Annotated in this window: 156 protein-coding genes and 3 pseudogenes; 131 read left to right on the top strand and 28 right to left on the bottom strand. The window is 45.7% G+C overall.

Going from position 1 to position 173,660, the window contains the following annotated elements; all coding sequences use genetic code 11:
* The 19 genes and pseudogenes from AC58UW_RS22170 to AC58UW_RS22260 form a co-directional block, all read left to right on the top strand.
* The coding region (locus AC58UW_RS22170) for a transposase (protein ID WP_497422772.1) at positions 1-307 on the top strand (307 nt) is incomplete at its 5' end.
* 250 nt (positions 308-557) lie between these two features.
* Positions 558-1,298: a class I SAM-dependent methyltransferase gene (locus tag AC58UW_RS22175; protein ID WP_497422773.1), complete on the top strand. Its 741-nt coding sequence runs from the start codon at positions 558-560 to the stop codon at positions 1,296-1,298.
* Between the two features lie 126 nt (positions 1,299-1,424).
* A complete protein-coding gene (locus tag AC58UW_RS22180; RefSeq protein WP_497422774.1) occupies positions 1,425-2,405 on the top strand; it encodes a glycoside hydrolase family 43 protein in 981 nt (326 codons plus the stop codon).
* A gap of 162 nt (positions 2,406-2,567) precedes the next feature.
* Positions 2,568-4,283, top strand: coding sequence for a spore germination protein (locus tag AC58UW_RS22185; protein ID WP_497422775.1), 1,716 nt, complete (start codon positions 2,568-2,570; stop codon positions 4,281-4,283).
* Positions 4,231-5,346 (top strand): GerAB/ArcD/ProY family transporter, encoded by a 1,116-nt coding sequence (locus tag AC58UW_RS22190; protein ID WP_497422776.1) that lies wholly within the window; start codon positions 4,231-4,233, stop codon positions 5,344-5,346. The genes AC58UW_RS22185 and AC58UW_RS22190 overlap by 53 nt, the downstream gene beginning before the upstream one ends.
* Positions 5,327-6,544: a Ger(x)C family spore germination protein gene (locus AC58UW_RS22195; RefSeq protein WP_497422777.1), complete on the top strand. Its 1,218-nt coding sequence runs from the start codon at positions 5,327-5,329 to the stop codon at positions 6,542-6,544. Before AC58UW_RS22190 ends, AC58UW_RS22195 begins: the two co-directional genes overlap by 20 nt.
* A gap of 15 nt (positions 6,545-6,559) precedes the next feature.
* Positions 6,560-6,760, top strand: coding sequence for a CLC_0170 family protein (locus AC58UW_RS22200; protein ID WP_497422778.1), 201 nt, complete (start codon positions 6,560-6,562; stop codon positions 6,758-6,760).
* Between the two features lie 105 nt (positions 6,761-6,865).
* Complete coding sequence (locus AC58UW_RS22205) at positions 6,866-7,849, top strand: aldo/keto reductase (RefSeq protein WP_497422779.1); 984 nt, start codon at positions 6,866-6,868, stop codon at positions 7,847-7,849.
* A 14-nt stretch (positions 7,850-7,863) separates the two neighbouring features.
* Entirely contained in the window at positions 7,864-9,135 is a 1,272-nt protein-coding gene (locus AC58UW_RS22210) for an ATP-binding protein (protein WP_497422780.1), read from the top strand.
* Between the two features lie 236 nt (positions 9,136-9,371).
* Complete coding sequence (locus AC58UW_RS22215) at positions 9,372-10,604, top strand: aminopeptidase (protein ID WP_497422781.1); 1,233 nt, start codon at positions 9,372-9,374, stop codon at positions 10,602-10,604.
* A 19-nt stretch (positions 10,605-10,623) separates the two neighbouring features.
* Positions 10,624-11,232: a TetR/AcrR family transcriptional regulator gene (locus AC58UW_RS22220; protein ID WP_497422782.1), complete on the top strand. Its 609-nt coding sequence runs from the start codon at positions 10,624-10,626 to the stop codon at positions 11,230-11,232.
* Positions 11,233-11,256: 24 nt separating this feature from the next.
* On the top strand, positions 11,257-12,132 hold the full coding sequence (locus AC58UW_RS22225; RefSeq protein WP_497422783.1) for a GNAT family N-acetyltransferase: 876 nt from the start codon (positions 11,257-11,259) through the stop codon (positions 12,130-12,132).
* A 102-nt stretch (positions 12,133-12,234) separates the two neighbouring features.
* Complete coding sequence (locus tag AC58UW_RS22230; RefSeq protein ID WP_497422784.1) at positions 12,235-12,582, top strand: hypothetical protein; 348 nt, start codon at positions 12,235-12,237, stop codon at positions 12,580-12,582.
* A gap of 605 nt (positions 12,583-13,187) precedes the next feature.
* Positions 13,188-13,379: pseudogene (locus AC58UW_RS22235) on the top strand (methyltransferase); the annotation flags it as partial.
* Positions 13,380-14,005: 626 nt separating this feature from the next.
* Positions 14,006-15,052, top strand: a complete 1,047-nt coding sequence (locus tag AC58UW_RS22240; protein ID WP_497422785.1) for a LacI family DNA-binding transcriptional regulator — start codon at positions 14,006-14,008, stop codon at positions 15,050-15,052.
* A gap of 145 nt (positions 15,053-15,197) precedes the next feature.
* Complete coding sequence (locus AC58UW_RS22245; protein ID WP_497422786.1) at positions 15,198-16,511, top strand: ABC transporter substrate-binding protein; 1,314 nt, start codon at positions 15,198-15,200, stop codon at positions 16,509-16,511.
* 75 nt (positions 16,512-16,586) lie between these two features.
* Positions 16,587-17,471, top strand: coding sequence for a carbohydrate ABC transporter permease (locus tag AC58UW_RS22250; protein ID WP_497422787.1), 885 nt, complete (start codon positions 16,587-16,589; stop codon positions 17,469-17,471).
* A gap of 13 nt (positions 17,472-17,484) precedes the next feature.
* Positions 17,485-18,324 carry a carbohydrate ABC transporter permease gene (locus tag AC58UW_RS22255; RefSeq protein ID WP_497422788.1) on the top strand — a complete coding sequence of 280 codons (840 nt, stop codon included), beginning with the start codon at positions 17,485-17,487 and terminating at the stop codon, positions 18,322-18,324.
* 62 nt (positions 18,325-18,386) lie between these two features.
* Entirely contained in the window at positions 18,387-19,649 is a 1,263-nt protein-coding gene (locus tag AC58UW_RS22260; protein WP_497422789.1) for a Gfo/Idh/MocA family protein, read from the top strand.
* Between the two features lie 41 nt (positions 19,650-19,690).
* Here the strand turns inward: AC58UW_RS22260 and AC58UW_RS22265 are convergent, their stop codons facing one another.
* Entirely contained in the window at positions 19,691-20,251 is a 561-nt protein-coding gene (locus AC58UW_RS22265) for a helix-turn-helix domain-containing protein (RefSeq protein WP_497422790.1), read from the bottom strand.
* A gap of 142 nt (positions 20,252-20,393) precedes the next feature.
* Between AC58UW_RS22265 and tdh the strand changes: the two genes are divergently transcribed.
* The 8 genes from tdh (at position 20,394) to AC58UW_RS22305 (ending at position 27,188) form a co-directional block, all read left to right on the top strand.
* Positions 20,394-21,434, top strand: coding sequence for an L-threonine 3-dehydrogenase (gene tdh, locus AC58UW_RS22270; protein WP_497422791.1), 1,041 nt, complete (start codon positions 20,394-20,396; stop codon positions 21,432-21,434).
* A 22-nt stretch (positions 21,435-21,456) separates the two neighbouring features.
* On the top strand, positions 21,457-22,632 hold the full coding sequence (locus AC58UW_RS22275; RefSeq protein WP_497422792.1) for a glycine C-acetyltransferase: 1,176 nt from the start codon (positions 21,457-21,459) through the stop codon (positions 22,630-22,632).
* A 216-nt stretch (positions 22,633-22,848) separates the two neighbouring features.
* Positions 22,849-23,484, top strand: a complete 636-nt coding sequence (locus AC58UW_RS22280) for a 2OG-Fe(II) oxygenase (RefSeq protein WP_497422793.1) — start codon at positions 22,849-22,851, stop codon at positions 23,482-23,484.
* A gap of 112 nt (positions 23,485-23,596) precedes the next feature.
* The gene (locus AC58UW_RS22285) at positions 23,597-23,971 is read left to right on the top strand and encodes an iron chaperone (protein ID WP_497422794.1); all 375 of its coding nucleotides are present in this window, start codon (positions 23,597-23,599) and stop codon (positions 23,969-23,971) included.
* A 121-nt stretch (positions 23,972-24,092) separates the two neighbouring features.
* Entirely contained in the window at positions 24,093-24,935 is an 843-nt protein-coding gene (locus tag AC58UW_RS22290; protein WP_497422795.1) for a metallophosphoesterase, read from the top strand.
* Between the two features lie 127 nt (positions 24,936-25,062).
* On the top strand, positions 25,063-25,620 hold the full coding sequence (locus AC58UW_RS22295; protein WP_497422796.1) for an Hcp family type VI secretion system effector: 558 nt from the start codon (positions 25,063-25,065) through the stop codon (positions 25,618-25,620).
* Between the two features lie 174 nt (positions 25,621-25,794).
* Complete coding sequence (locus tag AC58UW_RS22300) at positions 25,795-26,103, top strand: hypothetical protein (protein WP_497422797.1); 309 nt, start codon at positions 25,795-25,797, stop codon at positions 26,101-26,103.
* Positions 26,100-27,188: a PQQ-dependent sugar dehydrogenase gene (locus AC58UW_RS22305; RefSeq protein WP_497422798.1), complete on the top strand. Its 1,089-nt coding sequence runs from the start codon at positions 26,100-26,102 to the stop codon at positions 27,186-27,188. The genes AC58UW_RS22300 and AC58UW_RS22305 overlap by 4 nt, the downstream gene beginning before the upstream one ends.
* Before the next feature lie 66 nt (positions 27,189-27,254).
* Here the strand turns inward: AC58UW_RS22305 and fabF are convergent, their stop codons facing one another.
* Complete coding sequence (gene fabF, locus AC58UW_RS22310) at positions 27,255-28,493, bottom strand: beta-ketoacyl-ACP synthase II (RefSeq protein ID WP_497422799.1); 1,239 nt, start codon at positions 28,491-28,493, stop codon at positions 27,255-27,257.
* 142 nt (positions 28,494-28,635) lie between these two features.
* Between fabF and AC58UW_RS22315 the strand changes: the two genes are divergently transcribed.
* Both AC58UW_RS22315 and AC58UW_RS22320 read left to right on the top strand, forming a co-directional pair.
* Positions 28,636-29,472 carry a helix-turn-helix transcriptional regulator gene (locus tag AC58UW_RS22315; RefSeq protein ID WP_497422800.1) on the top strand — a complete coding sequence of 279 codons (837 nt, stop codon included), beginning with the start codon at positions 28,636-28,638 and terminating at the stop codon, positions 29,470-29,472.
* Between the two features lie 42 nt (positions 29,473-29,514).
* Entirely contained in the window at positions 29,515-29,661 is a 147-nt protein-coding gene (locus AC58UW_RS22320; RefSeq protein WP_497422801.1) for a hypothetical protein, read from the top strand.
* A 338-nt stretch (positions 29,662-29,999) separates the two neighbouring features.
* On the opposite strand, the gene AC58UW_RS22325 is transcribed toward AC58UW_RS22320, so the two are convergent.
* Positions 30,000-30,164, bottom strand: a complete 165-nt coding sequence (locus AC58UW_RS22325; protein ID WP_497422802.1) for a hypothetical protein — start codon at positions 30,162-30,164, stop codon at positions 30,000-30,002.
* A 117-nt stretch (positions 30,165-30,281) separates the two neighbouring features.
* Between AC58UW_RS22325 and AC58UW_RS22330 the strand changes: the two genes are divergently transcribed.
* Entirely contained in the window at positions 30,282-30,512 is a 231-nt protein-coding gene (locus AC58UW_RS22330) for a hypothetical protein (protein ID WP_497422803.1), read from the top strand.
* A gap of 232 nt (positions 30,513-30,744) precedes the next feature.
* Here the strand turns inward: AC58UW_RS22330 and AC58UW_RS22335 are convergent, their stop codons facing one another.
* Complete coding sequence (locus tag AC58UW_RS22335; RefSeq protein ID WP_497422804.1) at positions 30,745-32,241, bottom strand: peptide MFS transporter; 1,497 nt, start codon at positions 32,239-32,241, stop codon at positions 30,745-30,747.
* A gap of 122 nt (positions 32,242-32,363) precedes the next feature.
* Between AC58UW_RS22335 and AC58UW_RS22340 the strand changes: the two genes are divergently transcribed.
* The 3 genes from AC58UW_RS22340 to AC58UW_RS22350 are packed head-to-tail and all read left to right on the top strand — an operon-like array spanning position 32,364 to position 34,364.
* Positions 32,364-32,741 carry a ribosomal maturation YjgA family protein gene (locus tag AC58UW_RS22340; RefSeq protein WP_497422805.1) on the top strand — a complete coding sequence of 126 codons (378 nt, stop codon included), beginning with the start codon at positions 32,364-32,366 and terminating at the stop codon, positions 32,739-32,741.
* 21 nt (positions 32,742-32,762) lie between these two features.
* Positions 32,763-33,167, top strand: coding sequence for a GNAT family N-acetyltransferase (locus AC58UW_RS22345; RefSeq protein ID WP_497422806.1), 405 nt, complete (start codon positions 32,763-32,765; stop codon positions 33,165-33,167).
* A gap of 24 nt (positions 33,168-33,191) precedes the next feature.
* A complete protein-coding gene (locus tag AC58UW_RS22350; protein WP_497422807.1) occupies positions 33,192-34,364 on the top strand; it encodes an alanyl-tRNA editing protein in 1,173 nt (390 codons plus the stop codon).
* Between the two features lie 49 nt (positions 34,365-34,413).
* Here AC58UW_RS22350 and AC58UW_RS22355 read toward each other — a convergent pair whose 3' ends face one another.
* Together AC58UW_RS22355 and AC58UW_RS22360 are read right to left on the bottom strand one after the other, a co-directional pair.
* Positions 34,414-34,842 (bottom strand): cupin domain-containing protein, encoded by a 429-nt coding sequence (locus tag AC58UW_RS22355; RefSeq protein ID WP_497422808.1) that lies wholly within the window; start codon positions 34,840-34,842, stop codon positions 34,414-34,416.
* Positions 34,843-34,941: 99 nt separating this feature from the next.
* The gene (locus tag AC58UW_RS22360) at positions 34,942-35,193 is read right to left on the bottom strand and encodes a hypothetical protein (RefSeq protein WP_497422809.1); all 252 of its coding nucleotides are present in this window, start codon (positions 35,191-35,193) and stop codon (positions 34,942-34,944) included.
* Positions 35,194-35,375: 182 nt separating this feature from the next.
* On the opposite strand from AC58UW_RS22360, the gene AC58UW_RS22365 reads away from it, so the two are divergent.
* Complete coding sequence (locus AC58UW_RS22365; protein WP_497422810.1) at positions 35,376-37,019, top strand: PAS domain-containing sensor histidine kinase; 1,644 nt, start codon at positions 35,376-35,378, stop codon at positions 37,017-37,019.
* 69 nt (positions 37,020-37,088) lie between these two features.
* Here the strand turns inward: AC58UW_RS22365 and AC58UW_RS22370 are convergent, their stop codons facing one another.
* A complete protein-coding gene (locus AC58UW_RS22370; RefSeq protein ID WP_497422811.1) occupies positions 37,089-37,469 on the bottom strand; it encodes a YmaF family protein in 381 nt (126 codons plus the stop codon).
* A gap of 192 nt (positions 37,470-37,661) precedes the next feature.
* On the opposite strand from AC58UW_RS22370, the gene AC58UW_RS22375 reads away from it, so the two are divergent.
* From AC58UW_RS22375 to AC58UW_RS22420, 10 genes are all read left to right on the top strand, one after another.
* Positions 37,662-39,983, top strand: coding sequence for a xanthine dehydrogenase family protein molybdopterin-binding subunit (locus AC58UW_RS22375; protein WP_497422812.1), 2,322 nt, complete (start codon positions 37,662-37,664; stop codon positions 39,981-39,983).
* Positions 39,980-40,819 carry an FAD binding domain-containing protein gene (locus AC58UW_RS22380; RefSeq protein WP_497422813.1) on the top strand — a complete coding sequence of 280 codons (840 nt, stop codon included), beginning with the start codon at positions 39,980-39,982 and terminating at the stop codon, positions 40,817-40,819. Before AC58UW_RS22375 ends, AC58UW_RS22380 begins: the two co-directional genes overlap by 4 nt.
* Positions 40,820-40,821: 2 nt before the next feature.
* Positions 40,822-41,289: a (2Fe-2S)-binding protein gene (locus tag AC58UW_RS22385; protein ID WP_497422814.1), complete on the top strand. Its 468-nt coding sequence runs from the start codon at positions 40,822-40,824 to the stop codon at positions 41,287-41,289.
* A 171-nt stretch (positions 41,290-41,460) separates the two neighbouring features.
* A complete protein-coding gene (locus AC58UW_RS22390; RefSeq protein ID WP_497422815.1) occupies positions 41,461-41,985 on the top strand; it encodes a YfiT family bacillithiol transferase in 525 nt (174 codons plus the stop codon).
* 9 nt (positions 41,986-41,994) lie between these two features.
* On the top strand, positions 41,995-42,513 hold the full coding sequence (locus tag AC58UW_RS22395) for a P-loop nucleotide/nucleoside kinase family protein (RefSeq protein ID WP_497422816.1): 519 nt from the start codon (positions 41,995-41,997) through the stop codon (positions 42,511-42,513).
* A gap of 41 nt (positions 42,514-42,554) precedes the next feature.
* Complete coding sequence (locus AC58UW_RS22400; protein ID WP_497422817.1) at positions 42,555-43,049, top strand: DinB family protein; 495 nt, start codon at positions 42,555-42,557, stop codon at positions 43,047-43,049.
* Between the two features lie 691 nt (positions 43,050-43,740).
* Positions 43,741-44,871: a serine hydrolase domain-containing protein gene (locus tag AC58UW_RS22405; RefSeq protein WP_497422818.1), complete on the top strand. Its 1,131-nt coding sequence runs from the start codon at positions 43,741-43,743 to the stop codon at positions 44,869-44,871.
* 108 nt (positions 44,872-44,979) lie between these two features.
* Complete coding sequence (locus tag AC58UW_RS22410) at positions 44,980-45,762, top strand: phytanoyl-CoA dioxygenase family protein (RefSeq protein ID WP_497422819.1); 783 nt, start codon at positions 44,980-44,982, stop codon at positions 45,760-45,762.
* 56 nt (positions 45,763-45,818) lie between these two features.
* Positions 45,819-46,670 carry a helix-turn-helix domain-containing protein gene (locus tag AC58UW_RS22415; protein ID WP_497422820.1) on the top strand — a complete coding sequence of 284 codons (852 nt, stop codon included), beginning with the start codon at positions 45,819-45,821 and terminating at the stop codon, positions 46,668-46,670.
* 9 nt (positions 46,671-46,679) lie between these two features.
* On the top strand, positions 46,680-46,805 hold the full coding sequence (locus AC58UW_RS22420; RefSeq protein ID WP_497422821.1) for a hypothetical protein: 126 nt from the start codon (positions 46,680-46,682) through the stop codon (positions 46,803-46,805).
* A gap of 166 nt (positions 46,806-46,971) precedes the next feature.
* On the opposite strand, the gene AC58UW_RS22425 is transcribed toward AC58UW_RS22420, so the two are convergent.
* Complete coding sequence (locus AC58UW_RS22425; protein WP_497422822.1) at positions 46,972-47,952, bottom strand: aldo/keto reductase; 981 nt, start codon at positions 47,950-47,952, stop codon at positions 46,972-46,974.
* Between the two features lie 218 nt (positions 47,953-48,170).
* Between AC58UW_RS22425 and AC58UW_RS22430 the strand changes: the two genes are divergently transcribed.
* The 14 genes from AC58UW_RS22430 (at position 48,171) to AC58UW_RS22495 (ending at position 64,932) form a co-directional block, all read left to right on the top strand.
* A complete protein-coding gene (locus tag AC58UW_RS22430) occupies positions 48,171-48,590 on the top strand; it encodes a GTP pyrophosphokinase (RefSeq protein ID WP_497422823.1) in 420 nt (139 codons plus the stop codon).
* 229 nt (positions 48,591-48,819) lie between these two features.
* Positions 48,820-50,997 carry a helix-turn-helix domain-containing protein gene (locus AC58UW_RS22435; protein WP_497422824.1) on the top strand — a complete coding sequence of 726 codons (2,178 nt, stop codon included), beginning with the start codon at positions 48,820-48,822 and terminating at the stop codon, positions 50,995-50,997.
* Between the two features lie 187 nt (positions 50,998-51,184).
* Positions 51,185-52,105, top strand: a complete 921-nt coding sequence (locus AC58UW_RS22440; protein WP_497422825.1) for an ABC transporter permease — start codon at positions 51,185-51,187, stop codon at positions 52,103-52,105.
* Between the two features lie 13 nt (positions 52,106-52,118).
* Positions 52,119-52,979, top strand: a complete 861-nt coding sequence (locus AC58UW_RS22445) for a carbohydrate ABC transporter permease (RefSeq protein ID WP_497422826.1) — start codon at positions 52,119-52,121, stop codon at positions 52,977-52,979.
* A gap of 71 nt (positions 52,980-53,050) precedes the next feature.
* The gene (locus AC58UW_RS22450) at positions 53,051-54,616 is read left to right on the top strand and encodes an extracellular solute-binding protein (RefSeq protein WP_497422827.1); all 1,566 of its coding nucleotides are present in this window, start codon (positions 53,051-53,053) and stop codon (positions 54,614-54,616) included.
* Positions 54,617-54,673: 57 nt separating this feature from the next.
* Positions 54,674-55,735 (top strand): amidohydrolase family protein, encoded by a 1,062-nt coding sequence (locus AC58UW_RS22455; RefSeq protein WP_497422828.1) that lies wholly within the window; start codon positions 54,674-54,676, stop codon positions 55,733-55,735.
* Between the two features lie 15 nt (positions 55,736-55,750).
* Entirely contained in the window at positions 55,751-56,110 is a 360-nt protein-coding gene (locus AC58UW_RS22460) for a Rieske (2Fe-2S) protein (RefSeq protein ID WP_497422829.1), read from the top strand.
* A gap of 275 nt (positions 56,111-56,385) precedes the next feature.
* Positions 56,386-58,044, top strand: a complete 1,659-nt coding sequence (locus AC58UW_RS22465) for a glycoside hydrolase family 10-like protein (protein WP_497422830.1) — start codon at positions 56,386-56,388, stop codon at positions 58,042-58,044.
* A 13-nt stretch (positions 58,045-58,057) separates the two neighbouring features.
* Complete coding sequence (locus tag AC58UW_RS22470; RefSeq protein ID WP_497422831.1) at positions 58,058-59,656, top strand: response regulator; 1,599 nt, start codon at positions 58,058-58,060, stop codon at positions 59,654-59,656.
* A 190-nt stretch (positions 59,657-59,846) separates the two neighbouring features.
* Complete coding sequence (locus AC58UW_RS22475; protein WP_497422832.1) at positions 59,847-60,785, top strand: ABC transporter permease; 939 nt, start codon at positions 59,847-59,849, stop codon at positions 60,783-60,785.
* A gap of 21 nt (positions 60,786-60,806) precedes the next feature.
* Entirely contained in the window at positions 60,807-61,727 is a 921-nt protein-coding gene (locus tag AC58UW_RS22480) for a carbohydrate ABC transporter permease (protein WP_497422833.1), read from the top strand.
* A 117-nt stretch (positions 61,728-61,844) separates the two neighbouring features.
* Positions 61,845-63,374, top strand: a complete 1,530-nt coding sequence (locus AC58UW_RS22485; RefSeq protein WP_497422834.1) for a type 2 periplasmic-binding domain-containing protein — start codon at positions 61,845-61,847, stop codon at positions 63,372-63,374.
* Positions 63,375-63,435: 61 nt separating this feature from the next.
* Positions 63,436-64,275: a Gfo/Idh/MocA family oxidoreductase gene (locus AC58UW_RS22490; protein WP_497422835.1), complete on the top strand. Its 840-nt coding sequence runs from the start codon at positions 63,436-63,438 to the stop codon at positions 64,273-64,275.
* A 525-nt stretch (positions 64,276-64,800) separates the two neighbouring features.
* Complete coding sequence (locus tag AC58UW_RS22495) at positions 64,801-64,932, top strand: hypothetical protein (protein ID WP_497422836.1); 132 nt, start codon at positions 64,801-64,803, stop codon at positions 64,930-64,932.
* 159 nt (positions 64,933-65,091) lie between these two features.
* Here AC58UW_RS22495 and AC58UW_RS22500 read toward each other — a convergent pair whose 3' ends face one another.
* Genes AC58UW_RS22500 through AC58UW_RS22510 form a run of 3 tightly spaced genes read right to left on the bottom strand, consistent with a single transcriptional unit; the run spans position 65,092 to position 71,017 of the window.
* Positions 65,092-68,310, bottom strand: a complete 3,219-nt coding sequence (locus tag AC58UW_RS22500) for a family 10 glycosylhydrolase (protein WP_497422837.1) — start codon at positions 68,308-68,310, stop codon at positions 65,092-65,094.
* A 22-nt stretch (positions 68,311-68,332) separates the two neighbouring features.
* The gene (locus AC58UW_RS22505) at positions 68,333-69,391 is read right to left on the bottom strand and encodes a Gfo/Idh/MocA family protein (protein WP_497422838.1); all 1,059 of its coding nucleotides are present in this window, start codon (positions 69,389-69,391) and stop codon (positions 68,333-68,335) included.
* 51 nt (positions 69,392-69,442) lie between these two features.
* Positions 69,443-71,017, bottom strand: coding sequence for an FAD-dependent oxidoreductase (locus AC58UW_RS22510; RefSeq protein WP_497422926.1), 1,575 nt, complete (start codon positions 71,015-71,017; stop codon positions 69,443-69,445).
* A 222-nt stretch (positions 71,018-71,239) separates the two neighbouring features.
* Here AC58UW_RS22510 and AC58UW_RS22515 point away from each other — a divergent pair, with 222 nt between their 5' ends.
* The 9 genes from AC58UW_RS22515 to AC58UW_RS22555 all read left to right on the top strand — a co-directional run bounded on the left by AC58UW_RS22515 (position 71,240) and on the right by AC58UW_RS22555 (position 82,591).
* The gene (locus tag AC58UW_RS22515) at positions 71,240-72,334 is read left to right on the top strand and encodes an SGNH/GDSL hydrolase family protein (protein ID WP_497422839.1); all 1,095 of its coding nucleotides are present in this window, start codon (positions 71,240-71,242) and stop codon (positions 72,332-72,334) included.
* Positions 72,335-72,357: 23 nt separating this feature from the next.
* Entirely contained in the window at positions 72,358-73,896 is a 1,539-nt protein-coding gene (locus AC58UW_RS22520) for an extracellular solute-binding protein (protein ID WP_497422840.1), read from the top strand.
* A gap of 27 nt (positions 73,897-73,923) precedes the next feature.
* On the top strand, positions 73,924-75,750 hold the full coding sequence (locus AC58UW_RS22525; protein ID WP_497422841.1) for a cache domain-containing sensor histidine kinase: 1,827 nt from the start codon (positions 73,924-73,926) through the stop codon (positions 75,748-75,750).
* Between the two features lie 33 nt (positions 75,751-75,783).
* On the top strand, positions 75,784-76,062 hold the full coding sequence (locus AC58UW_RS22530) for a hypothetical protein (protein ID WP_497422842.1): 279 nt from the start codon (positions 75,784-75,786) through the stop codon (positions 76,060-76,062).
* 582 nt (positions 76,063-76,644) lie between these two features.
* On the top strand, positions 76,645-78,480 hold the full coding sequence (locus AC58UW_RS22535; RefSeq protein WP_497422843.1) for an assimilatory sulfite reductase (NADPH) flavoprotein subunit: 1,836 nt from the start codon (positions 76,645-76,647) through the stop codon (positions 78,478-78,480).
* Between the two features lie 35 nt (positions 78,481-78,515).
* Entirely contained in the window at positions 78,516-80,234 is a 1,719-nt protein-coding gene (cysI, locus tag AC58UW_RS22540; RefSeq protein ID WP_497422844.1) for an assimilatory sulfite reductase (NADPH) hemoprotein subunit, read from the top strand.
* Between the two features lie 122 nt (positions 80,235-80,356).
* On the top strand, positions 80,357-81,040 hold the full coding sequence (locus AC58UW_RS22545; RefSeq protein WP_497422845.1) for a DUF7002 family protein: 684 nt from the start codon (positions 80,357-80,359) through the stop codon (positions 81,038-81,040).
* Positions 81,041-81,138: 98 nt separating this feature from the next.
* A complete protein-coding gene (locus AC58UW_RS22550) occupies positions 81,139-81,642 on the top strand; it encodes a hypothetical protein (RefSeq protein WP_497422846.1) in 504 nt (167 codons plus the stop codon).
* Between the two features lie 130 nt (positions 81,643-81,772).
* Positions 81,773-82,591 (top strand): class I SAM-dependent methyltransferase, encoded by an 819-nt coding sequence (locus AC58UW_RS22555; RefSeq protein ID WP_497422847.1) that lies wholly within the window; start codon positions 81,773-81,775, stop codon positions 82,589-82,591.
* Between the two features lie 381 nt (positions 82,592-82,972).
* On the opposite strand, the gene AC58UW_RS22560 is transcribed toward AC58UW_RS22555, so the two are convergent.
* Entirely contained in the window at positions 82,973-83,929 is a 957-nt protein-coding gene (locus AC58UW_RS22560; protein ID WP_497422848.1) for a DUF4871 domain-containing protein, read from the bottom strand.
* A 278-nt stretch (positions 83,930-84,207) separates the two neighbouring features.
* On the opposite strand from AC58UW_RS22560, the gene AC58UW_RS22565 reads away from it, so the two are divergent.
* The gene (locus AC58UW_RS22565; RefSeq protein ID WP_497422849.1) at positions 84,208-84,783 is read left to right on the top strand and encodes a dihydrofolate reductase family protein; all 576 of its coding nucleotides are present in this window, start codon (positions 84,208-84,210) and stop codon (positions 84,781-84,783) included.
* A gap of 63 nt (positions 84,784-84,846) precedes the next feature.
* On the opposite strand, the gene AC58UW_RS22570 is transcribed toward AC58UW_RS22565, so the two are convergent.
* A complete protein-coding gene (locus tag AC58UW_RS22570) occupies positions 84,847-85,284 on the bottom strand; it encodes a DUF6376 family protein (protein ID WP_497422850.1) in 438 nt (145 codons plus the stop codon).
* Positions 85,285-85,390: 106 nt separating this feature from the next.
* On the opposite strand from AC58UW_RS22570, the gene AC58UW_RS22575 reads away from it, so the two are divergent.
* From AC58UW_RS22575 to AC58UW_RS22585, 3 genes are all read left to right on the top strand, one after another.
* The gene (locus tag AC58UW_RS22575; protein WP_497422851.1) at positions 85,391-85,792 is read left to right on the top strand and encodes an NUDIX hydrolase; all 402 of its coding nucleotides are present in this window, start codon (positions 85,391-85,393) and stop codon (positions 85,790-85,792) included.
* A gap of 68 nt (positions 85,793-85,860) precedes the next feature.
* Positions 85,861-87,483 carry a glycosyl hydrolase family 18 protein gene (locus AC58UW_RS22580; RefSeq protein WP_497422852.1) on the top strand — a complete coding sequence of 541 codons (1,623 nt, stop codon included), beginning with the start codon at positions 85,861-85,863 and terminating at the stop codon, positions 87,481-87,483.
* A gap of 281 nt (positions 87,484-87,764) precedes the next feature.
* Positions 87,765-89,345: an extracellular solute-binding protein gene (locus AC58UW_RS22585; RefSeq protein WP_497422853.1), complete on the top strand. Its 1,581-nt coding sequence runs from the start codon at positions 87,765-87,767 to the stop codon at positions 89,343-89,345.
* Positions 89,346-89,409: 64 nt separating this feature from the next.
* Here AC58UW_RS22585 and AC58UW_RS22590 read toward each other — a convergent pair whose 3' ends face one another.
* Entirely contained in the window at positions 89,410-90,279 is an 870-nt protein-coding gene (locus tag AC58UW_RS22590; RefSeq protein ID WP_497422854.1) for a pentapeptide repeat-containing protein, read from the bottom strand.
* Between the two features lie 338 nt (positions 90,280-90,617).
* Here AC58UW_RS22590 and AC58UW_RS22595 point away from each other — a divergent pair, with 338 nt between their 5' ends.
* The 3 genes from AC58UW_RS22595 (at position 90,618) to AC58UW_RS22605 (ending at position 97,863) form a co-directional block, all read left to right on the top strand.
* Positions 90,618-96,230, top strand: coding sequence for a CBM96 family carbohydrate-binding protein (locus AC58UW_RS22595; protein WP_497422855.1), 5,613 nt, complete (start codon positions 90,618-90,620; stop codon positions 96,228-96,230).
* Positions 96,231-96,648: 418 nt separating this feature from the next.
* On the top strand, positions 96,649-97,254 hold the full coding sequence (locus AC58UW_RS22600; protein WP_497422856.1) for a DUF2238 domain-containing protein: 606 nt from the start codon (positions 96,649-96,651) through the stop codon (positions 97,252-97,254).
* Positions 97,255-97,302: 48 nt separating this feature from the next.
* Complete coding sequence (locus tag AC58UW_RS22605; protein ID WP_497422857.1) at positions 97,303-97,863, top strand: dihydrofolate reductase family protein; 561 nt, start codon at positions 97,303-97,305, stop codon at positions 97,861-97,863.
* 27 nt (positions 97,864-97,890) lie between these two features.
* Here the strand turns inward: AC58UW_RS22605 and AC58UW_RS22610 are convergent, their stop codons facing one another.
* Entirely contained in the window at positions 97,891-98,541 is a 651-nt protein-coding gene (locus AC58UW_RS22610; RefSeq protein ID WP_497422858.1) for a GNAT family N-acetyltransferase, read from the bottom strand.
* 67 nt (positions 98,542-98,608) lie between these two features.
* Here AC58UW_RS22610 and AC58UW_RS22615 point away from each other — a divergent pair, with 67 nt between their 5' ends.
* From AC58UW_RS22615 to AC58UW_RS22650, 8 genes are all read left to right on the top strand, one after another.
* Positions 98,609-99,415, top strand: a complete 807-nt coding sequence (locus AC58UW_RS22615; RefSeq protein WP_497422859.1) for a nicotianamine synthase family protein — start codon at positions 98,609-98,611, stop codon at positions 99,413-99,415.
* A 178-nt stretch (positions 99,416-99,593) separates the two neighbouring features.
* Positions 99,594-101,108: a spore germination protein gene (locus AC58UW_RS22620; RefSeq protein ID WP_497422860.1), complete on the top strand. Its 1,515-nt coding sequence runs from the start codon at positions 99,594-99,596 to the stop codon at positions 101,106-101,108.
* A gap of 29 nt (positions 101,109-101,137) precedes the next feature.
* Positions 101,138-102,310 carry a Ger(x)C family spore germination protein gene (locus AC58UW_RS22625; RefSeq protein ID WP_497422861.1) on the top strand — a complete coding sequence of 391 codons (1,173 nt, stop codon included), beginning with the start codon at positions 101,138-101,140 and terminating at the stop codon, positions 102,308-102,310.
* The gene (locus AC58UW_RS22630) at positions 102,303-103,412 is read left to right on the top strand and encodes a GerAB/ArcD/ProY family transporter (protein ID WP_497422862.1); all 1,110 of its coding nucleotides are present in this window, start codon (positions 102,303-102,305) and stop codon (positions 103,410-103,412) included. Before AC58UW_RS22625 ends, AC58UW_RS22630 begins: the two co-directional genes overlap by 8 nt.
* An 89-nt stretch (positions 103,413-103,501) precedes the next feature.
* Positions 103,502-104,317: an SDR family oxidoreductase gene (locus tag AC58UW_RS22635; protein WP_497422863.1), complete on the top strand. Its 816-nt coding sequence runs from the start codon at positions 103,502-103,504 to the stop codon at positions 104,315-104,317.
* A 163-nt stretch (positions 104,318-104,480) separates the two neighbouring features.
* Positions 104,481-104,819, top strand: a complete 339-nt coding sequence (locus tag AC58UW_RS22640; protein ID WP_497422864.1) for a PadR family transcriptional regulator — start codon at positions 104,481-104,483, stop codon at positions 104,817-104,819.
* 14 nt (positions 104,820-104,833) lie between these two features.
* A complete protein-coding gene (locus tag AC58UW_RS22645) occupies positions 104,834-105,400 on the top strand; it encodes a DUF2812 domain-containing protein (RefSeq protein ID WP_497422865.1) in 567 nt (188 codons plus the stop codon).
* Positions 105,401-105,413: 13 nt separating this feature from the next.
* The gene (locus tag AC58UW_RS22650) at positions 105,414-106,226 is read left to right on the top strand and encodes a serine/threonine protein kinase (protein WP_497422866.1); all 813 of its coding nucleotides are present in this window, start codon (positions 105,414-105,416) and stop codon (positions 106,224-106,226) included.
* A 295-nt stretch (positions 106,227-106,521) separates the two neighbouring features.
* Here the strand turns inward: AC58UW_RS22650 and AC58UW_RS22655 are convergent, their stop codons facing one another.
* Together AC58UW_RS22655 and AC58UW_RS22660 are read right to left on the bottom strand one after the other, a co-directional pair.
* A complete protein-coding gene (locus AC58UW_RS22655) occupies positions 106,522-107,364 on the bottom strand; it encodes an EcsC family protein (protein ID WP_497422867.1) in 843 nt (280 codons plus the stop codon).
* A gap of 6 nt (positions 107,365-107,370) precedes the next feature.
* Positions 107,371-108,378, bottom strand: a complete 1,008-nt coding sequence (locus tag AC58UW_RS22660) for a helix-turn-helix domain-containing protein (RefSeq protein WP_497422868.1) — start codon at positions 108,376-108,378, stop codon at positions 107,371-107,373.
* A gap of 138 nt (positions 108,379-108,516) precedes the next feature.
* Here AC58UW_RS22660 and kdgD point away from each other — a divergent pair, with 138 nt between their 5' ends.
* The 17 genes from kdgD (at position 108,517) to AC58UW_RS22745 (ending at position 127,766) form a co-directional block, all read left to right on the top strand.
* On the top strand, positions 108,517-109,443 hold the full coding sequence (kdgD, locus tag AC58UW_RS22665) for a 5-dehydro-4-deoxyglucarate dehydratase (protein WP_497422869.1): 927 nt from the start codon (positions 108,517-108,519) through the stop codon (positions 109,441-109,443).
* 13 nt (positions 109,444-109,456) lie between these two features.
* Entirely contained in the window at positions 109,457-110,458 is a 1,002-nt protein-coding gene (locus tag AC58UW_RS22670; RefSeq protein WP_497422870.1) for a mannonate dehydratase, read from the top strand.
* Between the two features lie 3 nt (positions 110,459-110,461).
* On the top strand, positions 110,462-111,919 hold the full coding sequence (gucD, locus tag AC58UW_RS22675; protein ID WP_497422871.1) for an alpha-ketoglutaric semialdehyde dehydrogenase GucD: 1,458 nt from the start codon (positions 110,462-110,464) through the stop codon (positions 111,917-111,919).
* A 195-nt stretch (positions 111,920-112,114) separates the two neighbouring features.
* Positions 112,115-112,780 carry a hypothetical protein gene (locus AC58UW_RS22680; RefSeq protein WP_497422872.1) on the top strand — a complete coding sequence of 222 codons (666 nt, stop codon included), beginning with the start codon at positions 112,115-112,117 and terminating at the stop codon, positions 112,778-112,780.
* A 14-nt stretch (positions 112,781-112,794) separates the two neighbouring features.
* Positions 112,795-113,883 carry a toxic anion resistance protein gene (locus AC58UW_RS22685; RefSeq protein WP_497422873.1) on the top strand — a complete coding sequence of 363 codons (1,089 nt, stop codon included), beginning with the start codon at positions 112,795-112,797 and terminating at the stop codon, positions 113,881-113,883.
* A gap of 115 nt (positions 113,884-113,998) precedes the next feature.
* Positions 113,999-114,199 (top strand): hypothetical protein, encoded by a 201-nt coding sequence (locus tag AC58UW_RS22690; protein WP_497422874.1) that lies wholly within the window; start codon positions 113,999-114,001, stop codon positions 114,197-114,199.
* Positions 114,200-114,706: 507 nt separating this feature from the next.
* Positions 114,707-116,308, top strand: a complete 1,602-nt coding sequence (locus AC58UW_RS22695; RefSeq protein ID WP_497422875.1) for a response regulator transcription factor — start codon at positions 114,707-114,709, stop codon at positions 116,306-116,308.
* Between the two features lie 25 nt (positions 116,309-116,333).
* Positions 116,334-118,115: a cache domain-containing sensor histidine kinase gene (locus tag AC58UW_RS22700; RefSeq protein ID WP_497422876.1), complete on the top strand. Its 1,782-nt coding sequence runs from the start codon at positions 116,334-116,336 to the stop codon at positions 118,113-118,115.
* A gap of 126 nt (positions 118,116-118,241) precedes the next feature.
* Positions 118,242-119,648, top strand: a complete 1,407-nt coding sequence (locus tag AC58UW_RS22705; RefSeq protein ID WP_497422877.1) for an ABC transporter substrate-binding protein — start codon at positions 118,242-118,244, stop codon at positions 119,646-119,648.
* Positions 119,649-119,717: 69 nt separating this feature from the next.
* Complete coding sequence (locus AC58UW_RS22710) at positions 119,718-120,677, top strand: carbohydrate ABC transporter permease (RefSeq protein ID WP_497422878.1); 960 nt, start codon at positions 119,718-119,720, stop codon at positions 120,675-120,677.
* Between the two features lie 15 nt (positions 120,678-120,692).
* Positions 120,693-121,526, top strand: a complete 834-nt coding sequence (locus tag AC58UW_RS22715) for a carbohydrate ABC transporter permease (protein ID WP_497422879.1) — start codon at positions 120,693-120,695, stop codon at positions 121,524-121,526.
* A 14-nt stretch (positions 121,527-121,540) separates the two neighbouring features.
* Positions 121,541-122,503 (top strand): Gfo/Idh/MocA family protein, encoded by a 963-nt coding sequence (locus tag AC58UW_RS22720; protein ID WP_497422880.1) that lies wholly within the window; start codon positions 121,541-121,543, stop codon positions 122,501-122,503.
* Positions 122,504-122,531: 28 nt separating this feature from the next.
* Positions 122,532-123,398 carry a sugar phosphate isomerase/epimerase family protein gene (locus AC58UW_RS22725; protein WP_497422881.1) on the top strand — a complete coding sequence of 289 codons (867 nt, stop codon included), beginning with the start codon at positions 122,532-122,534 and terminating at the stop codon, positions 123,396-123,398.
* A 163-nt stretch (positions 123,399-123,561) separates the two neighbouring features.
* Entirely contained in the window at positions 123,562-124,728 is a 1,167-nt protein-coding gene (locus tag AC58UW_RS22730) for a hypothetical protein (protein ID WP_497422882.1), read from the top strand.
* 152 nt (positions 124,729-124,880) lie between these two features.
* Positions 124,881-126,209 carry an MFS transporter gene (locus AC58UW_RS22735; RefSeq protein WP_497422883.1) on the top strand — a complete coding sequence of 443 codons (1,329 nt, stop codon included), beginning with the start codon at positions 124,881-124,883 and terminating at the stop codon, positions 126,207-126,209.
* Between the two features lie 91 nt (positions 126,210-126,300).
* Positions 126,301-126,780 (top strand): RrF2 family transcriptional regulator, encoded by a 480-nt coding sequence (locus tag AC58UW_RS22740; protein WP_497422884.1) that lies wholly within the window; start codon positions 126,301-126,303, stop codon positions 126,778-126,780.
* 71 nt (positions 126,781-126,851) lie between these two features.
* The gene (locus tag AC58UW_RS22745; RefSeq protein WP_497422885.1) at positions 126,852-127,766 is read left to right on the top strand and encodes an NAD(P)/FAD-dependent oxidoreductase; all 915 of its coding nucleotides are present in this window, start codon (positions 126,852-126,854) and stop codon (positions 127,764-127,766) included.
* Between the two features lie 78 nt (positions 127,767-127,844).
* Here the strand turns inward: AC58UW_RS22745 and AC58UW_RS22750 are convergent, their stop codons facing one another.
* A complete protein-coding gene (locus AC58UW_RS22750; protein WP_497422886.1) occupies positions 127,845-128,276 on the bottom strand; it encodes a MarR family winged helix-turn-helix transcriptional regulator in 432 nt (143 codons plus the stop codon).
* A gap of 193 nt (positions 128,277-128,469) precedes the next feature.
* Here AC58UW_RS22750 and AC58UW_RS22755 point away from each other — a divergent pair, with 193 nt between their 5' ends.
* Positions 128,470-128,925 carry a CBS domain-containing protein gene (locus tag AC58UW_RS22755; protein ID WP_497422887.1) on the top strand — a complete coding sequence of 152 codons (456 nt, stop codon included), beginning with the start codon at positions 128,470-128,472 and terminating at the stop codon, positions 128,923-128,925.
* Positions 128,926-129,003: 78 nt separating this feature from the next.
* Here the strand turns inward: AC58UW_RS22755 and AC58UW_RS22760 are convergent, their stop codons facing one another.
* Both AC58UW_RS22760 and AC58UW_RS22765 read right to left on the bottom strand, forming a co-directional pair.
* Positions 129,004-130,185: an NAD(P)/FAD-dependent oxidoreductase gene (locus tag AC58UW_RS22760; protein ID WP_497422888.1), complete on the bottom strand. Its 1,182-nt coding sequence runs from the start codon at positions 130,183-130,185 to the stop codon at positions 129,004-129,006.
* A gap of 21 nt (positions 130,186-130,206) precedes the next feature.
* On the bottom strand, positions 130,207-130,638 hold the full coding sequence (locus AC58UW_RS22765; protein WP_145654728.1) for a helical membrane plugin domain-containing protein: 432 nt from the start codon (positions 130,636-130,638) through the stop codon (positions 130,207-130,209).
* Positions 130,639-130,939: 301 nt separating this feature from the next.
* On the opposite strand from AC58UW_RS22765, the gene AC58UW_RS22770 reads away from it, so the two are divergent.
* From AC58UW_RS22770 to AC58UW_RS22805, 8 genes are all read left to right on the top strand, one after another.
* Positions 130,940-132,535 carry an AraC family transcriptional regulator gene (locus AC58UW_RS22770; protein WP_497422889.1) on the top strand — a complete coding sequence of 532 codons (1,596 nt, stop codon included), beginning with the start codon at positions 130,940-130,942 and terminating at the stop codon, positions 132,533-132,535.
* Between the two features lie 127 nt (positions 132,536-132,662).
* Positions 132,663-133,271, top strand: a complete 609-nt coding sequence (locus AC58UW_RS22775; protein WP_497422890.1) for a nitroreductase family protein — start codon at positions 132,663-132,665, stop codon at positions 133,269-133,271.
* The gene (locus AC58UW_RS22780) at positions 133,268-134,248 is read left to right on the top strand and encodes an ABC transporter substrate-binding protein (protein WP_497422891.1); all 981 of its coding nucleotides are present in this window, start codon (positions 133,268-133,270) and stop codon (positions 134,246-134,248) included. Before AC58UW_RS22775 ends, AC58UW_RS22780 begins: the two co-directional genes overlap by 4 nt.
* Before the next feature lie 170 nt (positions 134,249-134,418).
* A complete protein-coding gene (locus AC58UW_RS22785) occupies positions 134,419-136,458 on the top strand; it encodes a Na+/H+ antiporter (RefSeq protein ID WP_497422892.1) in 2,040 nt (679 codons plus the stop codon).
* An 81-nt stretch (positions 136,459-136,539) separates the two neighbouring features.
* Positions 136,540-137,250, top strand: a complete 711-nt coding sequence (locus tag AC58UW_RS22790) for a YebC/PmpR family DNA-binding transcriptional regulator (RefSeq protein ID WP_497422893.1) — start codon at positions 136,540-136,542, stop codon at positions 137,248-137,250.
* A 497-nt stretch (positions 137,251-137,747) separates the two neighbouring features.
* On the top strand, positions 137,748-139,670 hold the full coding sequence (locus tag AC58UW_RS22795) for a glucosidase family protein (RefSeq protein WP_497422894.1): 1,923 nt from the start codon (positions 137,748-137,750) through the stop codon (positions 139,668-139,670).
* Between the two features lie 28 nt (positions 139,671-139,698).
* Positions 139,699-140,382, top strand: a complete 684-nt coding sequence (locus tag AC58UW_RS22800) for a Crp/Fnr family transcriptional regulator (RefSeq protein WP_497422895.1) — start codon at positions 139,699-139,701, stop codon at positions 140,380-140,382.
* 98 nt (positions 140,383-140,480) lie between these two features.
* Positions 140,481-140,672, top strand: coding sequence for a YgaP family membrane protein (locus AC58UW_RS22805; RefSeq protein ID WP_497422896.1), 192 nt, complete (start codon positions 140,481-140,483; stop codon positions 140,670-140,672).
* 405 nt (positions 140,673-141,077) lie between these two features.
* Here AC58UW_RS22805 and AC58UW_RS22810 read toward each other — a convergent pair whose 3' ends face one another.
* A complete protein-coding gene (locus AC58UW_RS22810) occupies positions 141,078-141,503 on the bottom strand; it encodes a hypothetical protein (RefSeq protein WP_497422897.1) in 426 nt (141 codons plus the stop codon).
* A 294-nt stretch (positions 141,504-141,797) separates the two neighbouring features.
* Between AC58UW_RS22810 and AC58UW_RS22815 the strand changes: the two genes are divergently transcribed.
* On the top strand, positions 141,798-141,989 hold the full coding sequence (locus AC58UW_RS22815) for a hypothetical protein (RefSeq protein ID WP_497422898.1): 192 nt from the start codon (positions 141,798-141,800) through the stop codon (positions 141,987-141,989).
* 21 nt (positions 141,990-142,010) lie between these two features.
* Here the strand turns inward: AC58UW_RS22815 and AC58UW_RS22820 are convergent, their stop codons facing one another.
* Entirely contained in the window at positions 142,011-142,901 is an 891-nt protein-coding gene (locus AC58UW_RS22820) for an AraC family transcriptional regulator (protein WP_497422899.1), read from the bottom strand.
* A gap of 126 nt (positions 142,902-143,027) precedes the next feature.
* Between AC58UW_RS22820 and AC58UW_RS22825 the strand changes: the two genes are divergently transcribed.
* The 7 genes from AC58UW_RS22825 to AC58UW_RS22855 all read left to right on the top strand — a co-directional run bounded on the left by AC58UW_RS22825 (position 143,028) and on the right by AC58UW_RS22855 (position 150,548).
* The gene (locus AC58UW_RS22825; protein WP_497422900.1) at positions 143,028-144,065 is read left to right on the top strand and encodes a glycoside hydrolase family protein; all 1,038 of its coding nucleotides are present in this window, start codon (positions 143,028-143,030) and stop codon (positions 144,063-144,065) included.
* Between the two features lie 138 nt (positions 144,066-144,203).
* Entirely contained in the window at positions 144,204-145,574 is a 1,371-nt protein-coding gene (locus tag AC58UW_RS22830) for an ABC transporter substrate-binding protein (protein WP_497422901.1), read from the top strand.
* A gap of 67 nt (positions 145,575-145,641) precedes the next feature.
* The gene (locus tag AC58UW_RS22835) at positions 145,642-146,523 is read left to right on the top strand and encodes a carbohydrate ABC transporter permease (protein WP_497422902.1); all 882 of its coding nucleotides are present in this window, start codon (positions 145,642-145,644) and stop codon (positions 146,521-146,523) included.
* Positions 146,523-147,353 (top strand): carbohydrate ABC transporter permease, encoded by an 831-nt coding sequence (locus AC58UW_RS22840; protein WP_497422903.1) that lies wholly within the window; start codon positions 146,523-146,525, stop codon positions 147,351-147,353. The genes AC58UW_RS22835 and AC58UW_RS22840 overlap by 1 nt, the downstream gene beginning before the upstream one ends.
* Positions 147,353-148,570 carry a trans-sulfuration enzyme family protein gene (locus AC58UW_RS22845; RefSeq protein WP_497422904.1) on the top strand — a complete coding sequence of 406 codons (1,218 nt, stop codon included), beginning with the start codon at positions 147,353-147,355 and terminating at the stop codon, positions 148,568-148,570. Before AC58UW_RS22840 ends, AC58UW_RS22845 begins: the two co-directional genes overlap by 1 nt.
* Entirely contained in the window at positions 148,536-149,735 is a 1,200-nt protein-coding gene (locus AC58UW_RS22850; protein WP_497422905.1) for a GntR family transcriptional regulator, read from the top strand. The genes AC58UW_RS22845 and AC58UW_RS22850 overlap by 35 nt, the downstream gene beginning before the upstream one ends.
* 30 nt (positions 149,736-149,765) lie before the next feature.
* Complete coding sequence (locus tag AC58UW_RS22855; protein ID WP_497422906.1) at positions 149,766-150,548, top strand: phytanoyl-CoA dioxygenase family protein; 783 nt, start codon at positions 149,766-149,768, stop codon at positions 150,546-150,548.
* A gap of 104 nt (positions 150,549-150,652) precedes the next feature.
* Here the strand turns inward: AC58UW_RS22855 and AC58UW_RS22860 are convergent, their stop codons facing one another.
* Positions 150,653-150,847 (bottom strand): hypothetical protein, encoded by a 195-nt coding sequence (locus AC58UW_RS22860; RefSeq protein WP_497422907.1) that lies wholly within the window; start codon positions 150,845-150,847, stop codon positions 150,653-150,655.
* A 142-nt stretch (positions 150,848-150,989) separates the two neighbouring features.
* On the opposite strand from AC58UW_RS22860, the pseudogene AC58UW_RS22865 reads away from it, so the two are divergent.
* The 5 genes and pseudogenes from AC58UW_RS22865 to AC58UW_RS22885 all read left to right on the top strand — a co-directional run.
* A pseudogene (locus AC58UW_RS22865) lies at positions 150,990-151,085 on the top strand (FAD-dependent oxidoreductase); the annotation flags it as partial.
* A 114-nt stretch (positions 151,086-151,199) separates the two neighbouring features.
* The gene (locus AC58UW_RS22870) at positions 151,200-151,895 is read left to right on the top strand and encodes a response regulator transcription factor (RefSeq protein ID WP_497422908.1); all 696 of its coding nucleotides are present in this window, start codon (positions 151,200-151,202) and stop codon (positions 151,893-151,895) included.
* Positions 151,888-152,973, top strand: coding sequence for a sensor histidine kinase (locus AC58UW_RS22875; protein ID WP_497422909.1), 1,086 nt, complete (start codon positions 151,888-151,890; stop codon positions 152,971-152,973). The genes AC58UW_RS22870 and AC58UW_RS22875 overlap by 8 nt, the downstream gene beginning before the upstream one ends.
* 97 nt (positions 152,974-153,070) lie before the next feature.
* Entirely contained in the window at positions 153,071-153,931 is an 861-nt protein-coding gene (locus AC58UW_RS22880) for a M15 family metallopeptidase (RefSeq protein WP_497422910.1), read from the top strand.
* Positions 153,932-154,020: 89 nt separating this feature from the next.
* Positions 154,021-154,443: pseudogene (locus tag AC58UW_RS22885) on the top strand (VanZ family protein); the annotation flags it as partial.
* A gap of 12 nt (positions 154,444-154,455) precedes the next feature.
* Here AC58UW_RS22885 and AC58UW_RS22890 read toward each other — a convergent pair.
* Positions 154,456-155,682: an MFS transporter gene (locus tag AC58UW_RS22890; protein WP_497422911.1), complete on the bottom strand. Its 1,227-nt coding sequence runs from the start codon at positions 155,680-155,682 to the stop codon at positions 154,456-154,458.
* 225 nt (positions 155,683-155,907) lie between these two features.
* Between AC58UW_RS22890 and AC58UW_RS22895 the strand changes: the two genes are divergently transcribed.
* The 3 genes from AC58UW_RS22895 (at position 155,908) to AC58UW_RS22905 (ending at position 160,853) form a co-directional block, all read left to right on the top strand.
* Entirely contained in the window at positions 155,908-158,367 is a 2,460-nt protein-coding gene (locus AC58UW_RS22895; protein WP_497422912.1) for a S9 family peptidase, read from the top strand.
* 152 nt (positions 158,368-158,519) lie between these two features.
* Complete coding sequence (locus AC58UW_RS22900; protein WP_497422913.1) at positions 158,520-160,313, top strand: protein adenylyltransferase SelO family protein; 1,794 nt, start codon at positions 158,520-158,522, stop codon at positions 160,311-160,313.
* A gap of 30 nt (positions 160,314-160,343) precedes the next feature.
* The gene (locus tag AC58UW_RS22905; RefSeq protein ID WP_497422914.1) at positions 160,344-160,853 is read left to right on the top strand and encodes a DUF402 domain-containing protein; all 510 of its coding nucleotides are present in this window, start codon (positions 160,344-160,346) and stop codon (positions 160,851-160,853) included.
* Between the two features lie 300 nt (positions 160,854-161,153).
* On the opposite strand, the gene AC58UW_RS22910 is transcribed toward AC58UW_RS22905, so the two are convergent.
* Together AC58UW_RS22910 and AC58UW_RS22915 are read right to left on the bottom strand one after the other, a co-directional pair.
* Positions 161,154-162,191 carry an MFS transporter gene (locus AC58UW_RS22910; protein ID WP_497422915.1) on the bottom strand — a complete coding sequence of 346 codons (1,038 nt, stop codon included), beginning with the start codon at positions 162,189-162,191 and terminating at the stop codon, positions 161,154-161,156.
* Positions 162,143-162,628, bottom strand: a complete 486-nt coding sequence (locus tag AC58UW_RS22915; protein ID WP_497422916.1) for an MFS transporter — start codon at positions 162,626-162,628, stop codon at positions 162,143-162,145. Before AC58UW_RS22915 ends, AC58UW_RS22910 begins: the two co-directional genes overlap by 49 nt.
* 233 nt (positions 162,629-162,861) lie before the next feature.
* On the opposite strand from AC58UW_RS22915, the gene AC58UW_RS22920 reads away from it, so the two are divergent.
* The 3 genes from AC58UW_RS22920 to AC58UW_RS22930 are packed head-to-tail and all read left to right on the top strand — an operon-like array spanning position 162,862 to position 165,291.
* On the top strand, positions 162,862-163,425 hold the full coding sequence (locus tag AC58UW_RS22920; protein WP_497422917.1) for a TetR/AcrR family transcriptional regulator: 564 nt from the start codon (positions 162,862-162,864) through the stop codon (positions 163,423-163,425).
* A 57-nt stretch (positions 163,426-163,482) separates the two neighbouring features.
* Positions 163,483-164,187: a phosphotransferase gene (locus tag AC58UW_RS22925; RefSeq protein WP_497422918.1), complete on the top strand. Its 705-nt coding sequence runs from the start codon at positions 163,483-163,485 to the stop codon at positions 164,185-164,187.
* Positions 164,188-164,214: 27 nt separating this feature from the next.
* Positions 164,215-165,291 carry an NAD(P)H-dependent flavin oxidoreductase gene (locus tag AC58UW_RS22930; RefSeq protein WP_497422919.1) on the top strand — a complete coding sequence of 359 codons (1,077 nt, stop codon included), beginning with the start codon at positions 164,215-164,217 and terminating at the stop codon, positions 165,289-165,291.
* Positions 165,292-165,338: 47 nt separating this feature from the next.
* Here the strand turns inward: AC58UW_RS22930 and AC58UW_RS22935 are convergent, their stop codons facing one another.
* Both AC58UW_RS22935 and AC58UW_RS22940 read right to left on the bottom strand, forming a co-directional pair.
* Positions 165,339-166,814: a response regulator gene (locus AC58UW_RS22935; protein ID WP_497422920.1), complete on the bottom strand. Its 1,476-nt coding sequence runs from the start codon at positions 166,812-166,814 to the stop codon at positions 165,339-165,341.
* Entirely contained in the window at positions 166,811-168,556 is a 1,746-nt protein-coding gene (locus AC58UW_RS22940; protein ID WP_497422921.1) for a sensor histidine kinase, read from the bottom strand. The genes AC58UW_RS22935 and AC58UW_RS22940 overlap by 4 nt, the downstream gene beginning before the upstream one ends.
* Positions 168,557-168,725: 169 nt before the next feature.
* On the opposite strand from AC58UW_RS22940, the gene AC58UW_RS22945 reads away from it, so the two are divergent.
* The 4 genes from AC58UW_RS22945 (at position 168,726) to AC58UW_RS22960 (ending at position 173,426) form a co-directional block, all read left to right on the top strand.
* Positions 168,726-169,631, top strand: coding sequence for an ABC transporter permease (locus tag AC58UW_RS22945; protein ID WP_497422922.1), 906 nt, complete (start codon positions 168,726-168,728; stop codon positions 169,629-169,631).
* A 12-nt stretch (positions 169,632-169,643) separates the two neighbouring features.
* Positions 169,644-170,579: a carbohydrate ABC transporter permease gene (locus AC58UW_RS22950; protein ID WP_497422923.1), complete on the top strand. Its 936-nt coding sequence runs from the start codon at positions 169,644-169,646 to the stop codon at positions 170,577-170,579.
* A 99-nt stretch (positions 170,580-170,678) separates the two neighbouring features.
* Complete coding sequence (locus AC58UW_RS22955) at positions 170,679-172,382, top strand: ABC transporter substrate-binding protein (protein WP_497422924.1); 1,704 nt, start codon at positions 170,679-170,681, stop codon at positions 172,380-172,382.
* Between the two features lie 45 nt (positions 172,383-172,427).
* The gene (locus AC58UW_RS22960) at positions 172,428-173,426 is read left to right on the top strand and encodes an asparaginase (protein ID WP_497422925.1); all 999 of its coding nucleotides are present in this window, start codon (positions 172,428-172,430) and stop codon (positions 173,424-173,426) included.
* Positions 173,427-173,660 lie beyond the last annotated feature (234 nt).

Here is a 173,660-nt window from a genome sequence, read left to right on the forward strand (position 1 = left end):
ACATCATTCGGACCGCGGATCGCAATATGCCTCGGTAGAGTACCAACAACAGCTTAAGGACTACAAAATGATTCCAAGCATGAGTCGCAAAGGCAATTGCTATGACAACGCTTGTATGGAGTCGTTTCATAGCATTCTTAAAAAAGAACTCATTTTCCAAAAGCGATTTCGAACAAAACAACAAGCGTACGACGAGATCTACCGATACATTGAGTTTTTCTATAACCGCAAGCGAATCCACGGTGCGATAGGTTACATGTCACCAGCTCGCTTTGCTGCGCAGTTCAAGAACAAAAAAACGGGATAAGAGTGTCCACTTTCTTGACAGAGGTCCAAAACTACTGCTAAATCGTCGATTGCTACCTGGAACTAGTATGTTATGGAAAATTAGCGATAGAAAATCCTGTTAATCAGGCAAAAGTGGTTTTGAAGCGAACATTAGCAGGAGGAATCGGCGTTATTTACAAATAATCGATCTAATTCTTTACTTGATATGATTGGTTTTTATGTATTAGGCTATTAGAATAGTCGAATTGTAAAAGGAGCCAGGGAAAAGTATGAAACAAAACAAATACGATGATCACAGCTTTTTTGAAAAATACAGCCAAATGGCACGCTCGACAGGGGGGCTGGATGCAGCAGGGGAATGGCCTGCACTTCGCGCGCTGCTTCCCGATTTATCGGGGAAAACCGTGCTTGATCTTGGCTGTGGATACGGCTGGCATTGTCGATATGCGCGTGAGAAAGGGGCTCGTTCCGTTGTAGGAGTGGATCTCTCTGAAAAAATGCTAGAGCGCGCAAAAGAACTAACCGGCGATGAGGCCATTACTTATCGCAGACTTGCGATTGAGGACATCGATTATCCTGCTGGTCAGTTTGATGTGGTGATTTCGTCACTTGCTATTCATTATGTGGAACATTTCGCCGAGCTCTGTCAAAAGGTCTATCATTGCTTAACAGAAGGCGGAAGATTCATCCTTTCCGTCGAACATCCGATCTTCACTTCGCGTGCTGAACAAGATTGGTATTATGGTCCACAAGGCGAACGCCTGCATTGGCCTGTCGACAACTATCAGAATGAGGGACTAAGGCAGGCAAGATTCCTTGAAACAGATGTCATCAAATATCATCGAACGGTGACCACTTATATGAACGCGCTAATCGATGCAGGCTTCAGCATAAATAAGCTGTTTGAGCCTCAACCAACGCAAGAAGCGCTGGACAAGTATCCGGAAATGCGAGACGAGACCCGGCGTCCTATTTTCCTCTTAATTGCAGCATCGAAAAACAACAAATAAGCCCTTTTCTGACGGTTTCATGACCTGGTGCATAATTTTCTTGCTTGTTAAGCCAACTTGGTTATAATTAGTATTGTAAGTTTATACATTAAACAAACTAAGTATAGCGACGAGGAGAATTTGGACATGAACAAGTCAGCACAGCCTAAAGAACCTTTAGTTACGCATATTTACACGGCTGATCCATCTGCCCACGTGTTTGAAGGCAAGTTGTATATTTACCCTTCCCATGATCTTGACCATGATGGACCGTCTAATGATAATGGTGATCAATACGCGATGGAAGATTATCATATTCTCTCCATGGACGATTTTAATTCGCCTTGTGTGGATCATGGCGAGGCTTTGCACCTGAGAGATATTCCATGGGCGAAGCAGCAATTATGGGCGCCAGACGCAGCGTACAAGAACAATACGTATTATCTCTTTTTCCCAGCTCGGGACAAAGAGAATATCTTCAGACTTGGCGTCGCTACAAGCTCAACTCCAGCAGGTCCTTTCAAGGCTGAAGAAAATTATATCCCTGGCAGCTACAGCATTGATCCCGCTGTGTTCATCGACGAGGATAACAAAGCTTATGTTTACTTTGGCGGACTTTGGGGCGGCCAGCTTGAGAAATGGCAGACAGGAACATTTCTTCCTGATGCTAAGGGGCCAGCGGAGAATGAACCAGCTTTGGGACCAAGAGTGGCTGTTTTAAGTGAGGATATGCTCACATTCACAGACGAGCCGCAGGAAATCAAGATTGTGGATGAAGAAGGCAATCCCATTCTTGCAGGGGACGAGGACAGACGATATTTCGAAGGTCCATGGGTTCATAAATACAATGGATATTATTATCTTTCTTATTCGACGGGGACAACACATTGTCTCGTGTATGCGATGAGCGAGCATCCGCAAGGGCCGTATGTTTTCAAAGGGACGATCCTGACGCCAGTTATCGGCTGGACAACGCATCATTCCATCGTTCAATTCGAGGATAAATGGTATTTATTTTATCATGATTGTTCCCTATCGGACGGGGTTAACCATAAACGCTGCGTGAAATACACGGAGCTGAAGTATAACGCAGACGGTACCATCCAAACGATAGACCCTTATAAATAAACAACGATTCCTATAAAACTGCTCCCAATAGTCTAACAAGACTTGAGGGGGCTGTTTTTATTCATGCATAGAATCTCAGTTTTGGATAAAAATACATGGAAGGCAATGATTGGGAAACAAGTAAACTGCAATCATCTAAAGAGGTACAGGGGGCGTATTCGGATGACGATTTGGCAATGGTATAGGCGTCGGAGAAGTCTAGGGCCCCAAAGTCAACAGCCTCCAAAACTCCCACGAGCAGAAACACCAGCCCATCAGTTTTTAGAAAGAAACAAAGACGCAAAAATTAGCCGACAACTCGATGATTCATTGGACTTTGTTCAAAGCATACTTGGCGACAACGATGATTTCATTATGCGCCGTTTTTGCATATGTGACGAGCATCCGGCAGCAGCTTTGTATTTCGCTGACTTAATTGATAAACAGCATTTGAATGATCATATATTGAAGCCCTTGATGTTAACGACCTCAAAGGAATATCCGAGGGCCGATAACCGTTCCATGAGAGATTATCTTTTGAACGATACCTTGTATTCGTGTGAAGGCAGAACAGAAACCGAGCTGGATGAGATCATCCAAGCTATTGTAGAAGGGAAAACCGTCATTTTGGTTGACGGCCTGGCGGATGCTTTTGTATTCAGTACCCGCCAAGTTGACAAGCGTGCAATCTCACAACCGGAAACGGAACAGGTCATCAGGGGAGCCCGAGAAGGTTTTATCGAAATGCTGGGTACGAACTTAGCGCTTCTCCGCTATCGGCTTCCAACACCGGATTTGCGCATTAAAACCATACGGATCGGGCGAATTACGAAATCCAAAGTGGCTCTTTGTTACATCAATGGCATTGTAAATCCAGCACTCGTTGAAGAAGTGTTTAGACGTCTATCGTTGATTGATATTGATGGCGTCCTTGACGCGGGCTATTTGGAGCAATTTATCGAGGATAACCATGTCTCACCGTTTCCGCAGATTCAAAACACAGAACGGCCAGACAAGGCCGTCGCCAATTTGCTGGAAGGCAGGGTGATTCTGTTAGTAGACGGATCACCTTTTGCTCTTATTTTGCCAACCGTCTTCAGTCAATTTTACCAAACGGTGGAGGATTACTCGGAGCGGTATCTCCTCGTTAGTTTCATACGTCTTTCTCGCCTCGTTGCGCTAGTATTCTCGCTGATCTTTCCATCGTTGTATGTGGCTCTGATCTCGTTCAATCCGGAGCTGATTCCAACGGAGTTCGCCGTCGCGGTAGCAGGCGGTAGAGCAGGGGTGCCATTCCCCTCTGTCATTGAAGTATTAATCATGGAAATCTCCATGGAAGTTTTGAGGGAAGCGACGTTGCGGCTTCCACAGCAGGTTGGTGGCGCACTTTCCATTGTTGGTGTGCTCGTTGTTGGACAAGCAGCGGTTGCAGCGGGTTTTATCTCACCGATTACGGTTGTTATCATTGCGTTAACGACGATAGGTTCCTTTGCAACGCCGGCCTACAATGCAGCTCTAGCCCTTAGACTGTTGCGATTCCCGCTTGTGATCTTGTCAGGTATCTTCGGCCTATATGGCGTGATGATCGGATTAATCTTGATCGCCAACCATATGCTTTCCTTGCGTTCATTCGGTGTTCCATACTTGAGCCCGATTGTGCCAGGAAATTTCCAAGGGATGAAAGACACGCTGGCCCGATTACCCCTTTGGTCGATGCCCAAAAGACCTGCGCTTTTACATACACCCAATGACACTCGCCTAAGTAAATTAACGAAAGAAATGAGTGACATACCGGCCAACAATACGTTAGACCCTTTGAAAGTTGGAGATAGGAGGAACGTGACCTATGGAGCATCCTCGCCAGATAACAGTGATTCAAGCCGCGATCATACTGATTAGTACGATTATTGGAGTGGGGGTGCTGGCTCTCTCGCTTTTTGCTGTCCGAGCTGCTGATTCCGGTGCGCCGCTAGTTACATTTCTCGGCTTATTGCTTGGATTAGCAGGTCTTTGGCTGCTAACAAAGCTCGGAATGCGATTTCCTGATCAATCGATTGTTGAATACAGCAAGGAATTAATCGGCAAATGGACGGCAGGCGTATTCAGTGTGTTGATCATTGCTTTCTTTGCTCTAATCACTGCACTGGCAGCACGAGAATTTGGTGAAGTCGTCGTAACGTCCGTTTTGATGAAAACACCGCTTGAAGTGACGGTTATTGTTATGCTGCTGCTAGCAGCTGTTTCCTCGCGCGCGGATATAACCACGTTTACCTATTTCCATCATTTTTATTTCCCGGTCATCGTATTTCCTGGCTTATTGATCGTTGTGCTTTCACTTAAGAATGCGCATTTAGTCAATTTGCTCCCCTTATGGGGAAATGAACCAAGCGGAGTGTCAGGGGGCATCCTCACGATGGCAGCCTTATTTCAAGGCTCCTTTGTCATGACCATTGTCATACCAGCGATGCGGAGGCCCGAGAAGGCCATGATTGCCGGCTATATCGGCATGGGCATTTCAGGGGCTTTATATGTACTGATCGTCATTGCGACAGTTGGTGTATTTGGAGCAGAGGAAATCAAAAAATTAGTGTGGCCAACCTTGGAATTAGCCAAAACAACTTCACTGCCTGCGAACATACTGGAGCGTTTAGATGGGGCTTTTCTAGCTGTATGGGTTACGGCGGTGTTTACGACATTACTGTCTTCCTATTACTTAGCTATTTATTGTACTAGCCAACTCTTACGTCTCAAGGATCACAAAATGTTTACCTTTTTTCTAGTACCCTTTATTTATGTGATGGCGATGTTTCCTCAAAATTTGCTGCAGATGTATGAAATCATTCAAGTTGTCGGGCGCTGGGGATTAGTCTTCACGGTGGTGTATCCATTCATCTTGTTTGTTGTGGCATTGATTCGCAAGAAAAAAAGTCGGGGTGATCAACTTGTGGCAAAATCTGATTAAACAGATTCTTGTTTTCGTGTTGATGGCCCCTTTGCTTTCAGGCTGCTGGGATCGCCTTGAAATCGAAGATCGTGCTGTAGTTTTAGCAATTGGCATCGATGAAGCAAAGCCGGGAGATGAGGAAGAAACTAGCAATGCGACACATATTCTTAAACAAGACCCTAAAACAAATAAAGGATTAATTCGTATCACCGTACAAATTGCTGTACCAGGGCGCATTCCCCTAGGTACAGGAGGCGGCACGGGGGGACCGGCTGATCAAAAACCGGTCTGGGTCTTGACCAGCGTAGGATACACCATCGAGGATTGTTTAATGAATCTGCAACAGCAGCTAGCAGATCGGTTGTTCTATGGCCATTTGCGAGTCATTGTACTGTCGGAGTCTGTCGCCAAAAAAGGGATTCAGAACGAGAATGACTTCTTTCGCCGCCAACCTCAAGTCCGAAGAACGGTCTGGATGGTTGTTTCCAAAGGAGACGCAGCAGACATTATGAATGCCACTCCGCAATTGGAGCGCGTACCCACCTTATATTTGCTTGCGACCTTGGAGCACGCCAGAGAAATGGGTAAGCTGCCCAACATTTTCTTAGGTGTTTTTTTCAGTGCCAGTTCGGCTAAAGGGCAAGAAGGGACTGTTCCCTACTTGGAGTTAAAGAAGGAATCGAATATTGAAATTGCGGGAATGGCTTATTTTAAAAATGATAAAATGGTTGGCACTTCAACTGCTTTGCAAATCGGCCACTATATGGCAATAAAGGAATTGAACCCTGGCGGTTACAGTATCCTTCAGGAAATGCCGGAATCCAATACGTCAGTTATGTTTAAAACCACGCATCGTAAGTCGAAAATAACAACAACCATTAAAAATGGGAAAGTGTTTGCGAGCATAAGATGCCAAGTCGAAGGGGACTTAACGGAAAAATCAAATGAGAAGGTGCTCATGACGAGAAACAATTTGATCAAGCTGGAAGAGAAGATTCAAAAAGATGCTGCGGAGGGATTTAAAAATTTCATCCAGCAGACACAGAAAGACGGGAGCGACATTTTCGGCTTCGGGGAATATGTACGTGCGACTCAACCAGCGTATTGGAACAAGGAAATTAAAACCAAGGAAAAGTGGGAAAGGCAATATAAAGAGATGTCCGTTGATGTCTCGATGCAAGTTAAAATTAGACGGATAGGGACGAAAACGAAGTAAGGAAGGATTCAGCCAATGATCACCTTTAATAATTATACGGTTTTGCTGCTGCTGATCTCCGGATTGCTCGTCTTAGTTTTCGATGTGAAAATTTATACCAAAGCCAACTTGTTGAGGGAGAAAAAAGGGGCTCTATTTGCCGGATGGTTGAATATCAGCTTGGGGGTCCTTTCCTATATTGGATATCTGGTATATGAAAAGTGGTTCTGGAAATAACAGAAGTAAATCACCTCAATAGGGCTGCTAAAGAAGGGATACAGGATGTAGACGGAGAAGAATTACATGTTGTACATCTCTTAGAAAACCGGAGGGGGAGTAGGAATGAAATACCGTCAACTAGGTGATACGGAACTTAGCATTAGTGAAGTTAGCTTTGGCACATGGGCTATCGGTGGGGGCTGGGGACAAGCTAACGATGATGAAGCCATTAAAGGCCTACACCTGGCAATGGATGCAGGGGTTAACTTCTTTGATACAGCTGATGTATATGGATCTGGGCATGCGGAAGAGCTGTTAGCTAAGGCAACTAAAGGAAAAGAAGATGACATTTACATAGCAACAAAATTTTGCCGGGCTGGGGATATTTATGATTCGAAAACGTATTCAGAGGAAAGGGTTCGCCAGTATTGCGAGGATAGCTTGAAAAGGTTGAATCGCGAACGCATCGATCTCTATCAAATTCACTGCCCGCCGCTAGCCATCTTAAAGGACGGTCACGTCTTCGAAGTACTGGATAAGCTCAAAGCTGAAGGGAAAATTCGCCATTACGGCGTTAGTGTCGAGACAGTGGAAGAAGGTTTGTTCGCGCTCAGCAAGCCTGGCGTCAAGGCGCTGCAAGTGATTTATAACCTTTTCCGGCAAAAACCAGCCGAAGCTTTGTTTCCGCAGGCGAAAGCTGCGGGAGTAGGGATTCTAGTCAGACTCCCGCTAGCCAGTGGCTTGCTGACCGGGAAATTCACGGAAACGAGCACATTCGCTGCGGATGATCACCGGAATTTCAATGCGGATGGCGCACAGTTCAACGTAGGCGAGACGTTTGCCGGGCTTCCATTTACCAAGGGAGTGGAGCTAGCAAGGGAACTGGCATGGATCGCAGAAGGCCGCGGCAACATGGCGCAAGCTTCTATGCGCTGGATTTTGGACAATCCTGATCTTACATGTGTGATTCCAGGCTTCAAAAACGAACGTCAAGTCGTAGATAACCTCGGAACGGAGCAGACGCCATCCTTTCGTGAGGAAGAGCTGGCTCGTCTTCATACCTTTTATGAGGATAAGGTCAAAGACTACATTCGGGGGCCTTATTAGAAGATGATGTTTCCATGATTGAATTTATTAAAGACTTTATCTTAAATATTTTCTTAATTTTTTCTCCGCTTGTTGTTTATCCTTATTTGTATAAATCACAAAGTCATAGCATGAAGTACCGGCTGTGGCTTTGCTTTTTTTTCACAATAGCCATTGGGTTCGCGATGTCAATTCCGGTAAATATGAATGGTTTGATCTATGATTTTCGTTCCATTCCGCTGATTGTCGGCTCCCTGTATGGCGGAATTTATGTTTCGATGTTCCTGTATGCTGCAATTATTGTTGTCCGCTACCTTCTCGGAAATCCAAATAATTTCATTTATGCCGTTTCGCTTATTCCAACAATTATTTTTGTAGCCTTGCTGCTAAAAAGATACCGGCAATTGAGTCTAATCAATAAAATCGTTTCTGCCATAATTGTTTGTATCGCGGTTAAAATCGTAAGCTTTCTTATCTATTTAACGAGCGTGGGTAAGCTGGATCTTTTCACAGCCAATCTAATCTCCTCATCCCAGACTTATATTCTGCAAAGTATTGTAATAAGCGTCTTTATTTATCTGATCGAGTTTCAGCAAAAGTATATTCATATGCAGGAAGAAGCCGTCCATGGTGAGAAAATGAGGATTGTCAGCGAGATGGCGGCTTCCGTCGCCCATGAAATTAGAAATCCGCTCACGGCGGTGAGAGGTTTTATTCAACTCATGGGAGTGCCACATTTGGCCCCGTCGAAGCTCCAATTTTATCAGCAAATCTCACTGGAAGAATTAGATCGTGCACAAGTCATCATTAGTGACTACTTGGCCATCGCAAAGCCTGAGCCGGAGAAAGACGAGCTAATCCTTATGAAAGATGAAGTGCAGTACGTTTCTCAGGTACTATTAACGATTGCGAATTATAACGATGTCAAAATTGATGTGACCTTGCAGGATGGTCAAATGTTCATCCATGGGGACCGGAATAAGCTCAGACAAGCGCTGATTAATATCGGAAAAAATGCCATTGAGGCGATGTCGAAAAGCGGTGGCGTTTTAGAAATTGGACTAAAAGAACAGAACCATAAAATGATTATAACAATACGTGATAACGGAATTGGCATGACGAAGGAACAAATTAGCCGACTCGGCACGCCGTATTTTTCCACCAAAGAAAAAGGCACTGGCCTTGGTACGATGGTCTCATTCAGTCTTATTCAAGCTATGAAGGGGAAAATAAATATGACAAGTGAAGTAGGCAAAGGGACGGAATTTAAAATCTCCTTTCCAGCAGATCCGCGAGGATTTGAATAATAAGTTACTTGAGGAGCTTGCCAGGGGCAGCTCTTTTTTTGTTTATTCCGATGATACGAATGATTGAGAAAAAGTTCCGATCTCAGCTACGCAGGCACGTGAGCAGATGATTCATACAATCCAATCAACTTAAAGAAACTTTTACAAATGCCCTTGACAGTTGTCACGATTTGGAATGATAATAAAAACGACTGAGTAGTCATTTTGAAGAAATTGAAAAGATGAGGAGGATTTCAATGACTAAACACCAAGACAATTTAACGAAATATGCGTCTTTGGCCATACAACTAGGAATTAATGTGCAGCCGGGACAAACACTAGTCATTTTCGCACCTCTAGTATCGGTGGATTTTGTACGCTTGCTGGTAAAACGCGCTTACGAAATAGGAGCAAAGCATGTGTATGTGGAGTGGTTTGACAGTGAAATTACTCGCTTGAAATATGAATTGGCGCCATTCGAAGCCCTACTTGAACACCCGATGTGGCAGGCAAAAGGCTATGAAGAACTAGCAAGCCAAAATGCTGCTTTCCTATATGTCTCTGCGAATAACCCAGATCTTATGAATGGTATTGATCCCAAACGCCTTCAAACCGCTAGCAAAACATCAAGCACAGCAACAAAAGGGCTGACGATGGCAAGATTAACGAACAAAGTCAGTTGGACGATTGTCGCTGTTCCAACGCCAGCTTGGGCGGATAAAGTCTTCCCTTCACTCCCGAAAGAGGAGCGTGTTGATGCCTTATGGAGCGCTATCTTTCAAGCAACGCGGGTTGACAAAGAGGATCCAATTGAGGAATGGAGAAATCATGCCAATACGCTGCTTTCCAAATCTGATTTGCTGAATCAGAAGCAGTATAAAGCGCTGCATTACCGCGCGGAAGGTACGGACATTACGGTCACATTGCCACAGGACCATTTATGGGTATCGGCCGGCAGCAATAATCAGCACGGAGATAGCTTTATCGCGAATATGCCGACAGAAGAAGTGTTTACATCTCCTTTTCGGTCTGGTGTTAATGGTATCGTAAGAAGCACGAAGCCGCTCAGCTATAACGGCGTACTTATCGAAAATTTCTCCCTAACCTTTGCAGAGGGGAAGATCATTGATTTTCGAGCGGAAAAAGGTGAAGAGATGCTGCGAAGTCTCGTTGAGATGGATGAAGGCTCTCATTATTTGGGGGAGATTGCGCTTGTGCCGCATCGCTCGCCGATCTCTGATATGAATCTAGTCTTCTACAATACCTTATATGATGAAAACGCCTCCTGCCATTTTGCGATCGGCCGGGCATTCCCGTTTTGCTTGAAAGATGGCGTAACGATGAGCGGTGAAGAACTGCTGAAACGTGGCTTAAACGAAAGTTTGACACATGTAGATTTTATGATGGGTTCGGCCGATATGGACATCGACGGGATCAAGAAGAATGGTGAAGTAGAGCCGTTATTCCGCAGCGGGGAATGGGTAATTTAGAAGAAAACGGAGGAGCAGCATGTCACCGAAAGTTACGCAAGCCTACAAAGAAGAGAAAAAGGCGATCATTCTAGAGGGAGCGCTCCACTGTTTTACGGAAAAAGGCTTCCAGGCTACGACGATAGATGATATTGTACGGCATTTGGGGATTAGCAAAGGCGCTATTTATAGCTATTTTGCCAGTAAGGAAGAAATGTATATCCAAATGGCCGACGATAAAATGAATGCCATGTTGGAGAATTCTACAGAGCTCTTCAAGAGCATGCCAAGCGCTGCGGATCAAATCCGCTACATGTATAGCCGGTTTCGCGGCCAATCGCTGACGGAACTTCGCAAATGGATGGCTTTTCATCTGGAGTTTATGCTGTATGCTGCGCGCCAACCTCAGTTAACGCTGCGATGGAATGAGTACGCTGACAAAGCCTTAGTGTTTATTAAGGAGATCATAGATGGCGGCAAGTTAACAGGTGAATTTCGTGCGGATCTGGATAGCGCGGCGGCATCTCGGTTATTCTGGTCAATCCGGGATGGCCTAGCGCTGCACTACATGTTAAGTGGCGAGGAAGCCGACTATAAGCGCACTATTGACGATATGGAAAGTATGGTATTCCGCTATATCATGGGATAACTCTTGAACCGAAGGAGGATAGCTATGATTTTCAAAAGAATGAGCGAAATGTCTGCGGAAGATATGGTGGGGCTTTGGAATAAAGGCTTCGAAGGGTATTTTCTCAATAGTACATTGGATATGAGCAAATTTATGGCAAGAACCGTTAATGAAGGTCTCTCCTTGGAGGATTCGTTGGTGATGTGTGAAAATGAAGAGCCGATTGGATTCGTCATGAACGGATTTCGCACCATAGAAGGGAAAAAAGTGGCATGGAACGGCGGTACCGGGATTGTTCCTGACTATAGGGGGAAAGGATTCGGAAAACACCTGATGACTAGAAACCTGCAATTATATCAAGAGCAGGATGTAGACATTGCCTTACTTGAAGCGCTTGTACAAAATGAAGCTGCTATTAAACTTTACCAGAAAGTTGGCTACGAGATTATTGAACAGCTTATCTGCTTGCAGCATACGGGAGAGCTCAATGTTAGAGTGCTGGAATCAAAATTCCAAGGACGTTATACTTTGCATCGGGGACATCCTGTTGAAGTTATTGCTGTGCCATTCAATAGGCCGATGTCTGCATGGCAGACTCAATGGGCTAGTATGAAAGGCGGCGAAAGCATAATCGTAACCGATGCTGAGGAAGTGGTTGGTTATGCGCTATTCAAGCGAGTTTATGCGGAAAATGGCAGCTTGTCATCGTTCGTGCTCTATCAATGTGAAGCACTTCCAGGACGCGAGGATGAAACTGAGATTCTGAAAGCGGCTTTAAGGGAAGTATTCGCGCCACTTACCTCTACATGTACACGATTAACGATGAATATTAGACATTCCAATGAGGCGTTAAATGGGCTGCTTGCGGGATTAGGGTTCACATCTTTTGTCCGGCAGGTGCACATGCTGCGACATATTTGAATGTTCCGCTAGCTCGGAACATTTGAACCTGACGTATTAGTTTGGCATGGGGCGCATATGAATCGTTATGAGATGAAAAACGATGAGATGGAGGGGTACCCTATGTCTTTTTTTGATAAGGTCAAACAAGGTGCAACGGATGCCGCGAAGAAAGCTCAGCAAACTGTTGAGCTGACGAAGCTAAAAGCGCAAGTTTCTACCAAGGAGAAGGAGATAGAGAAATTTTATAATCTCATTGGAGAATCCGTGTATACGGCTTATATGTCGGGAGATATAGCCCGCGCTGGCGAGATTGTAGAGAGATTCAGTCTTGGTATCGACGCAGTTAAGCAAGAAATTGCCGCCTTGGATCAAAAAATCATTGAGTTGCGCAATGAGAAAGAGTGCGTCTGCGGTAAAGTCGTTGTGGCCGACACCAAATTCTGCTCGGCGTGTGGCCATCAGTTTTAGGAGAGAGGAGACAGTCTGTTGAGACTGTCTTTTTTGTTGCTTTTACCGACCGTGCACCATTGCATAACCCTATGTACTATACAGTCAACCTTCACCTTAACAACTAAAAACAAATTTCAATAAAACCTAGCGAGAATTTCGCTTAGGCTTTCCTTGAGGGAGCTGGTCTACCGAGTTATAGGGATTGCTTGAGAATAACGCCGAATACTCCTGTTAATGGCCTAATTTGGAGCCTGTTTGACAAAGTAACTGGAATTACTCCCGCTAATCGGAGCGAATAGAACGATTTCGGCTATAGATCAATGATTTTAGCAGGCGTTTCTACTGTTAATTCGTTCCCCGAACCGGCACAGAGCAGATTAACGGTAGGTATTCCCTCTATTGCTGCAGCGAAGCGAACTTGGGTCTTTTGATTTGGGTCTAATTTCGTTTTTCACACTTAGTTGAAGGGATATTCTGTAACATAGGGAATTAATGTAAATGCTAAGAATCGAAAGAACCTATGATCTTGGATAGGATGCGAAAGGCAAGTCTTTGGAGCCAGGCAATTGGATGGAAACAAGAGGCAATCGACAGATAAAAGAAATTCAAAAAGGAGTCCTAAAATGTCTGATTATTACTGGGATAACAAAATTGAATATTTAAGAAACACGAGGGATTTATATTACAACGATGACTACTTGGAGTTCCTAGTGAAGATAGTTTGGAAAATCACTCATCCAGTGAACGTCATCGATAATGGTTGTGGCTATGGATATTTGGGGCTGAAGCTGTTACCGCTTTTATCTGAGGGTTCAACAAAATGTTCAATGAGAATTCGATGTTAACTTATGCTCCTAACATGAAGATTTCATTTGGTGTGGTGAAAAGATGAACACAGAAAGTAAAAGGCTTTTTAGAAAACCGATCATAGCTGGGGCTACAGGCTGGGCGATCTTACTATTTTCCGTTTCTACCTGCTACCTTATTAGGCTATTTTCCAACCAATATTCGACCTTGATCTTCTGCTCATTTTTCTTTCTTATATTTCTCGTGGTTTGGACTGTAGTCTCAATATTTGGTATTCTTCAGGGTTTAGTGGATTACAAAGAGTTGAAGTATATGAAACCTTATCTACAACATACCGAAGTTAAGAAGCGGAAGACACTTTTTGTGATTGGACTGCTAGTAAATTTATTATTGATCTTGTGCAACAGCACGTTGATTTTCTGGCTATACAAACTATGGCAAAAGATTTTCCCATAAAATACCGTCTGTTAATCCAGGACAAGCATGACAAAATTGTACTGAAAAACAAAACGAAGAATTCTATTCGTAACCATATTGACACAATGTAAGGGTATACATTAATATTTAAGAAAGCTCAGGAAAACGTTTGGGCAAGAATTTGGATCATGGTTTTGGATAAAAAGGAGCTGTCACTATGCCTACACTTAAGGATATCGCTGATTTAGTGGGCGTCTCCATTTCAACAGCCTCGCGGGTCGTAAGGAATGATACTAGCAGGCATATTAATCCCGAGACAAGGGCCAAAGTATGGGAGGCCGTTCGTCAGCTCGATTACACGCCGAACGAGTCAGCACGCCATCTTGTGAATAAGCAGAAGACCGAGAAGAGACAAACCAAACAAATCGGGTGCATTATTCAAACGGCACGACTCAATGACGATCATCCCTACTATTCGCCCATTATTACGGCTTTTACGAAAAAGATTTTGGAATCAGGCTATTCGTTAGCCTTCATACATACCTCAGGCGAGCTTGCGGACGATGCTCTGCTGCATCGCTGCATCCATGATATTCAAGTGGATGGCATCATCATCGTAGGCGAAGTTGGGCCGGCAATTCTTGACTACATGCAAAAAGTTGAGGATCTAGTCTTGATTGGCATTTGCACCAATGGGACTGAGATTACGATGGTGGACTACGACCGTATCCACGCTGCCAAATCGGCTGTCGATCATCTCATTGCACAGGGTCACCGTTCAATCGGATTTGTCGGCGGGCCAGGACATACGGGTGAGCTCAACAGTGAAGAGCGGTTCCAAGGCTACAAATTCGCGATGTATGATGCGGGTATTCCCTTACACAAAGACTGGGTGATAGACACCCGTTGGGAAATTGACCGCAGTTATGAATACGTGAAGGAGCAATTGAGACGGTCAGATGTGGAGCGTCCAACGGCGATTTTTTCGGCAAGCGATCAATTGGCCATTCCAGCTATGCGTGCTGTGATCGAGAGTCAGCTGCGAATTCCTGAGGATATCGCCTTCATCTCGATGGATAATATTGATTTCGCGCAATACACAACACCGCCACTTTCTTCGGTGCATGTGCCGAAAGTCGAGATCGGCATGACGGCCGCCGCAACCTTGTTGGAAATGTTAAAAGGAGAGCAGCTGGCTTTATCCAAAGTATTGCTGCCACATAAAGTAATTGTGAGAGAATCGTCCACATTTAGTAGAAACTAATTTTTTTTAACTTTCTGGATAACGTTATCCTGAGTTTGGCGCCAAATATATTCACTACTTCAAGGAGGTGAAATCAGCTTTTACGGATTCCAATTTTAGCAGGGTCATGTTTCTTTCAAAAATATAAAAAAAGGGTGATTGCGAAATGGTAAAGAATGCAAAAAAGGTCGTCTGCTTAGCAATGTTGATGTCTTCCATGGTTGTTGCAAGTGCGTGCGGTAGTTCAACTACATCTGATCCCGTCTCATCCGGAACGCCAGCAAGTGATGCAAAAGCAACTGCTGCGGCTAGCGGTGAAAAAGTAACCATTACCTACGGCGGTTGGGGTTTGGATACGATGACGGAGGTCATCAAAGCCTTTCAAGCCAGTCATCCGAACATTGAAGTAAAAGCAGAGAATACACCGTATAAGCAATATTTCACCAAATTGGAAACAGCGGCACAGGGCGGAACGATGCCTGATGTCCTATGGATGAACGGTCCGAATTTTATCAAGTATGCTGAAAATAAAATGTTAATGGATTTGTCCGAAACCATTAAAAAGGACCAAGTGGATCTCAAAAATTATCCGACTTCACTCGTTTCCCTTTACAGCCTTGGCGGCAAAAACTACGGAATTCCCAAGGACTATGACACCATTGGATTATGGTACAACAAGAAGCTTTTCGATGAAAAAGGCATTTCTTATCCAGACAGCACGTGGGATTGGAATAAGTTAACGGAAGCTGCTAAAAAGCTAACCGACCCTGGCAAAGGTATCTACGGCTTCGCAGCGCCAATGATGAATCAAGAGGTTTACTATAATACGATTCTTCAAGCGGGGGGCACCATTATCTCCGATGATCACAAAAAGTCGGGTTATGATCAGCCAGAAGCGATTGAAGGCTTGAAATTTTTAACGGATCTCATTCAAGTACATAAAGTATCGCCTACATTGGCGCAAATGACAGAAACGGCTCCTTCGGACTTGTTTACTTCCGGCAAGCTGGCCATGTATTTCGACGGTTCATGGGCAACCTTCACGATTAATCAGAATGCCGATATGAAAAATAATGCCGATGTTGCTCCACTGCCAAAAGGGAAGAAGCAAGGCGTTGTCATTCACGGATTAGGCCATGTCATCTCTGCCAATTCCAAGCATCCGAAAGAGGCATGGGAATTTGTGAAATTCCTTGGCTCGAAGGAAGCTGCAGAAGTTGCTGCTAAGCAAGGCGGAGCAATCCCGGCTTTCAAAGGCTCAGAAACAGCTTGGTTAGCGGCATTCCCGCAATACCACGCCAAAGCTTTCATCGATATGACAGAGTATGCTTCCCCTTACCCGGTATCCAAGAATACATCCGTATGGACAACCTATGAAACCGAGATTTTGAAGAATGCATGGACAGGAGATAAACCGGTAGCTGACGCAGCCAAAGAGCTCGGCGCCAAAATGAATCAAGCGCTAGCTGCAGAAAAATAAGCTTGCGGTGCGAAGGTTCGCTTGCTCGTGGAGCGAATCTTCCTCCTTACTACACTCATGGGAGCGTGAGTACTCATGCGAATCAGCTCGAAACGCCGGTCCGATTGGATGTGGGCGTACATCATGATCACACCTTTTATGCTTGGATTGCTCGTTTTCTACATTTGGCCTGTGTTTCAAACCTTTTATTTTTCTTTTACGGATTGGGGTTCATTCGGCAAGTATACATGGTCTGGGTTGGCGAATTATAAGCAGCTATTTACGGATAAAAATCTGCTTTATGCCTTTCGGAATACAGGAATCTACATTATAACGGCGGTCCCGGTCGGCATTATTTTATCTATCATATTAGCTGTTTTACTGAATCAAAAAGTAAAGGGGCTATCGGTTTATAGAACCCTATACTTTCTTCCTGTCGTCACGATGCCTGCAGCGGTTGCGATGGTGTGGAAGTGGTTGTACAATTCCGACTTTGGACTGATTAACTTTGTGCTCAGCAAATTGTCCATTACTGGACCGCACTGGCTGACGGATAATCGCACGGCTTTACTATCTATCATTATCGTTGCTATTTGGAGTTCCATTGGCTCTCATATGATTATCTTTTTATCCGGCCTTCAAGGCATTTCGGAGTCCTATTATGAAGCCGCATCAATCGATGGGGCAGGTTCTTTCACCAAATTCAACCGAATTACGCTGCCACTATTAACACCGACGATTTTTTTCGTCATGGTAACATCCCTCATTGGTGCGTTCCAGGTTTTTGATTACATTTATATGATGGTTGGCGAAATTGTCATGGAATCTACGCAGTCGATTGTTTTCCTATACTACAAATACGGGTTTCTCAAAAATGCCAAGGGGTACGCCTCTTCGATTGCCGTCATGCTGTTCATCATTATCATGCTGATTACGTATATTCAAATGAAAATTCAGAAGAAATGGGTTCACTACGAATGAGAGGGGCGAGTGTATGAATACGAAACCAGTCAATCAGAAATCGCTTCGGATCGGCGGAATCCATCTTATCCTCATATTAGGTGCAATTATCATGGTTACGCCATTTATTTGGATGTTTCTTACATCAGTCAAAACTTTAGGAGAGTCAACGGCCATTCCTCCCGTTTTGCTGCCAAAAGCTTTTCAATGGAGCAACTATGCGAAGGTCTTTGTAAACTTGCCGTTTTTTACTTTCTATTGGAATACATTCATTACAACCTTAATTAAGGTGATAGGCCAGCTTATTATCTGCTCGTTAGCGGCATATGCTTTTGCAAGAATAGCTTTTCCTGGGCGTCACTTCTTTTTCATCCTGATGTTGTCCGTGCTCATGGTTCCTGGGCAAGTGTTCCTTATTCCGCAGTATATGATTATGAAAGATCTCGGCTGGTTGAACTCTTTGACAGCACTGATTGTACCTGGTTTATTTAGTGCTTTCGGGACATTTTTGCTGCGCCAATTTTTTATGACGCTGCCTAATGAGCTGGAAGAAGCCGCGAAGCTGGACGGCTGCAACCAGTTCCGAATTTATTGGCAAATCATGATGCCGCTTGCGAAATCCGGGATGATTGCGTTGGCAATTTTCACAATGCTGTGGTCATGGAACGATTTGATGTGGCCGCTGATCGTTAATTCCTCACCGGATAAAATGGTGCTTTCCGCAGGAATCGCTTTCCTAGAAGGGGAGCACAAAACGAATTACACGATCATTATGGCAGGCTCTATGATGGCGATTTTGCCAATGATCATCATTTTCTTTGTGTTCCAACGCTCCTTTATTCAAGGGATTGCATTCACAGGAAGTAAGTCTTAAAGTTTGACATATAGTAGGCTATCATTATATGTACATACGATGTCATAGGAGATGAGTATTCGATGCAAAAAGTTACGGCTATCCTGCTCGGCGCAGGTGATCGAGGGGCGCAAGCATACGCGCCGTATGCGCTGAATTATCCGCATGAATTACAAATTGTAGCAGTCGCTGAGCCCAATGAGGATCGACGCGGTGCCTTTACTTCCGCACATCAGATTGCGCCAGAACACGCTGTTGAGAATTGGGAGCAGCTGCTTGCACAGCCGAAGCTGGCGGATATCGCTATCATTTGTACACAGGATCAAATGCACTATCAGCCAACGCTACAAGCGCTGGAGCTTGGTTATCACGTTTTGCTGGAGAAACCGATGTCTCCTAGTCCCGAAGAATGTGTGGAAATGGAGCTCATGGCAAAGAAGCACAACAGGCTGCTAACCATTTGTCATGTCTTGCGTTATACGGCCTTCTGGACGGCAATGAAACGAGTGATTACAGAAGGTAAAATCGGGCAAATCGTCAATATTCAGCTCAATGAAAATGTCGGTAACATGCATATGGCACACAGCTTTGTACGCGGGAATTGGAATAATTCCGATAAATCTTCTCCTATGATATTGGCCAAATCCTGCCATGATATGGATATTCTCTCCTATATCATGGGCGAGCCATGTGAGCGTGTCAGCTCTTTCGGGTCGTTGATGCATTTCAAAGAAGAGAATGCGCCTGCGGGAGCGCCTGCGCGCTGCTTGGACGGCTGCCCAGCTGAAATGAGCTGTCAGTATTACGCTCCTAAATATTATTTGGGCGCAGGCCGACGTTGGGCGCGTAAATTTACTACAGATACGAGCAATGAAGGCATAGTTGAAGCACTGAGAACGACGCCATACGGGAAGTGTGTGTATCGCAGCGATAATAATGTCGTTGACCACCAAGTCGTCAATATGGCGTTCGCGAGCGGTGCGACAGCGATGTTCAGCATGTGCGGATTTACTCGTGATAACACGCGAATTCTGCAAATCATGGGCACGAAGGGCGATCTTCGCGGCAATATGGAAGAGAATGAATTCACTATTCATGACTTTGTGACGAATGAGAAGACAACCGTGCGTGTGCATGCATCAGAAGAGGGGCATAACGGGGGCGACGCGGGCATAGTGCGTAGCTTTTTGAGCGAAGTCAGAACATACAACGGCGGAGAAAGCAGCTCTTCCGCATCGGCATCGGTACGAAGCCATCTGATGTCGTTCGCTGCCGAAGAATCCCGCTTGAATGGCGGTAAGCCAATAGCGATTGAAGAGTTCTATAATCGACTTGTTACGGTATAAACAAAACGCAAGCGGCCAGTGAGACTGGCTGCTTGCGTTTTTTAGGAAGACGGATAGTAAATGAGCGTCTTATACACAGCTTTGCGATCAGAAAGATTCGTATACGTATGCGGACGATCTGCTGTGAAGTGGATCGCGTCGCCAGGCTGAAGAATGTAGCTTTCCTGTGCAATGGAAATTTCCAGCTTTCCTTCGACCATGAGAATATACTCTTCGACACCCTCATTATGAGGCTCAGAAGCATGGGTGCAGCCTTGCTCCATCTCTACGGTGTAGATTTCAAAACTTTTTTGCGGATGGAAAGGGAAAAGGGGATAGGCGCGATATTGGCCGTCCTCCTCATCAAAGGAAGAAAGATCTTCGGAACGGACAACGGTAATCTTCGGTTCGTCATCCTCAATCAAGCTTGTAAAGGAGATTTGTAGTCCGCTCACAATTTTCCATAAAACGGAGATGGTGGGGTTAGAATCTCCCCGCTCAATTTGACCCAGCATGGCTTTGCTGACCCCTGTCAATTCTGCAACTTGATCTAAGCTTAAACCTCTTGTTTTCCGTATGCTCAGCAGCTTTCTGCCTACCATTTTGTGTATCGGTTCCTGCATCAAAGTGACTCCTTTTGTTCAACTTTTGTCCGTAAAAATCGCCTATTTACAATATAACATACATTCGTGTACTATGGTATATATAGACAGTAAAACGCACGTATGTGTATTATATTGCATATTTGTCCTAGGAGGAATAAAGATGGGCGCAACGATGATAGGGTTGGTTAAAGAACACCGAGGCCCCGGTGCTACACTGAAAGAAGTTCCCGTTCCCGCGGTTGGCGAAGATGAAGTACTCGTTCACATTAAGGCGACTTCCATCTGCGGAACGGATCTGCACATTTACAATTGGGATGCTTGGGCTGACAAAACCGTGCTAACCCCGAATGTGTTTGGGCATGAATTTGCCGGCATCGTTGTCGATATCGGGGACCGCGTACGTGGCGTTAAAATCGGAGATCATGTTTCAGCAGAAGGACATATGATTTGCGGCACCTGTAAGGCTTGCCGGACAGGAAATGGGCATGTGTGCCCGAATACCAAGAGTTTTGGAATTACCGCTCCAGGTTGTTTTGCCGAATATGCGGTGGTGAAAGCAAGTAATATTATTCATAATACGCCAGAATTGCCTTTTGAAATTGCTTGTTTGCAAGACCCGCTAGGGAATGCTGTTCAAACCGTTTTGTCCGGAGACATTGTGGGTAAAACAGTTGCTATTATCGGCGTAGGACCGATTGGCCTGCTTGCCATTAAAGTAGCAAAAGCTTGCGGAGCCGGAGCCATTTATGCGGTAGATATTAATCCAAACCGATTAAAGATGGCATTGCAAATGGGGGCAGATGTGACGATAAACGCTATGGAAGCGCGTACATCTGAAGAGCTGCGCAGACTGACGGATGGCGAGGGCGTTGAGGTTGTGCTTGAAATGTCTGGGAACCCGGTGGCGATTGCTGATGCATTTGAAGCTGCGGCCAATGCGGGCCGAGTATCCTTGCTCGGTATTCCCACGAAAGAAGTAAGCTTGGACGTAACGAATCATATTATTTTTAAAGGCTTAAAAGTTGAAGGTATCACAGGCCGTAAAATGTACCAAACCTGGTACCAAATGAAAGGTTTATTGAACCAACATCGGGTTGATCTTGCTTCGGTCATCACCCACAGATTCACATTGGATCAATACGAGGAAGCGTTCCGTTTAATGCATGAAGGGCAATGCGGGAAAATCGTGTTTACTCACTAAAATATAGGCTTGGAGGGCAAAGATGAATTACTTAAACGATTTGGCGGCAGATATTGAAGGCTGGAAGCGTGATGGACGTTACCGCACGATAAAAGTATGGGAAAGCGGCTCTGATACATGGATGAATTTGAACGGGCGCAGAATTCTCCAGATGTCCTCCAATAATTATTTGGGATTGACTCATCATCCCAAGTTGAAGCAAGCAGCGATTGCGGCTATCGAGAAATACGGTGTCGGCAGCGGGTCCGTTCGCACCATTACGGGGACGCTGGATATCCACGAGCAGCTGGAACAGGAGCTGGCTGCCTTCAAAGGCACGGAAGCGGCACTTGTGTTTCAATCCGGTTTTACAACGAATCAAGGCGCATTAGCTTCGATTCTTGGTGCAGATGACGTGGTCATCAGCGATGAATTGAATCATGCGAGTATCATTGATGGCATTCGTTTGACGAAGGCGAGCCGTAAGATTTACGCCCATAAAGATATGAATCAGCTCGAAGCCGTGCTGAAAGAAACACAAAAGCACCGCAAGCGCGTTGTTGTGACGGATGGTGTATTTAGTATGGACGGCGATATTGCGCCGCTGCCTGAGATTGTTCAATTGGCAGAAGCTTATGATGCCATTGTGTATGTCGATGACGCCCATGCGAGCGGCGTATTAGGTACGAACGGCAAAGGCTCAACCGATCATTTCGGACTTCATGGACGCGTTCACATTCAGATCGGGACACTTTCCAAAGCGATTGGCGCCGTTGGTGGGTATGTAGCCGGTGCGCAATTGCTGAAGGAACATTTGATCCATACGGCACGGCCGTTCCTGTTCAGCACTTCGCAGACGCCAGCCGTAGCAGCCACATGCTTGGCGGCGATTCAGGTGCTGCGCGAGAGCGAGGACTTGGTAACCAAACTATGGGAGAATGCCAATGGATTCCGTAGTGAACTACAGCGTTTAGGCTTCGACACAGGAGCTAGTGAAACGCCGATCATTCCAATCATTATCGGAGATCCAGCATTAACGATGCGTTTCTCGGATCGCTTGCTGGAAGAAGGTGTCTTCGCGCAAGGGATTGTCTATCCAACCGTAGCCATGGACAAAGGACGTGTACGCCTGATTGTAACAGCGCAGCATACGAAAGATGATCTGGCGTTTGCTTTGAACAGCCTGCAGAAGGTAGGCAGGGAGTTTGGATTGGTGTAAGGATTTTCTGCGCTGAGGAAACAAACCGCAGTTGGTAATTCCATAGCGTAATTCAAAGTGCCGCGTTGATCGCGGCATTTTTCTAGTTGATAGTAACTGATATACGAAAGGTGCAATAGAATTTTTTTTATGAATTTTAAAGGAAACAACTGACTCCAGGAAGAACTGTACATGATAGATTACTTCCTTAGTAATCATATAATGGAGGATGCAACGATGGCCATTATCGAGCAGACAATCTTCAATTCAGTTGGAAACAAGATTATTACTAAGGATAAAGAGATTCTTATTGTCGGCAAAATGGTTGAACCGCTTATTTTAATATTGGACAATGTATTAAGCTTTGCAGAATGTGATGCGTTGATTGACTTGGCAAGTAACAGAATGAAGCGAGCTAAAATCGGAGGATCTCACGTAGTAAGCGATATTAGAACAAGCAGCAACATGTTTTTTGAGGAAAGAGAAAATGAAATGATTGAAACAATTGAGACCAGAGTTTCAGAACTGATGAATATACCGATTTCACATGCGGAGCCGCTGCAAATTTTACACTATAAAACAGGGGAACAGTATCATCCTCATTTCGACTATTTTACATCCGAAAATGTAGTAAACAACCGCATCAGCACACTTGTGATGTATTTAAATGACATGGCAATAGGCGGTGAAACGTATTTCCCTTCGCTTGGATTGGCCGTGTCGCCGAAAAAAGGCAGTGCTGTTTATTTTGAATATTTTTATAACGATTCTCGCTTAAATGAACTAACCTTACATGCAGGAAATCCGGTAGAGGTCGGGGAAAAATGGGTAGCAACCCAGTGGATGAGAAGACAAAGACATCGCAATATGTAAAGAACGAGGGTGGAGTATGCAGCGATGCAGCTCCTCCTTTTCATTAAACGAGAGGTTAGTTGTACTGGTAATGGGAAAAATGGAAAGTGAGTTTATTTTAGGAGGGAACAACATGGAAGTCTTCCAAGATTATTTAGCTCGTATTGATAACCCTGATCACCGTGACCGAACTGAAGAAGTTTTGGCTTGGGTTGCTAATAAATTCCCGAATTTAGTACTGCTAATGAAGTGGAATACGCCAATGTTTTCTGATCACGGTACATATATCATCGGCTTTTCCACAGCGAAGCATCATTTGAGCGTTTCACCCGAAGAAGTAGGCATAGCGCACTTTGCAGATGACATTGCACAAGCTGGTTATAGCGTTACCAAAGGCTTGTTTCGAATTCCGTGGAATGAGCCGGTAAACTACGAATTACTTGAGAAAATGATCGAGTTTAATATTTTGGATAAGGCACAATATTCAACTTTTTGGAGAGTAAAATAGGATATCTCTTAGAGGCTTATAGAGCCACGACAGACCAACCGCGATATGGATGAGTTTCTCACTTCCCGCATATAGATGCTCTCATAAGCAGTTATTGACGACTCCGAAAGGGTGATCACTTATGAGAGCATGGGAAGTGCGCAAGTCTAAGCCGCGGCTGTATCCGTTTCCGGTTCAGGTCCTTAGGCCAAACCACAGAGCTATAGCTGCGCAGACTGTCAATTTTTCGATCATAGGCGACAGTCATGTCGGCTATTCGAACAGCTTGAATATTTTCAAAAGCATATTGCCCAAAGCTGTTCGTCAAGGGAGTACGCGGTTTGTTATTTTTGGCGGGGACAACAAGCATGGGTCGAAGGGTTCTCAGGCGGACAGCGATTACCTGGCGTTCAGGGATGCTGTGACGAAAGTGCTCGGGACCGACATTCCGTATAAGGCGTCTATCGGGAATTGGGAGGACGACACGAGGGAGCAGTTCCGGAATTATCTGAATTCGGTGCTCGGGATGATGAATTTTCCGGGAACAGGCGGCAAGGTGAAGTATGTCTGGCTTGACAACGCACCAGGCAAGTTCAGTTATGCAAGCATCTCCCTGCTGAGGTCGCTGAGTGCTAACTATTACTACATTTTCGATTGCCACTGGCCGTTACGCGTAAATGGCATTACAGTGGACTCCTCGCATGTGCTAAGTGCAGAGGAGACAGGGCATTTTTTCAATGCGATTCCGCTAGGCGTCCGGGATAAAGTGCTCGGCATTTTTACGCATCATGCGCACACGTTCTTTGAAAATACCTCCACCATCTACACGGGATTTACCAAAACAAGATTCTATGTCTGCGGCTGTTCCGGCGCGTACAACTGTCGGTGCAACAGCTCCGCCTGCGGGAGGGGGTACTACAAAGCGTCGCTCACTCTTCAAGGTAACCAGGTCACTCTCGGCAGAGTAACGCCTGGCCGAGTGTGAGCTTGCTGCCACTTCCGGAAGGGAGGACTATGTTGCTTTTGAACTTTGCGGAATAGAAAATCAGTTTCTCCTATATAATTAGGTCGATAGTTACAATTTGTAACATAACCGACGAGGAGTGATGGGATTGAGCAAGTTCCGTAAACAAGCATTTATCTTCTTTATTCTTAGTGTGTTGGTGCTTGCTTTCAGCGTAGTTCCAGCAGCTGCTGAAAGTGATGACTATGACATTTATTTGAAACTAGATGGGATTAACGGGGAATCGACAACAAAAGGGTATGAGAAATGGATTCAGCTGAATGATTTTTCGTTCGAAGTGGAAAATAAGGCGACGGTTAGTGCTGGAAGTGGATCAGGATCAAGCAAAGCCGCTGCTCAACCGATTTCAATTAACAAAAATTTTGATGTTGCTTCAATTCCAATCTTTCAGAGTACAGCTAATGGAAAAGCGATAGAAAAAGGTCAAATTGTTTTTGTTAAAAACGTCGGCAATACAAAGCAAGCAAGTCTCACCATCGATTTGGAGAGAATCGTATTAACGAATTTTAGCCTTTATGATACTCATGAGACCATTTCGCTGAATTATGGAGCCATTACGTTTAAATACAATGTTGTTGGTCCTGATGGAAAGACTGCAAGTACGGTAACAGGTGGTTGGGACTTCACGAAAAATCAGAAAAAATAAGCCACATATCTAAGCATTTATTGGGAACGGAATAGGCTGACTTGAGAGGACTGAAAAGGCCTTTTGGGCAGCCTTATTTTCATAACAGCAGCTGGATTATGTAAACTGTACTTCTCGTCTCCGTATCGATATAATTGGAATTATTTCTCAGATGCGGAGGAGGGAAGAGCGATTATGTCTATGGAAGAGGAGGTCATCGTATACTTGAGAGCAGGTTTCCTGATCGTTATGCTGCCCGTGATCGCGGTCGTCATTTTCTTAATGATCAAATTTAAGAGAATGGGCTACGGATGGTTTTTGATCCATCTGGTTTTGTTCTCGATTGGCGCTCTTTGGTGGATACGGTTGCTTGAAAGCAGAGCCATTACCAGTTCTATCTATAATTCTCTGATGATCGCGATGATTGGTATGCTTTGGCTGTTCAGTATGATCTTTTTCGTAAAAGGTTTATTGTCACTACGTAATAAGGGGGCACGCGTGTGATCAAATCGGTGAAAATAGGAATTGTCATAATGGCGGTAGTCTTGCTAGGCTCTGCCTGCTCGGACAAGCTCAGTTCAACCAATAAGTCGAAGGCAGTAGATAGTCAGGCAAAGGCAGCGAATGCTTACACTATAGTTGCAGAAAAGCTGCATACACCTTGGGCGATTCAGTTCGATGGGGAAACGATCTATGTGAGTGAGCGTGAGGGAAATATAGTCAAAATAAGTAATGGCGCTGTGACACGTCAAAAGGTAAAGCTCAACAAGCCTCTGAAGGTTCAGGGTGAAGGAGGCTTTCTTGGTATTCAACTAGCTCCTGATTTCCATGAATCGCGTCAAGCTTATGCTTATCATACGTATGAAGAAGGCGGTAAGATGCTTAATCGAGTCGTCCTTTTGCAGGAAAAAAATGGCGGTTGGGAGGAGCTCAAAGCATTCCTCGAAGGCATCCCTGGCGGTAATATCCACAATGGGGGAAGACTAGCGATCGGCCCGGATAACATGCTATATATTACAACCGGTGACTCGGGAGTCGACAAGCTTGCACAAGAAGTGAAGAGTACCGCGGGCAAAATATTGCGCATGACACTTGATGGCAAAGTTCCATCCGATAATCCGTTTGCAAAGTCTTACGTCTATTCTTACGGTCATCGGAATTCACAAGGGATTGCGTGGGACAAGCAGGGGCGCATGTTTAGCTCTGAACACGGGCCTTCTGGGGACCCTGGCGGGCATGATGAGATCAATCTCATTGAAAAAGGCAAGAATTATGGATGGCCAGTCATTATCGGAAATGCGAAAAAGGAAGGTATGGTGACTCCGCTGTATCAAACTGGAGATACTGCCATTGCTCCATCAGGGGTTGCAATAGATTCGGAGGGGCAATTACTGATCGCTACCTTGATCGGCAAGAAGCTATATAGATTCAATCCTGACACCAAGCAATTAACAACAAAGCTGGAAGGTGAAGGGAGACTGCGTGATGTTAAGCTTCATAATGGGGATATTTATGTGCTAACAAACAACACCGACGGTAGAGGAAATCCTTCAGCGAATGACGACCGTCTTTTGATGCTAAAGAAATAAGGAAGCAGGAAAAAACCTAATCCAAGCAGCTGGTGCTGAACGGATTAGGTTTTTTTGTGGATGAGGTTAGGAGATGGACTTTTTGAAAACAAGTACGGCATTATGGCCGCCGAACCCGAAAGAACTGGAAAGTCCGTAATTGAGCTCAGCCTGTCTGGCTACGAGCGGTACATAATCAAGATCGCACTCTGGATCTGGATTTTCCAAGTTGATGGTTGGAGGGATCATGCCATCTTGTAAGGTTTTGATTAGCGCGACAGCTTCTACACCGCCGGCTGCGCCGAGCATGTGTCCAATCATGGATTTGTTCGCGGTGATAGGGACATCATACGCGCGGCCGCCAAGCAGCCGCTTGATGGCACGCGTCTCCGACAAATCACCGGCAGGCGTGCTCGTCGCGTGCGCGTTGATCGTGTCGAGTTCCTCCGGCGCTAGGCCGGCGTCGGCTAGCGCATCACGCATGGCTCGGAAGGCACCCGAGCCTTCGGGATCGGTCGCCACGATGTGGTAGGCGTCCGACGTTGAGGCATAGCCGATGATTTCGGCATGGATGCGGGCCCCCCGGCGCTCGGCATGCTCGAGCGACTCGAGCACGAGCACGCCGGCGCCTTCGGCGGCGACGAAGCCGTCCCGCTGCGCATCGAACGGGCGACTCGCCTGCGCCGGCGCATCGTTACGCGTCGACAAGGCCGTCGCATTGCCGAAGCCCGCCAGCGCGAGATCGGTGATCGTCGCTTCGGCGCCCCCGGCAATGACGGCGTCTGCGCCTCCGCGCTGGATCAGCTTAAAGGCCTCGCCAATGGCATTGTTGCCAGTGGCGCAGGCAGTTACCGGCGCAAGGGAAGGGCCTTTGGCGCCGAACAAAATGCTGACCTGCGCGGCTGCCATGTTGGCGATCATCATGGGCACGACTGTCGGGCTGACACGGCTTGGTCCGCGGGACAGCAGGGTGCGGTAGTTGTCCAGGATGGTATGAATCCCACCAATGCCTGAGCCAATATAGACGCCAACACGTTCCTCATTCGTTGCGTCAATGGTTAGGCCAGCATCTTCAACTGCCTGCTTAGCTGCGGCAATGGCAAATTGTGTATAGCGATCCATACGTCGGACTTCCCGTTTGCCGACGGCGGCTTCCGCATCGAAATCACGCACCACTCCAGCGATATTGGTTTTATATTCCGATACATCCATATGATCTATTCGTGAAATACCAGAAGTTCCAGCTACGAGATTTTGCCAAAAATGATCTACCTGATTGCCAATTGGCGTAATGACTCCCATTCCGGTGACAACTACACGCTTCATCTACAACGCCTCCTTGAATTTCTTTCATAACTTCTTTAAAGTACCTATTGTAAATAGAATGTCACACTTATTATCCTATTACAAGTTATCGTTTATACTGGTATAATGACTTCTATGTTGAGATGTTGAGGGGGAAAATGAAGTGAATACGAAGGAACGGCTGCAAGCACTTTCCGCGTTTTTGACCACTCATCGGGCAAGGCTTAAGCCTAGCGATGCTGGACTTCTAGGCGGCAGCCGAAGACGTACGCCTGGCCTCCGCAGGGAAGAAGTGGCGGCGATTGCTGGCGTGAGCACTACCTGGTATACCTGGTTGGAGCAGGGGAGAGAAATCAAAATGTCGGCCCAAGTCCTGGACCGAATCGCCATTGCATTACAGCTGAACGAGGATGAGAGGCAATACTTGTTCATGCTGGCACTTGAACAGCCGGCGCCAACGACTATTGTTGATCAGGCACCAACGGTTTCTCCTTCGTTGAGTAGAATTTTGGAGAAGCTTCATGATTGTCCCACCATTATTTCGGATCGCAGATGTAATATTGTGGGTTGGAATCAAGCGGCGGCAGCTGTGTTTTTGGATTTTGCACTGATTCCGCTTGAAGAGCGAAATCTCATTTGGCTGCTTTTTACAAGAAAAGAATTAAAAGCTTTGGCTGTGAACTGGCGTGATTTTGCGATGGGCTTTTTGGCGATGTTTCGCTCCTACTACGGGCAATATCTAGGTGATAATTGGTATAGCGAATTTATTGAGCGCATTAGCGGTGAGAATCAGGATTTTCGGACATTTTGGAATCAGAGTGATGTGAGCAGCGCTCCGGAAGTGTTCATCGAATTTCGTCATGCCAAGGTAGGGAAGCTTCTATTTGACTTGACGACATTGCAGGTGCAAGGTCGAGCTGATTTAAGATGCAGTGTGTATACAGCGTCGCCCGGTTCGGATACTGATTCTAAAGTAAAGTTGTTAATGAGCAAAATTTAGTGAGTGTGGATGATGGAGGATATGAGGCAGTCGATTAGAAAGATGGACGAGAAATCCGGCTCGGAAGCTGTATTAACAGGAAAATCTACCGTTAATCTGCGCTGCACCGGCCCGGGAAACGTGATAGCAGGAGAAAATACTGCTATTTCGTCGATTGCAACCCGGATGCATGAAATCCAGTCCGATTAGCGGTAGAAATTCCAGTTAATTGGATAAAGGTGGATCAGATGCGGAAATTAGCAGGAGGATTCGGCGTTATTTACAAGAAATCGATCCACTCGGCAGCCCAGTTCTTTCGAGATAAGTCATAGCGGAATTCTCGCGGTTTTATGAAATTTGTTACTGTCGGGTGAGGTGGAAGTTGGCTGTATGATGAGTAGAGAGATGGGATAGTGTGGGATTCGTAAAGCAGCTAACACCAAAGCCTGACGCAGTTTGACCCGTCAGGCTTATATATTTATTGCGCCGCAGCAACCACAAACACAAGTAAAGGAACGCTATTCAGCGTTCCTTTTAAGCAGCTATATTTACGAATGAGATAGTTTTTTATCTTCACGTTCCAGTGCTTTCTGCTGCTCTTTGGTGAAGGTACAGCGAAGTTTGGCTAATCCCGTATGTTCGTTGACGTAAATGATTCTAACAATGCCATGAATCGATTTCAGTTGTTTGGTCCATTCTTTTGGATCGAACATGAACATCAACTCCTTATGAAAACGCTTTATTCTTATAATTTATCTTATGTGCGTGGGACAAGTTTCATGCCTGAGGTATGGAAATGCTAAAAAAGAGGCATTCTGGATAGTAATGACATGATTGTACGGTGGGTGAAAATGTTGAAAGTAGAAAAGGGTCAATCAGCAATATGTTCGTATTGTGAAGAATCAGCAACATTTCGAATTGGAAACGACAAGTACGCGCTGCATGCTTGCGATCGTCACGAAGATTCTGCGTATAACGAGTTCGATTTCGTGAGCGGGGAGGACTCGTGGCGAATCATTTCCTTGGCGTCGCACGGCTTTCCTGAACAGGCAATCATTTAAACAGGAGGGATTCCCATTCGTTTATATCACTTGAGCTACATTCTTTTTTTTAGTGCTGTACTGCTTGCAGGTATTATCGGAATCGCTTGGTTAGTTTTTCATCGCAGAAAAAGAAAAGCGCGTTAAACTGTATGGATTGTAACCATAGTTTAGTTTATGCCAAAGAACCTTCATATTCCACTAAACTAGTGGGATTGGAGGTTCTTTTGTATCTAGCGTGTACACGCGTAGTTCAGCGGACACCTTTCATAAGGCCTTGTATTTTTGGAGTCAGCAGAAAAAGGATCAAACTAAGGACCAAAGCAATCACACCGATGATGCCGAAATACAGCATTTCCGAGTCTGCCGAGTAAAATTTCACAATCTGCGCATTGATGGCCTGAGCCGCGGCATTCGACAAGAACCACAAACTCATCGTCTGGGCTAAAAAGGCAGCCGGCGCTAACTTAGTCGTAGCCGAGAGGCCAACAGGAGATAAGCACAGCTCTCCGAGCACGACAATGAAATAGCTAAGTACAAGCCATGACGGATTGACGAGCGATTCATTGCCGCCAAAATAAGCGGGCAGCAGAATGACGAGAAAGGATAAACCAGCCAGCAGCAAACCGAGTGAAAATTTGGTCGGGATGGAAGGCTGGCGATCTCCGAGCTTGACCCAAAGCCACGCAAAGATCGGTGCAAATACGATAATAAATAGCGGATTCAAGGACTGGAACCAAGCTGGAGATATATGTATCCCTGCAAAATCAAGCTGTGTCCGCCGGTCCGCATAATTGGCGAGAATGGTTGATCCCTGCTCCTCAATCGCCCAGAACATAACAGAAGCAATGAAAAGCGGGATATAGGCGATAATTCTGGAGCGTTCCATGCTTGTGGTCTTAGGGCTTCTGTACATAACTATGAAATAAAGGGTTGGAATCAATATGCCCAGCAGGCCAATGATGGCGCTAAAGGTCTGGAAAGTGAGATAACCCGTAGGGATCGTCCATGCAAGTAATAGGATGATGATTAAGGCACCTAGTCCGATCCATGTCATGACCTTTGTTTTTTCAGAAGGGGAAAGTGGATTTACGACAAAAGTACCTGCGAGTCCTAAATTTGTTTTCTTCGTAAACATAAAGACAGCTAATCCAAGAAACATACCGACAGCGGCTAATCCGAAGCCCAAGTGGAAATTGTAGTTCATCCCTACAGTACCAACGATCAATGGAGCAAGAAAGCCTCCGAGATTGATACCCATATAGAATATGCTGAATCCTGCATCGCGGCGGGCATCTTCTTCGCTATATATTTCACCGACAATGCTGGATACGTTGGGTTTTAGCAGGCCTGTCCCTAAAACAATAAGAACCATTGAGACGAAAAATAGCGCGACACTTCCTGGTATAGCTAATACAATATGACCAAGCATAATGAAAATTCCGCCATAAAGAACAGCTTTTGAATTTCCAAAAATCCGATCAGACAGCCACCCGCCAATAATGCCGGACATGTAGACAAGTGAGCCGTAAATCGACATAATGGCAAGAGCAGTATTCTCGGCAATTCCCAATCCGCCTTTGGAAACCTCATAATACATATAGTAAACAAGAATTGCGCGCATGCCATAATAGGAAAAACGCTCCCAAAATTCTGTGAAAAAGAGTGTGAATAACCCTTTAGGGTGACCCAGGAAGCCGTTTTGTGGAACACTTGAGACAATCTGCTGTTTTTTATTCAAATCGGACATGAAGCAATCTCCTTTGTATAGCCCAATTTATGAGTCTCCTGCTGTATCCCCACAAGGTAGATTTCCCATGTAGATGCAGTTATAAACTTTTTTAAGGTCCTATTCGAATGAAAGGGGAAATCATGCTAAAATATGCTGCAGCCATCGTTATTACGATCGTCTTAGGGTTAAGCTCAAGAAGGTTCCCAGACGTATTACCTGATTTAATAGTCATAAATGCCGGGGATATCCTTTGGGCTAGTATGATTTACTTTGGGATTCGATTTATTAGCCTGAAAAGATCGTTAGCTTGGGCAGCAGGATGGAGTATTATATTCTGCTTTGGCATTGAATTCAGTCAATTGTACCAAGCGGAATGGATCGTGGAGATAAGAAGGACAGTCGCCGGATCGTTGATCCTTGGCAGAGGATTTTTGACAATTGATTTATTTCGATATGTGATAGGAATTGCTGCAGCATTTGTCATTGACAAGTATGCCTTCCAGCACAGCAAACGTTAATTCGGCTTTGGAGATGATGAAGTGGATATCAAAATAATTCCAAAAGAGCAAGCCTGGCAGCTGCGGCATGAAGTGATGTGGCCGGAGCGTGACCTATCGTATGTGCAACTACTGGATGACGATGAAGGTGTGCATTACGGTCTTTTCGATGGAGAGGCACTTATGTCAGTCATATCGCTATTTATCCATGGCGAGGAAGCTCAATTTCGAAAATTTGCCACGAAGGTGTCCGATCAAGGCAAAGGCTACGGAAGTCATCTGCTTCGCCACATGCTTATGGAAGCTATGAAATTAGGTGTGAAGCGCATTATTTGCAATGCGAGGAGCAACAAGGTCTTTTTTTATGAAAAATTCGGGATGGCAGTAACAGATAAGCAGTTTTCTAAAGGCGGAAAAGATTATGTAGTGATGGAACATTATTTCTAGTTGAGAATAGAAAGGAAGATTCACATGTCTAAAAAGTTGTACTACGATTCTGCCTATATCAGAGAATGGCAAACAACGATCAGCGGTGTTATGGAGAGAGAAGACGGGTATTATGTCCTCTTGGAGGAGACGGCCTTTTACCCGCATGGAGGCGGGCAGCCATGTGATGAAGGGCGAATCAATGGTGTACCTGTCTTGGATGTAATCAGTGAAGAGGAGAATGTGCTGCATAAAGTGGCGAGTCCAGTGGGAGAGGGCGTTGTAACCTGCGAAGTGGATTGGCAGCGAAGGTTCGATCATATGCAGCAGCATAGCGGTCAACATCTGTTATCGGCGGTATGCCGCGATCTCTATCAGGCAATGACCGTCTCCTTTCATTTGGGAACGGACTATGCCACCATTGATGTTGAGCAACCGGAACTCTCACCAAGTCAGTTAGCAGCCATTGAGAGTGAAGTGAATCAGCAGATTTATAAGAACAGAAAGGTCTCCAGTTATTTCGTTACGGAAGAGGAATTGGCTAAGCTGCCGCTGGTGAAGCAACCCAAAGTGACGGAGAATATCCGCATTGTCGAAATTCAAGATGTGGAGTATAACGCGTGCGGGGGCACCCATGTTTCGTCAACAGGTGAAATTGGGATGATTAAGCTGCTGAAAGCGGAAAAGCAGAAGGGGAATACGCGGATTTATTTTAAATGCGGATATCGTGCGCTCCAGGAGTTTAATGATAGCCTGAAGATCTTGGGGGCCCTATCCATCAAATTCAATACTGGCAAAGACGAAATAATCGATCGCTTGGAGAAGTGGGAGCATGAGACGAAACAGCTTCAAGCTGAGCTTGCCCAACTAAAAGAGGAGAACGACACTTATGTGGTAGATGAACTTCTCTCCCATCGTGAAGGGAACCTGATTGCCCGCGTGTTCGAAGACAAGTCTTTGAAAGATTTGCAGAACCTCGCTGGCAAGTTGGCGGTTCAGAGTGATTGCCCAGTGCTGCTGGCTGCCATTGCTGAGAACAAAGTTGTACTAGCAAATAATAACGCAGCGTTATCCTGCGGCGCCTTCTTCAAAGCGAATTTGGCTGCCTACCAAGGAAAAGGCGGCGGAAGCGACAAAATCGCCCAAGCGGGATTTCGTACATGGGATGACACCGCAGCTTTCTTGGAGCACACAAAAAAGCAGCTTAGCGCTATCTGAGTAAGAAGAACAGGCAGCTCACTTCATTGGCTCAGCTGCCTGTTGGCGGTTAATCGGAGGGTGTCTGCTGCTTCTGCCACAACGCCTCAAGCTCGGGGAGTAAACGAACGCTTTCCTGTTCATTCGGATCCGTTCTCGACAGCAAGGCGGTGCAGGTTACGGTTCCGCTGGGGTTATAAGGCATATGTGGCATCCCGGCAGGGATGTACAGAAAGTCGCCTTCTTCCACCTCCATATGCTGGTCTAGCTTCTCGCCGTACCACATGGCCGATTTTCCTTGCAGCATATAAATAGCTGTTTCATGTGCTTCATGCAGGTGTGCTTTTGCTCGCTTGCCAGGGGGAATCGTCAGTAGATGCATGCATAGTCCTTGTGAGTCAACGCTTTCCTTGGATATGGCTTCCGCATAGTCGAAGCCTTGCTTGCCATGGTATGTGCGAGATGAACGAATGAGTCGACAAGTTCGTGCTGGCTCCATGTTCAAACACACCTCCTTCTGATTCAAACTATTAGGAAAGATGAATTTTCATGCGAAAAACCCTCATCTAAGGAGATGGGGTTTTTCGGTTGAAGATGATTAGAAGGGACGGAAAGGGAAACAAGGTCTAGAATCCAATAAAGCAATAGCCAAAAGATCAAACAGGACGAGCGGCAGAATAAAGGGTAGAAAAGAGATTTGCGCTTTTTTCCCGTTCCTCGCTGGTTTCAGATATACTTGATTATTGTCTACTTTAACAATGGTACCTTTGTAAGTGCCGTGTGTTGTTTTAATCATCACTTCTCGATTGAGGTACTTCTTACAAATTCGATAGGAATCCGCTTTTTTCATCGTGAATACCTCCTCTCTAGCTGTCTTCTTCTAGTATATGTTCGTCCAATAGAACTAGTGCGTGGGAATAGAATGGAATGGGAGAAAGATCCAATAAGTATTTTCTAGAATAAATGATATAATCAATTAGCAAATTACAGCGCTGCACCATAAAATTGCATGTTAAGGAAGAGTAGATCGATATGCACAAGAAGTCAGTAGTAAGGGTAAAAAGCTCTTTGAAAGTGACCTTCCTTTATGTCTTGTTTGGAAGTTTGTGGGTCATTCTATCAGATCGATTCATTGATAGCGTGAGCTTGACCGATGCAGTCTCCGTAAATTCCTCAAAGGGACTTTTTTATGTTGTTATTACGGCATTTATTTTGTACTTTTGTTTAAATCGGTTAAAAAAGGCGTTGTTGGAAAGCGAAGAACGGTATCGAATTCTTGTGGAACATTCACCAGAGCCTATCGTGGTTCACAGCGACGGGATCATCATCTTCATTAACCCTGCCGGTGCCAGAGTATTAGGTGCGAACTCGCCTGAGGAGCTTATCGGGCAATCCGTGATGACATTCGTGCACCCCGACTATACAGGGATTACGATGGAACGTATCCGTCAAATCATCGAAGACAAACAGCCAACGGAACCGATGGATCAGAAGTTTTTGCGAGTGGATCATCAAGTTATTGATGTTGATGTAAGGGAAGTACCGATCGTTTTTCTCGGCAACCCTGCGGTGCAGTTACTGTGCAGGGACATTACGGAACATAAGCGGGCGCAATGCTTGCTGGAGGAGCGGGAACAGAGCTATAAATCGCTTGTGGAGCATAATCCGGATGCCATTTTCACGATGGATTTAAAGGGGAATGTGCTTTCAGTTAATGCGGCAACGGAGAAGATTACCGGCTATACCGAAGAAGAATGCACACAGCAAACATTCCTGCCTTTTCTTGTTTCCAGTGACCAAGAGAAAGCATGCGAGCTTTTTGTAAAAGCGATGGATGGCGAATCCAACAATACGGAAATTACCCTTTTGCATAAAGAAGGGAACAGTATCGAATTAAATCTGAAAATGGTTCCTATTTATATCAATGATAAGGTTGACGGGGTATACGGCATTGCCAAAGACATTACAGAGCGAAAACGAACGGAAGAGCTGCTGCTCAAATCAGAAAAGCTGTCTATTGTAGGACAGCTCGCGGCAGGTGTTGCTCATGAGATTCGTAATCCACTGACATCGCTAAGAGGTTTTGTGCAGCTTTTACAGTCGAAGGTAGAGAATTATCAGTATTGTTTTCAAATCATGCTATCGGAGTTAGATCGAATTAACGATATCGTGAGCGAATTTATGGTGATTGCGAAACCTCAGGTAATCAACTTTGAGATGAGGGATATCCGAAAAATCGTCCAAGATGTCATCTCCTTGCTGCAAACCCAAGCTATTCTTAATAATGTGGAAATTCATACAGAGATCATCACCGAAATTCCGCTCATCAAGTGTGAGGAAAATCAACTGAAACAGGTATTTATTAATATTCTTAAGAATGCGATTGAAGCGATGCCAGATGGAGGAAATGTTGTTATCTCGTTGAGAACGGACGATAACAAGGTCCATATTCGTTTCATTGACGATGGCTGCGGCATCTCGGAGGAGAGACTGGCGATTCTAGGCGAACCCTTCTACACAACGAAGGAGAAAGGGACGGGCTTAGGTTTAATGGTCTGCCATAAAATCATTGAAGCGCACCGTGGTTGTCTCAAAATTGAAAGTGAAATTGATAAAGGAACGACGGTTCATTTATTTCTGCCGATTGAAGAGGAAGGTTCGGTTAGCATCGCTTAAAGCAAAAATAGACTGCTTCGCTAGTAGGTTTCTACTAGGAGGCAGTCTTTTTTTTGTTTGATGGCAGACTTATTTTTTCACGCCTTCCCGAACGACCTTTTCAATAATTAATTTGTGTCCAAGCATACCTCTGAGACGAATAAGTCCAGTTGTTCTGCCGGAAATGATATGGCGATGGCCATCGGCAATATTCGTTTGGATGGAAAAACGGTGAAAATGGTTAGGACCATTGCCGATGTTGAGCCCAGTTTGACCGGAGTAGGAGTGCCTGTGTCCATCAGCTGTCGTTGTAATGCCGCGGAAATTGTGGCGGTGTCTGCCATCATCAGGGATGAACAAATCAGTCAAATTCCCAAACGCATGTTGATGACCATCCACACGAGTCGTCAAACCCTCCATACGATGTTTGAATTGAACAGGTCCTTCGTCTCCTTGCTTGACTTTTGCCATGATGCCATCATCCTTTCGAAACGAGATGCTATTAAGGTATGTACCGCTTTCAAGCTTGGCTTGGATAGACGACTAAAGAAGGACCTATTTTAAGGAGCGGAATAGGACGAGTTTAATCTTGATAAGATGATAGAAAACACCCAGTTTGGTGCTACGGAATGCAGATCGTAATAGAGTAGGAGTGAGTAGAACGTGAGCGTAATAGGAAAGGGTATCCAGAGACTTGAATCCCGAGATAAAGTAACCGGATTCGCCAAATATACGAACGATACACAATCTCCAGGTATGCTGCACGGTTGGCTCGTTACTAGCCCTTATTCGCATGCTTTCATCACATCGATTGATATTACCGATGCGCTTGCAGTGAGCGGGGTACATGCGATTCTTAGGGGCGAAGATTTCCCCGCCTTAACGGGCACGATTCTGGCAGACCGACCGCCGCTCGCCTGGAAGAAAGTGCGGTATTTCGGCGAGCCAATCGCGGTCGTTGTAGCGGAGACGGAGCAGATTGCCAAACACGCGGCAGCGCGTATACGAGCGAGATATGAGCAGCTTCCTATTGTTCATTCACCCAGCAGCGCCTTACAGCTTAATGCTTCATTAATTCATGAAGATTTGGGCAGCTATCAGAAATTCGGGGATGTGTATCCCGTTCCAGGAACAAACATCGGCAACTTTGTAAAAATCCGCAAAGGCCACATGGCCTCTGGCTGGGCAGCAAGTGAAACGATGGTAGAAGGGTCATACGCGTTCAACACATCCGATCATTGCGCGATGGAGCCGCGTTGTGCCATCGTCGAAGTAATGCCGAGCGGTTTAATCGACATCCAAACGTCGACGCAGGATCCTTTTATGATCAAACGTGCCTTCGAGCGCTTTTTTCAAGTTGAGCCGTCCAAGGTAATCGTGCATGTGCCTTTTGTAGGCGGCGGATTTGGCGGCAAGGGTTCCATCCAATTAGAATATATTGCCTATCTGGCATCCAAAGCTTGCGGGGGTCGTCCTGTCAAAATCAATAATTCCCGCGAAACGGATATGGTTAGTTCCCCCAGTCACATTGGCCTTGAAGCGAAAGTGAAGCTTGGCGCTACGAGAGAAGGTAGACTAACAGCAGCAGAATTTACGTTTTTATTTGATACAGGCGGCTATACCGACGAGGGAGCAACGGTGACACAAGCGGGAGCAATTGACTGCACGGGACCTTACCGCGTGGATCATGTGTGGTGTGACTCTCTATGCGTTTATACGAATCATCCTTATGCCACGGCATTTCGGGGATTTGGGCGTACGGAAGCGCACTTTTGTATGGAGCGCACGATGGATATGCTTGCAAAGAAGCTGGGGATGAACCCTTTGGAATTGCGGCTTCGCAATGCAATCCAACCAGGCGATACGACACCTACGCAAACACTGCTTACAAGAAGCTCGATGGGAGATTTATCTTTATGTATCCATAAGTTGAAGGATTTGATCCAGTGGGATCAGGGCCAGCGGGTTGAAGTTGGCGGTAATAAAGTCAGGACAAAAGGAATGGCCTGTGTGTGGAAAGCCTCGGGCTCAAATATCGATACGGGAACCGGAGCTACGATCACATTCAATCATGACGGCACCGCTAATCTTAGCGCAGGCTCGATTGAACTTGGTCAAGGGAACCGTACAATCATGGCGCAAATCCTTGCTGAGCAGCTAAATATGGAAGTAAGCGATGTTCACGTCAAAATGGATGTGGATACACAAATTACACCGGAACATTGGAAAACGGTATCAAGCAGCACAACGATGATGGTCGGTCGGGCTGTTCAGGATGCAGCTGAAGATGTCATAACCCAGTTGAAAGATAATGCCTCGATCGTCCTGCAGGTGCTGCCGCAAGACTTGGCAGTTGGGCGCGGCATGATTTATGTCAAAGACGATCCGATCATCAGTCTTAGAGTCAGCGAAGTTGTCAGCGGCTACCAATACCCGAATGGGAGTGCATCGGGCAAACCGGTTATTGGCCGCGGCAGGTACCGTGTCCATGATATTACGAGGCTTGATCCCGAAACGGGGAAAGGCATCCCAGCCCAGCAGTGGACTGTTGGCGCCCAAGCCGTTGAAGTTGAATTTGATACTCGCGAGAGTACGTACCGTGTTCTTCGAGCAGCCTCTGTCTTTGACGCGGGCAAAGTCATTAATGAAGCCACTGCGCGCGGACAGGTGGTAGGCGGAATGAATATGGGGCTAAGCTTTGCCACGCGGGAAGGCTTTCTGTTCAATCAAGCGGGTCAAGTGCTGAATCCTCAGCTGCGCTCGTATAAATTGACCCGGTTCGGCGATAATCCGGACTATCTGGCGGAGTTTGTGGAGACACCGTTCCTGGAGGGGCCCTTTGGTGCGCGCGGGATTGGGGAGCATGGAACAATCGGGATGGCTCCTGCTCTGGCAAATGCCTTGTCGCTTGCAGCTGGAATTGAATTGAACGTACTGCCTTTGACACCTGAATTGATCTGGCAATCGATGGGGAGGAGCCAATGATTTCATTTGACTTTGAATATGTGAAGCCGGCAACCTTTGAGGAAGCGGTATCGCTCTATCAGCAAATGGATGCAAGCGGTAAAGCACCACTTTATTATGCCGGCGGGACTGAGATCATTTCCATGGCGCGTGTGGATCAGCTTCACACAGGTGCGGTAATCGACATCAAGGGGATTCCCGAATGCCGCGTATTTCAATTTCATCATAATCAACTTGTCATTGGCGCAGCAATTACACTCAATGATCTTGCGGAATTCCCTCTGTTTCCACTACTAGGGGAAACAGTACGAGACATCGCCGATCATACGATTCGCAATAAAATTACGATTGGCGGCCTCTTATGTGGGAAGTTTATTTATCGGGAGGGGCTGCTTCCCTTTCTACTCGTGGATAGCGAGGTTGTCTTGGCCGGCCCTAGTGGAGTTCGCCAAGTTCCCATACGACAAATTTTTAACGGGGAGCCCCGTTTGGAAAAAGGTGAGCTCCTCGTTCAGATTATAAGCGATACTTCTTATTTAAAAATGCCTTTTGAGACGATTAAAAAGACCAAATTGGAAAGAATTGATTATCCGATCGTACGCATTGCGGGACTTCAAACCGGCGAAAAGATTCGTGTCGCATTCAGTGGAGTAAGCGCCGTACCTTTTCGATCAAAGAAGATTGAAGAAATTTTAAACGATACCTCGCTCTCATTGGAAGCGCGCGTGAATACCGCCATTGGGTGGTGGCCTGTTCCGATATTGAATGACATTTTAAGCTCGGCTGCTTATAGGACATTTGTGCTGCGCAACACATTATTGGATGTTATGGCGGCTCTGGAACAGGGGAGGCGATGAGGATGAGCGGGATGATCAAAAGTGAAATCGAATTGGTTGTCAATGACAAGCGGCACCATGCTGTCATTCGATCAGCGGATACGTTATTACGCGTGCTGCGTGAGCAATTGGGCTTAACGGGAGCAAAAGAGGGCTGTGAAAATGGCGATTGCGGTGCATGTACAGTGAGCGTAGATGGTGTCCCGATCAAATCGTGCCTGATGTTGGCCATAGAGGCTCCGGGGTGCCGCATTACGACCATTGAAGGTTTAGGCGGAGAAGCGCCCATACAAAAAGCTTTTGTAGAGCAGTTTGCATTTCAATGCGGATTTTGCACACCGGGTTTTATTATGGTTGCACATGCCTTGACCCAGCGATGTCCCAATGCGAGTGAAGACGAGATGCGGAGGTGGCTTCAATCTAATATTTGCCGCTGCACAAGTTATGAAGAGATTGGAAAGGCCGTTAGATCCGTGCTATCTCAGAAATAGAACCTTTTGGAGCAAGAGTCTAGGCGCGGCCGCGTTTGGACTTTTTTGATATAGCGCACTTAGCCAAGCTAGTGTGGTGGAGGCCATGATGGCTTTCTAGCTAGAGGAAATAAATGGGTGAATATAGAATTAGTTTGTTATTCCGAATAAAAAAGAGAGGAGGATGGGAGGATGGACCGATTACGTTACCCCATTGGGAGATTTGAAGGGATTCAGAATTCGACGGCTGATCAGCGAGCAGGATGGATGGAAGAAATTAAGCAATGCAGCAGAAAGCTGCGGTTTCATGTGCAAAATCTAACTTTAGAACAGTTACATACCCCTTATCGGTCAGGAGGTTGGACGGTTCAACAGGTCATCCATCATATGGCTGACAACGATATGAACGCATATATTCGCTTCAAAAGAGCATTGACGGAGGATCAACCGACAGCAAGCTCCTATAGGGAGGATATGTGGGCAGATTTGAGTGATTATCAGAATACGAAGGTTGAAACTTCCATAGCTCTACTTGAGTCGCTGCATAGTCGCTTCGCTGTACTGTTCGATTCGTTGACTCCGATTGATTTTGAGCGTATATTCACGAGTCCCACTCATGGTTTAATGAGCCTTGATATGGCTTTGCAGAGGTTTGCTTGGCACAATCGCCATCATCTTGCACAGATTATCTCACTTAAAGAACGCTTGGAGTGGTAAATAACGAACATGTCAACCATTATTTTATTTCGAGGGAAAGCTGGAACTGGCAAAACAACGCTATCCAATGAACTTGGCAAAAGGTTGAAAGTACCTGTCCTACATAAAGATGATATTTATGATTCTGTTACGAATGATGTCAGCGTGCATGAGGCAAGAAATCAGATCTGTTTTGATTTTCTGTATCGGTTCCTTCAAACGGTTATTGCGACGGATGCTGACGTGATCCTTGATTATGGGTTTAATCACTCGGATGATGCGTTTAAGTTTAAGCGCTGGATAGCGGATAGAGGCGGGAAATTAATGACGCTGCATTGTATTTGTAGCGATGAGGCAACTTGGGCGCAGCGACTTGCTGAGAGGAGCAAAGCGCCAACAGCTAATCAATTAATAACCGATTTAGATAAGCTGAAAGAACATTATAAGCAGGTTAGATCGGAATTTTTGGAAGGCGAAATTGTGTTGGACACGGTTCAGTCCGTCGATTCATTAATGGATCAGGTTTCCAAACTTCGTTTGATGATGTAACATATGAAAGTGATCACATGACAAATTTAGGAGGCATTGGAATGAATAAAATCGAGCTTTTGCTTCATGGATGGGATAGCTGCTATGAGAAAGAGGATTGGTATCCGCCGCTTACGGATGCACTCAATGGTTTAACGGCTGAGCAAGCCAATTGGCGGCCAGAAGGTGAGTATGTGAATACAATAGCTGAGAATTTGAATCATCTGATTTTTTATAAAGAACGATTGTTGTACAGAATGACGGGAGAAGAATCCGAATATCCGGATATGACCAATGATGATACGTTTGCTGTGACATCTACGTCTGACGAGGCTTGGGAAGCAATTTTGGCTCGCTTGCAAGCTGTTCACCAAGGCATTCGTGATCGGATTGCGCAGTGGGAGGAGAATGACTTTGAGTATGTTTATCCGAATCGTTCACAATCCGTTGGACGTTGGGTGAATAGTCTCATCATGCACGATGCCTATCACACGGGACAAATTATGTTTATCCGTAAGCTGCAGGGATCTTGGCCATCGCGTCGTTCATTTGAATAGAATCTACTTTACAATCAAGTAACCCTAGCGGTCTTCCCGCTAGGGTTGTTTGAATTTGTTAGTGGCAGTTGGGGTGGCAGTTGAGGTAATGGTGATTGGCACGGGGGAGTGATGGGGATTGGTAAAGTAGTTAAAACATTAGCAGGAGCATTCAGCGTTACTGACGAGTAATTGATGTAAATCGGTAGCTCTGTTTCGATAGGGAGACACGTAACGAAGCCCCCAGCTGCAATAACATGAAAATCTACCGTTAATTTGCTCTGTGCCTGGCCGGGAAACGAAATAGAAGGAGAAACTCCAGCTAAATCGTCGAAATCCAACCCTATTCGGGTAATCGGGTACGATTAGAGGGAGGATTTCCAGTTAATGGATCAGAAATGGATGAGATGTGGAAATTAGATGGAGTTTTCGGCGGTATTTCCGCAGGGTTGTTTGAATTTGTTATTGGCAGTTAAGGTGACAGTTGGAGGTTTTGGTGATTAGGACGCGGAAGTGGTGGAGAGGTTTGTAAAGTAGCTAATTTGTTCAGAGCGGTGAAACGAGCTCGGAAATACATATTGGACCAGGGGTAAAGAAGAGAGTTAGCGTTGGGCAGGGATCAACTTTTTAGCAGAAACGTTCATATAGAGGGATTTGCCGTTTAATTTCGAATTAAAGAAAATAACTTCTTGTAAGGAGGTCTCGTTGAGACATGAACTTGGACATAGAACTGCCCCAAACCGCTCCAGAACAACTGGGGATAAATGGCGATCAATTACAACGTGCATTCCGTCTGTTGGATCGAGAAGAGGAGGCTGGTGAAATCCCAGGAGGCGTAGCACTCGTAGGACGAAAAGGATCCATAGTAGGAACCTATGCCGTAGGCCACTCGATTATCTCTAAGGATACGAAGCTGAAGGTAACGGAGGATACAATTTATGATTGTGCCTCCTTAACCAAAGTGATGGCGACACTTCCGTTGATTATGCAGCTTATCGACCGTGGCGAGCTGCGCCTCAGGGATACCGTCTCCCGTTTCTTCCCTGAATTCTCAGGGAATGGGAAGGAAGAGGTGACGGTGAAACATCTACTGACTCACACATCTGGGCTTCATGCCTTCAAAGATCTGCATTCCCATGGCTGGACGCCAGAGCAGATTAAGGCTGCTGTGCTTGGTGAGAGCTTAAGCCATGCGTGTGGCAATAGTTATGTGTATAGTGATTTTAACTACATCATTCTTGGTGAATTGGCTGCGAAGCTGTATAGCATGCCGCTCGATGAGGCTGCTAAGAGTTATGTGTTTGAACCGCTGGGGATGCGAGATACGCGCTATCGTCCGGCCAACGATTTGCAGTCGCGAATAGCGGCAACGGAGTTCATGGGCGGCGCCTATCGATGGGGCGAGGTGCATGACGAGAACGCATGGGCTATGGGTGGCGTCAGCGGGCATGCAGGGATTTTCTCGACGGCGAAGGATGTCGCGAAATATGCGGCCATGTGGCTGAACCATGGGAAGCTTGCTGGCAAAGGCCCAGGCGATGGCCAGTTGCTGTCAGGTGCAGCCATTGCAGCTGCTACGCGAAGCTACACGGAAGACAAGGTGAATGCAAACCGTGGCCTTGGTTGGGTGCTGAAGGGGGATGTCTGGGACGCGTCTGGTGATTTGTTTTCCACACAAAGCTACGGACACACGGGTTTCACAGGGACTAGCGTATGGATGGATCCCGAAAGCAGCGTTTTCGCGGTATTGTTGACCAACCGTGTGCACTTCGGACGCGAGAAGTCCGTCGTGCGACTGCGGGATTGCTTTCATAATGCCGTTGCCGCATCCATCGAAGAATAAAGGTGGAAAAAATACTAGATGAGGTGGAATCGCTTCATTGCTAAGGGATTAGCGCAGCTTGATAATGAGGATAGGAAGTAAATCTCATTGTTGAAGGAGCGAATCTCCATGAGTAGCATCCATACGGGACAGCAGGTCCATATTACCTCCGAGCAGATGAAGCAATATCAGGAGCAAGGCTATATTATTTTTGAAAGTCTATTCTCTGATGAAGAAATGGATCGTATTTGCGGCATCATTGACGGCTTCGACGAAGCCTCAGAGCAAGCCTTGCGTGCGAAAGGAAAGCAATTCATTAGCGTCTCAGGTCAAATTAATTTTACAGCTAATCTGAATTTCCTAAGCGCAGAGCTGCAGCAATTTATTGCCGATCAACGTTTTGTTGACATTACGACAACGATTTTGGGACCTGACATCAAGCTGTACTGGGATCAGTCCGTGTACAAACGTCCGGAAGCAAGCAAAGACTTTCCATGGCATCAAGATAACGGATATGTACCGACGGAGCCGATCCACTATGTCACTTGCTGGTTAGCGCTAGAAGACGCTTCAGTCGATAACGGCTGTATCTGGGTGCAGCCAGGTACTCATTTGGATGGTTTTGTGGAGCATGTGAAGACGGATCTCGGTTGGGTTTGTTATTTTGGAGAAGAAAAAGGCATACCGGTTGAACTGAAAAAAGGCAGTATGGTAGTCTTCCATTCCTTGCTCTTTCATCGCAGTACGCCAAATTTAAGTAAAACGGATACACGCAAAGGTTATGTGGTGCAGTACTCGGTAGACGGATCTTATAATCCAAATACCGGTCAATTATTTAAAAATGGTCCGCTGATTGCGAAGGACGGGAAGTCTTCGTATCAAGGTTTTGTAACCAGAGAGAATTGTTCCTAATGGATCTAGGCAACACCCAAGAAATCGGTTAAGTTGAACATACGAGGTGAATGAGGATGTCGACGAAACCGCCAGATTGGGTAGAAGGGCCTTGGTCCGTTCAGCTGCATAGCGTGAATCGAACGTCGTATACCAAGCTTTACATGGAAAACCGAAGTTTTCCGAATTGGATTATTAGTTATGTGAAAACGGGTCATGTTATGACAGGCACAGGAGGCGAAACCCATACGGTGAAAGCGGGCGAGGTCATGCTTCATCCGCCAGGGCTGCCTTTTTCGGAACATGCGGATGTTGGCGGTATTCACTTATGGATGCAGGTTAGCATTCTATGTTCCCATCAATTCGATCTCCTGATGCTCTATCGTGTCTCTCCGGTCATTGCCATTCCTGACCCTGCCCGCTATGAGGCTGTATTCGCCAAATTGCTTGCCGAATGGGGGAATCGGGAGCTGTCTTTTCGCGATTTGAAAATCACAACTTCGATGCTGCAATTAACGGAGATGATTTTGGCTGGTTGGGAAAAAGCAGGAAATCCAGAGCGCTCAAGCGCTTATAGCTCATCTGGCGACCGCTTCGCCCGGTTAATTGGACAGATGTCCATGCGATTGGAGGAGAAGCTGACAAGAGAGGAGCTTGCATCACTAGTTTGTCTAAGCGCCAACTATATGGACAGAGCGTTTCAGCAGCAGTTTGGGCTAACCCCCATGCAAATGCTTCGGAATATGCGTCTTAAGCGCTCCAAGCAGCTGCTCGAGATGAGCGAAGAGACGCTGGAAACCATTGCCGCAGGCTGCGGTTTCACGGATGCGTCCTATTTATGCAAGCAATTTAAGAAAGAGTATGGCGTTCTTCCAGGGGAATACCGCGAGTCTGTTCGATATAAGCAATCTGAAAATGTGTATGGTTAGGGGGAAGGCATGCATAATCAACTAGATGAATTGGTGCGTAATTATTTTGTGGAAGCCAACTATGTCTTATTTGATGGAAGATGGTCAAACTACCGACTGAAAATGAGGGAGGGAACTACAGGTCGCTATTCCTAAGAAATGCGCCATGGAAGCAAAATAAGTCCCTGTAGTTCCGCTAATAGAGAAAAAAGCTTGTTTTTCTCGAAATAGAGGACTCCAGTTCCCATTAAGTTATGCCTTAGCCGAATTCCGACTTAGTCGAAATAAAAAGACCGTCAGGGATCCCTGACGGTCTTACTTATTACCAGGCGTACGCCCGTGGAGCATCTCCGCCAGGTCCCGGGAAGATTTCATCTAATTTGTTTAAAGTGGATTCATCGAGTTGGATGTCAACCACACGTAATGTGTTTTCAAATTGCTCAAGCGTGCGAGGTCCGATAATAGGCGCCGTCATCGCCGGATGGACGAGGGTCCACGCCAATGCTACATTCGCTTCGCTCTCGCCTAGCTCCTTGCATAGCGCAGAGAAAGCTTCCAGCTTAGTGCGATGTTTCTCGACCCGCTCAGGGTTGCTTGCACGCTTCGAGCCAGCAATTGGATTTAATGCATTTCCACCGAGCAGTCCGCCATCAAGTGGACTCCAAGCGATAACGCCAATGCCCAGCTCTTCAGCAGCTGGCAGGACTTCAAGCTCTGGCAACCTGCACAGTAAGCTGTATTTATGCTGCTCCGACACTAGACCAAGAAGATGACGGGATTTCGCTTCATATTGCGCTTTCACCAGATCGCGTCCGGCGAAGTTGCTAGAACCGACATAGCCGATTTTGCCTTGGTACACGGGAACTTGAAAAGCTTCCCAGAGTTCGTCCCAAGATACGTTACGATCTACGTGATGCATCTGGTACAGCTCGATATGATCGGTTTGAAGACGGCGCAAGGATGCGTCCAAGTGACGGCGCAGCTTGTAAGCAGATAAACCGCCCTCACGGTTCGGTCCATCATTTGCATCATGCATATCGCCATAGAATTTGGTGGCGAGAACGGTTTTCTCACGGCGATTGCCGCCTTGAGCGAACCATCGGCCGATAATCTCCTCGGTGCGACCCGCATTTTCGCCCCATCCGTAAATATTGGCTGTATCAAAAAAGTTGATACCTGCATCTAGAGCAGCATCCATGATGCGAAAAGCTTCTTGTTCATCGGTGTCTACGCCAAAGTTCATCGTTCCCAAGCACAATTGGCTCACTTTTAAGCCTGAACGTCCCAAATAACTGTATTTCATCGTAATCTCCTCCAAAAAAGTTAAGGTTGGGCAAAGCTTGTTCTTTTCCATCACACCCATCATACTAAATTCTCAGGCAGGGCATAAGTACTCACTTTTCCTTTATTTAGTAGACAAAGAGATACCTAGTAACTTTAAGGTAAGCGATTATCTGTAGCCGTAAATTAGCAATAATGCTATGATGGGAAAGTTACCTATTACGGAATGAAGGTGTAGAAATGAGTACATTAACTAAAGCGATTCTACTAGCAGCCAAAGCGCATGACGGTCAAACCGATAAGGGAGGAAACCCCTACATCTTACATCCAATTCGATTAGCCAGTAAAGCCATAACGACGGAAGAATCCATTGTAGCCGTCTTACACGATGTCGTTGAGGATTCAAACATCACCTTGTTTGATCTACGAAATGAAGGATTTAGTTCGAATGTTATTGCTGCTCTTGATTGCCTGACAAGGAGAGCGGACGAAAGCTACGAAGAATTTATTAAACGAATTAAATTAAACCCGCTTGCCTCAAAGGTGAAACTTCTGGATCTGGAAGATAATTGCGATATTAACCGAATTCCGCAGCCCACAGAAGCAGATTATACAAGAATCGATACTTACAAAAAAGCTATCGCTGAGCTCAAATTCTAAAATAGAGCGCTCTATTCCAGTTCGGAATGCGGGTGCTTTTGTTCATAAATTAGAAGAGAAATGTCTTTTTTTGTCGTAAAAAGAAATAAAAATTCACACTGATATTTGTAAAACAAAATAAAGTTTCAAAATCTATTGACCCCCCATTTCTTTTTCACTAGTATAAAACAATAGTCATTCTATGACTTGGAAAAAAGGAAGACAACATAACAAGAGAGGGGGCGTCGAGATGGCCATTTCTAAGGTGCATAAGTTCCGATTAGCCCTTTTTTGGCGGCTTTTCACCAACTATTTCATTGTTATTTTGATTCCTGTCATTGTTGCCAGTATTCTAGCTCATGTGCTTGCAGTCCGCACGATTGAGAAGGATGCCGAAAAGCTGAATGATGTCGTAATTAGCCATTTTTCCAAGCAAACCGATACAGCTTTAGATTCACTGAAAACCAACATGATTAACATGCTCAGTTCCTCGAATTTAGCAGGTCTTCTCCGGGTCGTCGACGATTCACGGGAAAATCAGCAGCGTTCGGATCAGTTTCATGCGCTCAGAGAACAGTTGATGAAGCTTCAGTCCGATAAATTGGTGTCTAAGGTATTTTTATATTTTGCGAATCATGACCTGGTAGCCGATATCGATATTTATACGGATAAATCCTACTACTTTAACATGACTTTTCCACTCGACGAGCAGCAGAAGGGCGATTATCTTTCCCATTTTACCGGTAAAAAAATGATGGATATCATGGACTCGAGTTCGCTCGGCATGTCAGCCGTTATGAGTTATCCGTTTAATACGGAAAATCCTGAGGTTTATTTGGTCGTGCATTTTGATCAAGACAAGCTGAAAGAACAGATTTCTATTCCTGAGAAATGGGTCACAGGCACGGCGATTGCGACCAGCCAGGGTGAAATTCTCAATCAGCACGGTCTGACGGATAAAGAAGCAAAGGCGGTGCTGGCGCATACGCGTTCGAAGGTGATTGAATCTCAATTTCTTGTCACCGACGAAATCGCCTTGTCCCTCGTGAAATCCCGGTTCAACGATGCATGGTATTATGTTACGATCGCAGATCTGCGTACATTAATGAAACCGGCCTATATGACAAGGTTGATTAGTTGGGGATTTCTAGTCTTTTTTCTCGTGGTGGGCAGCGTTGTGTCTTACTATTTAAGCCGACGATTGTATCGTCCTATTCAAGAAATCACAGATGAAAATAAAGAGCTGTCACAGCGAATGAACGGCATGTTCCCCTTGATGCAGGAGCTTTTTATTACTAAAATTTTGCAAGGGGAATATAAAGACGAGCTGTCCATTGCTTATTATGCGAAAGAAATCAATTTTACCTATGACAAGCAGGCGATGCGTACGGTGCTATGCATCGCGTTTCACTATAATTTGGATGAGTATGACCGGCTGTCGGAGACGACGAAGTCATTCATGTTCGTGGAGATCAAAGAATTAATTCGCAAATCTACCCCTTCCATGGTCTGGCTATGTCAAACGAAACCCGATGTATTAGCAATCGTTGTCACTCATGATACATTCCTCCATCTAGGCGCGGAAGAGGCTGCGGACATCACGAAATTGGTGCTGGTATCGTACAGCCAATATTTCAAAGCAACGATTGGCATCGGGAAAACCGTGAATGCCGCGGAAGAGCTGCATGAATCGTATGAGCAGGCGCTAGCTGTTCTGCAAAATCGCGGATTGGATGCCGATGTGGAAATATGCCGTGGACCTCTTGTAGGGGAGCGGACGCAGTGGGAAAGCTTTTTATCCGTACAGGAAGTGAACCGAATCTTCAATCAGCACAAAACCAAGGAATATGAGCGATTACTGGAGTCTGTGCGCGTGAAGCTGGAGGATGGGAAGCTCAAAAATGCGACCGCTATGCAGGTCAAATATTTAAGTACGGATGTGCTCAACACATGGATTCGCGCTGTAGAAACGGAGCGCAATGATTTTAATGTGCCATTTTTTTCTAGCTTATACGATCGGCTTCATAGCTGTATGACGTGGGACGAATTGGAGCAATGTTTCGTAGACATTCATCGTGTTTTATTCCAAACGGAAGAACCAGATCAACGCACGCAGCAGTTTTCGGAGATTCTGGATTATATTCATGAGCATTATAATGAGGAGCTTTCGATTGAATATTTTGCAGGATTGCTCAACATGTCAAATGGGCATTTCAGCCGAACGTTTAAAGAGGCGGTAGGCGAGAAATATGTGGAGTACATTGCCAAATACAGACTTATGAAAGCGAAGCAATTTTTGCTGGAGACGGATATGAAAATCGATGACATCGCGGAAAAAGTTGGCTACTGGGGCCGAAATTCGTTTATTCGAACTTTTCGTAAATATGAAGGCATCACGCCGGCCAAATATCGTACGATGCATCATTAAAGGATAGAGACTTCATTTTTTCCGAAGTCTCTATTTTTTCTTCCAGAGCTGTTAAACCGCTGAAAAACCGCATGAAATCAGGTTTGTAAAAAAAGAGACACGAGGTAATTATGCGTGCTTTACGGTAAAGCCCCGCGCTCTGTATAGTAAGGCCATCAACTTCCGAAAGGAGGAGGGGGGAGGCAGTATGCTGCAGCGAAATGGGATGTGGTACGTATTGAAGAAACATAAGGCGCTTTATTTGTTAATGCTGCCGGGGATTCTATACTACATCATTTTCAAATATGTGCCGATGTACGGAGTCATCATTGCCTTTCAGGATTATTCGATCGGCCGAGGCGTTTTGGGCAGTAAATTTGTAGGCTTTAAACACTTTATTGAATTTTTTTATGTCAATCCGGATTCCTGGAAGCTGATTCGCAATACGGTCATGTTAAATGTCTATGATCTCCTGTTTCATTTTCCAGCGCCGATCATTCTGGCTATTTTGTTTCATGAGCTTAAGAACAAAATGTTTAAACGCATCGCACAAAGCATCAGCTACATGCCGCACTTTTTATCAACGGTCGTTATTGCCGGAATACTTGTCACGTTTCTGTCGCCGCAAACCGGCATCATTAATTTCTTGCTGGTGAAGGTATTTGGGATGGAACCGATTCTCTTTCTCGGGCTGCCTGAATGGTTCAGAGCGATCTATGTCTCCTCAGAAATATGGCAGAAAATTGGGTGGGGAACGATTCTTTATTTGGCAGCTATCGCCGGGATTGATCCGACACTGTATGAGGCGGCGAAGATGGACGGAGCGAACCGTTATCACCAAATGCGCCATATTACCTTCATTGGCATGGTACCCGTGATGATTATTCTGTTCGTTCTGACAATGGGCCATTTCATGGAGACGGGCTTTCAGAAAATCTTGTTGTTATACAACTCCATGAACTACGAAACCTCAGATGTCATTAACACGTTCGTCTATCGGCGCGGGATATTGGATGCGGACTTCAGCTTCGCAACAGCGGTCGGATTATTTCAGTCCGTTATCGGTCTCATTCTCGTCATCGGTGCAAATCGCATAGCTCGAAAACACTCAGAAACAAGCTTGTGGTAAGGGAGGAACCCTATTGAAAATCAAACAGTCTGTAACCTCCAGAATTTTTGACACATTGAACTATACGGTTATGATCCTTCTTATGATTGTGATGATCTACCCGCTTGTCTATGTGTTCAGTGCTTCGATTAGCGACAATGCTCTGGTGTCAAGCGGTGATGTCCTGCTTTTGCCCAAAAAAGTAACGCTGGTAGCCTATAAGCAGTTGGCGGCTAATTCAGATCTATGGATCAGCTACTGGAATACGATCCGTTATACGTTCGTCCATGTCATTCTGACATTGATTACTACGGCAGCTATGGCCTACCCGTTAGCGAAGAAATGGCTGCCTGGCCGTAAATTGATCTTAATGATGGCCGCTTTTACGTTACTTTTCAGCGGAGGGATGATCCCAACGTTTCTCGTTGTGCAAAAGCTGGGCATGTTGAATTCGATATGGGCAATCGTTCTGCCATCGATGATCAGCACATGGTATTTATTCATCATGCGGACGTTTTTCGAAGCTTTGCCGGAAGAACTGGAGGATGCTGCGACGATTGACGGTTGCTCCTCCCTGCAGGTGCTATTGCGAGTCGTCATGCCGCTCTCGATGCCAGTAATGGCAACGATCGGGCTGTTCACGGCTGTGAACCAGTGGAACGCTTTCTTCGACGCACTCATTTACTTGAACGATCGCTCTATGTATCCGCTGCAAATTATGCTCCGGAACATCCTGATAGCTGGTACGACGATTCAGGGTGAAGGCGATATGAGCCTGCTCCAAACCATGAAGTACGCTATCATTATGATGGCTACGCTCCCGATCCTATGTGTGTACCCATTCATTCAGAAATATTTCGTTCAGGGAACGATGATCGGCGGTATAAAAGGGTAAGATCCGTTTGCAACTTAGCTAGTGACTACGGTTTTAAAACAGCCTTTTAAACACATTGGGGAGGTTATTTCATGAAAAAAAGAACAGTAGCAGCAGCATTATCGGCCGTTATGCTTTCCAGCTTGGTCGCAGGTTGTACGAGTGGGTCCAAGGATACGCCTGTATCAGGGGATACCAAGAAAGGGGAAGAGGCGAAGAAACCGATCACCTTTTCCTGGCTAGCTTATGACCGTCCGGAGGGGAAAGTGCGTCAAGACTGGGAAATTTTCAAGGAAATTGAAGCGAAAACCGGCGTGAAAGTGGAGTTTCAAGTGGTCAGTCAGGAAGGTCTGAAAGAGAAGAAACAGATCATGATCGCGACCAACGCGGTTACAGACTTCATTCAGGTCGATACATTAGAAGGCAGACAGCATGGGCCAGACAAAGTGTTTCTGAATTTGAAAGATTACATGGATAAAGCCCCGAATATGAAGGCCTTTTTCGATAAATATCCGGAAGCCAAAGCTGTTGCAACGGGAGCTGACGGAGGGATTTACACCGTGCCGGTTATCGAGGGCGATGCCGAAGGCAAAGGGTTCAACTTTATCTGGTATACCCGGAAAGACATTATGGATAAATACGGCTTGAAAGCGCCAACGACACTGGAAGAATTCTACCAGTATCTGAAAACTCTGAAAGAAAAACAGCCGGATACGTACCCATTGATCAATAATGCAATCGTAGGCGATACAGGGTTATTCACGACGTTCGGCAGAGCCTTCACAGGCATTCATGGCTTCTATAACGTTGATCCAGCAACGGATAAATATGCTTTTGCTCCTTATCACAAAGGGTATAAGGACTCGCTGATCTTCCTCAACAAACTGTTTAACGAGAAATTGCTGGATCCAGAATTTTCGATGATCACGCAGGCGCAGTGGGAGGAACGGATCCTTAAGGGCAAATCGTTGGTTACCTTCTTCTGGAAGGCTGATCTAGAGACTCTTATGGATAAGGGACGTAAGGCAGGAACAGCCGATTACACGCTGGATGCGATTCCGCAGTTTGCTGCTGACGGCATTAAGAACTATCAGTTCTCGCGTTCTGTTGTAGGCGCTACGGGTCGTGCGATTTCCGCCAAGGTAAAAGATAAAGACAGAGCGGTTCAATTCCTTGACTACCTGCTCAGCGAAGAAGGGTCAAATTACTTATCCCTGGGCATCGAGGGCAAAACATACACGAAAGAAAACGGGGTACCTGTGTACAACAAGGATTTCGGCGCTTCGCCATTTACAACGCTGCGGAAAGATTGGGGCGTCTGGTATGACATGGTTACGCTGGACAATGCCAAATCACGCGCTGTATGGGAAAGCGGCTTAAGCGATAAGAGCAAAGCGATTAACAAGCTCTATGGACCGGTTATTATCCCGGCACCGAAGCAGATTGTTAAAACAAGTGAAGAGCTGGAGCTGGAAAAGTCGAAGCTGAACAATTTGAATAAATATTTGGAGCAAAAGCTGACTGAATTCGTATCTGGTAAAACGCCGATTAACGATAAAACATGGCAAGAATTTATTGATCAAACGAAAAAGCTGGGCGCAGATGAACTGCTGAATATGTACAATACCGCTTACACTCGCACATACGGTAAAAAATAAACGCGTTGGCGCTGCAAGGAGGTCCTTTCACCCAGAACGGGCCTCCGAAATGGAGGGATGATGATGGCCGAAAAAATGAAGGTCATTGATGTGGATGTCCACAATGAGCAGAACGATTCCGATTTGCTGCCGTACTTGGCTGAACCTTGGCGCTCACGCGTTGCTGCTACAGGAATCGGTTATTCCGGTTCCGGATACTACTCGCCGGTTGGCGTCATGAAGAAAGACGCTATTCCGCCAGGCGGGGGCAAAGCGGGCTCTGACCCGGATCTGATGATCAAACAGTTGCTGGAAGACTATAACGTCGAATACTGCGTATTAACCGGTGTCGTGTATAACATATCAACGACGCATGATGCCGATTTTGCAGCAGTGATCTGCTCTGCTTACAACGACTTTTTAGCCGATAAGTGGCTTGGCAAGCATAAGGCGTTTAAAGGCGCTCTGGCCGTCGCCACGCAAGATCCTTATCTCGCTGCTAGAGAGATTGACCGTATGGGAGGGCATCCCGACATTGTTGAGGTGATGATTTCCAGTGCGGCGCGTGCGCCTCTCGGTCAACGGCAGTTTCATCCGATTTATGAGGCAGCAGAACGTAATGGTCTGCCGATTGCGCTCCATCCCGGAGCGGAAGGCGGCGGGGGTTCAACAGCGCCTACAGCGGCCGGATATCCGTCCCGATACATTGAGTGGCACACGTGTCTGTCCCAAATGTTCATGGCTCATCTCGTTTCTATGGTATGCGAAGGGGTGTTCGAGAAATTCCCGCGTCTGAAAGTGGTGCTAACCGAAGGTGGCATTGCCTGGCTGCCGCATCTGATGTGGAGGCTGGATAAAAACTACAAAGCGCTGCGCTCCACAGTCCCTTGGCTCAAGAAGATGCCCAGCCAATACATCCGCGAGCATTGCTATTTGACTACGCAGCCTATCGAGGAGCCGGATAATCCGCAGCACTTGATTGATTTATTCAATATGATCGATGCTGAGAATATGATTCTATATTCAAGCGATTATCCGCATTGGGATTTTGACTCACCGGATATGATCCTGCGAAGATTAAAGCCCGAAGCCAAGAGGAAAATCTTTTATGAAAACGCCAAAAGCTTATATAACCTTTAATTGATGGAGGAGCTTATGACGGTACATTATGTGCTGGATGCATCCGCAGTACCCGAAGGCGGGCACGCAGTCGTCACAATAGAGGGGAAAAGTATCGGTATCTACCGGATTAACGGCACCTTTTACGCGATTAACAATTACTGTCCGCATCAAGGTGCGCCGATGTGTGCTGGACTCGTCTCAGGAACGACGCTCCCGTCAGACGTCTATGAATATGAATATGGTAAAAATGGGGAGATCCTGCGCTGCCCGTGGCATGGCTGGGAATTCGATATACGAACCGGCAAGTCGCTGTTCAGCGAGAAAATTTGGCTGAAGACGTTTGAAGTCAACGTGCTTGACGGTAGGATCGGCGTTCAATTGGAGAGAAAGTAAAGATGGAAAAGATGTAGGATCGAAGATGGCTGTGACGCGAATGGCGATAACCGGTTTACGTTGCTTACGAGGCTGTCACCCTTGGTCTGGATTGACTTGAGGGAGGCGGCTTTTTGTATAGTTTTGTATTTTTATTTATGGTTGAGGGAACTATGATCCGCTTTACCGTATTTCCGCACACCAAAGTACCAAAGAAAGTAACCACTGTCCCCTAGGAAGATTTACTTCCGTGTGGTATTTTTTTACCACGTATATTTCAGAGGGGATAGGTGCACGTGGAAGAGCTAAAGGAACCTTCAATGGAGCAGGTGGAAAAGCAAATTGTGCTGGCGCATAGTACGATTGAGCACAATTGGGAGACGTTCATCCGTGCGCCGTTTGATTTGGCAAGGGAGCAGCTGGATAAAGCGGTTGACCTGCTCGCTGAAGCAAGAAAACAGCACGGATCAGAGACGTGTCGTGTACTACTCAAGCAGGCTTATGAAGCAGCGTTGGACAGTTATTTCCTAGCACTTCCGAGTCGGGCTGCAGAATCACGTGGTGTCTGGTACCGGCCGAAGGAGCAGAACTACGAAGAAGTTTGCCAAACCATGGACCGGATGCAGGAGGCTGGTTTGAACGAACTCTACTTGGAAACGTGGTTCTGGGGCTACACGATTTATCCTAGTCAGGCAGCTGAAAGCAAAGGTATTGAGAACCAGCATCCATCCTTCCGAGGGTGGGACCCGCTTGATGCATTCGTGAAGGAAGCGGGGAAACGGGGGATTGCTGTTCACGCTTGGCTCGATGGATTCATGGTTGGTGTAGATGCCACAGGAGGACCGGTTTTAAGGGCATTTCCAGAATGGACGGCACGATCCAGAAGTCAGAGCGGATCTGATAAACCGTTACCGCAGCAGGGGACGGGTTATTTTTGGCTTGACATAACCAATCCGGAAGTACGTGCCTATTTACTTGAAATTATGAAAGAAATGATCACAAACTATGAAATTTCTGGGATCAATTTGGACTTTATACGTTTACCGTATTCCGCTGACAAGGATGGAAATGATAGCTACTGTTACAGCAAGTATGCCCGTAAAGCGTTTGAGCTGGAGCAAGGCATAGATCCGCTCGACATACATGCGAATGAAAATCCGGATACATGGCAAGCGTGGACGATGTGGCTTGAACATATAGAAGACGATTATGTGAGCAGCTTGTATCGTGAACTGAAATCCTTGCGACCGAATATGATCGTGTCAGCTACGCCTGAGCCTGGTGCCGAATCCGAGAAGATCGGGCAATGGTCGCATTCTGTAGACGTGGTAATTCCACAGGCTTACTATGCCCGCAGCGGAGAAGTTCGCGAATCATTCGAACTGCACCAAAGGCAGTTGGCTTCGGGGAACCTGATCTATACCGGCATTTATCCAATGTATATCGGATTGAGTGTTCAGGAAACGATAGATCAGGTTAGGGCAGCACGTGACTTGGACGATGGAACGGTCATTTTTGCATTTGGACAGGCGACGAACGAAATGATTCGGTCTTTGCGACTAGGTCCATGGAGGACGCCCGCTGTTTCCACCGGGTTGTACCCACGGAAAGCGATTTTGGCTTTGTTGAAATCGGTGAAAACGGATGTACAGGAGGTCTATGTACCAAGAGGTGGAATGAGTGATCTACTAGCTTCGGTGATGATACGAAAGCTGAATGATATCATGGCGCTTTCATTTGACCAAGGTGATTGGATTTCGAAAGGGAGAGACTCGGTGGTTGGATTACTGATCACTTTCTCAACATGGTTAGGAAAGGCTGATCATGAGGTTCTACATGTGTCAATCCAAAAGCAGCTAATTCAAGTTCTATCGCAAATCCATAGACTCTTACAGTTTTCGCAGGAAAAGCAAGTATCCGAAGCGAATCAAGTTCTATACAAATCGTATCCATGAAGGAGTTCATTTGATGAATTTATTAATTGTGGAAGACGAAGTTCGCCTCAGGAACGCGCTGGTCAACAACATCCCGTGGGACAAGCATGGTATAGAAGTCGTCGGGCAGGCAGGAAATGGCGTGGAAGCACTGCGGCTAATCGACCGCAAAAAGCCGGAAATCATTCTGCTCGATCTGCAAATGCCAGAGATGGATGGGCTAACCTTGGCGAAACAGCTTCGACAGAGCGATTCTTTGTTGAAAATCATCGTGCTAAGTGGCCATGATGATTTCGCCTACGCTCAGGAGGCGCTCTCTCTTGGAGTCATGAAATATTTGCTGAAGCCGGCTGGCGACGAGGAGATTCTAGAAACAGTTCTCGAAGCAGCTGAGAAGCTGAGATCCGAACTGGAACAGCGCCATAATGAGGAAGAGCTGAAACAGAGATGGGAGCAGCATTTGCCCTATTTGGTGAACGATTTTCTGCAAGGATGGCTGAAGGGTAAATTCGAGCTCTGGGAGATCGAACAGCGAAGTAAGTACCTTCAGATGAAACTGCCGAGTGACGCACAATTTGCAGTTGCGGTCGTCGATATGGATCCGCTGCCGGATAAGGAAACCCGATTCAGCAGGAAAGATATGTCCTTGCTGCAGTTTTCACTGGGAAGTATTGTGCAGGAATATTTGCAGTCAACTCCCTGCTTTGTTGTTTCTGATTATGCGGGTTATACGGTTGTTGTCTATCAGCTTTCTGGGGATGAAGCCCCTAACGAAGCGCTGCAAAAAATCAATGTGTTGACGGAGAAACTGCTTTTTACCGTCCTAAGCTGCCTCAGACTTACGGCGAGTGCGGGAATTAGCGGGACAATTGGCGGATGTGAGGATTTGAACAAGCTATACGTGCAGGCTGTTCGGGCGTTGCAGAACCGGATTATGCTTGGTCACGATCTCGCCATTCCCTATCAGGAAGAACAAGGGAGAGAGCCAGAGCTTATGCTGCAGCCGAATTTGGAGAAAGCGCTGGAGATCGCTCTTGAAACGGGAGAAGACGATAAGGCGGCCGATATGCTGTCTGCACTATGGGATGGAGGCATGGCCAAAGCGGAAACCATCGAAGAAATTCATGAGCATATTTTATATTTCGAAAGCCTTTTTGTCCGCATGATCCAAAAGCAAGGATGGCCCGTTAGGGAAGTCGCTGGGGATGACTATGTCTTTTTCCACAATCACCGAGAGCTGATGGTCAAAGATCAAATTTTATTTTGGCTGCAAAGGATGATTAAAGCTTATTTAACCTATGCCAGAGAACGTAGAAAATCAACAAGCCACGAAATGATCAAAACGATCCTGAGTCTCGTGGAAAATGAAATCGACCAAGAGATGACGCTGCATGCGGTTGCTGATCGGCTGTATGTCAATTCCTCTTACTTGAGCCGTTTGTTTAAACAGGAAACCGGGAAGGCGTTCTCGACCTATGTGATGGAAAGAAAAATGGAACGGGCCAAGGCTACGCTGCAAGAAGGCGTTCGCGTCTATGATGCCGCAGCAGCAGTCGGGTACCGGGATGTGAGTTATTTTACAAGAGTATTCCGTAAATATTGGGGGGTAACTCCCGGGGAAGTGCGCTCTTGATTTCCAATCGATTACTTTCGAATAGAACCTTCTCCTTATCGGAGGAGGTTTTTTTGTTCGACTTATGAAGGCGGCGACGCGAGAAGTACTGAAAGTACCAAAACAAGTAATATTACTCTAATTCGCAATAAATCGGCGGGTGATACACTAAATCTATAACTGACAGACTACCGCAACGGAGGATACCGTCATGCTTACACAAAATAACACAAAAAAGAGCTATGCACGGCGATTGTGGATCGACATCCGGAAGGATTGGGATTTATATCTAGCCCTAATTCCCGGCATCGCATTTCTGCTGATTTTTAAATACACGCCGATGTATGGGATTATCATTGCTTTCAAGGATTTCAATATATTTGAAGGCATGGCCTCCAGTCCCTGGGTCGGGTGGAAGCATTTTGAGAAATTGTTGTCCTCCGATAGCTTTTTGCAGGTGTTTCAGAATACCTTAGCCATCTCGATTTATAAAATCGTCTTTCTTTTTCCCCTTCCGATCGTTATCGCTATCCTGCTGAATGAATTGAAAAACATGGCGTTCAAACGAAGTGTCCAAACAGTTATTTATTTGCCGCATTTCCTTTCTTGGGTCATTGTCAGCGGCCTGTTCATCGATTTGCTTTCTACCAATGGCGGTATCGTCAATAAAATGATTGTCGCTATGGGCGGCGAACCGGTTCGCTTTTTTCTGGACAGCCATATCTTCCGCTCAGTTCTGGTGTCCTCCGCAGGTTGGAAGGAGACTGGCTGGAATACGATCATTTACTTGGCCGCACTTGCCAGCATCGACCCGGGGCTATATGAATCAGCCAAAATCGATGGCGCCAACAGGTGGAAGCAAATCCTCCATATTACGCTGCCTGGCTTGCTGCCTATCATCCTCTTGATGTTTATCCTCCGCCTTGGTTATGTCCTGGAAGCGGGTACGGAACAAGTTCTCGTGATGTACAACCCGAGTGTATACAACGTAGCTGACGTGATTGGTACCTTTGTATACCGGGTCGGTTTAGGCGAGCAAGATTATAGTTTTTCTACTGCTGTCGGCGTGTTTGAATCGGTTGTTGCCTTTATTTTGATACTCACAGGAAATCATTTGGCGCGAAAGTTTTTTGGACGTGGTATATGGTAACCGGGAGAAAGGAGGCACGTCATGCAAGTTAATCATTCTTTGAAATCACCAGTAGCTAAAGCTTCTAGCGCAATTCGCACATCTCCAGGCGAAAAAGTATTTACAGTACTCAATTATGTATTTTTCATCCTATTAGGGCTTTCGACGATATTTCCATTCGTCAATCTGATTGCGAAATCGCTCAGCAGCGAGGCAGCCGTCGTTTCTGGCATGGTATCCCTATATCCGATCGACTTCCAGATAGGGACTTACAAATATGTGGCCAGCAACGCGATGTTTCTGAACGCATTTACCATTTCGATCGCAGTGACATTGATCGGATCGCTGCTTTCCTTATTCATGACAACGCTGGCCGCTTATCCGCTCTCGAAGCCGAGGCTGCGAGGCCGCAAGTTTTTTATCATCCTCTATTTATTCACGATGCTGTTCAGTGGCGGTTTAATACCAACCTATTTGCTCATGCATACGCTTCATTTGATTGATAAGCTGCCGGTGCTCTTCCTGCCTTATATGATTAACGTTTACAACATGCTGATTATCAAAAATTATTTCGAAGGCCTGCCCGACAGCTTGGAGGAATCTGCGAAAATTGACGGTGCCAGCAACATGACGATTCTTTGGCGCATTATGTTGCCGCTATCGATGCCCGTGCTTGCGACCATTGGTTTGTTCTATGCGGTTACCTACTGGAACGATTATTTTACTTCCTTGATATATATCAATTCGGCCGATATGAAACCGCTCCAGCTTTATTTAAAAGAGCTCTTCGTCTCATCCACGGATGCGTTTCTGCGTACGAATGTGGATGCTTCGCTGAATGTTTCACCGCAATCGATTCAAGCAGCATCTATCATCCTGGCTACGCTTCCGATCGTTATTGTGTACCCCTTTCTTCAGAAATATTTTGTAAAAGGCGTGCTGGTTGGCTCAGTAAAAGGTTAAGTGCTGCAACGCTAGCTGGAACTACTCGAAGGGTGGTGGTAGGCGAGTCGAGGGGATCAATTTGTTTCGCGTGGAAGATGGCATTGTTTGAGACACGAATAAAAGGGAGGCACATGCATGTTAAAAAAATGTTTAGCTGTACTGTCGATCACAACCTTGGCGGCGTCTTTAGCCGCATGTGGAGGAGGAGGGGCTTCTTCGGGTACGACGGCACCATCCCCGTCTGCGGCTCCTGCCACAACTGCAAATGCCAATGCACCAAAGCCGGAATTCAAGGCGCTTCTGCAATATGCGCGATTTGATCCAAATGCTGAAGTGGTGGCGAAGTTCCTGAATGAGAAAACTGGGTACAAAGTAACCTATGATATGCTGCCAGTAGAAAATCCAGATGATAAACTGAATCTGCTCATGGCGAATAAGGAGCAATATGCCTTCATGCTGCTCTCGGGTCCGCAGTATTCGAAGCTGGCTTCTTCCGGTGCTTTGGAGCCCATCGATGAGCTGGTCAATAAATATGGGACCAATATGAAAAACGTTATTTCCCAGAACTCCTGGAATGGGGCTAAGCTTAACGGTAAAATTTATGGTATCCCGCAAACGGGTTCAGGAACGATCGTTAATTCAGCGCTGATCATTCGTCAAGATTGGATGGATGAGCTGGGGTTGAAGCCGCCAACCACGCGTGACGAGCTGTACAACGTAATGAAAACGATTAAAGAGAAGAAGAATGTCATGGCAATGTCAGGCGGTAAAAGCCCGCTGCTTCCTGAAGTACTTCCGACCTTCGGTCTAACCATGATACAATCGACGTTAACGACGGGGTGGCAGGATGTAAACGGGAAGCTCGTGAATACCGTAGAAAATCCGAATATGAAAAAATATTTGGAGTTCATGAAAAAACTCTACTCCGAGAAATTGATCGACCAAGAATGGTCGCTGAACCAAGCGAATAAAGTCATCGAAAACTTTACAAGCGGGAAAACGGCAATCATTTCAAACGGCTATTTCAATGCGCCAACAGTTCAAAATGCCTTGCTTAAAAATACACCGAATGCCAAAATTGCCAGCCTGCCTTACCTTAAGGGGGACGACGGCAAAGTTCAAGTCATGGCAAGTGCTGGGATCAGCTATTACGTGGGCATTCCGAAATGGGCTGAGAAGAAGGAAGAGATCATCAAATACTTGGATTTGAAGCTGGACAAAGATATCCATAAGGAAGCAACGATTGGTAAAGAAGGCGTTCATCATAAAGTAGAAAACGGAAATTATTTCCCAATTCTTCCTATTTTCAATGATCAGTACAACAACGCTTCTTCGTTCCTGACGGGTGTAGATGAGAAAAATTATCCGATCTACTGGCAAGCACGCGTGCGCAAAGATCCGATTTTGACAGATGCTTTTAATAAAAATCAGGAGGCTGCAAAAGGGAATATGGTCGTTGATCCTCTTGCCTTTGCACCGCCGCTTGAGGCTATCGGCAAAAACAGCCAGAAGCTGCAGAAACTAATGGAAGACACATTCTTGAAATACATCACTGGCGCTGAACCGCTCGAAAACTATGATAAATTCCTAGCCCAGTGGAAAGCAGACGGCGGCGACGATATGACGAAAGCAGCCAATGAATGGTACGCAGCGAACAAGAAGTAAGAAGCAGCATCCCCTGTGGTTCTTCCACGGGGGTTTTATTTCTGGAGGGAGTGATGAGAAGATGAAAAAAATCGGATTTATTGATTATTATTTGGACGAATGGCACGCGGAGAAATATCCGGAGTGGATAGAAACCGCATCAGAAGGAAGAATGAAAGTTACCTATGCCTATGGTATGACAAATCTCGAAGGTAAACTGAGCAATGCGGCTTGGTCCGAAAAAAAAGGTATTCAGCTGCTCGATTCCATTGAAGCCGTCGTCGAGCAGAGCGATTATTTGATCGTGCTGTCGCCGGATCATGCCGAGTTCCATGAGGAGCTTGCGCAGCTTCCGTTGCGGTCTGGCAAGCCAACCTATGTCGACAAAACCTTTGCGCCGGACCGAGCTGCAGCAATCCGGATGTTTGAGCTTGCCGAGCAGCATGGGACGCCGATGTATTCCACTTCGGCCTTGCGGTTTGCTGCGGAGTATACGGGGCTGAACATGGAGGGAATTGAGTCCATTTGCGCTTTGGGACCGGGAAGCTTTGAAACGTATGCGATTCATCAGGTTGAGCCGATAGTATCCCTCATGGGAACGGATGTGAAACGCGTCATGTGGACGGGGACTTCGAACACACCTTCACTAGTCATCGGGTTCGCGAACGGACGTCAGGCTACTATTAACCATTATGGCCCTGACTGCCCGTTCAGCATGGCCCTGCGTTCTGAGCAGGGAGCGTCGCAATTTCTGAAAATTGAATCCAATTTCTTTGGCGCATTTATTGAGAATCTTGTGCGGTTTTTTGATTCGGGTGTTCCTGCCGTTCCGCAGGAGGAAACAATTGCAATTGCTGCCATTTTGGAATATGGCAAGAAGGCTGCGGAAGCACCGTTTCAGTGGGTGGATCTGCCGAAGTGAATGGACTTGCTTGTTTTGCCGCCGAGCGGAGGGCCCTGTAACAATATATCTCATCGTTACAGGGGAGGAAGGAGCAGCCCGGCGCGCGGTGCGTGGCACGCAACGATGTTGTACATCGTTGCGACAGCCGCTGCCGAGTAAAAGACTCGTCCAGCGGGAACTACAGGCCGCTATTCCACTGAAAAGACACATATTCCAACTGCAGGAGGAACTATGGTCCGTTATTATGGCGGATTCACCGGAAAAACGTGCCATGGAGGCCAGATAAGACCCTGTAGTTCCGCTCCGAGAGGAAAAAGCTCGTTTTCCTCGAAATAGTGAACTCCAGTTCCCCAGGCAAAGCCTTAGCGGGGTTCCCGCTAGCGTTTATGTAATTTGTTATTGGCTGATGAGTTGTAAGTTGGCTGTCATGTGAATAGTTTGATGGGATGGATGGAGCAGGAAGTGTAAAGTAGCTAACACTGAACCTGACCGAGTTTGATTTGTCAGGTTCTTAAGTTTGTTTACTACTTGGAGGCTATGCTCTTGCTAAGACTCGTCCAGCGGGAACTACAGGCCGCTATTCCACTGAAAAGACACATATTCCAACTGCAGGAGGAACTATGGTCCGTTATTATGGCGGTTTCACCGGAAAAACGTGCCATGGAGGCCAGATAAGACCCTGTAGTTCCGCTCCGAGAGGAAAAAGCTCGTTTTCCTCGAAATAGTGGACTCCAGTTCCCCAGGCAAAGCCTAAGCGGGGTTCCACCTCAAAAAAAGCATCCATCTCCCTCTCATACAGGAGGAAACGGATGCTTTTTTACGCCTATTCAACCTTTATTCAAGCTCTCCGGATGGTATTTCATCCAATTCTCTGTCTAATTCGAGGTTGACCTTCTCGTCATTCTTTTCCTTCGTGTCGTTGAAGACTTTGATTTTGACATCTGCCGTCTCGCCTCGATAAGAGGCCTTGATCTTTGCTGCCCCTTTTTTCAGCGCCGAGATGGTACCATCAGCATCAACAGTGGCAATTTTGTCATGAGAGGAACGATACTTCGGCCCGACTGTGATGATTTCAGTTTTGCCATCGGAATAAGTCGCAACTATTGGCGTTACAATGGACTCACCTATTATGAGTGAAACTTTCTTTTGCTCAAAAGAAAGCTTCGTCAATTCGACGACCGTAACGATCGAGGTGGCTGTTTTACCTTCGAACTGGGCGGTAATTTCGGTTGTGCCGACCTTCAGCGCCGTAATGGAACCGTCTGCGGCAACCGTTGCCACTCTCGGATTGCTGGAGGAGAAGGTCGCTCCAGTGAACACAGCACGCGTTCCATCTGAATAGACGGCTGTCGTGACAGCTGTTTGTTTATCGTTTTTCACAAGTCGATACACAGGGGCGTCTAGCGTGATGCCAGTAAGAACAGGAGCCGTCCTGGAAATGGTGACAGACTTTTCGTTCGTTTTGCGGCCGTCGACATAAACGGAGATGCTAACGGTATTGGCACCGACCGTCAAAGGAACAAGACCGCTAAAATCTCCATTGCTTGCAACAGCAGCAGGCACACCGTTGAGTCGCGCTTCAGCTGTGCCTGGTCCCAGCACTTCCACATTGCCCTTGATCTCAAAGTTTGCTAGAGGTGTGCTTACATTGGTATAAGCCAAATGACCACGGAGAATAGCTGCTCTTACGTCATCGCCAACTTTATAAGTACGGGCAACGAGCTGACGTCTGGTTCTCACGCCAGATGCATCGAGCGCAGAGATGACAAAGCCGCCTTGTGGAATCACACTGTTGTTAGGTGACATATTCGTCCAGTTCCATGTTAACGCTTGCTGTTGATTAACGACCTTGCTGACTTTACCGGTGCTCCCTACAACAGCTTCGACTCCGAAGGTTGACGTGGCTGTTGACTGCCCAAATGAGTCGGAGTACACGTTTAGGTTGTTTTCATTTCGGCTTACGTTGTATAAATCTCCTTCAAGGAATGCGTTGTTATTGCCAGGGACGCTGGAGCCCACCTGATAATCCTTGACATAATCCACATTCTGAATGGAAGCTTTTACAACCGGCCAATTAACTTGCGAGTAATCAAAAAGCATAAGTCCATTCGATTGCGATAATCCAGCTTGGAACACCGAACGCTGAAGCGGAGGGTCCTGTATATTCGCAAGCGCAATACTGGCGTACATCGGAATCTCACCATTGGTAACGATGTTACCAAGTGTAATGTGATGCTCGATTTCTTTTTGCGTTGTCTGATAGGTTCCTATCATGAGAAAATCAATGTTATTCGTGTAGCCTGTATCGTAATACGAATCTGTGTATAGGCTGTCTTCAGGAAACTGGAGACGGCTGTCATAGCGGAAATTCGGGCTGCCCCAGTGAACGCCGTTCAGGTAGTAAGATTCGAACCAAGAGCCAACATAGGCGGAGGATTGAATCTTCTTGCCTTTCAAAGTGGTATAGCGGTCTGTTAGTGCACGTACATCATCCGTAAACGTTTTGATCGTGAGCGAGCGGAACTCCCACCAGTCGTCGATAAGCGGGCCGTTTTGACGGACATTATTCACATAGGAAAAAACGTCAGCAGGCCAGTTCGTCAACTGTTTGCCGCGAGAGGCAAGGAAAGCTTCAAATTTCGCACGTGTTAAAGGGCTGAAATCTGCGGTTTCATTATCATAACGCGTGCGGTCGAGCACGACGCCATCGACATCATAGTTTTTGATGACTTCTTCCATATTTTTCAATTCGAAGGCTCTTACATCATCATTTGCAGGGTTTACGAAGGCAACGAGCGATTTACCCGACTTAAAATAATTGCTCTCGCGGAGTCGAAGAATTTGACCGCCATCCTCGGGACGGAAAACCCGCTCTTCCCAGTCCAGATGTTGATTCAGCATTCCATATTCATTATGGGCCGGCGATCCTTCCGCGAAAACATTGAACGCAGCGTGTATTTTAATGCCCATCTGGTGCCCGTACTTGATGAATTCTTCGAGCATGTCGAGGTTGGGATTCGCTCCCGCCCGGGTCGGCGCTGTCATCTGGGAGATATGCGGGCGGCCAGTCAGGTCGTTTTTCTTGTAGTTGGCGAAACCTTCGACGCCTTTGACATCAAGCGCGATCGCCGTAACGCCGGCATCTTTCGCTTTCGTCAGCATATCCCGCACATTTTCGGGTGTTTGAAGCTTGAAAATATTCGTCCCTTGATCCACCCAGAGGACAACTTCCTTCGCTGCTCCCGTTTGTTTTTTATAAAAAACAATTAACGACTTCCGATCATTTTCTACACCGTTTTTGGCGGCAATAACGTCGAGATAATTCACGCCTTCAACAAGATTCATGTCAATTTGGAACGAATTATCCGCTTTCAGAGGCACATTCGTTTGATTGACTTGGACCGAGTAGGGGATACCCGGCTCTACGTTCTCCAACTTGCCAGAAATGGTCAACTTTGGCACGGTGACCGTCGACCAGTCATCATTCGTCAATTTCAGCTGTGCTTTCAGACCTTGACCGGTCATTAATGCGGTCACGGGGACGACTTCACCGTTTTTGCGCAGCTTGATGGCATCTCCGACCTTGAAATTTTTAGCTAAATACTGCTTATACGTTTTGTTGGCCCAGCTATCATCGTTTGCAACGAGAACATAGCCTCCTTGCGGGATGAGAAGGTCCGTAGGACCTGTCCAGACTGGCACGCCTCCATTCACAGAAGGATTAACAACACGTGTCACATGATTTGCAGAATCAACGACAACGCCAACAGAAGTGGTACCCACCGTAATTTGTGTGGCATATTCCGGTGTGAAGAGCGCCACATAATCCGTAATGCCGCTCACACTTTTGTCAACATAGTTAATCTGTTTGCGCGGTCCTTCGATATCAATGGTGATATCTATAGGTGCGGCTTCAACTTCAATGTAGTCTGCCTCGCTGGGAGCGGCCGAAACGCCCGTCCCTGCCGCAGAGGCTCCGATTGGCCAAAGAGCAGTGATCATCGTTAACAAAAGTGAAAAAATGAGCCATTTGGACGTCTTCAATAGTTTCACGTTACTTTCACGATCCTTTCAATTAGAAGCTAATTTCTTTTCCTAATTTGCTGGATTCATAGATGCCGCATAGAATTTTCATCATTTCAACGCCGTCCTGCACAGGGGAGAGGGTTTCTTTTTTACCTTGGCAGACTTCGACGAAGTAATTAATTTCTTGCTGAAAACCGGCCACAAAATCGAAGGAGAGGTTATTGATCTGCGGTGTCAGGTTTAAAATGGTGTCGTATTTCTCAGTCACGATGGACAGCTCTGGCTCTAGTTCTGCACCGCCTTTATCGCCGTACAGCTTGACCGTAAGCTCATCTTCCTTGGCATGAAGCGTGAAGCTGACATCTACAAGAATGGAAGCTCCATTCTCAAAACGAATCAACGCGTTCGCCAAATCCTCCACGGTATTGTGGGTGGCATCGTAATCTGCCGCTTTGTAAAAAGCGAGGTTCTTCACGTTAGCACGATTGCCGAGCTTGTTGTAAGTGTTTCCGGAAACGGATTTGACCTTCGGCCGTCCCATGAGATACCAACATAGATCAATCACGTGAACGCCAACATCAATCAGCGGGCCGCCGCCTGAACGTTCCACATCGGAGAACCAACCGCCCGGATTGCCGAGACGGCGAATACAGGACGCTTTGGCATAATAAATCTCACCTAACTCGCCATGATCCAGAAAAGATTTGACGATGCCAGTATTAGAGGCATATCTACGGACAAAGCCAACCTGCAGCGTTTTGCCGGAGCGATGAACGGCTTTTTCAACAGCTAAGGCTTCTTCCACTGTTTTGCAGAGCGGCTTTTCAGTGAGCACATTCTTGCCTGCCTCAAGCGCAGCGATGGAAATAGGCGCATGGCTGTTGTTCCACGTACAAATGCTTACAGCATCTATAGCCGAGTCTGCTAGAAGCTCCTTATAATCCGTGAACACACGGCTAATGCCGTATTTCTCAGCTTTCGCTTTTGCGCGTTCCTCATTCAAGTCGCAGATTGCGTAAAGCTCTACATCCGGATTGCTTTGATAGGATCTTAAATGCATCTCAGAAATCGAGCCAGCTCCGATTACGGCTACTTGTACTTTGCTCATTGTAAACAGCACCTCGTTTGTGGTTTATTTTGGTAGTGTTAAACAGAACTACTAAACAGCATGAATGGTCGGCCATTCCAGCTCAATTCCGAAACTCACCAGCATGCGTTGAAATTCGCGAAGCTCTGATTCTTGGTTCCGAATGTCGCGGGGCTTCAGCTTGCGATCGATACAGCGGCTAGCCAAGAAACCTGCGGCTTCCCCGATATTCCATTCGACAGGATGGAGGCGATAGCAGCCGTTTGTGATGTGTGTAACGCCAAGATTTTTGCAGGCTGGCAGCAGATTGTTAATCCGAATTGGAATCAGACTGCCTAGAGGAATCTGGAACGGAAGGGAGGAGATATCGATATAATGCCGATTGCCTGTACTCGGATGCAGGTCAATGCGATAGCAGCCAATTCCGACGGAGTCATGGAACTGCTCAGCTTTGCCATCTGCCCGGCAATCCGTACTTACATGCTGCTCCAGAACGGTAAACTCAGCTTTAATCCGGCGAGATTCCCGCATATAGGGATACATGGCTAACCCGTCATCCGTACCGACAACGTCTTTGCGCAGCCGCAGTCCTGGGTAACCTGTACCGCCATCTGGCCGCGGTGCTTCCGTCTGAAGCCAATAGAGCAAGGAGAGACTGAGCTGCTTGGCATCCCACAGGTGCTGTTCCCGTTCAATTTCGCTGACATCAATGACGGATCCCAGCCAGTAATCGTTTTGCGGCCAGTTCACGAGCGTGATGCTCCCGGGATAAGTCCCCTCCTCAAACTGCGCAGCGTCAATGATCCGGCGATAGTAGAAAAGGGAGTAACGCTCCGTACCCTCGAATAGTTCGTATTCGACAGCTTCAAGCGTATGTGGCCGGACGCCCGTCCAACTGAGCAAGCGATCAGGCCAGAAGTCGGCTTTGTACGTTCGCCAAAAATCGTAGCGCTCAGGGCGCTCAATCGTATGGTCTTCGCCTTCGATATAGTCCATGGCGAAGCAGTAGGTAAAGCCCTGCATGTCCTGTGGAAGCGCATCGCCCTTAACTGCATGGGGCTCGCCAGTTTGGCTGAACGATTCCGCTCCTGTCACATATTCCGCTCCAGCAAGCGGCAAAACATCCCCGCATTCTGTTGCATCCAAATAGTAGGCAGCGTTTAGTTCAATAAGCTCATCGCTCTGCAAATTCTTCATCGTAACGAATTGAATGTCATCTCCGTCAACGGAAACAGCCTTAACCTGATAGCGGTGAAGAATCTGCAATCTGCCGCTATGAACATAAGGAGCCAACATCGCTTGTAGTACAGCTAATGCAGCTCGCGGCTCATGGCACAGCCGGGAAACACCGCCATTACCCGGGTTCAGATGAACGCGGGAGCGTGCCTCTTCCGTTAGCGGGAAATGGCGTCGATAATATTCGCGCACCTCATTCCGAAACTCGCGGTATGTACGCGTACAGCCAAATTGCTCAATCCATCGATGTTCATCGGGCGGGACGGCTTGGCTTGTCAATTGCCCCCCGATCCAGTCGGTCTCCTCGGTTAAGATAACCGACTTCCCGGATTTGGCTGCGGCAAGCGCAGCGGCGCATCCGCCGGTACTGCCCCCGATAATGACAATATCGGCGGTGTACGATTTATTGATCTTGTCTGCCAACAAAGATCCCTCCTTTTCTCCTATTTGCGCAGCAAGCTGCACAGGCTATTCCCATTGTATTACAGGAAAAAAATAGCCACAGCAGAGGACCATGACTTCTTTTGGTACTTTAATAACCTTTGATGTAAGAGAAAAAAGGGATTCATCGTCCGCGTGACGAAAATTTTTACAGAAGCATAAACAAGTGAACTTAAAGGGGTCGTTATCCGTATGAGCGATATAAAACATATTAACGCTGTTCAGCTAGATGTGAATATGCAGATCGAGTCAAATGAAAATAATCTTCGTTGGTACTCTCCGCTGGAGAATCCTTTTCAAGTAGCTGGCTTCGGCTGGTTGGAGGAAGAGAGGCGATATCGCCGGCTTCCAACAGAACCAAAGTGGGAACTGCCGCTAGCGGTTGATTTGCTAGCCAACTGTACGACTGGCGGCCAAATTCGTTTTACAACAGACGCTGTCTCGCTTTCTGTCAAAGTAAAGCTAACCGGGGCTGCGGATATGTATCATATGCCGGCTACCGGGCAATGCGGCTTTGATTGCTACATCGGCGGTCCGGGCGAGCAAGTCTATTACGGAACGACTAAATACGATCATCAGCTAACCGATTATGAAAGCGTATTATTTACAAATATGAGTCGCGAACAACGTGTTATTACACTGAATTTCCCATTGTACCAAGGGGTAGATGAGGTCTGGATCGGTTTGGACCCAGAAGCACAAATCACACCGCCTCCGGTGTATGAAAGCAATAAAAAAATACTTGTATACGGGACCTCCATCACCCAAGGAGCTTGCGCTTCCCGCCCAGGGATGTCGTATACGAACATTTTATCGCGCCGCTTCAATCTAGAGTTCCTCAATCTAGGGTTTTCTGGAAATGGAAAGGGCGAGCCAGAGTTAGCACATCTCTGTACTGAAATCCAGGATCCAGCCTGTCTGATCTTGGATTACGAGGCTAATTCTGTTTCGACTGAGCTGCTGCAGCAAACGCTGCCGAATTTCATTTCGATTTATAGAGAAACGCATCCTTTAACACCAATTTTGGTGATATCCCGGATTACGCATGCGAAAGAACATTTTGAAGTTCAGATGGCGAAGGATCGGGCAGACCGCAAACAAATTTCCAGGCAGGCCGTGGAAGAGCGGCGTGAGAGGAATGACGCCAACATTTATTTCTGCGACGGCTCTTTGCTATTAGGGGAGCATGCGCAGGAATGCACAGTAGACGGATCTCATCCGACTGATCTTGGCTTTCTTCGGATGGCTGACGGACTGACACCGATTCTGCAGCAAATTGTGAGATAACGCTTGCTTGAAGGGGTGGTTGAATGAAACAAAGATCGAAATCGTCCGGTCTCGTTGCTCTCTCTATAGTCACTTGTTTCACCGCCTCTGGCTGCAGCATGCAAGCAGAGAACATGAACGGTTCTGAAGCTGGACAAAAGGACAAAACTCCCGTCATCCGAATTGTGGCAAATAGTCTGGGAATGATTTTTCCCGCAGGCATGGATGAGAATAATAACCCTTATCTTGCTTACATCGAGAAAAATACAGGTGTTCAAGTTGGTGTCACACTGCCGCCGCTTAATGGGTATGATGAGAAATTGAACGTCATTATGACGTCTGGAGAGCCGCCGGATTTACTTAATACAAGTAGTCCTTCATGGTTTATTAATTTTGTCAATCAAAAAGCTCTGACACCGTTAAACGATTATATCGATAAGTACGGAGCGAACTTGAAAGCGAAAATCCCCAAGGAAGCCTGGGATAACGTAACCGTGGACGGCAACATCTACGCCATTCCCAGCCTGAATGAGGTGAAAGGGACTGAACTCATTTACGCTAGAAAAGACTGGTTGGACAAGCTCGGTCTTCATCCTCCGCGGACTCTGCAGGAGTACACGGCCGTGATGAAAGCTTTTGCCGAAGAGGATCCAGATGGGAACGGAAAGAAGGACACGTACGGGCTTTCGATCTTGGAGCGACTAGGCAGAACCTCACCTTTTCTGGGGGCCTTCGGGGTACAAATGAACGCTTGGTACGAAAGAGATGGCAAGTTGGTGTACTCAGGCGTGTTGCCCGAAATGAAAGAAGCGCTGGCTTACCTGCACAGCTTGTACGAACAGGATATTTTAGACCCGGAATTTCCTCTAAACAAAATCGATGTGCTCGGCGAAAAGGTCGCCTCTGGCAAAGTCGGCCTTTATTCAGCCGCTTGGTCCGACACCCGTTCGCATATTGCCGCAAACCGTAAGAATGATCCCAGAGCGGATTGGATTCCGCTTGATTTTCCAATTGGCCCGAGCAGTAAACATGGCGTATACAGCACGTCCAACGTCCGTTCCTACAATGTGGTGCCTCTTAAGAGCCAACACGCGGAATCCGTGGTCAAATTCCTTGATTTCATCGCCGGGCCAGGTCAGCAGAGTTTGAAGCTCGGTTTTGAAAATGAAGTCTGGACCAGAGCCGGCGGCAAGCTGTCGATTCGTTTTGATGAGCATATCAGACAAGGCTATAGGGGCATCTATGGGGCTTTAGCAGATACGGTAGAGCCGGATATGACCCGGGATCGTTTGAAAGCGCTGGGCGAGCCGTTCAAGCTGTATGAAAATTTGCAGCAGATCGAAGGCAATCTCATGGAAAATCGGTTTAACGGACCGCCAACACCTGCTATGGGTAAGCACCAAGTCAAGCTTTCAAAGCTGCAGGAAGAAACGTTTACGCGTATAATCGCGGGCATGAGTCCGATTGAGGAATTCGATGCTTTTGTGAAAAAGTGGAAGGAAGCCGGCGGTGATGAGATTACCGGGGAAGTGAACGAATGGTGGCGGGATACCGGGAAGCAGCCAGCGAAGCCGGGGAATTGACCCGGTACAAATGGAGGGACCACCAACATGGCCATTGACATCGTGCCAAAATTGCGAAAAGTGCTAACTGGGTTCATTCAAGTTAGGTTAACGTGGTATTTTTTACTGATCCTGCTCCCGCTTTCCGGATTCAGTCTTTTTGCCATTGCCCAGTCACAAATGATCGTGGAAGTGCAGACGGGAGAGAGGACCCAAGGGGCCTTGCACACGATGGCGGATTACATTGACCTCTCGCTTCAAAACATCGAGCAGCTTTCCTCTTTAATTGCTTTTGACATGAATATCAATGCGACCCTGCAATCCGTCGGTCAGGAGCCGAGGAAGCAATCGTTCGTTCAATTCGCTCAAGTGATGGATCAGATCACCAATATGACGAATGTTAATCTCATGGTAGATCAAATTACGATCATCCATATGCCGTCGCGTACAGTGATTTCAACCAAACTAGGGGGCAGTAAGTTGCCGGAGGGCGCTGAGAAGCAGGAGTGGTATGAGCGATTAATGGAGGCGGGGGGCGGGACGTTTTTTTATACGCCTCAGAATGGGGAATCGTATTTCGATGCGGACAGTGTTCATTTGATTCGAACGATGGACCCTTATAATCGAACATTGATTAATCCTAATTTGCTAGTCATTTCTATTAAAAAGAGTGCATTGATTGAGCAAGCCAAACCGCTCCTGCCTTCTAAAAATGCGAACATTTACTTGTTTGGCAGCAATGGCAAGCCAATTACCGGAACAAGTGCAAGCGTTAATGCGCAAGTTTGGGACAAAGAGGAAGTCAGGTCGATCCGCAAATCACCTCAGACCGGTCAAGAAATGGTCACGATTAGCGTAAAGTCGAAATTGTCCGGTTGGTCACTTATGATGGAGCAGCCTCTGTGGGAAATTCGAAGCCATACAGATTCGCTGAAGGTATTTACCTATGGCATAGTCGTGGTCAGTCTGGTGCTTGCCATTGTGATTTCTTGGATCGTTTATCGCGGCATTTCAGCTCCTCTGCGGAAGCTTGCCTATGGGATGAAGCAGCTGCGGACCGGCAATTTTACTATTCAATTAGAAGACAAACGCGTGGACGAGCTAGGGTACGTGATCGAGTCCTTCAACCGAATGGCGGAAAATCAGAAGACGTTGATCCGAGACCATTATGAGAAGCAATTATTATTGTCCAAAATGGAGCTGAAATTTTTGCAGTCGCAGATTAATCCGCATTTTCTTTACAATACGCTGGATTCGATTTACTGGACGGCCAAAAATTATGAGGCAGATGAAATCAGCGAGATGGTGCTGAATCTGTCGAAGTTTTTCAGGTTAAGCTTAAATAAAGGAAACGAGACTTTTTCAGTTGCAGAGACAATCAGTCATTTGACATATTATATTAAAGTCCAGCAGTTGCGATTTTTGGATCATTTTACCGTTAGGTACGAAATTGCGGAAGAAAGCAAGCCGTATCATGTGCTGAAGCTCCTCTTGCAGCCGTTAGTGGAAAATGCCGTTTTGCACGGACTGGAGAAACAGAGTGAAGGCGGAGAACTCGTCATTTCCTCCTCTTTGCAGGGACCCATGCTCGTGTTGGAGGTCAGTGATAATGGGGTTGGCGTGAATGACGAGAGACTTGCCTACATTTGTGCTAAACTGGAAGAAGCATCCAAGCAAGCGGCCGAAGGCATTTCTACGGATCGTAAAAAAGAGAAAGATCTGTTCGGCCTGCGCAATGTAGTTGCCCGTATGAAAATGTATTATGGCGATGAGGCGCAATTTCGCTTCGAAAGCCGTGCCGGTCATGGCACCCGAATGACGTTATACCTTCCGCTTGAGAAGTGTATAACGGTTTTGGAGGATCAAGTGAGCTGAGAAAGTTTTCATTCTAAGTAGGGAGGGTGAGCTATGATCTATGTAATTGTTCTAATTCCCGTGCTCGCACTTATCATTTATGGCGTGGTTAAAATGTCGCAAAAAGTCAGGGATAAGGTCGAGACTTCAAAAGTCATTCAAATGTCGTCGTATCAATCAAAAAAGAAGACTTCTACGAATACGCAAGCTTGTTCCTTCTGCCGGAAGAAGCAAAAAAAGCTGGCGTTCTATTCGGACGAGGATGGCCGAGTCGTTGGGGTTTGTTCTGTTTGCAGGCCGCAGGCTGAGCGCCGGGCGTTGATGAGGCTGTGAGTGGAGGACTTACATAGAGCCTTAGTGGGATTTCCGCTAAGGCAATTTGTAGTCCCGACGAGTCATACACGATACAGCCAATTTTCATCTCAACAGACAAAACAAATTACATAAAACTTAGCGGGAACCCCGCTAAGGCTTTGCTTTAGGGAACTGGAGTCCTCTATTTTGAGGAAAATAAGCTTTTTCCTCTCGGAGCGGAACTCCAGGGTCTTATCCAGCCTCCATGGCATGTTTTTAAGGTGAAACTGCCAAAATAACGGATCATAGTTCCCCCTACAGGTGGAATATTTGTCTTTTCACTGAAATAGCGGCCTGTAGTTCCTATTGCACGAGTCATAGTAAACAGCTGCTGCCCGGCTTTTTTTTAATTTCAACACACATCCTCGCAAGTTATCTCTCAGCAAAATGAAAGGGTTATCAGGCTAAAAAATGCGCCATATCAGTTAATCTGATAGAACTTATAAATTCATTATAATTGACCTGAAACTAAACCTATGATAGCTTCAAGAGAGTGAAATTTTATGTGACAAATTAATTGGGGAATTTCTTATTACTGCAAGATATGAGAGGTGGATTTTGTTGGAACTTCAAGTAACAAACAGTCCTTTTAATCAGGAGCAAGTAGAACTGCTTAATCGTTTACTGCCTACGTTAACAGAATCACAAAGAGTCTGGTTGAGCGGTTATTTCACAGCTATGAATGGCGTGGCAGGGTCAGCTAGTGCTGGCACAGTACCTGTTGCACCTGTAACAAATGCAGCGCCAAGCGTAGAGGCAGTTTCCAAAGAAGTCACCGTACTCTTCGGATCACAGTCCGGTAAAGCGCAAGGTTTGGCCAAAAAGTTTACCAAGAAGCTTGAAGAACAAGGATTTCAGGTAACGCTTTCTTCCATGTCCGATTTCAAACCGAATGCTTTGAAAAAGGTACAAACTTTGTTGGTTGTTGTCAGCACCCATGGTGAAGGGGTTCCGCCGGATAATGCGATTTCATTCCACGATTTTCTTCATAGTAAAAGAGCTCCTCAATTAGATGGTTTACAGTATTCCGTGCTTTCGCTCGGTGATACGTCTTATGAGTTCTACTGTCAAACGGGGAAAGATTTCGACAAGCGTTTGGGTGAACTCGGCGGCAAGCAGCTTGCTCCTCGCGTAGATTGCGATGTCGATTTCGACGAACCAGCAGCAGAGTGGATGAGCAGCGTACTAAGCACGCTGAGTGCATCATCAGCTTCGTCATCCGCAGCATTGGCTGGTGCCGCTGTTAGCACTACGAGTGGTGCGGAATCCGAATTTTCCAGAACGAACCCCTTCCAGGCTGAAGTTCTTGAGAACTTGAATCTGAATGGACGCGGGTCAGACCGCGAAACAAGGCATGTGGAGATTTCCCTGGAGGGGTCGAATCTTCAATATGAGCCAGGCGACTGCTTAGGCATTTACCCGGACAATCATCCTCAACTTGTCGAGGAATTGATTGCAGCAACGGGCTGGAATGCAGATGAGCTCGTTACGATTAATAAAAATGGCGACAAACGTTCTGTAAGTGAAGCATTAACACATAATTTTGAGATTACAGTTCTGACGAAGCCGCTGCTTGAACAAGTTGCGAAACTGACTGTGAATACGGACCTGAATGGGCTAGTAGCAGCAGGCAATGAACAAGAGCTTAAATCGTACATCAACGGTAAAGATCTGCTTGATCTGATCCAGGATTTCTCGCTAAAAGGTATCGCAGCAGCTGAATTCATCGCGGTTCTGCGCAAAATGCCTGCTCGCTTATACTCCATCGCCAGCAGCTCCAAAGCTTACCCGGATGAAGTGCATGTAACAGTTCGTACGGTACGCTACGAAGCGCGTGGTCGTGAACGTTACGGGGTATGCTCGGTTCAATTGGCTGAAAGAATAAAAGCAGGCGATTCGCTGCCGGTTTACATTCAGAACAATCCGAATTTCAAATTGCCTGAAAGTTCAGATACGCCAATCATTATGATCGGACCTGGAACGGGGGTTGCTCCTTTCCGTGCCTTCCTTGGCGAGCGTGAAGAAACGGGTGCAGAAGGGAAATCATGGTTGTTCTACGGCGATCAGCATTTCTCAACAGACTTCTTGTATCAGATCGAATGGCAGCGTTGGTTGAAAGATGGCGTTCTAACGCGCATGGATGTCGCATTTTCGCGTGATACGGATCAGAAGGTCTATGTTCAGCATCGCATGCTCGAGAGGAGCAAAGAACTGTATCAATGGCTGCAAGAAGGAGCTAGCGTGTATGTCTGCGGGGACGAAAAACGCATGGCTCATGATGTTCATGAAACATTGGCAAAAATTATTGAACAAGAGGGCGGTTTCAGCTCAGAAGAAGCTGCTGAATACTTGTCCCGGATGCAACAGCAGAAACGCTATCAGCGGGACGTCTACTAAGACGAGATCGTTGATTGCTAGAGGAGAGAGCCGATATGTCAGAAAACAATTTATTGTCGAAGAACAGCGCACCGCATAGCGAAGTTGAACATATTAAACAAAGAACGAATTATTTGCGCGGGAGTCTCGCGGAGACGCTTCTAGGTACTATCACGGGATCGATCCCGGAAGATGATAACCGCTTGATGAAGTTTCACGGCAGCTATATGCAAGATGACAGAGATCTACGCAACGAGCGTCAAAAGCAGAAGCTGGAGCCAGCTTATCAGTTCATGCTGCGCGTTCGTGCAGCCGGCGGTATCGTGACAGCGGACCAATGGCTTATGATGGATCGCGTTGCACAGAAATACGCGAATGGAACCATTCGCTTAACGACTCGACAATCCTTCCAGCTTCATGGTGTACTGAAATGGAACATGAAGAAAACGATACAAGAAGTCAATGCCTCGCTGCTAAGCACGCTGGCAGCTTGCGGTGACGTTAATCGTAACGTTATGTGCAACCCTAATCCTTACCTTTCGGATGTGCATGGTGAAGTTTACGAATGGGCTTGCCGTATTAGTAACCATCTAGATCCACAAACTCGCGCGTACCATGAAATTTGGTTGGACGGAGAGAAAGTCATCGACAGCCAAGACGCGGAGCAAGAACCGATTTACGGAAAAGTATACTTGCCGCGTAAGTTCAAAATCGGTATTGCCGTTCCACCATCTAACGATGTAGACGTGTTCTCACAAGATCTTGGTTTCATTGCCATTGTGGAAGACGGGAAGCTGAAAGGCTTTAACGTATCCGTTGGCGGCGGCATGGGCATGACGCATGGCGATACGCTGACGTACCCACAGGTAGCTCAAGTGATTGGATTCGTTACACCGGATCAAGTCGTGGATTTGGCAGAAAAAACGGTCACGATTCAACGTGATTATGGTGATCGTTCCGTGCGTAAACATGCACGTTTCAAATATACAATTGATGACCGCGGCATTGAGTGGTTCGTTGAAGAACTTACTGCTCGCCTAGGCTGGAAGCTTGAAGCTGCGCGTCCTTATCAGTTTGACGATAACGGAGATCGTTATGGCTGGGTCAAGGGAAGCAATGGCAAATGGCATTTCACCCTATTTATCCAAAATGGACGCGTCAAAGATGAAGATAACTATCAGCTGTTAACTGGACTTCGTGAAATTGCCAAGATACATTCCGGTGATTTCCGACTGACAGCGAACCAGAATCTGATTATCGGAAATGTTAGCGCTCAGAAGAAGAAAAAGATCGAAGAATTAATCAAGGAGTACGGCCTTACAGATGGTCTTCATTACTCCGCACTACGCAGAAGCTCCATGGCTTGTGTGTCACTTCCGACATGCGGCATGGCGATGGCGGAAGCTGAGCGTTACCTGCCTGATTTGATGGACAAAATCGAGCCGATGCTGGAAGAAGCAGGCCTTAGCGAGAAAGAAATCACCATCCGCATGACAGGCTGCCCGAACGGTTGTGCACGCCCGATGTTGGCAGAGCTTGCGTTCATCGGTAAAGCACCTGGCAAATACAACATGTATTTGGGCGGCGGTCACGCGGGTAACCGACTGAACAAGCTGTATAAAGAAAATATCGGCGAAAATGAGATTTTACAATTGCTTGGGCCGATTATCACCCAGTATGCCAAAGAACGCTGGGATGGCGAGCACTTCGGTGACTTCGTTATTCGCGCTGGTTATGTGAAAGAAGTCCGTTCCGGACAAGAATTTCACGCATAACTTGTCATCTTATAGGGGCTGTCCTGAAGATCTTAACGGATCTGAAAGGATAGTCCTTTTTGAATGTTAATAGGGATATTGTGGTAAAATATTGCAAGGTTTGACTTATAAGGAGCAAAATAATGACTGACACCATCGTCTCAGCGATTACCAAAACACAAAATAGAAAAAGCCTATACCATTTTACACGCGCGAAAAATTTACCGGCTATTGCTCATTTTGATACGCTGTATTCCAGTTATCAAATGGATCCTTCTCAGAAGGGCGAACGTCGGTTAGCGCCAAAGCATTTGAATTATCAAGAGCAGAAGGTTACGATCAATTCCCATTTGCGAATCGCTGAAAGCATGTTCGATGCCTCTACGACACAAGAGCAATTTCGGGCGTTTTTGGACCGGCATGTCTTTTTATGGCCAACCCTAAAAGATTGTCAAAAAATGATGGCAACGTATGCTAGAAGGGAACCGGAGGAGGCTTTTGCTGTTCTAGAATTTGATGCGTCTGCATTGCTGATGAAACACAGCGAGCAAGTAACGTTCTCTAAATACGACTCAGGCAGCTCGCCGCGATTCCCCAATCATTGTTCGTATAAGAAAAGTTTGGCTATGTTTTTGCCACTAAAGCAGTTTGGTCTTGTAAAGAATGACTTAGTGCCAAGCACCCCATCGCAGATAAAAGAGATTCTAATCGATGGTCAGATGAAGGGTGTGTCCGAGCTTTTAACAGCCGTTTATGTCAGCAATTGGGGAGAAGTTCCTGCGAGTTGGCGTGATTGGGCACGTCCATGGGGGAATATAATCGACTAATTTCGAGCAAACAAGCATCTACCTGACACTATCCCACATATACTGTTACATCAAGGAATTCATGTCATATGACAGCGGTCTGACGAGGAGGGGTACAGGTGAGATATACGGTGCAATATATATCTCTGAATAAAATTAAGCCGGAAAGTACCACGAGCAAAACCTCACAGCGAAAAAAAGAGTTGAAAAAAGTAGCGCAAGATCTGATGCATTTATTGGTTGTGCAAAAAAGCAAAAAAGACAAAGGCTACGTCGTCATAGAGGGACATCAGCATTTGAATTTCCTCAAAAAACATACGCATAAACAATCAGCTGTGTGCCTTGTCGATGAAAGCAAACTATCTGCGAGTGTTGGGAAATTTGTTGATCGTTTTCGCAAACAGCCGCTGCCCTATGACATTCCAGCAATCAAATCGGATCGGGTCACCGTCAGCAGTTGGTCGATCATCCGTACATTTCTGAAACGTGAACCGCGGTTTCGTAAGCTTTCGCGCAGACAGCAGCTGAAGGTACTTCGGCTCGGTATGCAGTATAAGAAAACAACGGTTCGAAGCATGCAGGATAAGGTTGATGAATTATTTAAAAAAATAGTCACGCATTAACAAATGGACGTTACGGGGCTGCTGAGGCAGCTCTTTTTGCTTCGGATTGTTTTTCAAGCAATTTCATCTTTTGGACAAAGGGAATGAGGTATAATTAGGGGTGTAGATGAATGAAGGAGTGATTATGCCCATGATAGAGAACGTACGCACGAGCAATGTACAGCGTTTCGCCGGATTTGGCACGTTGTACGATCAGAATCGTCCCACGGCTCCGCAGGAAGTTGTTAAGCTGATTACAACGTACTTGCAGCATACACCGCAAACCGTTGTTGATGTAGGATGCGGCACGGGTCTTTCAACTTTTATATGGCTGAATGAAGCCGATCAAATCATTGGCGTAGAGCCGAATGATGATATGCGCGCTGTAGCCGTTAGCAAGTGGGAGGCCATACATAAACCGGACAATATGCAATTTGTAAAAAGGCTTTCGCATGAGCTGGAGCTGCCGTCTGCATCTGCTGATGTAATCACATGCTCGCAGTCGTTCCATTGGATGGAACCGCAAAGCACATTGCGTGAATTCGCACGCGTACTCCGTCCTGGCGGAATATTCGCTGCTTATGACTGTGATTGGCCGCCAGCACTTGATTGGAAGATTGAAGAGCAGTATAAACGGCTTCTCGCTTTAGGCGACGCTAGGGCGCTAGAGCTGGCTCCGACTGAGCAGCAGGCACATAAATGGGACAAAGAAGGGCATTTGCAGCAAATTCGCAATTCAGGCTTATTCCGATATGCGAGGGAGATTGTTTTTCATAACTGGGAAACGTGCGATGCCGAGCGTTATGCTAATCTTGCTTTCAGCCAGGGAGGCTTGCAAACGGCGCTGAAGTTGGGAGCGGATGAGCTGCGCGCGGAATTTTCGGCGTTCCGTGAGCTAGTAGCCGAGGCATTCGGTGGTGCGGAACGGGAGATTATGTTCGGTTACCGGTTGCGCATGGGTGTGGTTTAGGTTTCAAATGGTCGGCTATGATGGAGTTCGCATCATAGCCGTTTTACTTTCTACGAGCTGTAGCTGGCAAGTAGAGGTAGGCCGAGCTCCGATTAGGACGATTCTTTAAGATGCTTCGGAAGAATTAAATGGAAATTCTACCGCAAATCTGCGCTACTCAGCCGGTTGGAAAGTAATAGCGGTAGATACTCCATCTAAATTGCCGATGGCTGGTCAACAGCTGCTAGTTTCGATAGAAATAACGGGAGGAATGCCAGTTATTCGGGCAAAAGTGGATGAATTGCGGCGAATAGCAGCAGTAATCGGCGTTATTGACAAGTAATCCATCCACTCAGAAATTAACGGTAGTTTTTACCAGTATTCAGAAACGAAAGTATGCCTTTACTTGACCTCAACCACGATCGGATCTAGCAGTTGCCCGTGCACATAAGGGAGCAGTCGCCAACGCCCGGATCCTGGCAGCATCATCGAGGTTGGAAGCACTCTATCGGCACCATTATGTGGTCCGCCTAAAGCATTGGCTGAGCTCAAAGGGTTTGAAGCATAAACATTGATAAGGTTATCAGATCCCTCTTCTACCGCTTTAACCTCGAAGGGGCCATTTAATTTTTCGTCCGTTCCCCAAAAATGCCACATATATTTCTGAAACATCCCTGCCTTGAACCCTGCATCGATAAAGCCGACTTGATTTTCAATTCCACGCAGCCAATATGCATCTGATTGGAACTGGGGGGTTATCTCCCAGGAAGCAGGTTGCATTAATAACATTAAAGTGCCGTATAAGTTATCATTTAGTTTAACATCGATACGCCACATTCCATCTAGTGGAAGTGCAAATCGGAGTGCGTACCTTTCTAGCCCGGGGTAACCGCCGCTTGGTTCTTTAATCACCTCAGAAGAGATTGTTTCCACTGCACCTGATCTCAAATGAGTTGCTTGCATGATCATGGTTTTCCCAAAAAAATTCTCGAATGGTTCTTCAAAATGAAAAATGTACCCGTTCATTTCTCCGGCTCTTGCATCGGGTTGAGGAGATACAGAAATGAGTAAGAGCCCATTCTTATAATATTGTTGCTGTTCAATCACCGAAACATTTGCCATCTCAAAAGAAGGAGCATCTAAAGATGGGATAGCATCACTTTTCGCAAAAATGAAGAAGACAAACAAAACAATGGTTACCGGTAGTAGAGTTGCAACTGCTATCGAAGTGAACCTTCGGTTACTACGTGTGGTACTAGTTCGAAGAAGTACTTTATTTTTCAACTGAGGTGTAAAATGATTATCAGAAAAAGGTGATTGAGCCAATCTCTTTGCCCAGCATGGCTTTTCTTCTTTCATATGTTATACCTCCTCATGTTCTCGTGCTTTCCCCGAACTTTTCCATTAAGTCACACAGTATACGATCGCGGTCGTAGCCATGAGCTAGAAATTGTAAGTATTCCATTTGGTCCGACAATGTGTTCACCTCAATATATAAGACCGTTCAGAACATAAAAGGTTCCCAGTATGTTTGAAAAATATTTTCTGAATCGTGATAGAAATTCATAAAATGCTGTGTCTTTTAGTTTGAATCCACTCATAATGAAGTGAGAAACCCAAATTAAAGGAGAATGACAATGAGAAAAGTTGTTTTATTTATGCACGTATCGCTAGATGGCTTTGTAGCTGGACCCAATGGGGAATTGGATTGGATCTCCTATGACCAAGATTTGATGAATGCTGCGGATGAGATTGTAGAGACAGTGGGATCCCCCATCTATGGTCGCATAACTTATCAGATGATGGAGAACTATTGGCCCGCCGTGTTGAACAATCCTGAAAGCACGCAACACGATATCGATCACGCGAATTGGATCGAGAACATTGACAAGATTGTAATATCCAAAAGCCTTAGTGAAGTTCAGTGGAACCGTACAACGCTGATTAACGAGAATATCGCAGAGGAAATTGGGAAGCTCAAGCAGCAACCGGGAAAGGACCTTGTCATCTTCGGCAGTCCGAGTATTGCTCACACATTCATGGACTTGGACTTAATCGATGAGTACCGATTAACCATTAGCCCAATCGTGCTGGGGAGTGGTACGCGATTATTTCAAGAGGATAAGAAGACGAAACGCTTGAATCTCCTATCTTCCAAGACACTGCCTTCAGGCGCGCTGGTGCTTCATTACGAAGCTAAGAAAGAGCAGTAAATACATTCGACTGTAAAAGTAGAAAAGGAGCTAAGCGAAATTAAATCGCTTAACTCCTTTTTGCTATCCGCCTAAATTGGAGATTCGGTTGATTAGCCCTGTGATGTCCGTAATAGTGGCAAGGATTTTGGAATTTTGCAGGTTATCGAGCGCCAAATGCCCATTTACTACTACCTGATTAATCTCGTCTAACAAGATTTTATTTTTCTCAACTAATTGCTGGTGAATATCTTTTGCGAATGCAGGCACGCTTTTCAAATTAAATTGTTCAATATCTGTTTTTAATGCTAGTAATTGATCTTCAAGCTTCTGCTTCGTTTCAGGATTCGTAGCCGCGTCTTTGATCATCTGAGGAGCTTGTTCAGCAAATGTACTCAGTTTGTTTATGTGCGCTGTGGCTTGATTGACATAATCGAGTGATTGATTGGCTCCATCTAAGAACGAACACGCCCCAAGCATCATGGATGAAAGAACAACGAATAGCAGCAACGATTTTCTCATCAATAATCACTTCCTTTTCCGTGTAATTTGAGAAAACGGGTTTGGTTTGGTATTGTTTTAATACGCTTCAATAGAAAATAGGGTTTCAAGATAAGGAGGAATTAGCATGACGACTTTTATAGACAAGATCGCACTGATTCGCGTCGTTGACGGGCAAATATTGGGTACACGCTCAAAGGGTAAAGAACTATATTATTTACCGGGAGGCAAAAGAGACCCAGGGGAGACAGATACCGAGACGTTGATTCGGGAAATCGAGGAGGAGCTTTCTGTACAGATTAAACCGGAAACGGTGGTTCATTTCGGAAACTTCGAAGCACAAGCAGATGGTAAGGCAGAAGGCATTGTGGTGAAAATGGCTTGTTATACAGCAGATTTTGACGGAGAGCTCAGTCCTGCTTCCGAAATTGATGAATTGGAATGGCTGTCTTATAAGGATAGGGAACGAGTCTCTCGTGTGGTTCAAATTATTTTTGATCACTTGCATGATGAGAATCTGCTGCCATAGGTTTATACGTTTTGCGCAACTAATTCTCTCTCTTGACGTCAAATTAGGACGGAAGGGAGAGAATTACTTTGTCTATCATTAAAAAAGTGGTCGTTCAAGCCGCTGCGCTTATGGTACTGGCTTTGGCAGGAAGCGCTTATGCGTACGACGTTTCCTTAAAGCCATTTACGGATGTAACCAATAAGGATTGGTTTCAAAATGAGGTCTATTCGCTATCGGCGATCGGTATTATTGACGGATACTCGGATTTAACGTATAAGCCTGAAGGAATTCTGACGCGAGAAGCGTTCATTAAATTGCTGATGAATGCCAAACAAGAGGAGGCTGCTTCTGGACTAGCTGTTGCAGGAGCTCCATTGGATGTTGAACAGGCAAGGTGGTCATATCCATTCGTATCCGCGGCTTATGAGCGGAAATGGATTGATTTTATGCTGGATTCGCAGGGCAAGTTTCACCCGGAAAAGGCGATAACCAGAGAAGAAGTGGCTAGTGTTGTAGGTAAAGTGCTGCTCGCTGCTCAGACAGCCGAGGCTCGCAGCCGTTGGACGCTTCAAGGTTGGCAAGCTGAGAAAGAGAAGAGAAGCTTTGCTGATAGCGAAGCCTTGAACCAAAATCTAGGTCCATATGCCTACTCCTACTATGCGGTCAATCAAGGGATCATGGAAGGCGATCAATTGGGTTTTCACCCTAAGCAATCCCTAACACGCAAAGAAGCCGCTGCTATCATTTATCGTTTTATTCAGTCAGAAGTAGCCACTCGTGAGGTAGAGACGGTAGGCTTTTATGCAATTAATTCTTATCCCGCGATAAAACACATACCGCTGCTCGATCAAGTTACCTTGGGATGGTCGCATTTGAATTACTCGACGCCAGGTAACGCCCAATTAGAGACAGCGACGACCGAATATCGCATCCCTTCCGGCTGGGAGGAGGTTGTTCAGACCGCAAATGCAGCTAAGATCCAGAAAAATTTGATGGTTTATTACGGTGAGAAGAATCTTAAGGATTTCTTGAAGGACGAGCCCGCGCAAAAGGCGTTTATCCAATCTTTACAAGCCGTTCTTACGGATGCCAGATATGGATTCACTGGGGTAACGATGGATTTTGAGGGGCTGATGGACGCATCAAGCGCTCCTGACTATAGCCAATTTCTGAAAGCATTGAAAGCAGCAATTCCGACCTACCCATTAACGGTTGCTGTTCAGCCTGATTATTATTATAAAGGTTATGATCTAAAAGAAATCAGCGCCCTGGCGGATACGGTTATTCTTATGGCTTATGATTTTACGCATAATGACAGTAAACTTCCTTCTGCTCCGCTGCCGCTGGTGAACGATGCGGTGAAACGCACGTTAGCGTTTGTTCCGAAAGAAAAGCTCGTGCTTGGGATTTCTAAGCAGGCTAATCAATGGATTACAGCAAACGGGGTATCTGAACTGTACGATCCGGAGATTGAAGCTGTTGAGAAACGACTTGTAACACCAGGAATTAATCAGACGATGAGTTTACCTTATTTTCTGAGAGAGATCACTTTTCAAGATAGTCGCGGCAGCCATGATATTTACTATGAAGATACGACCAGTGTCGATAAAAAGGTATGGCTTGCGAAGTATTATGGGTTAAAAGGCATTTCTTTATGGTACATGGGCAACTATACGGATTCGGATTGGACATTATTTGAGTCAAAATAAGAATAGGGGCTGTCTGGAAGGGTCGGAATGACCTTCTATGACAGTCCCTTTCATTTTCACAGAGGAAATCATGAAAATCTAAAAAAAACCCGAGTTCCCCTAAAGGAACCCAATATGAGGGTCGCGCGGATTCGTATACGATAAAATTAGAAACCATTGGAAGCGGTTACAACAGGTACATGCCAACATTTATGATACGGATGATCGACGGATTCAGGGTTGAACAGAAAGCGCTTGGGCGCTTTCGTTTTATCATAACATGCAAAGAAATGAGGGGTACGATGAGAAGGTCAAAATGGATGGCATGTACGATGGCTTTTGCTCTAACTACTGGACTGGTGGGCTGCAGCTCGAGTGCAGATAAGCCGACAGCTGCGTCGCCTGCAGCTTCGCCTGCTACGGCGAGCGCAGCACCTGTGGTACCGCAAGGACCAACGAAGTTCAGCATTTCCTTGCGAACATTAAATTTTGATTATGTAGAAAAAGCAGCCAATCTGAATGAGGACAAATGGGTGAAAGAGCTGGAGAAGAAAACGAATACAGACCTCAATATCACTTTAGTGCCTCATGCCGATTTTGAGAAGAAAATGGTTCAAATGTTTGCGACTGGTGACATTCCAGACGTCGTGCAAGCAGGAGCAAGTACGAGTGGTAAAGAGCTTGCAGGCTCTGTCCAAGCAGGCGTTTTCCTTGAATTGAACGACCTTATCAAACAGTATGCGCCAAATTTGTTGAAGACGATTCCGCAAGCAGCATGGGACGAAGTTACGCTGAACGGTAAAATATATGCGATTCCGGAATATATTTCTCAGCCTTCCCGCAGGGCGACTTGGGTGCGCGAAGATTTGATGAAGAAAGCTGGTATTACGAAGGATCCCAAAACGGTTGATGAGTACATGGAAATGCTGCGTGCATTTAAGAAAATTGGTGTAGAGCATCCGTTCATGGGACGTCAGGATTTTAAATATGCGGATATTTTCTTTGGTGCTTATGATGTCTACCCGTACCTCAGCCAATTTGAAGTCGTCGACGGGAAAGTGCAGCCGAAATTTTTTGACTCGGAAAACATGCAAAAGGCACTTCAAACGTACAAAACGATGTTTGACGAAGGCTTGATCAACAAGGAATTCGCAACGATTAATCCGACCAATTTCAAAAACATCATTTTGTCAGGTAAAGCCGGCATGTGGGAAATGAACGCGCAGGAGCTGCTGCAGTGGCAAACGCAATTGAAGCAGGCTGTGCCTGACGCCAAAATAAAAATTATTCCTTCTCCGGTAGGCACAGACGGTAAAGGCGGCGGGTATTTGTACTCATCCGGTGCGCGTTCGTATTTAATCAATGCGAAGACAGCGAAGGATAAAATCCCGGGCATTCTTAAGTTCTTTGAGTGGCAAGCATCGGAAGAAGCGGATAAGTGGTTCGATTTGACTCTGCCAACAGAACCGAAGACAGATGCCGAGGTATCTGAACAGCGTTATCTGAGCGGCTTCCTTCATATGGTCAAGGACGATGCGTTCCGCAAACAAATTTTGAACACCACGCAGGATGGGAAGGATCTCCTCAAAACGTTTGAGACCGTTTTACCGAATGAAGGACGCGGTGGCTTGGAGTTTGATCCGATTTTGGAAGCTATGCAAAAAAATCCGGATATTGCGCCATTGTCAGATACGGCTCCTGCTGTATTGCTCTCGCATATGGTTAAAATGGTGTACGGCAAAGAGCCAATAAGCGATTGGCCGAAGGTGATCGAAGAGTGGAAATCCAAAGGCGGGAACGATGCGTTGAAGGCTGCGAATGATCTCTACCAGAAGAGAAGCGGCATGAAACTCAGAGGCCCAGAAGCTCAGAAGTGGAAGTAAGTTAACCTAATAAAGGCTGATCTAGAGGTCTGAAAAGACATGCTAGATCAGCCTTTTGTTATGTCTATGCGCTCCAGTGAGGCGGCCGACGGAGTGATACCGGAAGCTTGGTATGCACATCTCCTTTAGCTGCATTGATTTGGAACTGCGTGAGGAAGAGGCTTCCCGTGAAGTCAGCGCCACTCAGGTCGGCATCGCGAAAGTCAGCTCCAATCAGATCCGCTGATCGCAAATCTGCTTCTCTCAGGTCCGCAGCGATCAGGTAGGCGCCTCGCAAGTGAGCTCCTCTAAGATCCGCGCCTCGGAGATTGGCTCCGATCAGATCGGCTCCTCGTCCGTAGCTCTTTTGACGCCTTCGCGAGCTTTTCTGCTGCTGCTGCTGAACACTAGCTCTCACGAGCTCGCTCGTCTGCAGGAGCAGGGTATTCACTTCTGCACGATGTGCCGCAACGTCAAGTCCCAAGAGCGCTTTAGAGCTTAATGCAGTGAGGCGTTCCGTTTCATCCCGCGCTGCACGAAGCGCTTCATGAATAGATCGCGTCTGCTCAAGCTCAAGCGCTTCTGTCAAATACCAGAGCAGTTCATAAAGCATCCTCATGATAGGGAACACCTCAAACATTTGTTTCGCGGTTTCCGGCGCTTTCACCCAATTCTTGCCTCGATAGGTCACTTGTGCGACATGCTGACCAGCACCAAAGCAGTCATAAACGGTGCAACCGCGATACCCGATCTTCCTTAGATCTTGGTGCACGCCGCAGCGAAAGTCATCTCGCAGGTTATGGCAGGGCTGGCCGGCATGCTTATCAACCGCAAAGTCGACTGAGGCAGCAAAGGGCAGCGCCACACAGCATAGCCCAAAGCAGCTTTCGCAATCCGCCCGCAGACGGTGAAAGTAGTCATTTGAAACAGCTATAGATTCATGAGATTCCGGCATAGGTTGTCCTCCTTATGCTAGCTTTCTATGACATTCAGATATTTACAATATAAATTTAAGGCTTTATTTCGTCAACGGACAAGATTGTTATAACGAAACTTGCTTAGATTGGATGAAAAATCAATTGTTTTAATGATTTTGAGCATCGACTTATTTTATTATCAACGCTATTGGAGGTTTTGTTTATAGGCAAGCTTGCCGTTGTGCGCCATAATGAAGTGTGATTGTTGGTGTATATTTCCATTTCATGTGTACAAGTGGATAGGAGGTGTGTAGGCGCAGTTTTTAATGAAAACGTTAACAAATTGTTGGTCAATAGAAACGGAGGATAGCCAAGCATGATGAAAAAGGCGATTAGCTTGATGATGGCTTTGAGTTTGACCGCTGGATCGTTGCTGACTGTACCTAGTGCGAGCACGGCAGCAAGCCCGGCTGGAACGCAAATCCTGCCTCTACAGGATGTCACGGTTTATTCGAATGGATATCAAGTAAACGCTAAAATCGTAGCCTCTGATACGGTTAACTATCATAAGCACGCGGAGGATGGCGGAGAGACGGATGTTATGCGTGCTGGCTTACAGCAAGATGGGGCATCGGCTTATACATATTTAAAGTATGATATTTCAAGCATCCTGCCTCTAATAAATTCGGACACAGAGATAGCTCTGGCAGTTAAAACTTCTTCAGCAGCGCCGACACAACTAAGTGTATATGGACTACATCCCTTGCAAACTGCTGCGGATTGGTCAGAATCGACGATGACATGGAAAAGCAAATTTCTGAATGTAACGGATTCAATAGATACCATAACAATAACGAATTCACCATCTGTCTATCAGTTTATCCTCTCTGATTACTTGAGGGAGAGTAAGAAAGCTGGAAAATCCGTGCTGGGGCTAATGATTAAGGCGGAAACTCCTGGCGCGATTGAGATTAGAGGGCATGAAACCACAGAAAGCGCATCGGCGGACCTGATCCCGACTTTAATCGTGAACGAGCAGAGTACGAATCTTCATGCCCCGCATCCGTACACGCCATCGGTACCTTTCGAATACGGCAAGAATATGCCGCCACTGCATGACACGCTCGTGTACAACCCGGTCACTACAAACAATAAGGATGCGGACAAAAATTACCACAGCACCAACAATGTTGCATCCATTGCAGATGGGATGACTGCCGAGTTCAATAAATCAGTCGGCTATTATAAGTTCGATATTTCTAACTTGCCGGATGCTGCTCATATTGGAAAAACGCTATTTTCGGTGTGGGGACGTGATACGTCCAAAGCAACTTCAGCTACGGCGACCAATTATGTTCAAATATATGGAGCTGAAAATGCGGGGAATTGGACAGAAACCGGACTGACTTGGAATAACAAACCTGCAATAGGGGCTGCTCCGATTACCGAAGTGTTGTACAAAGCGGCAAATGATTATCAAGACGCCGATATTACGGATTATGTGAAACAGCAGAAGCAGAAGGGTGAAAAGACGATCACACTCGTGATGGCAGCCAAGAGCAGCAGCGGAATCTTCTATCATCGCGGGAAAGATACGACAGCTTCTGGGCAAATGCCGCCAAGACTTATCGTCTCAGATCCTGCGGACGTACCTGAAGATATGCACCTAGGAGCTGATGGCAGGAGCCGGCTTTATCCGGCAGACTGGTACCCAGGATTCAAGGATAGCAAGGGGCGTTTCCTGCACGATTTTTCATTTGCTGGCTACCATTTGGGAGAAACGCCAATTCCAGTTACAGATGCTGCAGACGGTATTGATGTAACTAAAGCGCCCTATGGAGCTGATGCGACGGGGCAGAGAGATTCCACGCAAGCGATTCAGAGCGCGATCACAGATGCTGCGGCAAAAGGCGGCGGTGTCGTGTACCTCCCAGAAGGCACCTATCAGGTCAATCCGCCTGCAGGCAAGGATTTCTCATTGATCGTCCCAGTAAGCCATATCGTGCTAAAAGGGGCGGGAATGAATAAGACGTTTATTTATAACGCGACTGAAAATATGAAATCCAAAGATATTATCCGTGTCGGTGATGGCGATTGGAAGAAGACGAATGTCTCCACCAGGCTGAGTAAAAACGTTGCGGAGCCCAGCGCATTAATTCCAGTTGAAGACACAAGCGGTTTCGCCGTCGATGACTATGTGTTGGTCACTTTTGAAACAACAATGGATTTCTTGAATGAGCTTGGTATGCAGAATAAATGGGCGTCCCGCCTTGGCAAAGTCGAGCAACTGTTTTACAGGCAAATTGTCGGTATTGATCACGTTAATCGGACGATCACACTAGACATTCCGACTCGGTATGCCTTAAAACAAAGGGACAACATTACGATATCGAAAACAGAGGCTCCGATTTCCGAGGTTGGCATTGAGGATTTCTCGATTGCTAATGTGCAAAATCATAACAGCGGTCTAGGGGAAGACGATTACAAGGTCGTCGGTACCGCAGGCTATGAAAGCGATAATGCGAAAGTGATCAATATGATTGCGGTTGCGAACAGTTGGGTACGCAATGTTAGCACATATAAACCTGAGGGCAATTCAACCTATCATATTTTGTCCAAAGGGATCATTTTGGATCGCACGAAGAATGTAACGGTTGATCATGTCACGATGCAGTACCCGCAGTACAGGGGAGCTAACGGCAATGGCTATTTGTATCAATTTATCGGTAATGATAATTTGATTACGGATAGTAAAGCGATTGCAGCGCGCCATAGTTTTACTTATGCGAATTTCTCGGCCAACGGAAATGTGCTGCATAATGTTTACTCCGAGAACTCATCATTGATGACGGATTTTCATATGTACCTCAGTATGGCCAATCTGATTGACAACATGACGTTGAATGGGGACGGTATTTCTGCAATAACGCGGGATTACGGATCATCGGCAACGAATAGACATGGTGTTGTGACGACGGAAAGCGTGTTCTGGAACACGACTGGTCAAGCTGCACATAGCTCCAAAAACGGCATTATTATCGAGTCGGAGCAATTTGGTAACGGTTACATCATAGGGACGAAAGGCGCTGTAACCGGGGTGAATGTCAACATCGTCGGCTCGATCCCGGATACGAACACCAAACCGTTCGACATGGCGGAAGGCGTTGGCGAGGGCACGAAGCTGGTCCCTCAGAGCCTATACGTCGACCAATTTACTCGCAGAACGACCGGGAAGGAGCTTGCTTTGCAGTACCTGCTGGTCAATGGAGAGGCTATAAATGGCATGCAATTTCTGAAAACAAAGTATACGTATGTGCTGCCATTCGGAACTACAAAGGTACCAACGATTGATGCCAAGCCTTTGGTTTCAGGTGCTGCAATCACCATTACTCAACCGACAGGGACGAATGGAACAGGCATTATCCAGGTGTCCAAAAATGGGGCAACGCAAGAATATCGCATTCAATTCCAAGTGGCAGCAACACCGGTTCTGCCCAAAAGTATAACGATCGCGCCTGACAAATCGGTTCCAGGCTGGAGAGCTGCAGGCAACGTAATCAGTGTAGGAAGCAGCGGAAAGCTGAAAGCATTCCTTACACTTGATACAGGCGAAGTAGTCAATACGGAGAAGGCAAATATTCCTGTAACATATAGTGTAAATAACGAAGAAATTGGCACGCTGGATAACGGCTGGTTCAAGGCTTCTCATGCAGGAGTGGCTAAAATAACCGCGGAAATCGCCTGGAATGGTGTGAAAGTCAGCGCTTCCGAGAACATAGAAGTGCGAGACGCGATGGCTGAGCCGGAAGGAAGCTTTGCCAAAATTGTTGGGGTGACCGCCAGCGCAGATGATGGCAACCTGCCCATAAATACCATCGATCGTGATCCTGATTCAAGATGGTCAGCCGAAGGCAGTGAACAGTATTTGCTGCTCGAGCTGGATAAAGAACAATGGTTGGATAACATTTCCATTTTATTTTATAGCGGGAATCTGCGTTCCAACTATTTTGACTTGGAGGTCTCCTCTGATGGCATAACGTATCAAAGAGTGCTGACACAAGCTGCCAGTCATAAGCAAAATCCGAACCAGACAGAAGCTTTTGCCTTCGATCCAGTCAGAGCTAAGTACGTAAAATACATCGGTCACGGAAATGAATTAAATGCGTGGAACAGTATTATTGAGTGTTGGGTACATTTAGCCCAGATTGATACTCCTTTTACTACGCTTAGTGTTGCTGAATCTGTGTATGGAGGACAATTGTTCCAAACGTCATTGGGACTAGGGAACGTTACAAGCAGTGTTTATGCGGCGGTCTATGGCGTTGATGTGACGGTTACTTATGATCCCAATATGCTTGAATTTATAACGGTTGATTCATTGAAGCAAGGATTTGTGATTGACCCTAGCAGCGTTCCTACCCGTCCAGGAACCATTCAAATTAAAGCTGCAGCTAGTAAAGCAAGTGATGCGATGACCTCCAGCGGAGATTTGTTCCATTTACAATGGAGAGCTAAACAGGTTTCTCAAGCTGCTTCTAGCCGGATTAGCGTTACTTCAGCTAAAATTAAGAATGGGAATGGACAAGAAACAGAAGCATTAGCGACGGAACTGAATGTCATTGTCAATGTTAAGAATTCCACGGGATCCTCGGGGGAAAGCGATCAGTCGGGTTCGGACACAGTTTCCGGTCCGCCCCTGCCAAATGTGCCAGTTGTACCTTCAAAGCCGGAAATACAGGAGCCTGGGAAGCCTGCTATAGTTCAAGTCCTTGTTAACGAAACAGTGAAGGAAACAGATGCCGACGGGATGACAGTTGCAAAAGGTATCGTTAGCGATGAGGTCATCCAAAAAGCACTCGATGCTTTGAGTTTGGAGGCAAAAATAGGGGCCGTTCAACTGGTTATTGATATGGTGGGGCAAGAAGATAAAGGAGTTGTCGTTGTCCCTGCTGTTAGTATGATTTCTGTGCTAACCAAAGCGCCTAACGCAGTATTAGTTGTAAAATACAATTCGGTAACCTATGAGTTCCCGATCAGTGGTTTGGACATGGTTGGGCTTTCCAAAAAGCTTGGCGCTGAGCCAGCCGGAGTAGTAATTGCGATTCATATTGAAAAGCTGACTGCAGCTGATAAAACTAGCTTGCAAAAGGCAGCAATAGAAAGTGAAGCTAAGCTGCTCCACTCTGGTATTCTGTTCGAGGTTACAGCAGAAAGCAGCGGGAAACAGGTACAGGTTGAGGATTTCGGCAGCCTGTATGCTCCTCGTACGATTTCATTACCTGGCAAAGTAGATGGGCTTCATGCTAGCGCGGTTTCGTACGATCCTAAGACTGGCGAGTTGAATTACGTGCCTGCTCTCTTTGAACAACTGGATGGCAACACACTGGTTACAATTTATCGGACAGGTAACAGCATATATACGGTTGTAAGCGCGAATAAATCATTTGCAGATGTAGAAGGACACTGGGCAAAAGATTCGGTTGACTTGTTAGCGTCTAAATTCTTGATCAAGGGAGCTGCTGAAGATCAGTTTATGCCGAATGCTGAGGTCAGCAGAGCGGAATTTGCAGCGCTTTTGACAAGAGCAATCGGTCTTAAGCCCAAAACAGCCGGAACCTTTGCGGATGTCCCCAGCTCGGCGTGGTTCGCCGGTGAGGTGGGTGCTGCTTCGGCTGCAGGGATTATTAATGGCTATGAGAATCATGAATTCAAGCCAGATGCCGATATCACGCGTGAGCAGATGGCGGTTATGATTGTACGTGCCATGAAGCAGGCAGGCTTTGAAGTGAAGGCGGATTTGGCTCTGCTGAATCAATTCGCGGATAGCCGTCTCATTAGCGAATACGCGAATTCAGCTATCTCCCAAGCGATGCAGGCGAAAATCATCCAAGGTGCAACAGAGGATTCCTTTGCTCCTATGGTTAATGCGACTCGTGCTGAAGCGGCGGTCATGCTGAAGCGCATGCTGGACTACATGGGTTTTAATTAGGCTAGAAAAGAGGTTGTCCCGTTTGGCTTGAATAAGCCGAGGGGATGACCTCTTTTTACTGAACCGTTATCTGGAAATCGTACGATGGATGTCTTGTAAAGCTGTTTGAGAACTACAGTCCTCTATTTCATTGAAAAGGTACATTTTCTGCTTGGAAAGGGAACTATGATCCGCTAATTTATAGATTGCACCGGAAGAAAGCTGCCTGCGGTCCGAATAAGGTCCTATAGTTCCCCACAAACAGGAAACAGCGCATTTTTCTCGAAATAGTGGACTCTAGTTCCCTCAAGGTAAGCCCATCGTCATTTCTCACTAAATGAGGGACATCATCCACGCCGTATGACTACCATTAATCTGGGAATAATATACTTCTTACAGAGTGGTAGTAATTATTTCCATATTGAAATGGGAGATGGCGATGCAAAAGCTTATGCGAAAAGACAGAGGAAACGATCTTTTTGAACTGGCGATGTATGTGCTGGCGGCCGTGTGTTTTGTATATTTTCTAATTAAGGGCATTGCGCCGAAAATGTGGCAGGCTGTCTTAATTGCAGTAGTCTTGCTGTTGATCAGAGCAGTTGTCAAGCTGACCAAGACCACGATGTTTGCGGCGCTGAGATTCTGTGTGCTGCTGTTCATTTTCATAACGATGTTTTTGGCAAATGAATTTGGATTTTATAGTGTCATTCCCTACTTGGATAAGATCGAGCATCTTTTTTCAGGTGTAATCCTTTGTTTCGTAGGCTTATTAATTTATGGGAAAGCAAGCGATCTAGCGAACAAATCCGTTACGCCAAGTGCAAAGGTCGCCATATGGCTCAGCCTCTTCTTTTCTATAGCGATGGCCGGAGTCTGGGAAATCTACGAGTTCACAACGGATCGCTGGTTCGGATTGAATTCGCAAAACAGCAGCTTGTTGGATACGATGACGGATATCATCTGCGGGACGATTGGCGCGGTGCTGACCAGTTTCTATTTAGTGATTCAGGCAAAGCGGAGGAAAATGCCCTTAATTGACGAATAAGTTACTATTCAACGAAATATCTAAGAGGTCAGGTCTTGGGAGGCATGCATGAGAAAAGTAATCATGTTTAACAGAACTTCTTTAGACGGTTTTTATAAGGGGTCAAATGGGGAAATCGATTGGTTTATCCATGATCCTGAAGTTGACAAAGCCGCGCATGAAATGATGAACCCGGATACGATTTTCTTCGGAAGAGCGACCTACCAGATGTTTGAAGGCTACTGGCCCCAAGTGGCAAATAATCCGAATGCACCAGCGGGAGCACGGGCTATGGCGAATGAATTAAATGAGATGACCAAAATCGTATTTTCTTCAACACTTCAACAGGTAAGTTGGAGAAATTCCAAGCTAGTTAATGGGAATATAGCCAAATTCGTTCAAGAGTTCAAGCAAGGCGATGGAGCGGATATTGTCATTTTTGGCAGTGGAACGATCGTACAGCAATTATCGAATGAAGAACTCATCGATGAATATTTATTTGCGGTTACTCCGGTCGTTCTGGGTTCGGGGAAGCCATTATTTCATGACGCCAGAGGCAGACAGAACCTGAAGCTGAAGGAAACGAGGAGCTTTCGCTCAGGAAATGTTTTGCTGCATTATGAGAAGTGAATGGGATTAAGAAGAAGAGGAGACTGCTTACTGGCAGCTCCTCTTTTTTTCGATCGGCAGAACCAGGATATGCTGTAGACCGTTTCGGCCCAATTTAGTGCGGCCATCATCCCTAAATCCAGTTTTTAAATAGGCTTGTCGTGCAGGGAGATTTTTGAGATTTACAGCTAAAGCTACTTCTTCTACATCTGGGAAGTGATGCCTGACAAACGCACTTAGCTGCAAGAGCGCAGCTTTGGCATGGCCATTTCCTTGATCTGCATGATTAATTGAAAAAGCGCGGAGCACGAGGGAATTCGGATGATCCGAGTAGTCAAATCGTTCTTCTCCGTCATACAGAATGAAAAATCCAACAGGTTTTGCATTCGAAACGATAACAACGGGGAAACGATGTTTATCCTCCAAAGCGACTCTAAGCATTTCATTTGGCATGCCAGTGAACTGTTTTTGATCGTTAGGCAAGTAGAACGATTCCAAAGCGGTTTTATGTTCTGGTTCATAAAAAATAATCTCAGTATGTTGGCTTGTATGCCTATGTTCAGTCATCTTGTCCTCCAGTAAGATACAGAAATCAGCCTGTTTTATAATCATTGTACTAGATATTGCCCAAGGAAAAAGAGAAAAATTAAGCCTGACAATATCCCCTTTATCATCGAAAAATAAATTCGCGCACTCCATTGGTTTCTGTACTTTTCACTGGCATAGTCTGATATGTATTATCAGAAGGTAAAAAGGAGGGTAATCAATGCTAGAGGAGTATGAGTTTATCCTAAGCTTGAAGTTGATGGAGTTCGAAATTCGGCAAATAACAGCGTATACTAGAGCCTTTCCGCAGTGTTACACGATGTTGAAAAATAAATTAGATGACTTGAGCGATTTTATACATAAAGATGAAAATGTTCAAAGCTGGCAGTTATGGCATTCGAATAACGAGGTGCAGGAACTATCGCGAATCATGAGGGAAACGTCTATTCATGCTCTACGTGTATTGGAGAAATATCAAGCAGGTCATAGCCAGAGGGATGAAATCCAGCTAAGCAAGTATATCGATTTATTATCAATTTCCGTGCAGTCCGAATTAGCATGTTTGCAGATTGATCAACAGTCCAAGGTGCTGTTCATTGGTTCGGGTGCGTTCCCAGTGTCAGTTTTAACCATTGCACAAGAGACAGGAGCAGAAGTTGTAGGGCAGGATATAGACAAAGAAGCGGTAGAGCTTGCTGAGCAGGCATTGGCAATGAGCGACATCGTAAGTCGTGTGACTTTCACCCACCAACCATTGAAAGAGTTGACTGCTGCTAAGGAGGCTACGCATATCATAGTGGCTTCACATGTCGAGAATAAGCAGGAAGTTCTTGAGGTTCTGAGTCAATTAGCGAGCAGTCACGCGAAGATTTTACTGCGGTACGGCAATGGGTTGAAATCGCTGTTTAACTATACGTGGCCGGAGGGGAATCATGTGCCAGAGTGGAAACAAAGTAGTGTAAGCACTGCGTCACAGCTGTATAACACGATTATTTTGGAGAATGCGATGCAAATGAAAGGAGTCTGAAACAGTTCTATGTTTAGTGGTGTCAATCGGTAGAACCTCCCTGTCAAGATGGGGAGGTTTTTGCTTTTTCTTCAATAATTGGCGGCCTGAGATTCACTTGGATCAATCCTGAATATTCCAACTGTTTTAAGCGCATAACAATAGGTAAAAGAATGTGCGAGTAAGGGGAGTTTGTGACATGAATAAGGAATTTCCGGGGGAGTCAAGTGTCGACAAGGAAGCATATCAGACCAGAATTTCTTCCGAACTTACCGGGAATTTGCAGCTATTGCAAACCTACCTTACAGACTGTGCAGATGTGATTTTTGCCCATTTTCACTTCGGCAATGGATGGAATGCCTCCTTGCTGTATCTCTGCGGCTCAGTGAATGTTGAGCTTCTCGATGGGAGTGTGCTGCGACCGCTAAAGCAAGCAGGATCGGAAACGATCCGTTCGTTCGAAACGATTAAAGAACATATTAATGTGTCAGATATAGATTTGCTGCAATCAATTGGTGAAATCCTCCATAATGTTTTAAGTGGCCGACCGATTTTGTTAATTGACACGCTGGATGGTGCTTTATCCCTTGGACTTACGAAATATGAAACTCGTTCCGTAGAGGAACCTCTGGCTGAATCTGTCGTCCGCGGCTCACGTGAAGGATTTGTTGAATCCATATTTGTGAATTCGTCTTTAATTCGAAAAAGGTTAAAGACACCAGCACTAAAATTCATCCGTTACACAGTAGGTACATATTCGAAGACGGATATAGCGGTGGCTTATATCCAAGGAATTGCTAAGCCTGAGATCATTAGCAACGTTTCAAAGCGAATCGAGCAATTGGATATTGACGGAGTGATTGAGAGTGGATACATCGAAGAACTCATCGAGAGTAATACGTACTCGCCATTTCCACAGGTGCAAACAACCGAACGCCCTGACGTGGCTGCTGCAAGCCTGTTGGAAGGACGCATTCTCATTCTGACAGATAATACGCCAATGGTGCTTATTGTCCCGGCCACCTTCTGGTCGATGATGCAATCGCCTGAGGATTATTATCAGCGTTATTTGATCGGGACTTTGATTCGTTGGCTGCGTTACACTTTTTTCCTCATCGCGCTGCTAGCTCCTGCCGTTTATGTGGCAGTATTGACTTTCCATCAAGAGATGGTGCCGACAACCCTGCTGTTACGTGTAGCCAAATCGCGGGAAGAAATTCCTTTCCCGGCTTTGGTGGAAGCGCTCATCATGGAAATAACGTTTGAAGCTCTGCGTGAAGCGGGCATTCGACTTCCTAGACAAGTTGGCTCGGCTGTTAGTATCGTTGGCGCTCTAGTAATTGGTCAAGCCGCTATACAAGCTGGACTTGTTTCAGCGCCAATGGTCATGGTTGTAGCCATAACCGGGATATCCTCCTTTATGATGCCTCAGTATTCAGCAAGCATTGCGCTCAGAATCCTTCGATTTCCTATCATGATTTTGTCGGGAATTATGGGATTATTTGGTCTTATTCTGGGGCTGCTGTTAGTCATAAGCCATCTTTGTATTCTTCGTTCATTTGGAGTGCCGTATATGGCTCCTCTAGCTCCTTTATCCCTAAGTGGTATAAAAGATGTGCTATTTAGGGCACCAATCAATAAATTTAAAACGCGACCGTTAATCTATAGTGAAGGGAATATCAAAAGACAAGGCGATAAACCGGATGGGAAGTAATTTTGCAGGATTGGTGGAGGGGAAGGGAATTGAGGCATCGGATTGGCTTCCTAGTACTTATGTTCGTACTTCTTTTGACAACCGGGTGTTGGGATCGTGTAGAAGTAAATGACATGGCCATGATTATTTCAGCAGGGGTAGACAGCAGCGAGGGCGATGAAATTGAAATGACTGTTCAAGTCTTCATTCCGAATCCAGCTTCCGCGGGCACGGTGGGAACTGGAGGGGGAGAAGGGAATGTGTACACCTTGTCATCGGTAGGAGAATCCATGGCGGATGCTTTAAGTGAATTGCAAAAGAAGCTGCCTCGTTATTTTTCTTGGGGGCATGCGAAAGCCTATTTCTTTGGAGAACAGTTGGCTAGAAAAGGTCTGTATGACGAGTTTGATTTCTTATTCAGAGATGTCCAGACACGGGAGCAATCTAATTTCTTTTTATGCAAAGGAACCGCCAGGAAATTGTTGGAGTCGCAAGTGGATCCTAATACCTATGAAACATTAATTAAGCTTTCGCAGAAACCGGTAAATCATTCCTCAACGATGCATGAAGTGGAAGAACTGATAAACGCTGAATCTCAATCTTTTCTATTGCCGGTTGTCGCCCCCACCCAATTAATTACGAATAAAGCTAAAAAGCAGATCCTGAGTGTGGAAGGGATGTCTATCATCCAAAAGCAGAAACTAATAGGTTATTTGAGTCCTGAATCCATCATGGGGATTCGATTGTTAAGACCCAAAGATCTTGGCCGAAATATATCACTAACGCAGGAGCTTGATGGTGGTAAAATCGTAATTAAAATTATGCATACCAAGATTCGCTTGTATCCTTCGATCGTAAATGGAGAATGGAAAATGAGAATAAAACTAACGCTGGATGCCGATGTTCTGCAAAATTCAAGCACAATAGTACTCGGTAAAGGCATGGATGCCATGAGACACATAGAGGAGCCTTTCAATGATGAAATTAAGGAAATAATGGTAAATACGCTGCATCAATTGCAAACCGTGCATAAAGCAGATGTTGTCGGATTGGCGAGAGCATTTCACAAAGAATATCCTCATGAATGGCAAGCTGCCAAAAGTGAGTGGAATACTAAGTTTCAAACGATGGATATTCAAGTGGAAGTGAACAGTACCATCCAGAAACCCGGAGTTGCCAATCTTCCCGTGCGCCAGAGAAAAGATGAGGTGGGCCATGAATGACATGGTTTTAACAAACCGTCAAATATTTTGGATGATGGTTAGCACGCAAATCATAATGACCATTCTATTGACCACAGCTCCTGCTATAGAATTAGCCAAACAAGACGCTTGGTTTTCTTTGACTGCGTCTACAGCGATCGCGGCAGGCATTGCCTATGTTTGCGGGAAGCTCAACTCGATATTTCCTGACAAAACACTTGTTGAATTTAACCGGATCTTGCTTGGTAAATGGCTGGGAGGGATTGTTTCTGCGCTGTATATTCTGGTTTGGATCGTCATTCTAACGGTGATATTAAAACAATTCAGTTTATTTATTACAGGTACGATCATGCCCAGAACGCCGGTATTTTTAATCCAAATCCCGATGTTTCTCGTCGTGCTTTATCCGACCATACATGGGATTGGCGTGATTGCGCGTATTTGTGAATTAACAGGCCCGATAATCTTGATTGGCATTATAGGGCCTATATTTTTATCTATCAATCAACTGGACCGGGATCGGCTGCTGCCGATTTATTCAGATACGGGTTTACTGCCATTATTAAAAGGTGCGCTGCCCACGGCATCCTTCTTAGGCGACTGCATCATGCTTCTTATGCTTATTGCCTTTGTGCCCCAGCGAAAGCAGATTGTTCGCCATGCGGTAGGAGGGGTTATGCTCTCAGGCATCGTTAGCTTGATATCGGTTGTGGTCAGTATCTTAATGTTTGGACATAATGTTGCAGCCAATTACACGTATCCAATGCTAATGATTGTCCGTTCCATATCTATTGGTGGCATTATTGAGAATTTGGATGCAATCGTTGTAACCATTTGGATCATGAGCGTTTTTACAAAATTAGCGCTTTATTTATTTGTATCCAGCTATGGCACTACAAAACTTTTGGGGTTGAAAGATTGGAGAAAAACTACGTGGGTCATAGCAGCTATAGTCATTATAGCTTCCTTGATCCCTCTCAACTATGAAGAAATTTCCGTCATTTTTCCCGTTAAGGTAGCTGTTCCCTATATATTCCCGATTTTCATGGTGGCAGGTCCGCTGCTGCTGCTTCTACTGGCGCTTAGGAAACGGAAGAAATTGCGTATGCAGCCGACCCCATAAGTGTTTACATATTAGTAATGCCTCACGGGCAGACCCATTCAGGAAAGGTTGTATCCGTAAATATCCAATACAGGAAAGGGATGAAAAGGATGAGTGAACAAACGTTGCAAAAAACGGGCATGCAACTTCCGGATTTGAAAGGTAAGGTAGCGCTGATCACCGGGGCTGGCTCAGGTATTGGTCGAGCAACTGCGATTATGTTAGCCCAGCAAGGGATGAAGGTGTGTCTAGTAGATTTAAAAGATGAACGAAGCGAACAAACAAAGCAGGAAATAACGAATGCTGGCGGTGAGTGTATCACCGCGGATGTCGATATCGTTGATCCGGCACGCGTCGAGAAGGCTTTTGAGCAGACGGTGAAAACATGGGGCCGGCTGGATGTCGTTTTCGCCAACGCAGGCATTAATGGCGTCTTGGCGCCTATTGAAGACATGAAGCCTGAGGATTGGGACCGAACGTTATCCGTCAATCTGAAAGGTACGTTCCTATGTGTGAAGTTTGCGATTCCTTATTTAAAAGAGCAGGGTGGCAGTATTATTGTCACTAGCTCTATTAATGGCAGCCGAGCTTTTTCCGGATTCGGTATGACGGCTTACAGTTCATCTAAGGCAGGACAGGTAGCATTTACAAAAATGGCCTCATTGGAACTCGCAAGGTACAAAATTCGGGTTAATGCCATTTGTCCAGGTTCAATTGAAACAAACATCGGTGAGAATACGAATCCGACACCAGAACTCGAAAAAATCAAAATTCCTGTGAAGTACCCAGAAGGAAGTCAGCCATTGGAACATTCATCTGGACAGCCTGAGCAGGTTGCCAGCCTTGTAGCCTTTCTGGCTTCGAACGCTTCAAGCCATATTACGGGTACAGAATTGTTCATTGATGGCGCTGAGTCACTCCTATAATATGGCCTAAGAGACTGCCCGAATTTATCGGCAGTCTCTTTTATTTTCGCGGACTATATTGACACTCGATATATCATACGTTATTATATCGATATGTGATACATTGTCAGTCGATATAATAGAAGGCGATATAATGTTTTATTTGAAATGAGGTGAGAGGTACATGGAGTTTTCCAAAGAATTACTGCCATTGACGGAAGCATTTTACTATATTTTAGTGACTTTATATCCCCGCGCGGCACACGGCTACGCGATGATGCAGGATGTCGAGAAGATGAGCGCCGGCAGGGTACGCATAGGTGCAGGTACCTTGTATACAGCTTTAAATACGCTGCAGAAAAAAGGGTTAATCGAGAACGCGCCGGAGACTGAGGTTGGTGCTGATTCACGGCGCAAGTTGTACGCGATAACCGAGCTGGGCAGGAACGTTTTGAAAGCAGAAATGGATCGTATGGAAGAATTATTATCTAATGCGAGATCAGCCATCGCAAATGTGGAGTAGGAGAGGGAGAGCGAATGAAAACCAACACGCTAAGTAACCAATTCGAATACCGGACTAGATTTTCATTTGTATGGAATTATGAGAAGGATGAGACGTGGCTCACCGACTTGTCTGCACAAGGCTTACACTTGGTTAAACCGGGGGTATTCCGCAATCGCTTTGAGAAGATCAGCACGGTTCGTTATGTATATCGCATGGATTACCAGAAAATCACCAGTACAGATAAGCTCAATGAATATAAGGCTCTTTTTGAAGATTCAGGATGGGAGCACGTAGATTCACTTTTTGGCTGGCATTATTTCAGGAAACCTATTCGTGAAGGCGAATCGTTTGATATTTATACAGACCGTTTGTCGTTGAAGCTGTTATTCAAAAGAGTTCAACTCACTTTGGGTGTCGTTGCCTTAGCAAACTTGGTGCTGCTACTCGTGAATGCGCCTAAGCTATTTACCGAAACAAGCTCACAAGTGATCGGAAGCACACTGACGTTCGTGGTGCCGTTAGAATTATTCTGTGTTCTCTTGTTAACCTACGGCTGCTTGCGATTTCAACAAAAAATCAAAAAACTTGACGAACAATAATTGAAAATAAGGAGTGATTATCGGATTGCTTACTTATGTGAAAAGAGTGTATTCCGCTTGGATCGACTATCCGTTGCAAGCGGGGAAATTGCTTCAAGACCAATATCGTATCCTGCGATTTCTTGGGTTGGGAAGTTATGGGTTGACCTACTTGTGTCAAGACATCCGGAGCGGTGCAGAGCTTGTAATTAAGCAAGCGAAACCAAGTAAGGGACAGCTAGCCCGTGACTTGCTGCAGCAGGAGCTCGAAATTATGCGTCAGCTGCAGCATCCTTCCATTCCAAGCTGCTTAGCATCCTTTAGGGAAAGTAAACAGATGTTCATGATCATGGACTATGTAAAAGGCCAAACAGTAGAAGATTTGATTTTTGAAAGAGGGGCTCAATTTTCAGAAAAGGAAGCGTTAAGCCTGGTTCGCAAGCTAATGTCAGTGGTGTTCTATCTGCACACGCAAGGTTTCGTCCATCGTGATATCCGGATTCCTAATGTTATTCTACAGGGGGAGCGAATCCATTTAATTGATTTTGGCTTAGCTTCACGAATCGGGGGGCCAGCTGTTCAAGGTGAAAGAACAGATGAGGCATTACAGCGCCGGCGAGCTGCTGAGGTGACTTCCGATCTGTATGCAATCGGTCACTTTTTACTCTTTATGCTGTATTCAACCTTTGAGTCGACAAAGGTCCATGAGGAAAGCGTCCAAGGCTGGGAAGAGGAGCTCGATCTCACACCGGTTACGAAACGAATGATTCGCAAGCTGCTCCAGATAGATCCAGCATACACCAGTACGCAAGAATTCATCGATGAACTAGACGCGATCCTTCAGTAATCAAAACAAAAAAGCCACTTTCGCGGCTTTGGATTAGCTTGAACTATGTTGTCTATTTCGGTAATATCCATGACCTTGCTGGTTGTGTCCACTTCCAGGATACCGATCAGATGAAGAATGGCGATGACCATAATGGACCCTATGACTGCTATTCTGACGATAACCTCGGTGTTTGGAGTGGAAAATGGAGCCTAATAGTTTTTTTAGTAAATGTTTTATCATTTGTTAGGATGCCTCCAATCGTTTTAATTTTTAATACGAATGGAGACTCCAATAGTTTCAAGCTGGCAGGGAGCTACAAGGTGTTTTCTCGTTCTAATGCATTTAAACGTTCAAGGATTCTACGTTTTCGGTACAGCATTTTTGCGGATTCGCCTACATCCTTAAGCGTGCCGCGGTTGATCCAAGCACCGAAGAGGATGCCGGCAATAGGAATCAACTGAAACAGTTTCTTCCAACCCCAATTGTCGCGATAAGTAGCGAAAACTTCTCGCCAGCCCTGCAGTTGTGAAATCATCTGCGCATCTGCTTGATTATTTGCCGCATAGTCGCTAAGTTCATCAAGGATCGCCTTCTTGCCGACGATATCTGCGGAAGAGAATTGCATGCATTTAATTGTGAAGATCCGTTCCTGCTTGATTTTGGGATCATAGCCATAACAGATGGCAAGCTCTTGAATGGTTTTCAAAGACAGGCCAAGAACGGCTGGAATATCGATGGCGAGGGTAAGAATGCCGCCAATTCCTGTCGTTGCTCCTTGGAGAGTGGCTAGTTTCGTCCGATTGTGAATAATCTCATCTGCTGCTTGATCAAGGATGTGAAGTGGAAGTGTCTCCACATCTTCAATTGCAACTATCTCTGTGTGCGCTGGATGATTTCCCTCAACACGCTGACGCACTTCTGCAATATGGCGCAATGTTCCTGCTTCCGAAATGAGATAGCGGCCGCCCGCCTGCAAATAATTCCCTAGTTCATTCAAAGCCTCGCTAATTTTCTTGTTCCATATTTTAGGTGTAAGCCGATCTAATAGTTGAAAAGGCAGACGCCCAATTTTCTCCCAAAACCACAAATCCTTCTGTTCAGACTCCCAAGTTTTAATTATGTTTAGCTCTTGCAGCAATTGTTCTCTAGTTTCCATCCTCATTTACAACTCCTTTGCATGTTGTATACGTTTCAGAGCTGTATTTGGATTCAATGATAGATTTTTTTGATAACGCGTTGCAACTTGTTCTAAATATTTGTGAATCCAGGCATCGACAGACTCGGCGTTGAGACAATTTTTGCGAAAGGAGCTTGGCGGAGTGCCCATTTCCTTGGTGAAGACTTGTGTAAAATAGTGGATGCTCTCAAAGCCGGTATCTTCAGCAATTTGTTTCAGCGGAATGTCCGTGTATCCGAGCAAATAGGCGGCCCTTTTGACCCTTTCTGTTTTGACGACGGAAGGAAAGGATTGACCTAATTCTTCCGCCATCAGGCGAGAGAGTTGCCGCTCGGACACATGCAGGCTTTGAGCTACGTCTGAAAGCGCTATTTTCTTCGTTAGATGCGTCTGGATGTATTCTTTTGCTCGCTTGAGAGTGCCTTGCAGCTCTGATATCGCAGTGGATGATGCCGTATCGCCAGAGACGCAGTGATGCAGAAATAAGCTGATACAACTCATGACTAGCGTATAGGCTAGATGCTCAATTGATTCCTTGTAGCGAATTTCAGACTCAGCCGCCTGAATAAGCAGCGCTTGCCAAATGAGCGCGGGCGCAGTCTGCTCGGCATTCGGGACGAATAAGTGCGGATAAGCACTCAACTGGTGAAAATCGCGTATAAAAGCTTCGCTGGATTCGGACGTTACGGGTTCGATAGCAAAAAACAGCAGCAGCATGCCCGCATCGCTTTGGATATAGTGTCTGCTTTCGGGTTTGGAACAGTAAAGCGTTCCAGCACGCAGCGGATAGGTTACTCCATCTGAAAAGTAAGCGCCTTCACCTTGGACAACATAACAAATTTCAAAGAAGGAGTGTGCATGGGGGCTGTTCCCCATATGCTGCGGCTTCGCCCCCCAATAATGAACAAAGATGGATGCGGAGGCCCCTTGCAGCTGATCCAGATGTTGGTTGAGGTATAGGTTACTTCGAGAATAAACAGTATGGCTCAGCACGAAAGTGATCTCCCCTCTAGTAAGCTGACATCTATTATATCACGGAATTTTTCAAAAAAACGGCGTGTTTTTACAAAGACTGACTCCGTGTTCCTTTTCTATAATGAGGTGGAAGATCACGCAAAGGGGCTGTTCGATATGGGAAGCGAGAACCATGTATCGCTGGCAGGGATTATGGGATTTCCGGTAACACCGTTTGATCATAACGAGAAGGTGAATGAAAAAGCGTTTGAGGCAAATGTTCAATTTTTATTGGACAATGGCTTAGATTCGGTATTTGTTTGTGCAGGTTCTGGAGAGTTTCAATCCTTGGATATCAAAGAATATGAGCAGCTAGTTGCGATCGGTGTCTCAGTTGCCGCTGGAAAAGTGCCCGTATTCGCAGGAGCAGGAGGCAACTTGAAGGAAGCGGTGGAACGCGTCCAACTCGCGGAAAGACTCGGAGCAGACGGATTGTTGCTTCTGCCTCCATACCTTATTATTCCTGAACAGGAAGGGCTGTATCACTATTATCGGACGATCGCCCAGAGCACGGCATTGCCTGTCATTATTTATCAGCGTGATAATTCGGTATTTACATTAAGCACTTTAGTAAAATTGGCGAATCTGCCGAACGTCATTGGGTTCAAGGACGGGTTAGGAAATTTCGAGCTTAATATCGAATTCGTGCAATCGCTTGGGAATAAACTGCAATGGATGAATGGGATGCCGCTTGCGGAGCTGACTATGCCTGCCTATCATGCGCTTGGCTTCCATTCCTATTCATCGGCAATTTCCAATTATATCCCTCAGGTTTCGAGAAAATATCATGAGAGCCTAATTGGAGGCAATCAGGAGTTGCTGCAAGCTATCTATCGCGAAGTGATTTTACCGATTCACCGTATCCGTCAGCTTCGCAAAGGCTATGCGGTTTCACTCATCAAAGCAGGGATGGACATCGTTGGCTTGCCGGTTGGTTTGCAGGTTCGGTCACCGCTAGTGCCAGTTGAGCGAGAGCACTATGTACAGCTGGAATCGATTATCAAGAAGAGCATGGACTTGATCGCTTCTACCAATAACATATAGGAGGATATGAACAATGATGAAGGTATCGATTCAAGTTCCAACATGTGATCTGTCCGATAGCGATTTAAAACAAATGTGCCAGCTTGGCGTCGATTGTATAGATTTTACAAGGGGTTCATCGTTTCCTGGCGTGAAGGAACTCGGTTATCCAGATCTTGACCAGCTGCTTAAGCTCAGACGCAGAATCCGTTCACATGGGATGGACATCAACCGAGTGACGCTTCCAGATATCTCAAACAGTTTTATGTTGGAGGAACCTGGTTCAGATATTCAATTGGAGCATGTGAGCAATGCCATCAAAACATTTGGCGAAGGGGGGATCACGCTGGTTCGTCAGCGGTTTGCAGGCGATGTTTTTCCATATATGTCAGAGGAATACACAGCTGTGCACCGCGGAGGCGCGTTGGTACGCGGGGAATCTATAGGGCGAAATCCAGATAAGCAGCCTCCATCCGTGGAACAATTGAACGCTTGGTGGAAGCGCTTCGATCTCGTCTTCGGCAAGCTGGTTCCGCTCGCAGAGGCGTACAATGTTAATCTGGCTGTTCATCCATCAGACACACCGCATCATAATACGCCATTCGGCGGTCTAGGTTTTCATCGCGTTATCGATGCTTTTCCTAGCCGGAATGTTGGATTGGTTTACTGCGTTGGTACTCGCGGGGAAGCGGGCGGCACACCGTTAGTACTTGATGAGATTTATCAATACGGGCGTAAGGATCGGATTTTTTTGGTTCACTTCCGTAACATCCGCGGCAGTTTAGCGACTGCAGGCGCATTTGAAGAGGCACTGCTAGACGATGGTCACATGAATATGGCGAAAATTTTATTAGCCCTGCACCAGGTTGGCTATAACGGGTGTATTAACCCAGATCATATTACTTCACTTGAAATGGACCGTGCCCCGCATAATCCTTCGAAATCAGGTATGGGATGGGTCGGTTGGGCTTATTCTATCGGCTATGTGAAAGCGCTGCTTGCGGCATTAACTGAATTTAGAGGCGGGAGGGATTAACGAGTGGCTGAATCTATAACGTATCTCAATTATATAGGCGGAGAGTGGAAAGCCGCTTCAAGCAGGTTGGTTGATGCTAGCATTAACCCAGCTAACCGTCATGAAACTGTGGGCTACATCCAGAAATCCACGCTAGATGATTTGAATGAAGCTGTAGGCGCGGCTAGAGATGCTAAGCAGGGATGGCGTAAATTATCTGGCCCAGTACGCGGTGAGTTCTTGTTCAAGGTCGCCAACCAAGTGGAGCAGCGTCTGGATGAGATTGCGGAAATGATGACCCGCGAAATGGGGAAAACGCTCCCAGAGGCGAAAGGCGAAACCGCTCGCGGTGTTGCGATTTTGCGCTATTACGCAGGCGAAGGCATGCGAAGTATCGGTGACGTAATCCCTTCTACGGATAGCGCTGCGTTGATGTTCACGTCACGGGTGCCGCTTGGTGTCGTTGGCGTCATCACGCCATGGAATTTCCCTGTTGCGATTCCTATCTGGAAAATAGCTCCTGCTTTGATTTACGGTAACACCGTAGTGTTCAAGCCAGCGCAAGAAACAGCGGTCACCGCTGCTTTGATCCTTGAATGTTTCCATGCAGCAGGTCTTCCTGCTGGTGTTATCAATATGGTGACTGGCGATGGCGGCGTCATCGGACAAGCCATGGCCGACCACATGGACATCCAAGGCATCACATTTACAGGCTCGAACGCAGTGGGTAAAAGAGTCGGCCAAAGCGCTCTCGCAAGAGGAGCCAAGTACCAGCTCGAAATGGGAGGAAAGAACCCCGTTATCGTGGCACGGGATGCCGATCTAGATCTAGCGGTGGATGCGACAATTAGCGGCGGGTTGAAATCGACTGGGCAGAAGTGCACAGCGACAAGCCGAGTTATCGTCCATCACGAGGTTTACGAAGCTTTTAAGAGGAAGCTGCTGCAGAAAATTCAGAATATCCGTCTGGGCTCAGGCCTAGAGGCTGAAACATGGATGGGGCCTTGTGCAAGCGAAAATCAGTACCGGACGGTCCTATCCTACATTGCAAAAGGTGTAGAAGAGGGCGGCACTTTGTTATGCGGAGGCGGAAAAGGCCAGGGGCAGGCATTAGAGTCTGGCTACTTTGTTGAACCAACCGTTTTCGAAAACATTTCCAGCTCGATGACCATCGCGCAGGAAGAGATTTTCGGGCCCGTACTTGCTCTGATTAAGGTGAATTCGCTGGAAGAAGCGATCCAAATCGCCAATGACGTGAAATTTGGACTCAGTGCTTCGATTTTTACACGTGATATTTCGACCATGCTGACGTTCATGACTGATATCGATGCAGGTATGGTTCGGATCAACGCGGAAAGTGCGGGTGTGGAGCTGCAAGCACCATTCGGCGGCGTAAAGCAATCCAGTTCCGGCTCTAGAGAGCAAGGGCAAGCAGCGATTGAATTTTATACGGATATTAAAACCGTATTCGTTAAAGCGTAATAAGCGGGTTCAAGTGAATGGTTGGGCGGGATTAACATCCTGCTCAACTATTTTTTTCTGCAAAAAGACCTGTTCCTATCGAAAAATAAGAGAAGTCGACAACAAATGTCAGTGATTTTTGTGTGAATTTGGAGTTTGAATGTATAATAGTGCTATAGATGATTTAACAACTAGGTGAATAAAGGGGGATGTACGGTGCAATCGAAGTTTAAAGTCGCTATAGGCATATCCATTCTGGGGTATGTCGTAAGTCTCATAACTGCCCGCTTTCTGCCTGGCGCAGTTAACTTATTAGTGCCAACTACTTTTTCTTTAGGCAGTCTTATCATACTAAGTCGCAATCATTCCACGGAAGTAAAAAGGATAAACGTCCCAAATTCGGCTCCCGATTCTTTGCCTAATGTGACGAGTACAAGCAGTTCTGCTACGCCCAGCAGTGCAATGGAATTGAAAAGTGAAAGTGATCCATTTTGGGGGCCGATAGCTGAGTACATTCATGTTATTGAGGAGACGATGATCTCAGAGGGCCAGAAGAATACACTGGATAATGAAATCGTAGAAAAGACGCTTAGCCTGCTTGCAAGAGTTGGCAGGTTAATTCCGCAGCTGAAAGAACTTAATGATGCCAACATGAATCATAACATACAACGTTTGATCTTCAAGGATCTGAATGGCGCGATTAACCCTTTTCTTAAGCTGGGTGGTGAAGCGAAACGTTTAAATCGTCGGCTTCTGCTTACTGGGATTAAGGATATTAACTCCAAACTTTCCGCTTATGTTGAGACAATTGAACAAAAAGATCTCATTGAATTGCAAACAAGAATGGAACTCATCCAACAACGCTATCGTTCTGAAGACTAAAGGAGGAATTACCGATGACAACCCAATTAGTGCAATTAAAGTCTGCAGATTTAGAGAAAGTAGAGCAGGAAGCGAAACAAATGCTCCAAAAGGTATCTACTACGGATGATATGGAGTTAGAAGTCTTGATGGATTCCATCGGTCGTATGGGTGCCAAAACCATGGAGCAGGCTGGTCAATCTTTGGCCATGTTAGAGCGTCCCGTGAATGAATTAATGTCTGGCAAACGCTCAGAGGTTCAAAACAACATTTTGAAGCTTCGCCATGAAATCGATTCTTTGAGTAAAAGTAAGCAGCTTGGCTTCTTTGAAAAAATAATGAAAAAAACACCACTTAAAAATTATGTATACAAATATCAATCTGTAAAAACAAACGTTAATGCGATCGTCCAATCGCTCCGAAATGGCAAGGAAACACTTGAAGAAAATATGGCTTACATGAAAACACTGAAGAAAAACTCCCTCGAATCTGTCTACAATCTTCAAATGCGGATCGCAATGGGAGAGAATTTAAAGCAGTTGTTTGAAGCGGAGATTAGCAAGCCAGAAAATGAAGGCCGTAAAGTGCATCTCGAAAGAGGACTTCGTAAAGTAGTGACGCGGATACAGTCATTTCAGGAAATGATTATCCTCTATCAGCAGGCAATTGCGGGGACAGATATTATCAATGACAATAATGATAAGCTCATTGATGCGGTTGATGCGACAATCGATAAAACACAGAATCTGCTTACGGTATCCGCGATGATTTCGATGGCTATCGAGGATCAAGTACAAACCATAGATGCTGTGAATTCGGCGAATGCGACGCTTAATAAAATGTTTGAGGACAACTCTCGGTTGTTGAAAGAAACGACGCAGAAAACGAATGAGTTGCTTGGGAACTCAGGTTTACAAATGGACTCCATCGAGCGCGGGATGAATGATCTCTTTAGTGCTTTGGATCTATTTGAACAGTCTAATCGGACAATCATTCAATCCGCTACGGAGCACACGAAACGACTCGGGAACATTAGTCAGCAGATGACCCAGAGACTAGGCTTAATGCCAGGAAATAAAACGGGTGTAGAGAAAGATCCTGAGCTTAGCCGGCTTTTAGAATAAAAATGAGCGAGGCTGCCAGCCGTACTTGGCAGTCTCGTTTTTTTATGAATAAGTTTCGCCCATAATTGGGAAATTAGACCGAATGTCAATCCAATCGAAATGGGAGGTAAGTACGATGCCAGATCATTCTAAAGGCCAGAAGAACATCGTTGACAACAAAACGAGTATGTTCAATAACATTGGGCAGTCGGCGACAAATTATGTCCAGAATGCCATTGAAAATGTGTATGATTCCACCCAAGACGCCACCCAAAACTTGGTGAATAACGTCATGAAGCGAAAGAAAGCTGATCATAAAGATCAGGTTAATAATTAAGAAGGTTGAGCAGCCGGGCGCTGAAGTACTTCGGATGAGCGCAAGAACCCGGCTGTTTTGCTTAACGTCGAAACCTCCTGTTATTTTCCGCATCAGCACCACTTTTGCTTAATTAGCTGGACTTTCTGAAGTTAATTCTGCCAAACCGAGGGTCGCTAGGGTAGCTATTGTCGAAATAGCGGGAGTTTCTCCAGTTATTTCGTTCCCTGCCATCGCGCGGATCAGATTAACAGTAGATTTTCCTGCTATTCCAGCAGAGGCGTTGTACTCGTTCTCGTTCTATAGGAACTAGCCAGCGGGATGGATTGATTGCGCGTAGTGAAAATTAATATTTCATGCAAATCCGTACAAAAACCGCCTCCAAGGCGGTTTTTTTGTTCTAGCAGAATATCTCTTTCATAACCCACTTTTCAGATCTATCAAATTCATGTAAAGTATGGAAAAGACATCTAAGGAATAAGCGTTTTTGAATGGTAACTAACCTTTTAAACGAGAGGAGAATGATTGATGTATTCTTTATTAATCGTGGATGATGAAAGGTGGGTTCGTCAAGGATTAGTTACGACCATTGATTGGCAGGCAGAGGGCATTGAAGTGATAGGTGATGTGGAGGATGGTGAAGATGCTTTAACCTTCATTCACAATCACATACCGGATATCATCATCACAGATATCAAAATGCCGCGCATGGATGGTCTTGCTTTCATTGAAGCACTCAAAAACGCCAAGCTGCCCTCAAAAATCATTATTATCAGCGGATACAGCGAGTTTAGCTATGCGCAAAAAGCCATGCGTCTCGGAGCCGTTGATTATGTGCTCAAGCCGATCGAGGAAACACTTATGCTGGACGTTGTACGAAAGTGCATTGAGCAAATAAAACGTGAAAGAGAAGATCACGATGAATTCAAGATGATGTCAGAACGCGTTCGAGAAAGCTTACCGCTGGCCCATCAGCGTTATGTTGAAACGCTTCTTGCAAATGGAAGCGCTTCACAACAATTCTCGCAAGCGGTGTGGGATCGTCTCAATATTCCATTAGACCCCAATCAGATCAAGGTTATTATGATCAAGATTTATGATTGGGGGGTGCACGAGATAAACCCGAAGGAGCATTACTTGCTCCGCCATGCAGTTGGCAATCTCGTCAAAGAAACCGGGAAAAATGTGATGAATCTGATCGGTTGTCCTCTACATGACGACAAAGATTCAGATTTAGTGATACTAGCTTCCTCTAACTTGAAGGGTGAGCCTGGCCATGATCTGGGGTTTTGGGAGACGTTAGTTGACTCATGCTGGCGGTACTTGGGAATCGGTATCAACATTGGGATCAGCAAACAACGTCAGATCACAGACATTCACGCTTCTTTCCAAGAAGCCGTGCAGATTTCCGCCTACGCGTTCTACGAAGGATACGGGAAGGTTTATGACGCGGAAAGGATGGAGGTGCCTGAGTCCCATTTACTCCCCAAATATACGCAGCCAAATGGCTGGGTAACCAGGTTTGTACATGCTGTAAAGCTTAGCGATGATGCTGCGCTTCGTACTCTTATCGATGAACTGTTCGCACACTTGCTGATGCATAAACAGAAGTGTTCGCCGCATGTGTTGAGAAAGGGCTTAACCACCATTTTCAGTGAAGTTGAGATGAAATTAGAGATTAATTATGCTTCTGATTTGAAAGAGGTCAATAAGAGCTTTGTCCTTCCCTACTTTGCTTTGTCGGATTTAAAGGATGTGCTGCTTACGATCCTGCTTCAATTCCAGCCTGGCGATACGAACTCGGGTAATCGAAAAAGGTTTATCGAGCTGGCTGTTGACTATATGGAAAAGCATTATACTGAGCCGCTTACCATGAACCGAGTAGCTGAGCATTTGTTTTTGAACCCTTCTTATTTTAGCAAAATATTTCATGAAAAAACGGGTGAGACGTTCAGTAAATATTTAATTCGTCTACGGGTGAATAGAGCGAAGGAGCTTCTCAAAGACTCGACGCTGAAAATTTATGAGGTGGCGGAGCAGGTGGGCTATCAGGACTTCCGGCATTTTGTGAAGCTGTTTAAGGAGCAGGAGGGAATGACTCCAGCTCAGTATCGCGATATTGGCGTCTAAGGCCTAATTTGGAGGGGACATAAGCTTGAAGCTTCTTGCACATCTCAAATGGCGTTCGGTAGGCTATAAATTATTCATTTTATTTTTTGCTAGCATCACGATCTCCATCATGCTCATGGGGTATTTATCCTATCATAAAGCGAATGAGATTATCAGCTCCAAAGTCTCACAAGTAGCTTGGCAAACGGTCCAGCAAGCGAATAGGCGGCTAGAGCTGATTATGAACGAGTATGATAACAGGTCATTATTGATTTTTGGAAATAAGGAAATTCAGAGAGGCATTCTCGGTGAATACAGGGATAGCTACGATCAAAGCTACAACAATCAACAGATTGGCAAGTTTTTGTCCAACTTGGTGAATGTCAAAAATGATACGTTGAACATTTATATTTTGGGTGAGCGCAGCGCTTCCTATCGGTTCACGAACAATGGGTTTACGGAACTCCCGATGATTACCAAAGTGGAAGAAGAACAGGATTGGTACAAAGAGATAAAGGCTGCTAACGGTCAGGTGGTTTGGTATGGCATCCGTTCACCTTTGGTCAAATCAACGATTGTTCAAGACAATAAACCCGTCTTTGTGATGGGCCGTTCGCTCAAAAACTTCGATAATCTGAATCAAACACTTGGCGTGCTCATCATGGAGTTTAACCCGGAGCTGATCCAGCAATTCTTGTCCGAGCTTGACTTCCAAGCTCATGGTACTACGTATATTGTGAATGAAAACGACACGGTTGTTGCCGACTCGAACGGTTCACTGAGTATGCGGCCAGCAGGGTTGTATCTTCCGCCAACGCCAAGCGGATATTTAACAGACAAGGTCGATGGCAAAGATTTAATGGTGGTCTATGATCAATTGAAAATCAATGATTGGAAGCTTGTCGGTATGGCACCGATTCAAAATTTAGTCAGTGATTCAAGAAAAATCGCCTATTACACGGTCTATCTCGTCATTGGTTTTAGCGTTGTAGCTATCGCCTTAGCGTTCTTATTTGCCAAGCAAATGCATAAGCCGGTCAGAATGCTTTTGTGGTCCATGCGCAGGGCCAGAGAGGGCGATTTCGATGTGCAAATTACGGATGAGCGCAAGGATGAATTCGGCATGCTGTATCACAGCTTTAATACGATGGTGACGCGCATTAAGGATTTAATTGATGAAGTGTATATTCAAAAGCTGCTTAAAAAGGAAACGCAGTTAAAAATGATGGCCTCGCAGATTAACGCCCATTTTTTGTATAACACGTTGGATTCCATTCATTGGATCTCCCGCATTTACAAGGTCGATGAAATCAGTACGATGATTTTCGGTTTATCCAAATATCTCCGGGTCAGCTTAAGTGAAGGAAATGACTTTGTAACCGTCAAGGAAAGCGCTGAACTGCTGGAAAGTTATTTATCGATTCAAAAAGTAAGGTATCAGGATAAATTTACCGTGAATATGTACATAGATTCCGCCATGCTGGATCACAAAGTTCTGAAATTCGTCTTTCAGCCGCTTGTAGAGAATGCTATTTATCATGGACTTGAGAATAAGCGAGGCAAAGGCAGACTGGATATTAGCTGGAAAATGGATGGCCAAATTCTTAATTTTGAAGTTGAGGATGATGGCATCGGGATTCATGCGGATAAAATGGCGGAATTAACCGCCATGATGGCAAGCGATGAATGGGAGGGAGAACATAATTTTGCCTTGAGAAATATTCATTCGCAAATTCAGTTAACCTATGGCAAAGAGTATGGACTCTCTATTGAGAGTACGCCGGGTTCTGGTACGAAAGTGAAGCTAGTGCTTCCCCTTCGAATATGACGAAATGGATGAACGAACAAAAATAATACACTAAAAACAAAAGTTCCCACGTTTAAAGAAGGTCGTGAAAGCGATTACAATTAAGGTAAGCTCATAAGCGAGTGAGAAACTAAAAGGAGGATCAATATGAACAATAGAAAAAAACGTATCGATTGGCAAAGCAAGAAGTTGATTGCACTCCCACTCTCAGCAGCACTGGCAATGACTTTGGTAGCAGCCGGCTGCAGTTCAACGAACACCGCATCGAGCAGTCCAGACACCAAAGGAACAGAAGCAAAGAGCACAGACGCTAGCACGCCTAAAGCCGCTACTAGCTCAAACGCACCTGTAACGATTGATTTTTGGTTTCCGTGGGGCGGAGACTATCAGAAGGATTTTAAAGCAAATGTCGTAGACGTTTTTGAGAAGCAGCATCCTAATATAAAAGTGAAAATGACATTCGTGGAGACAACAGGCCAAACACAAGCCTCAGATAAATTGCTAACTGCCATTGCAGGTGGAAATCCACCGGACGTCGCTTTGTTCGACCGATTCTTGATCGGTTCCTGGGCGGCCAAAGGTTCATTGACAGACTTATCGGGCTATGTGAAAAGCAGCGGAATATCTCCAGATGATTATTATAAAGGGCTTTGGGCCGAAACGGTTTATAAAGATAAGGTGTACGCACTTCCATGGGGAACTGACAATCGCGGCATGTTTTATAACAAAACGTTGTTGAAAGAAGCGGGTCTTGACCCGAACAAGCCGCCTGCAACGATAGCAGAGTTAGACCAAATGGCAGAGAAGGTTTTCAAAAAAGGAAGTAATGGTAAATATTCACAAATTGGCTTTATTCCATGGATGAATCAAGGCTTCTTATATACACAAGCTTGGAACTGGGGCGGGAAGTGGGAAGATGCCAATCATAACTTGACGCCAAACGATCCGCAAAACGTTAAAGCGCTGGCATGGATGGCTGACTATGCTAAGAAGTTTGATATCGCTAACTTGACTAGTTTCTCTGACGCTATGGGTCAAACGGGTATGAATCCGTTCTGGACGGGTAAGGTTGGATTCGTATTTGATGGCAACTGGATTCTGAACGATTTGTCGAAATACAAGCTCAACTTCGATTGGGGCGTTGCTCCGATGCCGGCAGCAGAAGGCAGTAAATCGGTAACATGGGCAGGCGGTTGGTCCTATGTCATTCCGAAGGGCTCGAAACATGAGAAAGAGGCATGGGAATTCGTGAAATTCGTATCACACAAAGAAGGTACGCTGCTTTGGGCGAAACGTCCGAATGCGGGCTATGATATTACAGCAATGCCTAAAGTTAACGAGGAATTGAAGTTGTCCGATAACGCGAACTTAAAGGTATTTTTGGACTTAATGCCAGCAGCCTACACAAGACCGGTTTCCCCAGTAGGCGCTTTCTTGTGGAATGAAGCCCTCAGGGTGCAAGATTTGGCAATTCACGGCAAAGGTGATGCCAAAGCGCTGCTCGACGAAGTGAAGAAGAATGTGGATACCGAATTGGCTAAAGTAGGTAACTAGTTAAACACAATAAGAGGCAGGGCATTCTGCATTGCCCTGCCTCTTTTACATGAAAAGGAGGGGAACGGATTGAAATTGGCCGAGACTGAAACTTCCATGAATAAATTGTCAGCTTCCGCAAATCTCGTAAAGACGAAGAAAACACGTTTCGAAAGAAAGATTTCCTTATTCGGATTGATCTTCGCAATGCCTTGGATTATCGGTTTGCTTCTCTTTCACGCCTATCCGCTTATCATGTCAGCTTACTACAGCCTAACCACTTACAGCATTCTTGAACCCGGAGAATTCGTAGGTTTCGATAATTATGCAAATCTTTTTAAAGACCGGGTATTCTGGATCAGTATCTATAATACCTTGTACTATACGGTGATTTTCGTTCCGTTAAGCATTGTGTTTGGCGTCAGTCTGGCGCTGCTTCTAAATTTGAAAATACGCGGTCAAGGCTTTTACCGAACGCTGTTTTTCATTCCAAGCTTAGTACCTCCAGTCGCTACTACAATCATCTGGTTGTGGCTGCTCAACCCGCAATTCGGTCTTGTGAATTATTGGTTGGATAAAATCGGTATATCAGGCCCGCCATGGATTGGAAGTGAAGTCTGGTCTAAACCTTCCCTTATCCTGATGAGCTTATGGGGCACAGGGCAAGCGGTTGTTATTTATTTGGCAGGCTTGCAGGATATCCCCCAAGATTACTACGATGCCGCCAGCGTGGATGGAGCCAGTGCTTGGCAGCGGACCAAAACGATTACGTTACCGCTATTAACGCCTGTTATCTTCTTCAATTTAATTATGGGCACCATCGGCGCTTTACAAAATTTCGTTCTACCCTTTACGCTCACGAATGGTCAGGGGACGCCAGCTAATTCCATGATGTTCTATGTGATGTATTTGTATACGAACGGTTTCGGCTATTTGAAAATGGGTTATGCTTCCGCCATGGCCTGGATTCTGTTCTTGATTGTGGTCGGTTTAACGGCGCTGATCTTCGTGTCGCAGAAACGCTGGGTCCACTATCAAGGAAAAGAATAGGGAGGAGAGATCATTATGGGAAGCACCGAGCTTGGCACTGTTCGAAAAATATTTTCGCATCTTATGTTAATTATCGTTGGCGCCTTTTTCCTATCGCCATTTCTATGGATGGTATCTACTTCGCTCAAAGCAAATAACGAATTGTTCATGTGGCCTCCGGTATGGATTCCAAGTGTCCTGGAGTGGAGCAACTATCCGAAAGCGTTAGATTATATTCCTTTTTTCAAATACTTGAGTAACACTCTAACAATTGCAGGCCTTGCAACATTCGCGGTGCTGTTATCTTGCCCGCTTGTCGCTTACAGCTTGGCTAGGATTCCATGGAGGGGGGCGAAGCCGCTTTTTGCCGTGACACTCCTCGTCATGATGCTGCCTTATCAGGTCACGATGATTCCTATCTTTATTGCCTTCAAAAATTTCGGCTGGGTCGGGACCAGCATCCCGCTTTGGCTTCCTGCTTTTTTCGGCGCGCCATTCTTCATTTTCTTGCTACGACAATTTTTCATGGGTTTGCCCAAGGAACTGGAAGACGCTGCGCGCATTGACGGTGCTTCAGAAATGCGTATTTATTGGCAAATTATTCTTCCGCTGTGCCGACCTGCTTTGCTGACGATCGCGCTGTTCCAGTTCATGGGCAGCTGGACGGATTATCAGGGGCCGCTTATTTATTTGTCGGACGAAAGCCAATACACGTTGATGCTTGGTATGCAGGCATTCAAATCACAGCACGGGGCCGAGTGGCAGATGATGATGGCTACGCTGGTTATGATTACGCTGCCTATTATTTTGCTTTACTTTTTCGTGCAAAGGGCATTTATTCGAGGAATTACGTTCTCAGGTATTAAATAGGAGGCTGCAGTCCGATGAGCAAAATTCGTATTGGTATGATTGGAACGGGAGGAATCTCCCACGTACATGGCCGTCAGTTGCTGGAGTTAGAGGAAGTGGACATTGTTGCGCTTTCCGATACAAGCACAGAGAACAGAGAAAAGTTTGCTGCCAGGTTTGAGCTTGAGGCAGTCAAGCATTATACCGACTATAAAGCGATGTTGGATGAGACCGAATTGGATGCTGTCGTGATATGCTCTCCGCATACACTGCACTTCCAGCAAGCGACCGATGCGCTTAACAAAGGACTGCATGTTCTCATCGAGAAGCCGATGACTTGTTCCTCAGAGGAAGCAGAGCTTCTGATTGCAACGGCAGAGAAGGCTGGGAAAGTGATGCAGGTTTCCTACCAACGTCATTTCCAGCCGGAATTCCTGTTCATTCGCGATGCGATTGCAAGCGGCGAGATCGGGAAGCTGACGTCGATTACGGCATCGCTGTATCAGGAGTGGAAACAATTCACTACCGGCTTGTGGAGACAAGTGCCGGAGTTGTCTGGCGGCGGTATGTTGATGGACTCCGGCAGTCATATTATCGATGTGCTCCTATGGACGACGGGGCTTACACCGGCTGAAGTGAAGACGAACCTGCACACGCAAGGAGCACCTGTAGAAATTGATTCCTTTACCTCAATTCGGTTCGAGGAAGGCGCTGTGGCTGGATTAAGCATTATCGGTTTTGCGCCATGCTGGCATGAAACCTATGTGTTTTGCGGGGAAGACGGGGGTATTTTCTACGATAATGGTAAAATTACGATCCAGCGCTTCGGAGAAAAGCCAGTTGTTCCTGAGCTGCCTGAACCGACGACCAATCAGGATAAAAGCTTTATCGACGCCATTCTAGGGCGACACGAGGTTAAGGTCCCAGGTACTTTTGCCCTGAAGGTTGTCAAGTTTACCGAGATGATTTATCAATCTGGCGGTTATAAGCCCTATTAAGGGAAAGTTGACATAAGGAGAGAAGACGATGAAATTACAAATAGGAATGCGCATCCCGCCTAGAATCGGCGCGGAAGGGTTGGAGTTAACTGCCGCATGGGCCGCCCAAGCAGGCTTGGATGTCCTTGATGTCCCTCATTTGAATCCTGAGGTCAAACAAATATGTGAGGCAGCGGGAATTGGCATAGGTTCCGTGGATGCGGTCCAAATGGGTGCACTTTTAAGCAAAGAGGATATTCGGAGAGAGAACGCGGCTGAAGCAGTAAAGAAGCAAATTACGGAAGTGGCTGCTCTTGGTGCGAAGGTCATGTTCATGTGCCTCGTACCGGAAGATCACACGCAAACGCGTCAGGAGAGCTTCGCAGTATGGAAGGATACATTTCCGGAGATTGTCGGTCACGCTGAACGCCAAGGCGTCTACATAGCCATTGAGGGTTGGCCAGGTCCAGCGCCACATTACCCAACGATTGGCTGCACGCCGGAAATGTGGCGCGCGATGTTTGAAGCGCTCCCCTCCAAACATTTTGGCCTGAATTATGATCCGTCTCATATGGTGCGGCTCGGTATCGATTACTTACGTGCATTGACGGAATTCGGTGAAAGAATCAATCATTGCCATGGCAAAGATACCGAAATCCTGCATGACGAGTTATTCGAGTGCGGCATCTTGCCTGCAACCTTTGGCGCAAAATACGGCTTCTCCGAAGGATCTTGGCGGTACACGATACCTGGTCAAGGGGATGTTGAGTGGAGCAAGGTCGCTGTGCGATTAGACCGGCTGGGCTATCAGGGCGCAATTTCCATTGAACTGGAAGATCACCGCTTCTGGGGAACACTGGAGAAGGAACAAGAAGGTATCGTGAAAGCAGCAGCGCATTTAAGAAATTATTTTTAATGAATTAAATAGATGGTTCGAAAGCCTTATCTGATCAGCATTCTGCTGTTTGGATAAGGTTTTTTAGATTCAGGAAAATATATCCAAGGCGAGGTGAATATGATAAGATATTGTCGAATTAGTATCCTACTAAATTTGATGGAGATTTGCAGGGGGGAGCCAAATGCACGCACGTATCTGGAGTCAAGCTGCCAAACAACAGTCACAAGGAGGGAATTCAAGCAGGTCGAGTACACAGCAGAGTGTGTCGAATAATCCGTATGCTTCCCTTGTACAATTACAACGAACGATTGGAAATAAGGCTGTTCAGCAGATGGTCGTCGGTACGCCACTGATTCAAGCTATGAGATGGCCAGCTGCTAAGCAGCAATCCAAATTAATTAGCCAAATCGCGGGATATTGGGGCGAATTGGACGGAGCGGATGTTAAGGAGTTCTATGAATGGTGTACTTCGTCTTCACAATTCGAGAATATTCCAAAAGAACTTAGTCACTCGGAATGGAAAACGCTCAGGGATAAATGCTCAGGTGCACAGTTTGATGGGCAAGGTTTCGCGGAAGATGCCAGTGTGGAGAATATACGGGGGATTTTTACTTACCTTACTGCGAAGAAAGCGATTCCCTTCAAAAGTTACGATATGGGAACGTATGAACAAACGAATGAACTGTTAGCTGGTGATATCTCAAGTAAGCAAACCCAAGGAATCTTTGACCTCAATCGAATTATTGATTTGGACAAATCTCTCGCTTTTGATCTCGTAGAGGCAGACAAAGAACGGCATGCAGCGCTATGGGAGAAAGAGAACAATGCGGACCTCGAAAGAGAAAAATCATTGTCACTCAATCAAAGGATCAAGGCGGCTAAAGAAAACATACAGATAGCGCTAACCGCTTTGGTTCATGCGCATGAAATCAGAGTCGCTGAAGAGTTAGAAGCTGCCAAAAAGCAAGCGAAGATCGACGGTGCTATCCTAGCAGCAGAGCAGTCGTATGCCATTACCGGCAGCAGTCAATTGACACAAGCGATATGGACTAGCACGAAAGCGAATGCCGGAGCAACGGGTTATTTGGAGATCGGCGGATCGTATTCGGCTCAGGATTTGCAAACTGCTCATGATGAATGGCGTGCTTTTGGTCTCGCATATGACAGCTCGGTCGGCAAAGTCGATTATCTGGATAATATACATAGCCCAGGGACTGGAACCGCGCAGGATAAAACGGGCCATGCCAACTATGAAAGCCGCTCCTGCTCGAGGCAAGTCGATTTCATCTCCACGTGGGGTGGAAGCCGTACGGTCATGCATGTGGGTTTACAAGGTTATGAGAAGTAAGATTCGTGCTGAAAATAAACAAATGAAACCGCGCATAGCGCGGCTTTTTCTATAGATAGTTACTTCTCTACTACTTGTATGATACAATAAGTTTAGAAATTGACAGAAGTTGGCATGCTACATATAACAAACATGTTTTGAGGTGAAAGGATTTGAATGACAAAGTTGTGCTGCCGGTTTGGACGGTCGGCTTATTTATCGTTATCATGAATACGACGATGTTTAATGTTTCCATCCCTAGTATTATTGGAGATCTTCACATATCTGCGGATCTCGGAGCGTGGGTTATCTCCAGCTACTCCATCGGATATGCGTTATCCACGGTTATTTACAGCAGACTAACGGACATTGTGCCGATAAGAAGATTGCTGACGGTAGGACTGCTTGTGCTTGGCCTCTCTTCCGTATACGGGATTTTTGCACATAGCTTCAATGCTTTACTCACCGCTCGTATCCTTCAATCCGCAGGTGCTGGCGTAATGGCCGGACTTGGTCTGGTGCTGGCGAGCCGATATGTGCCACTGGAAAGACGCGGCTCTGCTATTGCCATGATTTCGGCAGGCAGCGCGATGGCATTTGGACTAGGCCCGATTATTGGTGGGCTTATCAGTGAATATTTTGGCTGGAACGGGCTGTTTGCGATCACTTGCCTCGTCTTGTTCATTCTGCCTGTGCTGCTTCGCTTACTTCCGAAAGAGGATCCTCAGCCTTTCCGTTTCGATCTGGTCGGTGCCACCTTAACCGTTATCAACGCGGCTACGGTGCTGTTAGCTGTGACGCAATTATCATGGATTTGGATCGGTGTTAGCGTTATATCCTTCTTGCTGCATGCTTGGCATATGAGGCGGGGGAAAGAAACGTTCATCAACCCAGATCTCTTGCGGAACCCTGATTTTCGTAAGCTGGTTGTCATTGGATTTTGTATTTTGATCTTAAATCTTGGGAACCTATTTCTGATGCCGCTAGTACTGGCAAACCTGTTTCATCGCTCAGCGATGGAAATCGGCTTGACGATTGCTCCTGGCGCCATTTTATCGGCTTTCTTGACTCGCTTCGTCGGGCGCTGGATTGATACATACGGGAATTTGCGCTTTATGCTGATCGGGCACATCGTGATTTCTGTTGTCATGCTTCTTTTTTACGCTATAGTAGGAGCTTCCTCCATCGTTGTGCTCGTTGGGTATATATTCTTCTCGCCTGCTTTTTCAGCAACGCTTTCCTCATTAAACAATGAGACTTCGCGTATTTTACCGAAAACGCTGATTGGATCCGGCATGGGACTGATGCAGTTAATTCAGTTTTGCGGTGGATCTATTTCAGTCGCTGTATGCGGTATTTTGCTCGAGGTCCTAAATCATACGAGCCTCGCACTGTCGTACCAGCACGTGTATGGTTTACTGCTGTTAATCGGCTTGGTTTCTATTGGGATGTTATTGTGGTATCAGTCTGCTGGTAAAAGAATACGCCAGACCGAAAATTGATTATTTACTTGTAAAATGAACGAAAGTCCACTATTATGGATATTGTAGGTCCATAAAGATATAGCATTTTAATCGCTGGAAGGTGTTACTCATGCAATTCTCCAAAAGCACAGGCTACGCCCTGCACGCCATCATTCATTTAGCCCGCGCCGAAAGAGGCCATCATGTAGGCATTAAGGAATTAGCTGCGCTTCTAGGGGTCTCCGAAAGCTATTTGTCCAAAATCATGTCGAAGCTGCGCCAGGATGGCATCGTGCGTGCAATGACAGGTGCGAGCGGAGGATACGAGCTAGCTAAATCAGCTAAGCTGATTACGTTTCTTGATGTCATTCAGGTTGTTGAGGGCCGACAGAAGATGTATGAATGCTTCAACCTGGATTCCCAGCAGCATCAGTTATTTTTTGAATCAGAAGCTCAGGGTTCAAATCACTCTGAACACCATGAAGGCAATGAGTGTGAGTGTTTGGTTAAAAAAGTGATGGATGGTGCTGAACAGCAAATGGTTCATTACTTACAGCAGCATACGATTCAAGGTGTGCTTGATTCAGCAGCGTCTAAAAGCACTAAATAAGCAGTAATCAAGGAGCTAATAGCTTCTTGCAGCTATATTATGGATATTAGAGATCCAGGAGGGTGATAAAAATGGAACCGTTTATGGATGTAGGGATTATTGGCGGCGGACCGGCAGGATTGAACGCAGCACTTGTGCTCGGGAGGGCTAGAAAAAACGTTGTTGTCATCGACGAAGGGCGGCCTCGTAATCGAGTAACCGGGGAGACGCATGGTTTTCTTACGCGGGACGGCGTTGCTCCAAGGGAGTTTCGACGCATTGCGAGAGAACAGATTCAAGTCTATCCGACAGTTCACTTCGTTGATGAGGCCGCATTAACGATAACAGGCGAGGATGGTAACTTTCAGATTACTACAGCACAAGGCACAGTTTATCGGGCGAGAAAGCTGCTATTTACAGTAGGCATGAAAGACCTTCCGGTCGATATTGACGGCTTGGCTGAGGTCTATGGCAAAAGTGCGTTTGTTTGCCCCTATTGCGATGGATGGGAGTTGCGCGACCAATCGCTCGTCATCCTTATAAAAGGGGCGAAGGCGCTGCACATGGCCAAAACGCTGGCAGGCTGGACCCATCAATATGTCATTTGCACCAACGGACCTGATGAATTGACGGAAGAACAACGTGAAGAACTTAAGCAGCATCGTGTGTCCGTGTATGAGTCACCAATTTTGCGTATTGAATCGGATAAGGGAATGGTGCAGCAATTGATATTGGAGGATGACACGATTGTTCCCTGCACAGGTATATTCTTTGCACCGAAGCTTGCCGCCGGATCGGATCTACCGCAAACATTGGGTTGTCAGATGACAGAAACAGGTGCCGTTGTTGTAGATGCTTTTGGTAAGACGAACGTGCCTGGTGTTTTTAGTGCTGGGGATGCAGCCTCGGAAATGTATCAAGCGATTGCAGCCGCATCATTTGGTGCATTAGCCGGCGTTGTGATTAATAGCGAGCTGCTCGCAGAAGCGTGGGAACATAAAGGTTAGATAATAGGAACATCACCAAATTCGATGTAAATAAAACCAGCTTCTCGGCAAATTCACGAGGAGCTGGTTTTTCTTAATTTAAACAAAGATCCTGTTAAACTTTCTAAGGAGCTCACCGAACTTTATCCGATCTTCCTCGGACCAATCTTGGAGCAGCTCCGCAACGCGTTCATAACGAGCCTGCTTGTCTGAAGCAAGCTCCGCGGCGCCGCTTTCTGTAATTTGCAGCGAGTAGGCACGGCCATCTTGAGGATCGGGAATCCGATAGACGTAGCCTTTTTGCTCCAGTGAAGCAGTCTGTCGGCTGATTGTCGAGATATCTAGCTGGAACTCCTCCGCTAAAGCTTTCACGCCAGACGACCCGTTTGAAGAAATCTGATGGAGCAATAGATAAGCGGAACGGTCCAAGGTGCCAATTTTTTTGTTCGTTGTTGCTGCAAGGAATCGACGCATAAGAATAGCGAGCTCGAGTTCAATCGTTTCTGCTGGATGATTGATCATTTCGGACATAGCGTACCTCGTCTTTTAATTAATCATAGTTAACCATCACTTTATCGTAACATACATGGCTTGTATTGAATATCCTTGTACAAACGGAACGAATTACAATTGAACTTTCCTGCATATAGTTGTATAATACAAATATATAGTTGCCATTATACAGCTAGAACCAACAGAAAGCAATTTATATGGGGGGATCGTCATGAAAGCAAAAGAGATCATGGTTCGTCAAGTTTACAAAGTGAAGGAAAACGACCCTGTTCGTGATGTGATTGAAAAATTTATTAAATACAGAATCAGTGGGCTTCCTGTCGTCAATGAGCGCAATGAAGTGGTTGCTTACATTAGCGATGGAGATATTATGCGTTATATCGGCAAACATGATGATCATGTATTCGGATCCTATATGTACACGGCTGTGATCAAAGGGGACGATGAAGAGTTTGATGAAAGGGTTCGCAATTTGCTCCCTATGTGTGTCATGAGAATCGCTCAAAAGAAAGTGATCTCCGTTGATGCAGAAGAAGATATCGAGCAAATCGCCGCAATCTTGGGTAAAAAACGAATTAAGAAACTGCCTGTGGTCCATCGAGGCGTGCTAGTTGGCATCATTAGCAGGGGAGACGTTATCCGCCATTCATTTCAATCCTTATTGTAAGCGATTACTAAAGCTGGAAAAACAAAAAAAGGATGTCCTAGCAGCCGCGAGAGGCTGGGGGCATCCTTTTTTACTGGTTTAGTACGCTAAAGCGAAAAGACCGTGAATATGCGACAAGTAGCGAATGTTACTTGCTTCTTTCATCAGGGAAGCTGGTAAGCCTTTCAGCTGTGTGCTGTTTCCGCCGATTGTGCCGATTCCGTCTTTGCGCCCTAAGCTGCCAAGTGTTCCGGAGAATACGGGTACGAATTTATCCATAGCGCCGCCCTTGATCTGAACGGACAGATTGTAACCAACTGTTTCGCCCATCTGCCAAGCAAGTTGTGCAGTAGGAGGGTAAGGTCTTTCACTTCCTTCAGGGAATACCACCGCGCAGTCGCCTGCAAGGAAGATATCGGAGTGAGAAGTGGATTGAAGTGTTGAAGTTACAGTCGCACGACCGCGATCTTCTGCGATTCCGCAGCTGCCGACAACCGGATTGCCTTTCACGCCGCCAGTCCAAATAATCGTGTTGGACTCGATTGTTTGTCCATTTTTGAGCGATACGGTGTTCTTGGTAGCTTCCGTAATTGCAACGCCAGTTAAGAAAGTAACTCCGCGCTTCTCAAGGCTTGTCACCGCGCGCTCGATCAGTACTTTAGGGAATACTGGAAGGATGGCAGGGCCAGCTTCTACGCAATAGATGGCGACATCGCTGAAATCGATGCCTTTGCTGTGGCAAATTTCAGGCAGCTTATCTGCGAATTCGCCTACGAGTTCTACGCCTGTTAGACCGCCGCCGCCAACTACGATCGTTGCGTCAGCTTTGTTGCCGGATGCTTTGTAAGCATCCAGACGAGCTTCGACATGCTCGCGGATACGGTTAGCATCAGAAGCGGATTTAAGAACCATGCTGTTCTCTTCCAGTCCTGGAATGCCGAAATAGTTCGTTTCGCTGCCTAGAGCAACGACTAGCGCATCGTAAGTATGTACTGCGCCACTACTTGTAACGACTTTTTTATCTTCTGGTTTAATTTCTTTAATAGTATCAACCACGATGTTGACTTGTTTGTCGCCTAGCAGTTTTTGCAATGGTAGTGCAACAGCTTGCTCTTTAATTGTTCCGCCTGCAAGACGGTGCAATTCTGTGATAATTTGGTGAGTTGGGAAGCGGTTGATGATTGTTATGTTCGCTTCTGAAGCTGTCAGATGTTTACGTGCTGTCAATGCGGTTAATAGGCCGCCATAACCGCCGCCAAGAATAAGTATTTGTTTAGCCATCGTTATCATCCCTAGTCCGTATTAATTTTTACGTTCAGAAAGTACGTTCAAGAATGCTTGTGCAAAACGAAGTGTTTTCTGCACTTCAGGATCCTTCAGCATTTTTAGTATTCCGAAGAGACCGATTGTTGATCCTGCTTCAGCCTGTGAGCGCTCGCCAGCTTCAATTGCCGCGGATGCAATGTCTTTTGCCTTTTCTTGTACGGGTTTAACAAACTCACCAATACCTTGGGCAAAATCGTTGATCAATACTTTGTCCGTTGCTACACTTTGTGCAAAATCATAGGCTTTGGTTAACACAGTCACCATTTCTGCCAGTTTAGGCAGATTATCGACCAGAACAGTCAAAGATTGTTGCACCTCAGGCTTTAGCAATTGGTCGAGTACGTCTAACGATTTTGGTTCCGCAGCAGCTGTTGCTGCCACTTCTTGAACAGCAGATGTCTGTGACATATGAAAATCCTCCTTTGCGATGAAAAAAATCGGGTACTGTCACAATGTGTACGGGTGAAACAGATGTTTCCCAGATGGTTGTAACATTTTTCACATAAGAAAATGTGTAGCAACATCGCACAATTGGATATAAACCGTATTTACATATTGTACACCTAATGGACACAAAATTATAATTGAAAATATTTCAAATTCGTGAACATTGGATGAAAATGGCGTTTATACCCACTAGACGGAAACGGTGAGAATGATTATCATTGAACATGGAACAGTTAAGGATTGAAAGGAAGTTCAACTAACTATGATCAAAGATCATCTATGGAACCAAATGGGGGACATCAGCTTTAGTCTGTGCCAACTGCTGCGTAAACGATACCCAGCAAGCAAACATATAAGACGCAGGTTCATTTCGCGCTATCATCTTGTACAGATCCAGGAAGGCCGAGGTGTTTTATATATTAATGGGACGAAATATGAGGCAGTCCCTGGCTCGTTATTCATCCTACATCCGAAGAGTTTAGTGGAAGCAGTTGTAGACGAGAAGAAGTCCATTCAATTTATCATGCAATCTTTTACATACAAATGGAAAAATGCTACAGGCGCAGAGATATTTGCCGAGGAGGGTTTAGTAGCTTTAAACGACTCAGCGACTGTTATGCGCGGATTTGAACAGCTCCATGAGCTAGGGGGCGCGTCAGGCCCATTACTGCCGTGGAAGCGGCAATTAGTTTTTCAAGAGCTGCTGTTCACGATCATTGCCGATCAACAAGCGGACAAGCAGCAGGGTGGCACTCGGTTTGCCATTGAGAAGGCCAAAGACTTCATGGAGACCTATTACCACGAGGATATTTCGCTTAGCACGTTGGCACAGCGCCATGGCATCAGCCCGAGCAATTTTGCTGGGATTTTCAAAAAGCATATCGGTGTACGACCGATCGAGTATTTGACTCGTCTGCGAATGGAACATGCGAAAACGTGGTTAAGATCGCAGCATAACCTCAAAACGGTTGCTTCTAAAGTAGGATTTCGTGATGAGCTCTATTTTAGTCGGACATTTAAGAAAGTTGTAGGCGTCTCACCAACGATCTATATGAAGAATCATGTCGATGCCAAAATCATGACGGTGTTTCCGTTGTTAAATGACTATTTGCTAACACTCGACCTTAAGCCCTTCGCAACGCTATCGTATGCAGGGAACGATCAAATCCGCGGGCTGCTGCCGCATATCGCTGATGATCTCATGGAGACTAAGATTGTCGGCCGCTGGGATCGTCCCGATCGAGAATCTGTCCTGCGTGCTGATCCTGAGCTAATTCTTGGTGTCAATTGGGAGAGCTTGAGCGCAGACACCTATCGAAATGTCGCTCCGACCATCACGCTCTTCAATAAGGATGATTGGCGAGACACTTTGCATGAATTAGCAAGCCTTTTCGGCAAAAAGGAACAATATGCCGCATGGCTGAAGCGTTATGAGCATAAAGCGGCAGAAGCCAGAACACGCCTAGGCGCAGTTATTGGTCAAGGACAAACGGTTATGGTGCTTGTTGATGCAGGCAATGAATGGCGAGTATATGGGGGGAAACGGCAGCTTGGAGATATTTTGTACAAGGATTTGAAGCTGGCTCCACCTTTAGGCGTAAAGCCGCATAGCCATTACACAGTGATTGCTGAGGCGGACTTGGAACGAATGAATCCTAACCACATTTTCCTGACAACATGCAACTCCAATTCCGATGCTCGATTAACCAAACAATTAAAGGAAAGCCCAACATGGGAAGCTCTGCGTGCTGTCCAAAACGGCCGATTGATTGAGGTGCCAAGCTGGTTCAATAGTCATGCTCCAATACAGCATAGCTTAGCTATAGATCTGGCGGTTAATTCTCTGCTGTCGCCCTAGTCATACGAGGGGATTGAATTTTGTCCATATGCTTGAAAGATTATATCCATTGAACGGAGGGGTTGTTTCGCTTACGATTACCTTAATGATAATGATTATCAATTTCATGATTTAGAGGTGGTCTGTAATGAAACAGCCGTATATAAGAGAAGAGGCAGGTCCAGGTGCTGTTGCTTTGACGGTTCGTTCGCGGCGAACGATAAGGGCTTTTACGGATGAGCCAGTCTCCGAAGAGCTGGTGATGGCGTTGCTCAATGATGCGGTTTGGGCTCCAAATCACGGTCTCCGGGAGCCATGGAGATTTCTATTTGTGCCAACGGAGCGGAAGGAAGCGTTCATTGAGCACTTGATGCCTGGGTTTGCTGTAGACCAGCATGAGAAAATGCGAAAGTATCTTCATGCGCAAGGGTCAGCTTTCTTGATTGTCATTATGCCAGAGGATCCACGCCCGAAACAATGGGAAGAAGATATCATGGCGTCAGCGGCGCTAATCCAAAATTTCCAGCTGCTGGCTTGGGAACGCAAACTTGGTGTCGTTTGGAAAACGAATGACCATAACTGGAATCCAGCCGTTAGGGACCTATTAGGCGTGCAGCCAGGTGAGAAAATTACGGGCATGCTGCATCTTGGATTTTTCGAGGAAGATCACATCCCTGATCCCAAAAAACCGCGTACGTCGGCTGAACAGAAAACGCAAATATTTGGAATGACAGCAAGAGAGGGCAGTGTTAAATGATGAAAAGAATAATACGCAAATCCACGCCAATATTGGTGCTAATGCTTACTACTGCCCTGCTTATGACTGCATGCGGCAAATCACAATCAACGACATCAAGCAATCCTGCTGTTACTCCTGCACAAGAATCTGCAAAATCTCGTACGATTAAGCACTTTGCAGGTGAGACAGTGATAACTGGCAAGCCTCAAAAAATAGCCGCTCTTAACCCATGGCTGATTGATCTCATGCTGGCCCTTGGCGTGAAGCCGAGCTCCGCCGTTCAAGCTGGACCGGAAACGAAAGAATTTTCGTGGTACTTGAAGGATAAAATGACGGGCGTAACGAATCTCGGTTGGCAATCGGAAACGAATTTCGAGTCGATATTATCAGCTGCTCCTGATCTCATTCTCGCTAACGATGGGATGGGGAAAGGATTCGAGCAATTAAGCAAAATTGCGCCGACTGTTGTTTTGAAACCAGAGGAAACAGACGGAGCCAAGGATTGGCGTAAAACGATCACGGTCTTGGCCGGGGTTCTTGAAAAAGACGAAGAAGCGAAGAAGGCGATTGCCGCTTATGATGATAAAGCGAAGCAAGCCAAAGAGAAAATTGCATCCGTCATCGGTAACGAGACCGTGATGTTTCTGCGGGTAACTTCAAAGGAGCTTCGCTATTACGGTGCAAAGAATTATGATATTCTGTACAAGGATCTTGGACTGAAAGCACCGCCGTTATTCCCGGATAATAAGGCAACATTCGCCCCTCTGTCCATGGAAAAGCTGCCTGAGATCAATCCTGGTCATATTCTTATTCTGAGCGAAAGCAATGAGAAGCTGGATGAACTGAAGAAAACAGCCCTATGGAGTCAGTTAAGAGCTGTACAGAAAAACCAAGTTCATTCCGTCGACTACGACTTATGGTTCCAGGGCTTCGGACCAACGGCCTATTCACTTATGATTGATGAAACTGTGAAAATGCTAACAACGAAACAATAAGCAAATACATGACTATAAACGACATTCGGTCTTATGGATCGGATGTCGTTTTTTGCTGATCTCGGGAAGGATTCTTTAGGGAAAATATTGAAATACTAAAAAGGTACGCCATCGTGTAGGAATGGCAAAGGCTTGTTTATAGCGCTTATCGGGGAAGGAGACATACGATCTTGAATGTTTTTATCATAATTCTCATCTTATTGACTCTTATTGGTGTATCGAATGTCATGAACCGTTTTGTTCCATTCATTCCAGTACCCCTGATCCAAATTGCCTTGGGAGCCGTTCTGGTGATCGTACCGCTAGGTATTCACTTGGAACTAGAGCCGGAATTATTCTTCCTGTTGTTCATTGCCCCATTGTTGTATCACGATGGCAAGCATACGCCGCGAGATGAGCTGTGGAAATTGCGCGCACCGATCTTGCTTCTTGCGGTGGGTCTCGTTTTAATAACGGTGTGTGTCGTCGGATATGTTGTCCATTGGTTGATTCCTTCCATCCCTCTGGCGGCGGCATTCGCGTTAGCGGCTATTCTCTCGCCTACGGATGCCGTATCCGTTAGTTCCTTAGCCGGTCGCATTCACCTGCCAAGAAGCTTAATGCGGCTCCTTGAAGGGGAGGCCTTGATGAACGATGCGTCTGGCCTTGTCGCCTTCAAGTTCGCCATTGCCGCTGCGGTCACTGGTGTGTTTTCGCTACCGAAAGCAAGCCTAAGCTTTCTCGTCATCTCAATTGGGGGCCTAGTGGTTGGAGCGTTAGTCGCCTTCTTCATTATCGGCATCCGTCAGCTGCTGCGCCGGGCAGGGCTTGAGGATGAGACGATGCATATGCTGCTGCAAATATTGACACCATTTATGCTCTATTTGATTGCCGAGGAGTTAGGCGTATCGGGCATTTTGGCGGCGGTAGCAGGTGGACTGGTACATGCAATCGAGAATGAGCGTTTGGCTTTTACGATGCCGACTCTCCGAACTGTCTCTAATTCAACATGGTCTGTCATTTTGTTTGTACTCAATGGCTTGGTCTTTATTCTTCTGGGGCTGCAAATTCCGGGTGTTTCCAGGACGATTCTCAAAGATCCTAATTTCGATAATTTCAAAGTGATTGGCTATGCCATCGTCATATTCGTCTTGCTCCTGCTCCTGCGTTTTGTTTGGACGCTTATCTTCGCTAGAGGAGGGCGCTGGTTCGGGAACAAGAATCAAGAGGTTCCAAGCCTGCGTATTCTGACGTTAACGGCGATTTCGGGTGTGCGTGGAGCGATAACACTGGCAGGTGCTTTCTCCATTCCGCTTATCCTGCAAAATGGGGATCCGTTTCCGCAAAGGGATCTTATTATTTTCCTTGCTTCCTCCATCATTTTGTTCTCCATTCTGACCGCTAGCATCGTTCTGCCATTGCTTGCAAAGAAGAAGAGTACAGCGGGGGATGCCGAAAAGGAAAGAATGGAGCGAGAGTGGCAGTTGGAGGTTATGGCTGCTGCGGTTCGGGCCCTAGAGAATACTAGCAACGAGAAGAACGAGGTCGCCGTAGATACCGTGATTGGCGATTATAAATTGATGATGCAGCAGCTGGGCCAAAAAGACGGTAAATTGAAACGTCTGCCGCGATTTCAACAGGAAGAAGCTGAGATGCGACTACTGGCACTGGATATTGAACGCAAGTATGTGAATGATCGTCTAGAAACCGGACAAGTGAGCCGTGAACAGGCTGATTATTATTTAAACATGCTGGAACAAGTAGAACTTATTCTGGCAAATAAGCTTGATCTAGGCAAAGTACTCGTTAAGAACATCTGGCGCCGCTTGAAGCTTCTCATTACTTTCATCGCGCAACCTCGTCTTGCTTCGAATATTGTTGAGCCTGATATGGCAGAGCTTCGTTCACTAAAAATGGCATGCAGCCAAGCTGTCGTCGAGGAGTTCTCCAAACGCTGCGCCGTCCAAAGCGATGAAGCAACAGAGGGCGTGCTGGACTATTACCAGCAAATGGTCGACAGACTGCGCAGATTCGCGTTCGGGTCACGGCGCAAAGATTCATCTTTCATCGATAGCAGGCGTGAGCTGCACTGGATCGCTATACAGGCGGAACGCGATGCTGTCCAATGGTTCTATGAGCGTGGAGACATCACGCGTGATATGGCCTCTTTGCTGCGACGAATCATTCGCAACAGGGAAGCATCGCTCTATGAACTTGAGGAGATTGGCTAAATTCATCGATTTTATTTTTACTTTTTGAATGAAAATAGGTTATTATGTTAGATGAGATAAAAAAAGAAAGTGGGAACAAACGTGGGCCGTAAGTGGAATAACATTAAAGAGAAAAAAGCCTCAAAAGACGCGAATACAAGTAGAATTTATGCGAAATTCGGACTTGAAATTTATGTAGCTGCACGGAAAGGCGAACCGGATCCTGAAGCAAATCGTGCATTGAAAGTTGTTCTCGAACGGGCAAAAACTTACAATGTACCGAAAGCGATAATAGATCGCGCTATCGATAAAGCAAAAGGCAGCTCAGATGAAATTTATGAAGAGCTTCGTTATGAAGGCTTTGGACCAAATGGGTCTATGATCATTGTGGACGCATTGACGAATAACGTGAACCGTACGGCGCCGGCTGTTCGTTCAGCTTTTAATAAAAATGGCGGCAATATGGGCGTTAGCGGCTCTGTTGCTTACATGTTTGACGCGACAGCGGTTATCGGTCTTGAAGGCAAAAGCATGGATGAAGTCATGGAAGTTTTGCTCGAAGCGGACGTTGACATTCGTGACATCGTGGAAGAAGACGAAATGGTCATGGTATATGCGGACCCAGAGCAGTTCCACGCTGTGCAAGAAGCATTCAAACAAGTTGGAATTAGCGAGTTTGCTGTTGCTGAGTTGACGATGTTGGCTCAAAACAACGTCACTTTATCGGAAGAAGGACAAGTTCAATTCGATAAATTGATCGAAGCTTTGGAAGATTTAGAGGATGTACAGCAGGTTTATCATAACGTGGAATAATTCATATAGGATTAGCCTAGAGATCCGCGCCAAGCGCGGGTCTTTTTTTTAATTTCCCATTTTCATAAAATTAAGCATTGGGGAAATTACAGTTGTAGAACGTTGGAAAGGATTGCATCTTGATGAGCAACCAGTTTCCTTCCGCTGACAACTTTCTTTCGCAGAAATGATCGTATTTACGATGTTTTTCCCTTATTTGTAATCCTCAAAGTGCTCGAAAGATTGGCCTGTTTGCGATTTGGATCACGGACATCATCCTCAGCAGAAGGTGATAGAGATAAGCAGTAGCACAAATATTAAAATGATTTTCATATATGTTAGTTCACATCGCCTATGTATGTGCCGAACTTGCGATAACGCATTCCGTCGTGAACATTGTTTGCCAAAGACAGTTAGCCTATGCATGTTTGGCATGTGAGACATACACGTGTCCTTGAGGAATACGCTAATATAAAGCCTGTGAAATACCGTTTAGGGCCTAACAGGGAGGGAAGGATATGCAAGAGCATTTACAGAGATGGGAATTGCACTTAAACAGCATACAATGGGAAATAGCGCAAGACCGAATAGAGCCTCACGAGGATCATCTTGAAATGAGCGGCAAAAAGGTGTCCGTTATTGTCAGTTATGGCGTTAACCAGGACGGGAAGCTGATCCTTTCCTGCAAAGTTGTGTGGCCTACACTTAGGACGATTCCTAATGATACGCACGGGAGCTTGATCCATGATTTTGAGTTGGAGTCGTTGCCGACTATATGGATAAATGGGAATCCGAGCAGCAATGAAAAGCCGATAGCTATTCAGTTTAATGGTTTGTTGCATATCCAAAGTAAAGCGGATAATGGGGTAATGATCGACAGAACGCTATTTCCTTCAACGAGTTCGAAAAGTGTTTTTGAAAAATTCGTGATTACCAATACATCTGATCAAGCTGTTTCGATTAAAATCAGTTCCTCCAATTTGCGCAAGTCTGTAAAGGGAGTCACCGGTATTTATTTCATCGAAGTTTCGCACGATGCAGCAAGTAGCTACTTGCTCGGATCGCAGGAGTCTTGTCAATTCAGCATTCGAATTCATGCCAGACATTTGCAAGAGAAGGATGTAAGGATGGATGTTCGTCAAGAAGAAGAACGAAGGTCCGAATTTATTAGTCAAATGAATCAAAATCTACGCTTGGAAACACCAGATCGCGTTCTTAATCAAATGTTTGCATTTGCTAAAATAAGAGCCGCGGAAAGCATTTTTGAAACGAAAAATGGACCTATGCATGGCCCCGGCGGCGGGCGTTACTACGCGGCAATTTGGACCAACGACCAAGTGGAGTACGCGGGTCCCTTTTTTCCTTATCTGGGATATGCGCTTGGAAAAGAAGCAACACGCAATGCGTTGCGTTTGTATAGGGCTTTCATGGGACCAGACTATCAGCCGATCCCAAGTTCCATCATTGCGGAAGGTAGTGATATCTGGGAAGGAGCGGGAGACCGCGGCGATGCAGCGATGTACGCTTATGGCGCGACACTATTTGCGCTGAGCTCGGGTGATCTGAATGTAGCAACTGACCTATGGCCAGCAATCGTTTGGTGCTTAAACTATTGTGAAAAGCAAAAGAATAAAGATGGCGTTATCCTATCTGATTCCGACGAGTTGGAGGGGAGATTCCCGAGTGGTTCAGCGAATCTTTCAACCTCTTGCTTGGCTTATGCTGCTTATGTTTATGGTTCACGTTTAGCTAGAGAGCTAGGCGACGAGGCAATCGCCAAACAATATGAATCATCTGCTCAAGAGCTGGATGAAGCGATTGAGCAATACTTCGGAGCTGCAATCGAAGGCTATGACACGTACCGATATTATGATGGAAATGACCTCTTACGAGCATGGATTTGTTCACCGTTAGTGATGGGTATTGAGAAGCGCAAATCTGGAACGATTCAGGCTTTGCTTTCCCCAAGGCTGTGGTCGGAAGATGGTTTAGTCACACAAGCAGGAGACACCACCTTCTGGGACAGGTCTACGCTGTATGCTTTACGGGGGCTGTTTATCGTAGGCGCGACGGAGGAAGCAATCTCTTATTTGCTTTCCTATTCGCAACGGCGATTACTTGGAAATCATGTCCCTTATGCCGTTGAAGCTTATCCTGAAGGCAATCAGAGGCATCTTTCTGCTGAAAGCGCGTTATATGGGCGAATTATTACGGAGGGCATTTTTGGACTTCAGCCCACAGGGTTAAACCGTTTTATTTGTAAACCAAGATTACCTGATGCTTGGAATCATATGGCTCTTCGGTCGATCCATGTAGGTGGTCGAGAGTTGGATTTGATCGTGAATCGGCAGGGGGGAAGGATTGAGCTGATCGTCTCAGATCAAGATGGGCTCGTTAAATTTGAAGGGGCGATAGGGACAGCATTTGAAGTGAAAAAATAAGGTAGGATGAATCAAGTTCCATGGAAGGATGACAACATTGTCTACAGAAGTGTTAGAGCAAGTCCCGCGTATTCTCGAACGGTTTCCGAGCTTGTCAGAAATTTCCCTTGAGGATTGGAACAGTGAGGGGATAACCGTTGTCGAAGTACAGCCGAACTTCGTGATTGAAGAGGGGCAATTTCTAGAGCATGCCGTTCTGATTTTGGACGGAGCGGTTAGAATGTATAAGATCAGCAGCAGTGGAAGAGAAATAACGTTATACCGGATCACAGGGGGAGAATGTTGTCCACTCATGATGTCCAGTATCCTTGGTGAAATGGAGTATGAGGCTTCTGCCAGCATCGAAAAACCTACTGTTGTACTGGCTATTCCGGTTCAAATTTTCAGAGATTGGATGGACCGATACAAAATTTTTCGCCAGTTTATTTTCAAAATGTTTGCCAAACGATTGATGATTATGTCCAATCTGCTCGACAGCATCAATTTCAAATCGATCCGCGGCCGCGTAGTCGAATTTATTATACAGATGACTCCGGAAGGCAGTGATACCCTAACGATTACGCATGATACGCTTGCCGTCGAATTGGGATCAGCCCGTGAAGTGATAAGTCGAACACTGAAGTCGTTAGAGAAAGAAGGTTTGCTGCAATTAACCAGAGGGCAAATTTCTCATATCCAGAAGGATAAACTAGTAAAATACATAGAAGAATAATTGGTTTGTGGTTTGTGACAAAGTCACGGTGAGTTTAATTTGTCTTTGCTATAATCATCACATAAAGACAAAACAAACCTTGATGGAGGGAATAAATCATGAAAAATGTTGGCGGTTCAGATCGTTTTATCCGTATTGTATTAGGAATTATCCTGTTGTCGTTGTTTTACTTCCTGCCTGGATATTGGAAATTATTCGGATTCGTTTCGCTTCCGCTCTTGATTACAGGATTTGCTCAAAAATGTGCAATTAATCAATTGCTTGGACGCAATACTTGTAAAATACGATAAAGTAGACAGATAAGGCTATCCGTCTCGGATAGCCTTTTTTTATTGCATAAAAAAGCAACAGGAATAAGAAAATAGCAGTAGAGGGAACGCGGCGGCAGGATAGGAGTATGCAAGTTATAAAGGAACTCGGGGACGCTATTTGTGTAATATCAGGTGATTTGAGGGGCGAAATGGAACTACAGGGCTTTATTTGACCTATTAACCTGACATAGAGGTTAAAATCCTTGAAATAGAGGATCACTGTTCCCATTCACATGGGAAGTTGGCTCATTCCATAGGAATAGCGGATCGTAGTTCCTCTCCTGCAGCTTAAGGATTCAGTTTCATCATCACATGTTGAGAAATAGATTGCAAAAATAAAAAAAACCGTCTCCAAAGCATTCATGCTGCTTTGGAGACGGTTTTTTAGTGTCTTAAGGAATGGAATCTGCGGCGTCGAACGAACAATCTCGTCACAGCTTTTAAGAATAAAAACCATATCGACTTTTTCTTCTGAGATGGATGTCGCACTGAGCGTGGTGTTAAATGAGTGGATGAAAGCACTAGGCTGAGCTCATGCTTTACTTCGGTTGTTTGTACGGGTTCGATAAGGACAGTCATCTCTGCGGTACTGGCGATTAAGGCTTTGCTTTCTAACAGTAAATCCAATCTGCGCTCATATTCAGCAATCCGATTTGAGAGGATCACATTTTCTTGTTTTAACTTTTTAATAAGTTCATACAGTAGTTTCATGGACAGTTTCGGCTTCTCAGACAAGTTCGTTTCTTGATTATCGCAATTAGGGGACAGCAGCAGCAATAGTTCTTCATCACTGATCACTTTATGTGCCACGATAGGTCCTCCTTTTATTAATAGTATTAATCATAGATTAATAGATTGGTTATAAAATGTCGCTCGAAACGCGTTGTCGTTTTGTAGGCATTAATGAGGAACCATGTTCCCCAAAACATGAGGCTAAAAACACTGGAAATTTATCTAAATAAACGGAATTTCATCTAAATACAAATCTGCTATCGGACGGCATAATGTAGTAAAACTACTTGGAGGACCTCATCAAGATGACTAAATATAGGGAGCAACCTGCTCTCATCATCGTCCCCTCATAAATTACCGCTTTCGGAAAATTTGAAAATTTTGCAAGCGATTCGTGAAGCGGATGACCGCATTGTCGTCAATGGGCGCCTTGCACATGGATATGGTTTCGACACGTTCTCCGATTATGTCAGGCTTCATGCGATTACGTTCCTTCCGTTGTCAACCAATCAAGAAGCGAAAGAATCCTATCATGAGGTTGATACAACAGATGTTGGGAATTAGCGGCTGCCTCGGTTAAGGATTTCATGATTCGCTTTTGTAAAAGGACACCGTTGTAACCTTCGTTTGCTTCCTTAGCTCGGAGGGAGGGAGACCGAAATATTTGGAAAATTGCTGGGAAAAATAATGCACCGAGGAGAATCCGAGATCTTCCGCAATCGACGTGATCGAACGATTACTTTCATGGATAGTCGCATAAGCGCGCTGCATTTTAATTCGAAAAAAGCACTCTTTCGGCGTCAGCCCGGTCATTTTCTTAAACATGCTGTAGAACTGTGATTTCTTTAATTGGCACATTTCCAGCCACTGCTCATAAGGCGGATTCATCCCGGGATACTGCTCCATGAGATCAATGATCTTTTGAATCCGGTAATCAGGGATATTGTCCGACAGATTTAAATTGACTAGCTGTAAAATCCAACTGTAAAGCAGGCTGTTCACGATTTCAGCTTTATACTGAATATCCAAGCGATTCATACGGACAATCTGAATGAAGGTTTGAATGAGCTCTGGATACCTAGTTAGCTGCGTAATCCCTGTTAATTGTTCCAATTCTCTACAGGGTCTGCTCTCTGTCAAAAGACCGGCCTCGAAATCGAGCTGAGGATCGAAATAAAGATGCTGAATCGTATTATTTATCGTGAAAAAATCACAGTACATATCGTAGGAAGAAATCGGCTGCGATTCATTCATGTGAAAAGTATGCTTGAGTCCGGGTGGAATGAATACAAGCGTACCCTTCTTTAAAGGATAACTTCGGCCGTTCATCTGCACAGAGCCAGTCCCTTTATAAATGAAATGAAAGGCAAAGCAGTAGCCAAATCTATTTTTTTCTTTTACTCTGCCGGAATAGGCATGGTAATGAGCTGCCCGAATGGATGGTTGAATCGAGACGATAGAAGTTAATCCCGTCATTGGTTAACACCTCTAGTCTGCGAAATTGCAAGAATGTTGCCATTTTACGCATTTTTCTTAGGATAAACCGCTTACTATCAGCTGTCAATTGAGATTAACATTTCGAAAAATGTAAGGAGTGTTTATATGACTATTCAAACTAAAAGCTTGTACGACAGATTGAAACCAGCACCTAAGAACGGTGGATTTCGAATGGAAGGGTATTGGGTGTGGTGCGGTTCCGTGATAAAAGGTGAGGATGGCCGCTTTCACATGTTTGCATCAAGGTGGCCCAACCATCTGCCGATGCACCCAGGCTGGCTTGTTCATTCAGAAGTTGTTCGAGCGGTCTCTGATACGCCGGAAGGGCCTTATTCGTTCGAGGAGATTGTGCTTCCTGCGCGCGGAGCTGAATATTGGGACGGCCGCAGTACGCATAACCCGCATATAACCAAACACGGGGACACCTACGTGTTATATTATATGGGTTCAACAAATCCTCTGGCAGATGTATTGCCGGGAGAAGAATTCGGCCTTACAGATCCGCGTTGTATCGTTGCCCGTGCGAATAAGCGAATAGGCATAGCCACTTCAACAAGCGTGTTCGGTCCTTGGGAACGGAGGGACACTCCGATTTTACCGACAAGACCCGGACATTTTGACAGCTTCCTGACCTCAAATCCTGCGCCGTGTATTCATGAGGACGGCTCCGTCATGCTCATTTATAAAGCGCGTCAATACGAAGGTAATGTTCACGGGAAAATGATGATCGGTGCGGCGCGAGCGGACCGTTTTGACGGTCCCTACCACGTAGTCAGCGAAGATCCGGTATTTCCGCCCGCTAAATTTCATCTGGAAGATCCATTTATTTGGCACACAGGTGAGCGTTACGAGCTTATCGCTAAAGATATGGATGGCCACATCTGCGGAGAGCTCCATGCAGGCATTCAGGCTCACTCCATGGATGGATTAACCTGGCATGTATCAGACAATCCGAAAGCATATTCCAGGAAAGTCCGCTGGGATGACGGTACGGAGACGGTAATGGGCAGCTTCGAGCGACCCTTTATTCTTTTCCAAGATGGCAAACCAACGCATTTATTTGCGGCAACAGCAGATGGTGCAGGAGGATTTACGAAAGCTTCTCAGACTTGGAACATGGTGGTGCCGATTGCTTCGGAATAACGAACAAGCCATCGTAAATGAACAAGCCAGTCTCTGGTTATCAGAGGCTGGCTTGTTTATTTTCATGAAGAGCTAAGACATATCTATTGAATTAAGACAATATAGTTGAATATAACAAATTTGGGGAGGCCGTGTGATATGGGGGCAGCTGCAATAAAAGGATGGACAACTATGCTAGCCGGAGTCATGTTATTAGGGAGCTTAGCAGGGTGCAGTGGTAGCGGAGGTACAAGCAACTCGCCAGCGCCTGGCGAAAGTACACCAGCTTCAACGGATGCTCCGAAAAGTACTGAGCCTGCTGCAAAACAAGTAACGCTTCAGATGATCGAAAGCCTGACAAGCCCGGAGCGCACGAAACTGCTTCAAGATGCTATTGGACGGTTTCAGAAGGACAATCCCAACATTAAAGTAGAGCTCATATCGCCGCCATTCGATCAAGCAGACAATAAGATTAGGACGATGCTGGCTGCCAAGCAAGACCTCGATATCCTAGAGGTAAGGGATCTGAACATTGCCGAGTATGTCAATAATGGCTATCTGGAGCCCTTGGATTCCTATGCATCAAGCTGGGCAGATAGTAAAACTCTTTCTGGTACATCCAAAGTAGTAGGCTCAACGGGAGGCAAACTGTATTTTATCGCAAATGCCTTATATCAAAGACAGATGTTTTATCGGAAAGACTGGTTTGATGCCAAAGGGTTAACAGCGCCGAAAACGTGGGATGAACTGGTTGATGCGGCCAAAAAACTGACCGATCCGAAGCAAAATCGTTACGGCTTCTCATTCCGGGGAGGACCGGGGGCGAATGGGAATTTTGATCATATGATTTATGATTACAATGATAAAGTCATGAATATTGACAATGCGCCATTTACGAAGGATGGCAAGACGGTGTACGGGACTCCTGAAGCCAAACAAGCGTTAGAATTGTATAAAAAGCTTTACAAAGAAGCATCGCCGCCGGACTCCATCAACTGGGGCTTCCAAGACCAGGTTCAAGCCTTTACATCAGGCGTAACCGGCATTTTGCTTCAGGATCCAGACGTAATTAAAGTTCTTCAGGACAAAATGGACCCCAAAACTCTTGAGACAGCAGCGATGCCTCTCGGACCTAACGGGAAATCATTGGTCAGCACAGGAGCAGCAGGTTGGGGAGTAACCGCCAATTCCAAAAATAAGAATGAAGCATGGAAATTAATTTCTTATCTCTCTAGTCCGAAAGAAAATACGGAATTCTCCAAACAAATCGGCACGATTCCGATCCATACATCGGCAACAGCGGACGCTTTCTTCCAAACAGGACCTTATAAAACGCTTCTGGATATGACGGCAAAAGCGGATACTTTCGTCAACTTTACACCGCCATTTAAGTATCCAGGCAATGGCAGCTGGGGAGAGCTGAGCATGAAAGGGCAGCAATCCTATTTGCTGGATAAAAAATCCTCTGACGACCTTCTGAAGGAATGGGATAAATTCTGGGTGGATCAGCAGGCAGGTTTGAAAAAATAAGGAAACAAGCAGCAAGCGGCGGGCGCTCATCGCCTGCCGCTGCTGTCTTACCGGGGAGGTGTTCGACGTGAGTGCAAGGCAAAAATTCATTCTCTCCAGCTTGCTGCCCGCACTGCTGCTAGTCATGGTTTTTACCTACTACCCCTTTCTGAAGGGGGTTGTTATGGCATTTCAAGATTACAAGCTGTTCAATCTGAAGCAGGTGCATTTCGTCGGGATGCAAAACTTCGTTGATGCGTTCCGTGACCATCAGTTTCTTGCTGCGCTGAAAAATAGCTTGTACTGGGTGTTCTTTTCGTTAATTCTGCAATTCCTTCTAGGATTTATCCTAGCATTGTTTTTGAATAAGAAATTTTGGGGACGAGGCGTGTATCAAGGATTTATTTTTTATCCGTGGGCGTTATCCGGCTTTCTAATTGGTCTTATTTGGAAATGGTTATTTAACTCGCAAATCGGCGTCATCAATGATCTCTTGCTGCGACTGGGCATCATTGAAGACCGAATTGGTTTCTTGTCGGATCCCGATTGGGCGATGTCTTCCGTAATAATTGCGAATGTATGGTATGGCATAGCTTTCTTCACGATTATGCTGTTAGCTGCGCTCCAATCTATTCCTTCTGAGCTCTATGAAGCGGCGAGCATTGATGGGGCTAACAGCTATCGTAAGCTGCTTGATGTGACAATTCCGTACATTATGCCAACCATCATCGCTACGACGTTGCTGCGGGTCATATGGATATTTAATGATCCAACACTCATCTATGGTATGACGAATGGGGGGCCGGGAGGGGCTACACACATTCTATCTTCCTTAATGCTCAATAAAATCATCTATGACGGGGATTATGGGGCTGCTTCGGCCGTTGGTGTCATTATGATTGTGATGTTGTTTCTGTACACCGTATTTTATTTGATGGTAACGAAGTCGGAGAAGGTAGGTGACTTTTGATGAAACGAAGATTCTGGTATCGGCTCATGAAGGTTGTCTTTCTCTCTTTTTACTTCGTGCTAATGGTGTTTCCATTATACTGGATCGTCATTACCTCATTGAAACCACAGAAGGAAATCTTCAGTTATCCAATTCATTATTGGCCTGAGCAATTCACGTTCCAAAACTACATTAACATTTTCAAAGTGTCAAAATTCAACGTATATATCGCCAACAGCCTGCTTGTCTCCATTACTTCTGCGCTGATCGTTATCGTGATCGCTGTATGCAGCGCCTATGTGCTCGCGCGATTCCGGTTTCGGGGCCATAGACAAATTATGCTCGGTTTCTTCATCACCCAAATGCTTCCAGGGTTCATTTCACTGGCTCCACTTTATATGATGATGTCAAATATGCATTTGCTCAATCAAAGAATCTCATTGATTCTAATGTATACGGTTATTCTGATTCCATTTTCCACGATCATGCTGCGGGGCTTTTTCCAACGAATACCGTCCAATTTGGAGGAAGCAGCGATGATCGACGGTTGTTCCCAGCTGTCTGCCTTGATTCGAGTAATCATCCCAATTATGATGCCAGGGATCTCCTCCATGTTCATATTTGCTTTCGTGCAGAACTGGAACGAGCTGTTCTTGGCCGTTATGTTTATTGATAATGAATCGCTTAAAACGCTGCCGGTAGCTATGAATTCTTTTATCCTCAAATTTAATGTCGATTGGGGTTCTATGTCCGCTGGAACTGTGCTTTCTGTACTGCCAACCATTCTATTGTTCGCTCTCGCACAGCGGTTTATTGTGGAGGGATTAACCCAAGGGGCGGTGAAAGGCTAATGACTGCAAATGAGAAGCTGTACTCGATCGTGGCACATGATGAACATGATCACCAGCACCACGGCTCTATCAACGTTCCGATTTACCAGACAAGTTTATTTTCCTTCGATACGTATGATCAATATAATTTGGCAAGAGTGGATGAGCAAGAAAATTTCGTGTACTCAAGAGGCAATAATCCAACTGTAAGATTCTTGGAAGATAAGCTTGCTCAGTTAGAGCAGGGGGAGAGGGCAAAGTGCTTCTCATCCGGAATGGCGGCCATTTCGGCAGCGATTATGTCGATCGTCAAGTCAGGCGATCATGTGATTTGCACGCATCAAGCGTATGGTCCCACAAGGGAATTCCTTGGCAATTATCTCCGAAAATTCGGTGTTGAAACGACTTTTGTCGATGGCTGTGCTTTAGATAACTGGAAAAATGCGGTGAGGTCAAACACAAGGTTACTGTATTTGGAGAGCCCGACCAGTATGTTTTTTCAACTGCAGGACATCCGAAATTGTGCTGATTTGGCAGCCTCCATTGGGGCGGAAACGATCCTCGACAACTCTTGGGCGACACCTTGTTTCCAAAATCCGCTCACACTGGGGATCGGTCTCGTCGTCCATTCGATAACGAAGTATATTTCTGGACATAGCGATTGCTTAGGAGGCGTCGTTGTCGGTTCCAAGCGCTTGATGGACCCGCTAATGTCAACAGAATATATGCTATTCGGCGGCATCATGACACCACAAACAGCAGGGTTGGTAACGCGAGGACTCCGAACACTTCCTTTACGAATGCAGCGCCACGAATTAAGCGGGCTTAAAGTTGCTGAATATGTAAGCAGACAGCGATTTGTCGCGAAAATAAACCATCCTGGACTGCCGACTCACCCTCAGTATGAACTGGCAAGTTCTCAGATGTCTGGCAGCAGCAGTTTATTTTCCTTTGAATCCCGTGAGCCTGTTGACAAGCTGAGAGCCTGGGCAGATCGCATGCAATATTTCCGTATTGGAGCTAGTTGGGGCGGATTTGAAAGTTTGATCAATGTGAATGCACGGCATGTTTTGAATGCCAACGATTCGCAAATCGGTACGCTTGTTCGACTCTATATCGGGGCTGAAGACCCTGATGATTTAATTCGAGATCTGGATCAAGCCTGGCGAAGTGTCGCACTGAGCCCTTCTGAGGAGGAGCTGTATGAGCAGAATCCGGGTATCAACCAAAAGGGATGAACGGCAGCCGCTTTATTTGCAAATTCAAGAGCATTTTAAACAAGTAATCCTTTCGGGAGAGCTGGAAGTAAATAGCAAATTTCCGACGGAGAAGCAATTGATTGAACAATTCAAGGTCAGCCGAATGACGGTGTCTAATGCGCTTACGCAGCTCGCGAATGATGGATGGATCTACCGAATTCCGGGGAGAGGCAGCTTTGTCAGCTCAGGGTTTGAGGTGAACTTGGATAAGAATTTGGACGATAATTCGGAGAATAATCAATCAGCAGCTGGTATGCAAACTAAGGAGTTAGGGAAATTTGCTTCCACGCGTAAAATGATTGGTTTAGTTCTTCCCTTGTTGGAAGATTTCTTTGCAATCCGGCTTATTAGGGGAATCCAGACCGCTCTGGAAGACACCGGCTATTATTTGTCCATCGTCCTTTCTCACAATCGGCAGGAGCGGGAAAAGGAAGCGATCCAGGAGTTGATTCAAAACGGGGCGGCTGGGCTTATTATTTTTCCGATTGATGCAGAGACGTACAATGAAGAAATTTTGATTTTGAAAATGAACAAATTCCCGTTCGTGCTGGTCGACCGTTTCTTGCCAGGGTTTGAAACGCATTGTGTCTGCTCGGATAATATGGTGAGCGCACAGTTGGCTGTCAACCATTTGTGGGAGCTAGGACATAGAGACATCGCCATATGCTCGGATATTTCGATAGGCACTATGACCGTTGACGAGCGGATTCGCGGTTATATGGAAGCGCTGAAACAAAAAGGCTCGATGATTAATCCGGCGTTGATCGTGACTGATTTTGAGGTGAGCGATAGGAGTTCTATTGAAAAACATCCGCTATATTCGTACATGAGGAATCGCACTGCAACCGCATACATTACTTTGAACATGAAGTTAGGCTTATTTATGGCTGGACTAATTAAACAATTAGAGATGAAGGTCCCGAATGATCTATCTATTATTACTTACGACAATCCGTACTCGGAGCTCACCGACAATCCTGCTTTCACCCATATTGATCAGCATGAACAGGAGATAGGATCGAAATCGGTTGAACTGCTGCTTAGACTGCTTAACAAAGAGAAGATGAACGAGCCCATGAAATGGATCGTGAAGTCAGCTTTAGTTTCTGGGGAGTCCTCGGGCAGAATAGCGGCGAAGGTTTAAGTGCAGGTATAGACAAGGAGGAGAAACAGAATGAATCCCATTTCTAGTCCAGGAGAATTTACGGAGTTAGACCGATTCACGTTCGAATCTTGGGGCTACCTTTTGATTCCGAATGTCCTCTCAGAAGAGGAAGTAAACGAATGTCTGGAGGCTTCCATCCGCTTGCATAAGTCAGCCGGCACAACCGGCTGGGCACAAGTGGGAAGAGGATATGAAACGGAATTATCCTTAGAGCGACTAATCGATCATCCGGCTGTACTGCCCAAAGTCAGGGCGCTTTATGGGGATCGGTTTATTATGCAGTCCGGCTGGTGCACGAAACAGCCCGCTTTCGGCGGGGTAGGCGGATGGCATCAAGACGGATCAGGCGCTTACGACTTTCGTAAGCTCGGCTATCCAATTCCATTGCTTCAACTCAGGGCTTCCTTTTTACTGACGGATCAGACGGTTCCACGAACCGGAAATATGGAGCTCATTCCAGGAAGCCATCGAAGCCAGGTTCAGCTGCCGGACTCGATTAAATCGAGCAGGGAAAGCGTGCCCAACAGTCACGTCATATGTGCCCCGGCAGGCTCGGTCTTATTTTTTCATAATGCCGTATGGCACCGCACTTATGCGCATGACGGCGATTATGACCGTTACACGATGCACTACATTTATAGTCCGCCTTGGGTGCGGTGCTCCGATCGATTCGAGAATAATCCAGAGTTTCTGCAGCGCACAACGCCGACTCGCCGCTATCTCATGGGAGAATTTGAAAGACCTGACGCGCCTTTTGGCGCCAGTTATCCAACCCAATTTGAGCATGAATGATTCGCGAATCATAATGAAAAAAGCCCAAGATGGACGTTCATCTTTGGGCTTTTTTACTGTGAAGAATCGCATTCCCAACCCCATCACATCTAACAAAAAATAAGTTATTTTTGATAGGAGACTAAAGAGGCAGGCTCATCATAAAATGTAAATCCATAAAATTTATTGCTCGGCATTTCATTCGTTTTAGTTTTGACGATCGGACGTGTCTCGTTCTTATATTCAACTAAGCCCAATCCAACAACAGCCCCTGCAAAGAAAAGTAATGTGAGTGCTATGCCAATATGATTCTTTTTCATGAGAACTCTCCCAGGTACATTCTACATCGGCTGCAGGATTTGCTTGATGGTGCTTGTTTTATTGTAAATCATTATTTACGTAAAAGTTGTAGAAACGTGACACTAATCATTACTTTCCTCATTATTCTTTCTTAAGAACTATCTGCCGGTTGGACTCAAGTGGACGCATAAACCAGGCGTCACCCTGATTGGAGATGCCGCGCATCCGATGTCGCCTTTTGCGGGTGAAGGCATGAACAACCAACTCCATAGCTGTTGGTACACCACCTTGCTTTTAACGCAGAAAATGGGCAAATGCGCCAAATTCGGATAGAATAAGAATTGACACATTTTACAAAGAAGAGGGATACGGATGAAACGAATTACGATATTGGTCGCGGATGACGAGGCGGAGATTGCCGATCTGATTGCGCTGCATTTAGAAAGAGAAGGCTACCAAATTATCAAAGCAGCAGATGGCAAAGAGGCTGTCCATGCGATTCAATCGCATTCGATTGATTTGGCTATTTTAGATATTATGATGCCTAAGTTAGATGGTCATGAGGTGACGCGGCAAATTCGTGAGAAGTATCAAATGCCGATCATTTTTCTAAGCGCCAAATCGTCTGACTTGGATAAAATAACGGGATTGGTGATAGGGGCTGATGATTACATGACCAAACCGTTTAATCCGATGGAACTAGTCGCCCGAGTGAACGCTCATCTGCGTCGGTCCATGCAGTTAAGCCAACCCAAAGCTGACCAGACTCTGCTTGAAGCAGGCGGATTGACGATTGATCCTGATAAGCGGACCGTAAAACTATATGGTGAGAATATTGAATTAACACCGAAAGAATTTGATATTCTATATCTTCTAGCGGGCCATTCCAAGAAGGTGTTCAGTGTGGAAAATATTTTCCAACACGTATGGGGCGAAGCCTTCTATGAAAGTGGCAACACCGTCATGGTGCATATCCGTACACTGCGCAAAAAACTGGGTGAAGATGAGAACAATAAAAACAAATGGATCAAAACCGTTTGGGGTGTGGGATATACATTCAATGGCTAAAATGATACGAAGTTTCCGTTTCCAAATGATTGTTCTATTAGGGATGAGCATGCTTTTGTCAGGTATTTTCACGTTCATCCTTTACAAAGTGCTTCAGCTTTACTACAGCGGCGTTCGAGCTGAGGATCCGTTGGCGAAATTTCGCCATTTTATCTCCAGTATTGGGGATTTTAATTTCTTTCTAATCTTTTTTATCCCGCTAGCGATTGTATGTTTCTTTTTCCTGACCAAACCTTACGCCACTTATTTTCATGAGATTTCCACGGGGATTCACCGACTCGCTAACGGGGACTTCCAAAGTCGTGTGCACATTTCATCGAACGACGAGTTCAGGGATATTGCAGAAGACATTAATATGGCTAGTGAGAAGCTGCAAAAGGCGGTAGAGCGAGGCGATTTTGCGGAAACCAGCAAAGATCAACTGGTTTTGAATTTAGCTCACGATTTGCGAACACCTTTAACCTCGGTTTTGGGTTATTTAGATTTACTGCTTCAGGACAATCAATTGACGGCGGAGCAAATCAAGCACTATACAACAATAGCTTTTACCAAGTCTAAACGGCTAGAGAAGCTTATTGATGAGCTGTTTGAACTCACAAGAATGAATTACGGGATGCTTTCTATTGAGAAAAAGCAAATCGATCTGAGCGATCTTCTCATTCAGCTGAATGAAGAAATGTTCCCTGTTTTTGAGAAAAGTCATCTGCTAGCTAGATTAAATATCGAGCCGCATTTGCAAATTCGGGGTGATGGGGAGCTGTTGGCACGAGTTTTTGAAAATTTATTAACGAATGCGAATCGCTATGGAAAAGACGGCCAGTTCGTGGATATCAACTGTCAGCTTGATGCAGGTGAAGTTGTGGTCCAAGTCGTTAATTATGGCGATAGTATTCCACCGGACGAGCTGCCGCATATCTTTGACATGTTTTATACCGGTGACCGGGCACGCACGCATCAAGGGGGGAGTACTGGACTAGGTCTGTTCATTGCAAAAAATATCGTGGAACAGCATCTGGGAACGATTTCTGCCCAAAGCAACTTGATTCGTACGCTCTTTGAAGTGCGTTTACCGCTTTAATGAAAGAAATTTAAGAAAAACTTTAAGTTTATCCCACTTCTTTCTTAAAAAGTTTGCTCTATTCTTATGTCTAGTAAGAAGAAGGAGGAAACGAAGAATGAAGAAGTGGGTTTTTTGGCTTGTCATACTTGCACTACTCGGATATGAAGCCATGCACCAGAAACCGGAACGCGTAATCGAGAAACAAGGGGTTGAACAATTCGAGATTCATGAGTCGATTCCCGCAAAGAGCGAACAAACGCTAAAGATCATGAAAGATCAAATATACCAAGGCAATCTAGTCTTAGTTAATAAGGATTACCCGATCCATCAAGTAGGGATTCTCACGGATGTGGTTAATCTTTTTCAACATAAAGAGTTGGTTGATGGTTTTGTTTTATTAGATAACACAATTCGTTTGTCTCAAAGCATAGTGAAAAATTTTACAACGATGATTCGAGCTGCTGATAAAGAGGGGATTCATCATTTTATGATTAACAGCGGCTATCGGGATAATAACGAGCAAAGTAAGCTTTATAAAGATATGGGCCCAGACTATGCTTTGCCGGCGGGGAATAGCGAGCATAACTTAGGGATATCCCTTGATATTGGTTCTACGCAATCGGAGATGAGTCAAGCTCCTGAAGGGAATTGGCTTAAGCAAAATGCTCCGACTTACGGGTTTATTTTACGTTATCCCAAGGATAAAACGGCGATCACCGGCATTCAGTATGAACCTTGGCATTTCCGATATGTTGGTTTACCTCATAGTCTGATTATGCAGCAAAAGAATTTAACGTTGGAACAATATTTGGAATTCCTGAAACAACAAAAGACACTAACAACGACGATTCTGGGTGTAGAATATCAAATTTCCTATCATCCGATTTCGAAAAATACAACCATTCAAGTGCCAAGTAATCGTAAATTTCTATTGTCCGGCAACAACATGGATGGCGTCATTGTGACTGTATTTTAATGAATGGATTCAAAATCTTAGGAAGGTGAGGATGCCAAATGAAACAGATGAAACAGATGAAACAGATGAAACTCATGTATGACGCTGCGATGTCCGGGCTATTTGCCCTCTATATATACGTGGTATTCAAAGTTATCTTATTTAAGTTCGGTTCGATGGACTTCCTCTTCCTCTGGCAGCAACTTCAGAGAAATATAGGGAATTCATTCTATATCCGGCAACGATTGCTAACAGCAAATTTCCATCCATTCGAGTCGATATCACAGAATATCCATAGTCTATCCGGCCATGACATTATCAATTTGTATGGAAATATCTTGATTTTCATTCCTTATGGTATTTTCCTGATGCTATTGTCGAACAAATCAAGGATGTCATTGATAGGGGTAGGTTTTCGTTCCTTGGCCTTAAGTTTGAGCTTGGAATGCTTACAGGTTATCTTTTTAATCGGCAGCTTTGATGTAGATGATCTCATTTTAAATGTGTCCGGCGGTTTGATCGGTTTTTGTCTATGCAAACTAATGTCAGCTGCTAGCCGCTTGATCGGGGTCGGTTCCTTTCGTTTCTTTGCCAAAGAACAGCAGAACCAGCGCTCCGAACACGATAGCAATGAAGAAAATAGTAAATATCGAGGTAATACTGTGATGTCTAGACACCAATAAGCCTACAAGGTATGGGCCAATGATGCCTCCAACGCGTCCAAAGGATGCGGCAAGTCCTACGCCTGTCGAGCGGACGCTAGTAGGGTAGAGCTCAGGTGTGTAAGCATACATGGCTCCCCAAGCGCCAAGATTGAAAAAAGAGAGGCTGATTCCTGCTGCAATAAGCATGGCCTCTGTACTAGCAGAGCTGAACCAAATCGCGCTAAAGGCTGTTAACAGCAAGTAAGAAACGAGAACAAATTTACGTCCAAATTTCTCGATAAAGTAAGCTGCTGTAAAATAGCCTGGAAGCTGCGCTAGTGTCATGATCAACACATATTGAAAACCTTTTACAAGACTGAAGCCCTTGAGAACCATGACGGACGGAAGCCACAAAAATATCCCGTAATAGGAGAAAACCACGATAAACCAGAGAATCCAGAGGGTAATCGTTGATTTTCGAAAATTTGCTGACCAGACGGATGTGACGCGTTCTTTGAGCGTTAATCGGCGATTTCGCTCTGCGTTGAACTGCGGTGAATCTTGAATCGCTCTTCTTAAGTATAATGCATACAAGGCTGGCAACGCGCCAATCAGAAAGGCAGCTCTCCAGCCATATGTTGGAATAACAAAATAGGAAATTAATGCCGCGATTATCCACCCGCATGCCCAAAAGCTTTCGAGCAGCACCACAGCCCGACCCCTCTCTGTAGCAGAAAACGATTCCGAAACAAGTGTGGATGCAACGGGAAGCTCCCCTCCAAGACCAAATCCAGTAATGAAACGCAGGGTGCATAACATAATGAAACCTGTTGCTAACGCGGAGAGTCCGCTTGCGACAGAAAAAATCAGAAGTGTAACCAAAAGCACGGCTCTACGACCATAGCGATCTGCACTCGCACCCGCAACCGCTGCGCCAACAGCCATTCCTATTGAATTGATAGCTGCCAATAGGCCAATTTGTTGTGCTCCCAACTTCCAATCAACAGCCAGCGCGGCGACGATAAAGGAAATAATCCCTACATCCATGGCATCGAATAACCAGCTTATTCCCGCGCTGACAAGTAATTTACGTTTTGCTGGGTCTTGCAGCAATGATGGTTTACTCATGTTCATATGCATCTCCATCCTCAAACTCCTCAAACTATTACCCCTATCTTCCGCCTATATTCCGTTTTCATACATAGAAAGTCCAAAGGATCTATATGACTTAGTTATGGGTAATTTTACCTAGTACTATTCTACTCTACAAGTCTATCAATTCAAAATATAATGGTATATAATGGGATGCGTTCCGTATTTTTGTTGTTGTATGTATGATACAGGAGGGTGGTCATGATGGTTTTATTTCGAAAAGGGGTAGCTTCCCTTTTGGCGGCGGTATGGATTGCGGCGATTGCAATTCCTGTTGGTGCTCAGGCAAACAGCGATGCAGGTGCTTATCAGGACGTGCCCGCGGATTATTATGCAAGTCAAGAGATTGCTCAACTCAAAGCGAAAGGTATCGTTGATGCCGAAGAAGACGGAGGGTTTCATCCGGACGATGCCGTTACACGCGGAGATGCCGCTAAATGGCTCAGCAAAGCGCTTAAGCTCAAAAGGCCGACATCGCTAAACGGATTTACTGACATAGCGGCAAATAGCCCATATGCAGATGCGGTTAATGCTCTGAAAGAACAAAACATTGTGCAAGGCAGCGATGGGTTGTACCAACCGGATGCTCTCCTAACACGTGAACAGATGGCGAGCTTGCTCGTTCGTGCCTTCCAACTTAAGGATAACGGTATCCAGGCATGGCTTAAGGATGAGTCCACCATCGGCAAAGCGCATCATGACGACGTCTTGAAGTTAAAGCAAAATTTTATTACTGAGCAATTAACGTTTATGCCGCAGGATCAGGTAACTCGTGCTCAGTTAGTGTTATTTTTATTCCGAACAATTTCCCAAAAAGAAGAAACGGGACAGGGTCCTGTTACACTGGATGACATTTTGCAATTGCCGAGTAAAACACAACTGCGGTTATCGCCTGATGGCAAAACGATGGCTATCTTGCAGCCTTGGGAAAACCGCATGAACCTATATATTCAAAAGGTTGGTGAGACACAAAGTACGCGAATCACCAACTCCAAAGACGAAAATATTGATAACATATTTTGGATCACAGACAAAGTAATCATTTACTTGATGGATAGCGGAGGTATGGAAAACACGCATATCCACTCTGTGAATGTGGACGGTACGGGTGATAAAGACTTAACGCCCTATTTGAATGTAAGAGCTGATCTCCTTGATGTGCTGCCTTTTAAGAATGAAAGTGACATCGAGTTATTGCTAACAATGAATAAGCGGGATTCCAAAGTGATGGACGTTTATCGGGTTAAGCTCAGTACAGGTGAAACATATATGCAGGTACAGAATCCTGGAAACGTGAAGTTTTGGGTAACAGATCATTGGGGGAAGGTTCGTGCCGCGATAGCCAGAGACGGTGAAGCTACTAGCCTTCTTTATCGTGATAATGAAAGCAAAGATTTTGATAAAATTGATACTTTTGATCGCAAGGACACATTTATTCCAGCTATGTTTACGTTCAACGATGCGCAAATCTACGCTGTTTCAAATGTAGGGCGCGATAAACAGGCTCTCGTGAAATATGACCCGCTTACCAAGAAAGAGACGGAAGTCATTTATGTAAATGATGAGGTCGATATCAATAATTTTCTTGTGTCCTATAAGAAAAAATCGATTGTGGCCGTATCCTACGAGACGGAAGACATGAAATTGCATATCTTGGATCATGAATTTGAAGAGTTATCTCACAAAATCGAGGAAAAACTGCAAACATCTCATTGGGGCTTAGTCGGATCGCCGGATAGGGACATATTGCTGCTACACACAGATAGCGATAAATCTTATGGCAGCTATTATCTCTACGACCGTACGGCGGATAAAATCGACAAAGTGGCAGACATCCAACCAAAGTTAGATGAGAAAAAGATGGCGGATATGCAGCCGATTTCTTTTAAAAGCCGAGATGGACTAACGATTCATGGGTACTTAACGCTTCCCAAAGGAACTGCTTCGACCAAATTGCCAGTAGTCGTCAATCCGCACGGTGGACCTTGGGCCCGAGACTCCTGGGGTTTCAATATGGAAGCTCAACTATTGGCGAGCCAAGGGTATGCCGTTTTGCAGCTGAATTTCCGCGGGTCATCAGGCTATGGGAAGGCCTTCATGAACGCCGGAGATAAGCAGTGGGGTAAAACGATGCAAGACGATATCACGGACGGTGTTAATTGGCTGATTAAAAGGGGGACTGCTGACCCTGATCGCGTTGCCATCTATGGAGCATCCTATGGTGGTTACGCAACATTGGCAGGGATGACGTTTACGCCTGATTTGTATGCAGCGGGTGTGGATTTTGTAGGACCTTCCAATCTCTTTACCTTCTTGAACACGATACCGCCGTATTGGTCCATGGACCGTCCGACGATGTATCAGCAGATAGGTGACCCTATCAAGGATAAGAAACTGCTTGAAGCTGCATCACCATTACTGCATGTTGACCAAATAAAAGTACCGCTAATGATCGCACAAGGTGTCAATGATCCTAGAGTGAACAGAGCAGAATCGGATCAAATGGTTGCCGAATTGCGTAAATTGGATGTAGATGTACCTTACATGCTGAAGAAGAATGAGGGACATGGGTATCAAAAGCAGGAAAATGTACGTGATTTTTATGAAGCACTTATCCATTTTTTAAATAAAAACGTGAAAAACAAGAAAAAATCTGCATAGACTTACATACAGTCCGAAGTGCCAAGAACCTCAGATCTTATGAGGTTACTTGGCCCTTTTTTTGTTTGGCGTACTCTGATTTGCTGGACATGTAGGCGGGTGATATGATTAGTGGATTAGTTCAACATGTTTATTTATTATAGGAGGCTACTGTGGACAAAATATCAATTCCTGATTTGTTTAAGAAACTAGAAACCGAAGATGTCCTATTGCTTGATGTCCGTGGCAATGAAACCGCTTCTGAATATACGCCAGAGCATAGTAACCTTCAACGCATTCATATTGAAAAAGGTGAAATTAACAATTGGTCCGAAAGTACTGCGGCTGAACTTCAAAAAATAGCTGCAGGCAAAACATTGTACGTCACTTGTTCAGGAGGCAACTCAGGGACAAATTGTGCCATTTTGCTACGCGAGAAGGGATTTAACGCTGTTGCCGTCGATGGCGGAATGCGTGCTTGGCAGGCAGAATTGTCAAAACAAGAGGGCGAAAGGGATCTCGGCTGGAATTTCGACAACAGTTACGCTCGTCTGCCTAAAATATTTTATAGCCGGCTCAATCCGGCTCCTGTTCGCTCACCAGAAATCGTTGTTTTTAACGATACACTGGCAGCTTCATTAGGGTTAAATATCCAAGGGCTTCAAGGTACGGAAGGCGCGGCGATTTTCGCAGGCAACCGAATCCCTGATGGCGCTTCGCCTCTTGCTCAAGCTTATGCAGGGCATCAATTCGGGTATTTTAATATGTTAGGAGACGGTCGGGCTAATCTGCTCGGTGAACATATTACGCCACAAGGCACCCGCGTTGATATTCAGCTGAAGGGGGCAGGCAGTACAACATACTCCCGAGGCGGAGATGGTCGAGCAGCACTTGGTCCGATGCTGCGCGAATATATCATAAGTGAGACCATGAGCGCTCTGGGTATCCCTACAACACGCAGTTTGGCGGTGGTCACAACGGGTGAGACTGTGTATCGCGAAACCGAGCAGCAAGGTGCAATTGTTACCCGGATCGCTGCTAGTCATATTCGTGTTGGTACCTTTCAGTTTGCAGCAAAATTCGGCACTCCTCAGGATCTTCAAGCAATGGCTGATTACACATTGCAAAGGCATTTTCCAGAAGTCGAAGCTGATGAGAATCAGTACCTTTCTCTGCTTCATGAAGTGATTAAGCGTCAGGCAAGTCTTATTGCCAAGTGGCAGCTCGTTGGGTTTATTCACGGTGTGATGAACACAGACAACATGGCGCTAAGCGGCGAAACGATTGATTATGGTCCTTGTGCTTTTATGGATGCGTATGACCCAGCAACGGTGTTCAGTTCCATTGATTCGCAAGGCCGCTATGCCTATGGCAATCAGCCGCGTATTGCCGCTTGGAATCTCGCGAGATTTGCTGAAACCTTATTGCCTTTATTGAGTGAGAATGAGGAAGAAGCGATTAAAATAGCTGAAAATGCGCTTGCTAGCTTTTCGGAATTGTATCACCGGAATTGGCTGTCAGGAATGAGAGTAAAATTGGGGATTTTCAACGAAGAAGTGCAAGACGTGACTCTAATAGAAGACCTGCTCAATATGATGCAGCAATATGGGGAAGACTTCACGAATACGTTCCGTGCTTTAACGTTTGATATACCGGAAGAGACGTTCCTATCTGGGACTGCGGAATTTGCTCAGTGGAATGAGCAGTGGCAGGCAAGATTAGGCAGACAGCAGGAGTCAAAAGAGATGTCAAAGCAATTGATGCGCAGCAGCAATCCAGCAATCATTCCGCGTAATCATCGGGTTGAAGAAGCTATAGAAGCAGCTGTGAAACGTGGAGACTACAGTGTGATGGAGCGGCTTCTTTATGTTCTTTCAAGTCCATTCGCACACTCGGAGGAACAATCGGAATATACCGCACCACCAGCAGGGACTACGCGTCCTTATCGGACATATTGCGGAACCTAAGATAGCAAAGTAGAACGATGGGGATGTCACATGGATAATCAGATAACGATTCAAGCTTTGAAATATGGGAATCACCTTCATTATGAATGGAACACGACCCTATTGGAGAAGACGGATGCTCACATTTTTGTCTTGGGCCAAAAGGGAAGACCGTTACATCATTATACGAAGCAAAAAGTGTTTACGATGGAGACTTGGACGATTGAATTTTTCTCATTTGAATCGTGGTTTACAGTGAGCGCAGATATCGTCGGTGGCGAGATCAAGCAGTATTATTGCAATGTTAACCAACCAGCCAAGATGGATGGTCATACGGTTTCATTCGTAGATTTAGACCTGGATTATATCCGGATAAATGGCGAATGGATGGTTGTTGATGAAGATGAGTTTGAGAGCAATGCGATCAAGTTTGCATATCCAGATGCTCTGATTCATCAAGCTCGTCAAGAATTAGAGGCTTTAAAGGAACGGGTTCGTAATAACCTGTTTCCTTTTGATGGCTCGCTTGCGAAGTATATCGCGCTTATTCCGAACGAATAGAGTAGAAAAGAGGCTTTCCCAAAGGTCATATTATGACCGTTGGAGAGCCTCTTTTTGAAGTTTATCAAACCCGCGAATGATGTAATTACCGCCGATTCCTCATGTTATTTTCCGCTAATTGATCCATATGTGTAATTAAATGGAATTTATACCGCTAATTTCACTGAATTAAGTGGATTTCGGATAGACTCGGACCAATTAGCTAGAGTTTCTACTGCTATTTCGTTCCATGTCGCTTTACAACGCATATTAACGGTAGTTTTTCCCATCTATTTTAACTAGGGAGACTTAATGTCCAGCTTAATGTGCACTAACTTCACTAATCTCAACTTGAGAAGGCAGTTCTTTGGGGGTGCGTTTCTTTGGAATGAGCACAATAATGGCTATGAGCGATAACGCCATGAAAATAACAGATCCCGTAATGGATGCTGCAGAAGCGTGAGCGAGTACGTAGCGAGCTTGGTCTTGCAGCGCTACTCCTGCAAGGGGGTGCGTTACGGCCTCGCGGCTTGCTGACCCAAACACGGTTATCAAGATAGCAAGCCCCAAGGAAGCGCCCGTTTGATGTGCGACATTCACAACGCCGGAAGCTGCACCTGCATCACTGCGTTCAACACCGGCGATACCGGATGTTGTGAGTGGGATGAAGACGACCCCAGCGCCTACGCCCAAAATGACTAATGGAATCGCGATATTTGGAAAATAGGAAGTGTCTACGGTAATGCGGCTTAACCAGATCATGCCTACAAGGGCAAGGAATACACCACCGATCATCAATCTTGTGCTGCCAAAGCGGGATATCAAACTTGGAACGGCATAGACCATGCCAAACATGACACCGGTCATTGGCAGAAAAGCAATACCAGCTACGAGCGCGTTAAAGTCTGTTACACCTTGCAAGAATTGCGTTAGAAAAAAGAACATGGCAGACATGCCGCCGACAAACAGAAGTCGCGCTAGATAGGCGCCAATGCGTTCACGGCTGGCGAACAAGCGAAGCGGTGTGATCGGTTGTTCGGCTTTCTTTTCAATACGGATAAAGACAGCTAGCAGGATAATCCCGACAATGAAAGATACGATTGTACCATAATTACTCCAGCCGTCAGAGGCTGCACGAACGAAGCCGTATACGATGGAAGTCATCCCAACCGTTGAGGTAACGGCGCCGACAATGTCGAATCGGCCAGTGAGCCGCGGTGTTTCCTTTAAATAACGTGGAGCTAAGATGATTAGTGCGATCCCAATTGGGACATTAATGAACATGCCCCAGCGCCATGAGACAAGGTCTGTTAGAATGCCGCCAAGCACAAGACCGACGCTGCCGCCAGCACCGGACACGGCGCTGTATAGGGAGATTGCACGCCTTCCGCGAAGCTCACCATAAGCAAGGCAAGCGTTGATGGTGCGGCGAATGCGGCAGCAAAGCCTTGAATGGATCGAGCGATTAGCAAGCTCTCAGCGGAATGGGCCAAACCGGCGATTAATGAGGCCAGCGTGAATAGGGCAATACCGGACATGAAGACCCTTCTGCGTCCCAACAAATCTCCGGCTCTTGCCCCAAGCAGCAGAAGCCCGCCGAAGGTTAACGAGTAAGCATTTTGCACCCAAGATAAGTCTGTTGCAGACAGGTGCAGGTTGCGTCCGATCTCAGGCAGCGCAGTAATGACAATTGAGCCGTCCAGAATAATCATAAGTTGGCATGCAAGTATAATGGCCAGAACGATCGGTGAAGCACTCGATCGTCCGTTTAATGCGGCGGGTGTGGATGAAGACATGCGTAATCTCCCTTTCATCTTTGGAGTGTTTGTTCCAACACATCATAAAGCCTGAGAAAGAAGAAGTCAACACATTTTTGGAGTGAACATTCCAATGAAATGTAAGCGAACGAGAAATAACCGTCTTTTCGCAGCTTTATACGTGAATAATCCATGAAATTACAGAATATGCATTCCGAATACTTGACGATCCCAGTTGTAAATACTAAAGTTGAGTTAACGAGGTGTGTATAATGAGTAAACGAGAAGATATATTGAATGCTACGTTGGATTTAATAGATGAAGAAGGACTACAGGCCGTTACTTTTGCAAAAATTATGAAAAGAGCGAATGTAGGCTCGGGTACCGTTTTTAATTATTTCAGCAATAAGGAAGAACTAATCAATGAGCTGTATCGGGAATGTCGAATCCTTCTAGGGGATCACCTGATGATGGGTTACGATTCTGAGTTAAGCTTATATGAGCGTTTTAAATGCCTCCATACGAATAGGATTCGTTTCGCGGTGGAATTTCCTAAACATTTCCGATTCATCGATGCGTATTCCTATTCGCCTTGCATCAAACCTGAACTACGCAAATTGGAAGATGACAGCGTTTCTCGTGAAGCGATATTGGCTCTGATTAAAGAAGGGCAGAAAAACGGCGTCATTCGGGAATTGGATGTGAATTTTTGCAATTCCATCACGTATGGGATTGTTTCCTCCATCGTCAAAGGCTACTATGTGAAGAAATTTGAGTTAACGGATATCAAAATTCAACAGACAATAGAGGCTTCTTGGAAAGCCATTTTAGTTTGAATTTGGAGTATATATTCCAAGTATGCAGGGAATAATCAAGTTTTCATCACCCGCGCATTGCGCGGTTTTCTTTTTTTAAAAGCGATAAAAGAGGCGGTAGAGGCATGTGGGAGGTACGAAGGGAGTTTCGAGTATCCAGCACCTTTTCTTGGATATCCTTATTTATCAGGTGACTTTCCAATTGGATTGACGGATGATCAACGTACTTTATCTGTCCCCCTACTTGCACAATTTTTAAAAAGGCTTCATTCATTCCCAGTAGATCTCGCAAGAAAGAACGGAATCCAACAAGACCATAGAAATCTAACGGATATAGCCTCACGAAAAGAAAAAATGCTAGGTTTTCTAGCTGATCTTAGCGCTCATATCAAGGAAGAAGATCACCTGGCAATTGCCAATTATTTGGAGCAGCTTCATACAGAACCTGTACAGCAAAGACATATCTTCCTGCATGGGGATCTTCATTTTAAAAATATGTTAGTAGATGATCAGGGGATAATCTCTGGCATACTTGACTGGGGCGATATGAATATCGGTCACCCTGGCTGCGATTTGAATGTTGTTTATAGCTTTGTGCCTCCTGATGCTCGTGAGAGCTTTTTTGCAGATTATGGGGCAGTGGATGAAGAGACGAAGCGTCTAGCTCGCTTAATTGCTGTGTACATTCCCATGTTAATCTGGATGCAGGCAATTGACGAGAAGGATGCTGCAGTTGCCGAAGAGGCAAGAATCATTATTGCACGTGCGCTCACTGATGCGTAGAGCGTCTTCAAAGGGGACAATAAAACTATGAGCCTTCAACTTACAACGGATATTTGCCGCCTATTTAAGATCAAATATCCCATTTTTTTAGCTGGAATGGCTGGTGTTCCAGGCACTGTGAATCTGGCAGCAGCAGTTTCCAATGCGGGTGGGCTTGGCACAATAGGGGCCGCTTATATGCTGCCAGATGCAATTCGATTGGCCATTCGGGAGTTAAGGCAGCTGACGGATGCCCCCTTCGGTGTCAATCTGTTTGCAACTCGAGTTCCTGACAACAACACAAGATTGCAAGTTGTACAAGACGAGCTTAACAAGGTGCGCGGCCAACTTGGGATTGCAGAGGCCACCGCGGAGAGCGTAAGCACACCTGATTATTTCGAGGAGCAAATCCATGTTTTGCTGGAAGAGAAGGTTCCAGTCATTAGCACTGCATTCGGTGTTCTTTCCGAGTCCCATATGCATAAGGCAAAATCGGCCGGCTTACGTGTCGTGACGATGGTCACAACTGTGAATGAAGCGATCTTGGCTGAACAGGCCGGTTGCGATGCGATTGTTGCACAAGGCAGTGAAGCGGGGGGCCATCGCGGCACTTTTGACATTTCGAGCCATCCTATGGGGGCTAATATTGGCACTATTGCTTTAGTACCGCAAATCGTCGATCACGTTCAGATTCCTGTTATTGCCGCTGGAGGCATTATGGATGGCCGGGGACTCGTCGCTGCTCTTGCCCTTGGCGCCCAAGGTGTACAGATGGGAACCCGGTTTCTGACGGCCTTGGAATCAGGTGCGAATGTGGCGTATAAGGAAGCGCTCCTGAAAAGTACGGAGGAAAGCACAGTCATCACGAAGGCATTCTCAGGTCGCCCAGCAAGAGGCATCGTGAACTTGTTTATACGACAATGGGACGAGAGTGGTGTTGAGCCGCTTCCATTTCCTACTCAGAATACGATCACTAGAGATATCCGTAATGCTTCGGCTGACCAGCGGAATGCGGAATATATGTCTTTATGGGCAGGGCAAGGGACAAGAATGCTGACGGACGGGGAGAAAGCTGAGAGTCTCCTAACGGAGATCATCCAACAGGCGAGTTCGATTCTCAAGTAAAGATAAGAAGCAATCGGAGGGTAAGCTGCCGATTGCTTCTTTTTGATTTAGATCGATGAGCTTCCGAGTCGGAATTGTCCGGGCGTGGTGTTTTCAAATTTTTTAAACACTTTGAAAAAGTGCCGCGGATTTTCATAGCCGACAAGCTCAGCAATGGTGTTGATCGGCCAGTCAGGGTGATCCTGCATGAACTGCTTGGCTTTGGTAAGACGAAACGTATGTAAGTAGTGAAGAAAGGTAAGATCCATTTCTTTGCGAAACAGCATGCTGATATAATTCGGATGCATCTGCACATGGTCGGCAACAACATCGAGAGATAGATCCAGTTTATAATTTTGTTCTACGAAGGAAACGATTTTATCGATAGCTTGCGTATGAGGCTGTTGGTGCTCAAGTTGCTCAGGTCGCTCAGGTCGCTCAGGTCGCCGATCAAAGGGAAGGAGCTGGCCTGTGATTTTCGAATCTGCTGCTGCGTTCAGCATGGTTCCAATTCTAGGGTAGTGAGCGCTTACAAGGCTAATAAATAGTTCACGAAGCTTGATGTGACAGTTATCGCTGCCTGAGAAATGAAGATGCAGGGACTGCATATCCTTTTCGATTTGTTCTAGGGTTATCCGCTGAGCAATCGCTCGATCGCTCTTTTGGACAAGAGTCAATTCACCGCTAATGGATTCAGATTCTTTTTGATATACGGTCATGCTGCAGTTGGTGAAGTGCCGGTTGAATAACATCGAAGCCACTGCTTCCATGTACAGCTCCCGGAAGCTATCTATATCACTTCTTCTGCCGCTTCCACCAATACGAAGTCTACTGCTTTTTGTATAAAACAGATCGCCACATGCAAGCTGAAGTTCGGCCTCTGTTGGTACATGCAAACCGTTCATGATGAGAACGGCTTGCTGCAAAAATCGGGATTGAAAGGAATAAGCTTTGAAATTCATCTCGGAAAGTAAATTACATAGACGTTCAAGGCTCTCTGATGTCAACAGCGCCGTGTTATCGTAGGCTTGAAATACTAGAATTGTCGTAAACGGATCAGGAAGGAGGGTGTGCAACTGCTCTGGCTTGAGCGGCATGTCTTCAAAAGGCGTATTGTAAAGGATATGTTCTTTCAGCATCAGCAGGTCATGTTCTCTCATCTGACGCTGTTCCAACCGAATGGTCTGTTCGACCTTCTCGAGCACGCCAAGCAGTTCAACTTTATTAATAGGCTTTAATAAATAATCCACAACTTGGTATCGCAGAGCTTGCCTGGCATACGCAAAGTCGTCATAGCCGGTAATAATAACGAAGCGGTTACCAAGATTTCGAGCTTGTATCTCCTTAATAAGGGCGAGCCCGTCCATTTCAGGCATATGAATATCCGTGAGGATCAAATCGGGATGAAAGGATGCCAGCTTGTGCAGCGCATCAATGCCATCGCCAGCTCCGATGATCTCGGTAAAAGAGGTATTCCCTTTTTGAATCATACGGATGATGCCATTCAATATGATAGGTTCGTCATCGACAACCATGAGCTTCATTGTGCTGCCCCCTTACCTAATTTGAGTAAGCAAGTCGTTCCCTCGTTAAGCTTGCTCGTTATTTGGATACCCGAACCTTCGCCGAAGAACATCAGTATACGTTCATTGACATTCACGATGCCAAGACCGCCGCCGCCGTTCTGAAGATGTGAAGCCTCTATTTTTCCACTCACAACACCTTGAATCCGAGCAAGCCGTTCTTCCGCAATACCTGCGCCCGTGTCACTAACTGCTATAAACATGAACATGGCATCTTCCCAAATACGAATGGAGAGGGTAACTTGTTTCCTGACGGTAGCAATCCCATGGACGATACTATTTTCAATCATTGGCTGTAAAATGTAGTGGGGACAGATAAAGTTATCGATAACAGCGTCAATCATGAAAGTTACTTGAAGCCGATCAGCGAGCCTGATTTGCTGAATTTTGATATAGTCATTGACGTTTTCAACCTCTTCTTTCAAGGTCGTTTCATTTTTCGAACCCGATAAACTGTAGCGGAATAGCTTGCCTAGCGTATAAGACATTTCTGCAGCTTCCGGATCATCATTGGCTTCAGCGATCATGCGGATGGATTCTAGCGTATTGTACAGGAAATGAGGTTTGATTTGTGCCTGCATCATTTGATAAGCGGATTCTTTCCTCAGCATTTCGGATCGGTGCACGGTATTAACCAGCTCGTCCATACGCCGGATCATAGCATTATAAGAGGAGGTCAGATGCCCGACTTCGTCTTTATTAATTTCTCCTATGTACAGTGGAAAATGGTTTTCGTCGACTCGCCGCATATGCTTGGAGAGCTTCAAGATCCGTTTCGTAATGGAACTTGCGATCAAATAGTACATACCAGACAGAGTCAATAAGAGAATCGTTACCAGCATGACGAGCACATATTTGTTCTTCTTGATCCCGCTAAAGACATCGTCAACTTGCTCCATCATGACAAAATGCAGCTTCAAACTGTCGGCAAAAAAGGATTCGATCAGCATTTTATTTCCGCCTACCGTTTGATAGAAGTACTTCGTTTTTGCTTGGAACGCATCGTCCATAATCGCTTTTTCTGACTCCTTGTTTAAAGGAATTTTTTCAATGCGCGAGATGACTTGATGGTCCTGATCAAGCACATATAAATTGCTCTTGCTATTTAAATTTAACGATTCAAACAATGGTTTAATTAACTTGGAGGTCACTTTAATATCGAGTAGACCAATGTCCTGTTCAAAATTCCGATTCCCTATTTTGTGAACATAATGGAGGTTGATGTTTGGATCGGATACACTGCTCGAAGTAACCCATTTCCCTACACCAAGCGGAAGCCTTTTGATGCTTTCTTCCAGCTTAAACTCGTCCATTTTGGCCATTTCCGGTCGGAATATCATACCGTTTTGCTGTTCCATATAGATGGTCATGCCATCAATCATGCGATTGGAAGACAAGATATAGGAAAATAAGGGGCGGATATAGGTCAAAAAGTTGGAAACTTGATCAAAATCGGTACGATAATTCCCGCTTAAATAGGCGATTGTATTCGAATTATTTTGAAATAGCTGATAGGCTGACTCGATCTGCACGGTGCTAATACTGATATTATTTAACACTTGATTCACGATTTTCTGTCTGCCTTGCGCGTATTCTTCTAGGAAGCTGTTATAGTTCTGGTTATAAAGGAACAGTCCGAACGAGATGATCGGAATGAAAATGATCACGATGTAGCCTATCGCCATTTTTTTAACAATGGACAAGTTCTGATAGTTGAAGGCAAGTTTCTTTGGAATGAGGCACACCACCTTATGAATGGACAGTTCATCTTAAAAATGATCCCTATAAATTTGTTCGACAGTCCTTTATGATAGTCCTTGTAAGCGCTTAAAAAAAGGGATAACTTACAAGCAGCTTGGAGGGAGAGTTACCATGAGTATAGCAGTTAGAATGGTGAAGAAAAATTGGCAGCTCTATCTGATTATCCTGCCATCACTTCTATATTTACTAATTTTTAAATACGTACCGATGGCTGGCGTGCAAATTGCTTTCAAAAATTATGTGGTTACCAAAGGGATTTGGGGAAGTGATTGGATTGGCTTTAAGCATTTCATTGAATTTTTCCGGCTGCCGATTTTCTGGCGAATTATCAAAAATACGGCCCTATTAAGCCTATATTCGCTAATTGTAGGATTTCCAGCGCCTATCATTCTCGCGTTAGCTTTGAATGAATTGAGAAATGGTGTGTTTAAGAGAGCCGTACAGCTCGTCACATTCGCCCCCTATTTCATTTCCACCGTTATCATGGTGTCGATCATCATGCTGTTTCTGTCTCCGCAGCTTGGTTTTGTTCATCTCTTGGCGGATAAGTTCGGATTTCCAGCTGAAAATATCATGTCAAAGCCGGAGTATTTCAAAACAGTCTATGTTCTCTCCGACGTCTGGCAGTTTACGGGCTATGCCTCCGTCATCTATATTGCGGCTCTGGCTGGCGTAGATCCGCACTTGTATGAGGCGGCCAAAGTGGACGGCGCATCACGATTCCAGCGGATGATTCATATCGACTTGCCGAGTCTAATGCCGACGGCTGTGATCTTGCTTATTTTAAATGCAGGGCAAATCATGAACGTAGGCTTTGAGAAAGTATATCTGATGCAGAATGCCATTAACGTTGGGACTTCCGAAGTTATTTCCACCTATGTGTACAAAATGGGGTTAGTCGGAGCGAACTTTAGTTTCTCCGCAGCGGTCGGACTATTTAATGCCGTCGTCAACTTGCTGCTGCTTATCGTAGTCAATTATGTGGCAAGGAAAAATTCCGAGACGAGTCTGTGGTAGGAGGCAGAGAAGATGATGAATCCCGAGCAAGCCATATCGTTAAAATCACAAAAATCAACGACCCGCATCGTTGAAAGCAGTATAGATCGCGTGTACCTTTTCTTCGTTTATCTGTTTTTGATCATTTGCTTAATCGTCGTAGCGTATCCCTTAATTTATATCGTAAGCTCATCATTTAGCTCATCCTCTGCTGTAATCTCAGGCAAAGTGTGGCTTCTTCCTGTTGAACCAACGCTGCGAGGCTATCAAGCGGTGTTTCAGAATCCGCAAATTTTGAAAGGGTATGGCAATTCTTTGTTCTATCTGGTCGTAGGCACGCTGATAAGCGTATCGTTGACGATTACCGCTGCCTATCCGCTTTCTCGCAAAAACTTTTATGGACGCAATGTGATTACGGCTTTGTTTGTTTTCACGATGCTTTTCAGCGGGGGGTTAATTCCTTATTATTTGACGGTAAAAAGATTGGGGATGCTCGACACAAGATGGGCGATGATTATTCCAGGCGCAATTTCAGTCTGGCAAGTGATTCTCGCAAGGACGTTTTTCCAGACATCGATTCCGTCGGAGCTTACGGAGGCCGCACATTTGGATGGATGCAGCGACTTCAAATTTTTAACGCGAATCGTTATCCCGCTATCTAAACCAATCATTGCCGTTCTAGTGCTTATGTACGCGATTGGCTACTGGAATTCTTATTTTGAAGCCTTAATCTTCTTGAAGACCGCCAACTTATATCCGCTGCAGCTTATTCTACGCAACATTCTTATCCTGAACTCGATTGATCCTACGATGATTAAAGACGTCAGGGAGCTTGCGGAGAGACAGGGCTTGAAGGAGCTGCTGAAATATTCACTGATTGTCGTCGCAAGTGCGCCTGTTCTCATTCTTTATCCTTTTGTGCAAAAGCATTTTGTGAAAGGTCTATTGATTGGTTCTCTAAAAGGCTGAATCTGGATGAAGGATGAAAGGCGGGATGCGAGGCAGCGGATAGCTCAGGTTTGCCCCCACTTTGATGGATTGGCGAAGACAAACAAGGAGGGTTTGAGTATGGGGATTAAAAGAACCAGTAGAACATGGAAATCGGTAGCCCTAATCGTATTCATTACTACGTTTGTAGTCGGCTGCACATCAGGCAGCGACGACCCGAACAGCGCTACGCCGAGTGGAGGCGGAAGTGCAGACGGAGGGAGCAACGTGAATGTAACGGGCTTTCCTATCGCCAAAAATAAGATTTCAATGAGTGCTTTCGCGCCGCAATCGGCGAACATTGCTGATTTGAATACAAATTGGTTTACCAAATATTTGGAAGAGAAGACGAATGTTCATTTGAACTGGCAGCTTGTACCAGGCGAAACTGCGGCTTTGAAGGAGAAGAAACAGCTGCTGCTCGCAAGCGGCGATTATCCGGATATTTTCATGCAAGGGGATCTAACGAAGGAAGAACAGCTGCTTTACGGCCAACAAGGTGTTCTGGTTCCGCTTAATAAGCTGATTGATCAGTATGCGCCTAATATTAAAAAGGCATTCAAAGATATTTCTTATCTGGAAAAAGCGATTACTGCGCCGGATGGCAACATCTATGCGATTCCATCGGTGAATGAATGCTATCATTGCCAATTCTCCGCCAAAATGTGGGTGAACTCCAAATGGCTGCAGAAGCTAGGTCTGAGCGCGCCGAAGACGACGGATGATTTCTACAATATGTTGAAAGCCTTTAAGGAAAAAGATCCGAACGGCAACGGCAAAGCTGATGAAATTGCATTCACGGGTTCACCAACCGGCTGGCACACGGATATTGAAACTTTCGTCATGAACGCGTTCGTTTACTTCAATGCCGATAATAACTATTTCGTGTTAAATGGCGGCAAGCTGGGAACTTCTGTTGACCAGCCAGGTTTCAAAAAAGGGCTGCAATATTTGAATAAATTGTATGCAGAGGGCTTGATCGATAAGGAAGCATTTACGCAGAAATCGGATGCGCTTTCACAAAAAGGGAATAGCCCTGACACAGCCATTGCAGGGGCAATTCCGGCAGGTTGGTTCGGTGAATTCACTGATGCATCGCCGGCGGCAACTCGCCACAAAGACTATGATCCGATTGCTCCGTTAACGGGACCAGATGGAGCCTCGTTCACCGCGCATTACATCGGTATTGGAAATTCCGTCTTCGCCATTACGAACAAAAATAAAAATCCGGAAGCAGCCATTCGTTTGGCGGATTATCTGTACACAGAAGAGGGAACAACGATGTCCAACTCTGGGGAGGAAGGCCGCAACTGGGTGAAAGCGGATGCTAATGATAAAAACACACGTGGAACTGCCGCTAAGTTCAAGGTAAAAGAAACTTCCTACGGTGTAGGCCAGGTACAGAACGACCATTGGAACCAAATGGGACCGAACCTTCGTTCAGCCGAATATCGTGAAACATCGTATGCAGCCAGCCAGGACATCTATACGATGGATGGCTTGGAGACACGTTTGTACAAAGCTACGAAGGAAAAGTACGAAGGGCATCAGCCGAAGGAAGAGTTCCCGACCGATATTTTCTTGACGAATGAACAAGCGAATCAGGTCAAGCAATTAAAGCCGATTATTACGGATTATGTGAAACAATCCATGCTGCAGTTCATTATGGGAGCCAAAAGCATTGATAAGGATTGGGATGCATATTTGAAAGGCCTGAAAGATTCCGGTATGGATCAATTCATCAAAATTTATCAAGACGCGTACGACAAAGTGTATAAAAAATAACGGCAAGCCCCACTCTTATCAGCTTTTGAGAAAGGAAGACTGCGGATGCAGCGCACGTTGGTAGAAGAATATCGCGGAGGAGTGCTTGAGTGTACGCATGCTGGACATATATGCGGAGTCGACAACTCAGGGAAGATTCGCTATGCCATCGGTAACCCGCTCCATCTGACGTATTTGCGTTCAGCCGCCAAACCGTTTCAAGCGATCCCTATAGTTCAGCACGGTATCGACAAGAAGTTTGGCTTTACGGACAAGGAGACGGCGGTCATGGCGGGATCGCACCGAGGCGAACCGTTCCATATTGAAGTTGTCGAATCTATGCTTCACAAGATTGGGCTTAGTGAAGATGCGCTAGTCTGCGCTTCGACCTATCCGTTGAATGTGAATGCAAGGGATAACGTCGTGCGGCTTAACGGCTCTAAGCGGAGGGTATATCATAACTGTTCCGGCAAGCATACAGGGATACTGGCCATGTGCAAAGGGTTGGGCTATGATATCGGATCCTATTGCGACCCGGATCATCCAGCCCAAAGGCAAATCCTGCACACACTCGCAGCGTTATCCGAGGTACCGGAAGAGCAAATCCCGCTGGGCACGGACGGCTGCGGATTCCCTGTCTTCGCTCTTCCGCTCGATGCATTAGCAAGGGCTTATCTGAAACTGGCAGTCCCTAGCCTAATTCTTGACGCATCGCTTAGAAGCGCCGTAGAAAGAGTGACCGCACTGATGAGCGAGCATGGAGAAATGATCGCGGGAACAGATTTTATATGCTCCGTGCTGCTGCGAGACTCGAACATTGTGGCCAAGGGAGGCGCGAAAGGCGTTTACTGCTTCGCTCTGAAAAAGGAACGTGCAGCCTTCGCGTTGAAAGTACTGGACGGCTCTGAGGAGGAATGGCCGCTAATTGTCGCAACCATTCTGGAGCAGATCAACTACTCGAACCGTGCGACCGTAGTCGACTTATACCGGATTTCGCAGGTGAACATAAAGAACGACGCTAGTAAATCTGTCGGATACAGCAAAGCAGTATTTGATCTATCTTAAGAGGTTCTAACACGATTTTCACAAGAGAGCTGTTATGGAACTGTGGGATTTTAGTGGAACGCAGCAAATAACGCCGATTACTCCTGATAATATCCGCAAGTGACGCACTTTTACCCAACTAACTGGAATTTTGCAGCTAGAATAAAGAGTGGACACCTCAATAAGAGAATTCGATAATGAATATATCAGGAGGTGTTCCCATGGGTGAACAACGGAAACGTTATAATGAAGAAT

This window comes from Paenibacillus sp. J22R160 (genome assembly GCF_059692135.1).

What these genes read in the sequence shown, in the direction of transcription:
- AC58UW_RS22605 (WP_497422857.1), top strand. Translation starts at nt 97,303, where the DNA reads ATGAGAAAAGTAATCATGTTTAACAGAACTTCTTTAGACGGTTTTTAT.
- AC58UW_RS22410 (WP_497422819.1), top strand. Translation starts at nt 44,980, where the DNA reads ATGAGTAGCATCCATACGGGACAGCAGGTCCATATTACCTCCGAGCAG.
- AC58UW_RS22280 (WP_497422793.1), top strand. Translation starts at nt 22,849, where the DNA reads ATGGCCATTATCGAGCAGACAATCTTCAATTCAGTTGGAAACAAGATT.
- AC58UW_RS22880 (WP_497422910.1), top strand. Translation starts at nt 153,071, where the DNA reads ATGAAGAAGTGGGTTTTTTGGCTTGTCATACTTGCACTACTCGGATAT.
- AC58UW_RS22175 (WP_497422773.1), top strand. Translation starts at nt 558, where the DNA reads ATGAAACAAAACAAATACGATGATCACAGCTTTTTTGAAAAATACAGC.
- AC58UW_RS22820 (WP_497422899.1), bottom strand. Translation starts at nt 142,901, where the DNA reads ATGACGGGATTAACTTCTATCGTCTCGATTCAACCATCCATTCGGGCA.
- AC58UW_RS22690 (WP_497422874.1), top strand. Translation starts at nt 113,999, where the DNA reads ATGCCAGATCATTCTAAAGGCCAGAAGAACATCGTTGACAACAAAACG.
- AC58UW_RS22340 (WP_497422805.1), top strand. Translation starts at nt 32,364, where the DNA reads ATGCTAAAATATGCTGCAGCCATCGTTATTACGATCGTCTTAGGGTTA.
- AC58UW_RS22560 (WP_497422848.1), bottom strand. Translation starts at nt 83,929, where the DNA reads ATGAAAGAAGAAAAGCCATGCTGGGCAAAGAGATTGGCTCAATCACCT.
- AC58UW_RS22530 (WP_497422842.1), top strand. Translation starts at nt 75,784, where the DNA reads ATGATCTATGTAATTGTTCTAATTCCCGTGCTCGCACTTATCATTTAT.
- AC58UW_RS22385 (WP_497422814.1), top strand. Translation starts at nt 40,822, where the DNA reads ATGAGCGGGATGATCAAAAGTGAAATCGAATTGGTTGTCAATGACAAG.
- AC58UW_RS22840 (WP_497422903.1), top strand. Translation starts at nt 146,523, where the DNA reads ATGAAACGAAGATTCTGGTATCGGCTCATGAAGGTTGTCTTTCTCTCT.
- AC58UW_RS22200 (WP_497422778.1), top strand. Translation starts at nt 6,560, where the DNA reads ATGATCACCTTTAATAATTATACGGTTTTGCTGCTGCTGATCTCCGGA.
- AC58UW_RS22210 (WP_497422780.1), top strand. Translation starts at nt 7,864, where the DNA reads ATGATTGAATTTATTAAAGACTTTATCTTAAATATTTTCTTAATTTTT.
- tdh (WP_497422791.1), top strand. Translation starts at nt 20,394, where the DNA reads ATGGGCGCAACGATGATAGGGTTGGTTAAAGAACACCGAGGCCCCGGT.
- AC58UW_RS22770 (WP_497422889.1), top strand. Translation starts at nt 130,940, where the DNA reads ATGATCAAAGATCATCTATGGAACCAAATGGGGGACATCAGCTTTAGT.
- AC58UW_RS22400 (WP_497422817.1), top strand. Translation starts at nt 42,555, where the DNA reads ATGAATAAAATCGAGCTTTTGCTTCATGGATGGGATAGCTGCTATGAG.
- AC58UW_RS22205 (WP_497422779.1), top strand. Translation starts at nt 6,866, where the DNA reads ATGAAATACCGTCAACTAGGTGATACGGAACTTAGCATTAGTGAAGTT.
- AC58UW_RS22635 (WP_497422863.1), top strand. Translation starts at nt 103,502, where the DNA reads ATGAGTGAACAAACGTTGCAAAAAACGGGCATGCAACTTCCGGATTTG.
- AC58UW_RS22350 (WP_497422807.1), top strand. Translation starts at nt 33,192, where the DNA reads ATGTCTAAAAAGTTGTACTACGATTCTGCCTATATCAGAGAATGGCAA.
- AC58UW_RS22415 (WP_497422820.1), top strand. Translation starts at nt 45,819, where the DNA reads ATGTCGACGAAACCGCCAGATTGGGTAGAAGGGCCTTGGTCCGTTCAG.
- AC58UW_RS22695 (WP_497422875.1), top strand. Translation starts at nt 114,707, where the DNA reads ATGTATTCTTTATTAATCGTGGATGATGAAAGGTGGGTTCGTCAAGGA.
- AC58UW_RS22190 (WP_497422776.1), top strand. Translation starts at nt 4,231, where the DNA reads ATGGAGCATCCTCGCCAGATAACAGTGATTCAAGCCGCGATCATACTG.
- AC58UW_RS22830 (WP_497422901.1), top strand. Translation starts at nt 144,204, where the DNA reads ATGGGGGCAGCTGCAATAAAAGGATGGACAACTATGCTAGCCGGAGTC.
- AC58UW_RS22615 (WP_497422859.1), top strand. Translation starts at nt 98,609, where the DNA reads ATGCTAGAGGAGTATGAGTTTATCCTAAGCTTGAAGTTGATGGAGTTC.
- AC58UW_RS22905 (WP_497422914.1), top strand. Translation starts at nt 160,344, where the DNA reads ATGGATAATCAGATAACGATTCAAGCTTTGAAATATGGGAATCACCTT.
- fabF (WP_497422799.1), bottom strand. Translation starts at nt 28,493, where the DNA reads ATGAAGCGTGTAGTTGTCACCGGAATGGGAGTCATTACGCCAATTGGC.
- AC58UW_RS22600 (WP_497422856.1), top strand. Translation starts at nt 96,649, where the DNA reads ATGCAAAAGCTTATGCGAAAAGACAGAGGAAACGATCTTTTTGAACTG.
- cysI (WP_497422844.1), top strand. Translation starts at nt 78,516, where the DNA reads ATGTCAGAAAACAATTTATTGTCGAAGAACAGCGCACCGCATAGCGAA.
- AC58UW_RS22245 (WP_497422786.1), top strand. Translation starts at nt 15,198, where the DNA reads ATGGTAAAGAATGCAAAAAAGGTCGTCTGCTTAGCAATGTTGATGTCT.
- AC58UW_RS22610 (WP_497422858.1), bottom strand. Translation starts at nt 98,541, where the DNA reads ATGGAGTGCGCGAATTTATTTTTCGATGATAAAGGGGATATTGTCAGG.
- AC58UW_RS22370 (WP_497422811.1), bottom strand. Translation starts at nt 37,469, where the DNA reads ATGGCAAAAGTCAAGCAAGGAGACGAAGGACCTGTTCAATTCAAACAT.
- AC58UW_RS22685 (WP_497422873.1), top strand. Translation starts at nt 112,795, where the DNA reads ATGACAACCCAATTAGTGCAATTAAAGTCTGCAGATTTAGAGAAAGTA.
- AC58UW_RS22800 (WP_497422895.1), top strand. Translation starts at nt 139,699, where the DNA reads ATGACAACATTGTCTACAGAAGTGTTAGAGCAAGTCCCGCGTATTCTC.
- AC58UW_RS22845 (WP_497422904.1), top strand. Translation starts at nt 147,353, where the DNA reads ATGACTGCAAATGAGAAGCTGTACTCGATCGTGGCACATGATGAACAT.
- AC58UW_RS22915 (WP_497422916.1), bottom strand. Translation starts at nt 162,628, where the DNA reads ATGTCTTCATCCACACCCGCCGCATTAAACGGACGATCGAGTGCTTCA.
- AC58UW_RS22380 (WP_497422813.1), top strand. Translation starts at nt 39,980, where the DNA reads ATGATTTCATTTGACTTTGAATATGTGAAGCCGGCAACCTTTGAGGAA.
- AC58UW_RS22960 (WP_497422925.1), top strand. Translation starts at nt 172,428, where the DNA reads ATGCAGCGCACGTTGGTAGAAGAATATCGCGGAGGAGTGCTTGAGTGT.
- AC58UW_RS22795 (WP_497422894.1), top strand. Translation starts at nt 137,748, where the DNA reads ATGCAAGAGCATTTACAGAGATGGGAATTGCACTTAAACAGCATACAA.
- AC58UW_RS22565 (WP_497422849.1), top strand. Translation starts at nt 84,208, where the DNA reads ATGAGAAAAGTTGTTTTATTTATGCACGTATCGCTAGATGGCTTTGTA.
- AC58UW_RS22355 (WP_497422808.1), bottom strand. Translation starts at nt 34,842, where the DNA reads ATGGAGCCAGCACGAACTTGTCGACTCATTCGTTCATCTCGCACATAC.
- AC58UW_RS22870 (WP_497422908.1), top strand. Translation starts at nt 151,200, where the DNA reads ATGAAACGAATTACGATATTGGTCGCGGATGACGAGGCGGAGATTGCC.
- AC58UW_RS22230 (WP_497422784.1), top strand. Translation starts at nt 12,235, where the DNA reads ATGTCTTTTTTTGATAAGGTCAAACAAGGTGCAACGGATGCCGCGAAG.
- AC58UW_RS22325 (WP_497422802.1), bottom strand. Translation starts at nt 30,164, where the DNA reads ATGTTCGATCCAAAAGAATGGACCAAACAACTGAAATCGATTCATGGC.
- AC58UW_RS22365 (WP_497422810.1), top strand. Translation starts at nt 35,376, where the DNA reads ATGCACAAGAAGTCAGTAGTAAGGGTAAAAAGCTCTTTGAAAGTGACC.
- AC58UW_RS22595 (WP_497422855.1), top strand. Translation starts at nt 90,618, where the DNA reads ATGATGAAAAAGGCGATTAGCTTGATGATGGCTTTGAGTTTGACCGCT.
- AC58UW_RS22930 (WP_497422919.1), top strand. Translation starts at nt 164,215, where the DNA reads ATGAGCCTTCAACTTACAACGGATATTTGCCGCCTATTTAAGATCAAA.
- AC58UW_RS22265 (WP_497422790.1), bottom strand. Translation starts at nt 20,251, where the DNA reads ATGCAGGAACCGATACACAAAATGGTAGGCAGAAAGCTGCTGAGCATA.
- AC58UW_RS22450 (WP_497422827.1), top strand. Translation starts at nt 53,051, where the DNA reads ATGAAAAAAAGAACAGTAGCAGCAGCATTATCGGCCGTTATGCTTTCC.
- AC58UW_RS22290 (WP_497422795.1), top strand. Translation starts at nt 24,093, where the DNA reads ATGAGAGCATGGGAAGTGCGCAAGTCTAAGCCGCGGCTGTATCCGTTT.
- AC58UW_RS22255 (WP_497422788.1), top strand. Translation starts at nt 17,485, where the DNA reads ATGAATACGAAACCAGTCAATCAGAAATCGCTTCGGATCGGCGGAATC.
- AC58UW_RS22825 (WP_497422900.1), top strand. Translation starts at nt 143,028, where the DNA reads ATGACTATTCAAACTAAAAGCTTGTACGACAGATTGAAACCAGCACCT.
- AC58UW_RS22555 (WP_497422847.1), top strand. Translation starts at nt 81,773, where the DNA reads ATGATAGAGAACGTACGCACGAGCAATGTACAGCGTTTCGCCGGATTT.
- AC58UW_RS22460 (WP_497422829.1), top strand. Translation starts at nt 55,751, where the DNA reads ATGACGGTACATTATGTGCTGGATGCATCCGCAGTACCCGAAGGCGGG.
- AC58UW_RS22420 (WP_497422821.1), top strand. Translation starts at nt 46,680, where the DNA reads ATGCATAATCAACTAGATGAATTGGTGCGTAATTATTTTGTGGAAGCC.
- AC58UW_RS22505 (WP_497422838.1), bottom strand. Translation starts at nt 69,391, where the DNA reads ATGAGCAAAGTACAAGTAGCCGTAATCGGAGCTGGCTCGATTTCTGAG.
- AC58UW_RS22570 (WP_497422850.1), bottom strand. Translation starts at nt 85,284, where the DNA reads ATGAGAAAATCGTTGCTGCTATTCGTTGTTCTTTCATCCATGATGCTT.
- AC58UW_RS22805 (WP_497422896.1), top strand. Translation starts at nt 140,481, where the DNA reads ATGAAAAATGTTGGCGGTTCAGATCGTTTTATCCGTATTGTATTAGGA.
- AC58UW_RS22920 (WP_497422917.1), top strand. Translation starts at nt 162,862, where the DNA reads ATGAGTAAACGAGAAGATATATTGAATGCTACGTTGGATTTAATAGAT.
- AC58UW_RS22335 (WP_497422804.1), bottom strand. Translation starts at nt 32,241, where the DNA reads ATGTCCGATTTGAATAAAAAACAGCAGATTGTCTCAAGTGTTCCACAA.
- AC58UW_RS22590 (WP_497422854.1), bottom strand. Translation starts at nt 90,279, where the DNA reads ATGCCGGAATCTCATGAATCTATAGCTGTTTCAAATGACTACTTTCAC.
- AC58UW_RS22705 (WP_497422877.1), top strand. Translation starts at nt 118,242, where the DNA reads ATGAACAATAGAAAAAAACGTATCGATTGGCAAAGCAAGAAGTTGATT.
- AC58UW_RS22875 (WP_497422909.1), top strand. Translation starts at nt 151,888, where the DNA reads ATGGCTAAAATGATACGAAGTTTCCGTTTCCAAATGATTGTTCTATTA.
- AC58UW_RS22720 (WP_497422880.1), top strand. Translation starts at nt 121,541, where the DNA reads ATGAGCAAAATTCGTATTGGTATGATTGGAACGGGAGGAATCTCCCAC.
- AC58UW_RS22360 (WP_497422809.1), bottom strand. Translation starts at nt 35,193, where the DNA reads ATGAAAAAAGCGGATTCCTATCGAATTTGTAAGAAGTACCTCAATCGA.
- AC58UW_RS22225 (WP_497422783.1), top strand. Translation starts at nt 11,257, where the DNA reads ATGATTTTCAAAAGAATGAGCGAAATGTCTGCGGAAGATATGGTGGGG.
- AC58UW_RS22890 (WP_497422911.1), bottom strand. Translation starts at nt 155,682, where the DNA reads ATGAGTAAACCATCATTGCTGCAAGACCCAGCAAAACGTAAATTACTT.
- AC58UW_RS22655 (WP_497422867.1), bottom strand. Translation starts at nt 107,364, where the DNA reads ATGGAAACTAGAGAACAATTGCTGCAAGAGCTAAACATAATTAAAACT.
- AC58UW_RS22490 (WP_497422835.1), top strand. Translation starts at nt 63,436, where the DNA reads ATGAAAAAAATCGGATTTATTGATTATTATTTGGACGAATGGCACGCG.
- AC58UW_RS22855 (WP_497422906.1), top strand. Translation starts at nt 149,766, where the DNA reads ATGAATCCCATTTCTAGTCCAGGAGAATTTACGGAGTTAGACCGATTC.
- AC58UW_RS22775 (WP_497422890.1), top strand. Translation starts at nt 132,663, where the DNA reads ATGAAACAGCCGTATATAAGAGAAGAGGCAGGTCCAGGTGCTGTTGCT.
- AC58UW_RS22630 (WP_497422862.1), top strand. Translation starts at nt 102,303, where the DNA reads ATGAATGACATGGTTTTAACAAACCGTCAAATATTTTGGATGATGGTT.
- AC58UW_RS22440 (WP_497422825.1), top strand. Translation starts at nt 51,185, where the DNA reads ATGCTGCAGCGAAATGGGATGTGGTACGTATTGAAGAAACATAAGGCG.
- AC58UW_RS22520 (WP_497422840.1), top strand. Translation starts at nt 72,358, where the DNA reads ATGAAACAAAGATCGAAATCGTCCGGTCTCGTTGCTCTCTCTATAGTC.
- AC58UW_RS22275 (WP_497422792.1), top strand. Translation starts at nt 21,457, where the DNA reads ATGAATTACTTAAACGATTTGGCGGCAGATATTGAAGGCTGGAAGCGT.
- AC58UW_RS22780 (WP_497422891.1), top strand. Translation starts at nt 133,268, where the DNA reads ATGATGAAAAGAATAATACGCAAATCCACGCCAATATTGGTGCTAATG.
- AC58UW_RS22545 (WP_497422845.1), top strand. Translation starts at nt 80,357, where the DNA reads ATGACTGACACCATCGTCTCAGCGATTACCAAAACACAAAATAGAAAA.
- AC58UW_RS22250 (WP_497422787.1), top strand. Translation starts at nt 16,587, where the DNA reads ATGCGAATCAGCTCGAAACGCCGGTCCGATTGGATGTGGGCGTACATC.
- AC58UW_RS22330 (WP_497422803.1), top strand. Translation starts at nt 30,282, where the DNA reads ATGATTGTACGGTGGGTGAAAATGTTGAAAGTAGAAAAGGGTCAATCA.
- AC58UW_RS22945 (WP_497422922.1), top strand. Translation starts at nt 168,726, where the DNA reads ATGAGTATAGCAGTTAGAATGGTGAAGAAAAATTGGCAGCTCTATCTG.
- kdgD (WP_497422869.1), top strand. Translation starts at nt 108,517, where the DNA reads ATGGGAAGCGAGAACCATGTATCGCTGGCAGGGATTATGGGATTTCCG.
- AC58UW_RS22390 (WP_497422815.1), top strand. Translation starts at nt 41,461, where the DNA reads ATGGACCGATTACGTTACCCCATTGGGAGATTTGAAGGGATTCAGAAT.
- AC58UW_RS22425 (WP_497422822.1), bottom strand. Translation starts at nt 47,952, where the DNA reads ATGAAATACAGTTATTTGGGACGTTCAGGCTTAAAAGTGAGCCAATTG.
- AC58UW_RS22405 (WP_497422818.1), top strand. Translation starts at nt 43,741, where the DNA reads ATGAACTTGGACATAGAACTGCCCCAAACCGCTCCAGAACAACTGGGG.
- AC58UW_RS22455 (WP_497422828.1), top strand. Translation starts at nt 54,674, where the DNA reads ATGATGATGGCCGAAAAAATGAAGGTCATTGATGTGGATGTCCACAAT.
- AC58UW_RS22320 (WP_497422801.1), top strand. Translation starts at nt 29,515, where the DNA reads ATGGACGAGAAATCCGGCTCGGAAGCTGTATTAACAGGAAAATCTACC.
- AC58UW_RS22480 (WP_497422833.1), top strand. Translation starts at nt 60,807, where the DNA reads ATGCAAGTTAATCATTCTTTGAAATCACCAGTAGCTAAAGCTTCTAGC.
- AC58UW_RS22185 (WP_497422775.1), top strand. Translation starts at nt 2,568, where the DNA reads ATGACGATTTGGCAATGGTATAGGCGTCGGAGAAGTCTAGGGCCCCAA.
- AC58UW_RS22620 (WP_497422860.1), top strand. Translation starts at nt 99,594, where the DNA reads ATGAATAAGGAATTTCCGGGGGAGTCAAGTGTCGACAAGGAAGCATAT.
- AC58UW_RS22640 (WP_497422864.1), top strand. Translation starts at nt 104,481, where the DNA reads ATGGAGTTTTCCAAAGAATTACTGCCATTGACGGAAGCATTTTACTAT.
- AC58UW_RS22525 (WP_497422841.1), top strand. Translation starts at nt 73,924, where the DNA reads ATGGCCATTGACATCGTGCCAAAATTGCGAAAAGTGCTAACTGGGTTC.
- AC58UW_RS22715 (WP_497422879.1), top strand. Translation starts at nt 120,693, where the DNA reads ATGGGAAGCACCGAGCTTGGCACTGTTCGAAAAATATTTTCGCATCTT.
- AC58UW_RS22395 (WP_497422816.1), top strand. Translation starts at nt 41,995, where the DNA reads ATGTCAACCATTATTTTATTTCGAGGGAAAGCTGGAACTGGCAAAACA.
- AC58UW_RS22725 (WP_497422881.1), top strand. Translation starts at nt 122,532, where the DNA reads ATGAAATTACAAATAGGAATGCGCATCCCGCCTAGAATCGGCGCGGAA.
- AC58UW_RS22215 (WP_497422781.1), top strand. Translation starts at nt 9,372, where the DNA reads ATGACTAAACACCAAGACAATTTAACGAAATATGCGTCTTTGGCCATA.
- AC58UW_RS22730 (WP_497422882.1), top strand. Translation starts at nt 123,562, where the DNA reads ATGCACGCACGTATCTGGAGTCAAGCTGCCAAACAACAGTCACAAGGA.
- AC58UW_RS22220 (WP_497422782.1), top strand. Translation starts at nt 10,624, where the DNA reads ATGTCACCGAAAGTTACGCAAGCCTACAAAGAAGAGAAAAAGGCGATC.
- AC58UW_RS22765 (WP_145654728.1), bottom strand. Translation starts at nt 130,638, where the DNA reads ATGTCACAGACATCTGCTGTTCAAGAAGTGGCAGCAACAGCTGCTGCG.
- AC58UW_RS22475 (WP_497422832.1), top strand. Translation starts at nt 59,847, where the DNA reads ATGCTTACACAAAATAACACAAAAAAGAGCTATGCACGGCGATTGTGG.
- AC58UW_RS22180 (WP_497422774.1), top strand. Translation starts at nt 1,425, where the DNA reads ATGAACAAGTCAGCACAGCCTAAAGAACCTTTAGTTACGCATATTTAC.
- AC58UW_RS22435 (WP_497422824.1), top strand. Translation starts at nt 48,820, where the DNA reads ATGGCCATTTCTAAGGTGCATAAGTTCCGATTAGCCCTTTTTTGGCGG.
- AC58UW_RS22260 (WP_497422789.1), top strand. Translation starts at nt 18,387, where the DNA reads ATGCAAAAAGTTACGGCTATCCTGCTCGGCGCAGGTGATCGAGGGGCG.
- AC58UW_RS22950 (WP_497422923.1), top strand. Translation starts at nt 169,644, where the DNA reads ATGATGAATCCCGAGCAAGCCATATCGTTAAAATCACAAAAATCAACG.
- AC58UW_RS22575 (WP_497422851.1), top strand. Translation starts at nt 85,391, where the DNA reads ATGACGACTTTTATAGACAAGATCGCACTGATTCGCGTCGTTGACGGG.
- AC58UW_RS22515 (WP_497422839.1), top strand. Translation starts at nt 71,240, where the DNA reads ATGAGCGATATAAAACATATTAACGCTGTTCAGCTAGATGTGAATATG.
- AC58UW_RS22895 (WP_497422912.1), top strand. Translation starts at nt 155,908, where the DNA reads ATGATGGTTTTATTTCGAAAAGGGGTAGCTTCCCTTTTGGCGGCGGTA.
- AC58UW_RS22760 (WP_497422888.1), bottom strand. Translation starts at nt 130,185, where the DNA reads ATGGCTAAACAAATACTTATTCTTGGCGGCGGTTATGGCGGCCTATTA.
- AC58UW_RS22860 (WP_497422907.1), bottom strand. Translation starts at nt 150,847, where the DNA reads ATGAAAAAGAATCATATTGGCATAGCACTCACATTACTTTTCTTTGCA.
- AC58UW_RS22240 (WP_497422785.1), top strand. Translation starts at nt 14,006, where the DNA reads ATGCCTACACTTAAGGATATCGCTGATTTAGTGGGCGTCTCCATTTCA.
- AC58UW_RS22645 (WP_497422865.1), top strand. Translation starts at nt 104,834, where the DNA reads ATGAAAACCAACACGCTAAGTAACCAATTCGAATACCGGACTAGATTT.
- AC58UW_RS22300 (WP_497422797.1), top strand. Translation starts at nt 25,795, where the DNA reads ATGTCTATGGAAGAGGAGGTCATCGTATACTTGAGAGCAGGTTTCCTG.
- AC58UW_RS22285 (WP_497422794.1), top strand. Translation starts at nt 23,597, where the DNA reads ATGGAAGTCTTCCAAGATTATTTAGCTCGTATTGATAACCCTGATCAC.
- AC58UW_RS22485 (WP_497422834.1), top strand. Translation starts at nt 61,845, where the DNA reads ATGTTAAAAAAATGTTTAGCTGTACTGTCGATCACAACCTTGGCGGCG.
- AC58UW_RS22955 (WP_497422924.1), top strand. Translation starts at nt 170,679, where the DNA reads ATGGGGATTAAAAGAACCAGTAGAACATGGAAATCGGTAGCCCTAATC.
- AC58UW_RS22585 (WP_497422853.1), top strand. Translation starts at nt 87,765, where the DNA reads ATGAGAAGGTCAAAATGGATGGCATGTACGATGGCTTTTGCTCTAACT.
- AC58UW_RS22430 (WP_497422823.1), top strand. Translation starts at nt 48,171, where the DNA reads ATGAGTACATTAACTAAAGCGATTCTACTAGCAGCCAAAGCGCATGAC.
- AC58UW_RS22935 (WP_497422920.1), bottom strand. Translation starts at nt 166,814, where the DNA reads ATGAAGCTCATGGTTGTCGATGACGAACCTATCATATTGAATGGCATC.
- AC58UW_RS22745 (WP_497422885.1), top strand. Translation starts at nt 126,852, where the DNA reads ATGGAACCGTTTATGGATGTAGGGATTATTGGCGGCGGACCGGCAGGA.
- AC58UW_RS22850 (WP_497422905.1), top strand. Translation starts at nt 148,536, where the DNA reads ATGAGCAGAATCCGGGTATCAACCAAAAGGGATGAACGGCAGCCGCTT.
- AC58UW_RS22740 (WP_497422884.1), top strand. Translation starts at nt 126,301, where the DNA reads ATGCAATTCTCCAAAAGCACAGGCTACGCCCTGCACGCCATCATTCAT.
- AC58UW_RS22670 (WP_497422870.1), top strand. Translation starts at nt 109,457, where the DNA reads ATGATGAAGGTATCGATTCAAGTTCCAACATGTGATCTGTCCGATAGC.
- AC58UW_RS22755 (WP_497422887.1), top strand. Translation starts at nt 128,470, where the DNA reads ATGAAAGCAAAAGAGATCATGGTTCGTCAAGTTTACAAAGTGAAGGAA.
- AC58UW_RS22470 (WP_497422831.1), top strand. Translation starts at nt 58,058, where the DNA reads ATGAATTTATTAATTGTGGAAGACGAAGTTCGCCTCAGGAACGCGCTG.
- AC58UW_RS22750 (WP_497422886.1), bottom strand. Translation starts at nt 128,276, where the DNA reads ATGTCCGAAATGATCAATCATCCAGCAGAAACGATTGAACTCGAGCTC.